The following is a 230,686-nucleotide window of genomic DNA, read 5'->3' on the forward strand; positions in this document are numbered from 1 at the left end:
CGTGACAGCTTTGAGCCAATCAGGAGTTAAGTTGTCAAGAAAACACCGGTATCGTGCCTGCTTTGGTCCATTCTCTGGAAAAGCTGTCAAGAAAACGGCAGAATCGTGACAGCTTGGCATCAATCACCAGAAAAGCTGTAAAAAAAAGACTGTTATTCCTTGAATCTGGGTAAATTCAAGATATATAGATAATGAAATATGCCTAAAAGTGAAAGGAGAACGAGGCTTATGATCATTAAAGTGCTGGGTCCGGGCTGTGAAAAGTGCAAAAACCTTGAAGAGAGTATTAATGCTGCTGTGATGGAAGCTGGTGTCGCGGCGGTAGTGGAAATGGTGGTAGACAGTATGGAGATCGAAAAGTATAAGGTGAAAAGTACTCCGGCGTTGGTTATTGATGAGAAAGTTGTTTCAGCGGGAAAGCAGTTGTCCGCACAGGAAGTGAAGGGGTTATTTTAAATCAGGACAGGCCTTATCATGCGGCCTGTTCTGATTTTTTCTCAAGGAAAGCCTTCGTTGCCCATAATGAAATCAATAAAATTAATTCGAAGCCGTTCGTGGCGGCATCACTCTCCAAGGGAATCGGCACGGCGCTTCCTATTCCCATCAAAATGACTCCGACAGCCATCCATTTCCACTGCAGCTTTTTCCAGAGGATAAATCCTGCAAGCAATAAGGCAAGGGTAACGCCAATGATCATGATTGGAGGCCCGTGTGAACCGGCTGCTTCATAGCTTAGTACACCGTAATTCCTGGCGGGTTCAAGCTTAAGTCCGATGGTATTTTGCATAAGCTCTGCAATTATCATGGCAATAGTAAAAATACCTGCTGCAAGAAGTCCTGTGCGTTCCTTCAGCCAGTGAATACCTGTCTTCCTGATCGCCGCCCAGGAAAATAAGATCAACAATGGCGTAAAGAATGCATGAAACCAGTAGCGCATCACATTTAAGCCTTTTAAAATCGGGCCTTCCCCAATTATACTCCCCAGCGAAAGGACAAGGTTGTCATATATTAAGCCGAATGTCACAAGCAAAAGGACATTCAGCCAGGTGAAGAATCCATACTTGATGGATAATGTTAGTCCCCATAGGAATAAAAACATGTAGGCGAGGGAATATAATCCGTAGATATAAGGATCCATGAGTCACTTACCTCCAGTCAGGTTTGTTACCATTCTTCCCTTTTATAGGAAACAGAAACATGTGTCGATGTTATTAACTTTTTCATTGTTTTTAACAAATAAATCGTATTCTTAAAAATTACTAATAGTCTTATAAGGCATCTTCATATATCATGAGAAATGTAAGCATATACACCGATATTTTTGACGAAGAACAGGAGAAATTCATGACGACATTAAATGAGATTGCATGGGTAACCGACAGTACATCTGGACTTACTGAAGAATTCATTAAAAATAACCATATATACGTTGTGCCTTTGAGTATTATTTTTGGTGAGGAATCCTATTTGGAAGGGGTAGATATCACTGCAGAGGATTTCTATCCAAAGCTGGCAGCATCAAAGGTCCTTCCGAAAACATCCCAGCCTGCGATCGGGGAGTTTGTAGAGCTTTACCAGAAGCTGAAGGAGCAGTACAAGCATGCGATTGCCATTCATGCTTCCAGCGCTCTCACGGGAACTTTCCAATCGTCCGTAGCAGCTTCAAGCATGGTTGATTTCAGGGTCGATGTCATCGATTCGAAAATAGGTTCATACCCTTTGGGACGCATGGTGGAAAAGGGAGTTGAACTGCAGAAGGAAGGCAAGTCATATTCTGAAATCGTTTCCTATTTAAGTATGCTGCCTGACAAGGCCAATTTATATATGGCTCCGGGAAGTTTAGAGCAGCTGCATAAGGGCGGCCGTTTATCTACCACACAGGTAATCATCGGAAGCTTGATCAAATTGAAGCTGATTGTCAGATTCGATGATGGCAAGGTAGTCCTTTTTGATAAAATCAGGACTGAAAAAAAGGTCAAAGAACGCCTGTATCAAATTTTTGAAGAGGCTTCAGGCAATGTGAAGGAAGCTAGTGTCATTCATGGAAACGTAAAGGAATTGGCTGAACAATGGCGGGAAGAACTTCAACAGCGTTTTCCGGAAATATCTTTTACAACGACTACATTCAGTCCAGTTGCGGGTACACATACAGGGCAGGGAACAATCGGACTTGCCTGGATCAATGAATAGTAAACAAACAAGGAATCAGCCTATGTGAAGGCTGATTTCTTTTTATTGCCCATGTTCCTGTGTACACTTGAGATAACAAACTTACAGGGGGTATACAGATGTTGAAGATTGGCGTCATTGGCTTAGGGGATATTGCACAAAAAGCCTATTTGCCTGTTTTTGCAGAGAAGGGAGATATTGAGTTCCATCTTTTCACGCGTGATCAGGACAAGCTGAAAAATCTTGCTGCAAAGTACAGGTTTTCCCATATTCATTCAAGTCTGGATGTGCTCATTGAAAGTGGTGTCAAGGGAGCTTTTGTACATAGTGCAACAGAATCTCATCATCAAATTGTCAAACAACTGCTCCTGGCTGGTGTCCATGTGTATGTCGACAAGCCCATTGCCTATGATTATGAAAAAGCCAGGGAATTGACAGAGCTGGCTGAGGAAAAAGGCTTGATCTTAATGACCGGTTTTAACCGCAGGTATGCTCCCGCTTATAAGAAGCTGACTGAGCTGAAAGAACCGAATATGGTGATCATGCAGAAAAACAGGCGGGCACTGCCGGGTGAAATACGGAATTTTATTTATGATGATTTCATCCATGTTGTCGATACACTTAGATTCTTATTTCCGTACCCAATCAAACGGGTCAATGTGACTGGCAAGAAAAATGGTATGTTTTTGCATCATGTGGTCATTCAGCTGCAGGCGGAAGCAGGAGTAGCAATTGGAATCATGAACCGTGACAGCGGTGTTGTAGAGGAAAAAGTGGAGATATTCCAATCAACTGAAAAACGAACAGCTTTAAATGTTTCTGATCTTTTCGTGCAGGAAAACAGGACTGAAACAAGGGTAGGGGGAAGTGACTGGGAACCAACTCTTCATAAGCGCGGCTTTGAACAAATTGTTTTTGATTTCCTGCAGGCTGTCGGCAGTAAAACTTCACCGCTTTTAACCGCAAGGGATTCTTTGAAAACACATGAAATCTGTGAACAAATCGTACTGGAATTAGAACAGTTATAAAAACAAGCCCCGCCTCTTATAATTGAGACGGGGCTTGTTTTATACATACATAAAATAACCAACAAACAAGAAACCGAGAATATACATTATGGGATGAACTTCTTTAAACTTCCCCATACCAAGCATCATCAAAGGGTAAAGAATGAAGCCAAGGGCGATTCCTGTGGCGACGCTAAAAGTGAGCGGCATCATGATGATTGTGACGAATGATGGGATAATCACAGCAAGATTGTTCCAGTTGATTTTACTGATTTCAGTTGCCATCAACGCACCAACAATAATGAGAGCCGGAGCGGTAACTTCTGGTGTAATCACGGACAGGATCGGAGAGAAAAGCATCGCAATCCCGAAACAAGCCGCAATGATTACAGATGTAAAACCTGTTCGCCCGCCGACAGCAATCCCTGCTGATGATTCAACGAATGACGCTGTTGTGGATGTCCCGAGTACAGCACCGGCAACAGCAGACCCTGCGTCCGCGAGAAGTGCGCGGCCTGCATTTGGAATTTTATTATCCTTCATCAGACCAGCCTGGCTGGCAACCGCAATGAGTGCTCCGGCAGTATCAAAGAACGCGACAAACAAGAATGTGAAAATAACGGCAAGAACATCAGGAGAGAAAATATCTCCAAGATGATGAAAGACGACACCAAAGGTAGGTGAAATGTCGGGAACAGATCCGACGATTGCTGTTGGCTTTTCAATCAAGCCAGTGAATATTCCTATGATTGTGGCAATTACCATTCCATAGAAGATGCCGCCGCTGATTCCGCGAACCATCATGATCACGCTGATGATGAAGCCGAAAAGTGCAAGCAGGACGGGACCTGATGTCAGGTTACCGATTGAGACGAATGTTGCTTCGCTTCCAATGATGATTCCTGCATTTTTCAAACCGATGAATGCGACGAAGAAGCCGATGCCCCCAGCGATTGCATGCTTAAGATCCTGGGGAATCACATTGATGATTTTTTCGCGGATCTTTAAAAGACTGAGGATGACGAACAGGACACCCGCGATGAATACACCAGTAAGGGCGACTTGCCACTCTACTCCCATGCCGATACAGACGGTGAAAGTGAAAAATGAATTCAAACCCATGCTTGGAGCAATTCCAATTGGGAAGTTTGCCAGCAGGCCAATCAGCAGCGAGCCAATAATCGCAGACAAAGCAGTAGCGGTAAAAACAGCTCCCTTATCCATGCCAGCCTGGCTGAGAATTAAAGGGTTGACGACAAGGATGTACGCCATCGACAAGAAAGTCGTGATACCGGCAAGTGTTTCCTGTTTATAATTTGTATTTCGTTCAGCGAACTGGAAAAAGTTTTTCATATGTGCTGTCCTCCTGGTTGTTTGATAATATGCTGAAAACAAAAAAACTCCGGCAGTTCATGCTGCCGGAGTTACCACAAAGGACAAATAGTTGCCAAAAAGAATAGCAAATATCAAAGTCCCTTGTAGTCACGCCTTTTACGGTAGCATGGTAGAAACGTCCGAGCCATATTCTCGAACATATACAAGGAAAAATTATAGATTTAAATAATACTAGAGATAGTATCACGCAACTCATGGCAAGGTCAATTGCAATTCATAAAGTTTATCTATTTGTTGTTTTCTGATTATTAGGTTAGTGGAAGTTATTTTGAGCCAACTTAAGACAGGTTTGAGAGGATAACAAGAAAAGCTGTCAAAAGAAGCAGCAAATTAAGACAGGTTTGAAGGAGAAACAAGAGAAGTAGTCAAAAGAAGAGGCAACTTAAGACAGGTTTGAGAGGATAACAAGAAAAGCAGTCAAAAGAAGAGGCAACTTAAGACAGGTTTGAAATGAAAACGAGAAAAGCAGTCAAAAGAAGAGGCAACTTAAGACAGGTTTGAGAGGAAAACGAGAAAAGCAGTCAAAAGAAGCAGCAACTTAAGACAGGTTTGAAGGAGAAACAAGAGAAGCTGTCAAAAGAAGAGCCAACTTAAGACAGGTTTGAGGGGGAAACAAGAAAAGCTGTCAAAAGAAGCAGCAACTTAAGACAGATTTAACGAGAAAACAAGAAAAGCTGTCAAAAGAAAAGCCAACATAAGACAAGTTGAAGGAGAAACAAGAGAAGCAGTCAAAAGAAGAGGATGGCTGTGTGCGATATCCAATTCGAGAATTTGAGGGATACACTTACAGGAACGATGTATTTAACGATATAATAGGAGAAATTCCCTATATGAAACTGTTGAAAATGGAGTTGAAAAAATTGGCTGTTATCCAAAATGAGAAGCGTTCAGAAAGATTCGAAGTGGCTTTTAACCGAATCCACGCATGGCTGCAACGGATTTCAAGAAATGCGACAACAGATAAATATTCAGAGCTGCTGAGGATCAATTATTCTAGGCATTCAATCATCCGCAAATATTATCATGATTTGAAAATGTATGGGCGCCTGCGTAATTCACTTGTTCATGACAAAATTGCTCTTGATTATTACATAGCTGAACCACATGAAAAAGTAGTGGAGAAGATCGAAAGGATTGCCAGCCAGGTATCAGATCCTAAGAATGCACTGGATATCGCAACAAGACCGGTGTTTTATTTTAAAGAAGATACAAGTTTAGTTGATGTCTTGAAAATTATCCAGAAGAGGGCTTATTCACAGTTTCCTGTCTATGATGAAAATGGGTTCAAGTGGCTGTTGACTTCAAATTGTATTGCCCAGTGGCTGGCAGGCAATTTGCTGGAGGAGAGCAGGATGATAGAGGATGTAAAAATCCGCGACTTGGAATATCTTCATTCAAAGAGATTTGTAGAGTTTGCCGCAAAAAATTCGGATATTTTCTCAATAGAGGATGTCTTTGAAAAATACCACCTTGAAAACAAGAAGCTGGAAGCAGTATTAATCACTGAAAATGGTAAAGCGTCCGAGCGCCCAATCGGGATCATCACACCATGGGATTTGGTAGAAATCGACGTTTTGGAATAAAAATAAAGCAAGGAGAAAAATCCCTATGTGGGTATAGGGAATCCCTTTGTTAAGGAGTTTTTGACAAATTTTTGACGAGAATATGTGAATAAAAAATGAACTAAATGGCAAAACCCCCCTGTTTGGATCTTAACTTACTATAATGATAGTGTAATCCAAATGGAGGTGCCAATAATGAACGTAACAACGATTATTGAATTGGAAAATCGTGAAGTTGAGAAGATGGCTGGCGCAAAATTAGTATTTATACAGGAACAGATTGATGCAAATATCGTGGAAACATGCGTTGATTGTTTTAAATATGAAGGTTCTGAAGATTGCCTGGACACAGATGATGCGATGCAAAAGGTGTTTAATGCATTAAAAGCGGATGGGTTGATTCCTGAAGCAGTACAAGATTTTTCATATGAGATGCCTTCTTGTGAGAGATTGAGAAAAGATGTGTATGAAGAGCAGGACATGCCGCAAAAAGTGGTTCTGAGCTTTGCTATATAATTCTTAAAAAAAGGAGTTCTTTCTAGGAGCTCCTTTTTTAAGTTGATTTCAAACACTTTAATTAAAAACGTGACTTTTATCAAAGAGAAGATAGGAAGAAATTTATATAATGAATTTGGTATAAAATGAAAACGCTTTCAACGGAGAGGGGGTAACCGATGAAACAAGGAGCAGACATCACCATCATTACCGGCCATTTTGGCAGCGGTAAAACCGAGATATCAATCAATCTAGCTTTGGAGGCAAGGAAAACAAAGGCCATGACGGCCGTTGCAGATTTGGACATCGTGAATCCATATTATCGCGCGAGGGACGCCAGGGAAATTTTAAATCAAAACGGAATAGAACTGATCGCACCAGCTGAAAGACTTGCAGCTGCAGATTTACCGATTGTTCCTGGAGATATGGGCAGGGTGATTTACGATCCAGAATATAAGCTGATCGTCGATGCTGGCGGACATAAGGATGGAGCTACGGCATTAGGGCAATTTTACAACGATTGGAAAGATATGAAGCTTGAAGTGTTGTTTATCTTGAACGCCAACCGACCATATGTCAGTACTCTGGAGGGTGCGGTGGAGACATTGCAAAAAATTGAAGCAGCTTCGAGGCTGAAAATCACAGGAATCATCAATAACTCTAATGTTGGATCGGAGACGACCATTCAAGACGTTGAAAAGGGGCTGGCGTTATGCAAGGAGTTGTCAGATCAACTGGGGATTCCATTATTGACAACGATGGTGCCAGAGCACCTATCAGCTGAAAGTGCCGGAATTGAGGCGGAATCCCCGGTGAAGGTGATGACAAGGTATTTAAAATTGCCATGGGAAATGTAAAGGAGGTAAAAGCGGTGGAGCAGAGAGTTGTATTTAACGAGGAAACTTGCAAATCATGTAAGCTGTGCGTGAATGCTTGTCCGACAAATGTCATTTATCTTGCTGATTACTTGAATGAGAAAGGCTACCGGCCGGCGGTTGTGACAGACCAGGAAAATTGCATCAGCTGCGGCAAGTGCGCGCAAATGTGTCCAGATTCAGTGATCACTGTCTATAGGCCAGAAAAGGTAAGGAAATCTGTATAGCAAAGGGGACTTGACAATGGGGAAAGTACTTATGAAGGGGAACGAGGTTATCGCGGAAGCCGCTGTCCATGCGGGCTGCAAGTATTTTTTCGGCTATCCGATCACACCGCAGAGTGAACTTGTTGCCTATATGGCCAGAAGGCTGCCAGAGGTTGGCGGGTTATTTTTACAGGCGGAAAGTGAAGTAGCAGCGATCAATATGGTATATGGAGCGGCCGGAACCGGTGTACGCGTGATGACGTCATCATCGAGCCCGGGTTTCAGCTTGAAGCAGGAAGGGATTTCATACCTGGTTGGTGCAGAACTGCCGGCACTGATTGTGAATGTTGTCCGTGGAGGTCCTGGACTTGGCAATATCCAGCCTGCGCAATCGGACTATTTCCAGGTGACAAAAGGAGGTGGCCATGGTGATTACCATACACCTGTCCTTGCTCCATCAACGCTTCAGGAAATCATTGACCTGACAGAAGCGGCATTTGATATTGCCGACCGTTACCGGACGCCCGTCATCCTGCTTGGGGACGGCATGCTCGGACAGATGATGGAGCCGGTTGAATTCAAAGAATGGAAGGAAAGAGAGCCGGAACAGAAAGAATGGACAACAACCGGTACCCGCGGCGATGGAAAACCTAGAATAATCTCCTCCCTTGAATTGAATGCCGATGCGCTTGAAAAGCGGAATGAACTTTTACAGAAAAAGTTTGCCTTGATCAAACAAAATGAAGCAAGATACGAAACGTTTGAAATCGATGATGCCGATTATATCGTAACTGCTTACGGAACAGCTGCAAGGATTGCCATGAATGCGATCAATAAAGCGAGAAAAGATGGATTGAAAATCGGGATGATCCGGCCGATTACGCTGTGGCCATTTCCTGAGCAGCCGTTCATTGAAACACGTGACAGGGTAAAAGGTTATCTTTCAGTCGAGATGAGTGCTGGCCAGATGGTTGAGGATGTCAGGCTTGCCGTTGAGGGCCGGACCCCCGTTTCATTCTTTGGGCGCACTGGCGGGGTTGTTCCTACTCAGGAAGAAATATATGACCAAATTGTCAAGCTGGCTGGGGGTGTCGAGGTATGACAATGAAAACTGTGTTTGAGAAAACAACTGGATTGACTGCTAACCAGACGCACTACTGCCCGGGCTGTACGCACGGAATCATCCATAGGATGGTTGGTGAAGTGCTCGAAGAAATGGGGATTTTGGAGGATACAGTTGGAGTTGCTTCTGTCGGGTGCTCTGTCCTGTCCTATGAATATTTCAATTGTGATATGACCCAGGCAGCCCATGGCAGAGCTCCTGCAGTAGCAACAGGCATCAAACGCGTTTTGCCTGACCGTTTTGTTTTTACCTACCAGGGTGCTGGCGATCTTGCATCGATTGGGATAGCTGAGGCTGTCCATGCCGCTGCAAGAGGTGAAAATATTACCGTCATCTTTGTGAATAATGCGATCTATGGCATGACTGGGGGCCAAATGGCTCCAACTACATTGGTTGGCCAGAAAACAGCAACAACCCCATTCGGCCGGGATGGGAGCATCCAGGGATTGCCGATCCGCGTGAGCGAAATGCTGTCAACCCTGGACGGAACAGCCTATATTGAACGAGTTTCAACACATGACGTGCCAAATATCATCAAAGCGAAGAAAGCGATCCGCAAGGCATTTGAAACACAGAAACATGGACTTGGTTTCTCTATGGTCGAGGTCCTTTCCAGCTGTCCGACGAACTGGGGCCTTGATCCAAATGAATCGCTGGATTGGATTAAGGATAATATGGTGCCTGCCTATCCTCTAGGAGTGTATAAGGATTCACAGAAGGGGGATGGTCGCTGATGGAGGAAATTTTGATTGCCGGCTTTGGCGGGCAGGGTGTCATGTCGATGGGCCAGTTGATTGCCTATGCCGGGATGAAGGAAGGAAAGTTTGTATCATGGCTGCCTTCATACGGACCTGAGCAGCGAGGAGGTACGGCCAACTGTGCAGTCGTGGTCAGCGAGGAACAGGTCGGTTCACCGCTTGTTTCAAGACCGAGTACAGCGATCGTGCTGAATAACCCTTCATATGAAAAATTTGAACCGATGGTCAGGGCTGGCGGGTTATTAATAGTAAACTCTTCCCTGATTTCAAAAGGATCGGAAAGAAATGATATAAGAGTGTTAAATATCGATGCAACCGACAAAGCGAACGAGCTTGGCAATTCGAAAGTCGCGAATATGATCCTGCTGGGAGCGTTCCTGGAGGAAACAGGCATACTATCTGATGACTCCATTTTGGAAGCATTGAAGAAAGTGCTTTCACCGGAAAAGCACTTTCTTTTGGAAATCAATCGGCAGGCACTTGAACTCGGCCGGTCCATGGCCAACATAGCTACAGCGTAGGACAGATTACTAGCGGAAGTAAACAAATACATCTGGTAAATCTAAATAAATAACTTAACGATCAAAGAAGCAGTCCAAGTGAACCGGACTGCTTCATTGTGTCATAAGCGGAGATTTTCCGGTTAGACTGCAAAATAGAGCTGAGTTGGGGGGATATAAGCGGAGACTTTCCGGTTAAACAAAGAAAAATCACCTAAATTTACGTTTTTTGAGTGATTAGTCGGAATCTATCCGTCTATTTAAGCTGTTTTCAATACTTTTTCGTAAATAAGAGAAAGTTCTCCGCTTATTTTTCAGCACAACTTCATTCACTGGGCTGGTTCAATTTTTGTATGCTTATTCAATTGCTAAAGTTCGTGTTAATACCAGTTTGTATAACTCAAAATCAACTGGTCATTCATAATACGATATCCTTATCCCAAGAGCTCTAAAATCAGCGGAACGGCTGCCTGGAGTGAAGGAGCCTGCTGATCCGCCGCTGTTTCTTCGTTCCCGATGAACACTGTTTTACAGCCCGCTTTTTTGCCTGCTTCGATATCGCGCTCATGATCCCCGACCATGACACTTCCTGTCAATTCGATATTGTGCCTGTTTGCCAGATCAAGAAGCATTCCGGCATTTGGTTTACGGCATTCGCAGCCGGCCTTAGGTTTATGCGGGCAGTAGGCAACCTCTTTGATATGGCCGCCATGCTCTTTGATCATCTTAACCATATGGTCATGGATTTCCTGGAGGCGTTTTTCCTTCAGGAATCCTAGGCCGACGCCTCCCTGGTTTGTAACGACAAAAATATCATATCCAGCTTTGCTCAATTCCGCGACTGCTTCTGCTGCTCCTTCAAGCAGATAAAGATCTTCGGGTCGATTAACGAATTTCACCCGGTGGGACAGTACTTCATTCAGGACCCCGTCCCGGTCCAGGAATATGGCTTTTTTCATTTTGATTCCCCTTTATTCACGATGATTTTATCAGCATTCTGGTGGCGGGAAACATAGCGGTTGCCAGTGATCCAGAAACGCCATGGATAGTCTTTTGCTTCACCGGAATTATCGATGCCGATCCTTTTGCCTGCTGAAATGCTGTCTGGCACCAATCCTTGGGTGAGGAAAAGTGGTTTCTCTGTTAAGGGATGCCCATAATCTGACATCTTTATGCCCATCGCTTTGGACAGCTTACCGGGACCATTTGTCAGGTTGGGGGATTCAGGCATGCCCCGTCGCCTAACCATTAAATCAAGGCCTTCCAGTGGTTCAATTGCCCGAATCAGCACAGCTTCCGGATTGCCTTCTTCTCCACTGACGACATTGAAGAGAGTATGGGTGTGCATGACATAAGTGTAAGCAAGACCAGCCTGATGGAACATGACCTCCGTTCTCTTTGTCCGGCGATTATTATAACTATGTGCCGCCTGATCCATCGGCCCAATATAGGCTTCCGTTTCGACGATGATTCCGGCAGCTGTCCCTTCTTCTGTTTCTTTCACCAATATGCATCCCAGCAGGGAATAAGCCAATTCAAGAGTGGGCTGTTCGAAAAATCTATTGTTCACCGCGCTTGAAAGATTGTATTGTTCGTCCATAAGATCTCCTCATCATTCGTTTTTACCTTTATACCCTGCCAAAGGATGACGCATCCATGAAATTTCGTCCTGGTGACCTGATGATAAAAATAGCGGGAAAGTCCAAGATAGTTTATAGTAACGTTAAAGCTAATATTGATTTAGTGTTAATAAAGGGAGTATCAGATATGTGGAAAAAATGGGTATCGATTGCAGTGATTGCTGTAATCATTTTTTTCCTTGTTCCTTATAGCCTTCCGCTCATTTTTGCTATGTTAACAGCAGTCATGCTCGAAGGAATGGTTCAATGGATCATCAAACGATTTTCATTTAAGCGTCTTCAAGCTGTGATTGGTGTTTTTATCAGCTATGTGGTCTTCCTCGGTGTAATCGGGTATAATCTGGTCTCGATGATCGCTCATCAAGCAGTTTCCCTATCAGAGCGAACTCCTACATTCGTCAGGGATATTTACAAGACGGCAATCCTGCCTATGATGGGCAAGTGGGAATTTTATTCTAAAAACTTCCCGATGGAAGTTAGTGACCAGATCGAGACGACGATTGAATCGAATATTAATACGCTTGATTCTTTCTTACAGCAATTCATTGCCGGCACAATCAATTTATTGACGGCCATACCAGGATTCATGATTGAATTTCTGGTTTATCTTATAGCGTTATTCTTGTTCAGTCTTGAACTTCCTAATCTGAAAATGAAGCTGGAGTCTCATTTAAAGGAGCAAACCCGGCAAAAGGTTTTCCTTGTTGGAAGCCAGTTAAACAAGGCAGGCATAGGTTTTTTAAAAGCTCAGGTAATCCTGAGCGCAGTCACCTTTATGATGGCTTTGGCAGGACTCAGCATTCTTGGTGTTAACTATACAGGACTGCTGTCATTATTGATTGTCATTGTGGATATCCTGCCAATTCTCGGAACCGGGTCAGTATTGGTACCATGGGCTGTCATTGCGATTTTGCAGGATAATCATTTTTTGGGAATAGGATTGATCATTCTATTCCTCGTTATCACTGTTGTCCGCAGGGTGATCGAGCCAAAGATTTATTCAACAAACCTTGGGATATCGCCGCTTGCTTCTCTGGTCAGCATGTATATTGGACTCAAACTGTTTGGACTTGCTGGTATTTTTATCGGTCCAATCATCGTAATTATCTATGACACTTTAAGAAAAGCGAATGTGATTCGCCTTAACTTCAAGATTTAATATTTAGGATGCTTTTTTGGATAGCAGAACATGATTAAGCATAAATTATGTTTGTTACCAAGAAGGAGGAACTCAGGAATGAATGTAGGCCGGGCAAAAGAAATCGTTGAGTCAGCAGAAATGATCAATGTAACGTATGATGGGACGCCGATCATTATCCAGCATGTTGACGAGAAGAGCAAAATGGCAAGGATTTATTCAAAATCAGAACCGGAAGTAGAAAGAGACGTTCCAGTCTTGAATTTAATAGAGGAATAGAAAAACGGGAGAATTTTACATCTCCCGTTTTTCTGTATCATAAAGCGGCAATGTGATCTTAAATTTGGTGCCTTCGTTCAGTTTGCTTTTTACGTCCATCGTACCGCCCATTTCTTGAATGATGTTATTGACGACCATCATCCCAAGGCCTGTGCCTTTTTCGGCTTTCGTTGAAAAGTAAGGTTCGCCGATTTTGGCTAATTGCTGTGGAGACATTCCGCATCCCGTATCCTCGATAGTTATCGATACATGGCTATTTGCCATCTCACGGCAGCTGATTACAAGGTCGCCGCCGTTTGGCATGGCTTCAATACCGTTCTTAATGATATTAAGTATACATTGATGGAACTTGGCAGCTTCACCAGAAATCTTCATTCCCGCCATTAAATCCTTTTTTACATTTACCGAAAAATGGTTGGCGTAAGGAATAATCAATTCAAGTGCTTTCTCAATTTCTTCTTTTACAAAGATGGATGATGCCATTTTCGATTGTGGCTTTGCGAAATTCAGATAATCCTTGATGATTGTTTCTGCACGGTCGAGTTCATCAATTGCTGTATTCAAGTAATACAGTCTTTTTTTCTCATCAATGGTTGGATCCTTCAGCATTTGCAAAAAACCTCGTGTGACGGTTAGCGGATTACGGACCTCATGACTGACGCTCGCAGCCAGCTGGGAAACGACTTCAATCTTATCGGACTTGATTACGGCATTATGTAGGAGGTGGTTCTGCATCATGATCTCAATAAAATAAGTCACAATAAGAATTCCGCCGGTAAGGGTAAGGGCGTATAATAGCATGAATTGAAAATTGGACAGTTCATCAAAAACCGTCGCCTTCATCAGGAAAATGAGGATTGTATAGGATAGCGCGACCGTCATAACAGTAAGTAATTTCTTTGTCAGCGGGAAAGACTTGTACTTACTGGACAGATAAACGGTTAACACGCTGATCGTCAGCATGTTAAAAAAGTTGATCCATACCCCGTTGCCGCCAAAAGGAATCCTTGCTGCTACAACAATGATGAAAAGTATCGTGCTGACAACTGGACCGCCGTACAACCCTCCGAGGACCACAGGAATCAAACGTAGGTCAAAGATGAAATCAGGACTGCCAACCACCGTAAAAGACATGCAAAACAGGATTTGAATTCCGCCCAGGGTGATAACGAAGAGTTTGGAGTACTTCTTAAATAAACTTGGAATTTTCTTAACGATGATGTATTGGAACACAAATGCAGAAAACAGGATGAAGATCAGATTCAATACGAGAACTGTAAATTGGTCCATAGTCTTAATCTCCAGTCGACAAGGAGCACCCTGCTCCATCAAAGAGTAATTTCATGAAAAAAGACAAATTATTCAAATATATTACTTTTACTTTAACACAAAATTTGCCTTCCGTTTCTAATTTTTGCTCTTTTTTGACTAACACTTTGGGCGTTTTCAGGAAAACTCCTAATTAAGATTTAAACTTAAAAAAACCTGGGTGACTTTGTTTACTTATGGTTTGCTTTTAAAAAAAGAATTCGAATTAAGAAAGTTTTACTAGCAAATCAAAGGATGATTTATAATCGTCTATGTGCTAGATTACAATTAGTATAAACAAATGTTTGTGACTTGATATTGAGGTGTAGAAATTGGCAATCGAAAAATACCAGAATCTCCTGTTCGAAAAGATAAAAGCACAGATTTCCGAATGGTTTGATTTAAATAATTCAGAAGTAATCAGAAACGAAGATGTTTATAGCTTTTTGCACTCATTGAAAGGTACGGCAGGTACAATCCAGTTAGGAGGGCTTTATCATCTAGCCTCAAAACTACTGGATGAGCTTGAATTGAAAGCACAGGAACAATGGCAAAAGTGCGAGCTGAGGGAATTTCTGTTTGAACTCGTCAGCCTAAGTTACCAGTACGAACACTTCAAGGAAACAGACCTGAAAAAAGCTGAACCGTCGGATAATGAACTTCCTGTAGTACAAATGGTTTGTGAAGATGTTTCGATGCTGATCCTCTTGAAGGAGGCTCTCGAGGAGAATGGCTGGATGGTGATGACGAGTTCAGACCCAGAGAAAGCACTCTCACTTTATTATGATCTTCAACCAGATTGTCTGGTCATCGATATCGACTTTACTGATATAGACGGTTTTCAGATTTTGGAGAGCATTCAGCAGCACAATCATAAACAATTTGTTCCTAAAGTGATCCTTAGTACTGAAAATACCCGCCATACTCGAATGAGGGCATATGAAATAGGAGCTGATGACTTTATTGGCAAGCCCGTTGATATGGAAGAATTCAGTGTTCGGATCAAAAGACAATTGCAGAGAAAACAAATCTTTGACCAATCAGTCCTGATTGATGAACTGACGAAGGTTTATAATAGAAGGTTTCTATTCGATATCCTTGAGCGTTACTTGAAAGACCTGGAACGGACAGAAAGTGTATTCTCAATCGCTCTTTTGGACCTCGATTATTTTAAAAAGATAAATGACACATATGGCCACCTAACCGGTGATAAAGTGCTGGAAGACTTTGCTGACTTTTTGAAAAAAAACCTTAGAGGCAGCGATATTGTCTTCCGATATGGTGGAGAGGAATTTGTCATCCTGCTCCCAAGGACCAAAAGTCAGGAAGCGATTGACGTCATCAATCGGGTATTGGAACGATTTAAGGCGATTGAGTTTGACGAACAGGGCAGGGCATTTAATGTCAGTTTTTCAGCAGGGGTCTATATGGTAGATAATCCAGTCGAAGCAAGCCAGGATATCCTGAAAATGGCCGACCAAGCACTATATGTAGCAAAGGAAAAAGGACGCTCAAGAGTCCAGGGTGCCAATGTATCCGATCAGTCTGCAAATAACATTCTGCATGTATCAGTTATTGATGATGATGCGATTATCCGTACACTGCTGGTCAGGGTCCTTCAAACAATCGATACAGAAAAAGTAGAGTTAAACATCAAATCCTTCGAAAATGGAGAGAAATTCTTTGAATCAGAGCGTCTCACCGAGAAGGGCAAGCATTTTCTCATTCTCGATGGTGTCATGCCTGTCATGGATGGTATCGAAGTTCTGGACAAGGTTAAAAATAGCCCTCAATCTAGCAGAGTCCATGTCCTGATGCTTACTGGAAGGAAGTCTGAATATGATATCGCGCGAGCATTGAAGCTTGGCGCAGATGATTATGTGACAAAGCCATTCAGCATAACGGAACTGCAGGCAAGAATCCAAAGGCTGATCAAGAGGATGTTTTAGATGATAAACGATGATATCAAGTTTTTACTGACGGTATTTGAGTGGCTGATGGGCATCCTTATGTTATTGCTAATCTACCTGATTGCCAGAAAAACAATGGAGATTCGGCTTCGGAAAAAAGTCGAGGAACATAAAATCCAGATGAATGACAAGCTCCTTCATTCCATCCTGACTGGAGATTTCCTGAGATCATTACAGGCAGATACGAAAGCGAAAAAGCTGGCAACGGAAGAACTGCTAAGCCATTATTCGGACATCCTCGAAGGAACGGAAGAAAAGAAGAACCTCAATTTGTTGGCAGAAAGCAGGCTGAGCGGGGATTATCGAAGGGCTTTGTCCAGTTATAGATGGAGCACCAGGATGAATGCCCTTTTTCATATCGAAGCCTTTGCGATGGAAAGTTTAAAGGAAGACATTCAAGACATGCTGAAGCGAAGCAGGGTGACGAAAGAGGAAAAAATAAAGGGATTATCTTTTCTGGCTCAAATTCAGCATAAGGGAATCTACCGTTTAGTAACGGAAGAATATCAAGACCTTTCTTATCTGGAGTACAGAAACATCCTATCCAGGCTTGATGAAAAAGGGTTGGAACAATTCATGCTTGGATATCATTCCTGTCAGCTTCAATTAAAATTCGCCATCATTGATCTAGTTGGATTGAAAAAGAATCTGGGCTACCTGAACTTTGTTGAATCTATTTTTTCCAACAGCAATGGCGAGGAGCGGGTAAGGGCCTTAAAAGCTCTTGCATCAATTGGCCATACGAGCAATGCAAATCATTACCTCCCGTTATTGAGTTCACCGAATTGGGAAGAACGGATGCTATCTGCAAGATTGGCTGGGGAAATGAAATGTGATGAAGCCATTCAGGGTCTGGTGTTGCTTCTTCAAGATTCATCATGGTGGGTCCGTTCCCAGGCAGGGCAATCCATCACCCGTTTTCCGGAAGGGAAAAAGATCCTCCAGGAAGTCATTGAATCAAGCAGCGATTCCTTTGCGAAAGACATGGCATGGGAATGGATGAATAAAGGAGTCTATCAGTCATGAATCTGCAGGACATCGGTGTTTACTTTTCTTGGTTCATTTTAATTTATATGCTAATCGTCATCACCTTCTATTCTGTTGTCATGTTAATATCCGTCATCCAGTTAAGAAAAGAATATAGGCTGGATCGGGAGAAATCTTTTGGCGATTATGCTGAGGATATCTATACAAAGCCAGTTTCCATCATTGTGCCTGCCTATAACGAAGAAGCGGGGATTGTCCACAGTATCCGCTCACTGCTCAGTATCAACTACCCGGTATTTGAGATCATTGTAGTGAACGATGGTTCATCGGACATGACAGTGGATGTGCTGATTGAACAGTATGATATGAAGGAAATAAAGAAAGTGATTCGCAGGCAGGTCAGCTCTAAACCTATAAAAAAAGTCTATCAGTCTCAAATACTTCCTAATCTGTACCTGGTTGATAAAGATAATGGAGGAAAAGCAGATGCACTTAACGCCGGATTGAATTTTTCACATTATCCATATGTTTGTTCCCTGGATGGTGATTCAGTCCTCGAAAGAGATGCGTTTTTAAAGGTGATGAAGCCGATCATCGAGTCAAACGAAGAAGTTATTGCCTCTGGTGGAAGCATCCGGATTGCCAATGGCTGTGAAATAAGGAATGGAGAAGTTCTTAAAATAGGATTAGCCAAGAATCCACTGGTCATCATGCAGGTAATAGAATACTTGCGCGCGTTTTTGATGGGAAGGATTGGCCTGAGCAGACATAATTTGCTGCTGATCATCTCGGGTGCCTTTGGTGTCTTCTCCAAGCACTGGGTGGTGCAGGCTGGAGGATACCGGTCTGATACGGTCGGGGAAGATATGGAGCTTGTTGTCAGGATCCATCGGCTTCTGAAAGAAACACGGCAAAAGAAACGTATTGTGTATGTTCCGGACCCAGTATGTTGGACGGAGGTTCCGGAAAGCACGAAATATTTGAAGCGGCAACGGCGAAGATGGCATAGAGGACTTTTTGAAAGCTTGTGGATTCACAGAAAGCTGACATTCAATCCTAAATATGGACTGATTGGGTTCGTTTCCTTCCCCTATTTCTGGATTGTTGAATTCCTTGGGCCTATCGTCGAGCTCTCCGGATATATCTATATCGTCATTTCCTTGTTTGCCGGGGGAATTTACCTTGAGTTTGCGATATTAATCTTCCTGTTGTCTTGCTTATATGGATCGATCTTTTCAGCATTTGCGATTTTGCTGGAAGAATGGAGCCTTAGAAAATATCCCAGAATATCCGATTTGCTTAAGCTATTCCTGTATTCATTGACAGAAACCATCTGGTATCGTCCGCTCACCGTGTTCTGGCGCTGTCAGGGAATCTGGCAAATGATCAGGGGCGAAAGCGGCTGGGGCGAAATGAAGAGAAAAGGTGTATCACAATGAAATCACTATTCGAGAAATACTCACATGTTTTTGTCCTGGTCTTCGTTTTTTTTACAGTATCTGTCCTTTCAAGCCCTTTTTGGCTCTGGCAATTGAAGCCGGAAGAAACACTGGATATTTTGATTGTAGACAAAACTGTACCGGATGAGGATTATCGGGAACACAAAGGACTAACATGGGTTTTAAATAATGAAAAGTATATAAAATCTGATGGCACCCATTATTCGGCCGCCTTCGACTATATCGGATTCAAGCATGTGAATCAAGATGCTTTTTCCGGAGAAACACTCCCTGAAAATCTTGACCAATATAAGGTTATCTATCTAGCGGACCTGTATGGAGTGTACGAAGAAGAGTTTCGCGGTGAAAATGAAACCGGCAAAAGGTCTGATCAGCTGTATGGCGGATTGCAGCTTGAAGATGTCAAAGTGTTAGAAAGAGAGCTGCTAGAGGGGAATAAAACGTTGATCTCAGAATTCAACACCTTCGGCAGTCCGACTGAAGAATCGGTAAGGAAGGAAATGACCAATTTGCTTAATGTCCGCTGGAGTGGTTGGACGGGCCGCTATTTCACGAAGCTTGAGGGAAATGAAGTCCCTCAATGGATCATTACTCAGTATGAATCCCAGAACAAGGAATGGAATTTTACCGGATCGGGATTTGTATTCGTCAATGAAGGTGATTTTATAGCAGTTCTTGACCATACAAAGCTTACAGGTAAAGGGTTGGATTTCAAGCTAACCGGAAATGGCAAGGACCAATTCACCTCTGACCTAGATACAAGCTATACCTACTGGTTCGATATTGTTGAACCATTGGATGAGAATGAGGTGATGGCAAGCTATCATTTGCCAATCAAGGATGAGGCTCAGGCTGAATTGGCGGAGTATGGAATTCCCGACCAGTTTCCTGCTGTCATCCATCACCAAAACCGCCAATTTTCAACCTATTATTTTGCCGGTGATTATGCAGATGAGGCAGAGGTTCCGGATATCTATCAAACAAAAGGGTTAACTTCCTGGAAAAAAGCCGTCGAAGGGAAACAGTCTTTTTACTGGTCAGCGTATGTACCGATGATGAAAGACATCCTATCCAATGGCTTACATGAATCTTCCGGAGAGGTGGCAGTCCCTGAAGTTGCCGCTGCTGGGGATATACAGTATAACAGCAGCAACTCCGCCGATTCCATCCAAATTCAAAAAGATGGAAAATGGGAGGACATCCTGATAAAAGGCGTCAATATCGGTATGGGGAAGCCCGGAGCCTTCCCTGGTGAAGCGGCCATCACAAAGGAGGAATACTTCCGCTGGTTCAAGCAGATTGGCAGCATGAATGCCAATGCAATCCGGATTTACACTTTACACCCTCCTGAATTTTATCAAGCTTTCTATGAATATAATCAGATAGCAAAAGAACCTTTATATTTGTTCCATGGCGCCTGGGTGAATGAAGAAATCATTGTTGAAACCCAGAATGCTTTTTCAGATGAAGTAGTGAAGGATTTCAAGCGCGAGCTGAAGCAAATGGTGGATATTGTTCATGGAAACGCAGAAATACCGCCTAGTCCTGGCCACTCTTCCGGAAAATATGAATATGATATTTCCCAATATGTTCTGGGATTCATCATCGGAATAGAGTGGGATCCTGGAGCTGTCCTGAGCACGAACACTATCAATAATGGAATGGAGCCATTCGCTGGAACGTATTTCAGGACGGAAAATGCAGAGCCTTTCGAAAACTGGCTTGCATCAATGATGGAATTTACTGCTGACTACGAAACAGAGCACTACCAGTGGCAGCATAGTATCAGCTTCACGAATTGGGTGACGACCGATTTACTGGAGCACCCAAGTGAACCGCTTGAAACGGAAGACATGGTGTCTGTGAATCCAAACCATATACAAAAAAACAAAGCGTTCAAAGCTGGAATGTTTGCCTCGTATCATGTTTACCCTTACTATCCGGACTTTTTGAATTTTGATGAAGCTTATCAGAATTATAAGGATCAGAAAGGTAGAAAGAACCATTATGCCGGTTATTTAAGGGATCTCATCCAAGCCCATGACATGCCAGTCGTGATTGCAGAATTTGGTGTCCCTTCGTCAAGAGGTCAAACTCATAAAAATGATTCTGGAATGAATCAGGGCTTCTTGAATGAACAGCAGCAGGGTGAAATGAACAGTTTTATGTTCGATTCGATGGTTGACGAGGGTGCAGCCGGGGGCCTTGTGTTCGCATGGCAGGACGAATGGTTCAAACGGACATGGAACACGATGGATTATGATAACCCGAACCGACGGCCTTTTTGGGCTAATCGCCAAACGAATGAACAAAATTTTGGACTAGTAAGCTTCGAGCCGGGCAAAAAAAGCCTGCCTATGATTGTGGATGGAAGAAAAGGTGACTGGGAAAAGAAAGGGGTTGAGCCTCTTGGTGATTCGAATACTGGGTCAATCAAGCGGCTGTTTACAACCTCAGATGAATCATCTCTTTATTTCAGGCTTGACCTGGAAAAAGCGGTTGACTGGTCAGAGCAATCCGGCTACCTCTTCCTGGATACCATTCCAGATCAGGGGCAGCACCACTTCCAATTGGATGATGGTCAGGAAATGGATTCTGAACTCGGCATTGATTTTATCATAGAACTTAAAGGACCAGACGAGTCAAAGGTTCTTGTCGACAGTTATTACGACTTGTTCTACTATCAGTACGGAAAAACGCTGAAAATGATACCCGAGGTTAAGTATGCTGATAAAAAAGACAATGGCATGTTCCATCCGATTCGACTTGCGCTCAACAAGGAGATGGTCCTTCCTGAAGATGGCAGGAAAGTACCATTCCAGTCATATGAAACAGGCAAACTGAAATTCGGAACTGGAAATCCGGCTGATGAAAATTTTGATTCACTGACCGATATAAGTATAAGTAATGACAAAAAGACGGTAGAAATCCGGATTCCATGGCAGCTTTTGAATGTTAAGGATCCAAGTACGAAGGAGATAATCGCCGATCTTTACAAAACAGGCCTGAAGGGAAGTAAATACATCGATGGAATCGATGTGGCTGCGGCATGGGTCTCAACAGGAGAGGATGTTACGGTCCTGCCTGAAAGTAAATCCATAATAAACAGCATGTTCTTCTACGAATGGAAGGGTTGGGAAGAACCGCAATATTATGAACGGCTGAAAAAATCCTATTATATTATGAAAGAAGTTTTTGAAAAAGCAGGGAACGAGGAGAGCAATTGATGAAGAGAATTTTGCTGGCTGAGGACGAAGAAATTTTAAGAATGCTGATTACCGATACACTTGAAGATGAAGATTATCAAGTGGATGAAGCTTGTGACGGCCAGGAAGCATTGGACCTATTGCAGGATGGTAAATATGATTTGATTGTGCTTGATTATATGATGCCGCTATATTCAGGTCTTGAAGTCATCTTGAAAATCAAGCAGGGGGGTATCAATCGCGATGTTCCGATTATGATGCTATCAGCGAAAAGCCAGCTTTCAGAACAGGAACAAGTGATTGCGGCAGGAGCGGATTATTTTATGGCCAAGCCATTCAGCCCGCTTGAATTACTGGGAAAAGTGAGAGACATCCTTCATGAAAAAAATACAATTCAATAAAAATAGCATAGTCCGACGTTACATTTTCCTGATGGGGGTCTTCATTGGCGCATTCTTGTTGCTGGCAGGTATCCTGCTGTATTCCTTTTACGAGCTGAATGAAGAATATACCTCAAAAAATAGCCAGCTTGAGAAAAAAGAACGTCTGGTACAGGAGATGGAGGAAGCTTTTATACAGGCCTTCATGGATGTTCGAGGTTACTTTGCCTATGATATGGAAGGTTTGAAGGAAAAGGCACTTAGGCAAGAACCGCGAATTTTGAATTCTATGAAGCAGCTTGCAGAAATGGAAGAAGATTATCAAGATCAGGCATTCCTAAGTGAGGTTGACGAGTTCAGAGAATATTATTTTATAGAAGCTCTGCCTATCACTCTGGCAGAATATGAAAAAGGGAATATTGAGGCCGTCAAAGCGATCGCAAATGATGGGGCAACAATGAAAATCGAGGCCATCATGGCAGAAATCAACGACTATAATAAGGAAATCAATAACCAAATCGATGCTAATTTTAATGAACTTAAGAAAATCCAGTCCTATGTCCAATTCGGTTTTGTTGCTTTTGTGCTTGTCTTCCTGATTGTCCTGCTGCGAATCACGAGGCTGATGTTCAGTGAGATTGCCAGGCCGCTCGCAGGGTTTGCATCAGCTGCTAATGAGATTGCCTATGGCAGGGATGCAGTTATTGAGGTTGAAAAAGACCGAAATGATGAATTAGGGGTACTCTCGATTGCCTTCAATCGTATGCTAGAGGGAATTCAGGAAAACGAACAAAATCTGCTGGCGCAAAACGAAGAGCTATTGGCTCAGCAGGATGAGCTTCATGCACAACAGCTGGAGCTTCAGGAGGCTCTTGAGTTTGTAAAAACCAATGAGCAGAAGCTGAGCAGCAGGAATGAACTGATAAACAAATTGGCTAATTCGCTTGATAAGCAAGAGGTTCTGGAAAGTGCGGTCTTGAATATGTGCCCCATCATAGGTGCGGAAAAAGGGATCATAGCATTTATCGAAGACTCAACATATGCTTCATATGGAATATCATCTGGAGGAGTCAAACAGTTCAGGGAAAATCTTCTGTTCAGTGGAGTGATTGACCGGCTGAAGATGGAGCGAAAGCCTTTCGCCATGAAAAGACAAGCAGTGGAAGAGGAGAAGGGCTTCCATACTGATAAACTCCTTTCATTTGACTTGTATATCCCGATTTTTTTATCAGGGAAAAAACTGATTGCCGTTATGGCCTTCAGCCGCTATGATGCACCATTTGATGTCCGTCTTATGGAAGAGTATGAGGCGATGGCGAAGAATGTCGGTATTGCGATGGAAAAGATTAATATATATCAAGCATCTGAAGAAGCCAGGCGCTTGAATCAGGAAATTCTGGATACTATCCAGGAGGGTATTCAGTTAGTCAATACGGAGGGCGAAATTCTCCAGGTCAATAAAAAGTTCTGTGAGCTATTCGGATGTCCGGAGAAGCTTCAAGATTTGACCGGTTGTTCGTGGACCGAATGGATTGTCCTATTGGAGGATACGATTGAAGAAGCCGATGATTTCATCAACTTTCTGAAATCAGAAGTTGCCAGTCAGGAAAAATATCCATCTAACGAGGTGCAATTCATCTATAGAAACAAAGAAGGTAAGGTTTTCAAGGTATATTGTGAAGGACTTTTCGATGGAAGTACGAAGTTAGGAACAATTTTCGTCCATCGCAATATAACAAAAGAATTCGAAGTAGACAGGATCAAATCCGAATTTGTCAGTACGGTTAGTCATGAACTCCGAACACCGCTGGCAAGCATTCTTGGCTTTACCGAATTGATGCTCAACAGAGAGTTAAAACTCGATCGCCAGAAGAAATATTTATCGACTATTCACGATGAAGCAGGAAGATTGACTGATTTAATCAATGATTTTCTCGATATCCAGCGGATGGAATCAGGAAAACAGGAATATGAGAAAAAACAGTTGGCCGTGCTGCCAATCATCAAGAAGGTAATCGAGCTTCAAAAAGTCCAGTCGGAGAAGCATGAATTAGCCTTAGAGTTCCTAGGTGGCCATGATATTGTCATCGGGGATGCAGGGAAATTAGAGCAGGCACTGACAAATCTGATTCATAATGCAATTAAGTATTCACCAGAAGGCGGCAAGGTTGGAGTGGTTGTTTTTGAAAAAGACGGTCGGGTGAACATAGAAATCCAGGATGAAGGCCTTGGGATCCCCCCTGAAGCTATCGATAGACTGTTCGAAAAGTTTTATCGAGTGGATAATTCCGATCGCAGGGCCATTGGAGGAACAGGCCTGGGGCTTGCTATTGTTAAGGAAATCATCCAAGACCACGGTGGAGAAATAAGGGTTAAATCACAGTTTGGAAAAGGAAGTACCTTCACCATCTCTCTCCCTGTTTCAGACTGCCAGACTGATTTAGCGTGAACGTAAAGCAAGAGAAATCAAAAGGCGGCAGAAATGCCGTCTTTTCTGTTACAGCATGCAGGTTAATAGAAGGAGAACAGATTGCAGGCGTAATAGTGGATTGACGATGACGGCAGGCGATATACTACTTGTAAAATAATACAGCGGGGAGGAATCCAATGTGGCAAATAACTCGTTAACCCTATTCACAAGGCCTATGTGAACAGATTGCCAGGAAGCGAAGGAGTTTCTTTCGCAGAATCAGGTAAAGTATGAAGAAATCAATGTCCAGGGAGAACCTGAACAGGAGAAAAAGCTTAAAGAAGTGACGGGTACTGTGATTGTACCTGCATTTATATTTACAAGCACGAAGCTCATTTTCATGAAGGAAAAAAAGATATTGATCGGATTTGAAAATAACAGGAGCGAAATTGAAAAACTGGTTGAGAATTTGAAGTAGCATCGTTTGATGAGGGTGTCCCTTAAGGGCACCTTTTTATATTGAAGATAAAATTTTCACTGACATGGAATCATTCAGAGCAACATATATAATATATAAATCTAAAAGAAGGAGGGCAAAGCAGTTTAATTCCGAGTTGACTTATCAGAATACATGTATTATATTATTCGAGAATGATAACTTAGGAGGGAAACTCTGTGACCACTGGATTAGTGATTCTAAATATTGCAATCATGCTGGGCATCATTGCTGTTTTATTTTACTTGCAAAAGAAACATGTATCATTTTCTAAAAGAGTATTCATTGCACTCGGAATCGGGATTATCTTCGGCTTCGCACTGCAATTCATTTATGGAGCAGGTTCCGAGGTCCTTGCCAAGAGTACTGATTGGTTCTCGATTGTCGGAAGCGGTTATGTAAAGTTCCTGCAAATGATCGTAATGCCGCTCGTATTTATATCCATTTTGGCAGCTTTCACGAAGTTAAAGCTGACGAATAACATCGGGAAAATTTCTACATTGATTCTTGGCCTGCTGGTCGGTACGACCGCTGTAGCGGCAGCTGTAGGGATTGCCACGGCTGTTGGTTTCGACCTTGAAGCAGTACAAATCACTCAGGGTGAGGCAGAACAGGCACGTGCAGCGAAGCTTGAGGAAACGTATGGAGGAATCGAAGGGCGTACAATGCCTCAGCAAATTCTGGACCTCCTGCCAGCCAATCCATTCCTTGATTTCACTGGGGCAAGGCCAACTTCAACCATCTCAGTGGTAATTTTTGCAGCGTTCCTGGGTATCGCTTTCCTGGGAGTCAGAAGAAAATCACCTGATCAGGCAGAGCTTTTTGCCAAGATTGTGGATGCTTTCTATGCCGTCATCATGAGGGTTGTTACGTTGATCCTGAGGCTGACTCCATACGGTGTTCTAGCGATCATGACGAAGACAGTAGCTTTAAGTGATTTCGATGCGATCCTGAAATTAGGCAAGTTCGTAGTCGCCTCTTACATTGCGCTTGGAATCATGTTCATCATCCACTTGATATTACTGACCATTGCCGGACTGAATCCAGTCACTTATGTGAAGAAAGCATTCCCAGTGCTTGCGTTTGCTTTCACTTCAAGAACAAGTGCGGGGGCATTGCCGTTGAATATCAAAACACAACGTTCTTTAGGAGTACCTGAAGGGATTGCGAACTTTGCGGGCTCCTTTGGACTATCGATCGGACAAAACGGCTGTGCGGGTATTTATCCTGCCATGCTGGCAGTCATGATTGCACCGTCGGTTGGTATAGACCCATTGACACCGTCATTCATCGCAACCGTCATCGCAATCGTAGCCATCAGTTCCTTCGGAGTTGCTGGAGTCGGAGGCGGCGCAACATTCGCAGCTCTTCTTGTTCTATCAGCATTGAATCTGCCGGTAGCACTTGCTGGTTTGCTGATTTCAATCGAACCATTGATTGATATGGGACGTACCGCAGTGAATGTAAGCGGCTCGATGACATCTGGTATCCTGACAAGCAGAATCACAAAAGAAATCGATTCATCCGTCTATACAGATATGAATCAAAAAATCGAAGCAGAAGCTTAATTAGAAAAGCACAAGCACTGCCAGGCAGACAACAAGAACCTGCGCATGAAAATTAAGAAATAGTAAAAGCCAGCCAAGGAAACTTTGGCTGGCTTTTGCATTCCAAAAAAAATCAATGCACAATATCCTTTTTTATCACACACAATGATGTCATCAATCCCACACATGTGATCGTAAGCAGAGAATAGATGAATTTTTCCATTCCAATGATCTTCAATCCCGATAAAACCACGATTCCGTCTATGAGGAAAATCAAGATTCCAACGTTAACTGGAAAAAATTTATGAATCAGCTGGGCTAATAAATCCATCCCGCCAGTACTCGTTTCATAGCGCAGCATCAAGCCGATTCCACATCCGACCAATATCCCTCCCAGGATTGAGCTTGGGAGAATGCCCAGGTGGATTCCTTTTTCAACAGGTGCGAATAAATCTATGAAAAAGCTTGAGACCAATAAACCATTCAGGCTGTGAAAAAAGTATTTCCGTTCCAATATCCATGCCAAAACGTAAAGAGGGATACTCAGGAAGATCATCGTAAGACCTGTAGGAAATCCGTAAAAGTAATGAATGATCAACCCTATTCCAATCATGCCGCCGTCCAGGAGATGGTGAGGGACCAGAAATCCATTCACTCCTACTCCAAGCAATATGCTTCCCACAAGTACAGCAAGAATTTTACCCATCATCCGAGATCACCTGCCTTGTCCCTTCTCCCATTATTTTTATGTGGAAAGACAAGCGTTAGAACTCGAATATAAGCGTAATATTCAGGGATGAACCACCAGGGAGAAAAAAAACAGAACCTTCCATTTGGCAGGTTCTGTTTGGGTTAAATATTTTAGTGAGGCAGGAATGCTAGCTGGTAGAAGAACAGCACAGCGAATACATAGAGAAGCGGGTGGACTTCACGCCATTGTCCTTTTACAACCTTTAGTAAAGGATAAGAAATGAAGCCAAGAGCGATCCCTGTTGCAATGCTTGAAGTAAGCGGCATGCTCAGGATGATCAGGAAAGCAGGGAAGGCTTCATCTAGTTCATCCCAGCTGATTTGAGAGATGCTTCCCATCATCAGGCTTCCAACAATGATCAATGCAGGAGCAGTAATAGCTGACAATCCAGAAACCGCACTTACAAGAGGGCCGAAGAAAGCAGCGACAATGAACAGGCCAGCTACCGTCAGTGAGGTTAGCCCGGTACGTCCTCCTGCTGCAACACCTGATGATGATTCAATGTAAGCTGTCGTCGGGCTTGTACCGAACATGGCACCAGCAGCAGTGGCGATTGAGTCGGAAAGCAGAGCTTCCCTGGCACGGGGCATCGTATTCCCTTTCATCAATCCAGCCTGGTGCGCAACACCGATCATTGTGCCGGTAGTATCAAAAATGGTCACAAGGATAAAAGAAAACACTACAGCGTATAAACTGTTCTGAATAACATCCATCAAGGCTGTCCAAGGATTCAGGACAATCATCCCTTCTGGAAGAGAAGGCATCGACATAAAACCTTGATTGAATTCGAGTTGGCCAGTAAAAAAGGCGATGATCGCTGTAACGACCATTCCAAGGAACAAAGCGCCATTAACCTTTAAAACCATTAATATGAGCGTAATTGCAAGACCAGCTAGAGCAAGCATAGCAGATGGAGAATGCAAGTCACCAAGTCCAACCAAGTTCGAAGGATGGCTTGTGATGATTCCTGTCAGACGCAAACCGATAAAAGCAATGAATAGGCCGATTCCGGCTGTGATTCCATGCTTCAAGTTGGCCGGGATCGCCTCAATCAATTTTTCACGAAACGGAGTAAGGGACAAGATGACGAATATCAAACCTGCGATAAAAACTGCGGCGAATGCAGTCTCATAAGAAATGTTTTGATGATTGCCAACAACAGAGTAAGCAAAGTAAGCGTTAAGCCCCATACCCGGAGCAATCGCGATAGGATAATTAGCAAATAAGGCCATCCAAAGCGTACCGATCACCGCAGCGATGATTGTCGCTGTAAATACCTGCTCGAAAGGAACACCGGCATCGGCGAGGATGATAGGATTGACGACCACGATATAGACCATCGTGAAGAAAGTCGTTATACCAGCCATCATTTCTGTTTTTACATTCGTGTTGTTCTCTTTTAATTTAAACATGAGTTCCTCCAAAAATACGAACGATTTTTAAACACAATAAATATAATATTCGTTTTTAGGGACTTTTACAAGGGGGAATTTAAAGAAAATCATTTAATTATAGTCAGTGTGTAATATTATTCCCTTTTGTGAGAGGGTTTATTAACAAAAGGCATCGTTTGAAGCGAAAGAGACCCTTATGCAATGGAATTCTCCTCTATAAGGGTGCCGTTCAAGTTGAAAGATACCTTTATGCACCGTACGCTATCACTATAAGGGAGCTAAGAAAAAACTATAAAAAAATTTTTCCTACCATATTTGGGACCCCAACAAACAGCAATCACAAAATCCCTGGAACAATCAGCTGGTGTAGATGAAAAAAACTGCAGACAAAACCCTATTCCTGGTTTTGTCTACAGTCTTAACTGTCATATTTTTTTAAAGTAATCTTTCGTCAACACCAAGCCACCAATGTAAAGCGCTAGTGCGAAATAGGCTGGAAGCAGGTGGATAAAATCAAGGTATCCAATATAGAAATGAGTGAGAAGCCCTGCTGCAAATGCTGGAATTCCTCCGAATAGGAATGTTCTCCATATCCAGGCTGATCCTTCATGGAATCCCCACAGCGAGAGCGTGAGTACCAGCAGCCCCACGCTGAAGAGGGCGCTGCCGAATCCGGCACGGTCATGTGCAATGACGGGGATCAGTTTCTCGTTCAATTCATTCATTTGGTCTGGTGTCATGCAAATATATGTCAGGTCGGTCTCAACAAAAACAGATGTCGCCCCAATTGTCGATATCACAATACCTCCAAGTACAAACGAGAAGCCAAGGATGACGAAAAGAAGCTGTCCATATACTGCTTTTTTCCAGGAAGGACTGTTTACACGATTTTTTGAGGAAGGTGCTTCATTGGCTAGCCGTGTCTTTCTATACCCGACAATGTAAAAAGGAAGCAGAATAAGCCAAAATAAACCGTGAAGCCAGTCAAAATATCCAAATCCAAGGAATAGCAAGATGCCAAGAAACCCAGTAATTGCCCCTAAATTGAATGCTTTTCTTGCCCAGTGGAGTCCGTAGCGTATTCCGTGGCGGGCCAGCTGCATGTAGATATAGCCCCCGGAAATCATCGTTCCTGCGAGTGTCATCCTGTCATGTGACATGAATTGATAAAGATTTGGATTGTAGGCCATCAACTCAAGCCGCGTCATTTGCATGAATGCTTCATCATAAAAGAGGATAACCTTCGTGAAACTGAAAAATAAGACCACAGCTCCTCCAAGCAGGATGAATAATCCAAACAGCCAATACCAGATCCAGCCAGGAAGCTCTGTACGTTCCTCTCCTAATTCGTCCATGAGAGCCTCATTGATTCTTTTAGGCAGTCCGGGCCCTGTGGCGACATAACCTCCGGATAAGAAAACTAGCGCCGCACCGGCTTCAAACAGGGTGAGTGCATCAGCAGGCTGGGCAACTCCACCTGAGGTTATGACAGGGATATCGAATTCTTTTTTCATCAGCAAAACTGCATCAACCATCCCAGCCGTTTGCTGGAGTGGCAAGACCTGTTTGCCGGCAGCAGTTGCTATAGAGTCTTCTTCAATCATGAAGCCATCTGCAAGCTGGCTTACTGCGTGCAGCTTCGAGAAATTGTCAGCTACCATCGAATGGCTGATCGATATAAGAACAGCTTTGTTATCAAGAAGCGATTTAATGGTTGAAAGATCTTCGATGCTATGAATTTGATTAAGTTCAATTATGAAAGCATCGCCGGCATCTTTTATATGTTCAGCAATCTTCAACGGTTCCTCGAGCCGAATCAAGATCGGCACTGACCGTGTAATGGTTAATTTGTTTTTTGTGGCGATATGTCCAAGGCTCTCGGCATGTTCTGGCAGGATCAGGGCATCTTTAGTTTTTGAAAGAGATGCTGCTGTTTCTGGCGTTCTCGGATAACTGGAGACCGGACCAACTTCAATAGCACCAAAACCAAGACTCCCGAAAACATTGATTCCGGATAACTTTGGATCAATCTTCCCGCTTAATCCAACCGGACTGTCAAAATGAAGCCCAAAAAGGTTCCTCGATAATTTTTCTGAGGGAGACATATGCCCAAGAAATTCGATGAATGACCTGCCCCCAGGGATTTGTGAAAGGAAGGACATCCCCCGGTGGATGAATTCCCGGCCTCCGTTTCCAGGTAAAAGAGGCAGCCAAGGTTTAAATAATGGGTGATAGGACCAATCAGGCATAGTAACCTCCATAACTTATGGCATTACTTTTATTCTATCGTAAATGAGCATCTTCGTGGCAGATAGCCTATTTAATTTTCGGGGGCGAATAAAAAGAAAAGCTTCTAGCTAAAATAGTGGAGAAAAAACTGATTGCGGAGGGAACCAAAAATGGATTTGAATCGTATCAAGCAAATACTGTCTTCGTCGGCAGAAATCGATGTCATATATAACGGTGCATCTGTGTGGATTGATCATTTAAATGAGGATGGACGCACTGCCACTGTCCATTTGCGCGGACCGCTGGAAGAAAGGACAACTGTCGAAATCTCTGAGCTGCAAGAGAGATCGTAAGTATATTTCCTGGATAAAGACGATATGACCTCAACCGCCGAATGCAAAATAGTGTACGGCGGTTTTTCTCTATGGCACAATGTTTATAATACCTATAGTGGTTTATTTACTTTAAAAGAGAGGTATTTTAAAAATCGGAAGGAGAGATGAATATGTTCCATCATACGATTGAAGTGGATAAGTCAATGAATGAAGCAGTATCTGCAATTGAAGCAAGTTTGAAAGAGGAGAAATTCGGTGTCCTTTGGTCTTTGAATATGAAGGAAACATTAGCGGGTAAGGGAGTAGAGCTTGACGGTGAGTATATCATCCTTGAAGTATGCAATCCTCATGAAGCGAAAAGGGTACTTGAAAAGAACCCGATCGTAAGCTATTTTCTCCCTTGTAAAATTGTCGTGTACAAAGAGAATGGTACAACCAAGGTGGGCCTGCCAAAGCCAACTGAACTGATTAAATTTGTTGAGAATGATGAACTGCAAGCCATCGCGGCTGATATAGAAAAAAGGCTGATCGGTGCAATTGACAATATTAAATAGAAAAGGGAAGCCCAAGGAAAATTCCTTGGGCTTTTTATAAGGCTACCTAATGTAATCAACAAACCTGATTTAAAAAATAGCATTCAATATAAAATAGGAGATAGCCGCAACCGTTGCTGAAATTGGCAGTGTAATCACCCATGTAATGATCATACGCTGAGCAGTTGTCCATTTCACGCCTTTAACACGGTGCGCAGAGCCTACTCCAAGAATGGAAGAGGAAATGACATGTGTTGTGCTTACAGGCAAGTGAATGTAAGTTGCTCCGAATATGATCAGGGCACCTGTAAGATCTGCTGCCACTCCGTTCACTGGACGGATTTTCATGATGTTTCCGCCTACTGTTTTGATGATTTTCCAACCGCCAACTGAAGTCCCAAGACCCATAGCAAGTGCACACGAAAGCTGGACCCAGAATGGGATATCACTTGTGGTGAGATAATTATTCGCAATCAATGCCATGGTTATGATCCCCATGGCTTTTTGGGCATCATTCGTTCCGTGTGTAAAAGACTGCAATGCGGCCGTAGCAACCTGGAAATAACGGAAATTCCGGTTCGTTCTAGTGAGGTTGTTATTCCTGAATAAAACCTTAAAAATACTATACACAATAAACCCAAGACCAAATGCAAGAAGTGGAGAAATAATCAACGCTTGAAGTATCTTCAAGAAACCACTGTAATTTAGGGCATCAAATCCTGCTGCTGCTAGAGCTGCACCGGCAATAGAACCGATAATCGCATGTGAAGAGCTGCTGGGTATGCCATAATACCAAGTCAACAAATTCCAAAAGATTGCAGCAATCAGGGCCGCTAAAATCACGATGGAACCATTTTCAAGAGTGAAAGGATCCACAATATCTTTCGTAATGGTTTTTGCTACACCAGTAAAAGTCATGGCTCCAACAAAATTCATGATGGCAGCCAATAGTATGGCGTGGCGAGGCTTAAGAGCTTTTGTTGATACGGAAGTTGCGATCGCATTTGCTGTATCATGAAAACCATTAATGAAGTCAAATGCAAGAGCCCCAATAACAATCAATACTGTTACGATAAAAACTACATCCATTTCTCAGGCTCCTTACGCGTTTTTCATGACGATGCTCTCAAGTGTGTTTGCAACATCTTGGCAGCTGTCTGCGATTTCTTCAAGACCTTCATAAATCTCCTTGTACTGAATAATCCTGATCGGGTCTTTTTCAACCGAGAATAGGTGTTTAATGGATTGGCGCAGCACACCATCACACTTTGACTCCAGGTCTTTGATGCGGATTGCATGATCACGTACTTGCTTCAGTTTTTTAGTAGTCAATAACTGGACAGCTTGTTCAATTTCGAAAGAAGCACTTTTGATTGCTGCAACGAACTCCATCATGAAGTTGTCTGCTTTAGTGATTGAATACATGTCAAAAAGATTCGCGCAATGTTCCATACCATCAAGTACATCATCCATTGTCATTGAAAGGGCAAGAATGTCTTCTCTTTCTATAGGGGTAATAAAAGCGTTATTAAGTTCCATGATCACTTCATGGATCATATTGTCGCCCTTCGTCTCCATATCCTTCATTTTTTCCGTGAAGATTTTCAGATCGCTTGCATTGTTCAGCTTGTAATCAGCAAAATACTCACTGCTCTCTTTAAGATTTACGGAAATGTCCGTCAGCAAAATTGCAAACTTATCTTTCTTGCGGAAAACCATAATATAACCTCCACATTTAACCATTTTCATTTTTTAAAAGCGAAGTTTATTTTAGCTTATAATTGTCGAAATAAGAAGATGTTTGATGAAAATAATTTTGTGAATGATTTACTTTTTTTATCAATTCAATGGTATCCATAGCATTTCATTCCCGTTATTCAAGATCTCCAACCAAATTTTTAAAGGATAAGCCCATTTTGAAAAAATGGATTGTCCGGTTGTTTAGGACAATTTTTTGCCGGGAACTTAAAGACTAATCAAAAAAAACTTCGGCCAATGAGCCGTTTATATAGATTTAGCGGCTGTCAGGATGGCAGCCGTTTTGATTTGTCTTCATTCTTGCTGAGGGATAAAATGGATTAAAGAGGAGGCGAATGATGGTGAGTATTTTTGACAAGGTGGAATTACATAACGGTGTGAAAATCCCGGCGTTGGGCCTTGGTGTCTATAAGGTTGAGGATGGGCAACAAATTGAGGGAACAATTCAGACAGCGCTTGACCTCGGATATCGGCTCATAGATACAGCTTCTTTTTACCAGAATGAAGAAGGTGTTGGACGAGCGATCCGCAACAGCAGCATTCCGAGGGAAGATTTATTTATCACTACGAAGGTCTGGAATTCTGAACAGGGATATGAAAATACGCTTAAAGCCTTCGATGAAAGCATGGATAGGTTAGGACTGGATGTTCTGGACCTATATCTGGTTCATTGGCCTGTAAAAGGAAAATACTTGGATACTTGGCGTGCTCTCGAGCAGCTGTACCACGAAGGCAGGGTGAAGGCAATTGGTGTCAGCAATTTTAACATACACCATCTGGAGGATCTTCTGGACCATTGCAAAGTAAAGCCGGTCATCAATCAAGTCGAACTGCACCCGCTTCTGTCCCAGGTCGAATTGCGAAAGTTCTGCCTGGACCATGACATCAAAGTTGAGGCTTGGTCCCCATTGTCCAGAGGCAGGTTTCTTGATGAACCTGTTTTAGGGAAGATTGCGGAACAGCACGGCAAGACTCCGGCTCAGGTTATTTTGAAATGGCATCTGCAAAATCAAATCATTCCGATTCCTAAATCTGTCACCCCGTCAAGGTTAAAGGAAAACGTTGATCTGTTTGATTTCAAGCTGGATCAAAAAGAAATGGAAGAGATCAATGGGCTTAACAAGAATCAGCGTTTTGGGGCTGATCCTGACCATATAGATTTTTGAGGTTGTTAATACTGCTGTAATGTCAGAAATGAATATTTTTATAAATGACGGACTGAATGACAATCAGTCCGTTTTTTATTTGCGAAATTGGATACATTAAGAGAAAGAGAAAAACTGCATGTTGAAAGCTGTAGAGGATTAATTGAATCCTGGTAGGTTTTAAAATATTCTATGGGTGGTAATGTAGGTGTACAAGCAGAAAACAACATGATTCCACATCTTAGACTCTGCTTGTTAGACTGCAGAACAACCGGGTTTAACGCCATGGTTTTCGAGGTAAGATAAGATTAGAGCAAGCTGGTTAGCTCCCGGGAAGCAAACAAATCAGCAAAGGCTAAATTTATTTCGCTGCAGTTTGAACTCTTTAAAGGGTGTAAAACCCCTTAGCACTATTACTACTTGTAAAATACATCTATTTTAAGGAGGAATTACATTATGATGAGTTTTCTTTGGGCATTAATTATTGGTGGTATTATTGGTTGGGTAGCAGGATTGATCTTGGGTAGAGATATTCCTGGCGGCATCATCGGTAACATCATCGCTGGTTTCGTAGGTGCTTGGATTGGACAAGCAATCTTAGGAAACTGGGGACCTGTAGTTGCTGACTTTGCGATTGTCCCGGCATTGATTGGTGCGATTGCATTGGTATTCATCGTCAGCCTTGTAATGAAGAGCATGCGTAAAGCTGACTAATAGAAATAAAAAAATCCTTCCGATCTGGAAGGATTTTTTTTTGGCGTTTTTTAAATCTCATAAGGATCAATGTTAATAAATATCGGTGGTTGGTCGATAAAAGGTGCGTGACATATTATTTCTTCCAGAGTGAACGGGTGGGTGAATTCCATTTTTACTGCGTGCAGCGCTTGTCTGTGAAAAGTATCGCTTCCACCGTATAGTGTATCTCCCGCAAGAGGGTGTCCAATCTCGCTGAAATGCACCCGGATCTGGTGGGTCCTGCCGGTGTCGAGTGAGCATTGAACAAGGGTTAGGTTTTTATGCTTTATTTTATCCAATACTTTGAAGTGAGTGATGGCTTGCTGGCCTGTTTCGGATACTCGTCTCCTGGTTGGGTGATGCCGATCGCGGCCAATTGGCTTATTGATGGTTCCTTTTTTCTGATGGATCATTTCATCGGCCATAGCCAGATAGGTTCTCTTAATTTTGCGTTCCTCCAACATCTTATCAAGAATGGCTGTAATAAGCGGATTTTTTGCGAAAAGTACAGCACCGGTTGTTTCGCGGTCAAGCCTGTGTATATGTCGCGGCCGGTTAGCTTCTCCATTGGACAACATATGGAAAGCAGCTGCATTTGCAAGAGTACCGCCTTGGCCGCTAACATTTGGATGGGTGTCCATGCCGGCTGGTTTATTGAAAACAATCAGATGTTCATCTTCATAGACGATATCCACATTCAAGTATTCAGGGCTGAAAGTCTGCTCTTCTTCAGTAAAAAGCTTCATGCTTAAGCGGTCATTCTTTTTTAGGGGGAGTGTCCAGTCTGGGACATGCCCGTTGATCAGGACGTTCTTTTCGGTCCTTAACAGATGAACCAACTTTTTGGGTGCTTTCCAAAAATCCTTAAATAGTGTTTCAAGGGTGTAACTTTCCCATTCAGCAGGAATGACGAGCTCACACCATTCGCCTTTTTGATTAGTATGAATCATAGTAGTCTCCCAACTTGATTTAATTTGATTGGATTAGGTGAAGACCTTCAAAATCATGTTTCCTTTAGTGGAGAATCTGTCAACTTTTACCGCATGCATGGGCATAATTACCACCCAGTTAATTGGAATGAATATGTTATTCTAGGTATATATATTACGAATAGATTACAAAGGGTAAAAAAAGGTGGGTCGATCATTGAAAATTGTATTTGCGTCTACACCCGGACAAGAAGAGAAAGTAGTAGAACTGGCAAAGTATTTTTACACAGATATTTTTCCATTATACTTTACGGATGAAGATATTCATGAATTTGAAAGGCTTGAAGTGTTACATACGAGACCCGAACAGTTCGAGAGATTCAGTACACTTGGCGATGCATTCCAGGTAATCACAAGCATGCAGACATTGATCTCTATTTTGGAGTCTGGCCATATTCCTGAAAAATATCAGTCGATGTTCCGTAAAAACGTCCAGACATTGACAGACTACGGAATATGCTTCCCGTTTAATTACAGTCAATTCTCTGACTCGAAGCATGTTCATCTTGATTATATCAGTACTTATACAAAAGCCGCCAATAGACTGCTATTATAATCGACAATTGTGAAATTTCATATCAAGCCAAATAGAAAACGCCTGCGAAAACGCAGGCGTTTTTGTATTTACTTCAATGTGTTCTCATTGAACCAATTTTCGAATGTTGCTTCTTCCTGATAGCCGACAATTCGATTGACTTCTTTTCCATCCTTGTATTGGACGATGGTTGGCGTTGATTCGATTCCGTAGTCATTCCATCCTTGTTCGAATTCGAGAAGGTTGTATTGAACGAGATCCACATCCATATCCTTTGCAAGAGGCGCAACTATCGGGGTGGTGCGAACGCAGTGAGGGCATGTCGGACTGTGGAAATAGACAGTAACATCCTCGCCGTTTTCAATTTTTTCTTCCAGTTCATCAGGAAGGATGATGTTTTGATAGTTAGGATCATCCAGCTGTTTTACTGTTTCAGGGTGAAGCGTGTCCTTGCCGTATGGATTCCCTTCCGCTTTTTCCTCGTTTTGTGCCTTATTCAGGAAAAATAATGCTGCAAATAAACCAATGATGATGAAAAGAAAAATAATGACCTTTTTCAATTTACGCTTCCTCCTTAGATTTCTGCCAGATCAACAGGCTCAATATAAAAATGATGATGAATGCCGTTAAAGCCAGGAACGGGATCGAGATAAAGCCAAGCCAGTTGATATATTGGCCTGTACAAGGCACTCGGCCGCACGTATCAGCATTGTCAGCCATGAAGGGTACCTTTTGCAATGAATAATGGTAGAGGGATATCAATCCGCCAACAGCTGACATAATCATTGTATAAAAGCTAATTTTATAATCTTTTTTTACAACAGCGATTCCGAGTATCAAGGCAAAAGGATACATCAAGATTCGCTGATACCAGCATAACAGGCAGGGCTCATACTGGCGGATTTCCGAAAAATACAAACTGCCGAACATCGCGATGATCGACGTAGCCCAAGCCGCAAATAAAAACGACTCCCTCGAATCTTTTTTCGTCTTTTCCAAGCTAATCTCCCCTAAGCTATGTAATTTCTATTTAAACACTCTTTATAAAAGAAACATTTCCCTCATTACATCTTAAGGAATGTAATAAAATATTTCAATTAACATTCTGTGAATTTATTTTTCCCAATAGAAAAGGGGAAGATAAACAAACAGTATTATAACATGGCAATTTTGGGTATAGGGATATGATGAGCAATTTTACATACGTAATTTTTTTAATGAGAGGGTGCAGATTTTTATGAGTGAATTGGATTTGTCCAAATTTGAAAAAAGAATGATCATCCGCAACACAAGGCAAGAGGATATTGATGGAATCATCAAAATGCAGAACAGCTGCTTCCCTGGAATGGATCCGTGGAAGAGGGACCAGCTGGAAAGCCATCTGGACATTTTTCCTGAAGGCCAATTCGTCGCTGAGTATGACGGGGAAGTGGTCGGTTCTTGTTCAAGCCTGATTATAAACTTTGATGAATACGATGATCGCCACAGCTGGGATGATGTAACCGATGAGGGATACATTACGAATCATAATCCTGAAGGCTACAATTTATATGGAATTGAAGTCATGACCCATCCTGAATTCCGGAGGATGAAGGTTGGTTACCGTTTATACGAAGCGAGGAAGGATCTCGCCAGGCAGATGAACCTCAAAAGTATCATCATTGGCGGCAGGATTCCGAATTACCACCTGCACGCGGAGGAAATGTCGCCTCGTGAATATGTAAGGCAGGTCGCATCGCATAAGATTTATGATCCGGTGCTTTCATTCCAGCTGAGGAACGATTTCACATTAATGAGGATCAATCCGAACTATTTGCCAGATGATCTTCAGTCCAACAAGTACGCGACGTTGATGGAATGGAATAATGTAGACTATCAGCCAAAATCGAAGCGGTTTTATAAAACAAGTAATCCTGTCCGGATTTGTGTTGTGCAGTATATGATGAGACAAATCAAGTCATTTGATGATTTTGCTCATCAGTGTGAATATTTCACGGATGTCGCATCGGATGCCGGATCGGATTTTGCCGTGTTCCCGGAAATCTTCACGACCCAGCTCATGTCCTTCATGGATGAGAAGTCCCCATCGCTCGCAGTCCGCAGGGTGACAGAGTATACGGAGCAATATATCGAGCTGTTCACCGATCTGGCTGTCCGCTACAATGTGAACATTATCGGTGGTTCTCATTTGGTAAAGGAAGATGATGATGAGATTTATAATATTTCCTATCTGTTCCGTCGCGATGGCACAATCGATAAGCAATATAAGCTTCATATCACGCCAAATGAGCGCAGGTGGTGGGGCATCAGCCGCGGCGATGAACTGAAGGTGTTCGATACTGACTGCGGCAAAATCGCTATCCAAATTTGTTATGATATCGAGTTCCCTGAGCTTGCAAGGATTGCCACTGATATGGGAGCCAAAATCATCTTCACGCCATTCTGTACCGAAGATCGCCAGGGGTACCTGCGGGTGCGGTACTGTGCCCAGGCCAGAGCGGTCGAGAACCAGGTGTACACGGTTATTTCTGGTACCGTCGGCAATCTGCCGCAAACAGAGAACATGGATATCCAGTATGCACAATCAGGAATCTTCGCACCATCTGATTTTGAATTCGCGAGAGATGGAATTGTCGGCGAAACGAATCCAAACATTGAAATGGTCATGATTGGCGATGTCGATCTGGAAATCCTGCGCCGCCAGCGCCAGGACGGCACAGTCCGCCAGCTGAAGGACCGCAGACATGATATTTACCGGATACAGTATAAGAAGTAGGATAAGTACAGCACCTGGGGAAAAGAGCTCGGCTCCCTAGGTGTTTTTCATTATAGGTGACCAATCAAGCCTATTGGTGCCCCTTGAGTCCTAGGAACTGGAAAAATAGAGCACCAATGAAGCCTATTGGTGACCTGAAATCCTATGAATTGGAAAAAGGGGACACCAATGAAGCCTAACCTAAAATTCCATAAATAGGAAAAAGAGGGCACCAATGAAGCCTATTGGTGACCTGAAATCCCATGAATTGGAAAAAGAGGACACCAATGAAGCCTATTGGTGACCTGAAATCCTATGAATTGGAAAAAGAGGACACCAATGAAGCCTATTGGTGACCTGAAATCCTATGAATTGGAAAAAGGGGACACCAATGAAGCCTATTGGTGACCTGAAATCCCAGAAATCGGAAAAAGAGGACACCAATAACCCACTAATAAAGAGATTTTGCACTGTATCATTCTCCATCAAATAAAAAAAACAAAAATTATTAATCAAGCACCATCTTGTTTTATAATTAGCTGTAAGATTCAAATCTTATTTTCAGGAGGTCATTTCATGGATTGGAAAATGAAAGCCGACAAGTGGCTTGGTTTTGCCGGATTGGATTCCGAGCTGAAAACCGAACTTGATTCATTAAAGGATAATGAAAAAGCGTTAGAGGAAGTATTTTATAAAAACCTGGAGTTCGGGACTGGCGGAATGCGCGGTGAGATTGGCGCAGGTACCAACCGGATGAACTTATATACTGTCCGTAAAGCATCAGCCGGACTGGCAGCATACATAGAAGAGCAAGGAAATGAAGCAAAACAGCGTGGTGTGGCAATTGCCTATGATTCACGCCATAAATCACCTGAATTCGCTATGGAAGCAGCGAAGACATTGGCAACTCGCGGCATCCAGACATATGTATTTGAAGAGTTAAGACCAACACCGGAGCTGTCGTTCGCAGTCCGTCATCTGCATGCATACGGTGGAATCGTCATTACAGCCAGCCATAACCCGCCTGAATACAATGGCTATAAAGTTTATGGTCCGGACGGCGGGCAGCTGCCACCTGACAGTGCGGATGAAGTGATCGAGAAGGTTAATGAAATCGAAAATGAACTGTCAATTCAGGTAATGGACGAGCGGGAACTGAAGGAAAAAGGCTTGATCAAGATGATTGGTTCTGAAGTGGACCGCGCGTATCTTGAGAAGCTGATGACGATTTCCGAAAATCCGACACTCTCTGATGAAGCGGATGTAAAAGTGATATTCACACCATTGCATGGTACTGCCAATATGCCTGTACGCAATATCCTGACTAACCTGAAATACCAGAATGTCACAGTCGTAAAAGAGCAGGAGCTGCCGGATCCCGAGTTTTCAACGGTAAAAAGCCCGAATCCGGAGGAGCCTGCTGCATTTGAACTGGCAATCCGTGAAGGAAAGAAAATCGATGCGGATGTTCTGATCGCTACAGATCCTGATGCTGACCGTCTTGGTATCGCTGTAAAAGACCAGGATGGGGAGTATGTTGTGTTGACTGGAAACCAGACGGGAGCGCTGCTTCTGCATTATATCCTGACGCAAAAACAAGAGAAAGAAACATTGCCGGCCAATGGAGCTGTGTTCAAGACAATCGTAACATCCGAGCTTGGACGAAAAGTCGCTTCTTCTTTCGGGGTTGAAACCATCGATGTCCTGACCGGATTCAAGTTCATCGCGGAGAAAATCAAGCAATATGAAGAGTCAGGGGAGTATAAGTTCCTTTTCGGCTATGAGGAAAGCTATGGATACTTAATCGGGGACTTTGCCCGCGATAAAGACGCAGTCCAGGCGGCGATGCTTGCTGTCGAGGTTTGCGCTTATTACAAAAAGAAGGGCATGTCTTTATACGAAGCGCTTCTTAGTATTTTTGAAGAATACGGTTATTATCAGGAAGGGCTGCGTTCTTTGACTCTGAAAGGAAAAGAAGGCGCTGAGCTAATACAGAAAACACTTGGAGTCTTCCGCCAGGACCCTCTTAAGCAGCTTGGTGAATTGAAAGTCACAGCAGTGGAAGATTATTTAACAGGTGTAAGAGTGAATGAGAACAACGAGGAAGAAAAAATCCAGCTTCCTTCTTCAAATGTTATCAAATACTATCTCGAAGATGGTACATGGATGTGTCTTCGCCCATCTGGAACGGAACCAAAGATCAAGTTTTATTTTGGTGTGAACGACAAGAGCCTTGCTGAGAGCAAGCAGAAACTGCAGAAAATCGAGCAGGATTTCATGCAGGAAGTTGAAAAGAAAATGGAAGCAGCAAAGAACCTGTAATCACAGCTTAGAACTTCAGCACGAAAGGAAGTAAAATATGTTAAAAGAACAAGTCGCAATCGTCACAGGTGCCTCAAGAGGAATCGGCAAGGAAATCGCTGTGAAATTGGCTGAGCAAGGAATGAAGCTCGCAATCGCAGGCAGTTCAGAGGAAATCAATAAGACAGCGGAAGAAATGAAACAAAAAGGTTTTTCGGATGTCATTGCGGTTCAGACGGATGTCAGCGATGAACAGCAGGTGAAGAATCTTGTTGAAATAACAATGGAGACATTCGGGCAGGTTGATGTACTCGTCAATAATGCTGGAATCGGCTTTTTCAAGCTTGCAGAAGAAGTTACGGTTGAAGAATGGAAAAAGCTATTTGAAGTGAACGTTCAAGGTGTCTTCCTTGGCGCCAAAGCCGTTCTCCCTCATATGAAAGAGCGTAAATCAGGTACAATCATCACGATTTCCTCTGACGTAGGCAGATACACGATTCCTAATGGAAGTGCTTATACAGCTTCGAAGTACGCTGTCCAGGGATTCAGCGGAGCACTGGCACAGGAAGTCAGGGAATACGGAATTCGTGTTGGCACCATCAACCCGGGAATGGTTGATACTTATTTTGCTCAATCAAAACAGGGACTTCCGGAAAAGCATGATTGGTTAAAGGTGGAAGACATCGCAAACGCAGTTGTTTATATGGCTTCCGCGCCTAAACATATGCTGATTGATGAGATTGTCATCCATCCTCTCGTGCAGAATTACCCGATTGCCTAATCGAGGCGATTCAATATAGAGAAAAACAGTACTAGTTATTACCAGCGAGAATCAGCATAAAAAATAATAAACACGGCACCTTAATATAGGTGGCCGTGTTATTTTTTTGGTGGAATTCTCTTGTTAAATTGAGCCGGTTACAGCGGTTTCCAGGTAGTCATCGCCGGCGGCTTCATTTGCGTGGTCGATATATCTGAGCAGGGAATACAGGCGTTTTTCAATGACAGCATAATCTTTTTCAAAGTTGTATGCGTGGAGAAAATGTTCAATCTTCTTGGCCAGGAACAGGTCCTCGGTCCTGACCATAAGGATAAGCAGGTTATCCCATTGAGATCGGTGCGTGTAATATAGTGCCCGATCGTAATCCGTTTTGTTCATATCCCATCCTCCTTATGAGGAGTTGATAATATTATATGGATTTGACGCCGGAACTTCCTCAGAAAATGTTGGACAACCCTGTTTACTGGGGTTTTCAAGTTTTACCTGTATAAATGCGCACCGGATTGACTACATATTGAAGCGCTGGAAGCATAAAAGGAGTGTATTCATGAAGAAGTATTTAGCCTCAATGGCTGTATTGTTAATTTTGTTATTGGGATTCCAAAGAGTCGATACTTATGCACAAAGGCCGGATTATGAAAAATATGGCCGGATCGCTACTGCCGTGATCAAGGAAGATTTCCCCGGGGAAGCTGTCCAGGATTATCAGTATATGGGCAGGATGCAAATAGATGATCGGCAGGTGCTCGATTCATTTCAGTACAAGGTCAGTGTCAACGGTAAACCTGTTATCATGACCGTCCAAGTGACCCATGATTTAAAAAGTGACAGGTTGTTGAGCCTTTCCGTTACTGAACAACACCAGCAGTAAAGTTTCTAACCTGTTCATCTTTCTCCTATTTTCCTCATACATTGTTGTAAGAGGTGAAAGGGGGAGAGATGGTGTCAGAGGATCAAAAATCACTGGAATATGCCATTTCTGAAATTACCGAAATCGCTAAAGGGTTTGGACTGGACTTTTATCCGATGAGGTATGAAATATGTCCTGCAGAAATCATCTATACATTTGGTGCCTATGGAATGCCAACAAGATTTTCCCATTGGAGCTTTGGAAAACAGTTCCATAAAATGAAGCTTCATTATGACTTAGGGCTCTCAAAAATTTATGAGCTAGTCATCAACTCCAATCCATGCTATGCCTTTTTATTGGATTCGAATTCGCTGATTCAAAACAAGTTAATCGTTGCCCACGTCCTTGCCCATTGTGATTTCTTCAAGAACAATGTCCGTTTCCAAAATACGAAGCGCGATATGGTTGAAAGTATGGCAGCAACAGCGGAAAGAATCCGCAAATATGAAATACAGCATGGAAAACAAAAGGTTGAATCATTTCTTGATGCGGTCCTGGCTATTGAAGAGCATATTGATCCTTCGCTGATGAGACCGAAGCTTGCATGGTCAATTGAGGATGAAGAGGAAGACGATGAGCCAATGTCTGCATCGACGCCGTATGATGATCTATGGGATCTTGATTCAAAAAGGACCGAAGCAAAAGATAAAAACAAGAAAAAGAAATTTCCGCCGCGTCCTGAAAAAGATTTACTCTTGTTCATTGAGAGCTATAGCCGTGAGCTGGAGGACTGGCAGCGGGATATACTGACGATGATGCGTGAAGAAATGCTCTATTTTTGGCCGCAGCTTGAAACGAAAATCATGAATGAAGGCTGGGCTTCTTACTGGCATCAACGCATTCTCAGGGAAATGGACCTGACGAGCGGAGAATCCATCGAGTTTGCGAAATTGAATGCCGGGGTCGTACAGCCATCAAAGACGGGAATCAACCCGTATTATTTAGGAATCAAAATTTTTGAAGATATTGAGGATCGCTATAATAATCCAACAGAGGAAATGAAACGGCGCGGAGTTAAGCCTGGTTCAGGCCGGGAAAAAATGTTTGAAGTCCGTGAAATCGAATCGGATATTTCGTTTTTACGCAATTACTTGACGAAGGATCTGGTCATGCGTGAAGATATGTATCTTTTCCAAAAGCAAGGGCGTGAATACAAAGTTGTCGATAAAGCTTGGGAACAGGTTCGCGACCAGCTTGTCAGCATGAGAGTCAATGGAGGATTTCCGTATTTGACTATAACAGACGGCGATTACCAGAAGAATGGGGAGTTATATATATCGCATAGCTTCGAGGGGATCGAGCTTGACATTAAGTACCTTGAAAAAGTCCTTCCATATGTCCATCAGCTATGGGGCAGGAAATGCCATATCGAAACAATGGTCGAGAACAGGGCGATGTTATACACCTATGATGGAAAAGGAATCCACCGAAAATATTTATAAGGATAAAACCAAAACCGCTGTTTTTCAGCGGTTTAATTTTTTTTTGTGTAAAAACCATAATAATAAGGTATTTAAAATAAAGACAAGCTTTTTATTGAACAAAATTCAATTGTCAGTCATAATTATATATATGAGCATATATTCATATATAAACAAGGAGGAGAAGATATGGGTCATAGCCACTCTCACGGGCACGGCCACAGCCACGGCCATAGCCATAGTCATACAAACAATAAAAAGGCTTTATTCTGGGCATTTCTTCTAATCTCCACATTCATGGTTGTGGAGGTAATTGGCGGGGTCATCACAAACAGCCTTGCACTGCTTTCGGATGCTGGCCATATGCTGAGCGATGCAGCTGCGCTTGGTTTGAGCTTGTTCGCAATGAAGCTTGGGGAGAAAAACGCTACACCAAGCAAGACATATGGGTTCAAGCGGTTTGAGATCATTGCGGCTGCACTCAATGGTCTGACCTTGATCATCATTTCGCTTTATATCTTTGTAGAAGCGTACCAGCGTTTCACAGATCCTCCAGAAGTTCAAAGTCTTGGGATGCTGACAATCTCGGTCATCGGATTGCTGGTCAATATTGTCGCGGCTTGGATTTTAATGAGGGGGGACAAAGATGAGAACTTAAACGTGAGAAGTGCGTTTCTCCATGTAATAGGTGACATGCTGGGTTCAGTTGGTGCCATCACTGCAGCATTGCTGATTTACTTTTTTGGCTGGGGACTCGCAGACCCGATCGCAAGCGTCGCTGTGGCCATCCTCATCATCATCAGCGGCTGGAGGGTAACAAAGGAAAGCTTCCATGTGCTGATGGAAGGGGCACCAGAGCAAGTTAACCTGGATGAGATAAAAGAAGAAATACAGAAGATTCCGGAAGTGAAAGATGTACACGATGTCCATGTTTGGTCCATCACTTCAGGTGTTTTCATGCTTAGCGGCCATATTGCTGTCGAAGGAGAAGGAGCCCATGACCGAGTACTGCATAAAGCACAAAAGCTGTTGCACGACAAGTTTGGCATTGACCACAGTACCTTGCAGGTAGAAGGGGAACAGCATGGCTGCCCTTGTGCACATGGGCCATGCAATTAGTGAGTGGCCGTATACCTGATTGAAATACTTAATTAACAAGTTTAAGACATGCCAGCCAATGACATTGTAATCTCAATGGTGGCTGGCATGTTCTATGCTTTGCTTTAACAGGTCAATGACATGTTCATCATCATGCGTGTAATAAAGTGTTGTTCCCTCTCTCCTGAATTTGACGAGCCTGAGGTTTTTTAAGAAACGCAGCTGATGTGAAACAGTTGATTGCAGCAATGAGAGTTTTTCTGCTATTTCATTGACTGAATGTTCCCCCTGGAACAGCAGATGAAGGATCCTGAGCCGTGTCGGATCTGATAGTGCCTTAAACGTCTGTGAGACCATGAATAAAGTTTCCTCATCCAAATCCACCTCAGGAGAGTTGTTATTTTTCTTATCTTCCAAATTGATCAGCCTCCTGTATTTATTATAACTTATAAAGTTTTCTCTTCCAGAACAAAAGAATAGAAAGTTAAGGGGCATTGGAGGCTCAACTAGATTTTGTTACGAACCGTTTTGTAGGTTATGGTGGCTTAATTATTTTCTTGTTTTATTTTGTAATTTAAAATGATGTAAGTAAATTTGAGTTGATTGAAGTGGAAGGCGCGAAGACTCCTCCGAAAATGCTAACGCATTTCCCTCGTGCGTGGGCAGGCTCGAGGAAGTTACTCAATGTCCTGCGGGATCAGCTGGTCAGATGAGACCCCGCAGGCGCCAACGGCGGTGAGGAGGCTCAGCGCCAGCCCCGCGGAAAGCGAAGCGCCTGGAACGGAAATCAACGGGCTATTCTTAAGTTGACCTGAAATTAAAGGGTGTCCCTAGGGTTTATACTTATAGGGACACCCTTCTCCTATGAATGAATAGAGCCCCAACAACGAGGAATCATAAAGCTTGATGATGAGCAAATGAAGAGGAATTGACTGGTTCCGGTGATAAACTAAAGTTGAGTTTTTTTATTCTGTGGAAGTCACGTATCAGGAAGCAATAAACGATCCGCAATCTGGGAAAGTGGGTGTTATGATGGACGATCATAAAACACTAGAATCAAAATATATCCAACAGCATCTGGCCAATGAACGAACATACCTTGCATGGGTCCGGACATCCATCGCTATTATCGGGATTGGTTTCTTGGCCTCAAGTCTGCATTTCAATAATATTAGCTTTGCAAGCAAGACTGCTGATACAATTGCTGTTTTGATCAGCATCTTATCTTTGGTGATTGGTTTCGTGATTCTCTTCTTCGCGACCACACATTATTTCTCTATGCGGAAAAATATCAACCGTCAAACCTTTGCTTCAGCCAGTACTTTTGTAAAAGTCTCCACAGGGGTTATTTTTTTGATTTTTCTGCTGCTTGGCATTTATTTGATTAACATTTTATTTTAATTAGGTAAGAAAATATAAATTCTACTTCGAGAATTGTCCAGCTCCAGCGCCTAGCCCCTCGAGTCACTTCGGTCCGCCCAATGAAGTCAAAGAGCGACTTCACCGGTCGGCCCTCCAGCGCTTTTCGGGGCTGACCAAGGCGCTTGCGCTTTTCTTATTCCCTGTGCTGTTTTGCTCCGGTTTCTTATGTGTGATCAGGCCATCGTAATTGGTGATATATAGCTCAATCTCCGGTTGGGTATCGAGGCAATGGGCATTCAACAACTGATAATAATTCACTCTGTGCAGGGGGTCATAGGGGAGGATTGGGTACGCCTTATGCTCTTTCACATATAGGTCTACTGCCTTTTGAACTTTATCGATTGTCAATGCGAGGTTTTTTTCATTCTCAGTGAAAATATCGTATGTTTCCTTGGACATGTAAAAATTTTGTGATGGAATTCCCTTCAGGATTGGGGGCAAGTTGTTCTGCATCGATCCTATTGTCCTCTTTAACAAGTATGGTGCGGTATACCCCCTTCGGAAGCTGCTCGGAATATATACGGACTGCCTTTTTAATTTCGTCAACGCTTGTCTCAATGGTTGGCCAGGTTTTCTTGGCGGCCTCTGGCAATTTTCGCTTGCTTGCAGCAAAAAAAACATATAGAGCCACTCCTCCAACAGAACCCACTACAGTTAAGTAAGGAAGCAGATCCAGCTTAAGGTCAAGCAGGTAACCGATGATGGGCCATATGATAGCAGCTGCAGACCTTAGGAGGATTGATTCAGAAAATAAGCTCCTGTTATTTCCTCTTTCTTTCTCCGCTTGCATCTAAATCCTCTCCTTTCCAAGGCAGGTAAACGCCTTAATACATCATTATTAACCAACAGTCGCATCATGGTATATGTTGAAGGCTTATACATGTATTGTGCTTAATAAAAATCCGGTTATGCCGATATATAAATAAGAGTCTGTCCAAATATGCTGATATGGGAAGAGCCAAAAAGGTGAGTGAAGCAGGGGCCAATTAGGGATTTAAAGTGGAATTCCTTCTACTTATAGTATATTAAATTCTCCTTTTGAATGGTATGGTTGTTTTTGAATATTTCGAAAATGAGACTCATAACATGTCAATTATGTGGATGAATATTGTATAATATTTAGAAAGCTTCAATCATGATGGCGAAAATTGTCGGCTAAATGAAATTGGATTTTCTCAGCCATTCCAATTTTCACTAATCCACGAAAGCAAAAAACAGACAGAAACGAGGGGCAGTATGGATATTCCCCATATGTACATATTTGATTTTAATAATATAGCGTTAACAATCGTTTTTTTGATCATTTCTTCCATTATGGCAGTTGAATTCAGCAGGCAAATCAAAAAGACTATATATCGGAAAAAACGCAAAAAGGTCCTGTATTCGCTCCTTTTGGCTCTAACGTTTTTGCTGACCCATTTATTTGTGATTATATCCGCTGGGGTTCCATTTTCCACGAGCAATTTTTATTTATTTTTTCTGATTTTCTTTAGTATTTGTGGATTGGGGTCTTATGCAGCTTTTAGTCTGGCGCAAAGGGATATAGGGAATACACCTCAGTATGTTTTCACTAGTTTATTGATCGCTGCCAGCATCATGACAGCTGAATATACTGCTTTTTATATCATCTTCAGGGAAGCAATCAAGATTCAGCCAGTTTTATCGATCATGTCATTTTTAATGATTCTGGTCACTTCCTTTTCGCTAATACGTTTTTTAATGCAGATTACGAACGAGGATATTTATGAGTTTGTAAAAAAGTATAAGTACGCAGGCAGCGTACTTGGCGGAATGGCATTGGCGGGTATTCCGTATATCGTCCTGACTTCAATGATGGCCATTACGGATGGAAACGGAATACATTCTTTCCTGGCGCCATTCGTGTATATGGCCTGTGCCAATTTATTATTCATCCTCGTCCCGGACCTTTTTGGCGAAAAACTGATCATGAAGAACGTCCAGTCTCATTTATCCTTGTTCACTCATAATCCTGATTCTGTATTCAGGGTTGACTTGCAAGGGTATATTTTAAGTGTCAATAAAGAGGCGGTAGAGCTGACTGGCTATGGAGATAATGAATTGGTTGGCCTTCATTTCATTGATTTGATAGGGGGCAGAGAGGAAGAAAAGAAAATAAGGAATTACTTCATGAAAGTGCTCAGCGGTGAGACCAAATTGATTGAAACCACTTTGAAAAGAGCGGATTCAACTTACGCCGACGTAAGAATTACAGCCGTGAGGGTCATTGTCAAGAACATAACGGTGGGTGTCTTTGGAGTCGTCAGGGACATAACAGAACAGAAGAAAGCAGACAAAATGATTGAGTATCTAGCCTATCATGATGAATTGACCAATTTGCCTAACAGACGGAATTTGGAGAAAGTGATGGGTGCGCAATTTATCAAGGATGAAGTGTTTGCCTTGATCTACCTTGATTTTGACCGTTTTAAACGAATCAATGATACATTTGGCCATTCGTTTGGTGATAAGATACTGGTGCAGATTGGCAGGAAACTTTCAGAAGTTGTGCCCGGGGAATGCCTCATTGCCAGAATTGGCGGAGATGAATTCGCCATTCTTGTAACTGGAGGACACAAGCCGGAATCGATTGCCAGGAATGTTGTCCATGCATTCCAGAGTCCGCTTTTTGCGGAAGGGATGGAATTCCTGATCACCGCGAGTATTGGTATCTCAAGGTATCCAGAAGATACGAATAATCTTGAACTGTTGCTGAAGTATGCCGATATGGCGATGTATAAGGCAAAAGAAAACGGTGCGAATCACTTCCAATTTTTTGACCAAAGCATGGTGGACAACAACCTGAATAAGTTTGAGCTAGAGAATGAATTGCGGAACGCGATTAATAGCGATGCTCTCACTGTTTTTTACCAGCCTAAATATAATGCAGAAACAAATGTGATAACCGGGGCTGAAGCTCTGGCAAGGTGGAAGCATTCTCGACATGGAATGGTTCCTCCTGGCGTGTTCATCCCGATTGCAGAGGAAGCAAACTTGATCGTACCTCTTGAGAGGCTGATCATCAGGAAGGTGTTCAGCCAGCTTGTCAAATGGAAGAGTCAGGGGTTCGAGGTTCCCCGGACTTCCATCAATATCTCGATCATTCATTTTTACCAGGAGGATTTCGTAAAGTTCATGCAGCATGCACTGAAAGAATATGGACTTTATGGCGAATTGATCGAAATCGAAGTAACTGAGAGCATCATGATCAAAAAGGAAGACAGTATCAATGAGCAGCTCCAGGCATTAAGGGAAATCGGAATTGAGGTCAGCATTGATGATTTTGGAACAGGGTACAGTTCATTGAGTTATTTAAGCAAGCTTTCAGTCGATCGATTGAAAATTGACCAGAGCTTCATTTCGCACTCCCAGGAAAACCGTGAAATCATCTCCACGATTGTCTCAATGGCAACGAACCTGAAGTTAAAGGTGATTGCCGAAGGGGTTGAAACAGAATCGCAGATTGACCTGTTAAAATCACTGGGATGTCAGGAAGTGCAGGGATATTTCTACTCACCGCCACTGCCATCTAATGAATATGAGACGATGATGAACAGAGAGCTTCAGGAGACCTGATGCCTTTTTGACTGACTGTCTTGATTATGGTACTATTCTTATTAGCAAAAGTCCTCTAGGGTTCCGCAGCTATCGCTGGACTGGTCCGAGAGAGGGCGCACAGGAATACCTGTGTACACGGAGGGATAAAAACCCGGGAGATATCCAGTGATATCTCCCGGGTTTTTTCATGAAAGGAGAGAGTGTTAGCATGGCTTGGGTTTATTTAGTTATTGCCGGTATATTTGAAGTTGTTTGGGCCATTGGCCTGAAGTATACAGAAGGTTTCACAAAAGCTGTTCCATCGTTGATCACCCTGATCGGGATGGCCATAAGCTTTTACTTTTTGTCTATGGCAGTTAAAACATTGCCAATCGGCACTGCATATGCCATCTGGACTGGAATTGGAGCGGCAGGGGCAGTCATTCTAGGGATTGTGTTGTTTGGAGAGCCGCGCAACCTTATGAGGCTGATGTTTGTAGGCTTCATTCTAGTAGGGATCATCGGCTTGAAGGCAACATCGGGAAGCAATTAGTGAACTTTTAAAAGCAGACTCGCGAAAAAATGCAGTCTGCTTTTTAATATTTATTTGCAAATTCCACCAATTTATATTATGATGCCGATAGGTACCTTTTATTACTAGGTAGGTGATAGGATGTTTAATCGGGAACTTTTAAAAGGGAGCACATCATTGGTGCTGCTTCAACTGCTGAATGAACGCGATATGTATGGCTATGAGCTGGTGAAAGAATTGGATAAGCGAAGTGACCATAGTCTGCAGGTAAAAGAAGGAACGCTTTATCCAGCATTGCATAAGCTTGAAAAACAGGAATACATTGAATTTTATTGGCAGGAGCAGGAAAAAGGCCCAGCTAGGAAATATTATCGGATTACTGATGAAGGCAGAGAAGTCCTTATAGAGAAAACAGAAGAGTGGCAGCACTTCGTCAATGTCATGAACAAAGTGATCAGGAGAACAAAAAATGATCCAGTTAAAGACTGAATTCCTCGCGGAGCTAGATAGGCACTTAGGGAAGCATGGAGACAGAGAACAAATTTTAGCTGAGTACGATAACCATATTACCGAGATGCTTGAAGAGCTTAAGGACATCGAATGGGCGGATATTAGGTTGGAAATTCATTCGAGGTTGGGGACACCGGAAGAGATTGCTGAATGCTGGCGGGAAGAATTATCGACGACACCAATGAAAACTCAATGGGTTTTCATTAGTGCCAATCTGTTTTTCTTTGTTGGAGGCATCACCTTGACCCTGGTGCATAACCTTTTTGATTTCCCTTTCATTGATATCGCGTGGCAAAGTCTCACATCCATACCTGCCGTGATTATCTTGTTATATCTTTTCTTTTGGGCCCTGCTAGGATATGAGATTGGCAAAGGATTTGGCCATAAGGGAAGAAGCTTGATGAAGAAGACATTTATCCTTTCCATCCTTCCGAATATTGTTCTCATGAACCTGACATTGCTCAAGCTGATTCCGCATGACTGGTTCCAGCCGCTGCTGAGTCCTGCATTCATTTTTATATGTATTCTTTTCACAGCGTTATTGTATCCAATTTGTTGGCTTGGATATAGATGGGGGAAAAAGGCTTCCATCTAATTTTTTTAATTATGTACATAGAATATCTATGTACATAGAATTATAAGGCGTTTTTTTGATCATATACCTAGTTATTCTAGGTAAAAGGGAGAGATTTTAATGGAATTGAAATTGAAAAAAGGGGACGGGATTTTTTTTCTGGTCTGTCTTGCTCTGGGAGTTCTGGCTGAAAGGTCTTTCTTGCATGGAATCATCGGCTTGTCATATCCAGTGTTTATTACAGTGTTTTATGCTGTATTTTTCTGGAGATATCGCTCATTCACCTTTACAAATAAGAAGCTTGGACTTTTGATGGTTGCTTCCATTTGGCTTTTGTCCTCCAGCTTTTTCCTGCATTCGAATATGATTTTATATATGTTGAATTTTTTGGTGATCCCTGTAATGGTTCTTATTCAACTGGTGCTTGTTACCTATCCGCTTCATAATCAGTGGCACAGATGGCCATTCGTTCAAAAGCTCTTTTTGACAGTTGGGGAAGCAATAGCCTATGTCTACAGGTTTTTAATGCATGTCGCTAAATTTTCTGTAAGAGGGCTTGAAGAAAACAAGAGTGCAACGATTCGAAAAGTACTGATTGGGGTGGGCATTTCATTACCGCTATTGTTTGTGATCCTCAACCTGCTTGTCTCTGCTGACCAACAATTCGGAGATCTTCTAGGTGAATTCCCTCGCTGGCTTTTAGGATTGAAAATCGAGGAGGAAGTACTGCGGACGATTGCGGTCATCATTTTCACTTTTGCGATCTTTGGTCTCTTTCAGGTGCTAAGGAATAAGCAGCCGGTTCCTGCGGAAGACCCGAAGGCAACAGGAAAAATAGCATGGGATAGCGTGATCAGCCTGACGGTGCTCACTTTATTGAATATCGTTTATTTATTATTTGTAGCAGTACAATTTCAATACTTTTTCGGTGAAACCTTAAAAGCGGGATATACGTATGCTGAATTTGCGCGCAGAGGATTTTTTGAACTTCTTTTTGTAACGATGCTGAATTTGTTGATCATCTCTACGATCGTTTCGTATGTCGATAAAACGTCTAAATTTATGACTCTTGCTATTCGCTCTCTTCTTTCCCTGCTCGTTACATTCAGCGGAGTCATGCTGTATTCAGCATTTTTACGCCTGCTCATGTATGAAGAAGCTTATGGATTTACCTTTGCCAGAGTACTGGCCCATTCATTCATGGTGTTCCTGCTTGTGATTTTATGCTATTCCCTTATGAGGGTATGGATGGAAAGGCTCTCTCTTGTTCGCTTTTACATCATATCTGCAGTCATTTTTTATACCGTAATCAACACCATCCAGCTTGACGAGTATGTTGTTGAACGCAATTTGGAGAGATACTCAGAAACAGGTAAAATCGATATACATTATTTGAATTCGCTGTCTTATGAAGGGGTAGAGGGCCTTGTGGAGCTTTATAAGCTTAATCCTGGCCACCCTGGTCTCTCAGACTTGCTGCTGCAAAGAAAGCAGGAATTCACGGATTCAGAAGAACGCTGGAATTCAATCAATATGTCCAGACGAAGCGCTGAAGAAGCGATCATGGAGCTGGAGATTCAGTGATTTTAAAATGTGGCTATATTGCAAACAAATACCGGCTTTGTTACCAGTTTTGTAACATATCGATGTGATTAATGATGATAAAATAATCTTAAGCCAAATAAAGGGGAGCCATGCAAAATGGAAGGTTTATCTGAGATCATTCATCTGATAAAAGGTATTGAGAGTTCAATTGACTCATTGCATAAAAGAGCCGAAAGCATTGAGAAAAGGCTCGAACGTCTAGAGAAAGTCGATAGTATTGAGCATCGCGTAACATCAAACCAGATTGATATAACAGATATCAAGGACGCTCTTGAAAGAATGGAAGAAATGCAAAGCGCCAAGATTGAAAATATGTTAAAAGAATTGCTGAGCAAGGCGGAAGTCAAGAACAACTCAGAATTCAGCACAATCCACAAACGCCTTGATTCACATCTGTTAAAATTGGGCAGAGTCGAGGAAGAAATCCTCATGGTCCAGCAGGAAAAATAATGTATCCAAAGACTGCGATATCGCAGTCTTTTTTTTACATTAACACAATGCCATCCACAAAACGTTCATAAACTAAAAATCCCTTTATTTATCAAGGGTTGCCGGCTGTTTAAAATCGATTATGTTCAGCTGTTCACAAAATCTTGCACTTTCCAGGACTTAGAAGAATTAGTCGAGAGTTATGATTAAGGTGTAATCATACATTGCCTTTATCAGGCAGATTAATAGTATATATTTTATTCGAGGTGAGTCCTTTGAAATACGACCTTGTCCTTCTCCATGCACCAAGTGTTTACGATTTTCGGAAAAATGCCCTGCTGGCAGGCCCAATCAGTGACGTCGTCCCGTCATCTCCTGTGTTCGAAATGTATCCCATTGGTCTGACCAGCATTGCGGAATATTTAGAACGCCAGGGCCTCCGCGTGAAGATCATTAATATCGCCAATCGAATGCTGATGGATGAAAACTTTGATGTGGAAAAGAAATTGAAAAGAATCAAAACACGTGCATTTGGAATTGATCTTCATTGGCTGCCGCACGCTCATGGCAGTATTGAACTTGCGAAGATTGTAAAAAAACTTCATCCAGAAACACCGATGATTTTTGGCGGTCTATCAGCAACCTATTATCATAAAGAGTTAATAGAATATCCATTCATAGACTTTGTCATGAGAGGAGATTCAACAGAAAAACTGATGCTCCTTTTGATCAACCATTTTAAAATAGGAACTCATCATCTTGGCGGCATTCCAAACCTTACATGGAAAGATGGAGACAATCCTATTTACAATCCATTAAGCCATGTTCCGGACAGCTTGGATGAATTTGACATCCCTGGTTACCGGTATACGATCAAGTCGGTCTTCAAGTATAAGAATTTCCTGGATCCACTGCCCTATAACGGCTGGCTGCAATATCCGAATACGGCCATACTCACGGCGAAAGGCTGCACTCAGGGCTGCTTGATTTGCGGGGGCTCAAAGCAATCATACAAGGATAACTGCAACCGTAAAGTGCTGGCAAAACGCTCGCCTGCGAAACTGGTAGAGGACATACTTTTCATTCAGCGCTTCAGCAGGGCACCGATTTTCATTCTTCATGATATTCGCCAGGCAGGGAAGGAATATGTGAATGAGTTCTTTGAGAGGCTCAGCAAGATCAACTTGAAGAATGAACTGGTATTTGAATTATTCCAATATGCGAACGAGGAGTTCTTCGAAAAAATTGAGAAGGTGGTTCCGAAGTACAGCATTGAACTGACATTGGAAACACATGATGAGAAGATTCGCCGATATAATGGCAAATTCAACTGTACCAACGCAAAAGTGATTGAAACGCTGCAGGCAGCATTGAAGCATAGCTGCAAGAAGATTGATATCTTTTTCATGGTTGGCATTCCGCACCAGGACTATCAAAGTGCTCTTGATAATGTTGACTTCTGCGAAGAAATACACAATGCCTGCGACGGAGATAAACGACTATCATACTTTGTTGCGCCGCTTGCACCATTCCTGGACCCGGCAAGCCCTGCATTTGAAAATCCAGAAAAATACGGGTATAAGAAGTTCTGCCATAGTATCGAAGACCATAGAAAGGCCATCACTCAGCCATCATGGAAATATATGCTCAGTTTTGAAACAGATTATATGACGAGGGATGAAATTGTTCAATCAACCTATGAATCTGCCAGGAACCTCAATTCGTTTAAACTTAAATATGACCTGGTAGACAAAAAGACTCATGATGAAGTGAACGAAAAAATCGCGAAATCACTTGAATATATTGAAAAGATCGATGCAATCGTCGCTCTTCCCGAACAAGAAAAAAATCAGCAGCTTGCTCTGCTCAGTAAGGAAATGGAAGAAGTGAACAAATATAGCATTTGCGGAAAGCATGAATTGAAATGGGAAGTGAAAAAGCATTATGCCAATATCTTCTCACTCACGACAATCGGAATCGAGCTGCTGGCTGAAGATATCTGGATCAATGCGAAACAAAAATGGAATTCCTATAATAAAAGAGTCGGAGAAGCTTCTAAGAGCAGAACATGATTTTTCTCGAAAAGAACCCATCAGGATATAATCCTGATGGGTTCTTTTGCGCTTTGCTTACACAAAGGATTCTTTCTGCAAATCCAAATAAATGTTTAAAATTAAACGAAATGTGAAAAGGTAAAGGAAAATATATTTAACTAGTAAAGCGGGTGGAGAAATGTCATCAATGGTTGAGTTTTTTAAAAGAGGAAATAAATCTTCTGGCATTGCTGCGATTGGGAATACATTCCTCGCAGTAATCAAAGGGGTCGCTGCTGTGATCAGCGGAAGTGGTACGATGCTGGCGACGACACTTCATTCAGTTGCGGATGCATTGAATCAGTTCTTTGTTTTCATTGGCAGTGCGATATCTGAAAAAGAAGCAACTAAACGATTTCCGACCGGTTTCGGCAGGGTTGTGAACTTATTTGTACTGGTAGCGGTTATCATCATTTCCATTATGGCTTATGAAACGGTCATCAAAGGGTGGGAGTTGATTCAGCATCCGAAAGCTTCCTCCAATTTGTGGCTGAATGTCATTATCATGACAGTTGCAGTACTTGTTGATGGAGGGATTCTGGTAAAGGCCATGAAAGAGATTGCCCATGAAACAAGAAGCGATGCAAAGGGCTTTGGGATTGTCGCAAATGCATTCAAAAATGTAAGCCTTGCTGCACCGCCAACAAGATTGGTCTTCTATGAAGATTTGATTGCGACATTTGGGGCGCTATTGGCATTGGCTTCGATTGTCATGGCGCATGTTACAGGGTTTTATTTGCTTGACGGAATCGGAACCTTGCTGATTGGCATCCTGCTAATCGGGATTGCCTTGAAGATCGGGTATGAGAACACGGTAGGGCTCATTGGTGTTGCAGCACCTAAGGTAGTTGAGGACCGTATAGCCCAGCTTATCCTGTCAGATCCAGATGTCATTGACATCAATACATTAAGGATTGTCCAGGAGGGAAGGCAGTACCATGTCGAGAGCTATCTGGAGCTGCGCAAAGGGCTGACACTGGCTGATGCAGATGATATCAAGTTCAGGGTCAGAGATAGCGTCCTAAAGGATCCAGATGTGGATGATGTGATAATGGGAATCATCGAAGCAGATGATGTCCAAACCTGGAAAGTGTAAAATAAAGCCGCAAAAAACCCAGGCAGGAAGGACCTGCCTGGGTTTTAGTGATGGAAGTAATACTGGATCTTCTAGGAAACAACTTCAGTTTTGTTTATGAAAAAATTCTCGGCTGCCTTTTCAGTTTCAGGCTGCTTCGTTACTTCAATATATTTAATGTGGTGCTCTTCCATTTCGGTGATTCTGAAATGGTAGGAACCAAAACTGACGATGTCGCCCTGCTTAACCTCATAGTTTTCTGTAAGCATCCAGCCGCCGATTGTATCGACATCCTCATCGTTGATATCTAGTGCAAGAAGTTCATTTACCTCACTGACTAGCAGTTTGGCATCAATGATATAATGACTTTCCTGAACTTTGCGGATCATCGGCACTTCATCCATATCGAACTCATCGCGAATTTCTCCCACAATTTCTTCAAGGATATCTTCTACTGTTACGAGCCCGGACGTGCCTCCATATTCATCCATCAAGATCGCCATGTGTATGCGCTCTTTCTGCATCTTGACAAGCAAATCGTGAATCGGAATGCTGTCGATTACCCGGATGATTGGTCGAATATATGAATCTATTTCTTTTTTGCCCCGGCCCTGGTCATGAATCAAATCAGTCATGACTTCCTTGATATTGACGAGTCCGACAATATGGTCCTTGTCTCCGTCGATGACAGGATAACGGGTGAATTTCTCTTCCTTCACAATTTGGAGGAAGTTTTCCAGAGTATCCTCGATTGACAACGAAATGATTTCCGTGCGGGGCACCATGATTTCCTTGGCGATCCGGTTGTCAAATTCAAATATTTTATTTACATACTTAAACTCTGACTGGTTGATTTCACCACTTTTAAAGCTCTCAGACAGAATAATGCGAAGTTCTTCTTCAGAATGAGCCAAATCATGTTCAGAGGCAGGTTTTAGCCCCACAAGGCCAGTAGCAAGACGGGCAGATCCGTTCAATAACCAGATAAACGGGTACATGATCTTGTAGAATAAGATCAGAGGACCAGCTGTATTAAGGGAAACCCATTCTGCTTTTTGGATCGCTAATGTCTTAGGTGCCAATTCCCCGACTACGACATGCAGAAATGTGATGGTTGCGAATGCAATTCCCACTGCAATGACATGTCCGACGGATTGCGGAATATCCAGACTGGTTAATAACGGTTCTATCAAGTCTGCAATTGCCGGCTTTCCAAGCCAGCCGATTCCCAGAGCTGTGATCGTGATCCCCAGCTGGCAGGCAGAAAGGTACTCATCCAGATTGGAAATGACTCTTTTCGCGAGCACAGCCTTCTTGCTGCCTTCCTCTATAAGTTGGTCGATTCTGGAACTTCTCACTTTAACAATCGCAAATTCTGAGACGACAAAAAATGCCGTTAAAGCAATTAAAATGGCTATCCAAACCAAGTTAAATATGTCCAAATAAGTTCCCTTAGCCCGCGGATATGCGGGTAAGGAGTCACCTCCCAGTAAACTGAAAATTAAGCCTGCTGCACAGGCTTCAATTTAAATGATCTAAATTCCTTCTTAGATAATGATGCTTTCATAACTGATTTTACGCATTTGCTGTTAGTATGTTCTTCAAAATTGCCCTTAAGAAGACAAAGATAAAAACATGATCAATCAATGCGTAAAAAGTCTTGATTAAATTCATCAAGAAATCTAACGGCCCGTTCCGTGCGGCTGGATCAGCCAGGGCCAACATCCTGTTATGCTGTTCCTTCCGCGTCTGCAGCTGTTATATTCTTGATACGATAGATTGCCCCATCATACCACCTCAGCTTTATCATTTAAATTTTATTATACCATATCGAGGATAACTAAGGGGAACATAAATACGGTTTGATATCAATGTATGAAACGGACACATAAAGTATGAAGTTTATGTTTAATTATATTAGAAAATTCTGATTTTAACAAATTAGAATTATTTATCAGTTTAGAAAAACTTTCCCAATGGTAATAAACCCCTATTTATGGTCAATTTTACAATTTTTATTTGTAATTCGTTTAAATATTCAGTAAAATTTTATAAAAGGGAGGCTGTTTATGAGTATTCTTTTATCCAGTTTGGAAAGGAAGTTGCATAAGGTCGAAAAGGCAGACGAAAGAATTTGGGTAGAAACATCCATGGATTTTATTTGCAAAAGAACTGCGGATGGACTTATTAAATATGTTTCGCCCTCTGTTCGATCAATGCTCGGATATGAGCCATCTGAATTAGTCGGAAGGCTGTATACCTTATTTGTCCATGCAGAAGATTATAAAAGGATTTTGAGTACTGCCATGCCTGAAGCTGAGGAAGTTTGCAGCCTGACATACCGCATCAAGAGAAAAGACGGAGTATACATATGGGTGAACTCAAGGATATCGGTTATTAGACATCCCGAAACAAATGAACCATTCGAACTGATTTCAGTTACAAGCGATGTTTCTGCAAAAATCAAGGCAGAGCATTTTATTCTGGAGTATGAGAAATTAAACGTTGTCGGACAGCTTGCCGCAGGTATTGCGCACGAAATCAAGAATCCTTTGACAAGCTTAAAAGGCTTTATCCAGCTCATGAAGTCCGGCAAAGAATTAAATCATAATTATTTAGCGATCATGGAAGAGGAAATAAAGCGGATGGAGTCGGTTTCAAAAGAGCTGATGCTTATGGCCAAGCCGCACAAATCTGACTTTAAGTCCTTTGATATGAATGACTTGGTTGACCATGCCATTACTCTTTTGATGGCTGAGGCTGCAAAAAAGTGCGTTGAGATAACCAAGAAATCCACATTGGAAAATGGAAGGCTTCTTTGTGATGGGAATAAAATCAAGCAAGTATTGATCAATATGCTGATGAACGCAATAGATGCGATGGATCTGCCAGGTGAAATTACGATTGCTATTTCCAAGGCAAATCACGTGATGTCCATATCAATCTCAGATTCTGGCAAAGGAATTCCTTCAGAGGACTTGGAAAAGATCGGCAAGCCGTTTTTTACGACCAAAGCGAATGGGAACGGACTGGGATTGATGATTTGCTATAAAATCATAGAAGAACATAATGGCAAAATCAATGTGACATCAAGTCCTGAAGGAACCACATTTACCATCCATCTGCCGATCCGGTGATTTGTGTGCCAGCAATGATCATGGATGTAAGGCATTTCTTCTATGCCATTCTCTTGAAAGGAGACCGTAAACGATTAGATCATGAAAGGTGCCATTTAAGTATTCTCCATCACGGATGACACCCTCCTCGATAAAGCCAAGCTTCCTCGGAATTGCCTTGCTTTTGTGATTGTCCTTGCCGCATCGGATTTCAATGCGATTAATTCCCAACTCATAAATTGCATGGTTTATTACCGCTGTTACCGTTCTGACCGTAATGCCCCTTCCTTGCAGTTTCTCCGATAGATAATAGCCAATGCTTGCCTGCGAATTGTTCCAGTCAATAGCATGGAGGCTGATACTCCCTGCAAGGATTCCCCTGTATCGAATTCCAAAATGACTGCTGCTCCCTTCTTGATGATTTTTCTGCCACATTTGTATCACTGTAAAAAATTGTCCGGGAGATTGGATTCCGTCAATCCATGGAAGCCATTTCCTCAAATAGCGGCGATTTGAATCCACTAGCCAGAACAACTCTCCGGCTTCTTGCGGATCTAATATTCGCAGCTCCAGTTCGCGATCAACCTTTAAAGTCAACATATGAACCTCCTTATGCTTTAGATTGATGGAAGTATTACCCAATCGGCTTCCTCTCGTTTAATTAGGATGAAAGAGGGAATAAAGCTTTACATTGTTTTTTTTACACTTTTTTGGGAGGAACCATATGAAACTAACGACTAAGATTTTAATTGGCCTAGGACTTGGCGCGATGACAGGGCTGATCCTCAACATTTTTTCACCCGAATTATTCACTGTTTTAGATAAATTCTTATTCACGCCTCTAGGCAAGATATTCATCAATTTAATCAGTATGCTTGTCGTACCGATTGTCCTGTTTTCAATTATTCTAGGTACGGCCGGGTTAGGCGATCCCAAGAAACTTGGCAGGATAGGTTTTAAGACTGTAAGCTTCTTTTTGACGACAACCGCCATAGCCATATCCGTTGGTCTTACTCTGGCCTATTTTATCAAACCTGGCTTGATGGGCGAGTTTGATACGAGTGGAGCTGAATTCAAGGCTGAAGAAGCTCCGCCGGTAAGTGAAACCTTTTTAAATCTTATTCCAGCTAACCCGTTTGAAGCACTGACAACTGGCAATATGCTGCAAGTTATCGTGTTTGCTCTATTCATCGGGATTGCGTTAACGGCACTAGGTGAAAAGACGAAAGGAATACTGAATCTGATTGAACAAGGAAATGAGATCATGATGTATCTGGTAGGCCTTGTCATGAAGTTTGCTCCGTACGGAACGTTTGGGTTGATTGCGACAGCAATCGGAAGCCAAGGAATCGATGCTATCAAGGCGATGGGCGTATACATGATTGTCGTTGTTCTCGCTCTTGTCGTGCATGCGCTCATAACGTATGGCTCAAGTGTTTATTTCATTGGAAAGAAAAATCCTTTCTGGTTTTTCAAGCAGTTCTCTCCGGCAATGGGTGTTGCCTTCAGTACATCGAGCAGTAATGCGACACTGCCGGTATCTATGGAAACAGCACAGAAAAATCTCCGTGTCCCTGAATCGGTCAGCAGCTTCGTGCAGCCTCTTGGAGCAACGATCAACATGGACGGCACAGCAATCATGCAGGGGGTAGCAACTGTATTCATTGCACAGGTTTATGGAGCTGACCTCACAATGGCCGAGCTTTTGACAGTAGTCCTTACTGCCGTGCTTGCGAGTATAGGTACTGCAGGAGTTCCAGGTGTTGGATTGATCATGCTGGCAATGGTTCTCCAATCTGTGGGTCTGCCAGTTGAAGGGATTGGCCTGATACTCGGTATCGACCGTTTGCTCGATATGGCTCGCACAGCTGTCAATATTACAGGTGATGCAGCTTGTGCTCTCATCGTCTCTGAATCTGAGGAAAAGCATGCGTTAAGCCACGAGACTAGCACAGTGAAAAATGCAGCGGGTGACCGCTCACTTGAATATTCCGAGTAAGAAAGAATAGACCCCGCCATTTCCGGCGGGATCTCCTTGTTCAGTTACTAGATTAGATTTCGATTCTTGTTAAAGGCAAAAGCATGATGAATGACGTTTTTTCAGGCTCTGATGAACAGGCGAGTATGCCTTTATGCTTTTCGATGATTTCCCGGCATACGAAAAGTCCAAGTCCGGTACCAAGTGTTTTGGTTGTAACGAATGGTTCAAAAATCGTTTTTAACAATTGGTCAGGAATGACTGGCCCATTATTTGAAATCTCAATTTTGATATGGGTATCATTCACGAAAAATCCTTTGATTTCGATTTGCGGATCATCACGGTACTGGCTCAGTACATCAATCGCATTAAAGATGATATTGATGAGAACCTGCCTGATTTCATCCGCATAACCGTACAATTCCATATCTTCGGCTACTTCCTTGATGATCCTGACTTTCGTGTCAAGGATACTGGGATAAAGGAAGTTTAAAACTTCCTCAATCATCTTATTCAATGAGAAAACAGTCTTTTCTTTTCCAATCAACTCTTTTTTTGATAGCAGCAAGAATTGTGAAATCCGGAAGTTCAGCTGTTCAAGCTCGCTTGAAATGATATCAAGATACTTCATATCTTGATGTTCAGATCTCAAGAGCTGGATGAAGCCCTGGATGGAAGTCAACGGATTGCGGAATTCATGGATGAAGCTAGATGTCATTTGGCCGAGAAGCGTCAATCTGTCTTTATGTGTTGAATCGATGAATTGGTTCTTTTCCTCAATGATTTTGTTTTTCTGCTCATTATAATAAGATACGGCGTAATACAAAAAGGTATCAAAACAGTAATTGATCCGATTGATGGCCTCTTGCATCTCAGTCCATTCCATATTCAATTTATGGAGATGTGTGTATACAACGGAGCGTCCGGCATTGACATTGAAGACAAAATCGCCAATGTTAATGTCAGCGCGTACTCGTTCTTCACCTACCATAAAAGCAAGCTCTTGAATATGCTCTTCCAATTCTTCACTTGTTTTAGAAAAAACCGAGAGAATGACTTCATACATTCTCTCAGCGTTTTTGCTTATTTTTTCTTTATATGGATCATCTTCTGAAACGATTATTTTAACAGTCCAGTCGGCTATTAGATTTTTTCTTTCACTAGTCAGGAAGCTAAGCAATCGGTTATCCGTAATTGGCAGCATTTCATTAAGTCCCCCAGTTTTTCATTTCGGTATTAAAGATTCGAGGAAAAACCTTAAAACCCTTTGTCGAATATTAAGAACATCCGCAGAATTGAGTCGAATAGCTAAAAAAGTGACAAAAGACCGATATTTTTAGCAATACTGGATGAGATTTGTCAAATCTGTTCGACATCGACCGAAAAGTTTATCCTAGGACTTGTGATAATTTATTTAAAGTAGTATATTCATAGTGTAGAAACTAAATAATAACCACAAGGGGAGCTGCCAAATGCAGCTGAGAGTGAGCGGCCGAGTTCTTACCCTTTGAACCTGTTAGTTAATGCTAGCGAAGGAATGTGGATGCGATAGGAAAGCAATCTTGGGAATCCTACATCGGTCCCCCGATTGCTTTTTTTGTTTCTGAAGCAGAAAAGGCGTGTTAGAAACGGACCTCATTCTGAAAAGAAGGAGGAACAAAATATGAAACAAAAACAAACTCTCTTTATAGTGGAAATTGCCGTATTTTCCGCACTGGCTTATTTGTTGGATTTATTTTCTGGATTCTTATTTTCAAGAATTTGGCCTCAGGGCGGTTCTGTATCGATTGCGATGGTGCCTGTATTCCTGATGGCGTTCCGTTGGGGAATAAAGGGCGGGGCAATAACTGGGCTGTTGTTAGGCCTATTGCAATTCATTCTTGGCTTCTCACAAATTTACCACCCTGTACAGGGATTCATCGATTATTTAGTGGCTTTCACCGTACTTGGGATTGCCGGGATTTTTGCCAGACAGATTAAGGATAGCATCCAAAATGGCGATAAGAAGAAATGGATTGGCTTTATCATTGCTGGTACCTTTATTGGAAGCCTGCTCCGCTTTATTGCTCATTTCTTTTCCGGCTGGATCTTCTTTGGAGTTTGGGCGCCAGAAGGACAGCCAGCGTGGCTATATTCAATTATCTATAATGGCACATATATGATCCCTAGTATGATACTAAGTGCCATCATCATTATACTTGTCATCGGATATGCACCATCGAGGATGGTTAAGTCTGCACCTGTAAGCAATAAAATGTAAGAGAAAAGGGGAGCTGAACAGCTCTTCTTTTTTTATGTGTATACATACATGCGTGGGTATTTGTGAATTGGAGATCATTCACAATAAAAATATTGTCAATTGTATGGAGTTTACCTGAAATATAGAGTAAACCCTGCTATATAGTGACGAATGTCACAGTGGAAGTTGCTTTGAACTGGTTAAATAAAGATAATCATTCTCATTTAGAAAATATGAAAGCTAAAGAGAGTATAAAAATAACAAACTAAAAAAAGGTGATGGCTATGCTGGGAAAATTAAAGACTGGTGAAAAAGGCCGGATCATGAATATAGCAAGTGCTGATAAATTTGTCAGAAGAAGGTTGCTTGATTTGGGAATAGCGGAAGGATCTGAAGTGTGCGTGAAATGCATCCTGCCTTTTGGAGGACCTGTCATGGTTGAATCCTGCGGGCAGTGCATCGGCATTCGCCGAAAGGAAGCGCTAAGGATTGAAGTGGAGCGAGTATGATGAACATTGCGCTTATTGGCAACCCAAACACGGGAAAAACTTCATTGTTTAATAACTTAACAGGTTCCTATGAATATGTAGGAAACTGGAGCGGGGTAACGGTCGAAAAGAAAGTCGGTCTCCTTAAAAATGGCAAGGATCAGCTTATTGACCTTCCTGGAGTATATACACTCAATCCACTTTCAAAAGATGAAGGTGTCGTAACGAACTTTTTCTTGAATGAGCCGTTTGAAAAACTTCTGAATATCCTGGACGCTTCGCAGTTAAGGCGAAATCTTCATCTTACTATGCAGCTATTGGAATATGGCGCACCAGTCATAATTGGCTTGAATATGCTGGATGTTGCCAAAAGCAGGGGTATTCAAATTGATATTCATAAACTGTCTGAATCATTGGGTGTAGCAGTAGCTCCTGTGGTTGCAAGGACAGGTAAAGGGTGTAATGACCTTGCACAGATAGTGGCTGGCGAAGCCGCAGGCAGTGGGAAAGCGAATCTCATTTATTATGGTAAAGCGATTGAAGCGGGTATCCTGGAGCTTGAGAACAAACTGGCCGGAAAAGCACAACACCCGGTTCGCTGGCTTGCACTTCAGTTGTTTGAAGGAAATCCATATGTGAAAAGCTATCTGGCAACAATTTTGCCGCAGAATGAGATTGACACATTGATTCACCATGTTTCTGTAGCCGAACAGCAAAATACGGGTAGCAAACAAGCACTTGACGAGATAATTCACCGGAAGCGCAGTGAAGCAATCGATAAAATAGTATCTGCAGCAACAACCAGAACGGATAATAAAAAGGTTCCATTGACTGAGAAGGTTGACATGATCGTCACGAATAAATTCCTGGGCATCCCGATTTTCCTTATCTTGATGTACGTGATGTTCATGCTTACCTTTGACTGGCTTGGCTTCCCGCTGTCTGACGCATTGGATTCACTTCTGTCCGGACCAGTAACAACTGGGATCACAGCAGCACTGTCTGCAGCCGGTGCTTCATCATTCATCAAAGACCTGGTTCTTGATGGGATCGTAGCAGGGGTAGGGGGAGTCCTCGTCTTCGTACCGCAAATCTTCATATTGTTTTTTTTCATCTCCTTGCTGGAGGATTCAGGTTACATGGCCCGTGTCGCGCTTGTCATGGACCGCTTAATGGAATCGGTTGGCTTGAACGGTAAGGCCTTCATTCCGATGATGATCGGATTTGGCTGTAATGTACCTGGCATCATGGCAGCAAGGACTATCGAAACGCCAAAGGAAAGGCTGATGACCATCCTGTTGACACCGCTTATGTCCTGTTCTGCAAGGCTTCCAGTTTACGCTTTGTTTGTCGGGGCGTTCTTCCTGGAACATAAAGCAGCTGTGGTTTTAAGTTTGTATGTATTGGGAGTAGTGATCGCGCTTATTCTGGCAAAGGTATTCTCGGAGACACTTTTGAAAGGCGAAACTTCTGTATTCGTCATTGAACTCCCGCCATACAGGCTTCCTCAGGCAAGAGCGCTTTGGAGAAGCACATGGGATAAGGGAAAGGGATTTGTGAAGAAGGCTGGAACCTTCATTTTTGCAGGATCTGTCCTAATCTGGCTGCTTGCTTACGCAGGTCCGGAAGGCGTGAATGTCAGCATGGATGATAGCTATCTAGCGCTGCTTGGAGGCATTTTTGCACCGCTGTTCGCTCCTATTGGCTTTGGAACATGGCAGGCGAGTGCATCCTTATTCACCGGGTTTCTTGCAAAAGAATCAATCATTTCAACGATGAACATTATTTACTTCGTCCCTGATGAGGCAAGTCTGCAAGGTTTGCTTGCTGCTCATTACACACCTTTAGCCGCATACAGCTTCATGGTCTTTATCCTGCTTTACATTCCTTGTTTGGCAACTACTGCAACGATTTACAAGGAAACCGGTTCGAAACGCTGGACCGCTTTTTCAATCTTTTATGCACTGGTTATCGCCTATCTGTTGTCTCTGGCCATTTATCAAGGCGGCATGCTCTTTGGATTAAGCTAAGCAGGGAAGGAGGAAGGATTCATGATCGCAAACATCATAATAGGCGGAGCCATATTCGGATATGCCGGCTGGGCATTCTACCGATTCATCAAGAAATCCAAGGAAGGGAAATGCGCTGCCTGCTCCATCAAAAACTCTTGCTCAAGCACCTGCAGCGTCAGTGAGGAAAGGCAGGCCAAATAAATTAAAAGGAGTGCAGATTCGTTACTGCATTCCTTTTTTCTTCTTAAAATAAATCAGCTGCTTTTATATTTTACATAGCGAAAATAAAAAATATTTTTAATTCAAACTTATTTGGTGTAAAATTACACTAAAAGCAATTCAAAGGAATGAAGCGGATGACAAGGGATGAAATCATAAGCAGGGTATCCGAAAAAGTGAGGGTACTTCGGGCCGAAGTTGGATATACACAGGATAAAATGGCTGATATCATTGGAATTTCCAAAAAGACGTTAGTCCAGATTGAAAAGGGCAGGGCTCAGGCTGGCTGGTCGACAGTCGTGGCGATAGCTGCCCTTTTCAGGGAAACAGAGACCATCCAGTTTTTGTTCGGTAATGAACCACTCGAAGTCCTTGAAACGATTGCCCATGAAGGAACAGACTATCGAAAAGAGAAAACATTGGGCGGCAAAGTCTGGTGGCGTGAAGTAACAAGGATTGGCGGATTCGTCATGCAGCAAAACATCCTCAGCCAGCATTACAGGATTCTGGATCACGATGATTTCCGGATTTTCAGCAGCTTCGAAGAAAAGGAAACATTGGAGCGGTTAGAAGAAATCGCAGCTGAAGCGTTGATCGAGTAAATCAAGAGGATAGAATGGAAAAAGCAGCCGGCTGGCTGCTTTTTTTTATTTCGCGATAAGCACATGGCAATGAGCGTTATTGGCAATTTTTTGACTTGCTCCGCCAAGAATCTTACGCTTGATTCCTTCATTGCCGGACTGCCCAATGATAATTAAATCAGCATTTACACTATTGGCGTAATCCACAATACTCTCGGAAGGACTTCCTTCCAGGATGGAGTATTCAGTGTCGATATTGAGTGCATCCAGTTCCGCCTTTGCGTTATTGAAGGCTTTTTCAGAGCTGTGGGTAATGATAGAATGCTCTGTTTTTTCAAGTGCACCCTGTTCCATAGCCAGTGGTGGAACCTGGATTCCATCAGCTGGAAAATTGTTGATTGGCAGTTGCTCAATAGGGCGCTCATTCGTTTCTACCACTTCGCTTTTCACCTTTTCTTCAAAAACATGTCCAACATACAATTTGACGCCGTCTTTATCAGCCGTAAATTCCTTTGCCAATTGCAAGGCCTTCTTGCTTCCATCAGAATCATCGTAAGCAAGTACAATGTTTTTTATTCCAGCCATATAGATCAACCTCCAAAATTAATACTTCTTATAATTCAATACCCACTTTTTAAATAGAACTAACTCATCCTAAAAATTTCCAAACCGATTTGGTACTCCTCATAAATGGGTGGATATTAGAGGTCGAGAGCTTGGTATTCGGACAATATGCCTGCTATAAGTATGGGGTTTTGTCTGAAGTGCCACCGTGTTCGGACAAAATCATGTCCCAAGCAAGAGATTTTGTCTGAAGTGCCACCATGTTCGGACAAAATTACGTCCTAAGCAAGAGATTTTGTCAGAAGTGTCACCGTGTTCGGACAAAATTACGTCCCAATCAAGGGTTTTTATCCTAAGAAGGTCTTTGGGAGATGAGATGGTTTCTCAACCTCGCTTGTGGAGTAGGATTTTAATCAGGAGTCCCCAAAACCAGAAACCGAGAGTATATTCATTGGCCCTCTTGCTTGCTTATATGTCTTTTTTCCTCATAATTAGGCAATTTGTGTTATTGGCTTTTAAAAATGGGTAAAAGAAAGTGTCATATTTATAAACTATTTTTAAAAGGTTGGGGTGCTCAGTGAGCAAAAATTCAATATTTACACGTTTTCTAAGAGGCTGGAAAAGACTGCATATGAATCAGGTGCTGGTATTGTCAGTTTCGACAGCGGTACTGGCATTCTTGAGTTTTTTTCACGTATATTCTGAGGGGGCTGACATTAGCGCATTGAATGATGATATGGCACAGTCAACAGTCATCTATGATGCGAATGGTGAAGTAGCCAGCAAGATTTCGGCACTGAAAAATGAGGGAATCAAAATAGAGGATGTGCCGGATCATGTCAAAAATGCCGTCATTGCGATAGAAGACCACCGTTTTTATGAACACGATGGGGTAGACCTGGTGGGAATTTCACGGGCATTCGTCCAGAATGTTAAAGCAGGCAGCATTGTCGAAGGTGGAAGTACAATTACGCAGCAATTGACAAAAAATGCTTTGTTATCGAGCGAAAAGACTTATAAAAGGAAGCTCGAAGAATTTTTTATGGCGAGAGAGATTGAAAAGCAATATTCCAAAGATGATATCATGCAAATGTACTTGAACCGGATTTATTTTGGTAATGGTTCGTGGGGGATTAAAAGGGCTGCTATGGGTTACTTTGGAAAGGACGTTAAAGATCTTTCCATCAGCGAAGCAGCCATGCTGGCTGGCTTGATCAAGGCGCCGTCTGCACTTGATCCCAATAGGAATTATGAAGAAGCGATTGAAAGAAGGAATCTTGTCCTTCAAATGATGAAAACACATGGCTTCATTAAGGAAGAAGAATATAAACAGGCAGTAGCCGAAAAGATTGTCCTGAATGAAGATGGAGCAGATCCATTGCGCGGGAAGTATCCATATTATGTAGATCACGTCATTGATGAAGCAATTAAGAAATACGGTCTGACACAGGAAGAAGTTTTGACAGGCGGATTGCAAATCTATACTGAATTGGATGTAACCATGCAATCAGCTGTGGAAACGACTTATGCTAAGGATGATTTGTTCCCAAAAGGTACGGAAAAACAAATCGTCCAAAGTGGCGCTGTACTGGTCGATCCTAAAACCGGTGGCATCCGTGCCCTTGTAGGCGGCCGCGGTGAGCATGTATTCAGGGGATATAATCGTGCAACACAGCTAAAAGCGCAGCCAGGCTCAACCATGAAGCCACTTGCCGCATATGCACCAGCACTTGAAGAAGGCTGGGGCGTTACGGACATGCTTAAAGACGAAGAGATGGAATTCAAAGATTACAAGCCTCAAAACTACAATGATAAATATAAAGGCGAAGTCCCTATGTATGAAGCATTGAGAGATTCATTGAATGTGCCTGCTGTATGGATGTTGGATGAAATAGGGATAGTCAAAGGCATGGAATCTGTAAAGAACTTTGGCATTAATCTTGATCCAAAGAACGATCGCAATCTTGGCCTTGCGCTTGGAGGCTTATCGACGGGGGTCTCACCGGTTACTATGGCTGAAGCATATTCTGCATTTGCCAACAAGGGCGAGCGTCATGAAACCCATGCTATAACTAAAATTATTGATAAAGAAGGCAATGTAATTGTTGAATATAAAGGGAAGAAGAGCAAGGCAGTTTCAAAAGAGACCGCTGAAAAAATGACGACAATGCTTCTTGGTGTCGTCCAGGATGGCACAGGAAAAGGTGCGCAAATTCCTGGAAGAGAATTAGCGGGCAAGACCGGATCAACACAGGTTCCGATTGAAGGTGTCAAAGGAACGAAGGATCAGTGGTTTGTAGGGTATACCCCACAGCTAGTTGGCGCTGTATGGGTTGGTTATGACAAAACAGATGAAGAACACTTCTTAACTACTACAAGCAGTGAAGGGGCCGCCCTGGTGTTCAAAGACTTCATGTCGGAAGCATTGAAAAATACAAAAGCAGAATCCTTCAATGTTACTCCACTGTCAAAGTATATTGAGGAACACAAGAGGAAGCAGCGTGCCAAGTCTGTAAAAGAGTTGGAAGCAAGAATCAAAAAGGAATCAGAAAAGCTTAAAAAGCAATGGGAAGAAGCAAAAAAGAAGCTAAAAGACAAAAAAGAAAAACCGAAAGAAGAAGCAAAAAAGAAAAAAGAAACAAATACTGAAACTGCCGGAGCGTCCACGAATTCTGAGAAAAGCAATGATACAGAAGAAAAGAATGGTACTGGAGATACCAAAGATTCCGGTGGAAATGGCGGAAGCGAAGGAGATACTGGTGGCGAAGGAGACACCGGTGGTGAAGGAGATACTGGTGGTGAAGGAGACACCGGCGGTGAAGGGGATACCGGCGGTGAAGGAGATACTGGCGGTGAAGGAGATACTGGCGGTGAAGGAGATACCGGTGGCGAAGGAGATACCGGCGGTGAAGGAGACACCGGTGGCGAAGGGGATACTGGCGGTGAAGGAGATGCCGGCGGTAACGGAGACACCGGGGGATCAGGAGACGATGGATCGCCTGATGATAAAGAAAAAGAAGATGATAGTAATAACTAATGCGATCAAAGCACGGGAGAACGATCTCCTGTGTTTTTTTTATTGTGTAATATCGCCCCAAACAACAAGTTTGGAATAGAGCTTAAAAAAAGACCTGCTTGGAGGCAGGTCTTTACTAAAATCATATTATATTAAGCTTAAAAGGAAACCGATCACGACGACAGCGCCGATGATCATTAGAATGGTTCTTACCACGAAACTTCACCTCAGTCAATAGTTGGTCTGTTATTGGGATTATATTTGGAATGATTCGGAAGACTCAATCAGTCGCTTGCGTTTTACGCGTAGTACAGAAGCCTCATTTGTCAGCAGCTTAGTAAGCTGATTCAATTTCGGTTCTACATCTGTGCCTTCCATAATAATTTTTAAAGTTGTATTTGGTTCCACAGTAAGCAGGAACGATACAAGTTTGGATAACGTCGTCGCTTCAACTGCCTTTTGGCGGCTGTAAAGGTAAGTGGTACCGTCCAATTTCTTGGCAGCCTGATAGATTTCAAGCATTTTTTTCATTGTGAATCTTTTCTGGACCATAACATTAGATGACATAATTTCTTTCATGTATATATAACTCCTTTAGTGAATCATTTTTATTAGGTTAATAGAGTAATACCCGGTTAAATTGATTTGAAAACCTATTGAAGTGAATTTGGGCGAAGTTGGCATGCGATAAGGCGTTAGCAGGCAGACGCTATCTCAGGCGCAAGGAAACTCGGTCTCTGGATGTAGAAAGAAACGGTCAGGAGAAAGTGTATTGTTCCCGTAAGATTAAGCTAATATGAAGCTAACAAAAGAGATGCGAGGAGAAATCATTATGAAAAAATTTGCGGAGATTTTCAGGAACAAGAGTTTTACGAAGTTGTTTTTGGCTAACTTCACTTCCCAAATGGGCAGTACGATCGGCCTGACAGCTTTCATGTTTTTCTTGCTGGACCGTTTCAGCTCCCAGCCTGCTTATGCGACTATTACCGAATTGATGTATTCGCTGCCAATGCTAGCGGTGTTTTTCCTGATCGGAGTGCTCGCTGACAGGATGGATCGGCAAAAAATAGCGGTTTACTGCGATTGGATAAGTGCCGCATTATCTCTTGGATTGATTGTTGCTATTTATGTTGGCTGGATGCCACTTGTCTTTGCTGTCTTGTTCTTGCGGAGTGCGGTTCAAAAATTCTTTTTCCCGGCCGAACATGGTATGGTACAGGGGATTTTAAAGAAAGACGACTACACAACAGCAGCCGGTTTGAATCAGCTCGTGATGAGCCTATTCATGCTGTTCGGCAATGGCCTGGGAGTTCTCGCATACTGGTCAATAGGCATTTACGGAGCTATATTAGTGGATACTTTGTCATTCATTATTAGTGCTTTACTCATCCAAAAGACGGTTGTTCCGCATGAAGCACGACTTCCTAATGGCACTCATTCTCTGAAGGATTTGAACCTTAAAATGGTCTTCAGGGATTTTAAACACGGCTTTATATATGTAATGAGCAGCAAATTGCTTTTTACTTTGATTATCGGATTTTTCATTTTTGGGATCGTCAATGGCGGCTTCTCGGTAATGCCGATTTTTATTCTCAAATATAAGCTTGCTCCTGAAACGTATGTGCAGTACTCGATTGTGGTCGGTTTCGTGTTCGGAATCGGCGTCCTGATTGGGAGCTTCATTGCATCCTTGCTTTCTCAAAAAATCAAGCTCTATCACCTGATTTCTATAGGTCTGCTGATTGCAGGCAGCTTCACGGCTCTTGCGTCACTGCCAAACAACATTTATCTGTTCTTAGGTCTCTTGTTTATCTCTGCTCTGGCATTGCCGCTTATAAACATCGGGATCGGCGGCTGGCTTCCAAGCATCATCGATCCGAAAATGATGGGCAGGGTCCAGGGGCTGATCAGTCCACTTAACATGCTGTCCCATTCGCTGACGCTTGCTTTCATTGCATACAGTTTTCCTTCACTGCTTACAATTGAAATGCTGTATTGGATTGTCGGTGGCTGTCTTGCCATCGTAGGAGTTTTTTACATGATGGTCCTGCCAAAGCTTGCCGAGGAGAGTGAGACTGCTGTTAAAGAGACAGCTGTCGAGCAAGGGGTATAGAAAAGTCCTTTCGGGGGCTTTTTTGGCTTTTCATTTCTATGCAATAAAATTTTTATGAAAATCTTTGAACGATTCTTTACTTTGTACGTCTTAATAATAAATAATCAATTAATAGATTATTTTTGGGGTGGCGGGGAAAGAGAGGCATTCTTTGATGGATGAGAAAGAGTTAATCAATAGCGCTAAAAAAGGCGACCACCGATCGTTTGCTGTGCTATTCAGGAATCATTATCCCCTGCTGGTAAAATACCTGATGAAAATAACGATGAATCCTGATATCGCTGAGGAAATTGCACAAGCAACGATGGCTAAATGTGTAGAGAAAATTCATTTATTCAATGGGAAATCGAAATTCTCGTCATGGCTGATCAGCATAGCGACGAATTTGTTTATTGATCAGCAGCGGAAAAAGAAGCGTGAGCGGGAATGGAACGAGGGGGAAGCAGCATCGCGCAAGCTGCAGTGGCATATAGAATCGAATAATGAAGAATGGACAGATGCGCTGGCTGCACTATCCAGGCTGACAGATGAAATGCGCATCCCTCTAATCCTTAAGCATTATTATGGTTATTCGTACGATGAGATTGGCGAAATCCTGAATATCGCCGCAGGTACTGTAAAGTCTAGAGTCCACCATGGGCTTTTAGCTGTTAGAAGGGAGCTGAAAGTAGATGAAAAACCAAAAGGGCACCTCGTCAAGCGTTGAAAATAATGATACGGAATTTTTTGATACCATCAGCGCCATCAATAATGGATTGGACAAACTGGACTCCATGGACACTTATATTCCGGATGAAAAATGGTTCGAGCAACTGGCCCTGAATCAACAGGAAATCCAGAAAAAGAAATATCGCCGCGAATTGGCGTTGTTCATATTGAGCGCCATGCTAATTTTAAGCGGAGTGATCTTCACCATGCTGGAATTGCCGACATTGTTCTACATGCTCCAGGCAGTGACGCTCGTGATTACAGTGGTCTATAGTTATAAAGGAGTGCAAAAGCAGGTGGATAGCAGATGAACGAGGAATTATCACCTGGCTTGCTCGCCTTGGTTGTATTGATTCTATTGGCGCAGAGCATCTTTCTTTTTATAAATGCCCGGAAACATGGGCATAACTATTGGCTTTGGGGAATTCTTGGATTAATTCAGGCACCGATGCCGCTGCTTTTTTATTTGCTGTTTGCGCGAAAAATTTGGCGCAGATGGACATAAAAGAATGAAAATGATGAAAAATAGTGAAAAGTTAGAATTGACATTGTCACTGGTAAGATGATAACCTTACAAAGGAATGGAAAAAATAACTAAAAGGAGGGTTACCGATATGAACATTGTAGCAATTGTAAAATACGCTCAACTTAATAAACGTAACCCATCCTTCTGCTATAATTGATTTTATAATCAAGTTGCTTTGGGACTGCAAAGGCATGGGTTGCGCATCTGCGTGACGTATGCCTTTTTCTGTCTTTATCGATTGATTCAGGACATATCGCATGCCGCGGTATGTCCTTTTTCATGTAAAGAAGATTTCCATTCCAAAAAATAACGAGGAGGAACGAAAATGAGCAAATTAAATGTGAAGAAACTAGTAAATAAGGAATATCTGGAAAGTGGGTAGTCAGATTTTTTAACGAGATAGATGTTGAATATTATTCCCGGAAATGTCCAGCTCAGCGCCTAGCCCCTCGATCGCTTCGGTCCGCCCAGCGAAGTCAAAAACCGACTTCACCGGTCGGCCCTCCAGCGCTTGTCGGGGCTGACCAAGGCGCTTGCGCTTTTCGGGTAAGGAGTGATTATTGATGTTATCGGTTTTATCAAAGTTAAGCTGGTTTTTTAAAGAAAACTGGAAGAGATATAGTGTCGCGATTTCCTTGCTGATCTTTGTCGGCATACTTGATGTGCTGCCGCCTAAAATCGTAGGGATGGCGATTGATGCAATCCAGCTTGGTTCCATGAGCCAGGCATTAATCTTAAAGTATATAGGCGGCCTCATGCTGATTACGGTGGTCTCTTATTTCATCACTTATATATGGATGTATCAGTTATTTGGTGGGGCGTTCCTGATTGAACGAAAGCTCAGGACTCGGTTTATGAAGCATTTGCTGAAAATGACACCAACGTTTTTTGAAAAGAACCGTACAGGTGACTTGATGGCAAGGGCTACGAATGATCTGAAGGCGATATCCATCACCGCAGGTTTCGGGGTGCTGACCCTTGTCGACTCAAGCATCTTCATGCTGACAATCCTGTTCACGATGGGGTTTTTCATCAGCTGGGAGCTGACACTGGTTTCCATCATCCCGCTGCCAATCATGGCTTATCTAATTAATATTTACGGCAAAAGGATCCACTCCAAATTCACTTCTGCCCAGGATGCGTTCGGCGAGCTGAATGACCGGGTGCTTGAATCGGTTTCAGGAGTCAGAGTCATCAGGGCTTATGTCCAGGAAAAAGCGGACGAAGCAAGATTCCATGAGTTGACTGAAGATGTTTACCGAAAAAATGTTGAAGTCGCAAAAATTGACTCTTTATTTGAACCAACGATTAAAATCCTGGTTGGTATGAGTTATCTAATTGGATTAGGATACGGAGCCTTTCTTGTTTTTCAGCAAAAGCTGACCTTGGGAGAGCTTGTCAGCTTTAATGTGTATCTCGGAATGCTGATCTGGCCGATGTTCGCGATCGGGGAACTGATCAATGTCATGCAGCGAGGCAATGCGTCTCTTGACCGCCTGAATGAAACACTATCCTACAAGGAGGATGTTGCCGATCCAGTCAAACCGGTGGAAGGCAATGACCCGGAATATCTACAGATGTCCGAGTTCACGTTCAAATATCCTTCCTCCAATGTGAATAATCTCGACCAGGTTAAGCTGCATTTAAACCGTGGTGAGACGCTGGGAATAGTGGGCAAGACGGGAAGCGGCAAGACGACGTTGATTAAACAGCTGCTGAGGGAATATCCAGAAGGCGAAGGCAACCTCCTTGTATCAGGAGTGCCAATCCAGGAGCATAGCCTGAGACAAACGAGGGGCTGGATGGGTTATGTTCCGCAAGAAAACATCCTGTTCTCGCGTTCGGTCAAGGAAAATATCATGTTCGGAAATCCAATGGCTTCCGAAGAAGATTTACAGGAGATCATTGACCTGGCTGCTTTCCGCAAGGATTTGGAGATGCTGCCTGAGGGGCTTGAGACACTTGTCGGTGAAAAAGGGGTCGCCCTTTCCGGCGGCCAGAAGCAGCGTATTTCGATTGCAAGGGCTTTGATCAAGGACCCGGAAATCCTGATCCTTGATGATTCGCTTTCAGCAGTCGACGCAAAAACGGAAAAGAAAATCATTGATAATATCCGCAGAGAGCGAAATGCGAAAACAACCATCATTACCACTCACAGAATGTCTGCAGTGGAGCATGCTGACCACATCGTTGTGCTGGAGGATGGAAAAATAATCGAAGAAGGTAAGCACAACGAATTGATGGCTGCTCAAGGCTGGTATTATGAACAATATATCAAGCAGCAGGCAGCAGCAGTCGAAGAGGAGGTGCACTCCATATGAGTACAGGAAAAAGACTGTTTAAATACGCGTTAAATTATAAGAAGATCATCCTGATTGCTCTTGCGATGCTGACGGTCGCTGTTGTCGCTGATCTTGCAGGGCCGTTCATCGCCAAGCGGATGATTGATAATCACATTTTAGGGATCGAATCGGTTTGGCATAAAACCGAAGCAGGCGAAGATGCCGTTGAATACAATGGCAGTTTTTACACGAAGGAAAGCGGAGCAGGCAATTCTGATACTGCAAGGATTTTTCAGGTCGGAAGGAATTTTGTTTTTGTGGATGCGGAAGTCGAGTTCGATGGAGGCAGGAGCTACGAGGATGGTGTGCTAACCATCAGCAAAGGAGCAAAAGCTGCGCAATATGAAGCAGAGATATTGTCGGGCGATGATTTGATGAGTTTTTACAAGCCGGAAATCCCAGAAATTATTAAGCTGCTATCGTTTTATTTCGGCTTGCTTGTCATTGCCTCAATCTTCCAATATGGGCAGAGATTTTATTTGCAGAAGTCAGCCAACAGGATCATCCAAAAGCTGAGGGAGGATGTTTTCAGACAAATCCAGCGGCTGCCGATCCAGTATTTTGACAATCTGCCGGCAGGGAAGGTCGTTGCCAGGATTACGAATGATACGGAGGCAATCCGTGAATTGTATGTCACCGTCCTGTCCACGTTCTTTACAAGCTTCATCTATATTACAGGCATCTATATTGCCTTGTTCATCCTGAATGCGAAGCTTGCAGCGATTTGTCTGCTGCTATTGCCGATCCTGTTTGTATGGGCAAAGCTATATCGTAAATACGCATCAAAATATAATCATGTGATTCGCTCGCGGGTGAGTGACATTAACGGGATGATCAATGAATCCATTCAGGGCATGAGCATCATCCAGGCTTTTAGCCGTGAAAAAGAAACGCAGCAGGAATTCGAAACGTTGAACAAGGAGCATTTTACTTATCAAAATAAATTGTTAAGTTTAAACTCCTCCACCTCACATAATCTTGTGGGAGTATTAAGGAATATCGTCTTCGTGGCATTCATCTGGTACTTTGGCGGTGAGTCCCTGCAGCCGTCATCCGCGATTTCACTCGGGATGCTTTATGCGTTCGTTGATTATATCAACCGTTTGTTCAATCCTGTCCAGGGGATCGTCAACCAGCTGGCTAATCTTGAGCAGGCACTGGTCGCCGGAGAGCGGGTGTTCGATCTGATGGATGAGGAAGGAATCGATGTAAGTGACCAAGAGATTCCCCGCTATAAAGGAAATGTTCTTTTTGACCATGTATCCTTCGGTTATAAAGAAGGAGAATATGTGCTGAAGGATCTTTGCTTTGAGGCAAAGCAGGGTGAAACGGTAGCACTCGTTGGCCATACGGGCTCTGGCAAAAGCTCAATCATGAACCTATTGTTCAGGTTCTATGACCCGCAGGAAGGGAAGATTAAGATCGACGGAATGGATATTGCAGAAATGCCTAGGCAGACACTGCGTAATCACATGGGCATCGTCCTCCAGGATCCGTTCTTATTCACTGGCACAATAGCCTCAAACGTCAGTCTTGATCACCCAGGCATCACGAGGGAAACCGTTGAAAAAGCGCTGGCAAGCGTCGGAGCAGACAGAGTCCTGAAAAATCTTGAAAAAGGGTACGATGAGCCGGTGATCGAAAAAGGCAGTACGCTATCAAGCGGGCAGAGACAGCTGATTTCTTTTGCCAGAGCATTGGCCTTCAATCCCGCCATCCTGATACTTGATGAAGCGACATCAAGTATTGATACAGAAACCGAAGCAATAATCCAGGAAGCAATGGATGTCCTAAAAGAAGGCAGGACGACGTTTATCATTGCCCACCGATTGTCGACGATCCGCAATGCAGACCAGATACTTGTTCTGGATAGAGGTAGGATTGTCGAAAAAGGAAGCCATGAGCAGCTGATGGAACTGAAAGGGAAATACTTTCAAATGTATCAGCTGCAGCTTGGCAATAAAGTTAAGGCAGGTTAAAGGATTCCGCGCCCAATATTGTTTGGGTGCGGATTTTTTATGTTTATTTTTCCAATTCATGGTTGAAGGTGCAATTATCATTTCTAATGGTGCAATTATCTCAATTCAAGGTGCAATTATCAGCTATGTTGGTGCGATTATTATCTTTCACGGTGCAAATACTCTCTTCATTAGTGCAATTAACGTCTTTCTTCTCTTATGTGAAATAAACGTCTTTCTTCCTGCAATCATCAAATTTCCAAGTGTATCTCCTGATTATTGCTGTAAATGAACGATAAATTTTGTAGCTAGTCAAAGTCTCTTCGTAATAAAACCTAAATTGCAAAGGGACTATGAGAAACATCACTTCGTTTTTTGTTTTTGTCACAGAATGTTACGAAACCCCCCCGTTGTCTTTAGGCTTCCTGTGGTAATTTAATAATAAACACATATAAATCAGGAGGTTGTCAAGATGGCGGAGTTCGCGGTAACATTAAGCATCGCAAGCATCATGATCCTGGGCTATTATATAGGCTATGCAATTTATAAGGCATAATCTGGAGCGGAAATAGACATAATGAAAAGCGGAAGCGGCAATCATGGCTGCTTCCGCTTTTTTCGTTCGCCTAAGTACAATTTTCTGTCATTTCTTTTTTAAAACAGGTATCCTATAGGCGAAAATGTTTTAAATGTTTTGATAAGTTAATAATTAGATTGAGGAGGGATCGTGTTGTCAGAATATCGGGTTGAAAGAGATACGATAGGTGAAATCAAGGTGCCAGCAGATAAATACTGGGGTGCGCAAACACAGCGGAGCAAGCAAAATTTCAAAATTGGTACTGAAAAAATGCCGATTGATGTGATTTATGCTTTTGCGGAAGTCAAGAAAGCTGCAGCCAATGTGAATGCTGCCTCCGGAAAGCTGTCAGAATCAAAAGCGAAAGCAATCGAGAAAGCTTGCGATGAAATCCTTTCAGGGGAATTCGATACACATTTTCCGTTAGTCGTATGGCAGACGGGAAGCGGTACTCAATCCAATATGAACGTTAACGAAGTGGTCGCAAGAAGGGCGAGTGAACTGCTGGCAGATCAAGGTTCAGATGAAAAAGTCCATCCAAACGATGATGTGAACATGTCACAGAGCTCGAACGATACATTCCCGACCGCGATGCATATCGCCGCTGTAAAAAAAGTAACAGGGGAGGTACTGCCTGCACTGGAGCTTTTTAAAGAGACATTGAAGAAAAAAGAGCAAGAATTCAATGACATCATTAAAATTGGCAGGACACATCTCCAGGATGCGACTCCATTGACGTTAGGACAGGAGATTAGCGGCTGGAAAGCGATGCTTGAGAAAAATGAACAGATGATTATGGATGGGCTGAAATACGTAAGGGACCTGGCAATCGGCGGAACTGCAGTAGGTACAGGGATTAATGCAGCGAAAGATTTTGGGGACCAGGTAGCGAAGCAGCTTGCCGCACAAACAGGCGAGACATTCCATTCCGCTCCAAATAAGTTCCATGCGCTGACTTCTCATGACGAAATCGTGTTCCTTCATGGAGCGTTCAAAGGACTTGCGGCTGACTTGATGAAAATAGCCAATGATGTTCGCTGGCTCGCAAGCGGTCCAAGAAGTGGAATAGGGGAACTCTCCATTCCGGCAAATGAACCAGGAAGTTCGATCATGCCCGGAAAGGTCAATCCAACCCAAAGTGAAGCATTGACAATGGTGGCAACCCAGGTTTTTGGAAATGACGCGACTATCGGATTTGCAGCAAGCCAGGGGAATTTTGAATTGAATGTTTATAAACCGGTCATCATTTATAACTTCCTGCAGAGCGCAAGGCTTTTGGCAGACGGAATGAGATCTTTCAACGACAACTGTGCAGAAGGTATTGAAGCGAACCTTGACGTGATCTCAGGCCATGTAGAGCGATCATTAATGCTTGTAACTTCTTTGAATCCACACATTGGATATGAAAAAGCAGCAGAAATTGCCAAGCTCGCTTTCAAACAAAACACAACCTTGAAAGAAGCGGCGATTAAAACGGGGTATTTAACATCGGAGCAGTATGACGAATGGGTCAAGCCAGAAAAGATGATTTAACGAATTGAAGATTAACCATAATTAATCTGTGCTTGAAACTAAAGACAAATTAAAAGGCCCCCTGGTGTAAGGGGGCCTAAGCCAGTCTATTTAATTATTGTTAATTAGCGTGCAGAACCGCCAAGTTGTTGCTCTGCCATTTGTACAAGACGCTTAGTGATTTCTCCACCAACTGAACCGTTAGCACGAGAAGTAGTTTCGCCACCAAGTTGTACACCAAATTCAGTTGCGATTTCGTACTTCATTTGATCAAGAGCTTGTTGAACACCAGGAACTAATAATTGATTAGAGTTGTTGCTACTAGCCATTAATATTTCCTCCTTTGTGTTTTTCATTGTTGTATTTGGGTTAGTATTGGAATTGAACCAATCATGGCTTTTTGCCATGCCGCCTGGTTTAACCCGCGATCCGAATTTGGCTGGGCTAGCCGGATTTGCACCGGCGCGCGTATTAGCTGCCTTCTAAGGCTTAACCCAATGACTTTATTCCGTTGTTGTTGCTGCGTTGTTTTCTGTTGCTGTTTTATTAATAACTAGTATGTTTTGTTTTGAAAAGTTTATGCGCTAATGGATTAAGGTAATTAATTCCAGAAAGATACTTCTACATAACCATCTCTATTCAACGCAAACTAACAATAACAGGAAAGCAGGAAGGATGAAGAAAATGGGGATGTGCCCGATTTGCAATGGCTTCAAGACCATCATTCCAGAGTGTCCAAACTGTAGCGGCAGCATGGAGAACAATGGACGGGAAGCGGATTTTTATGATGATTATAGTCCTTATATGCCAATCGACCAAATGAAACTCGAAGATGGATATCCGCATGATTTTGCAGAAGGGAAATGCCCGCATTTGTTCAAATGTACAAATTGCGGTTCAAGCCAGGTATATTTAATTAAGGAATAAGGCTCCACATTGCATGAAACTGAAAAAAGCAACCGCATTGGCGGTTGCTTTTTTGATCGTCCGTTATTAAGGACGGATTCTCTTTTCAGTTTCAGCATCAAAGAAGTGAACTTTATTCATATCGAATGCCAGTTCAATTACTTGGCCTGGAGTTACATCAGAGCGGGAATCCACACGTGCAACAAAGTCTTGGCCCTCGAATTGAGAGTAGATCATCGTTTCAGCACCAGTTAATTCGGAAACTTCAACAGTTGCTTTAATTGTTGCACCTTGAGAAGCATCAATGAATACAGGCTCATCATGAAGGTCTTCAGGTCTTACACCAAGGATGATTTCCTTGCCTACATAGCCTTGTGCACGAAGGACTTTCATTTTACCTTCAGGAATAGCGATTGAAGAGTTGTTGATTGTAAATTTGCCTTCTTCAAGCTTTCCAGAGAAGAAGTTCATAGAAGGAGATCCGATAAAACCGCCAACGAAGACGTTTTCAGGGTTTTCGTAAACTTCTTTTGGAGCTCCAACCTGCTGGATGATTCCGTCTTTCATGACGACAAGGCGTGTTGCCATTGTCATTGCTTCAGTCTGATCGTGTGTAACATAAATAGTTGTCGTATCCAGGCGGCGGTGAAGCTTTGCGATTTCTGCACGCATCTGTACACGAAGCTTTGCATCAAGGTTTGATAAAGGTTCGTCCATCAAGAATACTTTTGCGTCACGGACGATTGCACGTCCCAAAGCAACACGCTGGCGCTGACCGCCTGAAAGTGCTTTTGGCTTACGATCCAAGTAAGGCTCAAGACCAAGGATTTTCGCTGCTTCTTTAACGCGGCGGTCGATTTCGTCTTTGGCGAACTTGCGAAGCTTCAATCCGAATGCCATGTTATCGTAAACTGTCATGTGCGGATAGAGTGCATAGTTCTGGAAAACCATTGCGATGTCGCGGTCCTTAGGAGGAACGTCGTTCACGCGCTTTCCATCAATATAGAAATCACCTTTTGAGATTTCCTCAAGACCAGCGATCATACGTAGAGTCGTAGATTTACCGCAGCCGGATGGACCAACGAATACGATGAATTCTTTGTCCTGGATGTGAAGATTGAAATCTTCAACTGCAGTTACTTTGTTATCATAAATTTTATAAATGTGATCTAATTTTAACTCGGCCATTTTTTTAAGCCTCCCTGATTGTTTGTCTACAAAAACAGTTTAGCTGATATGCTTCGAATTAATCATCGGCAGGATGCACAAAAAAATGTAAGCCCTTTTATGCAATTTGTTTATTGGTTTTTTAAGGCAGGTGTATTAGCGGATCTCTTCATGTAGACTTGCCAGGTAAACAACAACTGCTGCATCAAGATCCTTTAAGTTAATGCCGGTCTTTTCCATGAACTTGTCCAATCGGTATTGAAGAGTATTTCGGTGGACATAGAGTTTTTTGGCCGAAAGTGAAGCGTTTGAATTGTTTTCAAGAAATACTTTGATGGTTGTCATCAACTCTTTATCCTCACTAAATGCCTGGAGTATGGAAGCCTTCATAATTTCCTTAAGGTGATCAGGCAAATTCGATGCCAACAGCATTGGAAAAGCTTTTTCAAACGTATAGACAACGTCCCGCGTCGTATGTTGGGTTAATTCCGCGAAGACCTGTTTTTCTTGTTCGAAAAAGTGAGGGAGTTGGGAAGAAACTTTCTGGAATTTGCCAATATAGAAGGAGATTTTTACATAAAAATCGCTCTCCAAAGTGGAGGCGATAGAAAAGAGTTCTTCCGCATTTTCTGATACTTCCTTTTTTTCTTCTATAATGATTCCGTAAGAATCCTTGACCCAAATAATGGTGTGTTCAGGGAAAAAACCATTTAAAGCTTCATGGATTTCCGAATTTTCCATAGCGTTTGCCTGCAGCTGGAATTGTATGAAACGGACTTCATCGATTTCTGCAGCAGGTATTTCACCATCTTCGAAAAGGAATTGCTTCCAGAAAAGCGCACCGCCTTTTAGCTGGATATGACCTTCATCTTCGACAAGATGAAACAGGTTTTTCAGTAAATCAAGCTGGCTATCAGAAATTTTATTTTTGGGGATACCAATCCATAGAGGAATGTTATCACTGTTTTTAAACCAATAATAATCAGGTGATGGATTTGCAGGGTGATTTTCATACGTGACAGAATCAGGGAAATAAGATAATATTTTATTAATCATATAAGTATCCTCAGATTTAATTTGATAAAAGCTGACATATTCTTTATTATAACAGGTGTAGCTTTTAAATGTTAATTCATGCGAAGAGCTATCATTGGTAGAAAAAAGGAAAAAACGTTGGTATAATAGATACAATACGGGGTACCGTAAGAGAGAGGTGTAGGAAATGGAATACACAACAGAAATGAAAAATCGCCTGAAGCGATTGGAGGGCCAAGTACGCGGGGTCATCCGTATGATGGAAGAAGAAAATCATTGCAAGGACGTTGTCACTCAATTATCAGCTGTCCGTTCAGCGGTAGACCGTGCAATTGGTTTCATCGTTGCCAAGAACCTTGAATCTTGCATTACTGAAGCAGCTCAGGAAGGCAAAGATGCCGACGAAGCGATTAAAGAAGCAGTGAATATGATTGTAAAAAGCAGATAAGACACCAGCATCCTTTTAGGATGTGGTGTCTTTTTTTTGGTAACCCTTTTTCTTACAAACCTTTAATTAGAAGTCTCCTCGAGAAGAGCCTTCTGTTCATTCGTTTGGTGGGTCTTCCGGATAAAAGTCACGACTTTCTTCAATATTTGGTGAGCTGTCCAATCGATGTACCGTACCGCCGGCCATGCCCTCGTTGATCATCCGGTCAACATCGAGATAAACCTCGTCCCGTCCTTCATTTTGCAGGTCCTCAGCAAATTTCTTGCTTCGAATTTTCTTCATGGTATCCTCCTCCATCGTTTTTACGTTTAGAGTTCCGGAAAACCAGAAAAATCATACACATCACTTGTCATATACATGAAAGAGCATCAACTCGTGGATTTGTTCTTTTAAATGTAGCTCGTCGGATGGCTGTTCAGATGTCCACTGAATATCTCCATTTTGATGATAGATACCCGTATACTTCTGCTTATTGTAATAAAAAGAAAAATGCCAGCCAGGCATATCTTTATTTTCAAATAATGACTTGAATTGGAAATGAGTAATCAAGTTGATATCCCCCTGTGAAAAAGACTTTTTCATTATTATATCGTATTCAAGCAATTTAATGGAAAGATGCGATGCCATTATTCGTAAGAAATAGATGTAGTTGGAGGCCATGAATAAAAAGAAGCCACCCCAAAAGGTGCGGCCTTTAAGATTTGATTGGCAGGAATATGCCTAAAGAGCACTGAATCAGAACCCTGTTTTTCTGAAGAATAGATCCACTAGAGCAGATATCCTCTTTTCCTCAATCAATGGTTCGTCAAAGCTCATCGGCTTTGAGTTGACTTCATAAATGACATAGTTGCCTTTCTCAGTGATTCCGGCATCAAGGGAGAATTCTCCAAAGTAACCTAACTCTTCAGTAAGCAGCTGTCCGATTTCCTTTACCGCCCAGTCGAAGAATTGGTCATGCCTGTCATTCTTTACCTTTATATAAGGAAGCAAGATTCCTCCATTCGGCAGGTGGGTGGTCAGGTCCTGCTTCTGAGATTGGCGTATGCCTATTCCTGTTACTTCATACCCACCCGGTCCATCATGGGCGTGGACCCGGAAGTCAAATCGTTTCCCGTCGATGGCTGAAGCCAATACTTCTTTCTGGGCGATATACTCGTACTTTAATAACTGCCTGGATTTGACTTTCCAAAACTCCTTTATGCCAGGATACAGATGGCGGTGGGAGTGACTTTCAAACTCAATCATTCCTTCTTTTTGGCGCAGGCGAAAAATCCCGATGCCCTTGGAAGACGAAGCAGGCTTCAAATAGATGCGCTCATGTTTATCAAGGAAAGCGGCCAGCTTGATCATTGATTTCACTTCAATACTTTCCGGCATTAGCTTCCTTAATTGTGGATGTCTGGAAAATAGGGAGTACAGTTTGTTTTTATTGATGAAGCCAGGGTTGAAAAATGGAATTCCAAGTGCAGACAGATAGTTTACGGCATCCTTGAAAGCTGGCTGCTGCTCAGCCTTTCGAAAGGGTACCCGATTATATACAAGATGGGGAAGAGGTGTTTTTGCTGGTATCCATTTTTGGGCAGTGGGTGAAAATATGACACCTGTCAGGCCATCCTTGATGATGGTTTCCGGGGGGAAGACGACAATCAGTCCATTCCGTTTCTGCATCTCGGCTTGAATCGCCTGGAATAATGATCCATTGCCAGACAGGTTCATATTCTTGCTCATTGAAGTCATGATCCCAATCAGCGGACCAATATTTCTTTGCTTGTTTTTTAACAGAAACTGCTGGCTGTTTTCAGGAAGTGTCTCTGATGAAGCAGCTGGGATGTTGACTTTATTAAAGCCAAAGCGGAATGTTTCACCAGCTTTGGCTTCATGAGTCCATGCCTTCGATTCAGCATTATAGCGGAGAATCATTTGAAAATATCCTCAGGTGCTGTAATAGCCTTTTCCGCTAAAAAAATGCCGAATGACAAAGACAGTTTCCGGGTCAATAAATCAAAATTCTTTAGCTTGGGATGCTTAAAGATCGACCTTCCCGGCTTTGAATTAGCCTCAAAGAGCCATACTTTTCCTGATTTGTCAATTCCAAAGTCAAAACCAAGTTCGCCGATGATACCTTCCATATTTTTTTCTAAAATGGAGCTTAAAATCAGAGCGGCTTCAGATAGTTTTTCCTCATAGAGCTGTCGTTCGGTTTGGTCTTCAAATAGCTCATCAAGTGATTTTACGACTCCGCCGTTATTCACATGGGTAGTGACACTGCCCTGGCCGGCAATTTTTGCGGCAATGGCGGCTACCTGCCAAACTCCGTATTCGTCCTTATTTGTGTGGACCCTGAAATCAATGAGCCTTTTTTCAGATCGCAGCAGGCTGATTCCCTGTTGGACAATCATCTGCGAAAGGTTTCTTTTGTGAAAAATCTTCTTCATCAACTTTTCAAGGCTTTCAAACTTCGTTAATTTATTAATGCCCTCCTGGTCACGGTAACGGCAATAATAATAGCCATTATACTTATCGAACAGAATTTGGTGGATGCCAAGTCCAAGACTTCCATTAGCAGGTTTTACATAGACATTTCCGTAATTGGAAAGCATTCTTTCTATCACTGAAAAAGAAGAGAACTGATGGGTTTCAGGCAAGTATTCTGCTGCCCGATCATCTTGCTGCAGCCTCTCGAATACATCCAGTTTGCTGAAAAAGCCAGGATTATACCATGGAATCAAGTAATCGGCCTGCATCCTTGATTTCAGGCTGCGAAGCTCAGACTTTCTTTCGGTTCGCCTGTTTGGCAGCCGGTCATAGACGACATTTGGGAAGGGGACCTTTATTTTCATCCATCCTCCATCGACAAAGAAATAACCTTCAATCAGCCCCTGTTCCCAGTCGATATGTTCCTCGCCAAACACGAAGGGTAAGGCGCCGACCGTCTTATTGACTGAAAGCAGCTTGGCAAAGAACATTGACCTCTCGCCAATCGGTCTTAATGGGAAAGGGGTAAAGCCTGACGTCAGGATGCCGATCAGAGGCCCGATAAACAATGTATTCTGGTCAATAAATAGATGCAAGGAGATAGATAAATCAGGCATAGAGAGCTCCTTTTGTACATCATTGCTCAGGACAACCACGTTTTTTCCTTTAGGATGAGGAGCGCAAGTAACATCCACCACCTTGTTGCCAAATGCAATTTTATTGATTGTATTTGGCAGTATGAGATCAGCAGGAACAAAGACGACTTGTTTAGAGTGGGAGATGATTTCTATTGGGTATTTCTTTCTCATAAGTGCTGTTCCTCTCTTTCTGGCAGAATTTTCGAAAGCAGGGTGGCATATTCGATTGGTGCTTTATATAGCACTTCTTTCAAATCGGGATTAGTGGAAGTGATGACCTTTCTGCCGGGTTTTGAATTTGTATCTAGCACCCAGAGGGCATGATCCTTTGAAACACCAATATCTACTCCCAGCTCGAATAGGCGGGGGAATGATGCTTCAATGATGCCTGGAAGTTGCGAAAGAATTTCCTCTAATTCAAGTGAAATGAATTTTCTCGTTCGGATATCGAGGGAATTCACGTATTCATCAAATGGCAATATTTCTCCGCCGGCACGTAAGTTAGACAGGATTCCATCCTTCATTCCACGGCGGATGCCCTTGCCGCGCGCAATCCATTTTCCCTCATGATCTTTTTGCAGCAGTACCCTTATGTCAAAAGGACAATTCTGCGGATCTGACAGACTGAGGTATGGCTGCATCATATACTCTTTTTTTCTGAATAAGTTATCAAGCCAATCCTCTGTCTCACTGGTGGAATGGAAGGTTCTCGTAATCAGTCCGTCACCAATGTCGGCTGAGATTTCGAACTCTCTGCCTGTTTTTTTAAGCTTGTAAATTCCTGCCCCGCCAGAACCGAAAACCGGTTTCAATATAGCCGTATCCATCACATCCAGTTGGGCAATAACAGCTTTACCGCTGCTGGCAAGAATCGTTTTGGGAATATAGGGAGAGAGAGGAGATTGCGATAGAACCTGGTATATATCCCATTTATTTGGCAAACCGTATCCGAGGAAGGTAATATCCGTTTTTTTCTTCAGCCATTTCACAATCGCCATGGCCTGTTTCGAAGCAAGGTCATTTGTATAAAAACAGCGGTCATAAATGATGTTTGGGAGCTGGAATTCGGCTTTTACCCAGCAATCTTTTTTTTGGTCGAACCTCTCACCTGTAACCATTTCGGTGATTGGATGGATACTAGCTGGCGAAAACCTAAAACAGGTGAATCTGTCTGCATTCGCCCGCCTGGCCATTTCGGTAAAATAGGTTAATTCACTTTTCAAGGAAAGTGACATCATTCCAAATGAAATCATCTTGTATTTCTCCTTTTGTCCAGGGATAAGGTAGTACTTTTCACTTAGAGTGGTCCAGCTCCAGCGCCTAGCCCCTCGAGTCGCTTCAGTCCTACCAATGAAGTCAAAGAGCGACTTCACTGTCAGGCCCTCCAGCGCTTGTCGGGGCTGAACAAGGCACTGGCGCATTTCATTTATGGCTGGCAAAGTCCGTAGCAATGCTCAATGATGGATTTGGTGGAGGGCCTGATTTTGGCTCCCCGTTCTTCAAAGTTTTTGGAGGGCTTGGAATTTGCTTCGATCAGCCACAAGTTTCCTTTAATATCGATTCCAATATCAATCCCCAACTCGCCTGTTAGTCCCTCAGCATATTTGCTGATGACTTCTGCCGTCTCAAGGGCCAGCTCTTTCATCAGCGCCAGTTGATGTTTCGCTTGCTCTCTTCCGAATATCAACGCCAGCGTGTAGCCAGGCTTCATGATTTCGCCGCCGCGGGCTATATTTGATACGAATAATTGTTCAGCGGAAACCCTGGCGACGATGGAGGTAACCTTCCAGAAGTGCTGGGCATTTTTATGGCAAAGGACCCTGAAGTCCATCCTTCTGCCATTTAGTTCCGATAGCTGTATTCCCTGCTGAATGATACATAGCCGTTTTTCGACGATTGGAGAAATGGAACGGGCTAGTTCTGATACATGGTTAAATTCTCGAAGGTCACTGGCAGGCAGTGAAGAAAGGGATGCATGGAATATCCCATCTGTTTTACCTACCTGGATAATATTTCGGCCCTGGCTGCCGTGTACTGGTTTAATGTATAACTCATCATGCTTTTCAAGCATGCTTTCGAGCAGACTCTCAGAATAAAGATGTGTTTCTGGTATGAAAGGATGCAAGTGGTCTTCTTTCATTATAGATTCATGAATTTCCCACTTCGAAAGGAAGCGGTGATTAAATATCTTTATTCCGAGAGCATCCAATTTATTTAAAAATCCCTTAAATCCTTTGCTGATTTCGGTTCTTCGTGACGATACGCGATTATATATGACAGCTGGAAGAGGGAAGAAACCTTTTTTCCATCCATCCTCTTTATCATCATAAGAAAAGCCCTCTACTCCTTGATCAGAAAAGCCTTTGAGTGAAAAAACATAAAAGCTTCCCCCTAATTCAGAAACTCCCTGGTGAAGCTCTTCGCAAAAGGAGTGGACTTTACCAAAGTCAGGTGCATGATTTTCATTTATTTCAGTCAGCAAAGCGATGATAGGATTGTTGGGTAAGCTTCTCGATTTTGCTGGCGTCATAGCTTCTCCTCATTTTCTTTTAGGCTTCAAGGCAGCACCCTATTGTAAATAGGCAAACACACATATTGCATCCTATGAATAGTAGTGGTTATTGGTGATTTTCATGGTAAGAACTGATGTCGCCAGACCCGAACTTTTGGCAATCAGCAACATAGTTTGTTATAGTGGAGTGGAGCGTTTAACGTAGAAGGAGTGATTTAAATGGCAGTCAATACTTATGATTCAGCCTACGAATTGGAAAAAGCAATCAGGAACAGTTCGGAATACACGGAACTAAAAAAGCTTTATGATGCTGTGAATAGCGATGAATCAGCAAAAAGAATGTTTGAAAACTTCCGCAATATCCAGATGCAGCTTCAGGAAAAGCAAATGACTGGGCAGGAAATTACCCAGGAAGAAGTAGAGCAGGCGCAAAAGACAGTAGCGCTTGTACAGCAGCATGAACTAATTTCTAAGCTGATGGAAGCAGAACAAAGAATGAGCATGGTCATTGCTGAGCTTAATCAAATCATCATGAAGCCTCTTGAAGAGCTTTACGGTAACCCGAACCAGCAGTAATAATAAAATTGTCAGGACTCCCGCCGATGTGCGGGAGTTTTTTTGTTGTATAGGATTAAGGAACAACTGCCAGGTCATGACGGACAAAAATCAGCGGAAAAGAAGAAAAACTGTCCGTCATCTATGACTCTTTTTAAGCGGAAGGGGAAAATCGATATGTTGCATTCGTTCCCTCTGCGCTCGGGTTCCCGCAAGGAAGCTAATATCAATATCCTGACCATGTTCTATTCTCTTGCTTTCTATCATACAAGTTAAATAAGGACAAAAACACCGAAGAAATGGGGGCATAAATATGATTTACCGTCTTCTTGCGCTTAATGTGGATGGAACGATTCTCCAATCAAATGGGAGGCTTCATAAATCCACAAGGGATGCGATTGAGTACGTTCAGCAAAAAGGAGTGTACGTGACTCTAGTAACTTCAAGAAGCTTTCCATCGGCCAAAAAAGTGGCTAAAGCGCTGAAAATAAATTCATTGCTTGTGACTCATCTAGGTTCTTATATTTCTAATGACCTTCGCAGTGATCCTGTTTTTGAAAAACGGATTTCTGAGGATGTCACCTTCCAGCTCGTCAGGTTCCTTGAGAGCTTCCCGTGCCAAATCCGGCTTGTTCATGAAAAGTTTTCACTGGCAAACAAGTATAAATTAAACCACAATCTGCTGGCGAAAACAGTTTTCACTTCAGGGGACCCGATCTTTTACTCACAGCAATTCACCGATTCTATCAGTGAAGCATTGGTCAATGATCCAGTCGCGCCTCCTAAAATTGAAGTCTATTTCGAGTACGAAGAGGACTTGAAGGATGCTCAGCAAGCAATAAATGGAATGTTCTCAGAAGTTTCCCTGTCAAGGCTGAATGACTACAGGCTCGATATCATGCCTGAGGGTGTATCAAAATTGAACGGATTGATCCAGCTTGGGGAACACCTTGGCATCCCATTAAAGGAAATGGTCGCGATCGGCGATGGAAATGATGATATCGATATGATTGAGGCAGCCGGACTTGGCGTCGCAATGGGGAATGCATCAGTCGAAGTGAAAAAGGCTGCCGACTGGGTGACCCGCTCGAACAACCAGCACGGTGTCAGCTATATGGTTAAGGAACACTTTCGCAAACAACAGCCAATCGAATTTCTCCGGAAGATGAATATTATAAAAATGTAAAAATACCAAGCATGCCTGTGGTGAAGATTCAGGCATGCTTTTGCTGTTTACTAAGGAATTTATGTGATTTTTTCGGAATATAAGTGCTGAGTTAAGGAATATATCCGTTTTTTAAGGAATGGATCTGTTAAAGCTAAATGTTGTTTTTACATCCTGTTGATTGTAGTGGAAGGCGCGAAGACTCCTGCGGGATGAGCAAGTCATGGGGAGACCCCGGAAGCGCTTAAAGCGCTGAGGAGGCTCCCCGACTGCCCGCGGAAAGCGAAGCGCCTGGAACGAAAATCAACAGCCAAGTTTAACAGAGCCAGAGGAATAAAAGTACTGAACTAAGGAATTTATAGGATTTTTAAGGAAAATAAATTGCCAGTCTATGATACTCAGCCGGACCACCGCCGAAAACTGGTACCTTTTGCACTGTCTTGACCTTTGAATCATTCTTCTATTACACTTATTGAAGCATGTTTAATTGAAAAAGGTGAATCTCATGAGAATTAATATAAAAGGTATACAAGATGAAAGATTTCAGCGTCCTTTAGGATTGATTGCTAATTTGTTTTTTGAAGAATCCGAAGTAGTATTAAGCGAGACGGAACAGAAAGCAGATGCAACAATTGAATTCGATGTCCAGAATGTCGAAGGGCAGTTTATTGTAAAAGCAGTCCTCGTAGCAGAAGGGGAGACTTTTACAGCCGAGGCTAGTAAAGAAATTTCAACAGGTTTGAGCGATAAGGAAGCATTCAAATTGCTTAAAACCGTCATTTCAAGAGCGTATTTAAAAGTGCTCCAAGACTGGACAGGAATGATCCAGAAATGGGGCATTCTAACCGGCGTGCGCCCTACCAAGCTTTTGCATAAAAAGCTCCGTGAAGGGATGGACCAGCAGATTGCTCATAAAGAGCTGAAGGAACAGTATTTGATATCTGATGAAAAAATTCAGCTCATGCAGCAAATAGTTGACCGTCAGCTTGCGGTACTGCCTGACTTGTACGATCTGAAAAATGGTGTCAGCGTTTATATTGGCATCCCATTTTGCCCGACGAAGTGTGCTTACTGCACCTTCCCGGCTTATGCGATTAACGGTCGCCAGGGTTCTGTGGATTCTTTCCTTGGCGGGCTTCATTATGAAATCCGCCAAATCGGGGACTGGCTGAAGAAGAATGATATCAAGATTACGACCGTTTACTATGGTGGCGGCACACCGACCTCGATTACCGCTGAAGAAATGGATATGCTCTATGAAGAGGTTCAGCAATCATTCCCGGATGTGGAGAATATCAGGGAAGTAACTGTCGAAGCCGGCCGGCCGGATACGATCACTCCTGAAAAACTGGAGGTGCTGAAAAAGTGGAATATCGATCGGATCAGCATCAACCCTCAGTCTTACATTCAGGAAACATTGAAGGCCATCGGACGTCACCATACAGTGGAAGAAACGATTGAAAAATTCCATCTTGCCCGAGAAATGGGAATGAACAACATCAACATGGATTTGATCATCGGCCTTCCAGGAGAAGGGACAGAGGAATTTGCCCATACCCTTTCTGAAACGGAAAAGCTAATGCCGGAATCCTTGACGGTCCATACTCTTTCTTTTAAAAGAGCGTCAGAAATGACAAGGAATAAACAGAAGTATAAAGTTGCTGGACGCGATGAAATAGAAAGAATGATGAATATGGCTGAATCATGGACAAAGGAACATGACTACGTGCCATACTATCTGTACAGGCAGAAAAACATTCTTGGAAATCTGGAGAATGTCGGTTATGCTTTCCCGGAACAGGAGAGCCTGTACAATATCATCATCATGGAAGAGCAGCAAACCATCATCGGCCTTGGATGCGGGGCATCAAGCAAATTCATTGACCCCCAAACAGGTGTCATCACCCAATTCTCGAATCCAAAGGATCCAAAATCATATAACGACAGTTTTGAAGAATATGCGAAAAAGAAAATCGAGATTCTCGACTCATTATTTAATAAGACTAGCTCCCGAAGATAAATTCGGGAGTTTTTTTGATTGGGAGAAGTATGTATGAAAAGCGCTCCCCAACTTATATTTTATCAAGCGTCCATTTCGCTTATTCTTTAAAAAATCAAAATAGTGAGAAAAAGGTTTTTAAATATAACTTCTCCCTATATAATAAAAATATAAGGATAAATGGAGGGGATGAATGTGGCGATTGAATTTTCAACGGACACTGTAAAACTAGACATTAATGGACGTGTGGCGGTACTTGAGTTGAACAGGCCTGAAGCACTGAATGCACTTGATGTGGAAATGATCAAGGGAATCACGATGAACCTGAAGGAAATCTGCAAGTCTGATGAGATTGAGATCGTGCTGATAAAAGGAGCTGGGCGTGCCTTCTCTGCAGGCGGGGACATCAAAACCATGCTTTCCAATACAAATGAAAGCGATTTCTATCATGTGATGGATGATATCCATGATATGATCGTTACGCTATACAGTATGCCAAAAGTAACAATCAGCGCAGTTACCGGTGCTGCGGCCGGGTTGGGCTTCAGTCTAGCGCTTGCGACAGATTACATAATCGCTGAGCCATCGAGCAAGATTGCCATGAATTTTATTGGCATAGGTTTGATCCCGGATGGAGGAGGCCACTTCTTCATGGAGGAGCGCCTTGGAGAAACGAAGGCGAAGCAGCTGATTTGGGATGGAAAAACCCTTTCTGCGAATGATGCGTTGACTCTGGGCCTTATTGACGAGGTGCCAGATGGAGATTTTACAGAAGCGGTGGAGGCGAAAATACAAGAATGGTTGAATAAGCCAGTCCAGGCTATGATAAAAACAAAGAAAATTCTTGCAGAGAAAAACAGACCTGCCCTGTTGAAAATCCTTGAACTGGAAAAATACGGGCAGTTTAAAATGCGTCAGACAGAAGACCACCAGGAGGGCATCGCCGCTTTCCTTGAAAAGAGGAAGCCGCAGTTCAAAGGGAAATAAACAAAAAAAGCAAAGAGGATGGGAGCCTCTTTGCTTTTCTTATGGACGGAAAAGGACCAGCTTGCCTCTCGGTGATGTGCAGCGGTGCGTCTTGTCACTGAGGTTTTTTTCCTCAAGCATTCTTGTGCCAATTTCCTTTGCTTCTTCATCATTGCCAGCCTGAAAAGACTCGTCAATCAGTTTTTTCCCATTAGGTTCAAAGGCTGTCAGTTTGTAAGTATCCATCACAACTTCCCCTTTTTAAAAAATAGTTCTTGCAAAATTCAGATGATTACTATTATTTTTGCATAACTTTTTTAAATATGCAAAACAAAAATATGAAACTATTTGCTTATTCAGTTCGTAGTAATTTAATGGAAAAGGAGGAAGATGATTATGGTGTTACAGCTTGAACAGGTTACAAAGAGATTTGGCAACTTTACAGCAGTGAACCAGCTATCACTCAATATACCAGAAAAAGAGATGTTTGGTTTCCTTGGTGCTAATGGTGCTGGGAAGACGACTACTTTCCGGATGATTCTCGGGTTGCTGGATGTCTCGGAAGGAAAGATTACCTGGGATGGGAAACCGATTAATTATGACACGAGCAGTATCATTGGTTACCTTCCGGAGGAAAGAGGACTTTATCCAAAATTAAAAGTCCGGGAACAAATTGTCTATCTTGCCAGGCTGAGAGGGATGCAAAAACAAGCGGCCCTCAAGGAGCTTGAGTACTGGCTTAATCGTTTTAAGGTTCCAGAATATGCTGATAAAAAGGTTGAAGAGCTTTCGAAGGGGAATCAGCAAAAAATTCAGTTCATCGCCGCGGTCATCCATAAGCCAAGACTATTGATCCTTGATGAGCCCTTCAGCGGATTGGATCCCGTCAACGTTGAACAATTGAAGGAAGCGGTGCTTGAACTGAAAAATGCGGGTACGACGATTGTATTTGCAAGTCATCGTATGGAGCATGTGGAAGAAATGTGTGAACATATTTGCATCATGCACAAAGGAAAACCTGTCGTTCATGGTGCCCTTAAGGAAATCAAAAGATCCTTTGGTAAAAAGAATTTGGTCATCCATGCTGATTTTGATACCAGTTTCTTAAAGGAATATCCAGGAGTGACGAGAGCGAAATCCACAGCAGAGGGAATACATCTGCAAATCACTGGTGAGCAGGTTGCTGAATCCATTTTGAACGAGATTGTTGGTAAAGGCTTTATCCGTAAGTTCGTTCTTGAAGAACCAAGCCTCAATGATATTTTCATAGAAAAGGTGGGTGATTCATATGAATAATTTCTTCATTATCCTGATCCATACATACATGAGTAAGCTGAAAACAAAATCCTTCCTGGTTACCACCATCCTGACCGCAGGGATTATGCTAGCGCTCACGAATATGACGAACATCATCGATTTTTTCAACAAAGGTGACGAAGCGGATAAAATCATTGTCATTGATGAGTCTGGCCAGTTGTTTGAGCCACTGAAGCAGCAGATGAAGTTAGTTAACGAAGAGTTGGTCCTGGATGAGTTTGATGGAAATGAAGAGAGCGCAAGGAAAGCTGTCGAGGAAGGGGAATATAAAGGACTTCTTCAACTGAGCTTGAACAATGAAGAGCTCCCGGCAGCTGCCTACCAGGCGATGAGCATTGCTGATTCTGCTATTCCTGGAGACCTGCAGGCTGGATTACAGCAGATTAAGACGGCAATGGCTTCTACACAAATTAATATCGCTCCGGATCAATTGGAAAAGTTGTACGCACCAGTTGAATTCGAAAAATCGGCACTTGAAGAAGATGCCAAGACAGAAGAGGAACTGAATCAGGCACGAGGATTAGTCTATGTCCTTCTTTTCATCATCTATTTTGCAGTCATCATGTATGCCAATATGATCGCAATGGAAGTCGCGACCGAGAAATCATCAAGAGTAATGGAAATCATGATCTCAAGCGTATCTCCGATCAAGCAAATGTTCGCGAAAATTCTGGGCATCGGGCTATTAAGCTTGACTCAACTTGCAGTCCTCTTGCTGGTTGGGTACTTCTCGATCAAGCAGAATCTTGAAAGCATGGAGGGCGGATTCTTTGAGTTCTTCGGTTTTGGGAATGTTGCAGCCAGCACGATCATTTATGCGGTTATCTTCTTCATATTAGGATACTTCCTGTATGCAACGATGGCAGCGTTCCTTGGCTCACTTGTCAGCCGGATTGAAGATGTCCAGCAAATGATCACACCGATGACACTTCTGGTTGTTGCAGGCTTCATGATGGCGATGTTCGGACTAGGTCAGCCGGAAGCTCCATTTGTGAAATATACATCCTTCATCCCGTTTTTCTCACCAATGCTAATGTTCCTGCGTGTCGGGATGCTGAACATTCCATTCTGGGAAATCGCTTTATCAATCGGTATCCTTGTGGCAACTATTGCCTTCCTGGCAGTATTCGGTGCTAGGGTATACCGAGGCGGAGTGCTAATGTACGGAAAATCCAATTCCTTTAAGGACATCAAAAAAGCACTGCAGCTAACGAAAAACGAATAAAGCGAAAAGCCGCGATCCTGTGATTGCGGCTTTTTTATACAGGGATTTGGATTCAATTTGTGGAATATGTATTAGAGAGAAAATGGAATCCTGAATGATCATGCAAACCCAGATTTCAGTCGCAATTTGAATAGTTGCATAGAAGGAGAGTGTTCGTGGTGAGACAGATTATTGCTATGGGCGGCGGAGGTTTTTCGATGGAGCCGGAAAATCCGCTGTTGGATTTATATATTCTGGGGCAGGCGGAAACCCGCACGCCCAAAGTTTGCTTTGTGCCGACAGCCAGCGGCGATGCGGAAAATTATATTTCGAGATTCTATAACGCTTTCGAAAACCATGAATGCACCCCTTCCCATCTTTCATTGTTCCGTCCTCCAACAAGGGATTTGGAAGACTATGTGATGGATAAGGATATCATTTATGTAGGCGGAGGAAATACAAAGAACCTCCTGGCGTTGTGGAAGGAGTGGGGTCTTGATGCGGTCATGCGGAAAGCCTGGCAGGATGGAAAAGTTATGGCTGGAGTAAGCGCGGGCTCAATCTGCTGGTTCGAGGAAGGTGTAACAGATTCTTTTGGCAGTGGACTACAACCGTTAAAGACCCTCGGATTCTTAAAAGGGAGTAATTGCCCGCATTATGATGGAGAAGAGGATCGTCGGCCTGCATATCAGGAATTCGTAGGCTGTGGCAGGATTGCTCCTGGATATGCCGCAGATGACGGAGCGGCATTGCATTATATCGATGAGCAGCTAATCAGAGCGGTAAGCTCACGCCCGGAAGCAAAAGCCTATCATGTTTGGGAATCAGGCGGAAAGGTGCAAGAAGAAACCATGGAGACCATCTATCTTGGATAAAGAGGAACTGCAGTCAAATGAGGACTGCAGTTTTTTTCGTTAAAAGTGTTTGGGAAAGTGTCCAGCTCAAGGGATTGTCAGATGCTGACCAAGCCGCTTACTTTTTTTGCGGTAGAACGTGCATTCGTATTTTTGGAGTGATAAAATAAAAGAAAACAGGAATGGAAAGGAATCATCCAATGAAACGGGTTAAATTTTTACATACTGCCGACCTTCATCTTGATAGCCCGATGGTCGGCCTGCGGCATCTGCCCAAAGCCATCTTTCATCGGCTTCAGGAGAGCACATTTACGGCTTTGAAAAATATTACGAATACTGCAATTGAGCTTGAAGTGGATTTTGTCGTCATGGCGGGCGATCTATTCGATGGAGAGGACCGGAGCATTCGAGCCCAGGCTGTTCTCCGTAATGAAATGGAAAAACTGGCTGACAAAGGGATTAAGGTATATGCAATCCACGGAAATCATGATCATCTAGGCGCAAAGTCTGTAACATTAAAATTTCCAGACAATGTTCACTTTTTCTCAGATCAGGTGGAAAAGGTCGACTTCAGGAAGGCTGATGGTACTCTTGTCCATCTATACGGGTTTAGCTATCCAGAGCGGCATGTGATGGAGCGATGGATCGATAAATATCAGAAGGTCGATGGTGCGGACTTTCACATTGGATTGCTTCATGGCCATTTTGAGGGTGTGAGTGATCATGGTAAATATGCACCCTTCAGATTATCTGACCTTATCGAAAAAGACTATGATTACTGGGCACTTGGTCATATCCATAAAAGAGCGCATTTATCTCATCAGCCTTATGTTGTCTATCCTGGGAACCCTCAAGGACGGAACAGGAAGGAGCTGGGGGAAAAAGGAGCCTCTATCGTTCATTTGACAGAAGCGGGTACAGAAGTTTCCTTTTTTGGCACTGCCGATGTGATTTGGGATGAAATCGTCATTGATGGACAAGACTTGGTAAGTTTCAATGCATTGTATGAGAAATGCCTGAATGCAATCGATGGAAAAAGGCGAGAAGGAAAAGGCGTCCTGCTGGATATCCGGATTGAAGGCCTGAATTCCAGTCTGTCTGATATGACTGAAAAAATAGCCAATGGTGAACTTCTGGAACTCCTGCAGGAAGCAGAAAAGGAAGAGGATTCCTTTGTCTGGGTGCACAGGCTGAAGTTTACCGAAGATATTGCTGTCGATCGTGCTGAACTGATTAAGCAAAGTGATTTTTATCAGGAGCTGTTCACTACAATTGAGGAATATGATGATTTACGAGACCCGTTGTCTCCGCTATTCCAGCACAGCCAGGCAAGGAGGCATATAGAGCTGATGTCAGAACGTGAAAAGCAAGAACTGGTTGAGGATGCCGAGAAGATCCTGCTCCAGCAGCTGCTGAAAAACTAAAGAAAGGAGGCGGGATGATGAAACTCATTGAATTGCATATATACGGATACGGCAAGTTCGAGGATTATGTGATTAATTCCTTTGATCAAATGCAGGTTTTTTATGGTGAAAATGAAGCTGGTAAATCGACCATTATGTCATTCATCCACAGTATCCTGTTCGGTTTTCCGGCCAGGCAAAGTGCAGAAATTCGCTATGAGCCAAAAAAGAACCCAAAGTATGGCGGCAAGATCAAAGCTTTTTTTCCTGATAGGGGAGTGGCTGTCATCGAGAGGATGAAAGGCAAGGCTGCAGGCGATGTGACTGTATCTCTAGAGAACGGAACGATTGGCGGTGAAGAACTACTTAAAGAACTTTTAAAGCGAATGGATAAAAGCATTTTTCAGGCCATTTTTTCATTCAATGTCCATGGATTGCAAAATATCCATGCACTGAAAGGAGAAGAGCTTGGCAGGTATTTATTCTCGGCAGGAACTCTTGGTACAGACAAACTCTTCAACACGGAGGGACTGCTGCTCAAGGAAATGGAATTGCGATTCAAGCCCAGTGGGAAACGGCCATTGCTGAATGAGAAGTTAAAAGAGTTGAAAGACATCCACAATTCGTTGAAAAATGCTGAGCAACAGAATGATCAATATTCAGAGTTGATGAGCACGAAAGAGGAAGTGAATAATAAAATTTCTCAGTTGGATAAAGAGATTTCAGTCCTTGAGCAGAATGGGATGAAGCTTCGTGAATATAAACGCAATGAAAAGTTGGTCCTGGAAGCAGCAGCATTGGACGGAAAAATTAACTTGCATGATCTGTCCTTTTTTCCGGAGGATGGCCTGAAGCGGCTTGAAAAATTGGACGAACAGCTTAAATTGATCCAGGCTAGAAAGTTACGGATAAATGATAAGAAGGATCAAGTCCTTAAAGATCTGGAAGAGCACAGGCCAAACTCAGAATTACTGGAAATGGAAACGGAAATTCAAGCACGAATTGAGAATCTTCCTTTATATGAACAACTGAAACAGGAAAAAAGGCTTCTGGAATCCAAGCTGGAGGAAATTACAGAAGAAATCAATCAGCTCAATGACAAGCTTCATATGGATTTCAATGAGGTAAATATCCACGGAATCAATACAAGCATCTTCATAAAGGAACAAGCCGACAAGGTGCAGCAGACAGAGCAAAGATTAATTAATAAAAAGCTGGAGCTGGAATCTGCTTTTGAAGAAGAGAAAAAGGCGCTGGCAGAGCTTGAAGCAAAGGCAGAAGCTGCAGAAGAAGTACTCCTAGATGAAGCAAAACGAACAGTTCTGGTGAATGATCTTGACCTGCTGGAAAACAAGGAAAGAATTCAATCCGAATTACAATATGTCATGGACCAGATTGAATCGGCCAAAATCATGGAAGAAAGTGAAAAAGCCAGACGTAGGCAGCAACAGAAGAAGGATCATACACAATTGCTTCTTCTCGGAAGCATTTTTCTCATTGTATCTCTCTGGGGGATTACAAATGGCACTTGGTTTCTAGCCGGAATAGGGATAGCAGGTTTGCTGTTTTTGCTTGCAGCGCGTTTAAAGTCCACAGAGAAAATGCCAATGGAGGACAGGGTTCTATCCAGGCTGCTGGAACGGGAAAGAGCGTTGAAGGAAAACTTGAACAGCCAGCCGGAAGGCAATGCTTATATGATCAAGAACTTACTGGCTAAGGACGAGGAGGCGAGGCTGCGACATCGAGAACTGATGATCAAAATCGAGCAGCAGCATAATCGTTTTGAAAAAGTAGTTCAGCAATTTGAATCATGGGAAGCAGATGAAGCGCAACTAAAGCGGAAAAGGTCGGAATTACTGAAACAATTTGGATTAACAGATCTTTCTGGTCCTATTAAAGTAGTGGATGCCTATCAATTAATAGAAAAACAAAAGCAGTATTTCCGTGAAAGAAAGAGAATAAAAGAAAGTTTAAAAAATGTGACCGGATCTATATCCGATATGGAAAGCAGCCTGAAAAAGCTTGCGGAACGATTCCTTCATAATGGCAATTTTGCTCCTGTGGAGGCAGCGGGACTATTAAAGCGGACATTGCGTGAAGCAATTGACCAGAAGTCGAGGCACCGTGAACTTTCCGGGAATCTGGAGGAAATGGAAGAAGAGTCATTATCTCTTAAGAAGGAAGAGGAAGTAATCAGTCAAGAAAAGGATAGATTACTTGAACAGGCCGGAACAGAGGATGAGGATGGATTCAGGCAGAAAGCGGAGAATACCTCATTGGTAAAAGGGTGGAAAGCCAGGCTGGAGGATATAAATCATCAACTGCTTGTATCAGGGATTACGGATGAGGATCGTGTAAAGATCCTGACAGGGATTCCTCTTGAGGAACAGATTGAGGAGAACGAATCGGAGCTAGTAAAGAGAAAGCGAGAGTTATCCGCAAAGTTTGACCAGATCGCCGATGTAAAGCATAAGATGAAGGTGCTTGAAGAAGGCGGCATATATAGTGAATTGCTTCATAAATATAAGCAGCTTCAGCATGAGTTCACGGAAGATGCAAAAGAATGGGCTAAGTTTGCGATCGCCAGGGATTTGCTCTCGAAGACAATTGATCGCTATAAGGATGAGCGGATGCCGAGAATGCTGGCCAAGGCTGAAAGCTTCCTGTCGATCTTGACAGATGGAAGCTATGTGAGAATCATTCCACAAATCTCCGGCAGCGGCTTCCTGATTGAAAGAAATGATCATGTTTTATTTGAAGCGAATGAGCTAAGCCAGGCAACTGCAGAACAAGTCTATGTATCCATCAGGCTTGCACTTGCTGCAGACCACCATGACCGCTATCCATTTCCGATTATCATCGATGACAGCTTTGTCAATTTTGACCATAACAGGACGAACCGGACGATTAGGCTGCTTAGGGAAATGAGCAATAACAACCAAATTCTCATTTTTACATGCCATCGCCATCTGCTGGACTATTTTGCTGAAAATGAAATCGTCAATCTGCAAGAAAAAAGTACAAATATAGTTTAAAAATGGCATGGTTTGAGAATCAGAGACAATAGACTCTGTATGTTATACTGTTGCAGAGAGGAGAGGGCTGTTAACTATGAATAAAGGAATTTTAAATCACGAAACAGGGGACCAGGTAGAATTGTTTTTATTGATCAAGCATTCTTCAAAAGGGATTGCCAGCAACGGCAAGCCATTTTTGACACTCATCCTCCAGGATCAGAGCGGGGAGATCGAAGCAAAGCTTTGGGATGTTTCCGAGGAGGATGAAGGTACTTATTGTGCGGAAAGCATTGTAAAAGTACAGGGAGATATCCAGAATTACCGAGGGCGCAACCAGCTGAAAATCAGGCAAATCCGCCCTGCTTCACCAGTTGACTCTGTCAAACTATCTGATTTTCTTGAGACAGCCCCAGTCAGCCAGGATGAAATGAGCAGCAAGCTCACCCAATATATATTCGAAATGAAGAACCCTAATATTCAGAGGGTCACAAGACATCTTCTGAAAAAGCATATGAATGCCTTTATGGAATATCCTGCAGCAACAAAGAACCATCATGAATTTGTCTCAGGACTTGCGTATCATGTTGTCTCAATGCTGGACCTTGCGAAGTCAATCGCAACACTATATCCAAGCCTTGATAAGGATCTTTTATATGCGGGAGTCATCCTTCATGATTTGGGGAAAGTCATTGAATTATCAGGTCCGATATCTACCACCTATACAGTGGAAGGGAATTTGCTCGGACATATATCGATCATGGTCAATGAGATTGGCAAGGCTGCCGATGAGTTAGGCATTAATGGAGAGGAAATCACCATTCTTCAGCATATGGTCTTAAGTCACCATGGCAAGGCAGAGTGGGGCAGTCCGAAACCGCCAATGATCAAAGAGGCAGAAATCCTGCATTATATCGATAATCTTGATGCGAAAATGAATATGCTGGACCGTGCGCTATCAAGGGTAAAACCAGGAGAGTTCTCCGAAAGAGTATTCGCGCTTGATAACCGTTCCTTTTATAAGCCTGTTTTCCATAAGTAAAAAGCAAAAGGCCTTTCTCCGTTTAATATGGAGAGGCCTTTTTGTTATGTAACTTTTTACTCCTCAAAAGGCATATTTGGAAATATCCCTCATATGAATACAATAAGAGTCCAATTAGGACAACCTTTAAATGGAGGGTATGCAAAAATGTCAATTCCAATCTGGGTAATAGCAGTCGCAGCAGGAATCGTATTCAGTGCCTTCATGGCAGTGAAAACAGGAAAAGAAGAAAGAAAAGAAGAAATGGAAAGCATTGAGCGTGAGGGCGAGCTTTACATGAAAAGGCTCGAGCGGGAAAAAGAAAAGCGCGAACATTCAGCGGAAGCATAAAAAACGCTGGCTCCGGAAATGGAGCCAGCGTTTTTTTATGGGATAAGAAAGTATATATTCTACTGAGAGAATTGTCCAGCTCCAGCGCTTGTCGTGGCTGACCAAGGCGCTGGAGCTTTTCTTAATTATTGTGGTGTTTGTGCTTCTGCTTCTGGGAATTCAGCAGCACCTTTAAGGTCTTTATCCTTGATTTTAACGTTAGCCGCATCAAGCTCACGCTTCAGGACTTCTTGAATCTTGTTAGAGTCCAGCTGAGCAAGCTTCAACTCATACTCTAGCTCGTCCTTCATTTCTTCGTAAGATTTTTTTTCTTTCTTCTCCGTTACCTTGATGATGTGGTAACCGTGCTGTGATTTTACAGGTTCGCTGATTTTATTTACTTCCAGGGCATAAGCAGCCTCTTCGAATTCAGGTACCATTTTACCAGGTCCGAAGAATCCAAGATCTCCGCCTTGTGCAGCTGAACCAGGATCCTGTGAATATTCCTTCGCTAAGTCTTCAAACTTTGCGCCTTCATCAAGTTTTTTCTTTACTTCTTGTGCAGTCTTCTCGTCTTCTACAAGAATATGGCTTGCCTTGATTTCAGGCTTGTATTCTTCATAACGCTTTTTGACTTCTTCTTCGCTGATTTTCACATCTTTAAGCGCAGCTTTTTCCATTAGAAGCTGGTCTTTTAAGACCTCTTTTAATTCCTCTTCGTCTTTAAGCTGGTTTTGCTGTAGAACTAGCTCGAAGTTCTCTCCAAGCTCTTCCTTAAGCTCGGCCACTTTTTCCTCAACCTCTTTATCCGTTACTTCATAATTTTCCGCAAGAACTTTCTGGTAAAGCAATTCTTGAAGCGCTTGCTCTCCATATTTTTCCTTCATTGATTGATAAAGCTCTTCTTTCGTGATGTTGCCTGCTTTCGACTCAACGATCACTTCTGAAGAATCAGCATTATCGTTGCTGCATGCACCTAGTCCCATTACTCCGGCTGCAACCGTGAGGGAAATTATCATTTTTTTCATGGTGAACATCTCCTAAACAGAAAATTCTAGTGGCCGTTTTAATCCACAAACTCTACTATAACATAATTTCAATTTTCTACAAAAAATAAGTAATGGATAATATTGGGTATTTGTGGAGATGGGCGAATATCTATACCGTTTGTTCAGCGGTGCATAGGATATTGAGAAGAGAAAAAAAGGAGGTAGTTGAAAATGGGCCACTATAATTCAGGCTTTGCGTTAATCGTTGTCCTGTTCATCTTGCTGATTGTTGTAGGTGCCGCTTACCTATAAACAACAAAATGCAAGAAATGCAGGATAGTTGCCTATGCGGATATGACATTACTTGAATAAGATATCATAACCACTTTGGAAGGAGGTGTTAATATGGGTGCAGGATACGGCGGCGGCTTCGCGTTAATTGTCGTGTTATTCATTCTGTTAATCATCGTGGGTGCAGCTTGGCTTTAATTTCTGATTAACGAGTATGGGAGGACTAACACTCTCCCGTACTCCTGAATCATCATGTTAAAGCAAGTTCCCAAAGCAGAAAGGAGGAACCTCAATGTCTGGAGGAGGACATGGATATGGCGGCGGCTTTGCATTGCTCGTTGTCTTGTTCATTCTGTTAATCATCATCGGTGCTTCTTGGCTGTAGGCACTTATGGGGCAATGCCTTCTGCATGCCTTAATGAGGGCTAATTAATAAAAAACTTGAAAAAAAAGCGGTGAGGGAAACCTCACCGCTTAATGTATGTAATTAGTATACTTTTTCAACTTCGAGAAATGTCCAGCTCCAGCACCCAACCCTCGAGTCGCTTGCCTAGCTGCGGCTCCTAACTCCTCAAGACACTTCGATCCTGCGATTGAAGTCAAAGAACAATTTCACTGTCAGGCCCTCTAGCGCTTGTCGGAGTTGGGCAGACGCCTCCGCTTTTCGATTTGTCTAGTGTCGCCTACTAGAAACTCCGAAACTTCAGTGTAGTCACGTATACAAGATTTCAACAAAAGATGAAATCAGCAAAATTGTAACTAAAATATTGATCGTCCTGAAAATATTTGCATGTTTGTCTTCAGGTATCTCCTTCTGTATGCAGAGGGAGTCTGTAAGCTTGTTTATATAGAAAAGAATGAAAGCAGCAAAAAGGACAAACATCAATAAAATGGAGATCATCGAAGAATCCCTCCTTAGCAATCTTTTTATCTTAAATACAATAACAAATATTTTAAGAAAAAGATAGTTTTTTATAAAGTCACTTACTCTGTGCTGGAGGGTTATGTAAGGGATAACTTGCCAAATTGTAGGGTATTGATTTTAATGTGAGAAAATGAGCAAACAACAGGAAGAACAAAAAGCGGAAGGGTTTATTTTCATTCATCCGCTTTATAAGATGATTCCATTAGGAATGCAGCCAGAGGAAGTGGAAAAAGTGTGTGTCTCCGAGCGGTTATCCTTCCTCTATTCATGAGTGCCATCATACATAATGATTAAGCATACTCCTTTTCGGCTGGATCTATTTTTTTAAGTGTGCCGTCCTCATCGGAAAACTTCCTATCAATATTCGAAAAAGACTTCTCGAATATTTCCATAAAGTCATCACCATAAATATTGCGGACAATAGCCATGATTTCAATGATGTCCGGGAACTTGCCATATAGTTCCTTCAATGGCATGGCCCCTGAAAAAACAGCATTATTATCTGGCTCATAGCTTTCCATTAGGGCGAGTAATATACCTTCTCCTTCTTCCGTAAGCTGGATATACGTATTTCTTTTGTCGCTTTCCTTTTTGGAAAACTTTAAATAACCGCGTTCCTCAAGCTTCTTCGAGAAATTGAAAGCAGTGGACACATGCATGACTCCAAACTTAGCCACATCAGAAATCGAAGCTCCATTCAAATGATAAGCGATCCATAAGATATGATGCTCATTGATATTAAGGTCGAATGGTTTGATCCATTGCTGCCAGTCCTTCTCTACAGACTTCCATAAGGCTTTGCTCAGCTGGGCAATTCTTTGACTAAACATCATTGCTTCTTTCATAGAATAATTTTTATCTCCCATTCTCATATTCACCTACTTTATTGTTCTATTTTCATTATGCCAATAAAACAAAAATTAATAAAGATATAAATTTACAAAATTTTTTGAATTTGTTAAATTCCATCTAAAGTCGGGTTGTTTTTATGTAATGATTTAATTGTCATAACAAAATTGCAATTTGCATAATATATCTTTCTTGATAAAAAAAGAAAATCCTTCCCGCCGAAAAAAATAACTTTAGGGGAAGGATTGTTCTGATTAGTTTTCTTTTGAATTTTCAGCTGCCAATTCAGATTCCAAATCTTTAATTGAATCCTCAAGCTCCTTGATATCCTCTTGTAGGCCTTGCATGTTTTCCTCTGTTTGAAGCTTCCACTCAAAGATCGCCGTCTTAACATCTGTGATAAATGTTTGGATGGAGTCTTTGCCCTCCTTGGATGCGGTGGCCACCGTGTTTTTCAATTCAACAGCCGCATCCTTAATATCCTTGATGGACCCTAGGTATTCATCTTTATTTGCCAGAAGAGTCCTTCTTGTTTCATATCCTGATTTCGGTGCCGCAAGCAGCGTAGCAATTCCAGCTACAACTCCGCCTACAACCATTCCCGCTAAAACATTTTTCGCTTTCATGTGTTGACCACCTCTACAATTTTTCTGTATAAGTTCTCCAAATGAATCCGGATTCCTCTTTTCTTCTATATTTAATTTCCTATTCTCGCACAAATAAACGTTATTAGCTTCATAGCCTTAAATTAACAGACATAAAATGATAATAACGTCATGTTCAGGAAGGAGAGGAGGGGAGTGGGGATTTTTACAAATGTGGTGTTTCTCATCAGCGTTGCTTTCTTTGTGGGGGCCGTCCATCATCTCCTTGCATTAAAGAAGCCGGGTATGTATCCACCTAAAGCGCTTCTGCGGAAAAGAGCAGGGACGCTGGCAGGGGGAGGAGCCATTTTTTTACTGATCGGGATTATTTTTTACACATTCCAATAGAGCAAAACAAAGCCCCTGTCCGTTATAAGACAGGGGCAAAAAAATTTTAATTAAATTTCAGCGAGCTTTGCTCTTTTAAAAATGTTCGTTGCCACTGGATAAAGAATGGCCATGAAAACGGCGTTGAATGCTGCTGCTGGTAAGACAACCCCTGCGAATAATGCAGTGAACGGTCCAGGCAGGCCGATTAGGTAGTAGGCAGAACCAAGGAAAACGATTCCCGATACGATGGTACCGACCGCTGTAAGGGCAGCTGCAGTATAAATGGAAAACTTGAAGTTTTTCAGCGCCATCAGGATTCCGAAAAAGACAAACGCAGTAACAGGCTTATCAATTATGTTCGGAACAAGGCCTCCTGGGAAAGTAGTCGTCAATCCAGAAATCAGCCCAGTAACGGCTCCAACCAATAATACACTCTTTTTGTCTGGAAACAGGATGATTCCAAGGAACATCATCGTCAGCATCATATCAGGCTTCATCCCCAGGAAAAAACCGGGCACGACCACATGCAAGACTGCTCCCATCCCCACCAAAAGTGACAATGCTACAAGATTCTTCGTATTCATTTCTCATCTCTCCTCTGCTATTCTAGCTAACTAGTACTCCTCCTGCAGTGCTCTCTTTGCCTGCAGCGAAAAGCTTTCTCCAATTATAACATATATTTTAATAGAGTAAAGGGTTAATATTCTGTCAATTTCTGTTTCTAAAGTCATTCATGAAGTCGGCAAGTTTTTCAATGTTCTCAAGAGGAACAGCATTATAAGTCGAGGCCCTGCAGCCACCGACAGATCTGTGGCCGGCAAGCCCTATAAAGCCGGATTCCTCAGCCTCGTGGAGGAAGGCCGAAGTCAAATCCTCATTATCCATTGTAAAAGTGATATTCATCAATGAGCGGCTCTGTTTTTCCGCATGCCCTTTATAAAACCCCTCACTTCTGTCGATTACATCGTAAAGCAATGCAGCTTTTTCTTTATTGATCATTTCAAGCTGTTTTACCCCGCCCAGCTCTTCAGCCCATTCAAGGACAAGCATCAGGAAATATATCGATAACGTGGGGGGCGTGTTATAAAGCGATTTTGATGCAGAGTGAACCTGATAGTTAAGCATAGAAGGCAGTTCTGGTTTAGAGCGCTTGAGCAAATCTTTGCGGATGATCACGACGGTAACTCCAGATGGTCCAAGATTTTTCTGCGCACCTGCATAGATGAGTCCGCATGATGACACATTTAGTGGCCTGCTGAGAATGTCGCTGGACATGTCCGCAACAAGCGGGATATTCAGGCTTTCGGGCAGGGAATGCCACTGTGTTCCATAGATGGTATTGTTCGTCGTGATGTGGAGGTAGGAAGAACCCGCTGGTATATCGAATTCAGATATGCTCGGGATTGATCTATAGTTGTCGTGTTTGGAAGAGGCAGCAATTACGGCATTTCCTATTTTCTGTGCTTCTTTCAGTGCTTTTTCAGACCATGTGCCCGTCAAGACATAGCTCGCAGATGATCCCTCTTCAAGAAGGTTCATCGGTACCATTGAAAACTGCAGACTTGCACCGCCCTGTAATAATAGGACCTCGTAATCATCCGGGATGGAAAGCAGGTTGCGCAACAGACTATTTGTCCGTTCATTGATGTCTTCAAACTCCTTGCTGCGGTGGCTTAATTCCATGACTCCCATACCGAGGCTTTGATAATTCATCATTTCTTTTTCCGCTTTCGCTAATACGGCTTCAGGCAATGCAGCCGGACCAGCGTTGAAATTGAGAGCACGTTTCAAGTGGATCCCCCCGAAAAATAAATTGCGGTATTTCTTTAATGTATTAAAGTTAATATCATGCTACCAGAAAAAGAAAAGAAATTCTAATATTTTCAGAAAATTTTAAATGAATTTCAATTAGTACATATTATTTTACATATGGCGAAAAGAGACAGATAGCTATATGGACAAGCATACCCAATGCTTCCTAAAGAAGGCTCTATCGGACAAACGTGAGGGAAGAACGGCAAAAAGTGTCCGATAGGAAAGCTCTATCGGACAAACGCGAGGGAGGAACGGCAAAAAGTGTCCGATAGGAAGGCTCTAACGGACAAACACGAGGGAGGAACGGCAAAAAGTGTCCGATAGGAAGGCGCTATCGGACAAACGCGAGGGGAGAACGGCAAAAAGTGTCCGATAGGAAGGCTCTATCGGACAAACCCGAGGGGAGAACAACAAAAAGTGTCCGATAGGAAAGCTCTATCGGACAAACGCGAGGGGAGAATGGCAAAAAGTGTCCGATAGGAAAGCTCTATCGGACAAACGCGAGGGGAGAACGGCAAAAAGTGTCCGATAGGAAGGCTCTATCGGACAAACGCGAGGGGAGAACGGCAAAAAGTGTCCGATAGGAAAGCTCTATCGGATAAACACAAAGTGGGTAGATAGAAAATTGACCCATATAAAAGTGGATTCTAGCCAATAAAAAAAACTCCCGCAATTGCGGAAGTCTATATCTTGCTGTTGATTTCAGCAGCGATTTTTTGATAATCGTCCGAAGTATATTGATCCTGGTGGGTTTTCCAGACAGCGCCGAAGCCATCGCCATTGCCATAGCGCGGAATCAAGTGCATATGGAAGTGGAAGACTGATTGTCCGGCGGCTTCACCATTGTTTTGCAGGACATTCAATCCTATCGGGTCATAGGCAGCCTTGATTGCATTGGCGACTTTAGGAACAGCCTTGAACACATTCGCTGCCACTTCATCTGTTAATTCATAGACATTTTCCTTATGTACTTTAGGGATGACAAGTGTATGTCCTTTTGTTACCTGGCTGATATCGAGGAATGCCAGTACATTCTCGTCCTCGTAAACCTTGCTTGAGGGAATGTCACCATTGATGATTTTGCAAAAAATACAATCACTCATTTGTTCCACCCTTTCCATTGATCATGTTTCTGGTATTTTATCACATTTTGCCAATAAACATAAAGAAAGAAAGGACAGGATCCGCATGGAATCCTGTCCCCTGAAGGGAAAACGATTTACTGTTCATTGACGTTCTCAGCAGGTTTACCTTTGATAAACACCTCATTTGTCAATTCATTTGAATTTACAAAAATGATGGGTTATTCAGTACCTGGTTCAATCGGACCATCCCCTGTCTGCTTTAGTCGGTTTCACAACTTATAAAGCGGGAAGTGATCTGCGACACACACCTCATTTCAGAATGTGGAGTGATGTTACTGAACGGCTGGGTTAACATTTACGTAGCGCAATGCAACCATCCCCTTATTTGAACGTTGAAATCAGTGTGCTTATAAATCGAATTATATGTCTTTAACAGACACCTCATTTCGAATTATTGCTTGTTTCCCCTTCAAAAATTATGATGCCCCGATTGAAAACATATATGCGAAGAAGTTTCGAAATAAGTTGAAGCTTTTCCTAATGGAGTTGTATTTGTTAAAATAACGGTACAGAAATACGAACTGGAAGGACGTTGCACATGTCTTTATTGGAAATTAATCAGGTGACCGGTGGATATACAAGGAATCCGGTTTTAAAAAATGTGAGCTTTACGGTCAATAAAAATGAAATCGTGGGATTGATCGGACTGAACGGTGCCGGAAAAAGTACGACGATCAAGCATGTGATTGGTTTGATGGAGCCTCATAAAGGTGACATTAAAATCAATGGCAGGACCTTCTTGGAGAGCAAGGAGGAATATAGGAAACAGTTCACCTTTGTGCCAGAGACACCTATTCTTTACGAAGAGCTGACACTGGAAGAGCATCTGAGGCTGACCGCAATGGCCTATGGACTTGAGGAAAAGGAGTATGAAAAGCGGATTGATGCTTTGTTGAAGGAGTTCAGGATGAGCAAGAGGCTAAAATGGTTTCCTGCTCATTTTTCCAAAGGGATGAAGCAGAAGGTAATGATCATGTGCGCATTTTTGGTACAACCCTCCCTGTATATCGTTGATGAGCCATTTGTCGGTCTTGATCCTCTTGGAATTCAATCTTTGTTGGATCTGATGGACAAGATGAAAGAAAATGGTGCCGGCATTCTCATGTCGACACATATCCTCGCAACGGCTGAACGTTATTGTGATCGTTTTGTCATTCTTCATAATGGAGAGGTCAGGGCACATGGGACGCTTGAAGAGCTGCGAGAGCAGTTCAAGATGCCTGGAGCAACACTGGATGACCTGTATATCCAACTGACAAAGGAAGAAGACTATGTTTAATCCGCAGCAATTATGGAAGGAGCGTTTCGGCACCTTTGCCAAGGAAACCGGAAGCTACCTGCGATACATTTTTAATGGCCATTTAGTGATTGTCGTACTTTTTTTATTAGGAACGGCGGCTTTTTACTATCAAGAGTGGATTAAAACGCTTCAGCCCGATTTCCCGGCGGCATGGATCATCTCATTGATTCTTGCGTTCGTACTTACATACAGTCCAATCCAGACATTTTTGACCGAGGCGGATAAAATATTCTTGCTGCCGCTAGAAACAAGGCTACATGATTATTTCAGGAAATCGATCATATTCAGCCTGAGCCTGCAATCCTATATATTGCTTCTCGTACTCGCGGTGCTAATGCCGCTGCATGTAAAAATACATGGCGCTGACTTCAAATCGTTTTTCATCTTATTGATCGCACTCATCCTGATAAAATGGTTCAATATTTTGATCCGATGGAATGTCCAGTATTTTATCGAGAAAAATGTAAGATTGACGGACAGCATCATTCGTTTCTTTATCAATGTTGTTCTTCTGTATTTTATCTTTTCAGGAGCCCAACTGATTTTTGCTGCAGTTCCAGCTGTCGTCATAATCCTGCTGTATTGGTACTATAAAAAACAGGTGAAGGACAAAGGCTTGAAATGGGAGCAGTTGATCGAGGATGAAGAAAGACGGATGAACGCCTTTTACCGTGTTGCCAACATGTTCACGGATGTTCCGAAGCTGCGGGACCGCACGAAAAGGAGAAAATGGCTTGACTGGCTGGTTAATGTCATACCGTACAGACAGGACCTTGCCTTCAGCCATCTATACTTAAGAACCTTCGCAAGGTCCGGCGATTATTTTGGCTTGCTGGTCCGCCTTTCACTGATAGGGGGAGCCGCGCTTTATTTCCTCACATATGGGCCGGGGCAAATTTTACTCGCTTTGTTATTCATGTATTTGACAGGATTCCAGCTTTTGCCGTTATGGAACCATCACCAAAACAAATTATGGGTCGGGCTGTACCCAGTTCCTGAGAACGCAAGAAAGAAATCCTTCACAAGCTTGCTATTGGGAATCATGATCTTCCAGGCAGCTGTATTTGCGGGAGCAGTTCTGATTAAAGGTGAATGGCTGTCAGCAGTCATTGTACTGGCTTCCGGAATCGCGTTTTCGCTGTTTTTCGTTTATTTTTACAGCCAGAACAAACTGAAATCCTAATCAAGAATCCTTTTCGTAATCGCATTAAGCTTTTATGAAAGGGATTTTTTTGAATCGTTTTTATTGTTGGCACGTATTAGTAAACTAAGGGGTGAAGGCTTTGAATGAATATGAATTGAAGGCTTATGAAGAGGTAGTTGACTGGAAGCGGAAGCTGAATAAACGTGCTAGCCTTTTGGCGCGTGCATCTAAAAGAGCACAGACGAAGGTGAATGAGCTGATTCCAGACAAAGTCCATAAATTCTTGACGGAGAGCATTAAAAATATGGTCAAGGCAACTCTGGCAGGCTCGAATTACACAACGAGAAAACAGCAGGGAACAGGACTGACCCTTGCTGAAAAAGACCAACAGCTTCTGAAAAAGCTGTCAGCCTATAAGAGGACAGCAGCTGTAGAGGGGGCTGGAACTGGGGCCGGGGGAATACTGCTCGGGATGGCGGATTTTCCGTTGCTTTTATCGATAAAAATGAAGTTTCTATTCGATGCAGCGTCTGTATATGGGTTCGATCCATCAAAATATGAAGAACGTCTGTTTATCCTTTATGTATTTCAGCTGGCTTTTTCAAGTGATGAACATCGGAAGCAGACGCTTGACTTGATTGAAAACTGGGAATTGAGAAAAGATGAATTGACCGAGCTGGATTGGCAGCAATTTCAGCAAGAGTACAGGGATTATATCGATTTTGCCAAGATGCTGCAGTTGATGCCCGGGATTGGGGCTGTTGTAGGAGCTTATGCAAACTACAATCTGCTCGACCAGCTGGGAGAAACAGCGATGAACGCCTATAGAATGAGAATATTGCAAACACCTCCGCAACCATGAGTTGTGGAGGTGTTTTGTATTGGAATCTTCTTTATGCTAATGTCTCACTTTTTTCATGTTTAGTTTGTTCTTTTGTTTGATAGTTGAGTGCGGCTGCGCAAAGAGTTTTTGCCGCAATGACCATTGCTTTTTCGTCAAAATCGAATCTTGGGTGATGGTGTGGATAGGAGCCGTCTGTTTCAGGCTTAGCTCCGGTGAAGAAGAAGGTACCTTTTACATTCTGCAAATAGTAAGCAAAATCTTCACCGCCCATTTGAAGGGCACTTTCTTCTATTTTTGTCACTTCTGGCACCTTTGTAGCGCAGTCAATCAGGAATTCCGTTTCTGCTGCATGGTTGACGACGGCTGGATAGCCTTTATCATATTGGTAATCATATGTGCAATCTGTTGCCAGGCATGTGCCATGGACTACTTTTTCAATTTCCGCTGAGATGAAATCCCGGGTTGATTCGTTGAAGGTCCTGACCGTGCCAATCAGCTTTGCTTTATCAGCAATTACATTGAAGGCATTGTCTGCAACGAAAGAACCGACGGTCACAACAGCAGAATCGACAGGGTCCACACGTCTGCTGACAATTTGCTGCAAGGTCGAAACAAGTTGTGCACCAGCGACGATGGCGTCCTTCGTCTTATGCGGCTGTGCGCCGTGTCCGCCTTTTCCCTGGATCGCAATTTCAAACCGGTCAGCTGCTGCCATGATGGGTCCGATCCGGTATTGTATGGTTCCTGTCGGTTCAGTGGCCCATAGATGGGTGCCGAAAATGACATCGACGCCTTCAAGACAGCCGTCTTCAATCATCGAGATGGCCCCGCCTGGAGCATATTCCTCTGCATGCTGATGGATCATGACATACGTACCCTGCAAATTTTCCCTGTTTTCGTATAGTACCTTTGCCAGTACCAATAATGTAGCTGTGTGTCCATCATGTCCGCAAGCATGCATCACACCTGGAACCAAAGATTTGTATGGTACATCTTTCTCGTCTTGAATCGGCAGGGCATCAAAATCAGCTCTAAGCGCAACCGTTTTGCCAGGGTTAGCACCATGGATTTTTGCGACCACGCCATTTCCCCCAACATTAGCGCGGACCTCTGCGCCCAGTTTTTCGTAGAATGATTGGATATATTGCGCGGTGTTCACTTCCTGAAAGGATAATTCAGGATGTTGGTGCATATACCGGCGGATTTCCACCATTTCCGGAAAAAGGTTATCTATTTTTCTAAAAAGCTGATCCTGCAATCGTTTCATCTCCTTATGTATAATAGTTTGATAATTTAAATAATTATAGCACATTTACAGAATAAAAACATTTTAGAATCATAGCAAAAGAAGCTCCCTTGAAGGAAGCTTCGTATATAAATGGAGCCATTGAATGGCATCCAGTGTTTTAAATTAGATCAGGAACATGGCTACAATCGTGGTGACAATAAGTCCGATTGTGACAGGAAGCATATTCCTTCTCGCTAATTCGAACGGATCGACACCACAAATCGCTGCCGCTGGAATCAATGCCCATGGAACTAAAGTGCCGCCGCCAACCCATATGCCAGCAATTTGGCCAAGGGCAGTCAGGGTAGCTGCACCGGCCCCTATGGCAGTGGAGAAAATCGCTGCTACCGACCCTGCAAGAGAGATGCCGGAAAAGCCGGATCCGTCGAGGCCGGTGATGGCACCAACAGCAGTGAGCGTAATCGCACCAACTTCAGCGCTGAGCGGAACGGCAGAAGCGAGCGCCACACCGAGGTCATTAACGATACCTTGGGAAGTTTCTGGCAGGAATTCACCGATGATTTTGGTGAATCCTGAATCACCAAGGTAGAAGAAGGCGGCGATTGGGATGACGGCGCCAAAAACCTTGAAGCCGAACTGGAATCCTTCGATGAGGTAACTGGTTGTTTTTTCGAGACCTTTATTCTTGTGTGCTGCGATGGAAATAAGGAGAAGGATGAAGATCGAGGTCCCGCCTACCAGTGCTGTGGCATCGCCCCCCTGTAAGTCGAGAATGGACATGGCAGCGACATCTGCTGCAAATAAAACCGGGATCAAGAAAGCGAAAAACTTCCTGGCACTGTCAGATAGTAAGCTGGGGTCACTGGTTTGGTCCATATCTAGTTCTAACGCACCCCCGCTTTTTAGCTTTCCGTTTTTCATGTCTCTTTTTAATAAGTAGAAAGCAGTGACCGTTGTGACGAGCCCCATCACAATGACCAGCGGGATGCTGGCCTGGACTACTGAACTGACAGGAAGGCCAGCTGCATCTGCAGTCAGTTTTGGTGCTGCCTGGATGACAAAGTCTCCAGAGAGGGCAATTCCATGCCCAAAAAGGTTCATGGCGACTGCTACCCCGAGCGCTGGCAATCCGACTCTTACTGCGACAGGTAAAAGAACGGCTCCCATTAAGGCTACTGCCGGAGAAGGCCAAAAGAACCAGGATATGATCATCATGACAATCCCAATCGTCCAATAAGCAAGTGCTGGTGTTTTGATCAGCTTGGCAAAGGGGGAGATCATCGCATCATTGATTCCGGTTACCGTAAGGGTCCTGCTCATTGCCACGATAATCGAAATGACTAGAATGGTAGGCAACAGCTCGGTAATTGCATAGATGAAACTATTGAATATGCTGCTCACCGAGGCACTCAGCGACCCAGTCGCGACGATAGCCAGTAAGAAGATCCCGATAATCGATATTAGCGTTGTGTCTCTTCTCATGACCATGAATCCGATAATCAGGAAAATGAATAAAACATAGATCCAATGTAGTGCGGATAATTCTATTACCATAAAATTAAGCTCCTTTCTAAATGACATGCTGTTTCCACTTCGTGAAATATAGGCAAATTTCCTAATTGAGTACTACAGGATATGATGGCTGCGAAAAGGTGTGAGCGGAAACAGATAATTTTTTATCGGTCTCGAGACGGAGGGGAAAAGCTTCTTGAGAGGGGCGGAAAAAAACAAGCCAACCTGTAAAATGAAGCTAAAGATTAAGCGTAAAATAAAGGGATTTTCCGAGGCAGAAAAGAATAAGTGATTATGATGGAAAGAAAGAAGGGGGAACTTTTGGGTACACGTTCGGTGAATCAGATAGCTGCAGCTGTTCTACTATCAGGTTTGGGAATGATTCTTCTGCTAGTTAACTTAGGTGTCATTTCCTTGGAAATAAAAGAGCTTTTTGTCGTAACCTATCCTTTTTTACTACTAGTCTATGGATTAGTGCTTCTGGTGAGGAAGCAGTTTGGATGGGGATCATTCATCATCCTTTTTTCATCGCTCCTGATCATGGACCGGTTTAATGTGATTGATTTTCGGTTTTTTGATGTTTGGAAGCTATGGCCGCTAGTGTTGATTTATTTTGGGGCAGCCATTCTTTTTAAAAGTAAAAAAATTAGGATCACTTACCAAACTGATATATCGTCAACGAAGGAGATGGGAAGCTCCTCGGAGCCCGAAACCTCTTTAAAGAAAATACGAGGGGTATCGGTTGGAAAGGTGACATTCAAAAAGCAAAATTGGGCAGTCGAACCGATGGATTTATACAATATGGTAGGGGAATATTTTATCGACTTCAGTAAAGGCTTCATTCCTGACAGGGAAACGCCTATAAGGGTAAGAGGCTGGGTTGGTGAAGTGAAGATGCTCATACCAGAGGATGTTCCGGTAAAGATAGATGCTGTCATTGGCGTCGGTGAAGTAAAGCTCTTTGATTATGCCCAGGAGCAAATAAAGCACGTCGTCGCCTATAAGTCGGATGATTATGACAAGGCAGTAAGGAAGTTGAATATTACTATTGAATTGAAAATCGGTTCTGTAAGAATTGATCGAGTCTAGGAGGGGAGAAGGAAATGACAAGTATCCGCTTATGGTTCATCCAAACATTCTTGATGATGGCATTCATCACTTCTCTCATCCTTTTCATTGGCCTTCAAATTTTCATCTTCCTTGTGCCAGACAGCGGCCTTTCCACTGCAATGACCTTCTGGTTTTGGCTGTATAGCTTTGTCACTATGGCAGCGGTTGGATTTTACTTCAGTTTACGAGGCAGCTATGTAATCAAGGGGCGACTGGGCGACATTTTGCTGTTCATTGCGACTTTGCGCAGAGGTAAATTCACGGAAAGAATCATGACAGAAGAAAAAGATGAAATCGGGCTCATCTCTGAGGAACTCAATCAGTTATCCGAATACCTCCAAGAGCAGGTCTATTCACTGCAGCGGCTGGCAGAGGAAAAAACAGAGCTATCAAAGACGGCAAAGTCGGTCGCGACCATGGAGGAGCGGCAAAGGCTTGCCAGGGATTTGCATGATGTAGTCAGCCAGCAGCTGTTCGCTCTTAGCATGATGTCATCAGCTTCACTAAGATGGTTTGATCAGGAGCCAGAAAAGGCCAGGAAACAGCTGGAGCAAATTTCTGAAATAGCAGGCAAAGCGCAGGGTGAGATGCGGGCCCTTCTTCTTCACTTGAGACCTGTCCAATTGAGTGGGGAGAGTTTGTGTGAGGGGATTATTAAACTGATCCGGGAACTGAAGCAAAAAACGAACCTGGCATTCGAAGCAAGCGTCGATGAGATCGAGCATCTTTCGCAAGCGGCTGAGGAGCATATATTCCGGATCGTCCAGGAAGCATTGTCCAATATCCTCCGCCATGCCGATGCGACTAAAGTGAAATTGATACTGACAGAGGAGCAGCAATATATACATCTATACATAGGTGACAATGGGAAAGGCTTCGACATCCACGAAGAGAAAATGGCATCCTACGGTCTTAAGACGATGAGGGAACGGTGCGAGCAAATTGGCGGTACATATAATATCCGTTCGAAAGCGGATGAAGGAACATATATTGAAATTAGGATACCTGCTTTGAGGAGGGAAGAGTAATGGAGAAAATCAGAGTAGCAGTAGTGGATGATCATGAAATGGTCCGAAAAGGCATCATTTCCTATCTGGAAACCGAACCGTCAATCGAAATTGTCGGCGAGGCAGATTCTGGAAAAAAGGCTGTTGCACTAGTGAAAGATACAAAACCGGATGTTGTACTAATGGATTTGCTAATGGAGAATGGGACGGGAATTGAAGCAACAACGGAGATTCTAAGCTTTAATCCAGAATGCAAAATCATCATCATCACGAGTTTTTATGACGATGAACAGGTTTTTCCAGCAATCGAGGCAGGAGCATTTAGCTATATGTTAAAGACAGCTTCTGCTTCTGAAGTCATCAAGGCGATTGAAAAAGCGTCCAGAGGAGAAACAGTCATTGAACCAAAGGTAGCCAACAGGATGATGAAAAGATTAAGGCCACAAGAGCGCAAACCACACGATGAACTGACAGAAAGGGAGCTTGAGGTTTTGAAATGTATTGGTGAAGGAATGACAAACCAGCAAATCAGCGAGGAGTTATTCATCGGCGTGAAAACAGTGAAAACCCATGTTTCCAATATTCTAGGTAAACTAGCTTTATCCGACAGAACCCAAGCAGCAGTATATGCAAATCGTAACGGGTTGATCAAGACCTCATAAGTAGAGGAGGGTGTCACGAGATGACACCCTCTTTTACATTAGGAAAGCCTCGATGGAGACACGAAACGGCGGAGGACCAGGAAAAAGCGGCATCCATCGGCCTGATGGAGACACGAAACGGCGGAGGACCAGGAAAAAGCGGCATCCATCGGCCTGATGGAGACACAAAAAGGCGGTTGACCAGAAAAAAGCGTCATCCATCGGCCTGATGGAGACACAAAAAGGCGGTTGACCAGAAAAAAGCGTCATCCATCGGCTTGATGGAGACACAAAAAGGCGGTTGGCCAGAAAAAAGCGTCATCCATCGGCCTGATGGAGACACAAAAAGGCGGTTGACCAGAAAAAAGCGTCATCCATCGGCTTGATGGAGACACAAAAAGGCGGTTGGCCAGAAAAAAGCGTCATCCTTCGGCTTGATGGAGACATGAAATGCCCCTATATCAGAAAAAAGCGCCACCCATTACCTGAATGGTGGCGCAAAGGAAGACGGTCATTCACCTTCAATATAATACTTAGATACATAAGAGGCGCTTTCGAAAATATTAGGTCTTGCGCCATCAATTCCAGCCTCTGTTCCGCGATTCTTATGTGCGTGTGCATAGGCTTTTGATTGTTGCCAGTTTTCAAATGAGCTTTCATTTTCCCAGATGGTCAAAATAATATAAGTATTTGAGCTCAATGGCCGGAGGACACGGATGGCGACAAAACCTGGTTCATTTTCAATCAGCCTTGGCCGGTTCAGAAAGCGGTCCTCAAAAAGCGGCCTTCCCTCATCGGTAACAGGGATATTGTTAAAAACAGCAAAGCCTTCATGGCCGAGTTGGCCAGCAGAATCGATCACTTCATATTTCCTTGGCGAACTGAATAATGTCTTCCTTTCAGTCTCGTGTACTAGGATGGATGATTCGTTGTTGTTCATCAGGACCATGTTTTCGGCCTGGTGTTTTTCTTTTATTTTCAACAGAAAATCAGCTGTTCCCGATGTAATGAATAGATTCATCTTTTCACCTCATTTTAAATAATAAGTTATTCCTTCTATTATAATGATTTTACATCCTAATCTATTTTCCCTTTTTGAGAGAAGATAAAAACAAAAATTCGTCAAATTTTCGACAATTTAAAGCGTTTCCTATGAAATCCGCTCATAAAAGCGATATAGTGTATATAGTTTGTTTAATTCTGCATATACAACGCGGGCTACCGCTTGTCCGATTCGTAAAATAGTTGTTTTTTATTTTAATCCTTTTATATTACAATGGATTACAGACATTATTGAAAGGTGGACCACACTTAATGAGCAAGATTATTAATGATACTTTTTTAAAAGCAGCCAGAGGAGAAGCAACAGATTATGTTCCTGTCTGGTATATGAGACAAGCTGGTAGGTCACAGCCTGAATATAGAGAAATCAAGGAAAAATACTCTTTATTTGAAATTACGCACCAGCCTGAGCTTTGCGCATACGTCACGAGGCTTCCTGTAGAACAATACGACGTTGATGCGGCGATTCTTTACAAGGATATCATGACACCGCTGCCGGCCATGGGCGTGGATGTAGAAATTAAATCAGGGATCGGACCTGTCATTTCCAATCCTGTAAAAACATTATCCGATGTTGAAAAATTGGGTGCGATCAACCCTGAATCAGATATTCCATACGTACTTGACACAATCAAGCTTCTTACAGAAGAACAACTTTCGGTACCATTGATTGGTTTCTCGGGAGCTCCGTTCACTCTTGCAAGTTATATGATAGAAGGCGGACCTTCGAAGAATTACAACAAGACAAAGGCATTCATGTACTCCCAGCCTGAAGCATGGTTCGCGTTGATGGACAAGCTTGGTGATATGGTGATTACATATGTGAAATCCCAAATCAAAGCCGGTGTTAAAGCAATCCAGATTTTTGATTCATGGGTAGGAGCATTGAATGTCCAGGATTACCGTACATTCATCAAGCCAGTGATGAACAGGATCTTTTCTGAATTGAAAAAAGAGAATGTACCATTGATCATGTTTGGTGTTGGGGCAAGCCACCTGGCTTTGGAATGGAACGATCTTCCGCTTGATGTAGTAGGACTGGATTGGCGTCTTCAGGTGAGCGAGGCCCGCGAACTTGGAATCCAGAAAACCGTCATGGGGAATCTTGATCCTGCTATCCTTCTTGCACCATGGAATGTGATCGAAGAAAGGGCAAAAGCAATTCTTGACCAGGGTATGGCACAGCCTGGCTATATCTTCAACCTGGGCCATGGGGTATTCCCATCAGTGAACCCTGAGACATTGAAAAAGCTGACGGCTTTCATCCATGAGTACTCTGCCTCAAAGTTAGGCAAATAGTTTATATTCTGTTCCAGAGCATTACATTTGGTAAAATGGACTTGTTTTTGGCAGAATATAAGCTTAGAGATACGAAAAAAGAGGTGCAATCATGACTAAGAAAAAAATGGGTTTGCTTGTGATGGCATATGGCACACCTTACAAAGAAGAAGATATTGAACGTTACTATACACATATCCGCCACGGCCGTCCGCCGGCACCGGAAATGCTTGAGGACTTGAAACAGCGTTATGAAGCGATTGGGGGCATTTCTCCACTTGCAAAAATCACGGTGGAACAGGGCGAGAAGCTCGAACAGCATCTGAACAGCATCCAGGATGAGGTCGAATTCAAAATGTACCTTGGGCTGAAGCATATCGAACCTTTCATCGAGGATGCCGTGAAGCAAATGCATGATGATGGCATTGAAGAGGCGGTCAGTATCGTGCTCGCACCGCATTTTTCGACCTTCAGCGTAAAATCATATAATGGACGTGCAAAAGAAGAAGCGGAAAAGCTAGGAGGCCCTGAAATTGTATCGGTTGAGCAGTGGTATGATGAACCTAAATTCATCAAATACTGGTCTGACCGTGTCGCAAAGACCTTTGCCGAAATGCCTGCTGACGAGCGCGAGAACTCAGTATTGATCGTTTCTGCCCATAGCCTTCCGGAGAAGATTCTTCAAATGGGAGATCCGTACCCTGAACAATTAAAAGAAACAGCTGATTTGATTGCCAAACAGGCAAACGTGAAAAATTACGAGGTTGGCTGGCAAAGTGCAGGCAACACGCCTGAACCATGGCTTGGCCCTGATGTACAGGATCTGACAAGGGATCTTTTCAAGGAAGACGGCTATAAAGCATTTGTATATGTACCCGCTGGTTTTGTTTCCGACCATCTGGAAGTACTGTATGACAATGATTATGAATGCAAGATCGTGACTGAAGAGATCGGTGCCAGCTATTACAGGCCGGCAATGCCGAATACAGAGCCTGAATTCATTGATGCATTGGCGGATGTCGTTTTAAAGAAGCTGTCATCTTCACGCTAAAACTTACTTAAAGAAGGCGATTTACCGTGACAGAAAAAAAGAAAGTTGTAATTGTAGGGGGAGGCATAACTGGTTTGGCGGCAGCGTACTATTTGCAAAAGCATGCCAAGGAGAACCAGCTTCCTCTTGATGTGAAACTGGTCGAATCCTCTCACCGTGTTGGCGGGAAAATGCAAACGTATGTGAAAGATGGCTTTGTCATCGAAAGAGGACCCGATTCCTTCCTGGAAAGAAAAGAGAGCGCAGGACGTCTTGCCAGAGAAGTAGGTTTAGGAGATAAATTAGTCAATAACAGTACAGGGAAATCGTATGTGCTGGTGAAGGACAAGCTCCACCCAATGCCTGGCGGAGCAGTGATGGGAATTCCTACTCAGATCGGTCCATTCGTTACAACCGGCCTATTTTCCTGGCCAGGAAAGTTCCGGGCTGCCGGAGATTTCTTTATGCCTCCTTCAAAGGTAAAAGGAGACCAGTCCCTTGGTGAATTTTTCCGGCGCAGGCTTGGTGATGAAGTGGTTGAAAACCTGATTGAGCCCCTGCTCTCCGGTATTTATGCCGGGAATATTGATAACATGAGCTTACTGTCCACTTTTCCGCAATTTTATCAGGTGGAGCAGAAATATGGAAGCTTGATTCTTGGCACAAAGAAGACAACTCCCACGGCAAAAAAGAAGCCTGCTGAAACGGGACAGGCGAAGAAAAAAGGAATGTTCCTGACTGTGACGACTGGTCTGCAATCCTTTGTCGATGCGATCGAATTCAAGCTTGAACCTGGTTCTGTCATTAAGGGAATCAGGGTCGATAAAGTGAGCAAACAGGAGAATGCTTACCGTTTGAGGCTAAGCAGCGGCGAATCGCTTGATGCAGACAGCATCCTATTAGCTGCTCCACATGAAGCAGCACTGCATATGTTCTCAGACCACGAACATATCTTTGATCCATTCCGTGATATGCCTTCAACTTCCGTTGCGACGGTTGCCATGGCATTCCCGGAAAGTGTCATAAAAGAAGATATTGATGGTACAGGCTTTGTTGTATCAAGGAACAGTGATTATACAATCACTGCCTGCACATGGACACACAAAAAGTGGCCTCATACCACTCCGGAGGGAAAAGTCCTGCTCCGTCTTTATGTCGGCAGGCCAGGTGACGAGGCAATTGTCGAGCTTTCGGATGATGAAATCATCAAGATTGCGTTAGAAGATTTAAATAAAACGATGGATATCAAGGCACAACCTGATTTTGCAGTAGTGTCACGCTGGAAAGAAGCCATGCCGCAATATACTGTTGGACATAAGGAAAGAGTCGCGAACCTGAAGAATGATTTGGCCAGTGAGCTTCCGGGTGTTTTCGTAGGCGGCAGCTCTTATGAGGGAGTCGGCCTTCCAGACTGCATAGACCAGGGTGAGGCAGCCGTCGAAAAGATCTTGTCATATTTGAAGCTTCATGGATAACGGCTGTTTCATCATTGAATATATACAACTCTTGATAAAAAACCCTTTTTAGGGTTTTTTATTTTTCCACCCTTGCCATAGTGTAAAATACATGATAAATTATTTATTGACGTATTGACCGTTTTTCTCATTTGGTCATTTTGGAGGTGATAACATGGCGGTTGACCGAAAACAGCAGATTCTTGAAGCAGCGACCAACTCTTTTTCACTGTACGGCTATAAGGCGACTACGATTGATCAGGTTGCAAAGCTGGCGAACGTTGGGAAAGGCACCATTTATACCTTTTTCAAAAATAAGGAACAGCTTTTCGATGAAATTGTTAATGGCCTCATCCAAGAAATGAAAGAAGTCGCAAATGAAGCAGTGGATCCATCAGACTCTTTTTATGAAAATGTCCACAGAGCTTTATATAGGCTGCTGGAATTTCGTAAGAAGCATCAATTGACAATCAAACTCTCGCAAGAAGCCCGGGATATTGGGACTCCAGCTGTCCTGGAGGTTATGGATAAAGTAGAATCAGCCATCCTTAGCTTTATTAAGGAAAAGGTCATCCAGGCAATCCAAAAGGGCGAAATAAAGGAATGCGACCCGGAGATAACAGCGTTCATCATGATGAAGCTTTATATCGCGCTGATTTTTGATTGGGAAAAAAAGAACGAACCACTCGAAAAAGAAAAAATCTCTGATTTGTTTGAGTTTTATATCTTCAAAGGATTGTCTGATTAAGGATAGTCCTTATTTTTAACAACAAAATGACCAAATGAACAAAATGGTCATTAATTACATCATGGAGGACTAAAAATGAAAAAAAATCTATTCACCCAAGAGTTGCTTTCTATTTTTCGAAATAAGAAGCTTCTTATTCCGATCATTGCCGTCTTGTTCATACCGGTTCTTTACAGCGGAATGTTCTTATGGGCATTCTGGGATCCGTACGAACACCTTTCAGACCTTCCAGTAGCTGTTGTCAACAGCGATTCAGGGTCAACAATTGACGGGGAGACACTGGAACTTGGCAATGACCTGGTTGAAAAATTAAAGGAAAACCAGGATTTTGGATTTGAGTTTGTGTCCGAAGAAGAAGGGACAAAAGGGCTGGAGCAGCAAAAATATTATATGCTCATAAAAATTCCGAAAGATTTCTCCGAAAATGCAACAACTTTGATGGATGAACATCCAGAAAAGCTCGAACTTGTTTATATTCCTAATGAAAGCTTCAACTTTTTATCTGCTCAGATTGGGGGAACAGCAGCAGAAAAAATCAAGGCTTCCGTGTCCGAGAAGGTTTCTGAAACGTATGCGGAAACGATGTTTGACAAAATCGGCGAACTGGCAGATGGACTTGGCCAGGCGAGTGACGGAGCTTCGGAACTGAACGACGGTGCGGTCAAGCTTAAGGATGGAAGCAAGGAGCTTTATGATAATCTATCAGTGCTCGCAAGCAAGTCTATTGAGTTCAACCAGGGAATGAACTCAGCTGATTCTGGTGCCAAAGAGTTGGCGAATGGAGCAGGAAAGCTCGCTGGAGGACTTGGTCAATTGGAGGAAGGGAAAACGAAGCTTGAGGAAGCTTCAGGCCAACTTCTGGCAGGCGAGAAAGATTTGCAGACAGGTGCCTCACAAGTAAAGGGAGGTTTAGATCAGGCAAACAGCAAGATACCAGAATTGATTGAGGGTACTAAACAAATTGAACAGGGTTCAGAAAATCTCGGCCAAAAGCTGGCAGACTGGAAAAATGGGGCTGAAAATGCAGCTGGCGGAGCGGCAGAACTTCATGCCGGCATTCAAGAACTGCAAAAACAAATGGAGGCGATGGCACCTTTATTAAAAGACCATCCTGAAAAACAAAAAGAGCTTGCAGCAGCGTTTGCTAAACTCGAAGCTGGCAGTGCAGGTCTTGAGAATGGGACAGCGCAACTTTCAGACTCAGCAGGTAAACTGGCTGCAGGTTCGGTGGAATTATCAGCTGGTTTGAATAAAGTCATTGCCGGCCAGGGTGAGCTCCAGCAGGGAATCTCGGAACTGGCAGCAGGTAGTGGACAAGTGGAAACTGGTGCTGCGAAACTGGCAGCAGGCCACGAAGAATTTCATTCGGGTCTCCAGCTGTTCGGTAACAAGCTGAGCGAGGCGAAAGCTGGTTCTGTTGAGCTGGCAAATGGAAGTTCCCAACTTGTTGGCGGAATGGATCAGCTGGCAGCTGGTTCCGCAGCTATGACCGACGGAGCTGACAAACTGGCATCAGGTGCCGGAGAATTGTCTGAAGGAAATTCCAAGGTTGCGGCTGGGACATCCGAGCTTGCTGAAAAGCTGAAAGATGGGGCAGAAGAAGCAAAGATGAACCCAGATGAAGAAACCTACAATATGCTTGCTGCACCAGTAAAGCTGGCGAATAAAACATTCAAATCAGTTCCGAACTATGGAACAGGATTTGCGCCATACTTCTTATCTCTTGGCTTATTTGTTGGTGCGTTGCTGCTTTCCATCGTTTTCCCATTAAGGGAGCCAGCTGGAGTTCCTTCAAGCGGTGCAAGCTGGTTCTTCAGCAAATTCAGTATCCTGGCTGGAATCGGCATACTGCAGGCACTTGCAGCTGATGCCATCCTTCTAATGGGGTTGGGCCTTGACGTAGAAAGCGTTCCGCTATTCGTGGTCTTCTCCATTATCACAAGCCTGACTTTTATCGCACTGATTCAGTTCCTTGTGACGTTGTTAGGAGATCCAGGACGTTTTGTAGCAATCATTATCCTAATTTTGCAGCTTACGACAAGCGCAGGAACATTCCCATTGGAGTTAATTCCGGGATTCCTGCAAAAGTTTAATGCATTTTTGCCAATGACTTATTCAGTGCAAGGGTTCAAAGCTGTCATCTCAAGCGGGGATTTTAGTTTCATGTGGCAAAATGCAGGGATTTTGGCAGGATATATTTTAGTCCTGGCAGCAGGCACAGCATTTTATTTCCATTGGATGTTCAAAAGGAAATTCGCCGTGTTAGTTGAATAACATTCTATTGTCAAAACAGCAATAACAAAAAAGAAGCCAGCTCAATTAGCTATTGAGCTGGCTTTTCATGTGCAGTTTTTAAAACTGCGGAAAAGGGATTGTATTACACCCGGAAAACCGGGGAAGGAAAACGAATGTATTTTGAATTATAGATGTATATCTACTTCGAGAATTGTCCAGCTCCATCGCCTAGCCCCTCGAGACGTTTCGGTCCGCCCAATGAAGTCAAAGAACGACTTCACTGGTCAGCCCTCCAACGCTTGTCGGGGCTGAACAAGGCGCTTGCGCTTTTCTTACAGTTTACCAGGGTCCATGCATCCATCACACTTATTTCCGTAGCATTCATGCTGTTCGTCAATCGATTCTCCACACTCAATACACTGCTTCTTCGGCAAATTACGAAAGAATTCTACGACATTCTGAATCATGTTGTTCCCTCCAAATATGTGATGTTTTAATACAGCATCATTATTTATTCCATTGTATTATAACAGAGCGGATGGCGTCAATCATAATTTTCTGAAAAAGCCATTCTAGTGAAAAAATGGGCAGAATGAAGTATAGTGAAAGAAAAAGCGTGATTATAGGAGGGAAATCATTGAAGCTGACTATCGTAGGTTTCTGGGGTGGATATCCAAAGGTGAATGAGGCAAGCACCGGATATTTGCTTGAGCATGAAGGGTTTAAGCTGATGATCGACTTTGGCAGCGGTGTACTGGCAAAACTCCAAAATTTCGTCCAGCCTGAAGAGCTGGATGCCCTGGTGCTGTCACATTATCATCCGGATCACATTGCCGATATCGGCGTCTTGCAGCATGCCCGCCTGATTCAGGGCTTCCTGGGTAAAAAGTCCCCGCAGCTTCCGATTTATGGACATACTCAGGATAAACAGGAGTTTGCGAAGCTTACATATAAAAACATCACAAAAGGGGTTGCTTATGATCCGGCTAATAAGCTGAACATAGGGCCTTTCTCCATTTCATTCCTGGCTGCAGTCCATCCGGTTCCTTGCTATGCGATGAGGATCGAAGCAGGAGGCAAGTCGCTGGTGTATACTGCCGATACTTCCTTTAAGGAAGAGTTCATCCCGTTTGCTCAAGGTGCAGAATTGCTGCTTTCCGAATGCAATTTTTACGGAAACCAGGATGGCAAAGGAGCGGGCCATATGAACAGCTATGATAACGGAAAGCTTGCGGCTGAGGCGGGTGTTAAGCAGCTGGTCCTGACCCATTTGCCGCATTACGGGGAAATAGATCAGCTTGTTTCAGAAGCTTCGAACATTTTCAATGGCCCTATCACCTTCGCAAGGGAAGGGCTGGAAATCACTCTTTAAAAAGGAGAATCAATCATGTTATTTATTGACAATAAAGGAATCACTGACCCAAGAATCAACCTGGCAATTGAAGAATATGCCTTGAAGAACCTTGACATCAATGAAACGTATTTACTGTTTTATATAAACGAACCATCCATCATCATTGGCAAGAACCAGAATACAATTGAAGAAATCAATACTGAATATGTCGACAAGAATGGCATTCATGTTGTCCGCAGATTATCAGGTGGAGGTGCTGTTTACCATGATCTGGGCAACCTGAATTTCAGCTTTATCACGAAGGACGATGGCGAAAGCTTCCACAATTTCAGGAAGTTTACCGAGCCAGTGGTGAATGCACTAAGGAAACTAGGAGTCAATGCGGAATTAAGCGGAAGGAATGACCTGTTGGCAGAAGGAAGAAAGATTTCCGGTAACGCTCAATTTTCGACAAGAGGGCGGATGTTCAGCCATGGAACGCTTCTGTTTGATTCAGAGATTGAAAGCGTAGTTTCAGCGCTTAACGTAAAAAAAGACAAAATTGAATCTAAAGGGATTAAATCAATCCGCAGCAGAGTTGCAAACATCTCCGAATTCCTCTCAGAAAAAGTAACCATTGAGGAATTCCGTTCCTTACTGCTAAAAAATATCTTTGATGGACTAGATGATATTCCGGAGTATGTATTGACGGAGCAGGACTGGAAGAATATCCATGAGCTTTCGAAGGAAAGATACCAGAACTGGGATTGGAATTATGGAAAATCACCTAAGTTCAATCTGCAGCATTCGCATAGGTTCCCGGTTGGCCAGGTCGATGTTCGCTTTGAAGTAAATAAGGGCATCATTGAAAACTGTAAAATCTATGGAGATTTCTTTGGTGTAGGCGATGTGACTGAGATTGAGGACAAACTGACAGGAATCAAATATGAAAGGTCCCAAATTGCTCATGCATTGGAAGGTGTAGACATAAAACATTATTTCGGAAATATTTCTAAGGAAGATTTCATTAACTTAATATATTAACTTTGGAAACGCGGTGTTGATGCACCGCGTTTTTAATTTAAAGAAAGTAAAATTGTTAGAATTCCGACATATTTTCCTTGAATCCATAATTTTCTTACAATATAATATATTTAGAAAACTTTTTACAAAGTTTGGTGACTCATGTCACCGCAAAGGGGGAAGGGAGTTAATGAATCTTTCATCACAGCTTCATCACACTGCCTCAATGCTGGGCGATAAGCCGGCATATTTTTTCATGGACAAAGCAAGCACGTATGCAGAGCTTGATGCTTCTGTCACAAAGTTTGCTTCTGGTCTTGAAAAGCTAGGGGTAAAAAAAGGCGATCATATCGCATTGTTGCTAGGAAACTCTCCACATTTTGTCATCAGTATGTACGGAGCGCTTAGGCTCGGTGCAACAGTCATTCCCATCAATCCAATTTACACAGCAGATGAAATCGGCTATATCTTGAACAATGGTGATGTAAAAGTAGTCGTTGGGCTGGATCTAATGCTGCCGCTCGCAGAAAAAATGCATCAGCATTTACCAAAGGTCGAACACTTCGTCATTGCAGAGACAGGCCAAAGCCAGATGTCTGAAGAGGAAATGTCCAAGCTTTCTTTAGGCTCAAAATTGAAACCGTTTACACATGTCGTGGGTTCCGGAGATCTAGATTTCAATGGTCCTGACCTGAATGAAGATGATGTCGCCATCATTCTTTATACTTCAGGAACGACAGGCAAGCCTAAGGGAGCTATGCTTACACACAAAAATCTTTATAGCAATGCAAAAGATGTAAGCGATTACCTTAAGATGAATGAAGATGACAAGGTAATCACGGCTTTGCCAATGTTCCACGTTTTCTGTCTGACGGTTGCTCTTAATGCGCCGCTGATGAATGGCGGAACACTGTTGATTGTCCCTAAGTTCAGCCCGGCAGAAGTGTTCCGGATTGCGCGTGAATACGAGGCAACTGTTTTTGCAGGAGTGCCGACGATGTATAATTTCTTATTCCAGTATCCAGAAGGAAATACGGATGACCTTAAGTCGCTTCGACTGTGTATATCCGGCGGTGCTTCACTTCCGGTTGCTCTTCTCCAGAATTTTGAGCGTAAATTCAATGTAATGGTTTCAGAAGGATACGGCTTGTCCGAGGCAGCACCAGTTACATGCTTCAACCCGCTTGACCGTCCGCGCAAAGCAGGTTCAATTGGAACCTCAATCGTGAATGTCGAGAACAAAGTTGTCAATGAAATGGGCGATGAAGTGGCACCTGGAGAAGTTGGCGAATTGATTGTCCGCGGCCCGAACGTCATGGCAGGCTACTATAAAATGCCAGAAGAAACGGCCGCTACAATCAGGGATGGCTGGCTTTACACAGGAGACTTAGCCCGCATGGACGATGAAGGATATTTTTATATTGTCGACCGCAAAAAGGATATGATCATTGTGGGCGGATATAATGTCTATCCACGTGAAGTCGAAGAAGTTTTGTATAATCATTCGGATATTGTCGAGGTTGCCGTTCTTGGGGTACCTGACCCGAATCTCGGCGAAGCGGTACGCTGTTATGTCGTCAGCAAGAATCCTGAGCTGACAGAGGATCAGCTGCTGAACTACTGTCGTGAGCACCTGGCAAAGTACAAGGTGCCAAGCGCAATCGAGTTCCTCGAAGAGCTTCCGAAGAATACAACCGGAAAGATCCTAAGAAGAGCATTAAAGAATCAGGTACTACAAAAACAATAATTTTACAGATGTGAGGCAGGCGCTATGCCTGCCTTGTTTCGTGCAGGTATCAAATTCTAAATCTGTCCAATCCAAGGCTTCCAGGAGTCGGTCAAAGCGCTTAGGCTTTTCTGACAAAGGGCAGGAAATTTGCCGCCTTGGCTAGAATGTCATTGGAGAAGGAGTTGAGCATGGTGGGAAACATCGATTTTCAATTAGAAGGACATACGGCATTCGTCACATTGAATCGTCCGGATGCGTTAAATGCATTTAATTATGAGACACTTGATGAGTTACAGAAGGTCATGGAAAAAATCAGGACAAACCGTGAAGCCAGGGTCGTGATCATTACCGGTGCCGGCGAGAAAGCATACAGCGTGGGAGCTGATTTGAAAGAACGCCGCACGCTGTCTGATGAAGACGTGAAACGGAATATTTATAAAATCGGCGAGGTATTCACGATGGTAGACCAGCTGCCGCAGCCAACCATCGCAGCCATCAATGGATTCGCCTTCGGAGGTGGAATGGAGCTTGCTCTGGCATGTGATTTCCGTGTTGCAGCGGATGGGACGCAGATGGGGTTGACGGAAACGAGCCTGGCCATCATACCTGGAGCAGGAGGAACGCAGAGACTGCCACGGCTGATCGGCCAGGCAAAAGCCCTCGAGTTGATATTGACAGCGCGACGGCTGAAAGCGGAGGAAGCTCTGGATTATGGTCTCGTTACCGCTGTTGTCAAAAAAGAAAGCTTGCTTGATGAATGCGTGAAATTTGCCGAAATGATGCTGGCTAACGGACCTGTCGCACTGCAGCAGGCTAAATACGCCGTCAAGCAGGGAATGAACGCCGACTTACAGACAGGACTGCAAATTGAGCGCAAAGCTTATGAAGTTACCATCCCGACAGAAGATCGCCTCGAGGCACTGGCTGCATTCAGCGAGAAGCGAAAGCCAGAATTTAAAGGAAAGTAACTCAACACGGCCGCGGCCGTGTTTTTTTTTCGGAAAGAATGACGTTGAGAGACCATGAAAATTGCACATTTTTTCGATCTGTTTGCCCGATTTTGAAAATCTCGTCCACATTTTCAGATATATCAGCGGATTTTGAAATATATCGACCACATTTTCAGATATATCAGCGGATTTTGAAATATATCGACCACATTTTCGAATATATCAGCGGATTTCAAATTATATCGACCACATTCACGAATATATCGACCAACTGAACTTTTTGGGCCAGCGATTCAAATTTTCCATCCATCAAAGTATTTCGGTAAAAGAAACACTTTTCCAAGCTGCTGGAAGTATGTATAATATATTTTAATTGATTAAAGGATATTGATTTTTACATAGTGATAGAAAGGCGGGGCGCTCATGGAAGGTACATTGGCTGTAAAGCAGGTTACAGATTTCAAAAAAGGGGTTCAATCAGGTATCAGCATTGCGATAGGCTATATGCCGATTGCGCTTACCTTTGGCTTGATCGCCAAGACAACTGGGCTTGCGCTCGGTGAGACGGTCATGATGAGTCTGCTTGTGTTTGCCGGTGCTGCACAATACATTTCCTTAAGCCTCCTGGCACAAGGAATCGGCATCTTCGAAATCATACTGACTACTTTCATCGTGAATATCCGCCATTTCCTTATGTCTGCGTCATTGAATGAGAAGGCGGAAGAGGATACGGTTGGAGCGAGGATGGGGTATTCCTTCGGGATTACCGATGAGACGTTTTCGGTCGCAGCCACGCGGGAAGGAAGTGTCAATGCCGGATATATGTTTGGCTTGAATCTCACTGCCTACTCGAGCTGGGTCGTCTTTTCCGGGCTGGGCTACCTTGTCGGGGCCGGATTGCCGCAAACCCTTCAGGAAAGCATGTCAGTCGCATTATACGCTATGTTTGTCGGCTTATTGGTTCCATCGATGAAAACCAATGTGAAAGTGATTTACCTGGCAGCACTCGCAGCTGCGTTCAACTCGATCTTCACGATGGCTGAACTGATGTCAACGGGATGGGCCATTGTCCTTGCCACTTTGTTGTCAGCCATTCTTGTAGAGGCTGTAGAAACATTCAAGAAAGGCAGGGGGGTACATGCAGATGAGTAGAGAAATCATCATCATGATCATAGGCATGGCTGTCGTGACCTACATACCGAGGATGCTTCCGTTCGTGATGTTCCGGGGAAAAGAACTGCCGCCATTTTTGCAGGGAGTCCTTAAGAACGTCCCTTATGCCACACTGGGAGCGCTGATTTTCCCAGCGATCCTGTTTATCCAGGAAGACATCTGGTACGGCCTGATTGGTGCTGCTGCCGCGTTCATCGTTGCCTTTATGGGAGCGAATGTCATTGTGGTCGTCATTGGTTCGATTTCAGTCTTGACTTTATATTCTTATTTCTTTTAGATCTGCTGGCATGCAGGTCTATTTTTTTTTTTTTTTTTTCATTAAAAGCTTCGAAAGCAAAAAACGGGCAGGCTAATCGGAAAAATAAATGAAATGTTGACAAGATGGGTGAATAGATTATAATTAACTTTATTAATTCCGACTATACTAATAAGCTTTATGAGAATAGGGTGGTTAAATTGTTTATCGAAATCAGCAATGTACACAAACAGTATGAAGATAAAAATAATCACCAGGTTGATATTTTAAAAGATATTAATCTAGGAGTGAATAAAGGGGAATTTGTTTCAATTCTTGGTCCATCGGGATGTGGCAAATCCACGCTGCTTTCGATCGTGGCTGGGCTGACTCCAGCTACAAGCGGAGAAGTTTCTGTTTTAGGTAAAAGAATTGATAAACCGGGGAAAGACCGGGGGATGGTCTTCCAGCAGGCAGCGCTTTTTCCATGGCTGAATGTCCTGGAGAATGTCCTTTTCCCGCTTAAACAGGAAATGCCGAAGAAGCAGGCTGAAGCCGAGGCAAAAAAACAGCTGCAAAAGGTCCAGCTGAGCAAGTACCTTTCGCACTATCCTCATGAGCTTTCGGGCGGAATGCAGCAGCGGGTAGCAATTGCTAGAGCGCTTGCGATGAATCCGGAAATTCTCTTGATGGATGAACCGTTTGGAGCGCTTGATGAACAAACCCGCTCCCGCCTGCATGGACAGCTCGAGACAATATGGGCTGAAACACAAAAAACAATTTTATTCGTGACTCACAGTATCTCCGAATCCATTAAGCTATCAGACCGGATCATCGTGATGGGAACAAAGCCTGGCGTGATCCTTAAGGATATTAAAGTAGAAATTCCAAGGCCTCGCGATGAGCATAAAAAAGAGATGGTGGAGCTGGAAGAATATATTATGGGCTACCTCAAGAAGGAGATCGACAAAGTCATCAGGGAGGAGCTTGCAGATGAATCCGCACATTAAGAGAATCATATTTTTCGCAGCAATCATTGCCTTCTGGTATGCGGGCAGCAAGCTGGAATGGTGGATGCCAATCATCCTTCCATCTCCGGATAAAGTCCTTGAGGCACTGGTCACAGGATTCCAGGATAAAACCTTGATCTATGATTTGATTGCCAGCTTCAAGCGTCTAGGGATCGGCCTTGGGCTTTCCCTTGTAATCGGGACAGCGCTCGGAGTCCTGCTGGCGAAATCCAAAACGGCGGATGAGACGCTGGGAACAATTGTCCTTGCTTTTCAGAGTGTACCGAGCATTGTATGGCTTCCGCTCGCGATCATGTGGTTCGGCATGAACGAGAAGGCCGTCATTTTTGTAGTCGTTCTGGGAGGAACATTTGTCATGACGCTTAATATTCGAGTGGGCATCAAAAATGTTTCGCCATTATTCATAAAGGCAGCCAAAACAATGGGAGTGACCGGCTGGAACTTATATAAAAGGGTCATTTTTCCCGCAGCAATCCCTTATGTTGTTACCGGGTCAAGGCTTGCATGGGCATTCGCCTGGAGAGCCTTGATGGCAGGGGAGCTTTTAAGCACGGGACCTGGTCTCGGGTATACGCTCCGTTACGCCTCAGATTTCGGCAACATGGGACTCGTGATTGGCGTCATGATCATCATTGGTGTCATCGGAACAATCGTAGATCAGCTTATCTTCCAGCGTATCGAAAAATCAGTCCTGAATCGCTGGGGACTTGAATCATAAAAACAGGAGGGAATCACATGAAAAAAGCTTCATTATTTCTTGCAGTTCTAATGGCATTTGCGGTGCTGCTCGCAGGCTGCGGTGCAGGAGGATCATCCACAGCATCTGGTGAAAAGGAGAAAATCGTCATCGGTTATTTCCCGAACATCAATCACGTACCTGCCATGGTGGCAAAAGACAAAGGCTATTTTGAACAGCAGCTTGGCGATGGCACAACAATCGAGTATAAGACATTTGCTGAAGGCGGTTCATTCATGACTGCATTGAAAACAGGTGAGATTGATGCTGGTCTTGTAGGACCTGGACCGGCGATGAACAACTATTCAACAGGTGCAGATGTTAAAATCATTGCAGGTGCATCCACTGGGGGCACAGTTGTATTGGCAAGAAAAGGAGTCGAAATCAACTCCGTTGAAGATTTCGCCGGCAAGACATTCATCACTCCGGGAGTAGGCTGCACACATGATGTTCAGTATGAAACATACCTGGAAGCTGAAGGTATCACATCACAACGAATTGGCGGAACAATGAAGCATCTTACTGGCCAGCCAGCACAATACGCTGCAATGCTGAAGGCTGGCAAGGTCGACATCGCTGTAGCACCAGAACCATGGGCAGCGGTCATTGAAAAAGAAACTGGCGCAGAAGTCGTCATCGGCTGGGATGAAGTATCCTTCGGCGAAACACTTCCTGCATCTGTTATGGTCACTTCTGGCAAGATGATCGAAGAAAAACCAGAAACAGTTCAAAAGATTATTAACGCACATAAAGACGCTGTGAAATTCATCAAGGAAAATCCAACAGAAGCACAGGCAATCACAATTAAAGACATTAAGGAAACTACAGGGCAAGAGCTTGAAAAGGATGTAGTCGAGCTAGCATGGGACCGCATCGGCTTCACATATGAAGTAGACGCACAGGCGATCCAGGACTTCTCGGATTCATCTTATGCTTTGAAATTCCTTAAAGACAAACCAGACTTTAAAACATTGATTGACGATAGCTTTTTAAAGAATTAAAGAAGCTTGAATAAGAGAAAAAGGTATCAGGGTTTTTCTTGGTGCCTTTTTGCTGTTAAAAGCAAATGCCTGAGTAGACGAAGAAATGTAGAATTTAGGAATCACTACAACTGAATCGCTGCTAAGAAGGTTTCGGTAACAAGTTGAAGGAACATGTGCCCGAAAAGTGCAGGAGGCGAAGGTTTCGGTAACAAGTTGAAGGAACATGTGCCCGAAAAGTGGAAGAGGCGTAGATTTCGGTAACAAGTTGAAGGAACATGTGCCCGAAAAGTGGAAGAGGCGTAGATTTCGGTAACAAGTTGAAGGAACATGTGCCCGAAAAGTGCAGGAGGGGGAGATTTCGGTAACAAGTTGGAGGAACATGTGCCCGAAAAGTGCAGGAGGGGGAGATTTCGGTAACAAGTTGGAGGAACATGTGCTCGAAAAGTGCAGGAGCCATGGATTTCGGTAACAAGTTGAAGGAACATGTGCCCGAAAAGTGCAGGAGGTGGAGATTTCGGTAACAAGTTGAAGGAACATGTGCCCGAAAAGTGCAGGAGGGGGAGATTTCGGTAACAAGTTGGAGGAACATGTGCCCGAAAAGTGGAAGAGGCGTAGATTTCGGTAACAAGTTGGAGGAACATGTGCCCGAAAAGCGGAGGAGGCGGAGATTTCGGTAACAAGTTGGAGGAACATGTGCCCGAAAAGTACAGGAGGCGGAGAATTTAGACAAATGTTGATGTGCATTGCCCCCTCCCAACAATAACTTGTTCTATTTTTGGGACAAAGGATTAAAATAGTTATAGATATGGTTGTACGTAAAGGGGGAGAAGCTATGGCGAGAAAGATGGGTTTTTATGGTGTGGTCGCCTATGTGCTCTATGGTTTCGCGGTATACTGGTATTTATTTTACTTTGCAGATAGCAATCTTCCATTTGAGTTTGAGGGTTCGAGAGCTGACCCGGCGACATTCTTGAACGGAAGAGAGTTAATGCTGAGCGAGGAATACTCGAAAATCAGGAACTTATTGTTCTTTCTGTCCACACCCTTCGAGTGGCTGTTATACTTTCTGATTTTGCTGCTCGGGCTTTCAAAAGCTTTTAAGAAATGGGGAGAAGAGACTGCGAAGAATAAGTATGGCCAGAAGGCGATCTATGTGATTTGGCTTTCATTCTTTGCTTATATTGCGACTTTCCCGCTAAGTTACATTAGTTACACACTATCGAAGACATACAATATCTCCACTCAGTCCTTTGCTTCCTGGATGAAGGATGAATTGATTGATTTCTGGATTAATTATGCCATGATGTTCGTGATTGTCATTGTCCTGTACTGGTTGATGAACAAGTTCAAGAGATTCTGGTGGCTGTTTGCCTGGATGCTTTCTGTTCCGTTCACATTGTTCATCATGTTCCTGCAGCCGGTAGTAATCGATCCGCTGTACAATGATTTTTCCCCGCTGAAAAATAAAGAGCTGGAGACTAAAATCCTGGAAATTGCGGGGGAGGCCAATATTCCGGCTGATCATGTATTTGAAGTGGATATGGCTGAAAAGACCAATGCTTTGAATGCCTATGTGACAGGAATCGGGACCAATTCAAGGATCGTTCTCTGGGATACGACATTGAACAGATTGAACGATGACCAAATTTTGTTCATAATGGCCCATGAAATGGCCCATTATGTGGAGAAACATTTATATATCGGAATTGCCGGCTACTTGGTCCTTTCTTTATTCGGCCTGTACTTCGTTGCAAGACTGATGAATTGGGCAATCAAGCGATGGGGAAGGGAATTCAAGCTGGAGCATCCGGGCGACTTACGGTCGTTCCCGCTATTCCTGATGTTCCTCTCGATGATCATGTTTGCCTCAAGCCCGGTTTCGAATCTTGTATCCCGCTACCAGGAAACAAGGGCTGACCGGTATGCGATCGAAATGACGGACAATACTGATGCAGCGATAACTGCATTCCAGGAACTGACGAAGGCAGGACTGAGCCAGGTCAATCCCCCATGGCTGGTAAAAGTTTTCCGCTACGGACATCCAACCATGCTGGAACGGATTTCCCGACTTGAAGATTATGAAGTGAAGAAGAGAAATGAACAGGAAGATGAATATTAAGCAAAGCCCATCAAAAAAGCCCTCGAAAAATGAGGGCTTTTTTGATTTGACATGCCTGTTTGTATATTCAACAAAGCAAGCAGCCTTATTTCGCAATAATAAAATATCCCCTATATAGGGGATATCACTCATCAAGTGCCGAATTGTTTGTTGAGATCTTTCAATTCTTCCGTCAAGGTTAAAAACAGGATTTTGTCTCGTTCATCGATTGCTTTATCAATTTTCGTCATCAATTTTTCTTTCTTGGTATTCAGCTGGATTTCGGAAATTAGCATGTCAACATACAGGTCCAGAACAAAAGATTCCTTGGCTTTAATGCGTTTCATCACGCTGGCCTTCATGGTTTCAGAATACGATTTTTCTTTCACTGACCTCACCTCTTAGACCTTTTTTATATTATATGGATTATTGAAAAGATAATCAACTAAATTTTTATAATTTTTAGAAAATTTATATTCAGACATTAAATGTGGCTAAAAATAGAACTTTTTATGTAATTAAAGAAAATTTCAACACTTATGGTAAAATAGGGTATGAGGTATATTAGGAGGTGAAGGAATGACAGGAAGTACAAAGAACTTAGTAGAAGAGTACGAAATAAATCCTTTTACCATGATAATTATTCCTGAAGAATACGGCAGCAGGATTTACTCCAGGGTGATCGAGCTGGAGGAGGAGTATTTATCCCCATTCAGACCAATAGATGTCGTCAAAAAAAGCTGTAAATATTTTGGAAGCAGCTACGAAGGCAGGAAAGAGGGAACGAAACAGCTTACCGGGATCACCCATAAAACCCCCATCATCATCGACCCTATAAGCTCCATTTATTTCATGCCAACAAGCTCACCTACAAAACAGGATTGCATTTGGGTTTCGCACGAGCATGTGTTATTCCATAAGAAAGTGAATGCCCACAGTACACAGGTTACCTTCAGGAATAAGAAAACCCTGATTCTTCCGGTATCCCATCATTCATTTGAAAACCAGCTGCTGAGGACATCCCTGCTTCGCACCAAATTTTTGCAGCGGATGAAAGAAACAGAACGTAAAGCACTATATCTGCTGCATGGCCCGAAGTACAGTGACTCGCAGGGGTATGGCAATCTCGTCAGTGAGGCATATAAAGACTGAAGAATCCGGTTATCAGCCGGATTCTTTTTGTTCTGCTGTCACTGTTTTGAATCGTTTGAAAAGGTAGTGGACCATTAGTTCCTGGACTTTGTTGCGGATTCGGGGATTGAAGTAGTTATGCTGTTCTTCGTAGCCTTTGTAGATGAAGAGGAACATGGTGAAGGCGTCATCCCGTTTTACTTCTTCAACCTTAAGGTTATTCTTTTTGAGGTAGATCTTTACAATGGAGAGCTCTTTCTGGACTTCTTTCATTGTTTCTTCAATTAGTTCCAAATAAGGCTTTTTTAATTTAAATGGGCTATTTTCGACGACAGAAAGATCCCGATTGAGCACGACCAGTACCATCGGCAAATAGATGGCCTGCTCCATAATATCGCGGTCTTCTTCAGGAATCCTTGTCATTTTACTCTGTCCCTTCAACATAAAATAAGAACATTTGTTCGTAATCATCGTACCGGATTTTGAAGAGGATTTCAAGAGGGTAAAAAAATTTCTCCTTTCTATCATCTTCTCCAAAACAAAAGGAAAATTGCAGTAATGGTGTGAAGTCGGCTTTTTTCGGAAAAAAGATATTGATAAAAGCAGGAGATTTATTTCTATTATCGAAATATAAAGAGAATAATTTAACTTTGGAAGGATGGCTCCCGAGATGGAAAAAAGATTTATTAAAGCAGAGGATTTATTTGAATTAAAGTCCGTTACTGACCCTCAGTTTTCTCCTGATGGAACGAAGTGTGTGTTTGTTCAGACGGAGATGCTGGAGAGCAAGAATGATTATGCCTCTAATTTATACATAATTGACATTGAAGAAGGCGGAGAACCAAAGCAATGGACTTATGGGGAATACCGTAACCATACCCCAAGATGGTCACCAGATGGATTGAAACTGGCTTTCGTTTCAAACCGCAACGGCAAGAACCAGATTTTTGTTCTCGATGCTGCAGGCGGGGAAGCGAAGCAGGCTACAGACTTCAGGAATGGAGCAAATGGTCCTGTTTGGTCTCCGGATGGATCCAGGATTGCCTGTTCCGTATCCTTGAAGCCTGACGAGGATTTGCATGAAAAAGCAGAAGAAAAGAAGGACGACAAGAAGCTGGAACCATTCGTAGCTGAGGAAATGAAATATAAATCAGACGCGTCTGGTTTCTGGGACGGCAAGTATAAACAGACTGTCATTGTGAATCTTGCAGACGGAAAGGCAGAAGCAGTAGCAAAAGGTGAAGTGGACTACCATCTGCAATGCTGGTCTCCTGATGGCAAAAGCCTTGTATTAACGGCTGATGAGTCTTCTGAACGTGATTTTTCATTCAAAAGTGATTTGTGGCTGATGGACATTGAGACAGGAAATAAGACGAAGCTGACGAATGGTACAGGCTACTTCGGGAACGCTGTATTTTCACCTGATGGAAAATACCTTGGCTATACGGGGCATGAGCGAGAGTTTGAGAATGCAACGCTGACCCAGCTTTGGGTACAGGACCTGCAGACTGGAAGCAACCAATGCGTGACGGAGAACATGGATATTCTTGTTGGCGACGCTGTTGCCGCAGACTTCCAGCAGGGAGCTCATAGTCCTGGGTTGATCTGGGGCGAAGATGGCAGGAGCCTTTATTTCCTTGCTACCGACCAGGGAAACACTGTGCTATATTTTGCGAATCTTGATGGCGAAGTGTATCCGGCTCTTCTTGACCAGCAGCATGTGTATGGCTACACTCTTGACCGTAAAAAACAGAGAATCATTGCAGCCATCAGCAATCCAGTGCTGCCGGGAGAATTGTTCCGGCTTGAAGTCACCACTGGCGAGATGAAACAACTGACCTCCGTGAACGAAAAGCTATTGGAGTCCGTCACTTTATCGAAGCCTGAGCAAATTTCTTTCGATGCAAGTGACGGTACCCCGCTTCATGGCTGGATCATGAAGCCTGCTGGATATGAAGAAGGAAAGAAATATCCGTTGATTCTTGAAATTCACGGGGGACCGCATGCCATGTATGCCAACTCATATTTCAATGAATTCCAGGTCCTGGCGGCTGAGGGCTATGCAGTCCTTTATATCAATCCGCGCGGCAGCCATGGCTATGGCCAGCAATTCGTCAATGCTGTTCGCGGCGACTATGGCGGCGGAGACTATCAGGATGTGATGGACGCTGTGGATTACGCACTGGAACATTATGATTTCATTGACAAGGAACGATTGGGCGTGACCGGCGGGAGCTATGGCGGATTCATGACAAACTGGATTGTCGGGCATTCTGATAGGTTCAAAGCTGCCGTCACTCAGCGTTCGATTTCGAACTGGATCAGCTTTTATGGTGTCAGTGACATCGGCTACTATTTTACAGAGTGGCAGATCCAGGCTGATCTCAGCGATTTAGAAACATTATGGAAGCATTCTCCTATCGCATATGTGGATGAAATCAATACACCATTATTGATCCTTCATAGCGAAAAGGACTATCGCTGCCCGATTGAACAGGCAGAGCAGCTTTTCATCGCCCTGAAAAGACAGGGGAAGGAAACGAAGTTCATCCGGTTCCCTGAGTCCAACCATGAGCTTTCAAGAAGCGGCAAGCCTAATCTGCGCCTGAGCAGGCTGGCATCCATTATTGATTGGTTCAATAGCTATCTTTAAAAAGCCTTACCCGCGGCAAGCACTGCCGTGGGTTTATTTTTTTTGAAAATTTCTCCAGAGAAGTTTAAGGTTATAGGTAAAGAAGGAAAATAGTAATAAAGTAATGAAGTATTATATTCAGATGGAGCTGATTTTATCATCACCCAGAAAGGTCATGAATCAAAACAATGCAAAAGCAACAAGTTAACAAAAAAGACTTAATAAGTTTTAATCAATATCCAAATCGGAAGGATTTTTCTAATGAGATATGAAAGGCACCAGCACAAGAAAAGAAAAAAGAGGATCAGGTGGTCAAGTATTTTTCTGCTGCTATTCCTTCTGGTCGGAGCACTTGCTTTATATTCCTTTATGCAGTTCCGTTCAGGCGTAAGTAAATCGGAAAAGGCAGTGGAAGAAAACAAGCAGGAGTACCATTTCAATGGCGAGAGAGACCGCAATGGCCTGACGAATATCCTGTTGATTGGCAGTGATGCAAGAGGAAAGGAAACTTCGCGTTCAGATACGATCATGATTGCCAGCTATAATCCAGATACAGAGTCTTATAAACTAACTTCTATAATGAGGGATACGTATGTGGAAATACCGGGACATGGAAAAAATAAAATCAATGCAGCGTTTGCGTTTGGGGGTCCGGAATTATTAAGGCAGACAATTAAGGAGAATTTTGATGTCAGCCTCCAGTATTATTCAATCGTTGATTTTGAAGGGTTTGTCCGTCTGATTGATGAAGCATTCCCTGCGGGTGTTGAAGTCGATGTTGAAAAAAGAATGTCAGAGGGAATTGGGGTCACACTCGAACCGGGTGTCCAGAAACTGGATGGGCAACATCTTCTTGGGTATGTCCGGTTCCGCCATGATGCAGTAGGTGACTTTGGACGAGTTGAACGTCAGCAAAAAGTTATAAAGGAAGTTGGAAAGGAGTTTGCCAGCATCCAGACATTGCCGAAACTTCCTAAATTGGTAGGAGTTCTTACTCCGTTTATCAATACGAATATGGATACAGGCGATATCCTTTTCATGGGAAAAGGGTTGATTTCTAAGGATAATCGGAATATCGATACAATGAGGATACCCGTTGAGGGTACATTTGAAAATCAAAGGGTAAGCGGTGCGGGTGCCGTCCTGGTGATAAACATGGAAGAGAATAGGAATGCGCTGGAGGAATTTTTAACTCAGTAGCTAACTTGGTAAAAACTCCCCAAGATAAAAATAGAGGTGTACAATTATTTCTGAGAGGTAAATAGGATAAGGGATGAAAACCTTGTTGTTCAGGGTTTTGATTACCGAGTTGCTTGGACAAGGAGATTTCAATGGATGTTGAATTGATGAAAGAATGGTTTACAATCGAAAACATTATGGATTTGCTCAACCAATATCGTTCATTTGGGCCGATCCCCGGAATTCTTCTGCCAATGCTAGAGGCGTTTTTGCCATTCCTGCCATTGTTTTTATTTGTCATGGCGAATGCGAACGCGTTTGGGCTGTGGCTAGGATTTCTTTTTTCCTGGACTGGAGCCGTTCTGGGTGCTTTGCTCGTTTTCTTGATTTTTCGCAGGTACGGCCAGGGACGGATCTTAAGTTTTTTACAGCGTCACCCCAAAGTCCAGAAGGGGATGAATTGGATAGAACGCCACGGGTTTGGCCCGATATTCCTGTTGCTGTGCTTTCCCTTTACTCCATCTGCCCTCGTCAATATTGTTGCAGGGCTTTCGAAAATAAGCATGGCCCAATATATGCTTGCAGTGATAACAGGGAAAATGGTGATGATCTTTACCATCAGTTTCGTAGGATATGATATTCGGTCATTGATCACTAATCCGGCGCGGACTGCGATCGTTCTCGCAGTAATTGCGATTCTGTGGTATATCGGCAAAAGAATTGAAGTAAAAATGAATATGAGTGTTGGAAATGACGATAATGACAGATAGCAGGGTTTAACAGGATAAAAGGTGGTGAAGGAAGCGGATGAAAGAAATCGTGAAAAGGGAAGGGCTTGAATGGATCAAGGCTTTTGCTCTCGGAATGATCATATTTATCTTTATCAGGATTTTCTTTTTTTCCAATTATGTGGTTGAAGGGGAATCGATGCTTCCTACACTGGAAGATGGGAATAAAGTCGTTGTCAATAAGCTTGGATATGAGACAGAAAATCTCGAACGATTTGACGTGATTGTCTTCCATGCGAATAAGGAAGAAGACTTTGTGAAGAGGGTCATCGGCCTGCCAGGCGATAAAGTTGAATATCGAGAAGATATGTTATTCATCAACGGCAAAAAGGTGAAGGAACCATTTTTAAAGGAGTACCGGGAACAATCCCCTGTGGGCTACTTGACGGGCGATTTTACACTTCAGGACTTGACTGGGGCTGAAAGAGTGCCCGAAGGAAAATTGTTTGTCCTTGGCGATAACCGCCTCGGAAGCTGGGACAGCAGGCAGTTTGGTTTCATTTCAGAAAAGCAAGTGGTTGGCAAGGTTAATCTTAGATACTGGCCTCTTGAGGAAATGGATGTATCGTTCTGACCATACATAGAGAAGAGGGAAGACTCGTCAATTTTCGAGTCTTTTTTTATTTTGTTCATGTTAGACTAGAATCACTATTATAAAAACAGGGCGGAGATTACATGCAGGGAACATTGCCATTGATCAAAACGAAATTACTTGTTCCTGGTTTGCAGGAGCAATCGATAAGGCGAGCAAAATTATCGAGAAAAATGAAAGCGATTTCCGAGAAGCCGCTGACCATCATTCAGGCGGGCGCTGGCTATGGAAAGAGTACGGCTCTGGCCTTGCATGTCAAAGATCAGAAACAGACATGCTCTTGGTATACAATCACTACTTCTGATGATGATATTCTTCCGTTTCTATCCTATTTGACAGCCTCGATTCAAACCTTGTTCCCGGATTTTGGCCACGAGTTAATACCATATATGAAAAAAATGGAACGATACATTAGGGAAGAAGAGCTTAGCATGCTCTCTTCGCTTTTCATCAATGAGGTACTCCAGATACCTGAACAGATCGTTGTCATTTTAGATGATTTCCACGCAATCGAACATTCCTACCATATCAATGTCTGGATGGAGAAACTGCTGGAACATATGCCGAGCCATCTTCATCTGGTCATTTCAACCAGGACGAAGCCTGGTTGGAAAGTGCTGGCTAAGTTAAGGGCTAAAAATGAATTGAATGAAATCTCGAAGGCTGATTTGATTTTTGGCAAAGAGGAAATCGAGCTGCTTCTATCTGATTATTATCAGCTTGCCATCAGTGAGGAACAGATAGACCAGCTGTATCAAATTACAGAAGGGTGGGTCATTGCAATTGGAATGATCGCCCAGCAGCTTCCTCACCTGCAAAGTCTGGATGAACTCCTGGCAGAGCCCGCAAAGTCGCTAGAGGATTTATTTCAATACCTGGTTTATGAAGTGTTTTCGAAACAGCCTCCAATGATCCAGCAATTCCTTGAACAGACAAGTATCTTCGAGGAAATAAGCACGGATATATGCGATCACATCCTCGGAATGAACGGTTCCATCCAGATGCTGCAGCAGTTGACTGCGAAAAATCTGTTCATCCAGCAGATTGGTGATAGCCAGTTCAGGTATCACGCCCTTTTTCGCGAATTCCTCGAGACCAGGCTGATCACAAGCCAGCCTGGTCAATACAAGGTATTGATGATGAACAGTGCCCATTATTTTGAAAAGAAAGGGCAGTGGGAAGAGGCATTATATTGTTACGAGAAAATTGGCCAATACAGCGCTGCTGCAGCGATTATGGACGAACAGGGGATGGAACTTCTTGAAATGGGCAAGCTCGAGAATCTGCAGGAGCGGCTCGCAAAAATCCCCGTCGAGGATAAAAGCCGCTATTGTTCCCTTTTATTTCTTGAGGGAGAGGTGTACCGCTATCGGTCATTGTACAGGCAAGCGGAAGCATGTTATGAACAGGCAATACGGGCAGCTGACAGGATAGGGAAGGCAGAATGGAAAAGTAAGGCACTTGAAGGCAAAGCAAAAATTTATCTTGATACAATCCAGCCGCTTAAAGCTGAACGTATACTAGCTCAGGCAATTGAGCTTCGGGAAGCGGCGATGCTTGATGCTGCAGCGGAGGAAACGGGAAGGCTGTACCGTCTTCTTGCTGAAAACCTGATCAATTCCGGGCAGGCATTGAAGGCTGAAAGGTGGATTGAACGGGCAAGGTCGATGGGAGTCCATATAGAAGATGGAAACCTGGAAGCCCGGTTATATTTGAGGACCGGCCGATTTCAAGAAGCAAGAAGGATTTTAACGGATGCCAAGGCGACAGGCCATCTGGATGAAAAACTGCATTTGCCGCAATCACACAGGGAGACGGACCTGCTGCTGGCATTGATTGAAGCTTTTACAGGCAATGGCATGCAAGCAAAGACTTTATCTCAATCAGGGATTCAGAATGGAATTGATATCCAAGCTCCATTTGTGGAAGCTTGCGGATGGATCAGGATGGGCCATGCAGTCCAATTGATTGAACAATATGATCTAACTCTTGCTGAAAAATGCTATGAGACGGCACTTGATATCATGGGTCGCCTGAGCATTGAGCGCGGGAAGGCCGAACCGCTGATGGGCCTGTGCATTCTATATGGCTCAAGGCGTGAATTCGAAAGAGCTTCTGAGGCTGGAAGGAAGGCGCTGCTTGAAACAGAACAGGTGAAGGATGTATGGCTTTCAGCGCTTATTACACTCTGCCTGGCGATTGCGTCAATTTACAACGACAGACACAAGGAGGCGATCGAGAACCTTCATAAAGCAGAAGGGCTGATCGATCAGTGTGGTGATGAATTTGGCAGGATGCTGCTGTCATTTTGGAAGTCCTATTATTATTTTTCAGTAAATGAAGATGAGGAATTCAAAACAGCATTTTCTAGCTTCTTAAAATTGATGAAGACAGGAAGGTATGAATTTTTCCTGAAAAAGCGGACGACATTTGGGCCGAGGGACTTGCAAGTGTTCGCCCCTATGCTCATAGAAGCGGTAAAGAAATCCGTAGCTCCTGGATATGCCGAGAAGCTGTTGGAGGATTTGAAGATCCCGCGCCTGAGTGCTCATCCAGGCTATACATTAAGGGTCCAAACACTTGGCCAATTCCGGCTCTGGCTTGGAGACAGGGAAGTGGAGGATCGCGATTGGCAAAGAGGGAAGGCGAAAGAGCTATTCCAGCTATTCTTGACAAAGAGAAGCCAGTTCCTGATGAAGGAGGACATTTTCCAGATTCTTTGGCCAGCCCATGAGGAAAAGAATGCAGACCGAGATTTTAAGGTTGCCCTGAATGCCTTGAATAATGTTCTGGAGCCTGCACGCAAAGCGAGATCCACCCCGTTTTTCATCGTCAGGGAGGGAACGGGATACGGAATGAACCCCCAGGCAGCAATCGAGCTTGATTCACGTATATTCGAAGAATGGGCAGAAGCCGGCCTGGAAGAGAAGAACACCGAAAAATCAATGGAGGAACTGGAACGCGCCTTGAATTTATATAACGGGGATTATCTTCCTGAAAGAAGGTATGAGGACTGGTGCCTCAATGAACGGGAGCGGCTGCTTGTTTACTTTTTGCGGGGGGCGGAAAAACTGGCGCAGCTGAATGTAAGACGTGAAAACTATGATTCTGCCATTCATTGGTGCCAAAAAATCCTCCACAGGGACAGAACATGGGAGGAAGCCTATCGATTGCTGATGTTTTGCTATTATCGGAAAAACAATCGTCCGCAAGCCATACGCTGGTATAAAAAATGCAGTGAAGTGCTAGAGGAAGAACTGGGAGTCACCCCGCTGGAACCAACAAAGCATATGTATGAGATGATCATTGAAGGACATAATCAATAGACTTACAGGAGGTTTGGAATGGAGACAACTAAAAGACAGATTCATAGTTCATTGAAGGTTTTATTGGTATCGGACCTGGAAAAATCGCGGAGATTTTACAGTGATGTATTAGGCTGCGAGGTCACGGACTGGTGGGTCATCCGTGATGGATTTTCAGGGCTGGCAATAAAACTGTTAGAAGCCAGCGACCCGGAGGAAGTGAGGCCTAATCCGCCGGCAGCAGGGGATCAGCAGGGATTCGATCTTTATTGCTATGTAGAAGATTGGAAGTCGCTTGATGAGTTATATCATGAATTCAAGGAAAAGGGGGCGCATATTGCCATCGAGCCACGGGTTGATGAAAATAATGGTCCCTGGAAGGAGTTTGCCGTCAAAGACCTTGATGGCTATTGCATTGCTTTTGGCGGAACAGACGGCTTTTGAATTGGAAATTTTGCAACCTTTTACTGCCTTAAGCCACAGTTAAAATGGTGTCAAAATAACTCTTCAGGATCAGCCATCTTGCAGGATAGGTGATAGCAAAATCCTTTATAGATTCATTTGAGTACATCAGCAGGCAATCGATCTGCTTTTTATGGAGTTTTAGATCATAGAGCAGGGCGTGTGGAATCGTATAATGCTCGTTCAGCTGGTATGGATTTAATTTTACAGGCTGAATTCTCTCTTTCTTCATGAAATCAAGCATCAGGTTTTGCTGTATTTCAGCACTTTTATTATCGGCTTGTCCGTTTATATGAATCTTTTCATTGATCAAATAGATTCCCATCATAGAAATCCCCTCCATGCTTTAGGCAGTTTAGTAACGTTATTGCCATAAAAATTGGAGGGGATACTATTTTATTCGGAACTTTTAGCTAAAAAGGTCCATTTTACCGATGTTGGTACTTATAAATCAATCCTGCAATGATATTTGCCGGAATGAACAAAATATTCGATTGCAGGTTCATATGAAGGATTTCTTCCTGCACAGGCATTTCCTCGTACATTTGACTTTGTGAAAGCTGCTTCTTTTTCTTTATTTCTTCCATTCTTTTTATATATCCGTACTGGATCGGCGTCATGATGATGGTCGTAATGATCCATGGAAGTGTGAAAAGGGTCATGATAAACAAAAATACGGGAATCCATCGAAGTTGTCCCCCTCTCTCTATACGGAATACACCTCTTTTGACTTTCACTTTTAACTGCATTTTAGAACAACAACCATTAATCTCCAGCATGATGTAACTCATTTGTAACTGGCATTCTTTAAGATGATGTCAAAGCTTGTGGGCTTTGGAATACCAATTTTAAAGGGGGAAAGGAAATGAAAGCTGGACAGCGGAATTTTGTTTTATCTTTTATGCTCATTTTGGTCCTGTTGTTTACAAGTGCCTGCAGTGGATCGGGGACAGAAAAGTCAGGCGGCACTGAAGGGAAAGAAGGAAAGGAAGAACCGAAGAACACCGAACCGATCAAGATTGGGGTGCTGGCTTCGCAAACAGGCGGGCTTGAAGCTTATGGGAAGCAGACACTCCGCGGATTTGAGCTCGGCCTTGAATACGCAACGAATGGAACAAATGAAGTAGCGGGCCGTAAAATTGAATTCATTGTTGAAGATACGGAAACAAAACCTGAGGTAGCGGTCCAGAAAGCAACGAAACTTCTTGAAGAGGATGAAGTAGACTTCCTGGTCGGATCTTCAAGCTCAGGTGATACGCTGGCAGTCCTGCCATTGGCAGAGGAATATGAAAAAATCATGATTGTCGAGCCGGCTGTTGCGGACAGCATTACAGGCTCTGAATTCAATGAATATATCTTCCGCACAGCGCGTAACTCTTCTCAGGATGCTGTTGCGGGTGCCGCTGCAATTGCCAAAGATGGTGTGAAAATCGCCACGCTTGCACCGGATTATTCTTTTGGCCGCGATGGCGTCGCAGCGTTCAAAGAAGCAGCCGAAAAACTTGGCGCGGAAATCGTCCATGAAGAATATGCAGATCCTGCTGCAACTGACTTCACTTCGAACATCCAGAAAATCATCGACCAAAAACCGGATTACTTATTTGTCGTCTGGGCTGGAGCGAATTCTCCTTGGAACCAGATTTCAGATATGAAGGTCCAGGAAAAAGGAATCAAAATTTCCACAGGTGCTCCTGATATCGCAGCACTTGCAACGATGGAGCCGCTTGTCGGCATGGAAGGCTTCACAGTCTATTATCATGATCTCCCGCAAAATGACATCAATAAATGGCTTGTTGATGAACATAAAAAGCGCTTTAACGATGAGCTTCCAGATCTATTCACGCCAGGAGGCATGACAGCCGCAATGGCGATTGTCGAAGCTTTAAAGAAAACAGAGGGTGACACCGATTCCAAGAAATTGATCGAGACAATGGAAGGAATGAGCTTTGATTCACCGAAAGGCAAAATGACCTTCCGTGAAGAGGATCATCAGGCACTCCAAGCATTATATGCAATCAAATTGGAGAAAAAGGATGGAGTTGACTATCCAGTTCCAGTCCTGATCCGCGAGCTCTCTCCAGAAGAAACAGCTCCACCGATCCGGAATTAACAAACAGATCCATAATGAACTTCGGTAACCTAGCCGAAGTTCATTATGCTTTTACTGAATCGGTGCAAAGGCGTAATTCAATTAAGGGTGGTGAAGTAGATGACGGCAATTATCGAGACGAAAGACCTCAGTATTACATTTGGCGGCCATACCGCCGTAGATTCTGTCAGCATTTCCGTTCCGCATAATCATTTCAAATCGATCATCGGTCCAAACGGTGCCGGAAAAACGACTTTCTTCAACCTGTTAAGCGGACAGCTCGTGCCGACGAAGGGACAGGTCATGTATAAAGGCAATGACATCACAAAGCTTTCTCCAACCAAAAGGACGAGGGCAGGAATCGGAAGGTCCTTCCAGATTACCAATGTCTTCCCAAATTTGACGGTAATCGAAAATGTCCGTCTTGCGGTGCAGTCACATGAAGGGGTCCGCTTTCAGATGCTCAGGCATTTCCGTTCTTTTAAAAAGTTTGAGGAGCAGGCAGTAGAGTGGCTGAAACTGGTCTTGCTTGATGGCAAGAAGGATGCGCTAGCGAGGAACCTTGCCCACGGTGAAAAAAGGAAGCTGGAAATAGCTATGCTGCTGGCTTTGAACACCGAAGTGCTGCTGCTGGATGAACCGACGGCAGGCATGTCACTGGAAGAGGTTCCGGCAATCCTGGAGGTAATCAGGAAAATCAAGGAGCGCGGTGACCGGACGATCATTTTGATTGAACACAAAATGGATATGATCATGGATCTTTCGGATTCGATTATGGTTTTATTCAATGGTGCTCTGCTCGCCGATGGGACGCCGGAGGAAATCATGAAAAATGAAACGGTCCAATCTGCATATTTGGGAGGTTTGCATAGTGAGCACGCTGCTGAAGCTTGACCAGGTGGAGACATTCATAGGTCAGTATCATATCCTTCAAGGCATCTCTTTTGAAGTGCCAAAGGGGGAGGTTACCGTACTGCTTGGACGGAATGGAGCCGGAAAAACAACGACCCTGAGAACCATCATGGGACTTAATCCGGCTGCTAAAGGTACGGTTCATTTCAAAGGTGAAGAAATCAAGAGCCTGCCAACCTATACGATTGCCAATAGAGGCATCGGTTATGTTCCAGAAGATCAGGGGATTTTTGCCGGCCTGAGCGTAGAGGAAAATATAAAGGTAGCGATCAAAAAGGAAAATGATGAAACCCGGCAGCGTCTGGACTGGATTCTTGAGCTTTTTCCTGATTTAAAAAAATTCTGGAAAAAACCAGGCGGCCTTTTGAGTGGCGGCCAGAAGCAGATGCTTTCTATCGCGAGAGCCTATGTCAATAACAATGAACTGCTGTTGATCGATGAACCAAGCAAAGGTCTCGCTCCGATTGTTGTGGAGAAGGTGATGGAGTCGATTCAGCAGATGAAGGACCAGACAACAATCATTCTTGTGGAACAAAACTTCATGATGGCCAGCAGTATTGGCGACCGCTTTTACATTATCGATGATGGCAGGACGGTTTCGAACGGCCCGATGAACCTCCTTCGTGAGGACGAAGAAATGAGAAGGAAATATCTCGGCATTGCATAGGAAAGGGGGAAGCAAGAGTGGATGTATTGATTAATTTAAGCCTTAACGGCCTTGCCACAGGAATGCTGATCTTCCTCCTGGCAGCCGGTCTTACCTTGATTTTCGGCCTGATGGACGTGCTTAATTTTGCCCATGGCGGGCTGTTTGCCTGGGGTGCCTATAGCGGGATATGGATTTATTCATCAACAGGCAGCTTTTTTGCCGGGATCATCGGTGCCATCCTTACGGGCATGATTCTTGGCATCATCACCGAGCGCTGGATCATCAAGCCGGTTTATGGCAACCATGTGCAGCAAATATTAATCACGCTCGGCCTGATGCTTGTTTTATCAGAGATGTTAAAAGTGGTATGGGGCCCTAACCAGATTTCAGCGGCAACCCCTGATTACCTTTCTGGCAGCTGGGAGTTTGGCGGGATCATCATCATCAAGTACCGGGTTTTCATCATTGTCGTAGGGTTTGCGGTATTCCTCGCTGTACAATATTTGCTTAAAAAGACAAAGATCGGGCTTGTCGTCCGCGCCGGAGTCATGAATAAGGAAATGGTCCAATCACTGGGCGTCAACATCCAGAGAGTATTCATGTTCGTGTTCATGATTGGCGCTGGAATGGCGGCCTTAGGCGGAATGCTTTTAGGACCCTATTCTGGCGTGATTTATGCGGATATGGGCATGGAGTTTGCGATCCTTGCGTTCATAGTGGTGGTCATTGGCGGAATGGGCAGCTTTACAGGATCAGTAATGGCCGCAATTTTAGTTGGCCTGTCAGGTTCATTCATGGCCTATTATGTTCCAGACCTCGCTTTGGCTGCGAACATGCTGCTGATGGCCGTCGTGCTTATTTTCAGGCCGCAGGGCTTATTCGGAGTAAAGGGGTGAGAAGAGGATGACAAGAATGTTTTCAAATCGCATGAACATCTTATATTTGCTTGTCGCCGGGTTCCTGGCAGTACTTCCGTTTGTCTACGATTCTAGAAGCATGCTCATCCTGCTCTCCCAGGTGTTCATTTTTGCCGTACTGGCGATGAGCTACGACATCCTCCTTGGTTACACCGGCATCGTTTCGTTCGGCCATGCGATGTTCTTCGGTATTGGGGCGTATACAGTGGGTGTTTTCATGAAAAGGTTTGAACCGGAAACAAGCTATTTTCTGCTGGCTGTCCTCGTGACGGTTTTGCTGACTGCTGTGGTCAGCTATTTCGTCGGATTGCTGACACTGCGCTTGAAAAGCCATTTTTACGCCATGCTAACGATGGCATTCGCTGGATTGTTCTTGGTGCTCGCTGAAAAATGGCGGACCGTAACTTATGGAAATGACGGCTTCACCTTCAGGGTTCCGGACTTCCTTAAGGACAGGACTGATTTCTACCTGATTTGCCTTGGTTCGATGGTTCTGGTCTTCATTTTATTAAAAAGATTCACCAACTCCCCGCTTGGAAGAGTTCTTCAGGCGATCAGGGAAAATGAGCAGCGTACAGAATCGCTTGGCTATAGTGTCTTACAATATAAAGTCATTGCCAGTGTCGTCTCGGGAGTGATCGCTGGGATTGCGGGGATTTTATATGCTGTTTCCTTAAGGTTCGTTAACACGAGTGTTTTTACAATGGATATCACGCTGGATGCCTTGCTGATGACGATCATCGGAGGCGTCGGGACGCTGGTCGGTGCCATCATCGGTGCGGGAATCATTGAGTTTTCCCATCACTGGCTGACTGAGCTGGCAAAGGTTCACTGGATTTTTGAAAGATGGATCATCTTTTTCGGCATCCTTTATATTCTCGCTGTCATGTTTTTCCCTCAGGGGATTGTCGGTTCGCTGCAAAAGCTGAAATTGAGAAAGAAAAAGAAGATTGAGGTCACGGTTGATTCAGAGACAGTAAGTCAGGGAGACTTATGATGGAAACAAAGCAAGTTACTTCATTCGTACTCCGCTTCCAGCTCACGGACATCGAAAGTGACAGCGGCAGAAAATACTGGAGGGTCAAGGTAACCCATGTGCAGGAAGAAAAAGAAGCAGTGTTTGATTCTTTAGAGTCTGCAATGGAATTTATCAAAGGAATTGTCGGAGAATCATAGTACGGCTTTTTCTTTTAAAAAGTATAAACTTTTGCACTTAGATTAGTGTCTAGCTCCAGCGCCTAGCCAGTTTTCATCACTGTGAGTGCCTCCTCGAGTATCTTGCGAGAAGCGTTAGCTTTGAGCAGCTCGAGGTCGCTTCAGACCTGCCAATGAAGTCAAAGAACGACTTCACTGGCAGGCCCTCCAGCGCTTGTCGGGGCTGACCAAGGCACTTGCGCTTTTCTTAAAGGAGGAACCAAGATGCAGATTGGCATTGTTAGTACAGGAATCTACCTTCCTGAAAATTTTGTTACAGGAGCAGAAATTGCTTTGTTGGCAGGAATTCCCGAACCTGTTGTGGAAGAGAAAATGGGAATCAGGAAAAAGCCGGTGCCAGGGCCGGAAGACCATACATGCGAAATGGGAATCAAGGCTGCGAGGGTTGCATTGGAAGAAGCGAACCTCGATCCGCTGGACATCGACCTAGTCATCTATATTGGCGAGGAATACAAAGAGTACCCATTATGGACAGCCGGCATCAAATTGCAGGAGGAAATCGGTGCAAGAAATGCCTGGGCCTTCGACACGGCCTTAAGATGCGGAACGACTGTGATGGCTCTGAAGCTGGCGAAGGGAATGATGGTCTCTGATCCAGCAATCAATACCGTCCTCCTCGCCGGAGGCTACCGAAATGGTGATTTCATAGATTACCAGAATCCGAGAACAAGGTTCATGTACAATCTCGGAGCGGGCGGCGGTGCGATTATCTTGCAAAAGGGCCATCAGGAAAACATTCTGCTCGAAACAGAAATGATTACGGATGGTTCTTTTTCCGAGGATGTCGTCGTCGTTGCCGGGGGAACAAAAAATCCGATTTCAGCAGAAAGCCTGGCACAAGGCCTGTATCAGCTGGATGTCCTCGATCCGAAGGGAATGAAGGAGCGGCTCGAACAAAAGTCGATGGCCAATTTTTTAAAAGTCATCCGTCGGTCCGTGGAGAAAAGCGGTTTTTCCGAGAAGGACATCGCCTACATCGGAATGCTTCACATGAAACGGTCGGCTCATGAATTTGTATTGAGGGAGCTGGGGCTCGAGGGCGAAAACTCCATCTACCTGGAAGACTATGGGCACATCGGACAGATTGACCAGATCCTGTCTCTGGAATTGGCAGAAAAGGCAGGAAAATTAAAGGATGGAGACGTTGTCGTCCTAGTCAGTGCCGGCATCGGTTATGCATGGGGAGCAACGACTATTGTTTGGGGAAAGGGCGTGTTGTAATGGAAAAAACGGCAGTTGAATTGAAGAAGGTTGACTTGCCAAATGGGGAAACAATCGCGTATAGGGAACGGGACGGCGGAACTAAAAATGTACTACTGGTCCATGGCAATATGACATCATCAAAGCATTGGGACTTGTTGATTGATGGAATCGCCCCTGAATATAAAGTATATGCGATAGACCTGCGGGGGTTCGGCGAGTCCAGCTATCATCAGCCAGTCATGTCGATCAAGGATTTTTCCGATGATGTAAAAATGTTTGTCGATGAAATTGGGCTGAAGGATTTTTCACTTGTTGGCTGGTCAACAGGAGGAGCGGTAGGAATGCAGTTTGCCGCTGATTACCCTGGCTATTGTGAAAAGCTTGTGCTGCTCGCTTCGGCATCCACAAGGGGATATCCGTTCTTCGGCACAAGTGCGGAAGGGTTGCCTGATGTGAACAATAGGCTGGTTACTTATGAGGAAGTTAAGGCAGATGCTGGTAAAACGATAGCCGTCCAGAGTGCTTACGACCAGCAAAATAAAGGATTTCTAAAGGCGATGTGGAATATGTTGATTTATACCGATCGTCAACCGGAAGAGCGGCATTATGACGAGTATGTGGATGATATGCTCTCGCAGCGCAATCTTGCTGAAGTCTACCATTCTCTTAATACTTTTAACATCAGTGCTTTAAATAATGGCTTGAAGGATGGAACAGACCAGGTGAAGGATATCCAGATTCCTGTGCTTGTGCTCCGGGGTGACCGGGATCTCGTTGTCACTGAGAGAATGGCAGATGAGATTGTCGAAGACTTTGCTGGACGTGCAAGGTTTGTGAAATTGAAGGGGTGCGGGCACTCGCCATTAGTGGATGACCTGGATCAGCTATTGCAGCATATTGAAGAATTTTTAGCAGAGTAGGAAGGTGTTTTTATGAGGTTGAAAGATAAAGTAGCGATTATTACAGGAGCAGCGAATGGAATCGGGCTTGCTGCAGCTAAAACTTTTGCCAGTGAAGGCGCAAGGGTTGCCATGGCGGACTTTAACGAGGAAACAGGATCCAAACGTGCAGCTGAACTGTCAGCTGAAGGCTATGATGTCGCTTTTTTTCAGGTGGATGTCGCCGACAGATCCAGTGTTGACTCGCTGGTCCAAAATGTTCTTGGCCATTTTGGCAAAATTGACATTTTAATAAATAATGCAGGCATCACCAGGGATGGAATGCTGCATAAGCTTGCGGCCGAGGACTTTCAAAAAGTCGTTGATGTCAACCTGACGGGTGTATTCAATTGTGCCCAGGCGGTTGTTCCGGCAATGGTCCAGCAAGGTTCAGGCAGAATCATCAATACATCCTCCGTTTCAGGCATATACGGCAATGTAGGCCAGACAAACTACGCAGCGACCAAAGCAGGAGTCGTTGGGATGACGAAAACATGGGCGAAGGAACTCGGCCGCAAAGGAATCAATGTCAATGCAGTCGCTCCCGGATTCATCGAAACAGGGATGACCGCTGCGGTGCCGGACAAAGTGATTGAACAAATGAAAATGCTCGTCCCGCTTGGAAGGCTCGGTTTGCCAGAGGACATCGCACATGCCTACTTATTCCTCGCATCAGACGAGTCCAAATACGTGAACGGCACCACCCTCCATGTCGATGGCGGGATCATGATGTAAAAACAAAAAGCGCAAGCGGCTCGAGCTGCTTAAAGCTAACGCTTCTCGCAAGATACTCGGAGAAGCACTCCCGTGGATGAAAACTGGCTAGGCGCTGGAGCTGGATTACGCTGTAAAAGCGCACTTGATGCGCTTTTTTATTTTGCGATTAGAGAAAAGGGGATTAAAATCCCTTCAGCGGGGATTAAATTTGACTTAACGGGGATTAAAGTTCTGGAATAGGGGATTAAATTGGCTTCAACGAGGAATAAATGTTGCAGCCGTGAAAAATAATAGTTTCAACCGTTTAACTACCCGACCCAACCATGAAAAAACCATTCCAACCGTCTATTAATACGCCTCAACCGTTTAAAAAACATCGCTAACCGTTGATAAAATTCATCCAACCGTTAAATAAATCCTCTAACCGCTCAAATTCCCCCAAACTGGTATTACAACCGATCTAACTGGTATTAAAATTGACGCAACTGGTATTAAAATTGTCCTAACTGGTATTAAATCTCCCCTAACTGGCATTAAACCTAACTGATCCCATGCGCTTGGCCAAACGCACACTAAAAAACGAATAATAAAATGTTCATCTCCCTTTGTGAGTTCACCGATATTCGCTTTATGGTTAACTTCCCTCCAAAAGTGGTAAATGGTATTAAAAAAGGATGAGGTGCTGTACATGGAAGAAACAAAGCAGAAGTACTACTTTAATATAGAAAGCGGCGAGGTGCTCGACACGCCGGCTGAGCCCGAGGGCCATTTATTCACGTTGATTGCTACCGGTGAGGAAATCAAGGATTTGCGGGAGTATCTCACCGAGAACTATAAAGCGGATTGGGCCACTTACGGGAATTCCCACCTTCACCCTTTTACAGACCCAGACCGTGAGCATGCAGATTATGACTTTGCGATGAAGGAAATTTACGCGATGGTCTACAAACTGGGTGATGCCGAAGCAAGGCATCATGTGAAAAGTATGGAAATCTTTACAGAAGACGAGTTGAAGGGCATATAAACTTTTTGACGCCATGGCAGATGCTGTGGTGTTTTTTGTTGTTTAGAGTATAAAATGATTTAGCTGTGAAACTAGAAGTAGCTTTCTTAATCCAGCTTCAGCGCCTAGCCCCTCGAGTCGCTTCGGTCCACCCAATGAAGTCAAAGAACGACTTCACTGGTCGGCCCTCCAGCGCTTGTCGGGGCTGACCAAGGCGCTTGCGCTTTTTGTTATGTAACTATCCTGTAACTCCCATCTCCTAAAATGAATTCATCAAGACGAGAGAAGGAGAGATTGCGGTGAGGTGGGAGCTCGACTGGCTTGGATCGAGAGCGGGATTGACACCGGATGCAGTTGCGGTTGCCGATGCAGGGACGGATCAGGAATGGTCATACAGGGAAGTCAATGATCGGGCTAAAGCAATCGCGGTGTGGCTAAGTGAAAAGGGTGTCAAAAAAGGCGACAGGGTTGCGCTGCTTGCGCCGAACGGAATCAGTTACTTTGATTTGCTGTTTGCCTGCGGGAAGATTGGCGCCATTTTTGTGCCGCTGAACTGGAGGCTGTCCCTCGATGAGTTGGCATATATAATAAAGGACTGTGAGCCCAGGCTACTGGCGTTCCATTCCAATTTTACAAAAGAAGTGACGATGATTTGGGATGAAGAAGACCTTTGCATTCAAATCAATGGTTCACGATACGGGCAGTTGCTTGACGTAACAGTTGGCCAGTTGGGTGCAGAAAAAGTGGAGGAAGAAGATCCGTTGGCGATGATTTATACAGGTGGGACCACCGGAAAACCAAAAGGAGCGGTTCTGTCACATCGCGCCATCATTTGGAACAGCATTTCTACGATCGCCAGCTGGAATCTGACGAATGAAGACAGAACGGTGACATATTTACCATTATTCCATACGGGAGGATTGAACGCTCTTTCCATTCCGATCCTGATGGCCGGGGGCACCGTCGTCCTGGCCAATGATTTCTCACCTGAAAGTGCGATTAGGAACTTAATTGAGCATAGTTGCACAATCGTCCTGTTTGTACCGACGATGCATCATATGTTAGTGAAATCCGATCTTTTCCAGAAGACGAAATTTGAGGATTTAAAGCTGTTTTTATCAGGAGGTGCGCCGTGCCCGCTTGAAATTTATGAAGCATACAAACAGAAAGGCATCGCCTTCAAGGAGGGGTATGGACTGACAGAGGCCGGCCCGAATAATTTTTACATAGATCCTTCAGAGGCAGATGTAAAAAGGGGCTCAGTCGGTAAGCCAATGCTTTTCCATAATATCAGGATTCTGGATGAAACCGGTATAGAGGTCAGAGAGGATGAGGTCGGTGAACTCGTCATTCAAGGGAATCATGCATTTTCTTATTACTGGAAAAATAAAAACGCGACCGCAGACACCTTGAAGGACGGCTGGCTCCATACAGGTGACCTGGCGAAGAGGGATAAAGATGGATATTACTACATTGTCGGCAGGAAAAAAGAGATGATCATCACAGGCGGTGAAAATGTATTTCCACTCGAGATCGAGCACTGGCTTTGCTCACACCCTTCCATCCAGGAGGCGGCGGTCATCGGGGTGGCAGATGATAAATGGGGTGAAGTAGTAACGTCCTATATTGTCCTTGAAGAAGGAGCAGGAGCAGCTTTGTCTGAAGGGGATGTTAAGCAATATTGTAAACAAAAACTCGGCAGCTATAAAGTCCCTAAAAACATTTATTTTATCAGTCAAATGCCGAAAACACATGTCGGGAAAATCGACAAGAAACTGTTGAAGGAAATGGCAGGTAAAAAGCAAAAGCCAGTCAGTTGAAAGTGGGACTTCGGAATATAATGTGATTTTAAAAATAAACAGCCATGAGTCATGATATACCGTGATTCTAAGGAATAAGTGACCACAACTACGGAATATATCAATTTTTCAAGTTCAGGGAAAAGTTTACTTACCCGAAACATAAAAAAGGCATTTCAGCCAGCGCTCGCTGACTGGAGTGCCTTTTTTTGAATCGAAATGCAAAGCACTATATTAAGAAAGAAAAATGAAGATAACAGAATCATCACTCCGCTGAATGGCAACAGGGCTGCAACTGGCGGAGCTAGGCTTGCTCCGGTCAACAGGATGAAGGAATACAGGGACAGTGCTTTGGCGCGCTGGCTGCTGCCATAAGAGCCAATCAAGGTAATGACGGTCGGGATTACGAGTGAAATCGAAGAAACAAAAAAGATGGAGAAGATGATCAGTGCTCCGGTAGAATGAAAGAAAAGCAGCAGGAAGGCGCTTATAGACCCAATGGCCAAACCAAACATCAATGTGCGCAGCTCTCCAAAGCGATCGATCAGTTTACCTGTGAAAAGGGAAAGGGAAGCGCCGATCAAACCAACAAGCCGGATCATCAGCAGGTCTGATTCAGGACCATCAAAAAAGCGGCCAATACCATCATAGAAGGCAATTATCGCAAATAACAGCGAAAAAGTAATCATATAGGATTTCATCAAAACAGGCTCTTTTAACAATTGAAAAAAGATTTTCCATACAGGCTTGCTTTCCGTCGTTTGGGTCGGTGATTCTTTCAGCAGGAAAAATGCAGCTGCAAATAGAATGAAATAGACTGTCGAGAAGAAATAGAAAACGCTGTTCCAGGAAAAAACATCTGCCAAGAAGGCACTGGCAATCTGACCAAAGGTCCCGGCGATTAAGAATCCTGTATTGATCAGCACAACCAGAATCGTTCTTTGCCGAAAATTGAATACATCATAGGAGTAGGCAAATGCAACAGAAGCGAAGGTAGCAAGGGTGATTCCCTGCAGTGAGCGGGCAAACCACAAAGTGAGGGATCCGGCAGAGAATCCGACTGCAAGTGTCGTCAAAGCAGAGGCCAAAAGCCCGAACACAAGAATTTTTCGTCTGCCCGTGATATCGGAAATCGGCCCGAATGACAGCAGTCCGCAGGCATAGAAGAAAGTGAACAGACCTCCTGCGAGGACTACGTGGGATTCGGCGATTAACAAGTCATCTGCCAGGACCGAATAAATTGGAATCAAAGTATAAATATTGCTTGCGACCATGATGGCACAAAGTGTCAGAAGAATGGAAGCCTTTTGAAAAAAGGACATGGATTTCATGTATATCACCTGCCACCACCAACATATGCAGACACCACAGTTTTTGCAGGTTGTTTGGGAAAAATTAACGGGCTTCCTGCTTCCAAAATGGTCCTCAAAAAAGGTATAATGAAAGATATATAGAACAATCGTTTGGTATGGAAAGGCGCATGAGTATAGAGCGCCTTTTTCAATTTTTATAAAGATAGATATTTTTAAAGAGAGAAAGGGGAAGTCAGATGTCTGTACGTTTAGTACTAGGGCGCTCGGGGAGCGGCAAGACCGAGATGATCATTAATGAAATCAAGGACAGGCTCATCTCAGACCCGCAGGGGGACCCGATTGCTTATCTAGTCCCTGAACAAATGTCATTCCTTTCCGAATACAGATTGTCCACTGACCCTGAGCTTGGGGGGATGATCAGGGCGCAGGTTTTCAGCTTTCCGCGCCTTGCATGGAGAATCCTGCAGGAAACGGGCGGGTACACTCGCCAGCATTTGGACAGCGTCGGGATCAGCATGATGATCCGAAAAATCATTGAGGACAAAAAGGACGAGCTGAAAATCTTTCAGAAGGCAGCGGATAAGAATGGGTTTATCCAGCAGATGGAGCAGATGCTGATTGAGTTCAAGCGCTATGCGATCAATCCGGACGAGCTCACTGGAAAAATGGAGGCAAGCGCCGCAGGGAATAAAGCCCTGAAGGACAAAATCCATGATCTTGATCTAGTGTATCGACAATTTGAAGACGAATTATTTGGCAAATATATAGATTCAGAGGATTATTTCAAACTGCTGGCCGAGAAAATCCCGGCCTCGCAATACCTTCAAAATGCAGAAATATACATCGATGGTTTCTACAGTTTCACGCCTCTTGAATTGATGATCATTGACCAGCTTATGAGTACTTGTAAAAGGGTGACCATCGCGCTGCCGGTCGACAAGGGTTTCAAAAATGAAAAGCCTGATGAACTGCATTTATTCAGGGTAACAGGTGAAACCTGCTCAACTTTGCATGACATGATAAAAGCAAATGGCCACGATCTGGAAGAAGAAATCGTATTGACGGAACAGATGCGCTGGCAGGATGAATCGCTAAAGCATCTTGAAAGGGAATTCGATTCCAGGCCTGCCGTTAAATATAACAGTGAAGCCGCGATCCATATTGCCCAGGCTGCCAACAGAAGGGCAGAATTGGAAGGCGTTGCCCGCAGGATCCTTGGGCTGGCAAGGGATAATGGTTACCGTTATCGCGATATTGCCGTACTGATGCGAGGCAGCGAATACCGAGAAGTACTTGAAACGATTTTTGACGACTATGGCCTGCCATACTTTATCGACCAGAAGCGGAATATGCTTCATCATCCATTGATTGAGCTAGTCCGTTCCAGTCTTGAAACGGTATTGGGGAACTGGCGGTATGAACCGATTTTCCGTGCGGTAAAAACGGATTTGCTGTTCCCGGACGGTGTGAATTTGAATAAAATGCGCGAACAGATGGATGTGCTGGAAAACTATGTGCTTGCATATGGCATCCAGGGAGATAAATGGACGAAAAAAGAACGCTGGAAATACCGGAGAATACGCGGCCTGGAGTATGACGGAGTGGCCCAGACAAATGCAGAAAAAAAGACAGAGCAGGAACTGAATGACCTGCGGCTGCTGATTACATCTCCGCTGCTGAGGATGGCCCGTCGTCTGAAGCGTGCTGATACGGGAAGGAAGCTTGCGGAAGCAGTGTATCTGTTTATGGAAGAGCTCGATATCCCGGCGAAGCTTGAAGCATGGAGAATGGGTGCTGAACAGGAAGGGAGGCTGGTAGAAGCGAGGGAGCATGAGCAAGCCTGGAACGCAGTGGTCAATCTTCTTGACCAGTTCGTCGAGATGCTTGGTGATACGAAAGTAGCGCCAAAACAGTTCGTTTCCATTCTTGATGCCGGTTTTGAATCACTAAGATTCTCCCTGATTCCTCCTGCGATCGATCAAATACTGATTGCCGACCTTGAAAAGACGCGGCTTGCTGATGTCAAGGTCGCATTCGTCATCGGCGTCAATGAAGGTGTCCTTCCTGCGAAGATGACGGAGGAAGGGATTTTTGCGGATGATGACCGCGAGCTTCTGCAGTCAAAAGGCATCAAGCTTGCTCCAAGCAGCCGCACCAAGCTGCTGGACGAAAACTTTATTGCCTACAAGGCATTTGTGACACCATCGGAGCAACTGCATATCAGTTACCCGATTGCCAATGAAGAAGGGAAAGCTCTGATGCCATCTTCATTCATCAAGAGAATTTCTGATCTTTTCCCTGAACATCAAACGCATTTATACCTGCCGGATCCATCTGAATTGCCGGAAGAAGATCAATTGAAGTACGCAGCTGGCGAAAACGTTGCTTTGTCCTATTTGACATCCCAGCTTCAATTGAAAAAGCGCAACTATCCTGTCTATGATTTTTGGTGGGATGTGTACGATTATTATATAAATAGTCATCAATGGCGAGATAGAGCACGCAAGGTTCTTTCCAGCTTATTTTACGAAAACAGAACGAAGCAGTTATCGGAATCCATCACCAAGGAGCTTTATGGTGATGAAATTCAGGGAAGTGTTTCAAGGATGGAGCTGTTCAACAGCTGTCCATTCTCACATTATGTCCAGCATGGCCTGAAGCTGCGCGACCGCCAGATTTTCCGGCTGGAGGCGCCTGATATCGGGGATCTATTCCACGCTGCGCTGAAAGAAATTGCCGAGACCGTCATGCAGCAAAACCTAAGCTGGGCCCAGCTGACAAGAGCCCAGGCTGAACAACTGGCTAGGGATGCCGTCCAAAAGCTGGCTCCTAAATTGCAGAATGAGATCTTGCTGAGTTCAAATAGACATCATTATATCAGGCAGAAGCTCCAGAACATCATCAGCCGCGCGTCGCTCGTATTAAGTGAGCATGCAAAGGTCAGCGGATTCTCGCCAGTAGGCTTGGAACTTGCTTTCGGACGACAGGGGGAACTGCCGCCGCTTGCTTTTTCACTTAAAAATGGGGCGAAAATGGAGCTCATGGGCCGGATTGACCGCGTTGACAAAGCAGAAGACGACAAGGGTGTGTATTTGAGGGTCGTCGATTATAAATCCAGCGTGAAGGATGTCAATTTGACAGAGGTTTATTACGGTGTGGCATTGCAAATGCTCACCTATCTGGATATCATCATCACTCATTCGCCATTGTTGGTCGGCAAGGCTGCTGACCCGGCAGGAGTTTTGTATTTCCATGTCCACAATCCTATTGTCAACGCATCGAAAATGCTGACTCTTGATGAAATCGAAGAGGAAATCCTCAAACGTTTTAAAATGAATGGTTTGCTCCTCGGCGATGAAAATGTCATCAGAATGATGGACAAGGGGCTTGATACAGGAAGCTCACAGATCATTTCCGCAGGTTTTAAAAAGGATGGCAGCCTGCTGAAAAGCTCGAAGGTGGCCAGCAAGGAAGACTTTGACCATTTGCGCCAATTCGTCCGCCACAAATATGTAGAGACCGGAAACAGGATTGTCAGCGGAATTGTCGATGTGGCGCCGTATAAGCTAAAGGACAGGGCTCCATGTACATTCTGTTCTTTCAAACCGGTCTGCCAGTTTGACCAGGCTGTGGAATCGAATGATTTCAGGAAGCTTCCGGTCATTAAAAAAGAAGACTTGCTGGCGTCGCTCCGTCAGGATCAACAGATGAAAGCTAACGATGGTTTGCCTGGAGTAAATGATCGCTTGGAAGAAATCAGGAAACTGGATATTCTTGCATCAATCGGAGAGGAGGAAGAGGATCTTGGCTAAAATGACTATACCGCCAGTGCCGGAAGGGGCAACCTGGACGGAAGACCAATGGAAGGCAATTATGGCCTCTGGGCAGGATATTCTTGTCGCAGCAGCAGCTGGGTCGGGAAAAACTGCAGTGCTTGTTGAGCGGATCATCAAGAAAATCACTTCGGAAAGCCATCCAATGGATGTTGATGAATTGCTCGTAGTGACTTTCACGAATGCCTCTGCGGCTGAAATGCGCCACAGGATAGGAGAAGCGCTGGAAAAAGCAATTGACAGCAATCCGGCTTCGACCCACTTGAAAAAGCAGCTTAGCCTGCTGAACAGAGCGTCCATTTCAACGCTACACTCCTTCTGTCTTGAAGTGATCAGGAAATATTATTACTTGATTGATGTAGATCCCGGCTTCAGGATTGCGGATGAAACAGAAGGGCAGCTGCTTCGGGATGAAGTGATCGAGGATCTTTTCGAGGAAGAGTATGGAAAAGCAGACAACCAGCCATTTTTCAACCTGGTGGATGCGTTCACGAATGACCGCAGCGATGAAGGATTGAAGGATATCATTGTCGACTTGTTCGATTTTGCCAGATCCAATCCGTCACCTGATGCATATCTTGATTCAATCGTTTCGATGTATGACGCAGCAGAGAACGCAACAATGGAGGATCTGCCTTTCATGAAGGTGCTCGTTGCGGATATCGAGCTGCAGCTACAGGGAGCGAAACAACTTCTTGAAAAAGCGATGGAGATTGCCAGAATGCCAGGAGGCCCTGCACCGAGGGTGGTTAATTTTACCGAAGACCTTCATGTGATTGATACCTTGCTTGCTGCAAAAGACAGGTCATGGGCAGATCTATATGAAGCGGTCCAGCTTGCCAATTTTGGCAGGGCAAAAACATGCCGCGGTGATGATTTCAATAAGGATCTTGTTGACAAGGCAGCCAAGCTTCGCGACCGGGCAAAGAAGATCGTCCAGGATCTGAAAGGGGAATTATTCTCACGCAGACCTGAGAGTTTCCTGAAGGATATGCAGGAAATGAAGCCTTTGGTTTCTGTCCTGATTGATCTTGTAAAAGAATTCTCGCACCGCTTTGGAGAAGTGAAGCAGGAGCGTGGCCTTGTCGATTTCTCTGATTTGGAGCATTATACACTTGATATTCTGACTGCAAATACAGATGTGGAGGAAGTGGCACATCCAGGTGAACCTGAACCTTCAGAGGCAGCATACGCTTATCGCCAGAAGTTCAAAGAAGTCCTTGTGGACGAATACCAGGATACAAATATGGTGCAGGAAGCAATCCTCCAGCTTGTGACAGCTGAAGGGGAAGAAGCAGGCAATCTGTTCATGGTTGGCGATGTTAAGCAGTCGATTTACAAATTCCGTCTTGCTGAGCCTAATCTGTTCCTTGGAAAGTACAATAGGTTCACATCCAGCGGAGAAGGGACCGGCTTGAAAATTGATCTCGCTAAGAACTTCCGGAGCCGCAAAGAAGTCCTTGACGGGACGAATTATTTATTCAAGCAAATCATGGGAATCAAGGTTGGCGAGATTGATTACGATGAAAATGCCGAGCTGAAAATAGGAGCGCCTTATCCTGAGGATGACGAGTTCCCTGTGGAATTGCTCTTGATTGATAAAACCGAGGGGGAATCCGCAGAAACTGAGCCTGGGGATGAAACGGCAGAAGGTGATTTCGATGCTGATGACCTGGAACAATCCCAGCTCGAAGCAAGGCTGATGGCTAAGAACATAAAGGATATGGTAGAAGAACGACGGGGTGTGTACAATCCGAAGACAAAGACCTCGAAGCCCGTCAATTACCGTGATATCGTCATTCTCCTTCGGTCGATGACATGGGCGCCGCAAATCATGGAGGAGTTCAAGCAGCAAGGCATCCCGATTTACGCGAATCTGTCGACTGGATATTTCCAGGCAACAGAGGTCGCGGTCATGCTTTCTCTGTTGAAAGTGATTGACAATCCTTATCAGGATATTCCGCTCGCTGCAGTCCTGAGGTCGCCAATTGTCGGGCTGGATGAGGAAGAGCTTGCCATCATCAGGGTCAGCCAGAAACGCGGTTCCTTCTATGAGGCGTTGACTGCTTTCTGTATTGATCGGCCATTGCCGGAAAATGAGCGCTTGCATGAGAAAACAAATCGCTTTTTTGAAAGTTTGAAAAAATGGAGAACCTCAGCAAGGCAGGGTTCTGTATCTGATTTGATCTGGCAATTGTACCGGGAAACCCGTTTCTTCGATTTTGCCGGCGGGATGCCAGGAGGCAAGCAGCGCCAGGCAAACCTGCGAGCACTATATGATCGCGCGCGACAATATGAAGCCACAAGCTTCCGAGGCCTGTTCCGCTTTTTGCGCTTCATTGAGCGGATGAGGGAGCGCGGAGACGACCTTGGCGCTGCAAGAGCACTTGGAGAGCAGGAAGATGTGGTCAGGATCATGACGATCCACAGCAGCAAGGGACTGGAGTTCCCGGTTGTCTTCGTTGCCGGGCTTGCCCGGAATTTCAATACGATGGACCTGAAAAAATTCTATATGCTCGATAAAGAGTTTGGCTTTGCAGCAAAATATATCAATCCCGAGAAGCGGATTTCCTTCCCATCCTTGCCCCAGCTGGCCTTCAAGCGCAAGAAGAAGATGGAAATGCTGGCAGAGGAAATGCGAGTATTATATGTTGCCTTGACACGGGCAAAGGAGAAGCTCTACTTGATTGGGTCGGTCAAGGATGCAGAAAAGACGATCAGCAAGTGGCAGGACGAAGCAAGCCATCCTGAGTGGCTGCTGGATGAATATTCAAGAGCTTCTGCTTCGGGTTATATCGACTGGGTTGGACCTGCAGTGGTCCGCCACCGAGATTGTCTTGAGATCAGGGAGGGTGCAGAAACTCTTCATCCTGCACTTGGTGAGGACATTACCTGCCATCCATCACGCTGGAAAATCGAAAGCATTAAAGCAGAGGAAATCGCTTCATATGCAGATGAACAAACCGAAGAGCACGAAAGCTTGATGGACCTTGTTGCAGCAGGGAAGCCAGTGAACAGGGACTCAGAATTCGCAGAGACAGTGAACAGGCAACTTTCCTGGAATTATCATTTCAAGGAAGCAGCAAACCACCGCTCCAAGCAGTCCGTTACCGAGCTGAAACGCAACCACGAAACAAGGGATGAAGAAAGCGGAACACAGATTGTCCGGAGGTTTTCAAAACCCATCCTCAATCGGCCAAGATTCATGCAGGAAAAGAAACTCACACCTGCAGAACGCGGAACTGCGATGCATATGGTCATGCAGCATATCAATCTGGACCAGCCAGTAACCGAAGCCACTCTCGATTTGCAGCTGGAGGAGATGGTAGAGAAGGAGCTTCTTTTCCCTGAGCAGCGTGATGCTATTGATAAAAAGTGGATTCTTGCCTTTTTTGAAACGGACATCGGCAAGCGACTGGTATCGGCAGAAAAAGTCAGCCGTGAGGTACCGTTTTATCTGTCATTGCCCTCAAAGGAAGTTTATCCTGATTGGCAGGGAGAAAACGAACCAATCTTTATTCAGGGGGTAGTCGACTGCATTTTCCGGGATGAAAAAGGAACCGTCCTGCTGGACTTTAAAACGGATGGCATCCATGACCGCTACAAAGGCGGTTTCGAGCAGGCAAAGCCAATCCTGGAGGAACGATATCGAATCCAGATCAGCTTGTATGCCAAAGCAATCGAACAGGTGTGGAAACAGCCTGTTGCGGAGAAATACTTATATTTCTTCGACGGCGGCCATCTGCTGGAATTGGATGAACAATAGAGGAATGTTAAAAACCGGCGGGATGTGAATAATAATCCTGCCGGTTTTTTCAGTTTGTCTTGGAGAGATGTCCGATAGAAGGGCTGTATCGGACAAACGGAAGATGAATGATGAGGAAAATGTCCGATAGAAGGGTTGTATCGGTCAAATGGAAGATGAATGATGAGGAAAATGTCCGATAGAAGGGTTGTATCGGCCAAACAGAAGATGAATGATGAGGAAAATGTCCGATAGAAGGGCTATATCGGCCAAACGGAAGGTGAAGCACGAGAAAAGTGTCCGATAGAAAAGCCAGTGATGCTTATAATAGGAGGATATCAGAATAGATGGTAATCAATATGTATTTGCACAAGAAGATATAGAAAAAGCTATTTTTAAATGAAAGCAATTCAATCTCAAGACCAATTCACAAATGGTAGGGAGGGATCACCGAGTGGCGAAGAAAAAGCAATCCGGCACATGTGAGTTATGCGGCAGGGAAGAGGTTGAGGTGACCATTCACCATCTGGTTCCTAAAGAAATGGGGGGCACTTTCATGCCAACAGCCAATTTGTGCATTCCGTGCCATAAACAGATTCATGCTCTGTTCACGAACGAGGAACTGGCATCGGGATTGAACACGATTGACCGGCTTCGTTCCCATCCTGAATTGCAGAAGTTTTTGAAATGGATAAAAAAACAGCCTTCTACAAGGCTGCCGAAAATTACTAAATCTAATGCGCGTAAACGAAATAAACGCTAGTTATTACCTGCTATCGGCTGGTCAATCAAGTTGGCATCAAGAACATTGCTGGCACTCAACCCGTTATTTGTAACAATGAAACCGCCAGTGTTGAATCCTCCTTGACCAGCGACAGTTTTTGCACTGCTTTTTGGCGAGATGAACAGCGTGTCGCCAAACTGCACCGTCCCGCCGCCTACATTCAATATTTGTACAGGACCTATTATTGCTGGCATTGAAAACATCCTTTTCTGCTTTTGTTTAGGCCTTTTTTATTGTAGCTTGTGGATGATGCTTATTCTTTAGGCCAAAAGCTCCTTACTAAATCTATATGTCTTCCCCATTCGACATGTTCATTCTGGGCAAAAGCTGACGAATATGCTTTACTCGGGCTTCCATCGCAATATTGCGGCTGTTTCCAAGGTGGACTACAGACGAGGAAGAAGCTCCCATGATATCAATGTTCCGAACCTTCAATACTGGGTTGAGGTTATGGGTTGAGAAAACAACATTTTCTTCAACTGTTGGTTGAAAGGGAATTGTTTCTGAGAAAATCGGGTACGATGCAAAGTTCCCTTCATTATCAAAAAATACCTCTGCCTCTCTTTGGACGGCGAGAGCCCTGGACAACGCCTGTATTTGCTCCGAATCACCAATCTGAAAAATCGAGGAGAAGGATACCGCATCAATTTTTATATGGTCAACACAGGTTATTCTCTGTAGCATAGCGATCACGAAATATCCGGTGACAGCGGGACAAATGGCCCGACAATCAAGGATTCTGCCGGTGTGTCAAAGGTAGCTGCCAGCTGGATCGTTTCAGCATCACCAACCATCAGCAACGAAGAACTCGAAACACCTATGATCCTTATGTCGCCGACGCATATATCACGGTTATAGACTTGGAAATTCATTATGAACGCCCTTCCTTTACATTATCAGGCAGGTTTTTCAGGAACAGGAACACGCCATTCTGGATTTCCTGCTTAAGAAGATCAATCACCCGCTCGTTTAGCTCAGGACTTAGGTCAGGGCCTCTTTCACCTGATGATTGTTCCTGTAAATGCTGAGCCACTCTGCCAGACAACTGTTTTTTGATATCATTTTTAATAAACTCGAAATAAGAATCTTCTAAACTGATCCCCAGCTCGACCTGAGCACTTCGGTAAATGTTCTCTAATTCAGCTTCTAGATAGTGGTTCAGGGCTGTTTCGATTTCGACCGTCCTTTTAAATAACTGCTTCGGCGGAATCGGCACATTTACATTCTTTTGATCAACGGTAAAATCATCAATCCCATCCAAGTCTGTAGGGTTTAAACCAATATTCAAGGTTCCCTCAAGGGTTTCCACTTTTAACTGGTCGAATTTATACTCGATATTTCCTATCTGAACCGGAGGCCGCTCTTTTAGTGCAGCAATTTCCTGCTGCAATTCGTGCACCATTTTCTCCAATCTGGCCGTCTTTTTGCTTTGGTGCTCCACATATACATGCAGCTTTTTTAAATATTGATAGAATTCCGCGTTCAAAAGAATCACCTCGCATCGACTCAGCATTTTTGAGAATAGTTAAATTTGGCGTACAGGAGCCTGAAGCGGTACGGCAGGTGCTTCAAGTGTGTCGCCGCCTGGCAGTGCTCCCATGCCAGTTGTGATTTCTGAGGGGTGGACCGCCTCAGGAGCAGGAGCTGTAAATCCACCGGTATTATAGAGGTAGGAAACGGGCTTGATCATTCCTGCACTGCCAATTTGCAGAACAGAAGAGTTCGTGATTCCATCTATCTTCAGAAGGTTGATATTGATTGATTGTTGTATATAAAAATTCATCAGACTCACCCACATTAAACATTCAGATAATTTCCTTGATCGACGGCATCTGGATCATAGGTATTCGTTGAGCTTTGGTTATTGTAAACGGTCAACCCGTCACCGGTATTGAATGAACCGGCTCCAGAAAAGGTTTTAGCATTGGAAATCGGGCTGATTCTATAAACATCGCCAATGTGGAAGACAGCGCTGTTCCCCAGGGAAATGACCTGGGCGACTCCAACAATTGCTGGCATTTGCAACACCCTTTATTTAGATTTCTTTATTATCTTATGTGCCCAGATGAAGAATGTGATTAAAATGCCCATTGTGCTTATAGGGCCTTTTTAGGATACATCACTAGCCGGCTCGTGGTTTGATACAAATTGCAAAACACCATCTCGAAAAAGGGTACCGCAGTCTTTGGAAAAAACATGTTATATAACAGTTAAAAAGTTATATAACAGGAAGTGTGATATGTTAATATATTTATATATTTAGAATTATAAAATTATTCTAGAGGAGGCAGATTATGAACGTCCCATTGCTGTTGAATCAGTTTTTAGATCGTGCAGTGTCGCTTTACGGCAGTAAGAAAGCCATTTTTTCTGAGGACAGAGAACTTACATATTCTGAGTTGAACGCCAGGGTGAACAGGCTTTCCGATGGTTTAAGAAAGCTAGGGGTAAACAAGGGCGACCGGATTGCCTATCTTGCACCGAATTCGATTGAAATGCTTGAAGGGTTTTATGGCGTATTCCAGCTGGGGGGAGTCATGGTCCCATTGAACATTCGTCTGAAGCCTGATGATTATTTGTTCATCCTGAACCACAGTGAATCAAAGGTTTTATTCGTTGATCAGGACCTATACCATTTGATCCAGCCGATTAAGGATCAACTCGAAAGCGTACATCACATTATTGTCCATTACAAGGATGATAGCCTTGGTGAAACTGGTTATGATGAATGGCTATCCCAGCAGTCTGATGAGACTTTCAAACGTGCGGAGCTGGATGAAAATGATGTCTGCAGCCTTTTGTATACAAGCGGGACGACTGGGAATCCAAAGGGGGTCATGCTGACGCACCGAAATAATTATCTTCACGCTTTAAGTACGATGCACCATTTACGTGTCAGCGACGAGGATGTCCTCCTGCATGTCTTGCCGATGTTCCATGTAAATGGATGGGGATCGCCATTTTATTACACAGCAAACGGAGCTTCCCAGGTCTGTCTGCGAAAGACGACGCCCGAGACGATTTTCAATGCGCTGGAAAAACATAAGGTCAGCGTCATGCATATGGCTCCGACTGTGTTGAACGCACTGCTTCAATTTTATGAAAAGAATGTCCCAAGTATCGAACAGCAGGTTCGTGTGGTCATTGCCGGTTCTGCTCCGCCGCCAGCATTCGTTACCCGGGTGGAAAAAGAACTTGGCTGGGAGTTCATCCAGGTGTACGGGATGACAGAATCCTCTCCTTTAAGCACGATTTCCACAATCAGGTCGCATTTGAAGCGGCTGCCTTTGAATGAACAATATCGAATGAAAGCCAAAGCTGGCATATCGATGATTGGCAGCCAGGTAAAGGTTGTCAACGATTATGGCGAAGAGGTTGCACACGATGGCAAGGAAATAGGGGAAGTCATCACCCGAAGCAATGGAGTCATGAAAGGCTACTGGAAAAACGATGAGGCAACGATGGAAACCATCCGTAATGGCTGGCTCCATACCGGGGACATGGCGACGGTCGATGAATATGGCAATATAGACATCGTTGACCGTAAGAAAGATGTCATCATCAGCGGCGGAGAAAATATTTCTTCCATTGAAGTCGAGGGAGTATTGTATGATCATCCGGCAGTCCTGGAAGCAGCTGTCATTGCAGTCCCTCACGAAAAGTGGGGAGAGACTCCTCACGCCTATATTGTTCTCCGTGAAAATGAGCAGGTCTCAGAACAGGATCTCATTGCTTTTTCAAGAGAAAAACTGGCGCATTTCAAAGCCATTACCGGAGTGACATTTGTAAAAGAACTGCCGAAAACAGCTTCCGGAAAAATTCAGAAGGTCCATTTGCGGAATGAATATTGGGAAGCAAATGGCAAGACTGGCAGATTCGTAAATTAATAGCCCTGGGGACAGCCATTTAGTGGCGTCCTTTTTTCTTGTGGGAAATCTAGCTGCATCTGGTGTTCTTATGTTACCTTTGGCATATTATTTTGTTGTGTGATATACATAGAATAGATGTTAACTATTGGATGGAATGAGGGGGAAGATGGAGACTAACAGACAGGTATTCGGCAATAGAATTGTTTCAATTGACCGGATGCGAGGCTTTTCATTATTGGGGATTTTTCTAGTGAACATGATTTCATTCCATTCTCCTTATTTTTATATCGATCCAGAGACATGGTGGGATGGCAGCGTAAACCTTTATACATACCGTTTTATTGACCTATTCATCCAGGCAAGCTTTTACCCTTTGTTTTCAATGCTGTTCGGGTATGGCCTCGTGATTTTAAGAGAACGTACGCTGGCAAAAGGCCTGAACTTCAAACCACTTGCATTAAGGAGATTTTCTATTCTGTTGTTGATCGGATTCATCCATGCCTTCTTGATCTGGCCTGGTGATATCCTCATCACATATGCAGTATGCGGTTTCGTTTTCCTGCTTTTTATTGGCTTGAGTGCCAAAAGGCTTTTCATTGCTGGATTGAGCTTATACATAATTCCTAATCTGCTCTTGTTGTTGATGCTCGGTGCAGCATCAGCAATCGACGGTGGAAGCGAATTTTCGATGTATGACGGAGAAGCTGCGGAACAGTCCATAACAATCTATCAAAGAGGAAGCTTCGCTGAAGTGACAGAATACAGAATATCTGAATGGTACAAAAATAATAACCTGGCAGGACTATTTTTATATTTGGTCACAATACTTCCCTTGTTCATGATTGGAGCTGGAGCAGCTAAGGTCAAACTGTTTGAAAATATACGAGAGAAAAGAGGGAAGATTGCGATGGCTGCGGCTATGCTCGCAACCTTTGGCTTCCTGATAAAAGCAATTCCTTACCTGTATAGCAAAACCTTGATGACGGATTATGCGCAGGATGTTTTTGGCGGTGCGATGGTTGCGGTGGCGTATGCTCTAATCATTGCCCTTGTTTCCGAAATGAAGCAATTTGACAGGCTGCTCTATCCGCTAGAGGCTGCAGGGAGGCTCTCCATCAGCAATTACCTATTCCAGTCTGTCGTTTCGACACTGATTTTTTATAGTTATGGATTAGGATACTATGGAGAATGGTCCATTTTTTCAGGAACAATGCTTGTACTAGTCATATACATTATTCAATTGGCATTTAGCAGCTGGTATGTTAAAAGGTTTCACTACGGCCCGGTCGAATGGCTGTGGCGAATCGGCACATACCTGAAAAAACAGCCTTTAAAAAAGGGTGAGTCCTGATGGAGAAGGTCATAATCATTGGCTGCGGAGGTGCAGGGAAGTCGACACTTGCACGGAAGCTGGGGGAAATCCTCAATATTAAGGTGTACCATCTTGATGCAATGTACTGGAAGCCGGGCTGGGAAATGACTGCAAAAGATGAGTGGAAAAAACTGATTCAGCAAGTGATTGAAGAAGATACATGGCTTATGGATGGCAATTACGGCAGTACAATTGACATGAGGGCACAAGCAGCGGATTCAATCATCTTTCTGGATTACTCTACTACAAGATGCGTGTATGGAATATTCAAAAGAAGAGTCATGTACCACGGCAGGACAAGGCCGGATATGAATGAAGGCTGTCCGGAGAGACTGGATTGGGATTTTATCAAATGGGTCGCAAAATACAAGCGTGAAAAGGCTCCTGGTATCATTGCCAGGTTAGAAGAATTCAAGCTTCAGGGAAAAGAAATATACCATTTTACAAATCCTCGTGAAACAGAGAAATTCATCGAAGAGCAGTTAATTAAAGGAGGGCGTTAATATGAAATTCGCTACATATAAAAATGAATCTGGTCAGTTTATCGGAATCGTTCATCCAGATGGCGGGCGAGTACTGCCGCTTTTGGATGCCTATGAAAAAATGGGAGGGGAATCAGCGCTCCCATCTGAGATGGCTGAAGCCATTTCTCTTGGCGACCTTTTTTATCAGGAAGCGAAAAAAACAGTTCAATGGGTAAGCGAGCATGATCTCGACGGTGAGCTATACACCCCGCTTGAATCAGTAGAATTGCTTGCGCCGATTCCGCGCCCGTTCAAGAATATTTTCTGTGTTGGCAAGAATTACGCTGAGCATGCGATTGAAATGGGGAGCAAGGAAGATATTCCTGAACATGTCATGGTATTCACTAAGGCACCTACTACCGTCATTGCCCACGGCCAAAACATCCTTTCACATAGAGGATTGACAGAGCAATTGGACTATGAGGGCGAGTTGGCAGTCGTCATTGGCAAAAAGGGGATTGGGATCAAAAGGGAAGAGGCATTGGATTATGTGTTTGGCTACACAATCGTGAATGATGTGACAGCCCGTGACCTCCAGGCGAAGCACAAACAGTTTTTCATCGGAAAAAGCCTGGATACTACTTGCCCGATGGGACCGTGGATTGTCCATAAATCAGCCATTGACAACCCGAACAACCTCGATATAAAGACAACAGTAAATGGAGAAGTAAGACAGGATTCCAATACGGAAAACTTCATTTTTCCAGTAGAAGAGATCATTGCAGTACTCTCGCAGGGAATGACACTCGAGCCAGGAGACATCATCGCAACCGGAACCCCAGCTGGCGTAGGCAAAGGCTTTAAGCCGCCGAGGTTTCTGAAGGCTGGAGATACCGTGGAAATTACTGTTGAAGGGATTGGAACTTTGCGAAACAAGATCGAGGGCTAACTTAAGCCTGGCCATTTAATTTTAGTTTTTTTGGCGACGTTATGGTATGATATTTTAGAATTTACTATTAGGAGGACGGGTTCATGATCCATGCCCATATGACAGCCTGGTTTTTGGCTCTAGTTTTATTCTTCGTAGCACTTGGTCTACATAAAAGCGGTAAGGAAAAGGGCGCGAAAATTGTCCAGATGGTCCTTAGATTGTTCTACGTGCTGATTCTATTGACTGGTTTCTGGCTTCTTTTCAGCATCAACATCAACCTGATGTATGTACTGAAAGCGGCAGTAGGCCTGTGGGTAATATCCATGCTGGAAATGATTTTAATCCGTACAAAAAAGAAAGAAAAAGCGTCAGTTTTGTGGATTCAATTCATTGTCGCAGTTCTTCTTGTTTTGTATTTAGGTTTTTCACTTCCGCTTGGAACATACTTGTTCTAATATGGAATTGTCGAAAGAAAGCTGTCATTTTAGGCAGCTTTTTCTTTTTTTGTCATATCTTAACCTAAAGAAATATGATAATTTAAGAGGTAAGGGTTATTGGAGAAATATGATAATTGGAGAATGCAATGGCTACGACAAAAAGCTGCTTTTACGAGAATGAAAAACAACTTAATAGCTTTATAGAGGGCAATTCATTCAAAGACCACCGCAATCTGCTGGTGCAGATCTTCTACAGGCATAAAGAAAAACAAGACCTCCAGCACCTGGAGCGGCTGCTGAAAAATCTGCTTCCCGCTTCAACTGTGCTGAGCTGTGAAGCAGGAGGCTGCTATACGGAAGAAAAAAAGTATATCGTCACATTTACTATAATTGATAAACAAGAACTTAATCCTGTTTTACAAGATCAATACATGATCAATACATTGAACAATTTAGTAGAAGTTTCACAACAGGACATCCAAGACCTCAATGAAAGCCTCAAAGTGTCAGAGCAATACTACCGTTCGTTGTTTGATAACAATGGTGATTTTGTCTATTCGACAGATTTAACAGGGAATTTTACAAGTATCAATCAGGCATTTATGAAAACCTTTGGCTATACAGAGGATGATCTTATTGGCAGGTCAGCGCTCGATTTCATCAAAGAGGAAGATGTGCATCGCGCTAAAATGCATTTCATACAGGCGCTTAAAGGCAAGGATCAGACTTATACAATCGAAATCCCAATCAAGAGCGGTGAAGCGCAGATCTTTCAAATCAAAAATATACCCATTACCGTTAATGGAGCATGTGTGGGAACCTATGGTATCGGCCGGAACATCACGACTCAGAAAAAATCAGAGGAAAAAATCATTCAGCTGGCCTATTATGACCAGGATACAGGTTTGCCGAATAGAATAAGGTTTACCGAACAGCTGGAAGAAATGCTTCATCGGGCCAAGCATAGGAAAGAGCTTCTTGCCGTACTTGTTATTGATATTGATCGCTTCAAGATCATCAATGACAGCTTAGGGCATTATGCAGGAGATATTGTTCTGAAGGAGCTGGCGGAGAGAATCCTGGAGCGCCTCCCAGCAGGAGCTTTTCTTGGCAGATTCAGTGGGGATAAGTTCACCCTGCTATTGACGGAGAATGTCAGCATCGATCAGACGACACGATTTGCGAGGGAATTGCAAAACATTATTTCCATGCCTCTGTCTTATCAAAGTCAGGAGTTCATCGTCACGGCAAGCATCGGAATCAGCTCATTCCCGGGAGATGGCCTTGATGAACAAGTCCTGTTGAAGAATGCTGATATCGCGATGAATCGTTCGAAAAATCAAGGCGGGAATAAGATTACTTACTTCTCAACTGGAATGAACGATCAGGCCATGGTCCGGCTTGAGCTTGAAAGCTATTTAAGGAAAGCGCTTCAAAAGAATGAATTTCACCTTTGCTACCAGCCGCTTATGGACTTGAAATCCGGGGAGATTACCTGTACAGAAGCCCTCATCCGCTGGCAGCATCCGCACCTTGGCCTGGTTTCGCCTGCACAGTTTATACCTCTGGCAGAGGAAACAGGATTGATTGAGGAAATTGGAGCATGGGTGCTGACAACTGCCTGTGTCCAGACAAAAGCCTGGCAGCAGAATGGATTCCCGAATCTCGGTATTTCAGTGAATGTCTCAGCATATCAGTTCCAGCATCATGCCTTTATTGGGCATGTGATTGAAGCTCTTGAGATTTCACAGCTTGGACCAGGATACCTCTCCTTGGAACTGACAGAAAGTGCCATGCTGGAAGATATCGTCTATAGCATTTCGGTTATGAAATCACTGCAGGAACTAGGGGTAAAGGTTTCGATTGATGATTTCGGCACCGGATATTCCTCATTGAGTTATTTGCGTAATTTACCGATTGATACCCTGAAAATCGATCAATCATTTATCAATAATCTTCATGACGACCCATCTGATATCGCAATCGTTAAGGCAATCATTACCATGGGCCAGGGACTTTCTGTGAAAATTGTTGCCGAAGGTGTCGAGACGCATGAACAGTTGAACCTTTTGAGGGAATTGGATTGCCATTACGCACAGGGCTTTTACATAGAAAAGCCACTTGACATTGCCGCCTTTGAAAAAGGGTTCAGGACAATGGAAAAAGTTGAATATACGGTAAAATAAAAGACAGAGCCAGCACATAGTGCGGGCTCTTTTCTTATGAAATCCTCTCGATCACGGTCCGTCTCCCGTTATTCAAGGTTAATTCGAACCTGTCATTTTGTGTTTCAAAGTAATCGAAGTGATGCTGGACGCTGCAGATGAACTCCTCATTATCGAGGATCAAGAAGTTGACTCCCGAAACTCCTTGTTCGTGATCAAGGAAGGTCAAGTGATTATAACAATAAATACAGTCATAGATTGAAAAATTGAGCGAATTCAAAGTATTGATGAATTGGACAAAAGCTTCATCATTCAGCTCATCAAGCAAACGCTCGAATGAATAAATCAGCTGTTTCCTGATTCTGACCATTTCCTGGTCCTGAAGATTAATTTTCTCATTGCCGGTCTGAATGCAGCCGTTATCGAGCAAAAAACCTTTGCACCATTTATTGTTCCTCTGCACTTCAACCTCTTGATGGATGAATTCATCGACAAGTGCGGCCTCATCTGTTTCTTCATCAAAGAAAACCCATTGTGAATTAATAAATTCTACTGTCCCGACGTTGAATGCGCGGGGCTGGAAATCAATTAGATTGCTTCGTTGTTGTCGGTTCATGTGAATCCTCCGTTAATTATCGCTCACCTTCTTTGTAGACAGATTTTGGCTAATTTATAACATGATTTGAAAGATAGGCAATTAACCAGTTGGGGTGTATCTGCATAAGATGAGTAATGCTTAAGCTATTATCACGTTTGAGATAGTGCTGATTGACATCAAAAAGTTCCGCTGAAAGGAATGATCAACAAATGTGTGGAATAACTGGCTGGATAGATTATCGGAAAAACCTGGATCATGAACGGGAGACCATGGCAAAAATGGCGGATACTTTAAGTAAAAGAGGTCCCGACGATACAAATGTATGGACTTCGGGGCATGCTGCGCTGGGGCATAAAAGGCTGGTAGTTGTCGATCCCGAGGGCGGCAAACAGCCAATGACCAGAACACAGGGAGATAACCGTTATACCATTTGTTATAACGGAGAACTTTACAATACAGAGGACCTCAGAAAAGCACTGCTATTAAAAGGATATTCTTTTAAAGGTCATTCTGATACAGAGGTTTTGCTTACTTCTTTCATGGAATGGAAGGAAAACTGTCTGGAGCATTTAAACGGTATCTTTGCTTTTGCTGTCTGGGATCAACAGCAGGAACAACTGTTCATTGGCCGTGACAGGCTGGGCGTGAAGCCGTTATTTTTCCTCGAAACAGCATCAGGCCTTATGTTTGCTTCTGAGCAAAAGGCATTGCTGGCTCATCCAGAAGTGAAGGCTGAGATAGACAGAGAAGGACTTTGTGAGGTATTTGGGCTTGGGCCATCCCGTTCTCCAGGGGCAGGCATTTTTAAAAACATGAAGGAGCTTCGTCCAGGCCACGGTCTTACTTTTTCAAAAAATGGGCTTAAAGTATGGAGATATTGGAATGTGAAAAGCGAGCAACACAAGGATACTCTTGATGAGACAGCTGAAAAAGTGCGGGGTTTATTCACGGATGCGGTGACAAGGCAGCTGGTCTCAGACGTACCATTATGCACCTTCCTATCCGGCGGGCTGGATTCAAGCGCCATCACCGCGATTGCTGCTGAACATTACAAAGCAGAGGGCAAGGGCAGCCTGCATACCTACTCAATTGATTACGAAGGCAATGACAAGTATTTTAAGGAAAATGAGTTCCAGCCTAATGCTGATGCCTTTTGGATCAATAAGATGACAGAAACATATGGCACTGTCCATCATAATAGCATCATTACACAGCATGATCTGGCAGACTATCTGACAGAAGCAGTTCATGTCAGGGACCTGCCGGGAATGGCCGACATTGATTCCTCGCTGCTTTGGTTCTGCCGTGAAATCAAACAGGACTTTACGGTAGGGCTTTCAGGTGAATGTGCTGACGAGATCTTTGGAGGCTATCCGTGGTTCCACAGGGAGGAAGATTTGAATCGAAAAGGTTTCCCTTGGATGAGGTCAATTAATGAGCGCCAGAACATGCTGAGGGACCATTGGCGGAAAAAACTGAGTCTGGAAGATTATATGATGGCAAAATACAATGATACAATTGCAGAGGTGCCTCTGCTTGATGGGGAGAGCCATAGCGATGCCAAGCGGAGACAACTATTCTATCTAAATATCATCTGGTTCATGACCACACTTTTAGACCGGAAGGACCGGATGAGCATGGGAGCAAGCCTTGAAGTAAGGGTGCCGTTTGCCGATCATCGACTTGTCGAATATGTCTGGAACATCCCATGGGAAATGAAGATGCACGGCAACAGGGAAAAAGGAATCCTGCGCAAAGCATTGGAAGGCGTCCTGCCAGATGAAGTATTGTATCGGAAAAAGAGTCCGTACCCGAAGACGCATCACCCGGCCTATACCCAGGCAGTGCAAGGGATGCTGTCTGATTTCATGGCCGATTCAAACAGTGCGCTGCATGAATTCTTCGATAGGGCTACACTGCAAAAAATGATTGAGACCGAGGGCGCATCCTTCAAAGTGCCATGGTTCGGCCAGCTCATGACAGGTCCGCAACTGCTGGCACAGCTAGCACAAATCCATATCTGGTTCAGGGATTACAATATCAATATAGCAGACTAAAAAAGCAAGCCCTGGGAAAGGGCTTGCTTTTTTGAATATTTTAAGAGCTTTAGTCCCCGCGAGTTAATAGTACCCTTATAAGAGGGAATCGCCATCTATAAGGATACATTTAAGAGCGAATAGTACCCATATGCGAGAGAATCGCCATCTATAAGGGTACATTTAAAGGTGAATAGTACCCTTATGCAACGGAAATGCAACCTATAAGGGTACATTTAAGGGCGAATAGTACCCTTATGCAACGGAAACGCCACCTATAAGGATACATTTAAGGGCGAAAAGTACCCATATGCGAGAGAATCGCCATCTATAAGGGTACATTTAAAGGTGAATAGTACCCTTATGCAACGGAAATGCAACCTATAAGGGCACATTTAAGGGTGAAAAGTACCCTTATGCAACGGAAACGCCACCTATAAGGGCACATTTAAGAGCTAATAATACCAGTTTCATCTACATAACCTATTCCGGCCGCACGGGCTGGGCATCCGGTACGAATGATTTTTTCACCCATACTCGTGATCTCCAGCGCCAGAGCATCAAAAGTCCGCGGAGCCATTCGTCGGCGATGAAGGCGATCCATATTCCAACCAGCCCCATACCAAGATGTATTCCAAGGAAATAAGACAAGGTGACACTGACTCCCCACATGGAAAGGATTCCCATATAAACAGGGAATTTCACGTCACCCGCAGCCCTGAGCGAACTGATCAGTACCAGGTTAAAGGATCTGCCGGGTTCAAGGATGATCGTAAGCAAGATCAAGGTGGTTCCTAGCTCAATGATGCTCATATTATCAGTGAAGATTCCCAGCAGGTTTTTTGAAAAGAAGGAGACAATCGAAGCTGTAACGATGGATATGATAATAGCCAGCTTCAGGCTTTTTAATGCACGCTTATAAGCATTCTCGATTTCCTTTGCACCAACCATATGCCCAATCAAAATTTGTGTCCCCTGGCTGATGGCGATGCTGAATAGGAAGATGAACATCATGACATTCTGGGTATAAACTTTTGCCGTTAAAGCTTGTGTTCCAAGTGTGGCGATAAAATAAGTGATGACCATTTGTGACCCATTGTAGCTCAAATGCTCCCCGGCAGAAGGAATCCCGATATTAAGCAGGTTTTTCAAATGTTTCTTTGGAAAACTGAACAGCATTGAAAGTGGCAGTGAGCCGGGAACTCTTTTCGTCAACACATAAATGGCTGCCAGCAATCCGAGGATCCGGCTGACGGTGGTGGAGATCGCCACGCCTTCTACACCAAGGACTGGGAAGCCGAAAGGCCCGAAGATGAAGAAATAGTTGCCGATGACATTCAGCACGTTCATGCCGATTGTGACATACATGATATCCCGTGTGAATCCATAGCTGCGAATGATGCTGCTGACTGTCATGATCAGCGACTGGATGAATGAAAAGCCGCCGACAATCCGCAAATAGGAATTGGCTTCATCGAACAGTTCAGGAGGCAAGTCCATCAATCTGAGCAATTGCTCGCTGAAAATGAAAACGGCTGCGCTCAGGACCAGTCCGAATACAAGATTCGCACCAATTGAGACAGCTGAAACCTCACGTGCATCGTCATCCATTTTCGCACCAAGGTTTTGGGCAACAAGGATGGCAGTTCCGGTCGCAATGAAGCCGAACATCACGATTACCATGGAAAGAATCTGGTTGGAAACCCCTACTGCAGCCACGGAGTTATCCGAATACTGGGACAGCATCAGCGTATCCGCATTTCCCATCAGCATATATAGCAGGATTTCAATAAAGAGTGGCCATGTAATGGCAAAAAGCGATAATTTAGCAGTTTTATTTTTCATGTTTTACATCTCCAAGTTGTCATTCAATTCTTTCATTATACAGACTATAGGAGGAAATTGAAGTGAAAATGATTCGTTTTCCGAAAAAACTTTATTCTGAAAAATTCAGAATCCGAAAGTACTTATTTTCATTAACAAACCGGAATGAGAACTAAGCGGATTTTCACTTATGCTTGAGAAAGTTACAAAGTTTATTAACAGGGTCTAAAAAAAGCAAACCCCTTTCCAAATCAGGAAAGGGGGCTGAGATTACTAAAATTGGAACAATGCGAATCCATTTGCGGCAATCTTCGCTGTAAGGTCATCGCTTTCAGCCGCATATTCTTCGCCACTGTAGATGTTAGTGATTTTTTTGCCTTTCAAATTAAATGGCAGATGATAGCTTGCTTCTTCATCACTCATATTCACGACGACTAAAATGGTTGTTTCGCCATTGGATTTTGTATAGGCAAAGCAGCTCTCATGATAATCGGATGGAATGAAGTGCAGTTCCCCTTCATTTGCCAGTAGCGGGTACTCTTTTCGGAGCTGGATCATCTTTTGGACATGCTCGAACATATCCTTGTTCTGGTCTTCTTCATTCCACTTCATGCACTCGCGGCAGCCTGGATCCTGCGGGCCGCTCATGCCGATTTCATCTCCATAATAGATGCATGGAGTGCCGATATAGGAAAGCAATACAGTATAGATTTGCTTCAGCTTATCCTCATCATGGCCGCACTCGGTCAAGATTCTTGGAGTATCATGGCTGCCAATCAAGTTGAAGGCGACTTCATTGACGTTCTTCGGATACATATGATTGACGGTCGTCATGTTCTCGATAAATTCTTTCACCGAAATGGTCCCGCGTGCAAACAAGTTTAGGATATTGGTCGTGAACGGATAGTTCATGACAGCGTCGAACTGGTCACCACGGAGCCATGGCATGGAATCATGCCAAATTTCACCGAGGATATAGATGTCAGGTTTAATTGCTTTCACTTCGGTGCGGAATTTTCGCCAGAAAGAGTGGTCGACTTCATTGGCAACATCGAGTCTCCAGCCATCGATATCGAACTCGCGCACCCAATAGCGTCCAACTTCAAGCAGATATTCAATGACTTCAGGGTTTTCAGTATTCAGTTTAGGCATCGATTTTTCAAAAGCGAAGGTATCATAATTCGGCCTTGGCTGCATTACTAGCGGAAAATCGTTCGTGTAGAACCAGTCTTTATAAGGAGATGCTTCGCCTTTTTCAAGAACATCCTGGAACTGAGGGAAGTAGAATCCGCTATGGTTGAAGACAGCATCCAGCATGACCTTAATGCCGTGTTCGTGGCAAACCTGGACAAGTTTCTTTAGCGTTTCTTTATCCCCGAATTGCGGATCGATTTCCATGTAGTCGATCGTATCGTATTTATGGTTCGAATAGGCTTTGAAAATAGGCGTAAAATAAATACCGGTGATGCCCAGATTGGCCAAATAGTCGATATTATTGATTACACCCTGGAGGTCGCCGCCAAAGAAATTATCCCTTGCTGGTGGAGCACTACCCCATGGCAAAGCGCCTTCTGGATCATTGGATGGATCCCCGTTGCCAAAGCGTTCAGGAAAAATCTGATACCAGACTGTATCTTTGACCCAGGATGGAGCACGGAACACATCGATATTATTAAGATAAGGGAAGGTAAAATAATAGCCGGTATCATCCAAAGGGGGTTCATCGTAAAAACCTTTTTCCGTTAGACAAGCTGTTTCAATTCCATCATTTAAAATGAATCCGTATCGCATTCTGCGGAATGGAGGTTTGATTGCAACAAACCAGTAATCAAATAACTGGTCGGACCCGCTTTTAATCATCGGAACGGTATTCGTCATCCATTTCCCATCCTGCCAATCATATGGATCACCATTCAGAAGGGTAACTTCTTTCATATCATCTTTTTTTGTCCGAATGCGAATATGTAATTCTTCATTAGTGCAAGCGTATGCATAATTGTCTTTAGGACGGTGGTAAATCGCTTCTTTTAACAGAGGGGACCATTCCTTTCTTTTATAAGGTGATGATGAAAAACGTAGAGTAGAATTTATCATAGTTCTACCTGGTGAAACTTTATCGGAAAGAACTATATTATATCAAGATTAAAACAAGGGTAGAACACTCATTTTGAAATGTCAATCATTAAAAAGCCGATTCACAAAACTTTAATGATTTGAGCTGTCTTTTAAAAAAAATAAAAAAATTAGTTGTCAAAAAGAATTAAGTCTTTATAATAAGAAGTAGGTTGTGCAATCGTTTTCATAGAGTTGCAAACTAAATTACAAACGTTTGCACAGATAGGAAGACTATCTGCACAATGAAAAGCAATTACACATTTTTAGGAGGGGTATACACATGAAAAAGGCATTGTCGATTTTCATGATGCTGGTCTTAATGATTGGCGCACTTGCTGCTTGTGGACCTAAAGAAGAAGAAAACACAGGTTCAAAAGACAACGGTGAGAAAACAGAAGATGCTTCTAAACCAGAGAAGCTAGTAGTTTGGGAAGATAAAGACAAGTCTGGCTGGCTTGAAAAAGTAGCTGCAGACTTCGAAAAAGAACACGGTGTCAAAATCGAGTTCAAAGAAGTAGAAATGGCTACAAAAATGAAAGAGCAATTACGTCTTGATGGCCCTGCTGGAACTGGCCCAGACATCATCACTCTTCCACACGACCAAATCGGTGAACTTGCAGTCCAGGGACACATCGCTGAACTTAATGTAAGCGACGATGTGAAGAGCACTTTCTCTGAGTCTTCAATCTCAGCGCAAACTTTCGATGGTAAATTATACGGACTTCCAAAGTCTGCTGAAACTCCAGTATTCATCTACAACAAAGCTCTTATGACTGAAGTTCCTGCTACAATGGAAGACCTTTATGAATTCGCAAAAGCTAACACTAAAGACGGCAAATATGGTTTCCTTGCACTTTGGGATAACTTCTACTTTGCACACGCTCCAATCGCTGGTAACGGCGGATATGTATTCGGGGAAAAAGACGGCGCTCTTAACCCTCAAGATCTTGGCTTGAACAACGAAGGTGCTGTAAAAGGTACTGAGTACATCCAGAAGTGGTACGCTGAAAAACTATTCCCTAACGGAATCATCGGTGAAAACGGCGGATCTGCAATGGACGGACTATTCAACGAAGGTAATGTTGCTTCTGTCATGAACGGACCATGGGCATTCGGCGGCATGAAAGATGCTGGAATCGACTATGGTGCAGCTCCATTCCCTAAATTCGCTGACGGCACTCCAATGAAGACTTTCATGGGTGTTAAAGGATGGCACGTTTCTTCTTACTCTAAGAACCAGGAATGGGCTACAAAGTTCCTTGAGTTCATCACAAACGACGAAAACGCTAAGTACCGTTTCGAGCAAACTGCTGAAGTACCAACTAACGTGGCTTTAGTTGACGACCCAGCAATCGCTGAAAACGAAGGCGCTAAAGCTGTTGCACTTCAGACTCAAGACGCAGTTCCAATGCCAAACATCCCTGAAATGGGCGAAGTTTGGGCACCAATGGCTAGCGCATTGCAAACTGTTGTAACAGGCAAAGCAGAGCCAAAAGCAGCTCTTGATTCAGCTGTAAAACAAATTCAGCAAAACATTGAGCAAAATCACTCTAAATAATAGTAGCAGTAGATATAGCAGTACCTCCCGCGGGGGGTACTGTTATATTTTCCAGCCCAATATTCCATTTTCTGTGTTTTCCTATTCGGTATGTGAAAAGTCACAAAGTTTACGAAAACTGCAGTAAAAAAGTCTTTCATTGAGCAAACGGTTGCGCTAAAATAGAGGTAGTTAATCAGGTGCTTCATGAGAGTGAAAACAAGAGTTTTCGGAATAATACAGGAAGAGGAATTCCTTCTGTACGGATGAAAATGTATTCGTTCTCATAAAGCATCTGATGCTTTTAACAAGGTCTCCTCGCAGGGATTGCAGTTTTTCAAAGCTGCTGTATCCATTCTCTATCAAAGAAAATGTTTGATCGGGATTGGTTCAAAGGGCGGGAAAAGCGGGTTACACGATGAGAAGCCTTAAAAAACATAGAAAGAGAAAGGGGAATATAGGATGAAAGAGAAGTCCTATCAAACCAACCACCGTAGAATAGCAACTGCCCTTTCGATTATTCCAGGGCTAGGACAGCTATACAACAAACAATATTTAAAAGGGATCGCATTTTTAGTTTTAACTGGTGCATTCTTCGGAGTGTTCTCAGACCTGCTCAATATGGGTCTATGGGGACTGTTTACACTGGGAGAGCAAACGCCTCGTGACCATTCCATCTTCTTGATGGTTGAAGGGATCTTGGCACTCATTGTCCTGATCTTTGGAATCGGTTTCTATCTGTTCAACTTAAATGATGCATATAAGACCGGCTTGAAAAGAGACATGGGAGAACGTCTAAGTACGGTAAAAGAGCAATACAATAACCTGATCGATAATGGATTCCCATACCTGATCATGTCACCTGGATTCCTGCTTTTGATTTTTGTTGTTGTATTCCCGATTCTATTCGTCGTTTTACTAGCATTCACTAACTATGATCTGTACCATTCACCACCTGCAAAATTGGTTGACTGGGTCGGACTTAAAAACTTCTTTGATTTGTTCCAATTAGAATCTTGGCGTCAAACATTCTTCTCCGTACTTTCATGGACAATCATCTGGACATTCGTCGCAACAACTTTCCAGGTTGCATTGGGCATGTTCCTGGCGATTCTCGTTAACCAGAAGGATGTTAAAGGAAAGGCTATCATCCGTACAGTATTCATTCTTCCTTGGGCTGTACCAGCATTCGTTTCCATCCTTGTATTTGCTGGTATGTTCAATGAATCATTTGGTGCCATCAACCGTGACATCCTTGGATTCTTTGGAATCGATCCAATTCCATGGATGACAGAAGCGATGTATACGAAAATCGCACTGATCATGATTCAAACATGGCTTGGATTCCCGTTCATTTTCGCAATGGTCACTGGTGTCCTTCAATCCATTCCTGAAGAATTATATGAAGCAGCAACTGTGGACGGTGCGACAAACTTCCAGAAGTTCAAGAACATCACATTGCCGCTTGTGCTTTTCGCAACAGCGCCAATCTTGATTACACAATACACGTTCAACTTCAATAACTTCAATATTATTTATCTCTTTAATGGCGGAGGACCTGCTGTGCCAGGCGCAAATGCCGGCGGCACAGATATCCTGATTTCGTGGATTTACAGCCTCACGATGACATCTGCACAATATTCTAAAGCTGCTGCTATCACTATGCTCCTTTCATTGATTGTTATTGGAGTAGCTTTATGGCAGTTCAAGAGAACGAAATCATTCCAAGAAGAGGATATGATGTAATATGAGTATCAAACGACAGAAATATCTCAGACTGACACTAACGTACCTTGTGATTTTGGCTATGTTTGCTATTATTATTTACCCACTACTCTGGATTGTCGGTTCATCCTTCAATCCGGGGCAAAGCTTGTCCGGTTCAAGCATCATCCCGAAAAATGCTACGCTTGACCACTATAAGGAACTGTTCGATACGAACCAGAGTGCATACTTGTACTGGTACTGGAATTCATTGAAGGTAAGTGTACTGACCATGGTGTTTACAGTCATCCTTGTCAGCCTTACAGCTTATTCATTTTCACGCTACCGTTTTATTGGCCGTAAGAACAGCTTGATGACATTCCTGATCCTGCAGATGATTCCAAACTTTGCAGCACTGATCGCGATTTTCATCCTTGCGCTGTTGACTGGCCTTCTTGACACTCACTTAGGCTTGATCCTTGTATACGTTGGGGGCGCAATTCCAATGAATACATGGCTGATGAAAGGATATCTTGATACCATTCCGAAAGAACTTGATGAATCAGCCAAAATGGACGGTGCCGGCCACCTGAGGATTTTCTTCCAGATTGTCATGCCGCTTGCGACACCGATCATCGCAGTCGTAGCATTGTTCGCATTCATCGCTCCATTCGGTGACTTCATCCTGGCAAGAATCCTTTTGAGAACCGAAGAAAAATACACACTTGCTGTTGGACTATATGATATGGTTGCCAAACAGTTCGGTGCAGAATTCACCACTTTCGCTGCAGGTGCAGTATTGATCGCGGTACCGATTGCTATCCTCTTCCTATCATTCCAAAAATACTTTGTTTCTGGTTTGACGGCAGGAGGAACAAAAGGATAATCTATTAGGGCAGAAACATTTTAAGCAAAGGCCATATTTGGCCTTTGCTTAAATTATGAGGAGGACCGGAGATGAAAAAAATGATCATCTTCATCTTGATTCCGTTTCTTCTTTTCAGCGCTCTCCCGGTAGGTGCCGTTGAAATTGAAGAACGCAAATGGCAGGATGAAACAATTTATTTCTTAATGGTTGACCGTTTTAACAACGGTGACAATAGCAATGATTTCGAGGTTGATGCGAATGATCCTAAGGCTTATCATGGAGGTGATTTCCAGGGTGTCATCGACCAGCTTGATTATATTAAGGACATGGGATTCACCGCAATCTGGCTTACGCCAGTGTTCGATAATGTCGATATGGGGTACCATGGATATTGGATCAAAGATTTCTATAAGACAGAAGAGCATTTTGGAAGCGTTGACAAGTTCAAAGAGCTGGTAAAAGAGGCTCATGAACGTGACATTAAGGTCATTCTTGATTTCGTCGTCAACCATGTCGCTCCAGAACACGAATGGGTAAATGATCCAGCCAAGAAAGACTGGTTCCATGAAAAACAGGATATTCTTGACTGGAATGACCAGGAACAGCTGGAGAATAACTGGCTTTATGGACTTCCTGATTTAGCCCAGGAAAATCCGGAGACCCGGAAATATCTATTGGAAGCCGCCAAATGGTGGATTGAAGAGACAAATATCGACGGTTACAGGCTGGACACTGTCCGCCACGTACCGGTTGAATTTTGGGAAGATTTTTCAAAAGAAGTGAAAAGTGTCAAAGATGACTTTTACCTTATTGGTGAGGTGTGGTCTGAAGATCCGAATTATATCGCTGAATATGATAAGGCGGGAATCGATGGCTTTGTCGATTTTCCATTGAATGAGCAGCTTCGTACAGCGTTTGAAAAACCGGACCAGACTTTGGACTGGCTTTTAACAACAGCGAAAAGAAATAAAGCGATATATGAAAACCCAGAATTGATGGGGAACTTTATCGACAATCATGATATGGTCAGGTTCACAAGGAAAGCCGTCCAGAACAGGCAGCATCCAGGAACCAGATGGAAGATGGCAATTACTTATATGTATACTGCTCCAGGCATCCCGATCGTTTATTATGGAAGTGAAATTGCCCTCGATGGCGGGGAAGACCCGGATAATCGCAGACAAATGAGCTTCAGGGCGGATAAAGAATTAATTGATTACATCACGAAGATTGGTGAACTTCGCAATGAGCTTCCTTCTTTAAGAAGAGGTGATTTGGAAGTTCTATATGAAAAGAAAGGCATGGCGGTTTTCAAGAGAACCTTTGAAAATGAAACATCTGTCATTGCCTTCAATAACACTTCCAACACTCAGTACGTCACATTGACAGCGGACCAGCTGAAAGATGATCAAGAGCTTAGAGGCTTGCTTGCAAATGATCTTGTCAGAAGCAAGGATGGGGAGTATAACCTTGCTTTAGAACGGGAAAAAGCAGAAATTTATGTTCTAGCGGAAAAAACAGGATTGAACATCCCTTACTTAGTGGCAATGGGCGCTGTATATGCTGCTTTCTTTGGCTTCATTTTCCTTCTTTTTAAAAGGAGAAAGAGGAGTAAAGAATAGGTGAAAATCAGTCCAAAACTTGGCTAGAAAAAACAAGCAAAATATCAGGGCAATTCATTTATAATAGAGATAAGGAATTTTTCTGGCAAAAGGGAGGGGAACTTAATGGCTGTCACAATAAAAGATGTTGCGAAGGTAGCAAATGTCGCGCCTTCAACTGTCTCACGTGTTATCGCCAATAGTCCGAGGATCAGCGAAAAAACGAAAGAAAGAGTCAGGGAGGTTATGGACCAGCTTGGGTATCACCCAAACTTCATCGCCAGAAGCCTAGCCAGCCAATCAACTCGGGCAATTGGCCTGGTCATGCCGAGTTCTACTGATGTCGTATTCCAAAACCCATTCTTTCCAACGGTCTTGACAGGATTGAGCGAAGGCGCGCATTCAAAGCAGTACGCCCTTCATATGACTACTGGGAAGACAGAGGATGAAATATTTGATGGAGTAGTCGCGATGGTACAGGGCGGCAGAGTAGATGGTGCAATCCTCCTGTATTCAAAGGTGGAAGACAGGGTCATTGCCTATCTGAAGGAAAGAAATTTTCCTTTTGTCGTCATCGGCAAGCCTTTTAAAGATGATGAAAATACGAATTATGTTGATAATGATAACTTCAAAGCCGGCAAAGAAGTAACTGAGCATTTGATTCAGCTTGGCCATGATCGGATTGGTTTCATCGGAGGAAATCTGGATCTGGTTGTTACGGTGGAGCGCTTGCTTGGCTATGAAAAAGCTTTGAGGAACTCCGGGATCCATCTTGAAGACAAATACATTGTCAACGATGAATTTCTCCGTGAAAGCGGCCAGGATGCTGTGGAAGTTTTGCTTTCGCTAGAAAATCCACCTACCGCCATGGTAGTTACCGATGACTTGATGGCACTCGGTGTGCTGAATAAGCTTGATGAAATGGGAATCGCGGTACCTCAGGACGTCTCCATCGTCAGCTTTAACAATGTGCTGATCGCCGAGATGGCAAGACCGCCTTTAACTTCAGTCGATATTAACATTTTCGAGCTGGGGTATCAGGCTGCTAAAAGTTTGATTCAAATCATCGAAAACCCTAATGAGCCGACCAAACGGATAATTGTCCCGTTCAATATAGTGACACGTTATTCCTGCGGTCACCCTAAGGATTACAAGGAAGTACTTGTGTAAAAAAACTGCACCTCCCATTATTGGGGGGTGCAGTTTTTAGTTCTATTAGCCATTCACGATTGTGCCGCCATTGACGTGGATTGTCTGTCCGCTAACATAAGTGGAGTCGTCGCTGGCTAAGTACACATAGGCAGGTGCCAATTCATACGGCTGGCCTGCATGTCCCATTGGAGCGTTTGTGCCGAACTTAGCTACTTCCTCGGCTGTGAAAGTCGATGGAATGAGTGGAGTCCAGATTGGGCCAGGAGCTACACTGTTAACTCGGATACCCTGTGACGCCAGGGACATGGCAAGAGAACGCGTAAAGGATACGATAGCCCCTTTAGTCGAAGAATAGTCAATCAGCTTCTCATTGCCCTTATAGGCTGTAATGGAAGAGGTATTGATGATCGTGCTGCCTTTTTTAAGATGCGGCAAGACCGCTTTTGTCAGATGGAAGATCGAGAATACATTTGTGCGGAATGTCTTCTCCAGCTGATCAGCAGAAATATCCAGCAGACTCTTTTGCGGATGCTGCTCTGCAGCGTTATTGACCAGAATATCTATTTGACCAAACTCATCAAGAGTTCTCTTCGTCACTTCCTCACAGAAATGCTCACTGCCAATATCACCAGCAAGCAGCAGGCATTTACGGCCTTCAGCTTCAATTAACTCTTTCGTGGTTTGGGCATCCTGGCTTTCCTCCAGGTACACAATCGCTACATCAGCACCTTCTTTTGCATAATAGATTGCAACCGATTTGCCAATACCGCTGTCGCCTCCCGTAATCAAGGCCACCTTTCCATCCAGTTTTCCTGATCCTTTATAATTATCATCCACTGACTTCGGTTCAGGGTTCATTTCCGGCTCGGTACCAGGCTGATGGTCTTGATGCTGCGGGGGGAATCCCTGTTTCTTATTTTCATTAGACATAATCAAATTCACTCCTTTAATATGAATCACCATTTATTAAATTCCTTTAAAAACCAGATTAAAAACATGGAAATTACTTCTTGATGGACAAAAGTGGGGCGAGGGAGAAGATTTTTGTCCATCAAAAAAAAGCGGCATCCTTAAAAGGAAGCCGCCTCAATTTTGTTATTGTCATTTGTTTTTAAAGATAGAGTATGTCTTATAGCCGCCAGTCAGGTTTTTGACCTTGAAGCCGTTTTGCTGAAGGATACGGGACGCTAGGTATCCTCTCAGACCAACCTGGCAAGTGATCAGGATCGTTTCGTCCTTTGGAAGCTCATCAAGGCGCTTGCGCAAGTCATCAAGCGGGATGTTCTTTGATCCTTCAATTTTGCCTTGTGCGTGTTCTTTCTCTGTGCGAACGTCAATCAGGAAAGCGCCGTCTTTGACCAAATCATCAATCTCATAGTGCTGGACAGTCTCGATTGTACCGTCAACAATATTGGAAGCTACATATCCAGCCATATTCACTGGATCTTTTGCAGATGAGAATGGCGGTGCGTATGCAAGCTCAAGCTCTTGAAGGTCATAGACGCTTAATCCGCCTTTGATTGCTGTTGCAATAACGTCAATACGCTTGTCAACACCATCTTTACCTACTGCCTGTGCACCGAAGATCTTGCCAGTCTCTCTATCGAAAATGACTTTAAGAGAGATTTGCTCCGCGCCAGGATAGTAACCAGCATGAGATAACGGATGGATGTGAACAACTTCATATGGGATGCCCAATCTGCGTAATAGCTTTTCACTGTTACCAGTCGTAGCAGCGGTCAATTCAAATACTTTTACGATAGATGTGCCAAGAGTACCTGGATAAGCAATCTTGCGGCCGTTAATATGATGTCCGACAATATGTGCCTGACGGTTTGCCGGCCATGCCAGCGGAATCATTGTAGGCTGCCCATTGATATAGTCAGTAACCTCAATCGCATCTCCCATTGCGTAAATTGATTCGTCAGAAGTCTGCAGGTATTCATTTACCTTGATGCCACCGCGTTCTCCGAGCTCAAGTCCAGAGTCAGCTGCAAGCTTGTTCTCTGGGCGGACACCGATTGACAGGATGATCAATTCAGAATCAAGAACCTTGCCACTTTCAAGAACAACCTTTGTGCCATTCTCTTGAACGTCAGTGATACCGTCACCAAGAATCAGCTCAACTCCATTCTTTCTTAATTCATCCTCAACGATGGCAGCCATTTCTGGATCAACTGGCCCCATGACCTGTGGCAATTTCTCAACTAGAGTTACCTTGGCTCCAGCGTGGACAAGGTTTTCTGCCATTTCCAGACCGATGAACCCGCCGCCGATTACAACTGCATTGTTTGGTTTATTGTCTTCAAGGTATGCCTTGATTTTATCCATATCGGGAATATTTCTGAGTGTGAATACATTTGCACTCTTTAAGCCTTCAATTGGAGGAACGATTGGTTTCGCCCCTGGTGATAGAACGAGTACATCATAGCTTTCTGTATACTCTTCACCAGTTTGTACGTGTTTAATTGAAACCATTTTTTCTTCACGGTTGATTGCCGTTACTTCAGAGAAGTTGCGGATATCCAGGTTGTAGCGTGCATTCATGCCTTCAACAGTTTGCAAAAGCAACTTTTGGCGATCTTCAATAACACCACTGATATGATAAGGCAGTCCGCAGTTTGCAAAAGAAATGAACTCTCCTCTTTCAAAAAGAACAATCTCAGCTTGCTCATCGAGTCTTCTTAGTTTAGTTGCTGTAGTTGCTCCACCTGCTACGCCGCCCACAATTACGATTTTTTTACCCATTGTATTGTCATCCTTTCGGTTGAAAAAATTTAAGTGTTTTATACCCCTACTGGTATATTAACGTGAAAATAGGGGGAATCCAATAGTACTTTGTGAAGGATTTGTGAATGTTTTACCAAATTAAATCTGGATAACAGACTAATGTCACATTCAGGACCAATACATTCATTCTAACGTGGAAATAGGGAAATACCTTAGGTGGTTTGTGAACCATTCATGAATTTTCATAAAATTAAAAGCGGACAATGTCATCATAGTCCGCTTTTACCAATATTATTTAGTCTTTGCTTTATTTTAACGATAATTCACGAACTGGACATCTACTGTAAGATCAGCTTCTTTGACAGCTGCGATGATCTTTTGAAGGTCATCGCGGTTCTTGCCTGTAACACGCACCTGGTCATCCTGAACCTGGCTCTTGACCTTCAAGCCGCTGTTTTTGATGATTGTATTGATTTTTTTTGCATTCTCCTTGTCGATTCCCTGTACGAGCTTTGCTCTTTGGCGAACGGTCCCGCCTGAAGCACGTTCTACTTTACCGTAATCAAGATTCTTAATTGGAATGCCGCGTTTGATCATCTTGCTGAATAATACATCCTTCAACTGGTCAAGCTTAAATTCATCATCGGAAATGAGGACAAGTTCTTCTTTATCAAGTGAAATTTCACTTTTACTTCCTTTAAAATCATAGCGATTCTGGATTTCTTTCATGGCGATGCTGATTGCATTCGTGACTTCAGACATTTCAACTTTGGATACAATATCAAATGAGCTCTCTTTAGACATGACTACCTCCGGGTAATGAAAAATTTTTGCTGGCCTCTGGATAAGGGAGCGTATGTATACCAGCGCTTTCGCTTTTGCTTACATTATAGTAAAATATAGCAGTTCAAACAACTTTACGTAATTAAGAGCGTTTTGCCTGATTATAAAAGTATAAGCTTTTTTCACCTAGCTGCAGCGCCTAGCCCCTCGATCGTTTGTCTAGCTGCGGCTCCTAACTCCTCGAGACGCTTCGGTCCTGTCAATGAAGTCAAAGAACGACTTCACTGTCAGGCCCTCCAGCGCTTGTCGGAGTTGGGCAGTCGCCTACGCTTTTCGAATTCGGTCCGCCCAATGAAGTCAAAGAACGACTTCACCGGTCGGTCCTCCAACGCTAGTCGGGGCTGACCAAGGTGCTTACGCTTTCTTATTTGGGTAAGATGTTAATAACAAGGCAGGAGGGATAGTATGTCCTTGAACGAATATACAGGTCAGTCTTTGGAGCTGACAGTAGCAAGAATAGTTGATTTCGGATATTTTTTAACGGACGGGGAGGAAGATGTGCTGCTCCATTCGAATGACACGGATCGCTCATTTGAAGAAGGAGATAAGGTAGAGGTCTTTCTATTTGTGGAATCAAGAGGCAGGCTCGCTGCAACTACAACGATACCAAAAGTTATGGTAGGACAATATGATTGGGTACCGGTTGTTGATGTCAAGGAAGGGATTGGCATATTCCTGGATATTGGCATCAGCAAGGATGTTCTGCTTGGTGAAGAAGATTTGCCAGTAGTGAAATCAGTCTGGCCAAAGGAAGGGGATTTGCTATATATCACACTGCGAGTGAATCGCAACAATATGATATATGCTCGAATGGCAACCGATCCTGTCATTCAGGATATTTCCGTCAAGGCTACAAGAAGCGACTTTAATAAGAATGTCCACGGATATATTTACCGGACAGCAAGAGTTGGCAGCTGGATGATCACAGCAGAGGGCTTTAAAGGTTTCATCCATGAATCACAGCGACGCACAGAGCCGCGTATTGGCCAGAAGGTAGAGGGAAGGATCATTGATGTAAAACCGGATGGTTCTGTCAATATCTCTCTATTGCCTCGGAAGCAGGAGGCGTTGGATGAAGATGCAGAGAAAATCATGGAATATCTGGAGCTCCGCAATGGTGCCATGCCATACCATGACAAGAGCATGGCCGAGGACATCCAGGAACGCTTCGGCATGAGCAAAGGCTCCTTCAAGCGGGCGATGGGCAGGCTTATGAAGGAAGATAAGATCTATCAGGAAGACAATTGGACTTATAAAAAAGAAAAATAGAGCCGGCTGGCTCTATTTTTTTTATAGGTGATCTGTTTTCTTGGAGTACTGGTTCTTTCCTGCTTTGCGGTTTTTCTCACGCATCATATTTTTTTCATGGCGAAGGGCATTGTTGTCCTTTGCTTTTTTATCGTTATCAGATGTGTGTGGCATATAAAAACTCCTTTCAGGTTAGGTACATTTTATTTTTCCTAAAACCCGAAAGGAGTATGTAAATTATGAAGGCAGTTTATTTAAGAAGAAAATAGCAATCGTACCTGGTCCTGTATGGGAGCCGACTGCTGCTCCAATAGAAGTAATGATTACATCCTTTGCATTAAGTTCTTCAAGAATCATATTCTTCATCTCGGTGGCTGTTTCGAAATCATCTGCATGGCTGATGCCGACAATCTGGTTTTCAAAAGCTGCACCGCGTTCCTTCATAACTTCAATAATCCTGCGAAGAATCTTTTTCTTTCCGCGGATTTTTTCGATCGGAACTAATTTTCCATCCTCCACATTTAGCAGTGGCTTGATATTCAACAGGCCCCCTACGAAAGCAGAAGCCTTTGATACGCGTCCGCCTTTAGCAAGATGGTCAAGGTCGTCTACAGTAAATAGATGCTCCATATGCTCGCTTAGGAACTGGACAGCTTCAATGATTTCATCCTTTGAATAATTCTCGTTAGCCATCCGGGCCGCTTCCATGACAACTAGTCCATATCCAAGCGAAGCACATTTTGTATCGATGATCGACAAGTTGAAGTCGGGATAATCCTCCTTGACCTGCTCTGCAATCATGACGGCTGTCTGATATGTCCCTGACAATTGTGAAGAGAAAGCTATGTATATTCCATCCTGCTTGTTCTCGGCCAATTCCGTAAATACTTCTTTAAAACCAGCAGGAGAAGCCTGTGAGGTTTTCGGAAGGTTGCCAGCGCGGATTTGATCGTACACTTGCTTTGGCTGGATCGTTCGCAGGTCCTCATATTCAGTGTCATTAATATGGACCTTCAACGGGAATAGTATTGCATCATTTTCTTCATAAAAACTCAATGGCAAATCACATGCACTGTCAGCCATGATTTTTACTGACATCACTTTCACCTGCTTTCAACCTTTTTATGTTAATAGTTTATAGGGAATATCGTAAAAAGACAATTAAATATAGTGATTTTCGGCAAAATAGGGGTACAGGAAGAATAGAAAAGAATAAGGGGGATTTACATGGTCTGGTTGGAAACAAAAAAAATCATCATTGTGGTGATTGGGGCATTCCTGAATGCTCTCTCACTGAATTTATTTTTAATTCCGGCGAATGTCTATGCCAGCGGCTTTACCGGGATCGCTCAGCTCGTTTCGAGCATACTTGGAGCCTTTGCACCATTTACTATTTCTACCGGTATTCTTCTATTATTATTGAATATTCCGGTAACAATCCTTGGCTGGAAGAAGGTAGGAAAATCATTCACGCTCTACAGTTTTATCTCCGTGCTGCTTTCATCATTCTTTCTTGAGATCATTCCGGTAAAAGAAGTATCGAGTGATATTCTGCTGAATGCCGTTTTTGGGGGAGTCATTGCAGCGTTAGGTGTTGGGCTGACCTTAAAATGGGGGGCTTCCACAGGGGGAATGGATATTATTGCAATGGTCCTGTCACGAATGAATGATCGTCCGGTTGGTACATATTTCTTTACTTTGAATGGCATCATTATAATGACAGCTGGCTTTATATTCGGCTGGGAAAATGCTCTTTATACTCTTGTCGCTCTCTATGTGTCCACACGGTTAATCGATGCCATCCATACACGACATGAAAAGCTGACGGCGATGATTGTTACGAAGAAGTCAGATGAATTAAAGAAGGCCATCCATGACAAGCTTGTACGTGGTATCACGCTGCTGCCTGCCAAGGGAGCTTTTTCAGGAGAAGAGAAGGAAATGCTAATCATCGTCGTCACTAGGTATGAATTGTATGACCTCGAACACATCATCAAGGAAGTTGATCCACATGCATTTACCAATATTGTTGAGACAGCAGGGATTTTCGGATTTTTCCGGAGGGAGTAGACATTGAAACGGAGGTATGTAAATGAGGAAGGTCGGATTGATGATCATTTTGCTTTTAATGGCTGTGGCACCTGCCCTGGCGATTGGAGAAGAAAAAGACACAACTGAAAAGCTTGAATACAGCTTTTACATTGATCCGTTGGCAGGACCTGAAAAAGCTGAATTTGAAATGATTCTGCAAAACCTTGGCGATACGGAACTGTCTTTTGAGTTCCCGACGTCTCAGAAATACGAGATAACCGTTTTGGATGGAAGTAAAAAGAAGGTATATCAGTATTCAGAAGGAAAATCTTTTGCCCAGGCCTTTGAAACCGTGACCCTGAAACCCCAGGAGAAAATGAAATGGGTGGAGGTCTGGGATTACTATACTGAAGGAAAAAGAGTGCCAGAAGGGGAATACAGTGTCACTGCACAGTTAAAAGCAACAAGCGTCAACGGAAAAACGGTCGGTGACAAAAAACTGCTCACAGATATAAAGATCATGTATATACCTGGTGAAAATCCTGTTTTTAAAAATATAACTTCTGAGGGCGGCAAGGGGATGTATAAAGTAATGGGTGACGTCAGGCCAATCAATGGCAAGTTCTACTATACGGTCGAAGATGGACATAACCAGCTGATTGCCGAAACCGGAGTGATTTCTGGCGCAAAATACCCGGAATTCAAGCCATTCACGCTGGAAGTGTCAATATCTGAAAGTAAGCTCCCTCAGAACGGATCCGTCATCCTTAATCTATACGAACGCAGCAAGGACGGAGAAATCATGCATACGTATCCAGTGCTGCTCGAAAGATTCAATTTAAATAACTAGCAAAGCGAAAGCTGGCGGGAATCCCGCCAGCTTTTGCTTTTTACTTGCTTTCAATTGAATTCAGCTCGTCCTGAAATGACCGAAGCTGCTCTTTTTCAGCCATCGTAGTATTGGCATAGGCTGAAGAAAGTGCATTTTTAGCTGTGCTGATGGCTGCAGACTGTTCCGCAGGCTCCGCAGTTTTAGCTAGTTGGACAGCCTTCCTTGCTTCCTGAAAAAGCCTGTTTCCCATACTAAATTCCTCCTAAAGAGGACTCTCTGACATTCGCCATTTTTTGAGCTTCAGCCTCGGCATACGTGGTGTGGTAAGGGATTCTTTCATCATGCTTGGAGACAGTATCTACCCCTTGCTGTACAAAACGCTTGGATTTATTGCTTTTACCCATCGTTTTACCCCTCCATCTACGAGCGAATTTGAAACAGTCAGTTACTCTGCTTCACTTTTAGTATGCTCTTTTGGCATGAAAACAAACGGTTCTGAGGCAAGTTGAAATTGGATTGCACAGGGAATGATTGACAATTTTATAGGTCAGTAGACTGATGAAAACGCAAAAAAGGGGCCGATAGGGGGTTCTAACGGACAAAACCAGCAGGGCATCAACGGAAAAATGTCCGATAGAGCCCGTCTAACGGACAAAACCAGAGGGAATCAACGGAAAAATGTCCGATAGAGCCCGTCTAACGGACAAAACCAGAGGGAATCAGCAGAAAAATGTCCGATAGAGTTTTTCTACCGGACATCCTGTGGTTCATTTTATAGTGCTTTCAAATTAAGCAAATCATTCAAATAGACGCCAATGCCGTCTTCTTCATTAGTCAATGTCATGTCGTTCGCGATGTTTTTCACTTCGTCGACTGCATTGCCCATCGCGATGCCGCGGCCTGCGTATTCAAGCATTTCCAAATCATTGTCTTCATCACCGAATGCGATGATGCGGTCAGCTGGGATTTGGAAATAATCCGATGCCTTCTTTAAACCAACTGCTTTGTTCAGGCCGTTTTTCACGATTTCAACGACATGGAACGGTGCAGCCCAGCTTCTGTGATCGATTACTTCGGCATGGACTTCTGACAAGTGTTGACGAATTTTACGGACATCCTCTTCATCAGAGTGGATCAGCATGCTCGTTGGTGATGTTTTCAAATACCTTCTCAAGTCGCCGGTTGTGATATTCGGGTTTCCCATATTGAAAATATCCATCAGTTTTTCATCATGATAGTGGACATAGACATCGTCAATGACTTCGGCAATAATGTTGTGGAATTTAAAATCATCAAGTGCTTCTACAATATCTTTTGCCACATCGATAGATAGCGGAGAATGATGCACTCCCCAACTGCTATCGAGCGGGTGATGGATGAACGCGCCGTTGAAGTTGACGATTGGCGTATCAAGTGCCAGTTCATGATAATACATCTCGCTGGAACGGAAGGGTCTTCCTGTCGCGATCATGACAACATGGCCTGCTTCCCGTGCTTTTTTAATGACGTGTTTGTTCTTTTCTGAAATTGTTTTATTATCTGTTAGTAATGTTCCATCAAGGTCTAATGCAATTAAATGTTTTTCAGCCATAAATACTCCTTCTTAACTCGAATTTTTCATGAAATTTTTGAGTCCCAACCAATTGCATCTCACTCTTTAATAAATCCTATGCGTATGATTGGCTCTTTTTTCGTAAGAGTTCTACAATACATATATTGGATGATGGTTAATTGGTCTTATAACCACTATGGTAACCATTTTACATATAAATTGTAAAAAAATCATTTTAGATACATAAAAGGGCGGTAAATTTCTGTACCGCTCGCTTCAGGAGGGTTCATCATTGATTTTAGTCGAGAAGAAACGCATTCAACATATTCCCGTTCTCCATATTGTAAAACAGAAGCAATTTTCAGATAGAATGCCTTTGATTGTTTTCCTTCATGGGTTTACGAGCACGAAAGAACGAAACATGCATTATGCTTATCTTTTTGCTGAAAAGGGTTTCAGGGTCATCATGCCAGAGGCGAAATATCATGGAACCCGTGGCAAAGGGCTGACAGAGAATGAATTAGGCTTCCGTTTTTGGGAAATCGTCATCACATCCATCGAAGAGCTTTCGACGATCAAAACAGAATTGGTTGAGGAAGGTTTGGTCGATCCAGCCAGAATCGGTATGGCTGGAACATCAATGGGCGGCATCACGACACTCGGAGCAATGGCCAAGTATGAATGGATCAAAGCTGGTGTCAGCTTGATGGGTAACCCTTCGTATGAGCAGTTTGCGTTATGGCAGCTGAATGAAATCGAAAAAAGGAATGTCAAGATAGGTTTATCCCAGGAACAAATATCAAGTTTGCTGAACGAGCTAAAACAATACGATCTAAGCCAGCAGCCTGAAAAGTTGGACAAACGCCCGCTGTTATTTTGGCATGGAAAGTTAGATCCTGTCGTACCATATCAATCTGCTTATCATTTTTACGAGCAAAACAGGATAAGCTATGAGGGAACAGAAGGAATGTTTGAATTCATTACAGACGAAAATGCTGGACACAATGTGTCAAATGCAGGCGTGGAGGCAACAGCAAATTGGTTTAAAAAGCATATATGACGCCTTTCCGCTTTAAATGATTATCAATCATTGTTATGATAGAGATAGGTTACAGCAATAAAAAAGGGAGTGTTCACCGATGGATGAAGAATTAAAAGATAGCATAATGGGTGCGCTTGAGATGGTCGTTGACCCTGAACTTGGCGTAGATATCGTTAATTTAGGGCTTGTATATGATGTGGATTTGAACGAGGAAGGGCTTGCGACAGTGACAATGACATTGACGTCTATGGGCTGCCCGCTAGCCGGCACGATTGTTGAGCAGGTGAAGTTGGCGCTTGCCGACCTTCCGGAAGTTAAAGATACTGAAGTGAATATCGTCTTCAACCCGCCATGGTCGAAGGACATGATGTCCCGTTACGCAAAAATCGCATTGGGTGTGAGAGATTAAGTTCATAACAATGAGCAGCAGGGAAAACTCCTGCTGCTTTTTTATTTTATAGAAGACACGATATTTCAGGTCACAAAATTGTCATATAAAAAGGCAATTACGGGTCTATTTATGTGAGTTAGTTCACTTAATCATGTTGGAAACACTTATATACTTCTTTTATAGAGAAGTACTTAAGGAGGCGCCAATATGTTTGAAAGAGATTTTAACAAAGACCCATTCATTGTGATTTGGGAACTTACAAGAGCCTGCCAATTAAAATGCCTGCACTGCCGTGCGGAAGCACAATACAGAAGAGATCCGCGTGAACTGTCTTTTGAAGAAGGGAAAGTGCTGATTGACCAAATATATGAAATGAATAATCCGATGCTTGTCTTCACGGGTGGGGACCCATTGATGAGGGAGGATGTATTTGATATTGCTGAGTATGCCGTGAAAAAAGGCGTACGTGTTTCAATGACACCAAGTGCGACACCCAATGTGACGAAAGAAGCGATTGAGAAGGCGAAGTCGGTTGGATTATCCCGCTGGGCATTCAGTATTGACGGGCCGTCAGCTGAAGTCCATGATCACTTCAGGGGAACAGCGGGTTCTTTTGATCTGACGATGGAAAGAATCAAGTATTTGCATGAGCTCGAAATTCCAATTCAAATCAATACTGTTATTTCAAGATATAATATTGAGTATTTAGATGAAATGGCTAAGATGGTCGAAGATTTGGACTGTGTTCTTTGGAGTGTATTCTTCCTTGTCCCTACTGGGCGTGGACAGGAGAAGGACATGATCTCTCCGGTAGAGCATGAAAAGGTCTTCACTTGGCTTTATGATTTAAGCAAAAGGGTCAAGTTTGACATTAAGACGACTGCGGCCCAGCATTATCGCCGTGTTGTCATCCAGCAAAAAATGCGGGAAGCGAAGGATCACACTGATGAAATCGATTATTTGACTGCGTTGACAAAAGAAGGATTGACTGGCTCAATCGACGGCCTTGGACGCGCCCCAAAAGGTGTCAACGATGGCAATGGTTTCGTGTTCATTTCCCATGTTGGGGATGTCTATCCGAGCGGACTGCTGCCTGTGAAAGCAGGAAATGTAAGGGAACAGCCGCTCGCAGAGATTTACAGGGAATCTCCGGTATTCAAGTCATTGAGGAATCCGGATGAATACAAAGGAAAATGCGGAGTGTGCGAATTCAGGCATGTTTGCGGAGGTTCACGTTCACGGGCATACGCAATGACAGGTGATTATCTGGAGAGCGAGCCATTCTGCGTGTACATTCCTAAAGCACTGCGAAAACAAAAACAGGAGAGCTGATGAGGCTCTCCTCCATGTACGATTGAAAAAGCGAGGGAAGCCATAAAGGCATTCACTCGCTTTTTTTCATTTAATCTATAGAACAAAATATTGCCGGGCAATTTTCGCAGCCAATTTCCTGGCGCAGAAAATTCACATCATGTACAAGGATTTTTCCTTTTTTAACCGAGATTATTCCTTCACGCTTCAGGTCGTTCAGGATGCGGTTTGTGCTCTCGCGTGAAGTTCCGCAGAAATTAGCCAGCTCCTGGTTGGTCAGCGGCAAGTCAATCAATATGCCGGTATCTTTTTGGACACCGTAGCTGTTGGTCATTCGAATCAAGGTGGAGAATAATGCTCCTTTTTTTCCGTTTAGCACCAGGTCGCGGAACTTAGTCTGAGTTTTGCGGAAATGGTCGCTCATCCACTTCATGAATTCAAAAGCGAGTGAAGGATTGTGGAAAATCTCTTTTTCAATTACATCTTTTCTGATTGCTGCGATTTTTGCATCTTCGAGAATAAGTGCACTCAAGAGATATTTAGGTGCATCGGTGAACAGAGTCAGTTCTCCGCAAATATCATTTTCCCCGCAGATTCTTAAGGCGAGCTCGCGGCCATCCTGGGTGACCTTGCTGATTTGGACCTTGCCGCCCAGAATCAAGTAAAGCTCCTCAGCCTCCATACCTTCCTGGAACAGGTATGAACCTTTTGGCACATGGATCGTCCGGTCGGCAAACTGGAGTAATTCTTTGATTTGAATTGAATGAGTTACTTTAGTTGTGTTTGGCATGGTCATCACCCTTTTTTTGATTTTAAAAAGCATAAACCTCAATTTGATAATTGTCTAGCTCCTGCGCCTAGACCCTCGAGACGTTTGTCTAGTTTCGCCTCCTAGAAACTTCGAAACTTCAACTCCGCCGGCAGAAGCAAAAAGCGCTTCTTTGTCGGAGTCTCCAGTTTCTGTGTTTCTGGGCAGTCGGCTACACATTTCGTTTTCGGGTCCGTCCAATGAAGTCAAAGAGCGACTTCAGTGGTCGGCCCTCCAACGCTAGTCGGGTCTGACCAAGGCGCATGCGCTTTTCGTTTTTTCCGTGGCAGATCTTTATTGACCCAATAATAACATCAGGATAGTGTTAACTAAATATTGATAAAGGAAAGTTCATAATCTCGTCACAATCTAAGACGGTTTTGTTCACATTTTAGAAACAATGTTTTTCTCTGTTTTCATTATATCGATAAAAGATGACGGGTGTTTCGCATGTTTAGAACCAACTGTGACAGTTTATTGAACAAAAAGATGATGTGAAGTTCGTCATATCCAATATTATTGATTTTTCTTACTATTTATCTAAGATAATGTCTGGGATTTTTAATAATCTGTAAACTAAAGGGGGAAATCATGAAACCACAGAACATTCAATTGTCACTTCAAACGTTGAGTCTTGTGGCCGGATTTATGGTCTGGGTTATTTTATCCGCATTAATGCCCTTTATTAAAGAGGATATCCAGCTGGATGCGAACCAGGTTGCAATGGCCACTGCCATTCCTGTTGTCCTCGGGTCTGTCCTGAGAATCCCAATTGGATTCTGGACGAACAAGTATGGAGCAAGGAAAATGTTTTTTACCAGCTTTGCCTTTCTTTTGTTCCCTGTGTATTTCATCAGTATGGCTGATTCCTTTATTGATTTGTTGATTGGAGGCCTGTTTGTGGGAATCGGGGGAGCGATCTTTTCTGTGGGTGTCACCTCACTACCGAAATATTATTCGAAGGAACGCCATGGTTTCGTTAATGGTATATATGGAGTAGGAAATCTGGGAACTGCGGTTACAACGTTTACAGCACCGGTTATAGCTGCTCAATTAGGGTGGCAGCCGACAGTCAAGCTATTCATAATTTTGTTAATCGCATTTGCAGTCCTTAACTTTTTCCTTGGTGACAAAAAAGAACCAAGAGTTGTGACTCCTATGGGTGAGCAAATCAAGAGTGTATATAAAAACCAGAAGCTATGGGCACTGAGCTTATTTTATTTCATTACTTTTGGTTCATTTGTGGCCTTCACGATTTACTTGCCCAATTTCCTTGTATCTCATTTCGAGCTTGATAAAGTAGATGCTGGACTAAGGACAGCAGGCTTCATCGCCCTCGCAACCTTTTTCAGGCCGATTGGCGGCTGGCTTGGTGATAAATTCAACTCTTTTGTCATACTGATGGGAGTGTTCGCTGGAATGACCAGTTCGGGCATCCTGCTCTCCTTCACACCATCGTTGACATTGTATACAGTTGGCTGTCTCGCAGTCGCGATCAGTGCTGGCATCGGGAATGGAACTGTCTTCAAGCTAGTCCCGCTTTATTTCTCCAAGCAAGCGGGAATCGTGAACGGAATTGTATCAGCGATGGGCGGTTTAGGAGGATTTTTCCCACCCCTTATGCTTGCATTCCTTTATAACCTTACCGGACATTACGCCATCGGTTTCATGGCCTTATCACAGGTGGCACTGGCAAGTTTGATTATCGTGATCTGGATGTACTATCAGGATAAATTAAGTCTTGCTAAAAATATCATCGACCACACGGCTGAGGGAATCATGATTACAGATGTAAAAGGAACGATCCAACAAGTAAATCCAGCATTCACGACTGTAACTGGCTACAATGCAGAAGAAGTCATTGGGAAAAACCCGCGTTTTCTACAATCCGGAAAACATGGGGAAGACTTTTACAGGGAGATGTGGAAAGTGATAGCGGAAAAGGGATCCTGGCAGGGGGAGATTTGGAATAAGAAGAAAAACGGATTGATTTATCCTGAACTCCTGACAATCAGCATGGTGAAAAATGAGGCAGGCGAACTCAAGAACTTTGTTGGCATGTTCAGTGAAATGACCATGGAAAAAAAATGAGCTTTTGAAAGACTGCGTCCATGATGCGGTCTTTTCTTGCTTTACCAGGAAATTTTGGGCTTATAACGCTGATAACACACGTAGACGCTTACATTTCCCAAAGATTTTTGACAACATCATGACATTTCTGCATAAAAACACTATCCAGGCAGTTTATATGTTGTAATATAGACATAAGGATGAAATCTACTATTCTAATAGAAGACTAAAAATGTTACTGTGAGAATATTAACAGTGAACAATCTATGTTGCTGTTACAATGTCAGTAATCATCACTTCTATAATTGGAGTTGACACATAATGGTGAAAAACATAATAAAAGATCAATTAAATAGACCGCTCCGCGATTTGCGTATTTCTGTTATAGATCGATGTAACTTCCGCTGTCAGTATTGTATGCCAGCTGAGATATTTGGCCCTGATTTTGTATTTCTTCCTAAAAGCGAGTTATTGTCTTATGAAGAAATTGAACGGGTAGCAAAGTTATTCATAGAGCTTGGGGTGGAAAAAATCAGGCTTACAGGCGGGGAGCCATTGATGCGCAAGGATTTGCCGATTCTTGTCAGGATGCTGAATGACATCGAAGGATTGAAAGATATCGCTTTGACCACCAATGGCGTAATGCTGCCTAAGCATGCGGAGGAGCTGTATGCTGCTGGCCTGAAGCGGGTCAATATCAGCTTGGACAGTCTTAAAGATGAATTGTTTGGCGAAATTAATGGACGGAATGTCGGCGTCGGACCTGTATTAAAAGGGATCGAGGCAGCGAAGAAAGCTGGCTTGGGCGTTAAGATCAATATGGTTGTCAAAAAGGGACTCAATGATACTGAGATTCTACCAATGGCCGACTTCTGCAAAAAATCAGGCTTGGAGCTTCGCTACATTGAATACATGGATGTGGGCAGCACCAACGGCTGGAAGATGGACGATGTCATCACCAAGAAACAGATTCATGACCTTATAAGCCAGCACTATGAATTGGAACCGGTTGATCCTGAGTATTTCGGTGAGGTCGCTAAGAAATACCGCTATAAAGGTACCGATATTAATGTCGGCTTCATTTCATCGGTATCAGAGTCATTCTGCTCAAGCTGCACAAGGTCACGTTTGTCAGCGAACGGCCAGATCTTCACTTGCCTGTTCAATGGAAATGGCCACGATATACGCGACTTCATGCGCGCTGGTGCCACAGATGATGAACTCCGCACCCGCATTACTGACGTTTGGAATCATAGAACAGACCGCTATTCGGATGAACGAACAGCTGAAACAGTTGCGAACAGAAAGAAAATCGAAATGTCCTATATTGGCGGCTAAGACTCCTTCGGGGGTCTTTTTTTTTTTTGAGAAAAGCTCTTATCGTAAACTTGTTTGCTTCCTGCTGCTGTATATTGGGGCATACTATGTTTCCAATCAAATGAATTTAGGGTATACATAAATCTACTATAAATTTGTTGGAGAATGCTGATGCTAAAGAGAAGACTTGAATTTTTATTTGTATTTATTTTAATGGTATGTTTTTATATTGTATTTTTCACCGGCTACAGCCAGGCAATCAAACTAACAGCCTTAACGACTTATGCGATGATTATCATGATCAGCATGTATTCATTGATGCTTGAGAACCGTTCGGCTCAGCACACTCTGATGTGGATGTATGTCATGATGCTGTTTCCTGTGGGTGGTTACTTCTTCTATTTGTTTTCAGGTCAGTTGTATATAAAAGGTTACTTGTATAAGAGTAAGCGTATGCGTGACCGGGAGCAATGGGAGAAACTGATGAGAAAGGAAGAGTCGAGGAACCTTTCTTTTTTAATAGAGAACCAGCAGTGCTTTGCACAATATGCGAAAAACGCAACTTTGACTCCGATTACAACTGCTTCCCGGGCAAAAGTCCTGAAAGATGGCGAAGAGACTTTTGCGGAAATTAAAATGAGGCTTCGTAAAGCTGAAAAATTCATTCATATGGAATATTATATCTTCAGATCAGACAGGCTTGGCAGGGAGATTATCGAAATCTTGATTGAAAAAGCGCGGCAGGGAGTCGAGGTGTTGTTTATCTTTGATGCCGCTGGCAGCATGAAAATTGCTGCAGCAGATTTAAAGGCCATGCAGGATGCAGGTATAAAAGCGACTCCATTTTCCCCGTTGAAGTATGGCTTCTTCAACCAGAAATTCAATTTCCGAAATCATAGGAAAATCGTCGTCATCGATGGAGAAATCGGTTTTGTCGGCGGTTTGAATGTCGGTGTCGAATACCTGGGTGAAGATGAAAAGATCGGATTCTGGCGGGACACACATATGATGCTGACTGGAGAAGCTGTCTATACCCTTCACAATGTGTTCCTGCTGGATTGGGAATATATTAGCGGTGAGGATGTATTGGAAGATCATCGTGCAGTGAAAAAAATCCATGAAGATGGTGAGCTCGATGGTGCGATCCAGGTGGTGCCAAGCGGACCAGATACGCAGCAAGGAATCATGAGTGATTTTTACTATACAATGATGTCTTGTGCGACGAAATCAATTTGGATTGCAACTCCTTACTTCGTTCCTGATGAAGCAATCCGGACGGCACTGAGAGTTGCGGCAGCCAAAGGTATAGAGGTAAGGATCATGGTACCGGAAATCAATGATAGTTATCTGACTCAGTATGCAAGCCGCTCATACTTTTCGGAGCTCCTGCGGAATGGGGCTGAAATCTACTCCTACAAAAAGGGGTTCTTGCACCAGAAGGTCATCATTGTTGACGGGAATATTGCATCGATTGGGACAGCCAATATGGACATGAGGAGTTTCCATCTTAATTTTGAAGTGAATGTCTTCTTGTTTGGCACAAGTTCGATCAGGGACCTTGTGGCTCATTATGAAGAGGATCTTGAAGAGTCGGAGAAAATCAGTCCTGTTCAATATCATAAGCGGGGATATTGGGAGCGAACAAAAGAATCGTTCGCCCGGCTGTTTTCAGGTGCATTGTAAATGAACGGAAATAAGGCCCCATCTTGAGAGATGGGGCCATTTGTTTCAAGTGCTCCTAGTTAAGCAATATACCTTGGGAACAGAATGTTATTTTCTAAATGAACATGCATAAAGGTGTGTGCTTCCAGTGCTTCCAGACGCTTGTAAACTAAACGATATGTTCCGCATGCATCAAGTGGCGGATTGAAGTCAGCAGTGATTTCCCGCAATTCTTTCAGGATTGAGCCAGCATGATCGTGTTCTTTCTCAAGCTCTGTGATCTCTGCGATCATTTCGGAACGCTTTTCCTGGTTGGCGGTATCAAGCTGGAGCAATAGCGGGAATACAGTCGCTTCTTCTTTTGCTGTATGCTCCAGAAGCTCCTTCTTCAACTCATAGAAGAGCTCATAGACTCTCAACAGCTCTTCGTGACGATCACCATGGACTTTCGCTACCTTCGTTACATACGGGCTGAGCAGTTTTAACTCTTCTTCAAGCTCGCGGTGATATTTGTTTTTAATATGTTCGATCAATTCCTCAGAATCAGTTTCAGTCCAGACTTCCATGCTTTCTGCATTGCCATTATGCTTACGGTATAACTCCTCTAGTGCGGCCATGATTGCCGGAACATCAAGGTTTTGTTCAGTTGCCGCTTCAGCAAGAGGACGATTTCCACCACAGCAGAAATCAAGCCTATTTTGCTTGAATAAATCACTTGATTGCGGGAATATATTGACAATATCTTTAACTAAAGAATTTTGATCAAAAGGCATTTTCATATGAGAAACCTCCAGTAAATTATTTAATACTGTTTACATACTCATCATAAAGGAAATGGATTTACTACTTGGTGATGTGTATCACACTTCACAAAAAATCTACATATTTTCAGTAGATTTTATGAGAGAATACTGTGAGGTTTGTTATGTTTTCATTTTTCCATTACTCTTATAATGAAAAGGGTAAATTTAGAAGGTAAGCCTGCTATAGGAGCTGATCATATGTTAGAAAAAAGAAACCCTATTCCGATTGGGGAAGCAGTTAAGAGAGTGATGGAGCATAAGAAAAAAGGCTCCACTGAATATGTTTCAATCAATGAAAGCTTTGGACGCTATCTATCTGAAGACTTGAAAGCTACCAGCGATGTGCCGCATTTTGACAGGGCGCCATACGATGGCTATGCAATCCGGTCTGTCGATACTCAGGAAGCCTCTCAAAATCATGCTGTTGAATTTGAAGTGGTAGACCATATCGGAGCAGGTATGCTGACGGATAAAGAACTTGGCCCGTTCCACGCGGTCAGAATCATGACAGGAGCCCAGATGCCTGTTGGTGCAGATGCTGTCGTCATGCTGGAATTAGCAAGGGAAGTCGAGCGGGACGGTAAAAAATACATGGAAACGAAGCGGAAGCATAATAAAGGGGACAATGTTTCTTATCGTGGAGAGGATGCCAGGGAAGGCGAAGTGCTTGTTAAAAAAGGTACGTTCATCAATCCTGGTATTCAGGCAATGCTAGCTACTTTTGGATATGCTAAAGTCCCAGTTTCGAAGAAGCCAGTAATCGGACTTTATGCCACAGGAACTGAATTGCTTGATGTACATGAGCCGCTTGAACCTGGGAAAATCCGTAACAGCAATTCTTATATGATTTCCGCTCAAATCCTTCGGGCAGGAGCTGAAGTGAAATACTTTGGCCAGCTGCCGGATGATTTTGACACATGCTTCGATGCTGTAAGCAACGCGATTAAGGAAGTCGATTTATTCATTACAACTGGCGGGGTATCCGTAGGAGATTACGACTATCTGCCTGAGATTTATGCAAAACTGGGAGCAGAAGTGTTGTTCAACAAAGTTGCGATGAGACCGGGAAGCGTCACTACGGTTGCGCAGCTTGATGGAAAGTTATTGTTTGGTCTATCAGGAAACCCGTCAGCATGCTATGTTGGCTTTGAATTGTTCGCCCGTCCAATCATAAGGATGATGCTGTTCTCTGATAAGCCTCATTTGAGGAAGGAGAAAGCGGTTCTTGATGCCAATTTCCCTAAGGCGAATCCTTTTACCAGATTTGTTAGAAGTGCCGCTGGCATACAGGATGGCAAGCTGGTAGTGACACCTAGCGGCCTGGATAAATCGAATATCATCATGAGCCTGGCTGGTGCTAACTCCCTCATGATCCTTCCTGGAGGTACACGAGGCTTTGAGGAAGGAACAGAGGTGGAGGTTCTGATGCTCGAAGACCATATGGGCAGTGAATGGCCTTGGTAAAACCATTGCTGTTCCAGTTGGCAGGGTATCAAAACAGCGGCAAGACCACGCTGAGCCTAACATTGATCCAGCAAATGACTGCAGCAGGTCTGAAGGTCGCCACCATCAAGCATCATGGTCATGGTGGCAGGCCGGAGGTTGTTGAATCAAAGGATTCAGGTAAGCATGTAATGGCCGGGGCTGCTGTTTCACTTGTCGAAGGTGGAGGCAGGTTGGTCATCCAGGCCGAAAGCGGATCTTGGTCGCTTCCTGAAGAAATAGATTTGCTATCCTTCTTCAACCCCGATGTCATTTTAATAGAAGGCCATAAGCATGAGTCATATCCCAAGGCCGTAATCCTTAGGGATAAGAATGATATAGAGCTCTTGGGAAAACTGGAAAATATCCAGGTTGTTTTATGCCGGGACCCGGAATTGGTGAATATGTTGAAGGATACAGCTGTCCCTGTTCTCAATATGGAGCATGGAGCAGACTGGATTACAACACACCTTTTAAATAAACTTTAGGTGTTTTCCTTTAATTATTTCAGGTTTTAGCAAGAAAAGTTCTTATTTTAGACATATACGGCGACTTTTGTCACTGTCACTTCATACTTACCCAGTTAGAATGTTAATGGGGTTCAGGTTGTGACATATGTGTGAGGTGAGAGCGATGGAAATGCTGCATATCTTCTTATGGATTGTGTATCCATACTCGGTTGTGGCAATTGTGGCAATGGGTCTAGTCTGGCAGTACGATGCATCAAGAGAAGAAGGAACACGTTCGAAAGCAGGAAGGCTTCTGCTGGGCATCGTCAAAATACTTATGGCTGCCAGCACAGCAACCGGCATTGCCATTGTGCTTTCGAGCAGCATAGCTTACGAACCAGTATTGCTGTTAAGATGGCTCATCAGCCTAGCGCAACTGCAGCCGGACATGAGTCTGGTCATGGATGTCTCCATTCTCTCGAAGGTGCATTTTATTGTTGTATTCCTATTTCTATTGAGTTTGGCATTCACCAAGGAAATTTATTATTTACTAAAACCGCACTTATATTTAAAAAAGATCTTTTTAAAGCTTCAATTTGAAAGAAGAGGCTGAATGTAGAAGGCTGTTTTAGTTTGAGGAACCAATTGTATAGAGCTTGGCAAATTATCCAGGTTTGATATAAAGGCGACAAAAAAAACGCTTAGGGGTACCTAAGCGTTTTTGTCTTATATTAAATCAGCTGTCGCCTGGTATTCAGCGGAAATACTGAACTTATCATCTCTTAAGACATAAGGATGTGTTTCCATTAGAATTTTTATAAGATGGTCAGGCATTTTCGCTCCTTCGTATGCACAAATCAGTGGAAAAGACAGTGAATTTACAGCTTCGTCTACTATTCTTTCAAAATCTTCAATTATATGAAGTGGATCTTTCATAGTAGCCCACTCCACATGCGCCCAGGATCGGAAGGGGATGGCATTTTCTATGTACGGTTGAACCATTTTATTAAAGTATTCGAGGATTGCTGGAGGATGATAACTGCCACTGGAGTAATAAAAGTCGAAGTTGTTTACGTTATGAACAAATTTCATTTGATCTTCCGTTAATCGCGATTTAAGCTTCTTGTGAATGGAGCGGAAAAGAGGTTCATTTTCTATGAAAATAACATAATCTCCCGCTAAAATACCATCTTCTATAAAATCAATAGCCTGTTCAATGTATTTCTCCGTTTCGTTATAGGAATACAGAACATGTACGCTCCGTTGATCTTTAAATAATTGATTCATTTCGTTTTTCAAGTGATCACCCCTTCATTCACGATTCCCTCAAGTGTACTACACTTGAGGGGGTCATGATACCCCTGTTTAAGTAAAATCCCTGAATGGCGCTTCGAGCTTTATTATAAGAGATATGTTTTACTTGAATGGGTTTTTGACATTTCGGTGTCGGTTGGGTTTTTACAGGAGAAAATGTGATGTGTTTCACTTATTCATCCCTTCATCTGCTCTATATTTAAGGTAAGAAACATAAGGGAGTGTTCATCCATGAAGTTATTTATGCCAAAACAGCATGGTGCCTGGGCGATGCTGATCATCCCTTTTTGGCTGGGAGCAGCAGCAAGCGAAATAATATGGCAGCATGTCCCGTTTTTTATCGGATGGCTTTTACTATATTTAGGAACATATCCGCTTCTGTTAATGTTCAAGAAAAAGAAAATTCCATTCTATCGTAAATGGGCGCTTATTTATATAACACCAGCGCTTGCGTTCCTGATGGTTCCATTGTTCACAACGCCAAGCATTGTCAGCTTTGGTCTTGCGATGATCCCGTTTTTCGTGATCAATGCGTACTTCTCTGCAAAAAATAAAGACCGTGCCCTCCTGAATGACTTAAGTGCTATTGTTGTCTTTTCTATTGCCGGACTGGCCAGCAGCTATCTGCCAAACGGGGAAATCAATGAAAATTCACTACTGGTCTTTGCATCCAGCATTCTATTTTTCACCGGAAGTACATTCTACGTAAAAACAATGATTCGCGAAAAGAAGAACAGCCAATTCAAATGGATTTCCTGGACATATCATCTTTTGGTTCCTGTTCTATGGCTTGCAGCCGGTGAGTTCATAGTCGCTGTGGCCGCAGTGCCAAGCTTAATCAGAGCTGTAGTATTTTATGGAAAACCGCTTTCTGTCATGAAGGTAGGGATATACGAAATCGTCAACGCCGTCCTGTTCTTTATCATCATGCTTTTTGCGATTTTGTAAAAAAGATCATAAGAAAAGCCGCCAGTAATTTCTGGCGGCTTTTGCTATTCTATATTACATATTTCAACCGGACAGTTCTCACAATCTATCTCTCTCTTGAGCACATTGAGGGAATGGACGGTTATGAATCCTTTATCAATGGAAATGATGTTACTTTTCCTCAGTTCGCTCAATAATCTGTTCACGACTTCGCGTGATGTACCACAGAAGTTTGCTAGTTCCTGATTCGTCAGCGATACATCGATTTTCAAGCCATCTTCAGTTTTGACTCCGTAGCTGTTCACCATCCGGATTAACGTTGAGTATAAAGCACCTTTCTTCCCATGAAGAACAAGATCCCTGAACCTTGTTTGCGATTTGCGATGCTGCAGGGATAGCCACTTTACGAGTTCCAGTGCGAGCCCGCTATCCTTTTCAATTTCTATCTCTAACTTTTCCTTTGGAATCACTGCCACTGTCCCGCTTTCGGAGGCACGGGCATTCAGTATATGCTGAGATGCCGAGCTGAACAAAGCCAACTCGCCAACTAATTCTCCAGCTGAACACATCCTGATAGTCAACTCGCGGCCATCTGGAACCATTTTGCTGATCTGAAATTTACCGCTTTGGATAATGTATAACTCTTCTGCGATATTGCCTTCTTCAAAAAGGAAGCGCCCTTTGTCAATACTCTTGATTCTGTGAACCTTTTCAAAAAGCTTATTCAAGTTTGGTGACAACGTTGTTGCAGTCAACATATGAATTCCACCTTATTAAGAGGAGTTTTTATACTCCCTTCCGTATCTGATATTAATATAATTATATTGTAAATCATACAAAGCCAGCAATAAAATTGTGAATTGTTCACATAATTGTTAATAAATCTATTGCGTTTTGATTCTTTTGTTCTTATAATAAAAAGAAATTTATTTATAATTATAAATTTTTATGGTTATTTATACATAAAGTTGAAAAGGAGGTTTCAAGTGAAGGCAGCGATCATCGGTACTACAGGGTATGGTGGCGGAGAGTTGATTCGTATCCTTGCAAATCATCCATTTATGAAAATCCATTCAATCCACACGACAAGGGATGAAAAACCTGTTTCAGAAGAATATCCCCATTTAACCGGAATATTTGATAAGGTCCTCACCAAGATTGAAACTGACAAAATCGCCGAGGAAGCAGACATTGTCTTCTTGGCAACTCCTTCAAAAGTTTCCGGAAAGCTTGCACAATCATTTTTCAATAAGGACATTAAAGTTATTGATCTATCAGGTGACCTGAGATTGAAAGACGCAGCAGCCTATGAAGCCTGGTATAAGCATGAATCAGTTCCTGCTTCTATTCTGAATGAAGCAGTATACGGGCTTAGCGAATGGAATAGGGAGCAAATCAGGAATGCCAACCTGCTGGCGAACCCTGGCTGCTATCCGACTGCAGCTCTCCTCGGGCTGGCTCCTGTGCTTTCAGAAAAACTGATTGATTCAAACAGTATCATTATCGACGCAAAATCTGGTGTTTCCGGTGCTGGCAGGTCTCCGTCAATTGGAACATTATATGCAGAGTTGAATGAAAATTTCAAAATTTATAAAGTGAACGAACATCAGCATATCCCTGAAATCGAGCAGCAGCTTAGCCTATGGAATGATGCCGAGGTAACCGTTACCTTCAGCACTCACTTAATGCCGATCACGAGGGGAATTATGACCACAATATATGTCCAGTTAAAAGAAGAATCGGATACTTCTAGATTGCTGGATTTATATGAAGAAACTTATGATGGCCACCCTTTTATAAGAGTTAGGAAGAATGGGGTGTACCCTTCCGTAAAAGAGGTCAAGGGATCGAACTACTGTGATATTGGGTTGCATGCAGACAGCAGGACTGGGAGGCTGACGATTGTCTCAGTGATTGATAATCTCATGAAAGGTGCTGCAGGGCAGGCGGTCCAAAATGCCAATATCATGTTTGGATTTGAGGAAAGTGCAGGACTGGAAATGATACCACTGTATCCATAAAGGAGGATAATATGTACCAGGCAATGACCGATAAGAAGAAAATTAAAATCATCCATAATGGAGGCATTTTAACGCCAGTAGGGTTCCAGTGCGGTGGAGTACATGCAGGGCTGCGCTATGCCAAGCACGATTTGGGTATGATTGTAAGCGAGAAGCCGGCGAGTTGTGCCGCTGTCTACACGACGAGTCATTTCCAAGCGGCTCCATTGGTGGTTACACAGGAAAGCATAGCAAAGGAACAGGTACTCCAAGCAATCATTGTCAACAGTGCATGTGCGAATGCTTGTACCGGAGAACAAGGGTATCAGGATGCATTGAAAATGCGTTCTCTGGCAGCAGAAAAATTCGGGATTCCTGAACATCATGTCGCTGTAGCATCAACTGGTGTCATCGGTGAATTCATGCAAATGGATAAAATTCAGAGTGGTATCGGGAAGCTGTCAGTTGGAAAAGCAACTGAGGATGCAAGGGATTTCCAAACAGCGATCCTGACAACGGATACGGTAATGAAAAGCTGCTGTTACTCTGCTGAAATTGATGGGGTAACAATTAGTATAGGGGGAGCAGCGAAAGGATCAGGGATGATTCACCCTAATATGGCTACAATGCTTGGCTTCTTGACAACAGATGCAAAAATCTCAAGTGAACATCTTACTGCCGCGCTAAAAGAGGTAACGAACACAACCTTCAATCAAATCACAGTTGATGGAGATACATCTACGAACGATATGGTGCTTGTGATGGCAAATGGTACTGCGGGGAATCAACCGTTGGATCCAACCCATCAAGACTGGGCAGTTTTTGTAGAACTGTTAAAAGAAAGTTGTGCTAGTCTTGCGAAACAGATTGCAAAGGATGGTGAAGGGGCAACTAAGCTGATAGAAATCTCGGTATCTGGTGCAATGTCTGATGAAGAAGCGCGCATGATAGGAAAACAGATTGCAGGCTCCAACCTCGTCAAGACAGCAGTTTACGGCGCAGATGCGAACTGGGGACGGATTATTGGGGCAATTGGCCAGAGTGGAGCATCCGTAAATCCCAAAAATGTTGATATTTCCCTTGGAGAAATTACTATGCTTAAAAATAGTACACCGATTGCATTTGATGAAGATCATGCGAGGGAATATCTGATGAATGAAAAGGTCGAAATATTCGTCGACCTCCATCTGGGAGAAGGGAAAGGAATGGCCTGGGGCTGCGATCTTTCCTATGATTATGTGAAAATAAATGCAAGCTATCGGACGTAAAGGAGCGGATTCATTGGAAACGGTGGTCATTAAATGTGGTGGAAGTGTTCTTAAGGACCTTAATGACAATTTCTTTAATAGTCTTAAAGAATTGATCGAGGACGGACTTTACCCTGTCATCGTTCACGGTGGAGGGCCAGCGATCAATTCGATGCTTGAGTTACTTGAAATCGAGACAAAATTCAAAGAGGGTCTACGTGTGACATGTGAAAAGACCATTGAAATCGTTGAAATGGTACTGTCTGGACAGACGAACCGGCAGCTTTGCAGCATGCTGTCGATGCATGATTTCCATGCTCTCGGCATCAATGGAAGTGATGGCCGATGCCTTCAAGCAGAGTTTATTGATAAGCAGGGTTTAGGATTCGTCGGAACCATTACCCATGTGAATACAAACTTGATTATGATGTCGATTAATAATGGCTATATCCCCGTGATTACTCCAATCGGAATCACTCAGGATGGCAGCAAGCTTAATATAAATGGTGATTATGCAGCAGCCTCGATTGCGAAAGCATTAAAGGCTGAACGCTGTGCATTTGTAACCAATGTGGACGGCATTCTGATAAAGGGAGAGCTGGTCGGCGAAATGTCGGAAAGTCAAATTAAAAGCTATATATCAGATGGGAGCATCTATGGAGGAATGGTTCCGAAGGTTATGTCTGCATTGTCAGCTACAAAGGCGGGAGTCGACACTGTCATGATTATTTCTGGCAAAAAGCAATTCTATAAAAATAACTGCTGGCAGGGAACAGCGATTGCCACAAAAGAAGAGGTGTATGAATGAGCCATTTATTCCCGACCTATCAACGATGGGAAATAGAGCCTGACAAAGCAGAAGGGACGATTATCTATGGAAAGGACGGTCAACGATACCTTGATTTTACTTCTGGTATTGGTGTCTGCAATTTGGGTCATCGCCCTGAGGCAGTTGAACTTGCTGTCAAGAAACAGCTGGAATTGTTCTGGCATGTATCCAATCTGTTTCCGCAAAGCATCCAGGAAGCAGCAGCGAAAAAGCTCGCAGAAGAAACTGGCCTAGATTGTGTATTTTTTGCCAATAGCGGTGCTGAAGCAAACGAAGCAGCTATTAAACTGGCAAGGAAAGCTACGGGCAGGGGGAAAATCATTACTTTCATGCAATCCTTTCACGGCAGGACCTTTGCAGGGATGGCTGCGACCGGCCAGGAAAAAATCAAGCAAGGGTTCGGAAGAATGCTTGAAACATTTATCCATCTGCCATTCAATGATCTGGAGTCACTAAAAGCTGAAATTGATAAGGATACAGCTGCGGTGATGCTTGAAATTATCCAGGGTGAAGGCGGCATCCATGTCGTTACCAACGAATTTATAAAAGAAGCAGCAAGTTTATGTGCTGAAAACGGAGTCCTGCTTATAATCGATGAAATCCAAACCGGGGTCGGCCGGACAGGGAAGCCATTTGCCTTTCAGCATTTTGGGATTGAACCCGATATCATCACCGTTGCCAAAGGTCTTGGTAATGGGTTTCCGATAGGAGCGGCAATTGGCAAAGCTGAATTAGCAGAGTTTTTTGGCCCAGGAAGCCACGGATCGACATTTGGCGGAAATCCAATAAGCACTGCAGCAGCATTGGCCGTTATGGAAGCAGTATTTACCAATGAATTCCTAGAAGAGGCATCAAGCAAGGGTAAACTACTATTTGACCTGCTCCACAAGAGCGTGGGTTGGATGGAAATAGTGAAAGAAATTCGTGGAATCGGATTGATGGCCGGAATTGAACTGACTGTTGAAGCCCAGCCAGTTCTTGCGGAATTGAGGAAATCTGGATTGATTGCACTGTCTGCAGGAGAAAAGGTAGTCCGTCTGCTTCCGCCGCTGAATGTAACAAGGGAAGAGGTAGAAGAGGCTGTGTCATTGATGAAATCAACACTAAGTAACTATAAGGTAACAGTATAAATTTTTTTAGCAGTAAATGTATAAAAATAAAATTAATTAAATAAATATACGTTTGGAGATGTGTCTGATGAAAGGATATCTGCATCTGGCTGACGGCAAGACATTTCAAGGGCACTTGCATGGGTCGTTAACTGAAGAGGGAATTACTGGTGAAATCGTATTTTTTACAGGGATGACCGGTTATCAAGAAGTTCTCACTGATCCTTCCTATAAAAATCAAATCATTGTATTCACCTACCCTCTGATCGGCAATTATGGCATCAATGAGCATGACTTTGAAAGCAAAAAGCCCCATGTTGCAGCAGTAATTGTCTTTGAAGCTGCAAAAACAGCTTATCACTATGAAGCGCAGCATAGCTTCACTGAGTATTTGGAGAAATGGGATATTCCCATGCTGGAGCATATAGATACGCGGGAGCTCGTAAAATCCATCCGCCAGAACGGGACGATGCCTGCCAAATTATCAAGTGAACGCGTTTGTGAATCCACCTGTGACAGTATGAATGGTCTTAAAGTGCAGGAGGTATCATCGAAGGCACCAGAAACGATTGGTTCTGGTGACACCCACATCGTATTAATTGATTATGGCTTTAAGAAATCCATCGCTGACCATCTGGTAAAACAAAATTGCCTCGTGACAATTGTTCCGTACAATTATACCTTTGAGCAAATTGCAGCCTTGAAGCCTGATGGTGTGCTTTTATCAAATGGACCAGGCGATCCGAAGGAATTGTTCGGGCAGTTGCAAGAGATCAGGATAGTAATCGAGCACTTTCCTGTATTGGGGATTTGTCTAGGGCATCAGCTGGCAGCGCTCGCACTTGGAGGCGATACTAAAAAAATGCTCTTTGGCCATCGAGGAGCAAACCAGCCTGTTTACGATATGAAAAGCAACCGGGTATTCATGTCCTCTCAAAACCACAGCTATGCAGTCGATCCAAATAGCATCGGGAGCACAGGATTGAAGATCCGTTTCTTCAATAAAAATGATCAGTCAATCGAAGGCCTCTACCATGAGCAATGGCCGCTGATGACAGTCCAGTTCCATCCGGAAGCAAGTCCGGGGCCTGAAGACAGTGTATTCATATTTGGAGAATTCATCAATACAGTCAAATACAGAAAGCGGAGAGAAGTCAGTTATGCCTAAAGATAATCATATAAAGTCAATACTGGTAATCGGTTCAGGCCCGATCATCATCGGTCAGGCTGCTGAATTTGATTATGCAGGTACACAGGCCTGCATCGCCTTGAAAGAGGAAGGCTATCGGGTAATCCTTGTAAACAATAATCCAGCAACTGTCATGACGGATCATGTATTTGCAGATGCAGTCTACTTTGAACCAATGACTGTGGAAGGCGTGGAAAAAGTGATTCACGCAGAAAAACCGGATGGGATTTTGGGGACTCTCGGCGGTCAAGCAGGCTTGAATCTGGTGTTTAAGCTAAGTGAAGAAGGAATTCTTGAAAAGTACAGTGTGAAAGTGCTTGGCACCTCGGTTGCAAGCATCAAGCAAGGTGAGGATAGGGAAGCCTTCCGCAGTCTGATGCATCAGTTGAATGAACCAGTGCCAGAAAGTGAAATCGTGCAATATGTCGCAGAGGCGGTTGCGTTTGCTGAAAAGATCGGTTTTCCACTGATTATAAGACCTGCTTACACGCTTGGAGGAACAGGCGGCGGCATTGCCGGAACAATGGAAGAATTGGTCTCTCTTGTAACTGGGGGGCTGAGTGAGAGCCCGATTCATCAATGTTTGGTCGAAAGAAGCATTGCCGGCTATAAAGAAATTGAATATGAAATGATGCGTGATACAGCGGGCACTTGTATCTCAATTTGTAATATGGAAAATATCGACCCGGTCGGCATCCATACAGGGGACTCAATCGTAGTGGCTCCCTCACAGACGCTTACTGACAGGGAATACCAGATGCTCAGGACATCCGCTGTAAAAATCATTTCAGCACTTGGAATTGTTGGAGGCTGCAACATCCAGTTTGCACTCGACCCTAAAAGCAAAAATTACTATCTAATTGAAGTGAACCCGCGGGTCAGCCGGTCATCAGCGCTTGCTTCCAAAGCGACTGGATACCCGATCGCGCGTATGGCGGCAAAACTGGCAGTCGGATACAATCTTGCCGAAATTATCAACCCTGTTACAGGCAATACCTTTGCCAGCTATGAGCCATCGCTCGACTATGTAGTGGTGAAAATACCGAAATGGCCGTTTGAGCAATTCCCGCAAATCGACAGGACTTTAGGAACGCAAATGAAGGCAACCGGAGAAGCGATGGCAATTGATCGAAGCTTTGAACGCGCGTTTATCAAAGCTGTCCGTTCTCTGAACATAAAAACGCTTGATTTAAAGCTGCCGACAATTGAAGGCCTTACCGTCGATGAGCTATACGATTTAACAGGAAAGCAGACAGATCAGCGGGTTTTTGCATTGCTCGAACTGCTGCGTCGGGGTGAGCCAATCCAGCTTATCCATGAAAAAACAAAAATAGATTTGTTTTTCCTAAACAGATTTAAATCATTAACAGAAGTAGAGAATCAAATTTCAAAGCTTGGAATCGAAAGAATATCAGCTTCTGAGTTAAGATCCCTGAAAGAAAAAGGCTTCAGTGATGCCTATTTGGCAAAGGAATGGAAGGGTAGTGAAAAGCAGGTAAGAGAGCTTCGTAAAAAGCACGGCATTGCACCTGTTTATAAGATGGTTGATACATGTGCGGCAGAATTTGAGTCAGCCTCGAATTATTTTTACTCAAGCTATATTGGTAAGAATGAAGCAAAAGTCGAAAACAGTAAACGAAAGGTACTCGTCATTGGCAGTGGTCCAATTAGTATTGGTCAGGGAATCGAGTTCGATTATTGTTCGGTTCATGGTGTTTTTGCCCTTAAAGAAGAGGGTGTTGAAACGATCATGATCAACAATAATCCCGAGACAGTCAGCACAGATTTTACGATATCAGATCGATTGTATTTCGAACCTTTAACAGAAGAAGACATCCTGAATGTGATTGAAATGGAGGGGATAGAGGAAGTCATTGTCCAGCTGGGAGGGCAGACTGCCTTGAATCTTGCCAAAGGTTTAGAAGAAGCTGGAATCAAGCTGCTGGGAACGAGTTCGGCAACCATTGATTTATTTGAAGACCGGGATCAATTTTATCAGTTGCTCGACAAGTTGAATATTCCCCGCGTACAGGGTGAAACAGCTGGGGATGAGAGTGAACTGTTGGCTGCTGTTGAGAGGTTGGGATACCCGGTATTAATCAGGCCTTCCTATGTGATTGGAGGCTTGAATATGGTGATAATCCGAAACACTGAGGAACTTAAAACTGCTCTGGCAACAGCTAATATTTCATATCCCATCCTGGTGGATCAATACCTTGAAGCAGCAGAGGCGGAGCTTGATCTTGCATCAGATGGAGAGCATATCCTGATTCCCGCCATCATTGAGCACATCGAAAAAACAGGAGTCCATTCAGGGGACAGCTTTTGCATCATCCCGGCGCGTAGTTTCGCAAACGAAACAAAGCGAAAGATGGCTGAGTATGCAAAGCGGCTTGTGATTGAATTGAAATATAAGGGATTAATGAACATCCAGTTCATTGTGAAGGGACATGAAGTGTTTTTACTTGAAGTTAATCCACGCGCAAGCAGAACAATGCCGATCGTCAGCAAGGTAGCAGGCGTTGAACTAGTCAAGAAAGCGACAAAAATATTGCTTGGGAAATATAATTTGTCGAAAGATGAAGTTTTGCTAGACTCCGATGCTCCATACACAGTCGTAAAACATCCGGTTTTTTCGAATTTTGCATTGAAAGGACTGGATGCCAAGACCGGTCCGCAAATGATTTCGACTGGGGAAGGAATCAGCATTGCTTCGACACTTGAAGAGGCATTGACCAAGAGCTTCCATTCTATCAGCGGGAAAGCAGTCAATGGAGCAATCGCATTTGCAGATGAAAAAGAGCTATTGGAAGCAGGGGAGCAGGCTGGAGACTTTCATTTCCTTCACATCGATGAAGTAAAGGATCCTCAAATGGTGGCAGCCTTGTATTGTCCAGGTGAATCAGAAAGAGACCTCTATTGGAGAGAATGGGCTGTCAAGAACCGAAAAATTGTATTGACCCAAAAGGAGACTTTATTTGTACTCTTAAAAAGTGCAACAGCACAGAGCTGGGGTGTCAGCTCCCTGGACAAATGGCTGGCAGAAACTAGAGAGGAAGTGGTGGCAGAATGACAGCATTACAGCAGCTTCAAATTGACATAAAAGGTAAGGATCTGTTAACACTGGCTGATTTGGAACCAAAGGAACTCCTTACTTTATTAGATAAGGCAATGACTTTAAAAGAAAAAACATTAAATAAACAATTTGACCAGCCACTAAAAGGCAAAATACTCGGAATGATTTTTGATAAATCCTCAACGCGAACGAGAGTATCATTTGAGGTAGGAATGATTCAACTCGGTGGAAGTGCCCTTTACTTAAATGGCAGCGACCTTCAGCTCGGCCGAGGTGAGACTGTTTCGGATACAGCCCAGGTCCTTTCACAATATCTGGACGGAATCATGATCAGAACATTCTCGCACAAGTCAGTTGAAGAACTTGCCGCCAATGCTGATATTCCAGTCATCAACGGATTGACGGATTTGTACCATCCATGCCAGGCACTTGCAGACCTTTTGACAGTCTATGAAAAAAAGGGGAAGCTGGAAGGCCTCAAGCTTGCTTACATCGGTGATGGAAACAATGTGGCTCATTCCCTGATGATTGCCTGCACAAAAGTCGGAATGGATGTAAGTATTGCTTCTCCAAAGGGATACTTCCCGAATGAGGAGGTAACAGCTCAGTGTAAAGAATTTGCTAGGCAGAGTGGTGCTAATTTGGTCATTACAGATTCACCAGAAGAAGCCGTTGATGCCGCAGATATCATCTATACGGATGTGTGGACCAGTATGGGGCAGGAAAATGAAAATGAGCAGAGACTCAAAGACTTTTCACAGTTCCAGGTCAATGGAAAATTACTTGAATTAGCTAATGAAGACTATTTGTTCATGCACTGTCTCCCCGCACACCGCGGTGAAGAAGTAACGGCAGAAGTGATCGACGGTGCGCACTCCGTCGTATTCGAACAAGCAGGAAACCGCCTCCATGCCCAGAAGGCATTACTTGTGGAAATCTTAAAGGATTAAAATCAAAGTGAAAAAAAAGAAAAACCGGCTAACAAATCAGTTAGCCGGTTTTGTATTAAGAAAAGATGAGGACAAGTGGTCCTACAATGAAGCAGTATATCGCAAAGTATTTCAGATTTCCACGCGCCATGATATTCATGAACCATTTTAAAGAGAAGTAAGAGGCAATCAGTGAAGCGATGAATGCAAAGACATATGGTACTGCCAGCTCATCAAGGTATGGATCTGTTAAAATGTCTGAAAACCCAAGGATCATTCCCCCAACGCTGACTGGAATATATAAAAGGAAGGAGTACCGCAATGCAGTTTCCTGTTTCATACCAAGTGCCATCGCCGCGACGATCGTAGCTCCAGAACGGCTAATTCCAGGGATAAGAGCTACAGCTTGGGCTAAACCGACAATAATGGCATCCTTGAAGCTTAAGTCTCCATCATTTTTCCGGCCCCTCAGGTTACGAATCAACCACAATGCCAAACCTGTAACTAACAGCGTAAAACCAACAGTCTTAATCGATGCTAAGTTATCCTCAATAAAATCCCCAAACAGGACCCCGATTACACCAGCAGGAATCGTTCCAACAATTAAATAGACGATGAACATAAAATCAGATTTCGCTTCTGGATCTTTGTTCTTAAGATATGCAAGTCCATTGACAATTAAACGCATGATATCTTTACGGTAAATCAATAGAACAGCGAATAAAGAAGCAGTATTTACTAAAAGTGCAAAGCTCATGCCTCTAATTTCAAGCCCGAAAAAGTGCTCTGCGATTTCAAGGTGCCCACTTGATGAAACAGGGATCGGTTCTGTTATTCCCTGGAACAGACCAAGAAATATGTATTTTAACAAGTCATAAAAATTTTCCATGTCGTTTTGAATCCTCCGCATATTTTTAAACTCATACACACTAATGTACCGCATAACCCTTTTTTTTGGAAGGATAAATTAGCATAAATACTTTATTGCAATAAGCAAATAATAAAAAGGCCGGAATACTTGAATGAAGGAGGAAGGCAAATGGGTCAAAGTCATCAGTTTCGTGCCGGACAAAAGGCACCGAATAATGGTATTTACATTGAAATTGGCGAAACAGGCAGCAATGTCAATAACCCACAGAAAATCAAGCTTAAAGCTGGGGACCGTTTTCCGGAAAACTCCAACCATAACCGCCACTGGACTTACATGCCTAAGTTCAAATAATCTGTAGAACAAACAGCAGGACAAGAGCTAATTGAGGGTGAAATTCATTTTGTTTTTTCTAAAGCCATCCAATGCGGATGGCTTTACTAATTGGGAATTTTTATTATAATATAATTAAAGGTCAAAAAAGGTCAAAGGAGTGGTTGGGCGTGGATTTGAATAAAATGACTGAAAGCTTGCAGAATGCCTTTGTATCAGCCCAGACCCTGGCTGTTCAACATAATCACCAGGAAGTAGATGATGTACATTTGATGCTTTCCCTGCTTGAGCAGGACAGCAATCTGGCGGCAACGCTGCTTACTGGTATCGGACTTAACCTGGATCATTATAAAGAAGAATTGGACCATGTCCTGTCAAAGAAGCCGCAAGTTTCTGGAAGCGGGACAGAACAGGGAAAATTATATATTACGGTAACTCTGCAGAAGGTTTTGGCACAGGCAGAAAAGGAAATGAAACAATTTGAGGATGACTATTTGTCCGTCGAACATCTTTTGTTGTCTTTATTTGAAATACCGAGTTCAAAAGCTGGCGCAGCTTTAAAGAAATTTAATGTTACCAGAGAAAAACTGTTAGCGAAAATCAGTGAGGTTAGGGGGAACCAGAGAGTGACTTCACAAAACCCAGAAGCAACTTATGAAGTGTTAAAGAAATACGGACGTGACCTTGTGGAGGAAGTCCGGGCAGGAAAGGTTGACCCAGTGATTGGCAGGGACAGTGAAATTCGCAATGTCATCCGCATCCTCTCAAGGAAGACAAAAAACAATCCTGTATTGATTGGGGAGCCTGGTGTCGGTAAGACAGCGATTGTAGAAGGACTGGCACAAAGGATTGTCCGCAGGGATGTTCCGGAAGGCTTGAAGGATAAGACAGTTTTTGCACTGGATATGAGTGCGCTTATAGCTGGTGCTAAGTTCCGTGGCGAATTTGAGGAAAGACTGAAAGCAGTATTAAATGAAGTGAAAAAGAGTGAAGGGAAAATCCTCTTGTTCATCGATGAGCTCCATACCATTGTCGGCGCAGGTAAAACTGAAGGGGCAATGGATGCCGGCAATATGCTCAAACCGATGCTTGCCCGTGGAGAACTGCATTGCATCGGGGCGACAACGCTTGATGAGCATCGCAAGTATATCGAAAAGGATCCGGCGCTGGAACGAAGATTCCAGCAGGTACTTGTGCAGGAGCCTGATGTCGAGGATACAGTATCTATTTTACGAGGATTGAAGGAAAGGTTTGAAATCCACCATGGAGTAAACATCCATGACCGTGCGCTTGTTGCTGCAGCCACATTATCTGACAGGTATATCACGGATCGATTTTTGCCGGACAAGGCGATTGACCTTGTGGATGAAGCATGTGCGATGATTCGTACGGAAATTGATTCAATGCCTACAGAGCTCGATGAAGTAACCAGAAGGGTGATGCAGCTGGAAATTGAAGAAGCTGCGTTGACAAAGGAAAAAGATGATGCCAGCCGGGAACGATTAGAGGTTCTTCGTAAGGAACTAGCCAACTTGATGGAAAAAGCGAATGCAATGAAATCCAGATGGCAGAAGGAAAAAGAAGGCATCCAAAAGGTTCAGGAACAGCGGGAGCTGCTGGAGAAACTTCGTCGGGAGCTGGAAAAAGCAGAGAATGATTATGATTTGAATAAAGCAGCAGAACTTAGGCATGGCCGAATTCCGGCACTTGAAAAAAATCTGAAGGCACTGGAATTGGAAGTCAGCGAGAATGAAGGAGAAAGACTGCTTCGGGAAGAGGTCACCGAAGAAGAAATTGCCGGAATCGTTTCACGGTGGACAGGTATTCCTGTGATGAAGCTGGTAGAAGGCGAACGTGAAAAGCTTCTTAAGCTTGAGAGTATCCTCCATGAACGTGTTGTCGGACAAGATGAAGCGGTATCGCTAGTGTCCGATGCGGTCCTCAGGGCAAGAGCCGGCATCAAGGATCCGAACAGACCAATCGGTTCGTTTATCTTCCTCGGGCCGACTGGTGTGGGTAAAACCGAACTGGCCAAAACGCTTGCTCAGTCATTGTTCGATAGTGAAGAGCATATCATCCGAATCGATATGTCTGAGTATATGGAGAAACATGCCGTTTCAAGACTCATTGGAGCACCTCCGGGATATGTAGGGTATGAAGAAGGTGGCCAGCTGACAGAGGCGGTTAG

General features: G+C 43.4%; 221 protein-coding genes, 1 pseudogene and 3 riboswitches (1 of these 225 cut by a window edge). Of the genes and pseudogenes, 152 read left to right on the plus strand and 70 right to left on the minus strand.

Annotation, left to right across the window (positions count from 1 at the left end; all coding sequences use genetic code 11):
* The first annotated feature begins 228 nt into the window (after positions 1–228).
* On the plus strand, positions 229–456 hold the full coding sequence (locus tag AB5I83_RS13350; protein ID WP_448975990.1) for a thioredoxin family protein: 228 nt from the start codon (positions 229–231) through the stop codon (positions 454–456).
* Positions 457–472: 16 nt separating this feature from the next.
* On the opposite strand, the gene AB5I83_RS13355 is transcribed toward AB5I83_RS13350, so the two are convergent.
* A complete protein-coding gene (locus AB5I83_RS13355; protein WP_448975991.1) occupies positions 473–1,138 on the minus strand; it encodes a hypothetical protein in 666 nt (221 codons plus the stop codon).
* 206 nt (positions 1,139–1,344) lie between these two features.
* Here AB5I83_RS13355 and AB5I83_RS13360 point away from each other — a divergent pair, with 206 nt between their 5' ends.
* Both AB5I83_RS13360 and AB5I83_RS13365 read left to right on the plus strand, forming a co-directional pair.
* On the plus strand, positions 1,345–2,190 hold the full coding sequence (locus tag AB5I83_RS13360; RefSeq protein ID WP_448975992.1) for a DegV family protein: 846 nt from the start codon (positions 1,345–1,347) through the stop codon (positions 2,188–2,190).
* Positions 2,191–2,288: 98 nt separating this feature from the next.
* Complete coding sequence (locus tag AB5I83_RS13365; RefSeq protein ID WP_448975993.1) at positions 2,289–3,197, plus strand: Gfo/Idh/MocA family protein; 909 nt, start codon at positions 2,289–2,291, stop codon at positions 3,195–3,197.
* Between the two features lie 39 nt (positions 3,198–3,236).
* Here AB5I83_RS13365 and AB5I83_RS13370 read toward each other — a convergent pair whose 3' ends face one another.
* On the minus strand, positions 3,237–4,529 hold the full coding sequence (locus tag AB5I83_RS13370) for an NCS2 family permease (protein WP_167832004.1): 1,293 nt from the start codon (positions 4,527–4,529) through the stop codon (positions 3,237–3,239).
* A 106-nt stretch (positions 4,530–4,635) separates the two neighbouring features.
* Positions 4,636–4,737: riboswitch (purine riboswitch) on the minus strand.
* A gap of 664 nt (positions 4,738–5,401) precedes the next feature.
* Between AB5I83_RS13370 and AB5I83_RS13375 the strand changes: the two genes are divergently transcribed.
* From AB5I83_RS13375 to AB5I83_RS13405, 7 genes are all read left to right on the plus strand, one after another.
* Positions 5,402–6,154 (plus strand): CBS domain-containing protein, encoded by a 753-nt coding sequence (locus AB5I83_RS13375; RefSeq protein WP_448975994.1) that lies wholly within the window; start codon positions 5,402–5,404, stop codon positions 6,152–6,154.
* Between the two features lie 174 nt (positions 6,155–6,328).
* Positions 6,329–6,649 carry a hypothetical protein gene (locus AB5I83_RS13380; protein WP_226087069.1) on the plus strand — a complete coding sequence of 107 codons (321 nt, stop codon included), beginning with the start codon at positions 6,329–6,331 and terminating at the stop codon, positions 6,647–6,649.
* 158 nt (positions 6,650–6,807) lie between these two features.
* Positions 6,808–7,485: a nucleotide-binding protein gene (locus tag AB5I83_RS13385; protein ID WP_448975995.1), complete on the plus strand. Its 678-nt coding sequence runs from the start codon at positions 6,808–6,810 to the stop codon at positions 7,483–7,485.
* 14 nt (positions 7,486–7,499) lie between these two features.
* Positions 7,500–7,730, plus strand: a complete 231-nt coding sequence (locus tag AB5I83_RS13390) for a 4Fe-4S binding protein (protein WP_031307999.1) — start codon at positions 7,500–7,502, stop codon at positions 7,728–7,730.
* 16 nt (positions 7,731–7,746) lie between these two features.
* Positions 7,747–8,811, plus strand: coding sequence for a 3-methyl-2-oxobutanoate dehydrogenase subunit VorB (locus tag AB5I83_RS13395; protein WP_448975996.1), 1,065 nt, complete (start codon positions 7,747–7,749; stop codon positions 8,809–8,811).
* Complete coding sequence (locus AB5I83_RS13400; protein WP_448975997.1) at positions 8,808–9,566, plus strand: thiamine pyrophosphate-dependent enzyme; 759 nt, start codon at positions 8,808–8,810, stop codon at positions 9,564–9,566. Before AB5I83_RS13395 ends, AB5I83_RS13400 begins: the two co-directional genes overlap by 4 nt.
* Positions 9,566–10,111, plus strand: coding sequence for a 2-oxoacid:acceptor oxidoreductase family protein (locus AB5I83_RS13405; protein ID WP_448975998.1), 546 nt, complete (start codon positions 9,566–9,568; stop codon positions 10,109–10,111). Before AB5I83_RS13400 ends, AB5I83_RS13405 begins: the two co-directional genes overlap by 1 nt.
* A gap of 413 nt (positions 10,112–10,524) precedes the next feature.
* Here AB5I83_RS13405 and AB5I83_RS13410 read toward each other — a convergent pair whose 3' ends face one another.
* Together AB5I83_RS13410 and AB5I83_RS13415 are read right to left on the minus strand one after the other, a co-directional pair.
* On the minus strand, positions 10,525–11,049 hold the full coding sequence (locus tag AB5I83_RS13410; RefSeq protein ID WP_448975999.1) for a D-glycero-alpha-D-manno-heptose-1,7-bisphosphate 7-phosphatase: 525 nt from the start codon (positions 11,047–11,049) through the stop codon (positions 10,525–10,527).
* Positions 11,046–11,690 (minus strand): DNA-3-methyladenine glycosylase, encoded by a 645-nt coding sequence (locus tag AB5I83_RS13415; protein WP_448976000.1) that lies wholly within the window; start codon positions 11,688–11,690, stop codon positions 11,046–11,048. Before AB5I83_RS13415 ends, AB5I83_RS13410 begins: the two co-directional genes overlap by 4 nt.
* 167 nt (positions 11,691–11,857) lie before the next feature.
* Here AB5I83_RS13415 and ytvI point away from each other — a divergent pair, with 167 nt between their 5' ends.
* Positions 11,858–12,889 carry a sporulation integral membrane protein YtvI gene (gene ytvI, locus AB5I83_RS13420; RefSeq protein ID WP_448976001.1) on the plus strand — a complete coding sequence of 344 codons (1,032 nt, stop codon included), beginning with the start codon at positions 11,858–11,860 and terminating at the stop codon, positions 12,887–12,889.
* Between the two features lie 78 nt (positions 12,890–12,967).
* Entirely contained in the window at positions 12,968–13,147 is a 180-nt protein-coding gene (locus AB5I83_RS13425; protein WP_167832013.1) for an H-type small acid-soluble spore protein, read from the plus strand.
* 15 nt (positions 13,148–13,162) lie between these two features.
* Here AB5I83_RS13425 and AB5I83_RS13430 read toward each other — a convergent pair whose 3' ends face one another.
* Positions 13,163–14,437 (minus strand): ATP-binding protein, encoded by a 1,275-nt coding sequence (locus AB5I83_RS13430; RefSeq protein ID WP_448976002.1) that lies wholly within the window; start codon positions 14,435–14,437, stop codon positions 13,163–13,165.
* Between the two features lie 350 nt (positions 14,438–14,787).
* Between AB5I83_RS13430 and AB5I83_RS13435 the strand changes: the two genes are divergently transcribed.
* The 8 genes and pseudogenes from AB5I83_RS13435 (at position 14,788) to AB5I83_RS13470 (ending at position 26,932) form a co-directional block, all read left to right on the plus strand.
* Complete coding sequence (locus AB5I83_RS13435) at positions 14,788–16,404, plus strand: diguanylate cyclase (protein ID WP_448976003.1); 1,617 nt, start codon at positions 14,788–14,790, stop codon at positions 16,402–16,404.
* Positions 16,405–17,451: a HEAT repeat domain-containing protein gene (locus tag AB5I83_RS13440; protein WP_448976004.1), complete on the plus strand. Its 1,047-nt coding sequence runs from the start codon at positions 16,405–16,407 to the stop codon at positions 17,449–17,451.
* Positions 17,448–18,851 (plus strand): glycosyltransferase family 2 protein, encoded by a 1,404-nt coding sequence (locus AB5I83_RS13445; protein ID WP_448976005.1) that lies wholly within the window; start codon positions 17,448–17,450, stop codon positions 18,849–18,851. Before AB5I83_RS13440 ends, AB5I83_RS13445 begins: the two co-directional genes overlap by 4 nt.
* On the plus strand, positions 18,848–22,099 hold the full coding sequence (locus AB5I83_RS13450; RefSeq protein ID WP_448976006.1) for a hypothetical protein: 3,252 nt from the start codon (positions 18,848–18,850) through the stop codon (positions 22,097–22,099). Before AB5I83_RS13445 ends, AB5I83_RS13450 begins: the two co-directional genes overlap by 4 nt.
* Positions 22,099–22,479 carry a response regulator transcription factor gene (locus AB5I83_RS13455; RefSeq protein WP_167832017.1) on the plus strand — a complete coding sequence of 127 codons (381 nt, stop codon included), beginning with the start codon at positions 22,099–22,101 and terminating at the stop codon, positions 22,477–22,479. The genes AB5I83_RS13450 and AB5I83_RS13455 overlap by 1 nt, the downstream gene beginning before the upstream one ends.
* Positions 22,457–24,907, plus strand: a complete 2,451-nt coding sequence (locus tag AB5I83_RS13460; protein ID WP_448976007.1) for an ATP-binding protein — start codon at positions 22,457–22,459, stop codon at positions 24,905–24,907. Before AB5I83_RS13455 ends, AB5I83_RS13460 begins: the two co-directional genes overlap by 23 nt.
* Positions 24,908–25,124: 217 nt before the next feature.
* Positions 25,125–25,346: pseudogene (locus AB5I83_RS13465) on the plus strand (glutaredoxin family protein); the annotation flags it as partial.
* A 233-nt stretch (positions 25,347–25,579) separates the two neighbouring features.
* Positions 25,580–26,932, plus strand: coding sequence for an L-cystine transporter (locus AB5I83_RS13470; protein WP_448976442.1), 1,353 nt, complete (start codon positions 25,580–25,582; stop codon positions 26,930–26,932).
* Between the two features lie 112 nt (positions 26,933–27,044).
* On the opposite strand, the gene AB5I83_RS13475 is transcribed toward AB5I83_RS13470, so the two are convergent.
* The 3 genes from AB5I83_RS13475 to AB5I83_RS13485 form a co-directional block, all read right to left on the minus strand.
* The gene (locus tag AB5I83_RS13475) at positions 27,045–27,620 is read right to left on the minus strand and encodes a YitT family protein (protein WP_226644919.1); all 576 of its coding nucleotides are present in this window, start codon (positions 27,618–27,620) and stop codon (positions 27,045–27,047) included.
* Positions 27,621–27,772: 152 nt separating this feature from the next.
* The gene (locus tag AB5I83_RS13480) at positions 27,773–29,074 is read right to left on the minus strand and encodes an NCS2 family permease (protein WP_167832021.1); all 1,302 of its coding nucleotides are present in this window, start codon (positions 29,072–29,074) and stop codon (positions 27,773–27,775) included.
* Positions 29,075–29,481: 407 nt separating this feature from the next.
* Positions 29,482–31,305, minus strand: a complete 1,824-nt coding sequence (locus AB5I83_RS13485) for a dihydroorotate dehydrogenase (RefSeq protein ID WP_448976008.1) — start codon at positions 31,303–31,305, stop codon at positions 29,482–29,484.
* A gap of 150 nt (positions 31,306–31,455) precedes the next feature.
* Between AB5I83_RS13485 and AB5I83_RS13490 the strand changes: the two genes are divergently transcribed.
* Positions 31,456–31,638 (plus strand): H-type small acid-soluble spore protein, encoded by a 183-nt coding sequence (locus AB5I83_RS13490; protein ID WP_167832023.1) that lies wholly within the window; start codon positions 31,456–31,458, stop codon positions 31,636–31,638.
* 152 nt (positions 31,639–31,790) lie between these two features.
* Entirely contained in the window at positions 31,791–32,174 is a 384-nt protein-coding gene (locus tag AB5I83_RS13495) for a DUF302 domain-containing protein (protein ID WP_448976009.1), read from the plus strand.
* Between the two features lie 69 nt (positions 32,175–32,243).
* Here AB5I83_RS13495 and AB5I83_RS13500 read toward each other — a convergent pair whose 3' ends face one another.
* Entirely contained in the window at positions 32,244–33,242 is a 999-nt protein-coding gene (locus AB5I83_RS13500) for an inorganic phosphate transporter (RefSeq protein WP_167832025.1), read from the minus strand.
* A 12-nt stretch (positions 33,243–33,254) separates the two neighbouring features.
* The gene (locus AB5I83_RS13505) at positions 33,255–33,872 is read right to left on the minus strand and encodes a DUF47 domain-containing protein (RefSeq protein WP_167832026.1); all 618 of its coding nucleotides are present in this window, start codon (positions 33,870–33,872) and stop codon (positions 33,255–33,257) included.
* Positions 33,873–34,249: 377 nt separating this feature from the next.
* Here AB5I83_RS13505 and AB5I83_RS13510 point away from each other — a divergent pair, with 377 nt between their 5' ends.
* Both AB5I83_RS13510 and AB5I83_RS13515 read left to right on the plus strand, forming a co-directional pair.
* Entirely contained in the window at positions 34,250–35,077 is an 828-nt protein-coding gene (locus AB5I83_RS13510; protein ID WP_448976444.1) for an aldo/keto reductase, read from the plus strand.
* 435 nt (positions 35,078–35,512) lie between these two features.
* Positions 35,513–35,770 (plus strand): GlsB/YeaQ/YmgE family stress response membrane protein, encoded by a 258-nt coding sequence (locus AB5I83_RS13515; RefSeq protein ID WP_167832027.1) that lies wholly within the window; start codon positions 35,513–35,515, stop codon positions 35,768–35,770.
* Positions 35,771–35,820: 50 nt separating this feature from the next.
* Here the strand turns inward: AB5I83_RS13515 and AB5I83_RS13520 are convergent, their stop codons facing one another.
* Positions 35,821–36,741, minus strand: a complete 921-nt coding sequence (locus AB5I83_RS13520) for an RluA family pseudouridine synthase (RefSeq protein WP_448976010.1) — start codon at positions 36,739–36,741, stop codon at positions 35,821–35,823.
* Between the two features lie 196 nt (positions 36,742–36,937).
* On the opposite strand from AB5I83_RS13520, the gene AB5I83_RS13525 reads away from it, so the two are divergent.
* Positions 36,938–37,336, plus strand: a complete 399-nt coding sequence (locus tag AB5I83_RS13525) for a YhcU family protein (RefSeq protein ID WP_226087088.1) — start codon at positions 36,938–36,940, stop codon at positions 37,334–37,336.
* A 68-nt stretch (positions 37,337–37,404) separates the two neighbouring features.
* On the opposite strand, the gene AB5I83_RS13530 is transcribed toward AB5I83_RS13525, so the two are convergent.
* Together AB5I83_RS13530 and AB5I83_RS13535 are read right to left on the minus strand one after the other, a co-directional pair.
* Positions 37,405–37,875 carry a thioredoxin family protein gene (locus AB5I83_RS13530; protein ID WP_167832030.1) on the minus strand — a complete coding sequence of 157 codons (471 nt, stop codon included), beginning with the start codon at positions 37,873–37,875 and terminating at the stop codon, positions 37,405–37,407.
* A gap of 1 nt (position 37,876) precedes the next feature.
* Complete coding sequence (locus AB5I83_RS13535; protein ID WP_448976011.1) at positions 37,877–38,314, minus strand: disulfide oxidoreductase; 438 nt, start codon at positions 38,312–38,314, stop codon at positions 37,877–37,879.
* A gap of 238 nt (positions 38,315–38,552) precedes the next feature.
* On the opposite strand from AB5I83_RS13535, the gene AB5I83_RS13540 reads away from it, so the two are divergent.
* The 3 genes from AB5I83_RS13540 to AB5I83_RS13550 all read left to right on the plus strand — a co-directional run bounded on the left by AB5I83_RS13540 (position 38,553) and on the right by AB5I83_RS13550 (position 43,152).
* The gene (locus AB5I83_RS13540) at positions 38,553–40,091 is read left to right on the plus strand and encodes a GNAT family N-acetyltransferase (protein WP_448976012.1); all 1,539 of its coding nucleotides are present in this window, start codon (positions 38,553–38,555) and stop codon (positions 40,089–40,091) included.
* Positions 40,092–40,646: 555 nt separating this feature from the next.
* Complete coding sequence (locus AB5I83_RS13545; protein WP_448976013.1) at positions 40,647–42,392, plus strand: phospho-sugar mutase; 1,746 nt, start codon at positions 40,647–40,649, stop codon at positions 42,390–42,392.
* Between the two features lie 37 nt (positions 42,393–42,429).
* Positions 42,430–43,152, plus strand: a complete 723-nt coding sequence (locus tag AB5I83_RS13550) for an SDR family oxidoreductase (protein WP_448976014.1) — start codon at positions 42,430–42,432, stop codon at positions 43,150–43,152.
* A gap of 123 nt (positions 43,153–43,275) precedes the next feature.
* Here the strand turns inward: AB5I83_RS13550 and AB5I83_RS13555 are convergent, their stop codons facing one another.
* Complete coding sequence (locus tag AB5I83_RS13555; RefSeq protein ID WP_448976015.1) at positions 43,276–43,530, minus strand: YhdB family protein; 255 nt, start codon at positions 43,528–43,530, stop codon at positions 43,276–43,278.
* A gap of 169 nt (positions 43,531–43,699) precedes the next feature.
* Here AB5I83_RS13555 and AB5I83_RS13560 point away from each other — a divergent pair, with 169 nt between their 5' ends.
* The 3 genes from AB5I83_RS13560 (at position 43,700) to AB5I83_RS13570 (ending at position 46,602) form a co-directional block, all read left to right on the plus strand.
* Positions 43,700–44,023 (plus strand): DUF3889 domain-containing protein, encoded by a 324-nt coding sequence (locus AB5I83_RS13560; RefSeq protein ID WP_448976016.1) that lies wholly within the window; start codon positions 43,700–43,702, stop codon positions 44,021–44,023.
* Positions 44,024–44,091: 68 nt separating this feature from the next.
* Entirely contained in the window at positions 44,092–45,504 is a 1,413-nt protein-coding gene (locus AB5I83_RS13565; protein ID WP_448976017.1) for a SpoVR family protein, read from the plus strand.
* A gap of 168 nt (positions 45,505–45,672) precedes the next feature.
* On the plus strand, positions 45,673–46,602 hold the full coding sequence (locus AB5I83_RS13570) for a cation diffusion facilitator family transporter (protein ID WP_448976018.1): 930 nt from the start codon (positions 45,673–45,675) through the stop codon (positions 46,600–46,602).
* 72 nt (positions 46,603–46,674) lie between these two features.
* Here the strand turns inward: AB5I83_RS13570 and AB5I83_RS13575 are convergent, their stop codons facing one another.
* On the minus strand, positions 46,675–46,938 hold the full coding sequence (locus AB5I83_RS13575) for an ArsR/SmtB family transcription factor (protein WP_167832200.1): 264 nt from the start codon (positions 46,936–46,938) through the stop codon (positions 46,675–46,677).
* Between the two features lie 672 nt (positions 46,939–47,610).
* Between AB5I83_RS13575 and AB5I83_RS13580 the strand changes: the two genes are divergently transcribed.
* A complete protein-coding gene (locus tag AB5I83_RS13580; RefSeq protein ID WP_448976019.1) occupies positions 47,611–47,982 on the plus strand; it encodes a YidH family protein in 372 nt (123 codons plus the stop codon).
* 99 nt (positions 47,983–48,081) lie between these two features.
* Here the strand turns inward: AB5I83_RS13580 and AB5I83_RS13585 are convergent, their stop codons facing one another.
* Positions 48,082–48,456, minus strand: a complete 375-nt coding sequence (locus AB5I83_RS13585; RefSeq protein ID WP_448976020.1) for a DUF3939 domain-containing protein — start codon at positions 48,454–48,456, stop codon at positions 48,082–48,084.
* Positions 48,371–48,793: a DUF3939 domain-containing protein gene (locus tag AB5I83_RS13590; RefSeq protein ID WP_448976021.1), complete on the minus strand. Its 423-nt coding sequence runs from the start codon at positions 48,791–48,793 to the stop codon at positions 48,371–48,373. Before AB5I83_RS13590 ends, AB5I83_RS13585 begins: the two co-directional genes overlap by 86 nt.
* A gap of 446 nt (positions 48,794–49,239) precedes the next feature.
* Between AB5I83_RS13590 and AB5I83_RS13595 the strand changes: the two genes are divergently transcribed.
* The 8 genes from AB5I83_RS13595 to AB5I83_RS13630 all read left to right on the plus strand — a co-directional run bounded on the left by AB5I83_RS13595 (position 49,240) and on the right by AB5I83_RS13630 (position 58,397).
* Positions 49,240–51,597, plus strand: a complete 2,358-nt coding sequence (locus AB5I83_RS13595; RefSeq protein ID WP_448976022.1) for a sensor domain-containing protein — start codon at positions 49,240–49,242, stop codon at positions 51,595–51,597.
* A gap of 44 nt (positions 51,598–51,641) precedes the next feature.
* Positions 51,642–51,739, plus strand: a riboswitch (guanidine-I (ykkC/yxkD leader).
* A gap of 48 nt (positions 51,740–51,787) precedes the next feature.
* Positions 51,788–52,111 (plus strand): quaternary ammonium compound efflux SMR transporter SugE, encoded by a 324-nt coding sequence (gene sugE / locus AB5I83_RS13600; protein ID WP_448976023.1) that lies wholly within the window; start codon positions 51,788–51,790, stop codon positions 52,109–52,111.
* Between the two features lie 120 nt (positions 52,112–52,231).
* Entirely contained in the window at positions 52,232–52,579 is a 348-nt protein-coding gene (locus tag AB5I83_RS13605; RefSeq protein WP_448976024.1) for a PadR family transcriptional regulator, read from the plus strand.
* The gene (locus AB5I83_RS13610) at positions 52,560–53,195 is read left to right on the plus strand and encodes an HAAS signaling domain-containing protein (protein WP_448976025.1); all 636 of its coding nucleotides are present in this window, start codon (positions 52,560–52,562) and stop codon (positions 53,193–53,195) included. The genes AB5I83_RS13605 and AB5I83_RS13610 overlap by 20 nt, the downstream gene beginning before the upstream one ends.
* Positions 53,196–53,294: 99 nt before the next feature.
* Positions 53,295–54,758 carry a DUF4153 domain-containing protein gene (locus AB5I83_RS13615; protein ID WP_448976026.1) on the plus strand — a complete coding sequence of 488 codons (1,464 nt, stop codon included), beginning with the start codon at positions 53,295–53,297 and terminating at the stop codon, positions 54,756–54,758.
* 117 nt (positions 54,759–54,875) lie between these two features.
* Positions 54,876–55,229, plus strand: coding sequence for a hypothetical protein (locus AB5I83_RS13620; protein ID WP_448976027.1), 354 nt, complete (start codon positions 54,876–54,878; stop codon positions 55,227–55,229).
* 254 nt (positions 55,230–55,483) lie between these two features.
* Entirely contained in the window at positions 55,484–57,280 is a 1,797-nt protein-coding gene (locus AB5I83_RS13625) for a TIGR04190 family B12-binding domain/radical SAM domain protein (protein WP_448976028.1), read from the plus strand.
* A 160-nt stretch (positions 57,281–57,440) separates the two neighbouring features.
* Entirely contained in the window at positions 57,441–58,397 is a 957-nt protein-coding gene (locus AB5I83_RS13630) for a cation diffusion facilitator family transporter (protein ID WP_448976029.1), read from the plus strand.
* Between the two features lie 71 nt (positions 58,398–58,468).
* Here AB5I83_RS13630 and AB5I83_RS13635 read toward each other — a convergent pair whose 3' ends face one another.
* Positions 58,469–59,818 (minus strand): hemolysin family protein, encoded by a 1,350-nt coding sequence (locus AB5I83_RS13635; RefSeq protein ID WP_448976030.1) that lies wholly within the window; start codon positions 59,816–59,818, stop codon positions 58,469–58,471.
* Positions 59,819–60,445: 627 nt separating this feature from the next.
* Between AB5I83_RS13635 and AB5I83_RS13640 the strand changes: the two genes are divergently transcribed.
* Positions 60,446–61,513 (plus strand): ATP-binding protein, encoded by a 1,068-nt coding sequence (locus AB5I83_RS13640; protein WP_448976031.1) that lies wholly within the window; start codon positions 60,446–60,448, stop codon positions 61,511–61,513.
* 18 nt (positions 61,514–61,531) lie between these two features.
* On the opposite strand, the gene AB5I83_RS13645 is transcribed toward AB5I83_RS13640, so the two are convergent.
* Complete coding sequence (locus AB5I83_RS13645; protein WP_448976032.1) at positions 61,532–62,092, minus strand: GNAT family N-acetyltransferase; 561 nt, start codon at positions 62,090–62,092, stop codon at positions 61,532–61,534.
* A 124-nt stretch (positions 62,093–62,216) separates the two neighbouring features.
* Between AB5I83_RS13645 and AB5I83_RS13650 the strand changes: the two genes are divergently transcribed.
* Entirely contained in the window at positions 62,217–63,491 is a 1,275-nt protein-coding gene (locus tag AB5I83_RS13650; protein WP_448976033.1) for a dicarboxylate/amino acid:cation symporter, read from the plus strand.
* Between the two features lie 52 nt (positions 63,492–63,543).
* On the opposite strand, the gene AB5I83_RS13655 is transcribed toward AB5I83_RS13650, so the two are convergent.
* On the minus strand, positions 63,544–64,674 hold the full coding sequence (locus tag AB5I83_RS13655) for a histidine kinase N-terminal domain-containing protein (protein ID WP_448976034.1): 1,131 nt from the start codon (positions 64,672–64,674) through the stop codon (positions 63,544–63,546).
* Between the two features lie 244 nt (positions 64,675–64,918).
* Positions 64,919–65,025, plus strand: a riboswitch (TPP riboswitch).
* 108 nt (positions 65,026–65,133) lie between these two features.
* On the opposite strand from AB5I83_RS13655, the gene thiT reads away from it, so the two are divergent.
* The 5 genes from thiT to AB5I83_RS13680 all read left to right on the plus strand — a co-directional run bounded on the left by thiT (position 65,134) and on the right by AB5I83_RS13680 (position 69,030).
* On the plus strand, positions 65,134–65,730 hold the full coding sequence (gene thiT, locus AB5I83_RS13660) for an energy-coupled thiamine transporter ThiT (protein ID WP_448976035.1): 597 nt from the start codon (positions 65,134–65,136) through the stop codon (positions 65,728–65,730).
* Positions 65,731–65,993: 263 nt separating this feature from the next.
* Positions 65,994–66,218: a FeoA family protein gene (locus AB5I83_RS13665; protein WP_052442186.1), complete on the plus strand. Its 225-nt coding sequence runs from the start codon at positions 65,994–65,996 to the stop codon at positions 66,216–66,218.
* Positions 66,218–68,227, plus strand: a complete 2,010-nt coding sequence (gene feoB, locus AB5I83_RS13670; protein WP_448976447.1) for a ferrous iron transport protein B — start codon at positions 66,218–66,220, stop codon at positions 68,225–68,227. Before AB5I83_RS13665 ends, feoB begins: the two co-directional genes overlap by 1 nt.
* A 21-nt stretch (positions 68,228–68,248) precedes the next feature.
* Positions 68,249–68,410 (plus strand): FeoB-associated Cys-rich membrane protein, encoded by a 162-nt coding sequence (locus tag AB5I83_RS13675; protein WP_448976036.1) that lies wholly within the window; start codon positions 68,249–68,251, stop codon positions 68,408–68,410.
* Between the two features lie 155 nt (positions 68,411–68,565).
* Positions 68,566–69,030, plus strand: coding sequence for a helix-turn-helix transcriptional regulator (locus AB5I83_RS13680; RefSeq protein WP_448976037.1), 465 nt, complete (start codon positions 68,566–68,568; stop codon positions 69,028–69,030).
* A gap of 45 nt (positions 69,031–69,075) precedes the next feature.
* On the opposite strand, the gene AB5I83_RS13685 is transcribed toward AB5I83_RS13680, so the two are convergent.
* Positions 69,076–69,594 carry a universal stress protein gene (locus AB5I83_RS13685; RefSeq protein WP_448976038.1) on the minus strand — a complete coding sequence of 173 codons (519 nt, stop codon included), beginning with the start codon at positions 69,592–69,594 and terminating at the stop codon, positions 69,076–69,078.
* A gap of 610 nt (positions 69,595–70,204) precedes the next feature.
* On the opposite strand from AB5I83_RS13685, the gene AB5I83_RS13690 reads away from it, so the two are divergent.
* Positions 70,205–72,610, plus strand: coding sequence for a transglycosylase domain-containing protein (locus AB5I83_RS13690; protein ID WP_448976449.1), 2,406 nt, complete (start codon positions 70,205–70,207; stop codon positions 72,608–72,610).
* A gap of 234 nt (positions 72,611–72,844) precedes the next feature.
* Here the strand turns inward: AB5I83_RS13690 and AB5I83_RS13695 are convergent, their stop codons facing one another.
* Positions 72,845–73,168 carry an HPr family phosphocarrier protein gene (locus tag AB5I83_RS13695; RefSeq protein WP_448976039.1) on the minus strand — a complete coding sequence of 108 codons (324 nt, stop codon included), beginning with the start codon at positions 73,166–73,168 and terminating at the stop codon, positions 72,845–72,847.
* 253 nt (positions 73,169–73,421) lie between these two features.
* Between AB5I83_RS13695 and AB5I83_RS13700 the strand changes: the two genes are divergently transcribed.
* The 7 genes from AB5I83_RS13700 (at position 73,422) to fumC (ending at position 82,346) form a co-directional block, all read left to right on the plus strand.
* On the plus strand, positions 73,422–74,702 hold the full coding sequence (locus AB5I83_RS13700) for an MFS transporter (RefSeq protein WP_448976040.1): 1,281 nt from the start codon (positions 73,422–73,424) through the stop codon (positions 74,700–74,702).
* Positions 74,703–74,856: 154 nt separating this feature from the next.
* Positions 74,857–75,408 (plus strand): RNA polymerase sigma factor SigY, encoded by a 552-nt coding sequence (gene sigY / locus AB5I83_RS13705; protein ID WP_448976041.1) that lies wholly within the window; start codon positions 74,857–74,859, stop codon positions 75,406–75,408.
* The gene (locus AB5I83_RS13710; protein WP_448976042.1) at positions 75,374–75,721 is read left to right on the plus strand and encodes a YxlC family protein; all 348 of its coding nucleotides are present in this window, start codon (positions 75,374–75,376) and stop codon (positions 75,719–75,721) included. Before sigY ends, AB5I83_RS13710 begins: the two co-directional genes overlap by 35 nt.
* Complete coding sequence (locus AB5I83_RS13715) at positions 75,718–75,915, plus strand: sigma-Y antisigma factor component (protein ID WP_448976043.1); 198 nt, start codon at positions 75,718–75,720, stop codon at positions 75,913–75,915. Before AB5I83_RS13710 ends, AB5I83_RS13715 begins: the two co-directional genes overlap by 4 nt.
* A gap of 584 nt (positions 75,916–76,499) precedes the next feature.
* Positions 76,500–78,257 (plus strand): ABC transporter ATP-binding protein, encoded by a 1,758-nt coding sequence (locus tag AB5I83_RS13720; RefSeq protein ID WP_448976044.1) that lies wholly within the window; start codon positions 76,500–76,502, stop codon positions 78,255–78,257.
* Positions 78,254–80,257, plus strand: a complete 2,004-nt coding sequence (locus AB5I83_RS13725; RefSeq protein WP_448976045.1) for an ABC transporter ATP-binding protein — start codon at positions 78,254–78,256, stop codon at positions 80,255–80,257. Before AB5I83_RS13720 ends, AB5I83_RS13725 begins: the two co-directional genes overlap by 4 nt.
* Before the next feature lie 709 nt (positions 80,258–80,966).
* Entirely contained in the window at positions 80,967–82,346 is a 1,380-nt protein-coding gene (gene fumC, locus AB5I83_RS13730) for a class II fumarate hydratase (protein ID WP_448976046.1), read from the plus strand.
* Positions 82,347–82,450: 104 nt separating this feature from the next.
* On the opposite strand, the gene AB5I83_RS13735 is transcribed toward fumC, so the two are convergent.
* On the minus strand, positions 82,451–82,654 hold the full coding sequence (locus AB5I83_RS13735; RefSeq protein WP_023615428.1) for an alpha/beta-type small acid-soluble spore protein: 204 nt from the start codon (positions 82,652–82,654) through the stop codon (positions 82,451–82,453).
* Between the two features lie 346 nt (positions 82,655–83,000).
* Here AB5I83_RS13735 and AB5I83_RS13740 point away from each other — a divergent pair, with 346 nt between their 5' ends.
* Entirely contained in the window at positions 83,001–83,252 is a 252-nt protein-coding gene (locus tag AB5I83_RS13740; RefSeq protein WP_226087105.1) for a hypothetical protein, read from the plus strand.
* 66 nt (positions 83,253–83,318) lie between these two features.
* On the opposite strand, the gene AB5I83_RS13745 is transcribed toward AB5I83_RS13740, so the two are convergent.
* The gene (locus AB5I83_RS13745) at positions 83,319–84,419 is read right to left on the minus strand and encodes an ABC transporter ATP-binding protein (RefSeq protein ID WP_448976047.1); all 1,101 of its coding nucleotides are present in this window, start codon (positions 84,417–84,419) and stop codon (positions 83,319–83,321) included.
* Positions 84,420–84,554: 135 nt separating this feature from the next.
* Positions 84,555–85,454, minus strand: a complete 900-nt coding sequence (locus AB5I83_RS13750) for a PucR family transcriptional regulator (protein ID WP_448976048.1) — start codon at positions 85,452–85,454, stop codon at positions 84,555–84,557.
* 166 nt (positions 85,455–85,620) lie between these two features.
* Between AB5I83_RS13750 and AB5I83_RS13755 the strand changes: the two genes are divergently transcribed.
* A complete protein-coding gene (locus AB5I83_RS13755; protein ID WP_041966706.1) occupies positions 85,621–85,881 on the plus strand; it encodes a metal-sensitive transcriptional regulator in 261 nt (86 codons plus the stop codon).
* A gap of 96 nt (positions 85,882–85,977) precedes the next feature.
* On the opposite strand, the gene AB5I83_RS13760 is transcribed toward AB5I83_RS13755, so the two are convergent.
* From AB5I83_RS13760 to AB5I83_RS13785, 6 genes are all read right to left on the minus strand, one after another.
* Positions 85,978–86,163: a hypothetical protein gene (locus tag AB5I83_RS13760; protein WP_448976049.1), complete on the minus strand. Its 186-nt coding sequence runs from the start codon at positions 86,161–86,163 to the stop codon at positions 85,978–85,980.
* Between the two features lie 60 nt (positions 86,164–86,223).
* Positions 86,224–86,430, minus strand: a complete 207-nt coding sequence (locus AB5I83_RS13765) for a YheE family protein (protein WP_226087107.1) — start codon at positions 86,428–86,430, stop codon at positions 86,224–86,226.
* Positions 86,431–86,616: 186 nt separating this feature from the next.
* On the minus strand, positions 86,617–87,801 hold the full coding sequence (locus tag AB5I83_RS13770; RefSeq protein ID WP_448976050.1) for a YheC/YheD family endospore coat-associated protein: 1,185 nt from the start codon (positions 87,799–87,801) through the stop codon (positions 86,617–86,619).
* Positions 87,798–89,165, minus strand: a complete 1,368-nt coding sequence (locus AB5I83_RS13775) for a YheC/YheD family endospore coat-associated protein (protein WP_448976051.1) — start codon at positions 89,163–89,165, stop codon at positions 87,798–87,800. The genes AB5I83_RS13770 and AB5I83_RS13775 overlap by 4 nt, the downstream gene beginning before the upstream one ends.
* Positions 89,162–90,367: a YheC/YheD family endospore coat-associated protein gene (locus AB5I83_RS13780; protein ID WP_448976052.1), complete on the minus strand. Its 1,206-nt coding sequence runs from the start codon at positions 90,365–90,367 to the stop codon at positions 89,162–89,164. Before AB5I83_RS13780 ends, AB5I83_RS13775 begins: the two co-directional genes overlap by 4 nt.
* 53 nt (positions 90,368–90,420) lie before the next feature.
* Positions 90,421–91,524, minus strand: coding sequence for a YheC/YheD family endospore coat-associated protein (locus tag AB5I83_RS13785; protein WP_448976053.1), 1,104 nt, complete (start codon positions 91,522–91,524; stop codon positions 90,421–90,423).
* 201 nt (positions 91,525–91,725) lie between these two features.
* Between AB5I83_RS13785 and AB5I83_RS13790 the strand changes: the two genes are divergently transcribed.
* The 5 genes from AB5I83_RS13790 to AB5I83_RS13810 all read left to right on the plus strand — a co-directional run bounded on the left by AB5I83_RS13790 (position 91,726) and on the right by AB5I83_RS13810 (position 96,212).
* Positions 91,726–92,082, plus strand: coding sequence for a YlbF family regulator (locus AB5I83_RS13790; protein WP_448976054.1), 357 nt, complete (start codon positions 91,726–91,728; stop codon positions 92,080–92,082).
* A 45-nt stretch (positions 92,083–92,127) separates the two neighbouring features.
* On the plus strand, positions 92,128–92,337 hold the full coding sequence (locus AB5I83_RS13795) for a hypothetical protein (protein ID WP_448976055.1): 210 nt from the start codon (positions 92,128–92,130) through the stop codon (positions 92,335–92,337).
* 37 nt (positions 92,338–92,374) lie between these two features.
* Complete coding sequence (locus AB5I83_RS13800; protein ID WP_226644843.1) at positions 92,375–93,247, plus strand: Cof-type HAD-IIB family hydrolase; 873 nt, start codon at positions 92,375–92,377, stop codon at positions 93,245–93,247.
* 484 nt (positions 93,248–93,731) lie between these two features.
* Positions 93,732–95,246 (plus strand): coproporphyrinogen III oxidase, encoded by a 1,515-nt coding sequence (locus AB5I83_RS13805; RefSeq protein WP_448976056.1) that lies wholly within the window; start codon positions 93,732–93,734, stop codon positions 95,244–95,246.
* 174 nt (positions 95,247–95,420) lie between these two features.
* Positions 95,421–96,212, plus strand: coding sequence for an enoyl-CoA hydratase (locus AB5I83_RS13810; protein ID WP_448976057.1), 792 nt, complete (start codon positions 95,421–95,423; stop codon positions 96,210–96,212).
* Positions 96,213–96,251: 39 nt separating this feature from the next.
* Here AB5I83_RS13810 and AB5I83_RS13815 read toward each other — a convergent pair whose 3' ends face one another.
* Positions 96,252–96,437: a YhzD family protein gene (locus AB5I83_RS13815; RefSeq protein ID WP_448976058.1), complete on the minus strand. Its 186-nt coding sequence runs from the start codon at positions 96,435–96,437 to the stop codon at positions 96,252–96,254.
* A 150-nt stretch (positions 96,438–96,587) separates the two neighbouring features.
* On the opposite strand from AB5I83_RS13815, the gene AB5I83_RS13820 reads away from it, so the two are divergent.
* The 7 genes from AB5I83_RS13820 to AB5I83_RS13850 all read left to right on the plus strand — a co-directional run bounded on the left by AB5I83_RS13820 (position 96,588) and on the right by AB5I83_RS13850 (position 105,355).
* Positions 96,588–97,487, plus strand: a complete 900-nt coding sequence (locus tag AB5I83_RS13820) for an ABC transporter ATP-binding protein (RefSeq protein ID WP_448976059.1) — start codon at positions 96,588–96,590, stop codon at positions 97,485–97,487.
* Complete coding sequence (locus AB5I83_RS13825; protein ID WP_448976060.1) at positions 97,480–98,733, plus strand: ABC transporter permease; 1,254 nt, start codon at positions 97,480–97,482, stop codon at positions 98,731–98,733. Before AB5I83_RS13820 ends, AB5I83_RS13825 begins: the two co-directional genes overlap by 8 nt.
* Before the next feature lie 158 nt (positions 98,734–98,891).
* The gene (locus AB5I83_RS13830) at positions 98,892–99,587 is read left to right on the plus strand and encodes a Type 1 glutamine amidotransferase-like domain-containing protein (RefSeq protein WP_448976452.1); all 696 of its coding nucleotides are present in this window, start codon (positions 98,892–98,894) and stop codon (positions 99,585–99,587) included.
* A 179-nt stretch (positions 99,588–99,766) separates the two neighbouring features.
* Positions 99,767–100,990 carry a metallophosphoesterase family protein gene (locus AB5I83_RS13835; RefSeq protein WP_448976061.1) on the plus strand — a complete coding sequence of 408 codons (1,224 nt, stop codon included), beginning with the start codon at positions 99,767–99,769 and terminating at the stop codon, positions 100,988–100,990.
* 14 nt (positions 100,991–101,004) lie between these two features.
* Positions 101,005–104,004, plus strand: a complete 3,000-nt coding sequence (locus AB5I83_RS13840) for an AAA family ATPase (protein ID WP_448976062.1) — start codon at positions 101,005–101,007, stop codon at positions 104,002–104,004.
* Between the two features lie 76 nt (positions 104,005–104,080).
* The gene (gene yhaM / locus AB5I83_RS13845; RefSeq protein ID WP_448976063.1) at positions 104,081–105,025 is read left to right on the plus strand and encodes a 3'-5' exoribonuclease YhaM; all 945 of its coding nucleotides are present in this window, start codon (positions 104,081–104,083) and stop codon (positions 105,023–105,025) included.
* Positions 105,026–105,172: 147 nt separating this feature from the next.
* A complete protein-coding gene (locus AB5I83_RS13850; RefSeq protein ID WP_448976064.1) occupies positions 105,173–105,355 on the plus strand; it encodes a sporulation YhaL family protein in 183 nt (60 codons plus the stop codon).
* A gap of 125 nt (positions 105,356–105,480) precedes the next feature.
* Here the strand turns inward: AB5I83_RS13850 and AB5I83_RS13855 are convergent, their stop codons facing one another.
* Positions 105,481–106,362 (minus strand): peptidylprolyl isomerase, encoded by an 882-nt coding sequence (locus AB5I83_RS13855; RefSeq protein ID WP_448976065.1) that lies wholly within the window; start codon positions 106,360–106,362, stop codon positions 105,481–105,483.
* A gap of 192 nt (positions 106,363–106,554) precedes the next feature.
* On the opposite strand from AB5I83_RS13855, the gene AB5I83_RS13860 reads away from it, so the two are divergent.
* From AB5I83_RS13860 to AB5I83_RS13870, 3 genes are all read left to right on the plus strand, one after another.
* Positions 106,555–106,635 carry a YjcZ family sporulation protein gene (locus AB5I83_RS13860; protein WP_023615406.1) on the plus strand — a complete coding sequence of 27 codons (81 nt, stop codon included), beginning with the start codon at positions 106,555–106,557 and terminating at the stop codon, positions 106,633–106,635.
* Between the two features lie 93 nt (positions 106,636–106,728).
* Positions 106,729–106,812, plus strand: a complete 84-nt coding sequence (locus AB5I83_RS13865; RefSeq protein ID WP_064503397.1) for a YjcZ family sporulation protein — start codon at positions 106,729–106,731, stop codon at positions 106,810–106,812.
* Between the two features lie 94 nt (positions 106,813–106,906).
* Complete coding sequence (locus AB5I83_RS13870) at positions 106,907–106,999, plus strand: YjcZ family sporulation protein (RefSeq protein ID WP_023615405.1); 93 nt, start codon at positions 106,907–106,909, stop codon at positions 106,997–106,999.
* 327 nt (positions 107,000–107,326) lie between these two features.
* Here AB5I83_RS13870 and AB5I83_RS13875 read toward each other — a convergent pair whose 3' ends face one another.
* A complete protein-coding gene (locus AB5I83_RS13875; protein ID WP_226087116.1) occupies positions 107,327–107,515 on the minus strand; it encodes a hypothetical protein in 189 nt (62 codons plus the stop codon).
* A gap of 154 nt (positions 107,516–107,669) precedes the next feature.
* Here AB5I83_RS13875 and AB5I83_RS13880 point away from each other — a divergent pair, with 154 nt between their 5' ends.
* A complete protein-coding gene (locus tag AB5I83_RS13880; RefSeq protein ID WP_448976066.1) occupies positions 107,670–107,810 on the plus strand; it encodes a hypothetical protein in 141 nt (46 codons plus the stop codon).
* Positions 107,811–107,829: 19 nt separating this feature from the next.
* Here the strand turns inward: AB5I83_RS13880 and AB5I83_RS13885 are convergent, their stop codons facing one another.
* Together AB5I83_RS13885 and AB5I83_RS13890 are read right to left on the minus strand one after the other, a co-directional pair.
* Entirely contained in the window at positions 107,830–108,405 is a 576-nt protein-coding gene (locus AB5I83_RS13885) for an HTH-type transcriptional regulator Hpr (RefSeq protein ID WP_167832083.1), read from the minus strand.
* A gap of 237 nt (positions 108,406–108,642) precedes the next feature.
* Positions 108,643–109,014, minus strand: coding sequence for a YtxH domain-containing protein (locus AB5I83_RS13890; protein WP_448976067.1), 372 nt, complete (start codon positions 109,012–109,014; stop codon positions 108,643–108,645).
* Between the two features lie 174 nt (positions 109,015–109,188).
* Between AB5I83_RS13890 and AB5I83_RS13895 the strand changes: the two genes are divergently transcribed.
* A complete protein-coding gene (locus AB5I83_RS13895) occupies positions 109,189–109,380 on the plus strand; it encodes a hypothetical protein (protein WP_448976068.1) in 192 nt (63 codons plus the stop codon).
* A 50-nt stretch (positions 109,381–109,430) separates the two neighbouring features.
* On the opposite strand, the gene AB5I83_RS13900 is transcribed toward AB5I83_RS13895, so the two are convergent.
* The 3 genes from AB5I83_RS13900 to AB5I83_RS13910 form a co-directional block, all read right to left on the minus strand.
* Positions 109,431–109,946, minus strand: coding sequence for a tryptophan transporter (locus tag AB5I83_RS13900; protein WP_448976069.1), 516 nt, complete (start codon positions 109,944–109,946; stop codon positions 109,431–109,433).
* Between the two features lie 124 nt (positions 109,947–110,070).
* Entirely contained in the window at positions 110,071–111,153 is a 1,083-nt protein-coding gene (gene serC / locus AB5I83_RS13905; protein ID WP_448976070.1) for a 3-phosphoserine/phosphohydroxythreonine transaminase, read from the minus strand.
* Between the two features lie 707 nt (positions 111,154–111,860).
* On the minus strand, positions 111,861–112,280 hold the full coding sequence (locus AB5I83_RS13910) for an HIT family protein (RefSeq protein ID WP_167832087.1): 420 nt from the start codon (positions 112,278–112,280) through the stop codon (positions 111,861–111,863).
* Positions 112,281–112,860: 580 nt separating this feature from the next.
* Between AB5I83_RS13910 and AB5I83_RS13915 the strand changes: the two genes are divergently transcribed.
* The 3 genes from AB5I83_RS13915 to AB5I83_RS13925 all read left to right on the plus strand — a co-directional run bounded on the left by AB5I83_RS13915 (position 112,861) and on the right by AB5I83_RS13925 (position 115,628).
* Positions 112,861–113,601 (plus strand): ABC transporter ATP-binding protein, encoded by a 741-nt coding sequence (locus AB5I83_RS13915; protein ID WP_448976071.1) that lies wholly within the window; start codon positions 112,861–112,863, stop codon positions 113,599–113,601.
* Positions 113,594–114,805 carry an ABC transporter permease gene (locus AB5I83_RS13920; protein WP_448976072.1) on the plus strand — a complete coding sequence of 404 codons (1,212 nt, stop codon included), beginning with the start codon at positions 113,594–113,596 and terminating at the stop codon, positions 114,803–114,805. The genes AB5I83_RS13915 and AB5I83_RS13920 overlap by 8 nt, the downstream gene beginning before the upstream one ends.
* A 100-nt stretch (positions 114,806–114,905) precedes the next feature.
* Positions 114,906–115,628, plus strand: coding sequence for an EcsC family protein (locus AB5I83_RS13925; RefSeq protein ID WP_448976073.1), 723 nt, complete (start codon positions 114,906–114,908; stop codon positions 115,626–115,628).
* 31 nt (positions 115,629–115,659) lie between these two features.
* Here the strand turns inward: AB5I83_RS13925 and AB5I83_RS13930 are convergent, their stop codons facing one another.
* Both AB5I83_RS13930 and AB5I83_RS13935 read right to left on the minus strand, forming a co-directional pair.
* A complete protein-coding gene (locus tag AB5I83_RS13930; protein WP_448976074.1) occupies positions 115,660–116,868 on the minus strand; it encodes a M20 family metallopeptidase in 1,209 nt (402 codons plus the stop codon).
* Between the two features lie 153 nt (positions 116,869–117,021).
* On the minus strand, positions 117,022–118,413 hold the full coding sequence (locus tag AB5I83_RS13935; protein WP_448976075.1) for a hypothetical protein: 1,392 nt from the start codon (positions 118,411–118,413) through the stop codon (positions 117,022–117,024).
* 279 nt (positions 118,414–118,692) lie between these two features.
* Here AB5I83_RS13935 and liaF point away from each other — a divergent pair, with 279 nt between their 5' ends.
* From liaF to AB5I83_RS13955, 4 genes are read left to right on the plus strand one after another with little or no spacing between them, the layout of a single operon-like run.
* Complete coding sequence (gene liaF, locus AB5I83_RS13940) at positions 118,693–119,460, plus strand: cell wall-active antibiotics response protein LiaF (protein WP_448976076.1); 768 nt, start codon at positions 118,693–118,695, stop codon at positions 119,458–119,460.
* A 14-nt stretch (positions 119,461–119,474) separates the two neighbouring features.
* Positions 119,475–120,509 carry a sensor histidine kinase gene (locus tag AB5I83_RS13945; protein ID WP_226087123.1) on the plus strand — a complete coding sequence of 345 codons (1,035 nt, stop codon included), beginning with the start codon at positions 119,475–119,477 and terminating at the stop codon, positions 120,507–120,509.
* Positions 120,509–121,150, plus strand: coding sequence for a response regulator (locus AB5I83_RS13950; RefSeq protein WP_448976077.1), 642 nt, complete (start codon positions 120,509–120,511; stop codon positions 121,148–121,150). Before AB5I83_RS13945 ends, AB5I83_RS13950 begins: the two co-directional genes overlap by 1 nt.
* A 20-nt stretch (positions 121,151–121,170) precedes the next feature.
* On the plus strand, positions 121,171–121,359 hold the full coding sequence (locus tag AB5I83_RS13955; protein ID WP_448976078.1) for a hypothetical protein: 189 nt from the start codon (positions 121,171–121,173) through the stop codon (positions 121,357–121,359).
* Positions 121,360–121,640: 281 nt separating this feature from the next.
* Here AB5I83_RS13955 and AB5I83_RS13960 read toward each other — a convergent pair whose 3' ends face one another.
* Positions 121,641–122,150: an antibiotic biosynthesis monooxygenase family protein gene (locus AB5I83_RS13960; protein WP_448976079.1), complete on the minus strand. Its 510-nt coding sequence runs from the start codon at positions 122,148–122,150 to the stop codon at positions 121,641–121,643.
* A 293-nt stretch (positions 122,151–122,443) separates the two neighbouring features.
* On the opposite strand from AB5I83_RS13960, the gene hemE reads away from it, so the two are divergent.
* The 5 genes from hemE (at position 122,444) to AB5I83_RS13985 (ending at position 128,975) form a co-directional block, all read left to right on the plus strand.
* The gene (gene hemE, locus AB5I83_RS13965) at positions 122,444–123,490 is read left to right on the plus strand and encodes a uroporphyrinogen decarboxylase (protein ID WP_448976080.1); all 1,047 of its coding nucleotides are present in this window, start codon (positions 122,444–122,446) and stop codon (positions 123,488–123,490) included.
* 91 nt (positions 123,491–123,581) lie between these two features.
* Positions 123,582–124,520, plus strand: coding sequence for a ferrochelatase (gene hemH, locus AB5I83_RS13970; protein WP_448976081.1), 939 nt, complete (start codon positions 123,582–123,584; stop codon positions 124,518–124,520).
* 26 nt (positions 124,521–124,546) lie between these two features.
* A complete protein-coding gene (gene hemY / locus AB5I83_RS13975) occupies positions 124,547–125,974 on the plus strand; it encodes a protoporphyrinogen oxidase (protein WP_448976082.1) in 1,428 nt (475 codons plus the stop codon).
* Positions 125,975–126,128: 154 nt separating this feature from the next.
* The gene (locus tag AB5I83_RS13980; protein WP_448976083.1) at positions 126,129–126,701 is read left to right on the plus strand and encodes a TetR/AcrR family transcriptional regulator; all 573 of its coding nucleotides are present in this window, start codon (positions 126,129–126,131) and stop codon (positions 126,699–126,701) included.
* Positions 126,702–126,776: 75 nt separating this feature from the next.
* Positions 126,777–128,975, plus strand: coding sequence for a YhgE/Pip family protein (locus AB5I83_RS13985; protein WP_448976084.1), 2,199 nt, complete (start codon positions 126,777–126,779; stop codon positions 128,973–128,975).
* 293 nt (positions 128,976–129,268) lie between these two features.
* On the opposite strand, the gene yhfH is transcribed toward AB5I83_RS13985, so the two are convergent.
* Entirely contained in the window at positions 129,269–129,403 is a 135-nt protein-coding gene (gene yhfH / locus AB5I83_RS13990; protein WP_167832100.1) for a protein YhfH, read from the minus strand.
* 170 nt (positions 129,404–129,573) lie between these two features.
* Between yhfH and AB5I83_RS13995 the strand changes: the two genes are divergently transcribed.
* From AB5I83_RS13995 to AB5I83_RS14040, 10 genes are all read left to right on the plus strand, one after another.
* Entirely contained in the window at positions 129,574–130,308 is a 735-nt protein-coding gene (locus tag AB5I83_RS13995) for an MBL fold metallo-hydrolase (protein ID WP_448976085.1), read from the plus strand.
* Between the two features lie 15 nt (positions 130,309–130,323).
* Complete coding sequence (locus tag AB5I83_RS14000; protein WP_167832102.1) at positions 130,324–131,313, plus strand: lipoate--protein ligase; 990 nt, start codon at positions 130,324–130,326, stop codon at positions 131,311–131,313.
* A gap of 169 nt (positions 131,314–131,482) precedes the next feature.
* Positions 131,483–133,039, plus strand: a complete 1,557-nt coding sequence (locus tag AB5I83_RS14005; protein ID WP_448976086.1) for a fatty acid--CoA ligase family protein — start codon at positions 131,483–131,485, stop codon at positions 133,037–133,039.
* A 170-nt stretch (positions 133,040–133,209) separates the two neighbouring features.
* A complete protein-coding gene (locus tag AB5I83_RS14010) occupies positions 133,210–133,989 on the plus strand; it encodes an enoyl-CoA hydratase-related protein (RefSeq protein WP_448976087.1) in 780 nt (259 codons plus the stop codon).
* Positions 133,990–134,394: 405 nt separating this feature from the next.
* A complete protein-coding gene (locus AB5I83_RS14015) occupies positions 134,395–135,123 on the plus strand; it encodes an AzlC family ABC transporter permease (protein WP_448976088.1) in 729 nt (242 codons plus the stop codon).
* Positions 135,116–135,421, plus strand: a complete 306-nt coding sequence (locus AB5I83_RS14020) for an AzlD domain-containing protein (RefSeq protein ID WP_167832104.1) — start codon at positions 135,116–135,118, stop codon at positions 135,419–135,421. The genes AB5I83_RS14015 and AB5I83_RS14020 overlap by 8 nt, the downstream gene beginning before the upstream one ends.
* 179 nt (positions 135,422–135,600) lie before the next feature.
* The gene (locus AB5I83_RS14025) at positions 135,601–136,389 is read left to right on the plus strand and encodes an ABC transporter ATP-binding protein (RefSeq protein ID WP_448976089.1); all 789 of its coding nucleotides are present in this window, start codon (positions 135,601–135,603) and stop codon (positions 136,387–136,389) included.
* Positions 136,373–137,128: an ABC transporter permease gene (locus tag AB5I83_RS14030; RefSeq protein ID WP_167832106.1), complete on the plus strand. Its 756-nt coding sequence runs from the start codon at positions 136,373–136,375 to the stop codon at positions 137,126–137,128. The genes AB5I83_RS14025 and AB5I83_RS14030 overlap by 17 nt, the downstream gene beginning before the upstream one ends.
* A gap of 17 nt (positions 137,129–137,145) precedes the next feature.
* Positions 137,146–138,147, plus strand: a complete 1,002-nt coding sequence (locus AB5I83_RS14035; protein WP_448976090.1) for an aliphatic sulfonate ABC transporter substrate-binding protein — start codon at positions 137,146–137,148, stop codon at positions 138,145–138,147.
* Positions 138,148–138,961: 814 nt separating this feature from the next.
* Positions 138,962–140,248: a M48 family metallopeptidase gene (locus AB5I83_RS14040; RefSeq protein ID WP_448976091.1), complete on the plus strand. Its 1,287-nt coding sequence runs from the start codon at positions 138,962–138,964 to the stop codon at positions 140,246–140,248.
* Positions 140,249–140,379: 131 nt separating this feature from the next.
* Here AB5I83_RS14040 and AB5I83_RS14045 read toward each other — a convergent pair whose 3' ends face one another.
* The gene (locus tag AB5I83_RS14045; RefSeq protein ID WP_167832109.1) at positions 140,380–140,616 is read right to left on the minus strand and encodes an IDEAL domain-containing protein; all 237 of its coding nucleotides are present in this window, start codon (positions 140,614–140,616) and stop codon (positions 140,380–140,382) included.
* Positions 140,617–140,806: 190 nt separating this feature from the next.
* Here AB5I83_RS14045 and AB5I83_RS14050 point away from each other — a divergent pair, with 190 nt between their 5' ends.
* Entirely contained in the window at positions 140,807–141,379 is a 573-nt protein-coding gene (locus tag AB5I83_RS14050) for a competence protein ComK (RefSeq protein WP_448976092.1), read from the plus strand.
* A 12-nt stretch (positions 141,380–141,391) separates the two neighbouring features.
* On the opposite strand, the gene AB5I83_RS14055 is transcribed toward AB5I83_RS14050, so the two are convergent.
* Positions 141,392–141,781, minus strand: a complete 390-nt coding sequence (locus AB5I83_RS14055; RefSeq protein ID WP_448976093.1) for a hypothetical protein — start codon at positions 141,779–141,781, stop codon at positions 141,392–141,394.
* A 247-nt stretch (positions 141,782–142,028) separates the two neighbouring features.
* On the opposite strand from AB5I83_RS14055, the gene AB5I83_RS14060 reads away from it, so the two are divergent.
* From AB5I83_RS14060 to AB5I83_RS14085, 6 genes are all read left to right on the plus strand, one after another.
* Positions 142,029–144,011, plus strand: a complete 1,983-nt coding sequence (locus AB5I83_RS14060; RefSeq protein WP_448976094.1) for a S9 family peptidase — start codon at positions 142,029–142,031, stop codon at positions 144,009–144,011.
* 240 nt (positions 144,012–144,251) lie between these two features.
* Entirely contained in the window at positions 144,252–145,190 is a 939-nt protein-coding gene (locus tag AB5I83_RS14065) for an LCP family protein (RefSeq protein WP_448976095.1), read from the plus strand.
* Positions 145,191–145,321: 131 nt separating this feature from the next.
* Entirely contained in the window at positions 145,322–145,939 is a 618-nt protein-coding gene (locus AB5I83_RS14070; RefSeq protein ID WP_448976096.1) for a TVP38/TMEM64 family protein, read from the plus strand.
* Between the two features lie 37 nt (positions 145,940–145,976).
* Complete coding sequence (lepB, locus tag AB5I83_RS14075; RefSeq protein ID WP_448976097.1) at positions 145,977–146,531, plus strand: signal peptidase I; 555 nt, start codon at positions 145,977–145,979, stop codon at positions 146,529–146,531.
* 101 nt (positions 146,532–146,632) lie between these two features.
* Positions 146,633–149,875 (plus strand): BTAD domain-containing putative transcriptional regulator, encoded by a 3,243-nt coding sequence (locus tag AB5I83_RS14080; protein WP_448976098.1) that lies wholly within the window; start codon positions 146,633–146,635, stop codon positions 149,873–149,875.
* 18 nt (positions 149,876–149,893) lie between these two features.
* Positions 149,894–150,298 carry a VOC family protein gene (locus AB5I83_RS14085; protein WP_448976099.1) on the plus strand — a complete coding sequence of 135 codons (405 nt, stop codon included), beginning with the start codon at positions 149,894–149,896 and terminating at the stop codon, positions 150,296–150,298.
* A gap of 28 nt (positions 150,299–150,326) precedes the next feature.
* On the opposite strand, the gene AB5I83_RS14090 is transcribed toward AB5I83_RS14085, so the two are convergent.
* Together AB5I83_RS14090 and AB5I83_RS14095 are read right to left on the minus strand one after the other, a co-directional pair.
* Positions 150,327–150,644 carry a hypothetical protein gene (locus AB5I83_RS14090; RefSeq protein WP_167832118.1) on the minus strand — a complete coding sequence of 106 codons (318 nt, stop codon included), beginning with the start codon at positions 150,642–150,644 and terminating at the stop codon, positions 150,327–150,329.
* Positions 150,645–150,744: 100 nt separating this feature from the next.
* Complete coding sequence (locus AB5I83_RS14095) at positions 150,745–151,095, minus strand: DUF3949 domain-containing protein (RefSeq protein ID WP_448976100.1); 351 nt, start codon at positions 151,093–151,095, stop codon at positions 150,745–150,747.
* 86 nt (positions 151,096–151,181) lie between these two features.
* Between AB5I83_RS14095 and AB5I83_RS14100 the strand changes: the two genes are divergently transcribed.
* The 12 genes from AB5I83_RS14100 (at position 151,182) to AB5I83_RS14155 (ending at position 161,779) form a co-directional block, all read left to right on the plus strand.
* Positions 151,182–152,426 (plus strand): substrate-binding domain-containing protein, encoded by a 1,245-nt coding sequence (locus AB5I83_RS14100; RefSeq protein ID WP_448976101.1) that lies wholly within the window; start codon positions 151,182–151,184, stop codon positions 152,424–152,426.
* Positions 152,427–152,525: 99 nt separating this feature from the next.
* Entirely contained in the window at positions 152,526–153,299 is a 774-nt protein-coding gene (locus tag AB5I83_RS14105; RefSeq protein ID WP_167832120.1) for an ABC transporter ATP-binding protein, read from the plus strand.
* Entirely contained in the window at positions 153,277–153,984 is a 708-nt protein-coding gene (locus tag AB5I83_RS14110) for an ABC transporter ATP-binding protein (RefSeq protein WP_448976102.1), read from the plus strand. The genes AB5I83_RS14105 and AB5I83_RS14110 overlap by 23 nt, the downstream gene beginning before the upstream one ends.
* 17 nt (positions 153,985–154,001) lie before the next feature.
* A complete protein-coding gene (locus AB5I83_RS14115; protein ID WP_448976103.1) occupies positions 154,002–154,862 on the plus strand; it encodes a branched-chain amino acid ABC transporter permease in 861 nt (286 codons plus the stop codon).
* A gap of 16 nt (positions 154,863–154,878) precedes the next feature.
* The gene (locus tag AB5I83_RS14120; protein WP_448976455.1) at positions 154,879–155,880 is read left to right on the plus strand and encodes a branched-chain amino acid ABC transporter permease; all 1,002 of its coding nucleotides are present in this window, start codon (positions 154,879–154,881) and stop codon (positions 155,878–155,880) included.
* Positions 155,877–156,059, plus strand: coding sequence for a hypothetical protein (locus tag AB5I83_RS14125; protein WP_167832123.1), 183 nt, complete (start codon positions 155,877–155,879; stop codon positions 156,057–156,059). Before AB5I83_RS14120 ends, AB5I83_RS14125 begins: the two co-directional genes overlap by 4 nt.
* Before the next feature lie 243 nt (positions 156,060–156,302).
* Complete coding sequence (locus tag AB5I83_RS14130) at positions 156,303–157,319, plus strand: 3-oxoacyl-ACP synthase (protein WP_448976104.1); 1,017 nt, start codon at positions 156,303–156,305, stop codon at positions 157,317–157,319.
* Positions 157,319–158,221 (plus strand): intracellular short-chain-length polyhydroxyalkanoate depolymerase, encoded by a 903-nt coding sequence (gene phaZ / locus AB5I83_RS14135; protein ID WP_448976105.1) that lies wholly within the window; start codon positions 157,319–157,321, stop codon positions 158,219–158,221. The genes AB5I83_RS14130 and phaZ overlap by 1 nt, the downstream gene beginning before the upstream one ends.
* Positions 158,222–158,233: 12 nt before the next feature.
* Positions 158,234–158,974, plus strand: coding sequence for a 3-oxoacyl-ACP reductase FabG (gene fabG / locus AB5I83_RS14140; RefSeq protein ID WP_448976106.1), 741 nt, complete (start codon positions 158,234–158,236; stop codon positions 158,972–158,974).
* Positions 158,975–159,046: 72 nt separating this feature from the next.
* Complete coding sequence (locus tag AB5I83_RS14145) at positions 159,047–159,196, plus strand: hypothetical protein (protein ID WP_448976107.1); 150 nt, start codon at positions 159,047–159,049, stop codon at positions 159,194–159,196.
* Positions 159,197–159,644: 448 nt separating this feature from the next.
* Positions 159,645–159,980, plus strand: a complete 336-nt coding sequence (locus tag AB5I83_RS14150) for a hydrolase (RefSeq protein ID WP_448976108.1) — start codon at positions 159,645–159,647, stop codon at positions 159,978–159,980.
* A 278-nt stretch (positions 159,981–160,258) separates the two neighbouring features.
* Complete coding sequence (locus AB5I83_RS14155) at positions 160,259–161,779, plus strand: class I adenylate-forming enzyme family protein (protein ID WP_448976109.1); 1,521 nt, start codon at positions 160,259–160,261, stop codon at positions 161,777–161,779.
* Positions 161,780–161,934: 155 nt separating this feature from the next.
* Here AB5I83_RS14155 and AB5I83_RS14160 read toward each other — a convergent pair whose 3' ends face one another.
* Positions 161,935–163,089: an MFS transporter gene (locus AB5I83_RS14160; RefSeq protein ID WP_448976457.1), complete on the minus strand. Its 1,155-nt coding sequence runs from the start codon at positions 163,087–163,089 to the stop codon at positions 161,935–161,937.
* Positions 163,090–163,307: 218 nt separating this feature from the next.
* On the opposite strand from AB5I83_RS14160, the gene addB reads away from it, so the two are divergent.
* The 3 genes from addB (at position 163,308) to AB5I83_RS14175 (ending at position 171,412) form a co-directional block, all read left to right on the plus strand.
* The gene (addB, locus tag AB5I83_RS14165) at positions 163,308–166,883 is read left to right on the plus strand and encodes a helicase-exonuclease AddAB subunit AddB (RefSeq protein ID WP_448976110.1); all 3,576 of its coding nucleotides are present in this window, start codon (positions 163,308–163,310) and stop codon (positions 166,881–166,883) included.
* A gap of 1 nt (position 166,884) precedes the next feature.
* Positions 166,885–170,670 (plus strand): helicase-exonuclease AddAB subunit AddA, encoded by a 3,786-nt coding sequence (gene addA, locus AB5I83_RS14170; protein ID WP_448976459.1) that lies wholly within the window; start codon positions 166,885–166,887, stop codon positions 170,668–170,670.
* Positions 170,671–171,082: 412 nt separating this feature from the next.
* Positions 171,083–171,412: an HNH endonuclease signature motif containing protein gene (locus AB5I83_RS14175; RefSeq protein ID WP_448976111.1), complete on the plus strand. Its 330-nt coding sequence runs from the start codon at positions 171,083–171,085 to the stop codon at positions 171,410–171,412.
* Here AB5I83_RS14175 and AB5I83_RS14180 read toward each other — a convergent pair.
* From AB5I83_RS14180 to AB5I83_RS14205, 6 genes are all read right to left on the minus strand, one after another.
* A complete protein-coding gene (locus AB5I83_RS14180) occupies positions 171,409–171,627 on the minus strand; it encodes a spore germination protein (RefSeq protein ID WP_226600082.1) in 219 nt (72 codons plus the stop codon). The two genes, AB5I83_RS14175 and AB5I83_RS14180, sit on opposite strands and share 4 nt — an antisense overlap.
* A 91-nt stretch (positions 171,628–171,718) precedes the next feature.
* Positions 171,719–172,117: a spore germination protein GerPE gene (locus AB5I83_RS14185; RefSeq protein WP_448976112.1), complete on the minus strand. Its 399-nt coding sequence runs from the start codon at positions 172,115–172,117 to the stop codon at positions 171,719–171,721.
* Between the two features lie 5 nt (positions 172,118–172,122).
* Complete coding sequence (locus AB5I83_RS14190) at positions 172,123–172,305, minus strand: spore gernimation protein GerPD (protein WP_167832131.1); 183 nt, start codon at positions 172,303–172,305, stop codon at positions 172,123–172,125.
* Positions 172,305–172,919, minus strand: a complete 615-nt coding sequence (gene gerPC / locus AB5I83_RS14195; protein WP_448976113.1) for a spore germination protein GerPC — start codon at positions 172,917–172,919, stop codon at positions 172,305–172,307. Before gerPC ends, AB5I83_RS14190 begins: the two co-directional genes overlap by 1 nt.
* Before the next feature lie 39 nt (positions 172,920–172,958).
* Entirely contained in the window at positions 172,959–173,216 is a 258-nt protein-coding gene (locus AB5I83_RS14200; RefSeq protein WP_448976114.1) for a spore germination protein GerPB, read from the minus strand.
* Between the two features lie 14 nt (positions 173,217–173,230).
* Positions 173,231–173,452 (minus strand): spore germination protein, encoded by a 222-nt coding sequence (locus AB5I83_RS14205; protein WP_167832134.1) that lies wholly within the window; start codon positions 173,450–173,452, stop codon positions 173,231–173,233.
* A gap of 275 nt (positions 173,453–173,727) precedes the next feature.
* On the opposite strand from AB5I83_RS14205, the gene AB5I83_RS14210 reads away from it, so the two are divergent.
* From AB5I83_RS14210 to AB5I83_RS14235, 6 genes are all read left to right on the plus strand, one after another.
* Entirely contained in the window at positions 173,728–175,320 is a 1,593-nt protein-coding gene (locus AB5I83_RS14210) for a long-chain-fatty-acid--CoA ligase (RefSeq protein WP_448976115.1), read from the plus strand.
* A gap of 148 nt (positions 175,321–175,468) precedes the next feature.
* Positions 175,469–176,653, plus strand: coding sequence for a DUF418 domain-containing protein (locus tag AB5I83_RS14215; RefSeq protein WP_448976116.1), 1,185 nt, complete (start codon positions 175,469–175,471; stop codon positions 176,651–176,653).
* Positions 176,653–177,177 (plus strand): DNA topology modulation protein, encoded by a 525-nt coding sequence (locus AB5I83_RS14220; protein WP_448976117.1) that lies wholly within the window; start codon positions 176,653–176,655, stop codon positions 177,175–177,177. Before AB5I83_RS14215 ends, AB5I83_RS14220 begins: the two co-directional genes overlap by 1 nt.
* Before the next feature lies 1 nt (position 177,178).
* Positions 177,179–178,087 (plus strand): fumarylacetoacetate hydrolase family protein, encoded by a 909-nt coding sequence (locus tag AB5I83_RS14225; protein WP_448976118.1) that lies wholly within the window; start codon positions 177,179–177,181, stop codon positions 178,085–178,087.
* Between the two features lie 83 nt (positions 178,088–178,170).
* A complete protein-coding gene (locus AB5I83_RS14230) occupies positions 178,171–178,524 on the plus strand; it encodes a YisL family protein (protein WP_167832140.1) in 354 nt (117 codons plus the stop codon).
* A gap of 128 nt (positions 178,525–178,652) precedes the next feature.
* The gene (locus tag AB5I83_RS14235; RefSeq protein WP_448976119.1) at positions 178,653–180,692 is read left to right on the plus strand and encodes an EAL domain-containing protein; all 2,040 of its coding nucleotides are present in this window, start codon (positions 178,653–178,655) and stop codon (positions 180,690–180,692) included.
* A gap of 34 nt (positions 180,693–180,726) precedes the next feature.
* On the opposite strand, the gene AB5I83_RS14240 is transcribed toward AB5I83_RS14235, so the two are convergent.
* Positions 180,727–181,287, minus strand: a complete 561-nt coding sequence (locus AB5I83_RS14240) for a DUF2777 domain-containing protein (protein ID WP_167832142.1) — start codon at positions 181,285–181,287, stop codon at positions 180,727–180,729.
* Positions 181,288–181,478: 191 nt separating this feature from the next.
* Between AB5I83_RS14240 and asnB the strand changes: the two genes are divergently transcribed.
* Positions 181,479–183,326 carry an asparagine synthase (glutamine-hydrolyzing) gene (gene asnB / locus AB5I83_RS14245; RefSeq protein WP_448976120.1) on the plus strand — a complete coding sequence of 616 codons (1,848 nt, stop codon included), beginning with the start codon at positions 181,479–181,481 and terminating at the stop codon, positions 183,324–183,326.
* A gap of 462 nt (positions 183,327–183,788) precedes the next feature.
* Here the strand turns inward: asnB and AB5I83_RS14250 are convergent, their stop codons facing one another.
* Together AB5I83_RS14250 and AB5I83_RS14255 are read right to left on the minus strand one after the other, a co-directional pair.
* Entirely contained in the window at positions 183,789–185,150 is a 1,362-nt protein-coding gene (locus tag AB5I83_RS14250) for an MATE family efflux transporter (protein WP_448976121.1), read from the minus strand.
* Positions 185,151–185,402: 252 nt separating this feature from the next.
* Positions 185,403–187,163, minus strand: a complete 1,761-nt coding sequence (locus tag AB5I83_RS14255; RefSeq protein WP_448976461.1) for an alpha-glycosidase — start codon at positions 187,161–187,163, stop codon at positions 185,403–185,405.
* 361 nt (positions 187,164–187,524) lie between these two features.
* On the opposite strand from AB5I83_RS14255, the gene AB5I83_RS14260 reads away from it, so the two are divergent.
* The 5 genes from AB5I83_RS14260 (at position 187,525) to AB5I83_RS14280 (ending at position 194,124) form a co-directional block, all read left to right on the plus strand.
* Positions 187,525–188,802 carry a sugar ABC transporter substrate-binding protein gene (locus tag AB5I83_RS14260; RefSeq protein ID WP_167832145.1) on the plus strand — a complete coding sequence of 426 codons (1,278 nt, stop codon included), beginning with the start codon at positions 187,525–187,527 and terminating at the stop codon, positions 188,800–188,802.
* Between the two features lie 441 nt (positions 188,803–189,243).
* Positions 189,244–190,527, plus strand: a complete 1,284-nt coding sequence (locus tag AB5I83_RS14265) for a carbohydrate ABC transporter permease (RefSeq protein ID WP_167832146.1) — start codon at positions 189,244–189,246, stop codon at positions 190,525–190,527.
* 1 nt (position 190,528) lies between these two features.
* Positions 190,529–191,371, plus strand: a complete 843-nt coding sequence (locus AB5I83_RS14270) for a sugar ABC transporter permease (protein WP_167832147.1) — start codon at positions 190,529–190,531, stop codon at positions 191,369–191,371.
* Positions 191,372–191,442: 71 nt separating this feature from the next.
* The gene (locus AB5I83_RS14275; RefSeq protein ID WP_448976122.1) at positions 191,443–192,975 is read left to right on the plus strand and encodes an alpha-amylase family glycosyl hydrolase; all 1,533 of its coding nucleotides are present in this window, start codon (positions 191,443–191,445) and stop codon (positions 192,973–192,975) included.
* A 105-nt stretch (positions 192,976–193,080) separates the two neighbouring features.
* The gene (locus AB5I83_RS14280) at positions 193,081–194,124 is read left to right on the plus strand and encodes a LacI family DNA-binding transcriptional regulator (protein WP_448976123.1); all 1,044 of its coding nucleotides are present in this window, start codon (positions 193,081–193,083) and stop codon (positions 194,122–194,124) included.
* A 45-nt stretch (positions 194,125–194,169) separates the two neighbouring features.
* Here AB5I83_RS14280 and AB5I83_RS14285 read toward each other — a convergent pair whose 3' ends face one another.
* The 3 genes from AB5I83_RS14285 to AB5I83_RS14295 form a co-directional block, all read right to left on the minus strand.
* The gene (locus AB5I83_RS14285) at positions 194,170–195,036 is read right to left on the minus strand and encodes an SDR family oxidoreductase (RefSeq protein WP_448976124.1); all 867 of its coding nucleotides are present in this window, start codon (positions 195,034–195,036) and stop codon (positions 194,170–194,172) included.
* Positions 195,037–195,207: 171 nt separating this feature from the next.
* Positions 195,208–196,854 carry a CoA-disulfide reductase gene (locus tag AB5I83_RS14290; protein ID WP_448976125.1) on the minus strand — a complete coding sequence of 549 codons (1,647 nt, stop codon included), beginning with the start codon at positions 196,852–196,854 and terminating at the stop codon, positions 195,208–195,210.
* Between the two features lie 294 nt (positions 196,855–197,148).
* Complete coding sequence (locus tag AB5I83_RS14295) at positions 197,149–197,640, minus strand: YajQ family cyclic di-GMP-binding protein (RefSeq protein ID WP_167832151.1); 492 nt, start codon at positions 197,638–197,640, stop codon at positions 197,149–197,151.
* Positions 197,641–198,084: 444 nt separating this feature from the next.
* On the opposite strand from AB5I83_RS14295, the gene AB5I83_RS14300 reads away from it, so the two are divergent.
* Positions 198,085–198,948 carry a CvfB family protein gene (locus AB5I83_RS14300; RefSeq protein WP_448976126.1) on the plus strand — a complete coding sequence of 288 codons (864 nt, stop codon included), beginning with the start codon at positions 198,085–198,087 and terminating at the stop codon, positions 198,946–198,948.
* Positions 198,949–198,969: 21 nt separating this feature from the next.
* On the opposite strand, the gene AB5I83_RS14305 is transcribed toward AB5I83_RS14300, so the two are convergent.
* Both AB5I83_RS14305 and AB5I83_RS14310 read right to left on the minus strand, forming a co-directional pair.
* Positions 198,970–199,101, minus strand: a complete 132-nt coding sequence (locus AB5I83_RS14305; RefSeq protein ID WP_071976845.1) for a DUF3941 domain-containing protein — start codon at positions 199,099–199,101, stop codon at positions 198,970–198,972.
* A 63-nt stretch (positions 199,102–199,164) separates the two neighbouring features.
* Positions 199,165–200,025 carry a DegV family protein gene (locus AB5I83_RS14310; protein WP_448976127.1) on the minus strand — a complete coding sequence of 287 codons (861 nt, stop codon included), beginning with the start codon at positions 200,023–200,025 and terminating at the stop codon, positions 199,165–199,167.
* A 129-nt stretch (positions 200,026–200,154) separates the two neighbouring features.
* Here AB5I83_RS14310 and AB5I83_RS14315 point away from each other — a divergent pair, with 129 nt between their 5' ends.
* Together AB5I83_RS14315 and AB5I83_RS14320 are read left to right on the plus strand one after the other, a co-directional pair.
* On the plus strand, positions 200,155–200,997 hold the full coding sequence (locus AB5I83_RS14315; protein WP_167832155.1) for a YitT family protein: 843 nt from the start codon (positions 200,155–200,157) through the stop codon (positions 200,995–200,997).
* A 22-nt stretch (positions 200,998–201,019) separates the two neighbouring features.
* Complete coding sequence (locus AB5I83_RS14320; RefSeq protein WP_448976128.1) at positions 201,020–201,808, plus strand: BsuPI-related putative proteinase inhibitor; 789 nt, start codon at positions 201,020–201,022, stop codon at positions 201,806–201,808.
* Between the two features lie 40 nt (positions 201,809–201,848).
* On the opposite strand, the gene AB5I83_RS14325 is transcribed toward AB5I83_RS14320, so the two are convergent.
* The 3 genes from AB5I83_RS14325 to AB5I83_RS14335 all read right to left on the minus strand — a co-directional run bounded on the left by AB5I83_RS14325 (position 201,849) and on the right by AB5I83_RS14335 (position 203,381).
* Positions 201,849–202,040 carry a DUF3813 domain-containing protein gene (locus AB5I83_RS14325; RefSeq protein ID WP_226087152.1) on the minus strand — a complete coding sequence of 64 codons (192 nt, stop codon included), beginning with the start codon at positions 202,038–202,040 and terminating at the stop codon, positions 201,849–201,851.
* Between the two features lies 1 nt (position 202,041).
* Positions 202,042–202,194, minus strand: coding sequence for a hypothetical protein (locus tag AB5I83_RS14330; protein ID WP_167832158.1), 153 nt, complete (start codon positions 202,192–202,194; stop codon positions 202,042–202,044).
* Positions 202,195–202,562: 368 nt separating this feature from the next.
* On the minus strand, positions 202,563–203,381 hold the full coding sequence (locus tag AB5I83_RS14335) for a Cof-type HAD-IIB family hydrolase (protein WP_448976129.1): 819 nt from the start codon (positions 203,379–203,381) through the stop codon (positions 202,563–202,565).
* Positions 203,382–203,634: 253 nt separating this feature from the next.
* Here AB5I83_RS14335 and AB5I83_RS14340 point away from each other — a divergent pair, with 253 nt between their 5' ends.
* The 3 genes from AB5I83_RS14340 (at position 203,635) to AB5I83_RS14350 (ending at position 206,107) form a co-directional block, all read left to right on the plus strand.
* The gene (locus AB5I83_RS14340) at positions 203,635–204,402 is read left to right on the plus strand and encodes a prolyl oligopeptidase family serine peptidase (protein ID WP_448976130.1); all 768 of its coding nucleotides are present in this window, start codon (positions 203,635–203,637) and stop codon (positions 204,400–204,402) included.
* A gap of 79 nt (positions 204,403–204,481) precedes the next feature.
* Entirely contained in the window at positions 204,482–204,793 is a 312-nt protein-coding gene (locus AB5I83_RS14345) for a metal-sulfur cluster assembly factor (protein ID WP_167832161.1), read from the plus strand.
* Between the two features lie 189 nt (positions 204,794–204,982).
* Positions 204,983–206,107, plus strand: coding sequence for a TIGR04053 family radical SAM/SPASM domain-containing protein (locus tag AB5I83_RS14350; protein WP_448976131.1), 1,125 nt, complete (start codon positions 204,983–204,985; stop codon positions 206,105–206,107).
* Between the two features lie 70 nt (positions 206,108–206,177).
* Here AB5I83_RS14350 and AB5I83_RS14355 read toward each other — a convergent pair whose 3' ends face one another.
* Positions 206,178–206,876, minus strand: a complete 699-nt coding sequence (locus AB5I83_RS14355; RefSeq protein ID WP_448976132.1) for a Crp/Fnr family transcriptional regulator — start codon at positions 206,874–206,876, stop codon at positions 206,178–206,180.
* A gap of 609 nt (positions 206,877–207,485) precedes the next feature.
* On the opposite strand from AB5I83_RS14355, the gene AB5I83_RS14360 reads away from it, so the two are divergent.
* The 3 genes from AB5I83_RS14360 to cls all read left to right on the plus strand — a co-directional run bounded on the left by AB5I83_RS14360 (position 207,486) and on the right by cls (position 211,964).
* Complete coding sequence (locus AB5I83_RS14360) at positions 207,486–208,985, plus strand: nitrate/nitrite transporter (RefSeq protein WP_448976133.1); 1,500 nt, start codon at positions 207,486–207,488, stop codon at positions 208,983–208,985.
* A gap of 300 nt (positions 208,986–209,285) precedes the next feature.
* Positions 209,286–210,302, plus strand: a complete 1,017-nt coding sequence (gene moaA, locus AB5I83_RS14365; RefSeq protein ID WP_448976134.1) for a GTP 3',8-cyclase MoaA — start codon at positions 209,286–209,288, stop codon at positions 210,300–210,302.
* A 150-nt stretch (positions 210,303–210,452) separates the two neighbouring features.
* Positions 210,453–211,964, plus strand: a complete 1,512-nt coding sequence (gene cls / locus AB5I83_RS14370; protein WP_448976135.1) for a cardiolipin synthase — start codon at positions 210,453–210,455, stop codon at positions 211,962–211,964.
* Positions 211,965–212,023: 59 nt separating this feature from the next.
* On the opposite strand, the gene ric is transcribed toward cls, so the two are convergent.
* A complete protein-coding gene (gene ric, locus AB5I83_RS14375) occupies positions 212,024–212,722 on the minus strand; it encodes an iron-sulfur cluster repair di-iron protein (protein ID WP_448976136.1) in 699 nt (232 codons plus the stop codon).
* Positions 212,723–212,944: 222 nt separating this feature from the next.
* On the opposite strand from ric, the gene AB5I83_RS14380 reads away from it, so the two are divergent.
* The 3 genes from AB5I83_RS14380 to AB5I83_RS14390 all read left to right on the plus strand — a co-directional run bounded on the left by AB5I83_RS14380 (position 212,945) and on the right by AB5I83_RS14390 (position 215,290).
* Complete coding sequence (locus AB5I83_RS14380) at positions 212,945–214,210, plus strand: molybdopterin molybdotransferase MoeA (protein WP_448976137.1); 1,266 nt, start codon at positions 212,945–212,947, stop codon at positions 214,208–214,210.
* Entirely contained in the window at positions 214,198–214,716 is a 519-nt protein-coding gene (gene mobB, locus AB5I83_RS14385; RefSeq protein WP_448976138.1) for a molybdopterin-guanine dinucleotide biosynthesis protein B, read from the plus strand. Before AB5I83_RS14380 ends, mobB begins: the two co-directional genes overlap by 13 nt.
* A 127-nt stretch (positions 214,717–214,843) precedes the next feature.
* On the plus strand, positions 214,844–215,290 hold the full coding sequence (locus tag AB5I83_RS14390; RefSeq protein ID WP_167832169.1) for a respiratory nitrate reductase subunit gamma: 447 nt from the start codon (positions 214,844–214,846) through the stop codon (positions 215,288–215,290).
* Between the two features lie 113 nt (positions 215,291–215,403).
* Here the strand turns inward: AB5I83_RS14390 and AB5I83_RS14395 are convergent, their stop codons facing one another.
* Positions 215,404–215,976 (minus strand): MEDS domain-containing protein, encoded by a 573-nt coding sequence (locus AB5I83_RS14395; RefSeq protein WP_448976139.1) that lies wholly within the window; start codon positions 215,974–215,976, stop codon positions 215,404–215,406.
* A gap of 246 nt (positions 215,977–216,222) precedes the next feature.
* Here AB5I83_RS14395 and AB5I83_RS14400 point away from each other — a divergent pair, with 246 nt between their 5' ends.
* Complete coding sequence (locus AB5I83_RS14400) at positions 216,223–216,939, plus strand: YwiC-like family protein (protein ID WP_448976140.1); 717 nt, start codon at positions 216,223–216,225, stop codon at positions 216,937–216,939.
* Positions 216,940–216,983: 44 nt separating this feature from the next.
* Here AB5I83_RS14400 and AB5I83_RS14405 read toward each other — a convergent pair whose 3' ends face one another.
* Complete coding sequence (locus AB5I83_RS14405; RefSeq protein ID WP_448976141.1) at positions 216,984–217,676, minus strand: Crp/Fnr family transcriptional regulator; 693 nt, start codon at positions 217,674–217,676, stop codon at positions 216,984–216,986.
* A gap of 228 nt (positions 217,677–217,904) precedes the next feature.
* Between AB5I83_RS14405 and argC the strand changes: the two genes are divergently transcribed.
* The 7 genes from argC (at position 217,905) to argF (ending at position 227,318) form a co-directional block, all read left to right on the plus strand.
* A complete protein-coding gene (gene argC, locus AB5I83_RS14410; protein ID WP_448976142.1) occupies positions 217,905–218,939 on the plus strand; it encodes an N-acetyl-gamma-glutamyl-phosphate reductase in 1,035 nt (344 codons plus the stop codon).
* Between the two features lie 11 nt (positions 218,940–218,950).
* Complete coding sequence (argJ, locus tag AB5I83_RS14415; protein WP_448976143.1) at positions 218,951–220,186, plus strand: bifunctional ornithine acetyltransferase/N-acetylglutamate synthase; 1,236 nt, start codon at positions 218,951–218,953, stop codon at positions 220,184–220,186.
* The gene (gene argB, locus AB5I83_RS14420) at positions 220,167–220,973 is read left to right on the plus strand and encodes an acetylglutamate kinase (RefSeq protein ID WP_448976144.1); all 807 of its coding nucleotides are present in this window, start codon (positions 220,167–220,169) and stop codon (positions 220,971–220,973) included. The genes argJ and argB overlap by 20 nt, the downstream gene beginning before the upstream one ends.
* On the plus strand, positions 220,970–222,124 hold the full coding sequence (locus AB5I83_RS14425; protein ID WP_448976145.1) for an acetylornithine transaminase: 1,155 nt from the start codon (positions 220,970–220,972) through the stop codon (positions 222,122–222,124). Before argB ends, AB5I83_RS14425 begins: the two co-directional genes overlap by 4 nt.
* A 67-nt stretch (positions 222,125–222,191) precedes the next feature.
* Positions 222,192–223,271: a carbamoyl phosphate synthase small subunit gene (locus tag AB5I83_RS14430; RefSeq protein WP_226644623.1), complete on the plus strand. Its 1,080-nt coding sequence runs from the start codon at positions 222,192–222,194 to the stop codon at positions 223,269–223,271.
* The gene (locus AB5I83_RS14435) at positions 223,264–226,365 is read left to right on the plus strand and encodes a carbamoyl phosphate synthase large subunit (RefSeq protein ID WP_448976146.1); all 3,102 of its coding nucleotides are present in this window, start codon (positions 223,264–223,266) and stop codon (positions 226,363–226,365) included. The genes AB5I83_RS14430 and AB5I83_RS14435 overlap by 8 nt, the downstream gene beginning before the upstream one ends.
* Positions 226,362–227,318, plus strand: a complete 957-nt coding sequence (argF, locus tag AB5I83_RS14440) for an ornithine carbamoyltransferase (RefSeq protein ID WP_448976147.1) — start codon at positions 226,362–226,364, stop codon at positions 227,316–227,318. Before AB5I83_RS14435 ends, argF begins: the two co-directional genes overlap by 4 nt.
* A gap of 55 nt (positions 227,319–227,373) precedes the next feature.
* Here the strand turns inward: argF and AB5I83_RS14445 are convergent, their stop codons facing one another.
* Entirely contained in the window at positions 227,374–228,186 is an 813-nt protein-coding gene (locus tag AB5I83_RS14445; protein WP_448976148.1) for an undecaprenyl-diphosphate phosphatase, read from the minus strand.
* A gap of 150 nt (positions 228,187–228,336) precedes the next feature.
* Between AB5I83_RS14445 and AB5I83_RS14450 the strand changes: the two genes are divergently transcribed.
* On the plus strand, positions 228,337–228,519 hold the full coding sequence (locus AB5I83_RS14450) for a YjzC family protein (RefSeq protein ID WP_079508079.1): 183 nt from the start codon (positions 228,337–228,339) through the stop codon (positions 228,517–228,519).
* A gap of 149 nt (positions 228,520–228,668) precedes the next feature.
* Positions 228,669–230,686, plus strand: the 5' portion of a protein-coding gene (clpB, locus tag AB5I83_RS14455; RefSeq protein ID WP_448976149.1) for an ATP-dependent chaperone ClpB. Its footprint extends 583 nt past the window's final position; 2,018 of the gene's 2,601 nt are visible here — the first part of the coding sequence; it begins with the start codon at positions 228,669–228,671; its stop codon lies off the right edge, out of view.

Source organism: Mesobacillus sp. LC4, from assembly GCF_053543455.1.

Bases quoted from the DNA above. Each gene is read 5' to 3' on its own strand.
- AB5I83_RS13825 (WP_448976060.1), top strand. From the start codon at position 97,480: ATGAATAATTTCTTCATTATCCTGATCCATACATACATGAGTAAGCTG.
- AB5I83_RS13575 (WP_167832200.1), bottom strand. From the start codon at position 46,938: ATGGTCTCACAGACGTTTAAGGCACTATCAGATCCGACACGGCTCAGG.
- AB5I83_RS13800 (WP_226644843.1), top strand. From the start codon at position 92,375: ATGATTTACCGTCTTCTTGCGCTTAATGTGGATGGAACGATTCTCCAA.
- ytvI (WP_448976001.1), top strand. From the start codon at position 11,858: ATGTGGAAAAAATGGGTATCGATTGCAGTGATTGCTGTAATCATTTTT.
- mobB (WP_448976138.1), top strand. From the start codon at position 214,198: ATGGCCTTGGTAAAACCATTGCTGTTCCAGTTGGCAGGGTATCAAAAC.
- AB5I83_RS13880 (WP_448976066.1), top strand. From the start codon at position 107,670: ATGAGCAAACAACAGGAAGAACAAAAAGCGGAAGGGTTTATTTTCATT.
- yhaM (WP_448976063.1), top strand. From the start codon at position 104,081: ATGAATAAAGGAATTTTAAATCACGAAACAGGGGACCAGGTAGAATTG.
- AB5I83_RS14235 (WP_448976119.1), top strand. From the start codon at position 178,653: ATGGCTACGACAAAAAGCTGCTTTTACGAGAATGAAAAACAACTTAAT.
- AB5I83_RS13430 (WP_448976002.1), bottom strand. From the start codon at position 14,437: ATGGACCAATTTACAGTTCTCGTATTGAATCTGATCTTCATCCTGTTT.
- AB5I83_RS13355 (WP_448975991.1), bottom strand. From the start codon at position 1,138: ATGGATCCTTATATCTACGGATTATATTCCCTCGCCTACATGTTTTTA.
- AB5I83_RS13980 (WP_448976083.1), top strand. From the start codon at position 126,129: ATGGCGGTTGACCGAAAACAGCAGATTCTTGAAGCAGCGACCAACTCT.
- AB5I83_RS13790 (WP_448976054.1), top strand. From the start codon at position 91,726: ATGGCAGTCAATACTTATGATTCAGCCTACGAATTGGAAAAAGCAATC.
- AB5I83_RS13375 (WP_448975994.1), top strand. From the start codon at position 5,402: ATGAAACTGTTGAAAATGGAGTTGAAAAAATTGGCTGTTATCCAAAAT.
- AB5I83_RS13715 (WP_448976043.1), top strand. From the start codon at position 75,718: ATGAACGAGGAATTATCACCTGGCTTGCTCGCCTTGGTTGTATTGATT.
- AB5I83_RS13395 (WP_448975996.1), top strand. From the start codon at position 7,747: ATGGGGAAAGTACTTATGAAGGGGAACGAGGTTATCGCGGAAGCCGCT.
- AB5I83_RS13400 (WP_448975997.1), top strand. From the start codon at position 8,808: ATGACAATGAAAACTGTGTTTGAGAAAACAACTGGATTGACTGCTAAC.
- AB5I83_RS13910 (WP_167832087.1), bottom strand. From the start codon at position 112,280: ATGAGTGATTGTATTTTTTGCAAAATCATCAATGGTGACATTCCCTCA.
- AB5I83_RS14060 (WP_448976094.1), top strand. From the start codon at position 142,029: ATGGAAAAAAGATTTATTAAAGCAGAGGATTTATTTGAATTAAAGTCC.
- AB5I83_RS13770 (WP_448976050.1), bottom strand. From the start codon at position 87,801: ATGATTCTCCGCTATAATGCTGAATCGAAGGCATGGACTCATGAAGCC.
- AB5I83_RS13540 (WP_448976012.1), top strand. From the start codon at position 38,553: ATGAGTGAATTGGATTTGTCCAAATTTGAAAAAAGAATGATCATCCGC.
- AB5I83_RS13580 (WP_448976019.1), top strand. From the start codon at position 47,611: ATGATGGACGATCATAAAACACTAGAATCAAAATATATCCAACAGCAT.
- AB5I83_RS13945 (WP_226087123.1), top strand. From the start codon at position 119,475: ATGACAAGTATCCGCTTATGGTTCATCCAAACATTCTTGATGATGGCA.
- asnB (WP_448976120.1), top strand. From the start codon at position 181,479: ATGTGTGGAATAACTGGCTGGATAGATTATCGGAAAAACCTGGATCAT.
- AB5I83_RS14090 (WP_167832118.1), bottom strand. From the start codon at position 150,644: ATGATGGGAATCTATTTGATCAATGAAAAGATTCATATAAACGGACAA.
- AB5I83_RS13700 (WP_448976040.1), top strand. From the start codon at position 73,422: ATGAAAAAATTTGCGGAGATTTTCAGGAACAAGAGTTTTACGAAGTTG.
- AB5I83_RS13750 (WP_448976048.1), bottom strand. From the start codon at position 85,454: ATGATTAATAAAATATTATCTTATTTCCCTGATTCTGTCACGTATGAA.
- lepB (WP_448976097.1), top strand. From the start codon at position 145,977: ATGAAAGAAATCGTGAAAAGGGAAGGGCTTGAATGGATCAAGGCTTTT.
- AB5I83_RS14355 (WP_448976132.1), bottom strand. From the start codon at position 206,876: ATGCCAAACACAACTAAAGTAACTCATTCAATTCAAATCAAAGAATTA.
- AB5I83_RS13445 (WP_448976005.1), top strand. From the start codon at position 17,448: ATGAATCTGCAGGACATCGGTGTTTACTTTTCTTGGTTCATTTTAATT.
- AB5I83_RS13875 (WP_226087116.1), bottom strand. From the start codon at position 107,515: ATGATCTCCATTTTATTGATGTTTGTCCTTTTTGCTGCTTTCATTCTT.
- AB5I83_RS14070 (WP_448976096.1), top strand. From the start codon at position 145,322: ATGGATGTTGAATTGATGAAAGAATGGTTTACAATCGAAAACATTATG.
- hemE (WP_448976080.1), top strand. From the start codon at position 122,444: ATGAGCAAGATTATTAATGATACTTTTTTAAAAGCAGCCAGAGGAGAA.
- AB5I83_RS13470 (WP_448976442.1), top strand. From the start codon at position 25,580: ATGCTGGGCATCATTGCTGTTTTATTTTACTTGCAAAAGAAACATGTA.
- AB5I83_RS13570 (WP_448976018.1), top strand. From the start codon at position 45,673: ATGGGTCATAGCCACTCTCACGGGCACGGCCACAGCCACGGCCATAGC.
- AB5I83_RS14430 (WP_226644623.1), top strand. From the start codon at position 222,192: ATGAAAGGATATCTGCATCTGGCTGACGGCAAGACATTTCAAGGGCAC.
- AB5I83_RS14150 (WP_448976108.1), top strand. From the start codon at position 159,645: ATGGAAGAAACAAAGCAGAAGTACTACTTTAATATAGAAAGCGGCGAG.
- AB5I83_RS13680 (WP_448976037.1), top strand. From the start codon at position 68,566: ATGACAAGGGATGAAATCATAAGCAGGGTATCCGAAAAAGTGAGGGTA.
- AB5I83_RS13820 (WP_448976059.1), top strand. From the start codon at position 96,588: ATGGTGTTACAGCTTGAACAGGTTACAAAGAGATTTGGCAACTTTACA.
- AB5I83_RS13425 (WP_167832013.1), top strand. From the start codon at position 12,968: ATGAATGTAGGCCGGGCAAAAGAAATCGTTGAGTCAGCAGAAATGATC.
- AB5I83_RS13385 (WP_448975995.1), top strand. From the start codon at position 6,808: ATGAAACAAGGAGCAGACATCACCATCATTACCGGCCATTTTGGCAGC.
- cls (WP_448976135.1), top strand. From the start codon at position 210,453: ATGCTAAAGAGAAGACTTGAATTTTTATTTGTATTTATTTTAATGGTA.
- AB5I83_RS13775 (WP_448976051.1), bottom strand. From the start codon at position 89,165: ATGAGAAAGAAATACCCAATAGAAATCATCTCCCACTCTAAACAAGTC.
- AB5I83_RS13370 (WP_167832004.1), bottom strand. From the start codon at position 4,529: ATGAAAAACTTTTTCCAGTTCGCTGAACGAAATACAAATTATAAACAG.
- AB5I83_RS13690 (WP_448976449.1), top strand. From the start codon at position 70,205: ATGAATCAGGTGCTGGTATTGTCAGTTTCGACAGCGGTACTGGCATTC.
- AB5I83_RS14390 (WP_167832169.1), top strand. From the start codon at position 214,844: ATGTGTGAGGTGAGAGCGATGGAAATGCTGCATATCTTCTTATGGATT.
- AB5I83_RS13755 (WP_041966706.1), top strand. From the start codon at position 85,621: ATGGAATACACAACAGAAATGAAAAATCGCCTGAAGCGATTGGAGGGC.
- phaZ (WP_448976105.1), top strand. From the start codon at position 157,319: ATGGAAAAAACGGCAGTTGAATTGAAGAAGGTTGACTTGCCAAATGGG.
- AB5I83_RS13640 (WP_448976031.1), top strand. From the start codon at position 60,446: ATGAGTATTCTTTTATCCAGTTTGGAAAGGAAGTTGCATAAGGTCGAA.
- AB5I83_RS14100 (WP_448976101.1), top strand. From the start codon at position 151,182: ATGAAAGCTGGACAGCGGAATTTTGTTTTATCTTTTATGCTCATTTTG.
- moaA (WP_448976134.1), top strand. From the start codon at position 209,286: ATGGTGAAAAACATAATAAAAGATCAATTAAATAGACCGCTCCGCGAT.
- AB5I83_RS13955 (WP_448976078.1), top strand. From the start codon at position 121,171: ATGACACCCTCTTTTACATTAGGAAAGCCTCGATGGAGACACGAAACG.
- ric (WP_448976136.1), bottom strand. From the start codon at position 212,722: ATGAAAATGCCTTTTGATCAAAATTCTTTAGTTAAAGATATTGTCAAT.
- AB5I83_RS13915 (WP_448976071.1), top strand. From the start codon at position 112,861: ATGTCTTTATTGGAAATTAATCAGGTGACCGGTGGATATACAAGGAAT.
- addA (WP_448976459.1), top strand. From the start codon at position 166,885: ATGACTATACCGCCAGTGCCGGAAGGGGCAACCTGGACGGAAGACCAA.
- AB5I83_RS14030 (WP_167832106.1), top strand. From the start codon at position 136,373: ATGAATCCGCACATTAAGAGAATCATATTTTTCGCAGCAATCATTGCC.
- AB5I83_RS14035 (WP_448976090.1), top strand. From the start codon at position 137,146: ATGAAAAAAGCTTCATTATTTCTTGCAGTTCTAATGGCATTTGCGGTG.
- AB5I83_RS13490 (WP_167832023.1), top strand. From the start codon at position 31,456: ATGGATTTGAATCGTATCAAGCAAATACTGTCTTCGTCGGCAGAAATC.
- AB5I83_RS14305 (WP_071976845.1), bottom strand. From the start codon at position 199,101: ATGCCACACACATCTGATAACGATAAAAAAGCAAAGGACAACAATGCC.
- AB5I83_RS14020 (WP_167832104.1), top strand. From the start codon at position 135,116: ATGAGTAGAGAAATCATCATCATGATCATAGGCATGGCTGTCGTGACC.
- AB5I83_RS13550 (WP_448976014.1), top strand. From the start codon at position 42,430: ATGTTAAAAGAACAAGTCGCAATCGTCACAGGTGCCTCAAGAGGAATC.
- AB5I83_RS13685 (WP_448976038.1), bottom strand. From the start codon at position 69,594: ATGGCTGGAATAAAAAACATTGTACTTGCTTACGATGATTCTGATGGA.
- AB5I83_RS14275 (WP_448976122.1), top strand. From the start codon at position 191,443: ATGAAAAAAATGATCATCTTCATCTTGATTCCGTTTCTTCTTTTCAGC.
- AB5I83_RS13740 (WP_226087105.1), top strand. From the start codon at position 83,001: ATGAAGAAAATGGGGATGTGCCCGATTTGCAATGGCTTCAAGACCATC.
- AB5I83_RS13360 (WP_448975992.1), top strand. From the start codon at position 1,345: ATGACGACATTAAATGAGATTGCATGGGTAACCGACAGTACATCTGGA.
- AB5I83_RS14000 (WP_167832102.1), top strand. From the start codon at position 130,324: ATGTTATTTATTGACAATAAAGGAATCACTGACCCAAGAATCAACCTG.
- AB5I83_RS13870 (WP_023615405.1), top strand. From the start codon at position 106,907: ATGTCTGGAGGAGGACATGGATATGGCGGCGGCTTTGCATTGCTCGTT.
- AB5I83_RS14040 (WP_448976091.1), top strand. From the start codon at position 138,962: ATGGCGAGAAAGATGGGTTTTTATGGTGTGGTCGCCTATGTGCTCTAT.
- AB5I83_RS13475 (WP_226644919.1), bottom strand. From the start codon at position 27,620: ATGATGGGTAAAATTCTTGCTGTACTTGTGGGAAGCATATTGCTTGGA.
- AB5I83_RS14310 (WP_448976127.1), bottom strand. From the start codon at position 200,025: ATGTCAGTAAAAATCATGGCTGACAGTGCATGTGATTTGCCATTGAGT.
- AB5I83_RS13855 (WP_448976065.1), bottom strand. From the start codon at position 106,362: ATGAAAAAAATGATAATTTCCCTCACGGTTGCAGCCGGAGTAATGGGA.
- AB5I83_RS13610 (WP_448976025.1), top strand. From the start codon at position 52,560: ATGATCCAGTTAAAGACTGAATTCCTCGCGGAGCTAGATAGGCACTTA.
- AB5I83_RS14210 (WP_448976115.1), top strand. From the start codon at position 173,728: ATGAACGTCCCATTGCTGTTGAATCAGTTTTTAGATCGTGCAGTGTCG.
- AB5I83_RS14400 (WP_448976140.1), top strand. From the start codon at position 216,223: ATGAAGTTATTTATGCCAAAACAGCATGGTGCCTGGGCGATGCTGATC.
- AB5I83_RS14125 (WP_167832123.1), top strand. From the start codon at position 155,877: ATGATGGAAACAAAGCAAGTTACTTCATTCGTACTCCGCTTCCAGCTC.
- AB5I83_RS14050 (WP_448976092.1), top strand. From the start codon at position 140,807: ATGACAGGAAGTACAAAGAACTTAGTAGAAGAGTACGAAATAAATCCT.
- AB5I83_RS14120 (WP_448976455.1), top strand. From the start codon at position 154,879: ATGTTTTCAAATCGCATGAACATCTTATATTTGCTTGTCGCCGGGTTC.
- AB5I83_RS14240 (WP_167832142.1), bottom strand. From the start codon at position 181,287: ATGAACCGACAACAACGAAGCAATCTAATTGATTTCCAGCCCCGCGCA.
- AB5I83_RS13450 (WP_448976006.1), top strand. From the start codon at position 18,848: ATGAAATCACTATTCGAGAAATACTCACATGTTTTTGTCCTGGTCTTC.
- AB5I83_RS14350 (WP_448976131.1), top strand. From the start codon at position 204,983: ATGTTTGAAAGAGATTTTAACAAAGACCCATTCATTGTGATTTGGGAA.
- AB5I83_RS14185 (WP_448976112.1), bottom strand. From the start codon at position 172,117: ATGCTACAGAGAATAACCTGTGTTGACCATATAAAAATTGATGCGGTA.
- AB5I83_RS14215 (WP_448976116.1), top strand. From the start codon at position 175,469: ATGGAGACTAACAGACAGGTATTCGGCAATAGAATTGTTTCAATTGAC.
- AB5I83_RS13630 (WP_448976029.1), top strand. From the start codon at position 57,441: ATGTCATCAATGGTTGAGTTTTTTAAAAGAGGAAATAAATCTTCTGGC.
- AB5I83_RS13725 (WP_448976045.1), top strand. From the start codon at position 78,254: ATGAGTACAGGAAAAAGACTGTTTAAATACGCGTTAAATTATAAGAAG.
- AB5I83_RS13710 (WP_448976042.1), top strand. From the start codon at position 75,374: ATGAAAAACCAAAAGGGCACCTCGTCAAGCGTTGAAAATAATGATACG.
- AB5I83_RS13850 (WP_448976064.1), top strand. From the start codon at position 105,173: ATGTCAATTCCAATCTGGGTAATAGCAGTCGCAGCAGGAATCGTATTC.
- AB5I83_RS14095 (WP_448976100.1), bottom strand. From the start codon at position 151,095: ATGCTGGAGATTAATGGTTGTTGTTCTAAAATGCAGTTAAAAGTGAAA.
- AB5I83_RS13485 (WP_448976008.1), bottom strand. From the start codon at position 31,305: ATGCCTGATTGGTCCTATCACCCATTATTTAAACCTTGGCTGCCTCTT.
- AB5I83_RS13865 (WP_064503397.1), top strand. From the start codon at position 106,729: ATGGGTGCAGGATACGGCGGCGGCTTCGCGTTAATTGTCGTGTTATTC.
- AB5I83_RS14250 (WP_448976121.1), bottom strand. From the start codon at position 185,150: ATGAAAAATAAAACTGCTAAATTATCGCTTTTTGCCATTACATGGCCA.
- argB (WP_448976144.1), top strand. From the start codon at position 220,167: ATGCAAGCTATCGGACGTAAAGGAGCGGATTCATTGGAAACGGTGGTC.
- AB5I83_RS13545 (WP_448976013.1), top strand. From the start codon at position 40,647: ATGGATTGGAAAATGAAAGCCGACAAGTGGCTTGGTTTTGCCGGATTG.
- AB5I83_RS14300 (WP_448976126.1), top strand. From the start codon at position 198,085: ATGTCCTTGAACGAATATACAGGTCAGTCTTTGGAGCTGACAGTAGCA.
- AB5I83_RS13455 (WP_167832017.1), top strand. From the start codon at position 22,099: ATGAAGAGAATTTTGCTGGCTGAGGACGAAGAAATTTTAAGAATGCTG.
- AB5I83_RS13840 (WP_448976062.1), top strand. From the start codon at position 101,005: ATGATGAAACTCATTGAATTGCATATATACGGATACGGCAAGTTCGAG.
- AB5I83_RS13835 (WP_448976061.1), top strand. From the start codon at position 99,767: ATGAAACGGGTTAAATTTTTACATACTGCCGACCTTCATCTTGATAGC.
- AB5I83_RS14005 (WP_448976086.1), top strand. From the start codon at position 131,483: ATGAATCTTTCATCACAGCTTCATCACACTGCCTCAATGCTGGGCGAT.
- AB5I83_RS13410 (WP_448975999.1), bottom strand. From the start codon at position 11,049: ATGAAAAAAGCCATATTCCTGGACCGGGACGGGGTCCTGAATGAAGTA.
- AB5I83_RS14130 (WP_448976104.1), top strand. From the start codon at position 156,303: ATGCAGATTGGCATTGTTAGTACAGGAATCTACCTTCCTGAAAATTTT.
- AB5I83_RS14175 (WP_448976111.1), top strand. From the start codon at position 171,083: ATGGTAGGGAGGGATCACCGAGTGGCGAAGAAAAAGCAATCCGGCACA.
- AB5I83_RS13985 (WP_448976084.1), top strand. From the start codon at position 126,777: ATGAAAAAAAATCTATTCACCCAAGAGTTGCTTTCTATTTTTCGAAAT.
- AB5I83_RS13565 (WP_448976017.1), top strand. From the start codon at position 44,092: ATGGTGTCAGAGGATCAAAAATCACTGGAATATGCCATTTCTGAAATT.
- AB5I83_RS13615 (WP_448976026.1), top strand. From the start codon at position 53,295: ATGGAATTGAAATTGAAAAAAGGGGACGGGATTTTTTTTCTGGTCTGT.
- addB (WP_448976110.1), top strand. From the start codon at position 163,308: ATGTCTGTACGTTTAGTACTAGGGCGCTCGGGGAGCGGCAAGACCGAG.
- AB5I83_RS14260 (WP_167832145.1), top strand. From the start codon at position 187,525: ATGAAAAAGGCATTGTCGATTTTCATGATGCTGGTCTTAATGATTGGC.
- AB5I83_RS13645 (WP_448976032.1), bottom strand. From the start codon at position 62,092: ATGTTGACTTTAAAGGTTGATCGCGAACTGGAGCTGCGAATATTAGAT.
- AB5I83_RS13650 (WP_448976033.1), top strand. From the start codon at position 62,217: ATGAAACTAACGACTAAGATTTTAATTGGCCTAGGACTTGGCGCGATG.
- AB5I83_RS13590 (WP_448976021.1), bottom strand. From the start codon at position 48,793: ATGCAAGCGGAGAAAGAAAGAGGAAATAACAGGAGCTTATTTTCTGAA.
- hemH (WP_448976081.1), top strand. From the start codon at position 123,582: ATGACTAAGAAAAAAATGGGTTTGCTTGTGATGGCATATGGCACACCT.
- AB5I83_RS13460 (WP_448976007.1), top strand. From the start codon at position 22,457: ATGAAAAAAATACAATTCAATAAAAATAGCATAGTCCGACGTTACATT.
- sigY (WP_448976041.1), top strand. From the start codon at position 74,857: ATGGATGAGAAAGAGTTAATCAATAGCGCTAAAAAAGGCGACCACCGA.
- AB5I83_RS13675 (WP_448976036.1), top strand. From the start codon at position 68,249: ATGATCGCAAACATCATAATAGGCGGAGCCATATTCGGATATGCCGGC.
- AB5I83_RS13815 (WP_448976058.1), bottom strand. From the start codon at position 96,437: ATGGATACTTACAAACTGACAGCCTTTGAACCTAATGGGAAAAAACTG.
- AB5I83_RS14450 (WP_079508079.1), top strand. From the start codon at position 228,337: ATGGGTCAAAGTCATCAGTTTCGTGCCGGACAAAAGGCACCGAATAAT.
- AB5I83_RS14285 (WP_448976124.1), bottom strand. From the start codon at position 195,036: ATGTCTAATGAAAATAAGAAACAGGGATTCCCCCCGCAGCATCAAGAC.
- AB5I83_RS14360 (WP_448976133.1), top strand. From the start codon at position 207,486: ATGAAACCACAGAACATTCAATTGTCACTTCAAACGTTGAGTCTTGTG.
- yhfH (WP_167832100.1), bottom strand. From the start codon at position 129,403: ATGATTCAGAATGTCGTAGAATTCTTTCGTAATTTGCCGAAGAAGCAG.
- AB5I83_RS13735 (WP_023615428.1), bottom strand. From the start codon at position 82,654: ATGGCTAGTAGCAACAACTCTAATCAATTATTAGTTCCTGGTGTTCAA.
- AB5I83_RS14190 (WP_167832131.1), bottom strand. From the start codon at position 172,305: ATGAATTTCCAAGTCTATAACCGTGATATATGCGTCGGCGACATAAGG.
- AB5I83_RS13380 (WP_226087069.1), top strand. From the start codon at position 6,329: ATGAACGTAACAACGATTATTGAATTGGAAAATCGTGAAGTTGAGAAG.
- AB5I83_RS13860 (WP_023615406.1), top strand. From the start codon at position 106,555: ATGGGCCACTATAATTCAGGCTTTGCGTTAATCGTTGTCCTGTTCATC.
- AB5I83_RS13760 (WP_448976049.1), bottom strand. From the start codon at position 86,163: ATGAAGAAAATTCGAAGCAAGAAATTTGCTGAGGACCTGCAAAATGAA.
- AB5I83_RS14345 (WP_167832161.1), top strand. From the start codon at position 204,482: ATGGATGAAGAATTAAAAGATAGCATAATGGGTGCGCTTGAGATGGTC.
- AB5I83_RS14270 (WP_167832147.1), top strand. From the start codon at position 190,529: ATGAGTATCAAACGACAGAAATATCTCAGACTGACACTAACGTACCTT.
- argF (WP_448976147.1), top strand. From the start codon at position 226,362: ATGACAGCATTACAGCAGCTTCAAATTGACATAAAAGGTAAGGATCTG.
- AB5I83_RS13595 (WP_448976022.1), top strand. From the start codon at position 49,240: ATGGATATTCCCCATATGTACATATTTGATTTTAATAATATAGCGTTA.
- AB5I83_RS13585 (WP_448976020.1), bottom strand. From the start codon at position 48,456: ATGCAGAACAACTTGCCCCCAATCCTGAAGGGAATTCCATCACAAAAT.
- AB5I83_RS14325 (WP_226087152.1), bottom strand. From the start codon at position 202,040: ATGGGAAACAGGCTTTTTCAGGAAGCAAGGAAGGCTGTCCAACTAGCT.
- AB5I83_RS14280 (WP_448976123.1), top strand. From the start codon at position 193,081: ATGGCTGTCACAATAAAAGATGTTGCGAAGGTAGCAAATGTCGCGCCT.
- AB5I83_RS14230 (WP_167832140.1), top strand. From the start codon at position 178,171: ATGATCCATGCCCATATGACAGCCTGGTTTTTGGCTCTAGTTTTATTC.
- AB5I83_RS14080 (WP_448976098.1), top strand. From the start codon at position 146,633: ATGCAGGGAACATTGCCATTGATCAAAACGAAATTACTTGTTCCTGGT.
- AB5I83_RS13510 (WP_448976444.1), top strand. From the start codon at position 34,250: ATGGTGAGTATTTTTGACAAGGTGGAATTACATAACGGTGTGAAAATC.
- AB5I83_RS14380 (WP_448976137.1), top strand. From the start codon at position 212,945: ATGTTAGAAAAAAGAAACCCTATTCCGATTGGGGAAGCAGTTAAGAGA.
- AB5I83_RS13885 (WP_167832083.1), bottom strand. From the start codon at position 108,405: ATGGGAGATAAAAATTATTCTATGAAAGAAGCAATGATGTTTAGTCAA.
- AB5I83_RS13805 (WP_448976056.1), top strand. From the start codon at position 93,732: ATGAGAATTAATATAAAAGGTATACAAGATGAAAGATTTCAGCGTCCT.
- AB5I83_RS13620 (WP_448976027.1), top strand. From the start codon at position 54,876: ATGGAAGGTTTATCTGAGATCATTCATCTGATAAAAGGTATTGAGAGT.
- feoB (WP_448976447.1), top strand. From the start codon at position 66,218: ATGAACATTGCGCTTATTGGCAACCCAAACACGGGAAAAACTTCATTG.
- AB5I83_RS14265 (WP_167832146.1), top strand. From the start codon at position 189,244: ATGAAAGAGAAGTCCTATCAAACCAACCACCGTAGAATAGCAACTGCC.
- AB5I83_RS14200 (WP_448976114.1), bottom strand. From the start codon at position 173,216: ATGAATTTTTATATACAACAATCAATCAATATCAACCTTCTGAAGATA.
- AB5I83_RS14405 (WP_448976141.1), bottom strand. From the start codon at position 217,676: ATGTTGACTGCAACAACGTTGTCACCAAACTTGAATAAGCTTTTTGAA.
- AB5I83_RS14425 (WP_448976145.1), top strand. From the start codon at position 220,970: ATGAGCCATTTATTCCCGACCTATCAACGATGGGAAATAGAGCCTGAC.
- AB5I83_RS14055 (WP_448976093.1), bottom strand. From the start codon at position 141,781: ATGACAAGGATTCCTGAAGAAGACCGCGATATTATGGAGCAGGCCATC.
- AB5I83_RS13480 (WP_167832021.1), bottom strand. From the start codon at position 29,074: ATGTTTAAATTAAAAGAGAACAACACGAATGTAAAAACAGAAATGATG.
- AB5I83_RS13555 (WP_448976015.1), bottom strand. From the start codon at position 43,530: ATGAACAAAACGGATTACGATCGGGCACTATATTACACGCACCGATCT.
- AB5I83_RS13495 (WP_448976009.1), top strand. From the start codon at position 31,791: ATGTTCCATCATACGATTGAAGTGGATAAGTCAATGAATGAAGCAGTA.
- AB5I83_RS14335 (WP_448976129.1), bottom strand. From the start codon at position 203,381: ATGGCTGAAAAACATTTAATTGCATTAGACCTTGATGGAACATTACTA.
- AB5I83_RS13515 (WP_167832027.1), top strand. From the start codon at position 35,513: ATGATGAGTTTTCTTTGGGCATTAATTATTGGTGGTATTATTGGTTGG.
- AB5I83_RS14105 (WP_167832120.1), top strand. From the start codon at position 152,526: ATGACGGCAATTATCGAGACGAAAGACCTCAGTATTACATTTGGCGGC.
- AB5I83_RS14225 (WP_448976118.1), top strand. From the start codon at position 177,179: ATGAAATTCGCTACATATAAAAATGAATCTGGTCAGTTTATCGGAATC.
- fabG (WP_448976106.1), top strand. From the start codon at position 158,234: ATGAGGTTGAAAGATAAAGTAGCGATTATTACAGGAGCAGCGAATGGA.
- AB5I83_RS13900 (WP_448976069.1), bottom strand. From the start codon at position 109,946: ATGAATACGAAGAATCTTGTAGCATTGTCACTTTTGGTGGGGATGGGA.
- AB5I83_RS13350 (WP_448975990.1), top strand. From the start codon at position 229: ATGATCATTAAAGTGCTGGGTCCGGGCTGTGAAAAGTGCAAAAACCTT.
- AB5I83_RS14015 (WP_448976088.1), top strand. From the start codon at position 134,395: ATGGAAGGTACATTGGCTGTAAAGCAGGTTACAGATTTCAAAAAAGGG.
- AB5I83_RS13505 (WP_167832026.1), bottom strand. From the start codon at position 33,872: ATGGTTTTCCGCAAGAAAGATAAGTTTGCAATTTTGCTGACGGACATT.
- thiT (WP_448976035.1), top strand. From the start codon at position 65,134: ATGAAACAAAAACAAACTCTCTTTATAGTGGAAATTGCCGTATTTTCC.
- AB5I83_RS13520 (WP_448976010.1), bottom strand. From the start codon at position 36,741: ATGATTCATACTAATCAAAAAGGCGAATGGTGTGAGCTCGTCATTCCT.
- AB5I83_RS14220 (WP_448976117.1), top strand. From the start codon at position 176,653: ATGGAGAAGGTCATAATCATTGGCTGCGGAGGTGCAGGGAAGTCGACA.
- AB5I83_RS14160 (WP_448976457.1), bottom strand. From the start codon at position 163,089: ATGAAATCCATGTCCTTTTTTCAAAAGGCTTCCATTCTTCTGACACTT.
- AB5I83_RS14290 (WP_448976125.1), bottom strand. From the start codon at position 196,854: ATGGGTAAAAAAATCGTAATTGTGGGCGGCGTAGCAGGTGGAGCAACT.
- argJ (WP_448976143.1), top strand. From the start codon at position 218,951: ATGTACCAGGCAATGACCGATAAGAAGAAAATTAAAATCATCCATAAT.
- AB5I83_RS13405 (WP_448975998.1), top strand. From the start codon at position 9,566: ATGGAGGAAATTTTGATTGCCGGCTTTGGCGGGCAGGGTGTCATGTCG.
- AB5I83_RS14320 (WP_448976128.1), top strand. From the start codon at position 201,020: ATGAGGAAGGTCGGATTGATGATCATTTTGCTTTTAATGGCTGTGGCA.
- AB5I83_RS13695 (WP_448976039.1), bottom strand. From the start codon at position 73,168: ATGAAAGAAATTATGTCATCTAATGTTATGGTCCAGAAAAGATTCACA.
- AB5I83_RS13500 (WP_167832025.1), bottom strand. From the start codon at position 33,242: ATGGATGTAGTTTTTATCGTAACAGTATTGATTGTTATTGGGGCTCTT.
- AB5I83_RS13960 (WP_448976079.1), bottom strand. From the start codon at position 122,150: ATGAATCTATTCATTACATCGGGAACAGCTGATTTTCTGTTGAAAATA.
- AB5I83_RS13655 (WP_448976034.1), bottom strand. From the start codon at position 64,674: ATGCTGCCAATTACGGATAACCGATTGCTTAGCTTCCTGACTAGTGAA.
- AB5I83_RS13890 (WP_448976067.1), bottom strand. From the start codon at position 109,014: ATGAAAGCGAAAAATGTTTTAGCGGGAATGGTTGTAGGCGGAGTTGTA.
- AB5I83_RS13720 (WP_448976044.1), top strand. From the start codon at position 76,500: ATGTTATCGGTTTTATCAAAGTTAAGCTGGTTTTTTAAAGAAAACTGG.
- AB5I83_RS14065 (WP_448976095.1), top strand. From the start codon at position 144,252: ATGAGATATGAAAGGCACCAGCACAAGAAAAGAAAAAAGAGGATCAGG.
- AB5I83_RS13365 (WP_448975993.1), top strand. From the start codon at position 2,289: ATGTTGAAGATTGGCGTCATTGGCTTAGGGGATATTGCACAAAAAGCC.
- AB5I83_RS14010 (WP_448976087.1), top strand. From the start codon at position 133,210: ATGGTGGGAAACATCGATTTTCAATTAGAAGGACATACGGCATTCGTC.
- AB5I83_RS14315 (WP_167832155.1), top strand. From the start codon at position 200,155: ATGGTCTGGTTGGAAACAAAAAAAATCATCATTGTGGTGATTGGGGCA.
- AB5I83_RS14205 (WP_167832134.1), bottom strand. From the start codon at position 173,452: ATGCCAGCAATTGTTGGAGTCGCCCAGGTCATTTCCCTGGGGAACAGC.
- AB5I83_RS14180 (WP_226600082.1), bottom strand. From the start codon at position 171,627: ATGCCAGCAATAATAGGTCCTGTACAAATATTGAATGTAGGCGGCGGG.
- AB5I83_RS13665 (WP_052442186.1), top strand. From the start codon at position 65,994: ATGCTGGGAAAATTAAAGACTGGTGAAAAAGGCCGGATCATGAATATA.
- AB5I83_RS14085 (WP_448976099.1), top strand. From the start codon at position 149,894: ATGGAGACAACTAAAAGACAGATTCATAGTTCATTGAAGGTTTTATTG.
- AB5I83_RS14445 (WP_448976148.1), bottom strand. From the start codon at position 228,186: ATGGAAAATTTTTATGACTTGTTAAAATACATATTTCTTGGTCTGTTC.
- sugE (WP_448976023.1), top strand. From the start codon at position 51,788: ATGGCTTGGGTTTATTTAGTTATTGCCGGTATATTTGAAGTTGTTTGG.
- AB5I83_RS14330 (WP_167832158.1), bottom strand. From the start codon at position 202,194: ATGGGTAAAAGCAATAAATCCAAGCGTTTTGTACAGCAAGGGGTAGAT.
- AB5I83_RS13605 (WP_448976024.1), top strand. From the start codon at position 52,232: ATGTTTAATCGGGAACTTTTAAAAGGGAGCACATCATTGGTGCTGCTT.
- AB5I83_RS13415 (WP_448976000.1), bottom strand. From the start codon at position 11,690: ATGGACGAACAATACAATCTTTCAAGCGCGGTGAACAATAGATTTTTC.
- AB5I83_RS14295 (WP_167832151.1), bottom strand. From the start codon at position 197,640: ATGTCTAAAGAGAGCTCATTTGATATTGTATCCAAAGTTGAAATGTCT.
- AB5I83_RS13745 (WP_448976047.1), bottom strand. From the start codon at position 84,419: ATGGCCGAGTTAAAATTAGATCACATTTATAAAATTTATGATAACAAA.
- AB5I83_RS13950 (WP_448976077.1), top strand. From the start codon at position 120,509: ATGGAGAAAATCAGAGTAGCAGTAGTGGATGATCATGAAATGGTCCGA.
- AB5I83_RS14435 (WP_448976146.1), top strand. From the start codon at position 223,264: ATGCCTAAAGATAATCATATAAAGTCAATACTGGTAATCGGTTCAGGC.
- AB5I83_RS13440 (WP_448976004.1), top strand. From the start codon at position 16,405: ATGATAAACGATGATATCAAGTTTTTACTGACGGTATTTGAGTGGCTG.
- AB5I83_RS13785 (WP_448976053.1), bottom strand. From the start codon at position 91,524: ATGACGCCAGCAAAATCGAGAAGCTTACCCAACAATCCTATCATCGCT.
- AB5I83_RS13920 (WP_448976072.1), top strand. From the start codon at position 113,594: ATGTTTAATCCGCAGCAATTATGGAAGGAGCGTTTCGGCACCTTTGCC.
- AB5I83_RS13935 (WP_448976075.1), bottom strand. From the start codon at position 118,413: ATGGTAATAGAATTATCCGCACTACATTGGATCTATGTTTTATTCATT.
- AB5I83_RS13560 (WP_448976016.1), top strand. From the start codon at position 43,700: ATGAAGAAGTATTTAGCCTCAATGGCTGTATTGTTAATTTTGTTATTG.